Origin of the sequence: Candidatus Endomicrobiellum trichonymphae, assembly GCF_002355835.1 — a bacterium.
Taxonomy (GTDB): domain Bacteria; phylum Elusimicrobiota; class Endomicrobiia; order Endomicrobiales; family Endomicrobiaceae; genus Endomicrobiellum; species Endomicrobiellum trichonymphae.
Window position 1 is genome coordinate 346,029 of the sequence record NZ_AP017459.1, and the last position, 230,686, is coordinate 576,714.

233 protein-coding genes, 6 tRNA genes and 6 pseudogenes (2 of these 245 only partly in view) are annotated in these 230,686 nt (G+C 34.8%); 215 read left to right on the top strand and 30 right to left on the bottom strand.

Annotation, left to right across the window (positions count from 1 at the left end; all coding sequences use genetic code 11):
- The 10 genes from infB to RSTT_RS01740 all read left to right on the top strand — a co-directional run.
- On the top strand, positions 1 to 908 hold the 3' end of the coding sequence (gene infB, locus RSTT_RS01695; RefSeq protein ID WP_096525446.1) for a translation initiation factor IF-2. It extends 1,372 nt beyond the left edge of the window; 908 of the gene's 2,280 nt are visible here — the last part of the coding sequence; its start codon lies beyond the left edge, outside the window; its stop codon occupies positions 906 to 908.
- 57 nt (positions 909 to 965) lie between these two features.
- Entirely contained in the window at positions 966 to 1,331 is a 366-nt protein-coding gene (rbfA, locus tag RSTT_RS01700) for a 30S ribosome-binding factor RbfA (RefSeq protein ID WP_015423246.1), read from the top strand.
- Positions 1,332 to 1,466: 135 nt separating this feature from the next.
- A complete protein-coding gene (locus RSTT_RS01705) occupies positions 1,467 to 2,483 on the top strand; it encodes a DHH family phosphoesterase (protein WP_096525447.1) in 1,017 nt (338 codons plus the stop codon).
- Between the two features lie 91 nt (positions 2,484 to 2,574).
- On the top strand, positions 2,575 to 3,267 hold the full coding sequence (truB, locus tag RSTT_RS01710) for a tRNA pseudouridine(55) synthase TruB (protein ID WP_015423248.1): 693 nt from the start codon (positions 2,575 to 2,577) through the stop codon (positions 3,265 to 3,267).
- A gap of 46 nt (positions 3,268 to 3,313) precedes the next feature.
- Positions 3,314 to 4,231 carry a riboflavin biosynthesis protein RibF gene (gene ribF / locus RSTT_RS01715; RefSeq protein WP_015423249.1) on the top strand — a complete coding sequence of 306 codons (918 nt, stop codon included), beginning with the start codon at positions 3,314 to 3,316 and terminating at the stop codon, positions 4,229 to 4,231.
- 296 nt (positions 4,232 to 4,527) lie between these two features.
- Entirely contained in the window at positions 4,528 to 4,875 is a 348-nt protein-coding gene (locus RSTT_RS01720) for a histidine triad nucleotide-binding protein (RefSeq protein ID WP_015423250.1), read from the top strand.
- A 41-nt stretch (positions 4,876 to 4,916) separates the two neighbouring features.
- On the top strand, positions 4,917 to 5,123 hold the full coding sequence (gene rpsU, locus RSTT_RS01725; protein WP_015423251.1) for a 30S ribosomal protein S21: 207 nt from the start codon (positions 4,917 to 4,919) through the stop codon (positions 5,121 to 5,123).
- Between the two features lie 73 nt (positions 5,124 to 5,196).
- Positions 5,197 to 6,156, top strand: coding sequence for an NGG1p interacting factor NIF3 (locus tag RSTT_RS01730; RefSeq protein ID WP_096525448.1), 960 nt, complete (start codon positions 5,197 to 5,199; stop codon positions 6,154 to 6,156).
- Complete coding sequence (gene dnaG / locus RSTT_RS01735) at positions 6,126 to 7,925, top strand: DNA primase (RefSeq protein ID WP_096525449.1); 1,800 nt, start codon at positions 6,126 to 6,128, stop codon at positions 7,923 to 7,925. Before RSTT_RS01730 ends, dnaG begins: the two co-directional genes overlap by 31 nt.
- 1 nt (position 7,926) lies before the next feature.
- Positions 7,927 to 9,648 (top strand): sigma-70 family RNA polymerase sigma factor, encoded by a 1,722-nt coding sequence (locus tag RSTT_RS01740; protein ID WP_096525450.1) that lies wholly within the window; start codon positions 7,927 to 7,929, stop codon positions 9,646 to 9,648.
- Between the two features lie 81 nt (positions 9,649 to 9,729).
- Here RSTT_RS01740 and RSTT_RS01745 read toward each other — a convergent pair whose 3' ends face one another.
- The 3 genes from RSTT_RS01745 to RSTT_RS01755 all read right to left on the bottom strand — a co-directional run bounded on the left by RSTT_RS01745 (position 9,730) and on the right by RSTT_RS01755 (position 11,906).
- Positions 9,730 to 10,479 carry a thiamine pyrophosphate-dependent enzyme gene (locus RSTT_RS01745; protein WP_096525451.1) on the bottom strand — a complete coding sequence of 250 codons (750 nt, stop codon included), beginning with the start codon at positions 10,477 to 10,479 and terminating at the stop codon, positions 9,730 to 9,732.
- A gap of 156 nt (positions 10,480 to 10,635) precedes the next feature.
- Entirely contained in the window at positions 10,636 to 11,697 is a 1,062-nt protein-coding gene (gene vorB / locus RSTT_RS01750) for a 3-methyl-2-oxobutanoate dehydrogenase subunit VorB (RefSeq protein WP_096525452.1), read from the bottom strand.
- Entirely contained in the window at positions 11,694 to 11,906 is a 213-nt protein-coding gene (locus tag RSTT_RS01755) for a 4Fe-4S dicluster domain-containing protein (RefSeq protein ID WP_015423257.1), read from the bottom strand. Before RSTT_RS01755 ends, vorB begins: the two co-directional genes overlap by 4 nt.
- Before the next feature lie 165 nt (positions 11,907 to 12,071).
- Between RSTT_RS01755 and RSTT_RS01760 the strand changes: the two genes are divergently transcribed.
- The 3 genes from RSTT_RS01760 (at position 12,072) to RSTT_RS01775 (ending at position 13,915) form a co-directional block, all read left to right on the top strand.
- Positions 12,072 to 12,710, top strand: a complete 639-nt coding sequence (locus tag RSTT_RS01760) for a uracil-DNA glycosylase family protein (protein WP_096525453.1) — start codon at positions 12,072 to 12,074, stop codon at positions 12,708 to 12,710.
- Positions 12,711 to 12,982: 272 nt separating this feature from the next.
- Positions 12,983 to 13,055 (top strand) — tRNA-Gln (locus RSTT_RS01765).
- Between the two features lie 596 nt (positions 13,056 to 13,651).
- The gene (locus RSTT_RS01775; RefSeq protein WP_149030006.1) at positions 13,652 to 13,915 is read left to right on the top strand and encodes an HAD family hydrolase; all 264 of its coding nucleotides are present in this window, start codon (positions 13,652 to 13,654) and stop codon (positions 13,913 to 13,915) included.
- Positions 13,916 to 14,250: 335 nt separating this feature from the next.
- Here the strand turns inward: RSTT_RS01775 and RSTT_RS01780 are convergent, their stop codons facing one another.
- Positions 14,251 to 14,742, bottom strand: coding sequence for a deoxycytidylate deaminase (locus tag RSTT_RS01780; protein WP_096526005.1), 492 nt, complete (start codon positions 14,740 to 14,742; stop codon positions 14,251 to 14,253).
- Between the two features lie 106 nt (positions 14,743 to 14,848).
- On the opposite strand from RSTT_RS01780, the gene RSTT_RS01785 reads away from it, so the two are divergent.
- The 18 genes from RSTT_RS01785 to pyrG all read left to right on the top strand — a co-directional run bounded on the left by RSTT_RS01785 (position 14,849) and on the right by pyrG (position 33,633).
- Positions 14,849 to 15,694 carry a glycine--tRNA ligase subunit alpha gene (locus tag RSTT_RS01785; protein WP_096525456.1) on the top strand — a complete coding sequence of 282 codons (846 nt, stop codon included), beginning with the start codon at positions 14,849 to 14,851 and terminating at the stop codon, positions 15,692 to 15,694.
- A gap of 70 nt (positions 15,695 to 15,764) precedes the next feature.
- The gene (gene glyS, locus RSTT_RS01790) at positions 15,765 to 17,879 is read left to right on the top strand and encodes a glycine--tRNA ligase subunit beta (RefSeq protein ID WP_096525457.1); all 2,115 of its coding nucleotides are present in this window, start codon (positions 15,765 to 15,767) and stop codon (positions 17,877 to 17,879) included.
- Between the two features lie 74 nt (positions 17,880 to 17,953).
- Positions 17,954 to 19,750, top strand: coding sequence for a threonine--tRNA ligase (gene thrS / locus RSTT_RS01795; protein ID WP_096525458.1), 1,797 nt, complete (start codon positions 17,954 to 17,956; stop codon positions 19,748 to 19,750).
- Complete coding sequence (locus RSTT_RS06080) at positions 19,732 to 19,881, top strand: hypothetical protein (protein ID WP_158302774.1); 150 nt, start codon at positions 19,732 to 19,734, stop codon at positions 19,879 to 19,881. Before thrS ends, RSTT_RS06080 begins: the two co-directional genes overlap by 19 nt.
- A gap of 97 nt (positions 19,882 to 19,978) precedes the next feature.
- Positions 19,979 to 20,224, top strand: coding sequence for a hypothetical protein (locus RSTT_RS01800; protein WP_096525459.1), 246 nt, complete (start codon positions 19,979 to 19,981; stop codon positions 20,222 to 20,224).
- Positions 20,208 to 20,405: a hypothetical protein gene (locus tag RSTT_RS01805; protein WP_095558704.1), complete on the top strand. Its 198-nt coding sequence runs from the start codon at positions 20,208 to 20,210 to the stop codon at positions 20,403 to 20,405. The genes RSTT_RS01800 and RSTT_RS01805 overlap by 17 nt, the downstream gene beginning before the upstream one ends.
- 89 nt (positions 20,406 to 20,494) lie before the next feature.
- Positions 20,495 to 20,773, top strand: coding sequence for a hypothetical protein (locus RSTT_RS01810; protein ID WP_096525460.1), 279 nt, complete (start codon positions 20,495 to 20,497; stop codon positions 20,771 to 20,773).
- A 74-nt stretch (positions 20,774 to 20,847) separates the two neighbouring features.
- Positions 20,848 to 21,012, top strand: a complete 165-nt coding sequence (locus tag RSTT_RS06085; RefSeq protein ID WP_172412814.1) for a hypothetical protein — start codon at positions 20,848 to 20,850, stop codon at positions 21,010 to 21,012.
- Positions 21,013 to 21,886: 874 nt separating this feature from the next.
- On the top strand, positions 21,887 to 22,039 hold the full coding sequence (locus tag RSTT_RS06090) for a hypothetical protein (RefSeq protein WP_172412815.1): 153 nt from the start codon (positions 21,887 to 21,889) through the stop codon (positions 22,037 to 22,039).
- Between the two features lie 613 nt (positions 22,040 to 22,652).
- A tRNA-Lys gene (locus RSTT_RS01815) sits at positions 22,653 to 22,725 on the top strand.
- A 7-nt stretch (positions 22,726 to 22,732) separates the two neighbouring features.
- Positions 22,733 to 22,814: transfer RNA gene (locus tag RSTT_RS01820), tRNA-Leu, on the top strand.
- A gap of 333 nt (positions 22,815 to 23,147) precedes the next feature.
- Positions 23,148 to 24,488 carry a trigger factor gene (gene tig / locus RSTT_RS01825; RefSeq protein WP_096525461.1) on the top strand — a complete coding sequence of 447 codons (1,341 nt, stop codon included), beginning with the start codon at positions 23,148 to 23,150 and terminating at the stop codon, positions 24,486 to 24,488.
- Between the two features lie 85 nt (positions 24,489 to 24,573).
- A complete protein-coding gene (locus RSTT_RS01830) occupies positions 24,574 to 25,185 on the top strand; it encodes an ATP-dependent Clp protease proteolytic subunit (RefSeq protein WP_015423263.1) in 612 nt (203 codons plus the stop codon).
- A gap of 57 nt (positions 25,186 to 25,242) precedes the next feature.
- Positions 25,243 to 26,481, top strand: coding sequence for an ATP-dependent Clp protease ATP-binding subunit ClpX (gene clpX / locus RSTT_RS01835; RefSeq protein WP_015423264.1), 1,239 nt, complete (start codon positions 25,243 to 25,245; stop codon positions 26,479 to 26,481).
- Positions 26,478 to 28,886 (top strand): endopeptidase La, encoded by a 2,409-nt coding sequence (gene lon / locus RSTT_RS01840; protein WP_096525462.1) that lies wholly within the window; start codon positions 26,478 to 26,480, stop codon positions 28,884 to 28,886. The genes clpX and lon overlap by 4 nt, the downstream gene beginning before the upstream one ends.
- Positions 28,883 to 30,016: a pyridoxal-phosphate-dependent aminotransferase family protein gene (locus RSTT_RS01845; RefSeq protein WP_197702022.1), complete on the top strand. Its 1,134-nt coding sequence runs from the start codon at positions 28,883 to 28,885 to the stop codon at positions 30,014 to 30,016. Before lon ends, RSTT_RS01845 begins: the two co-directional genes overlap by 4 nt.
- A gap of 657 nt (positions 30,017 to 30,673) precedes the next feature.
- Positions 30,674 to 32,038: an amidophosphoribosyltransferase gene (gene purF, locus RSTT_RS01850; RefSeq protein WP_015423267.1), complete on the top strand. Its 1,365-nt coding sequence runs from the start codon at positions 30,674 to 30,676 to the stop codon at positions 32,036 to 32,038.
- Positions 32,039 to 32,052: 14 nt separating this feature from the next.
- The gene (gene pyrG / locus RSTT_RS01855) at positions 32,053 to 33,633 is read left to right on the top strand and encodes a CTP synthase (RefSeq protein ID WP_096525463.1); all 1,581 of its coding nucleotides are present in this window, start codon (positions 32,053 to 32,055) and stop codon (positions 33,631 to 33,633) included.
- 743 nt (positions 33,634 to 34,376) lie between these two features.
- Here the strand turns inward: pyrG and RSTT_RS06095 are convergent.
- Positions 34,377 to 34,538, bottom strand: coding sequence for a hypothetical protein (locus tag RSTT_RS06095; RefSeq protein WP_172412816.1), 162 nt, complete (start codon positions 34,536 to 34,538; stop codon positions 34,377 to 34,379).
- 106 nt (positions 34,539 to 34,644) lie between these two features.
- The gene (locus tag RSTT_RS01865; protein ID WP_197702023.1) at positions 34,645 to 36,051 is read right to left on the bottom strand and encodes an MFS transporter; all 1,407 of its coding nucleotides are present in this window, start codon (positions 36,049 to 36,051) and stop codon (positions 34,645 to 34,647) included.
- 505 nt (positions 36,052 to 36,556) lie between these two features.
- On the opposite strand from RSTT_RS01865, the gene RSTT_RS01870 reads away from it, so the two are divergent.
- From RSTT_RS01870 to rbr, 13 genes are all read left to right on the top strand, one after another.
- The gene (locus RSTT_RS01870; RefSeq protein WP_096525465.1) at positions 36,557 to 37,543 is read left to right on the top strand and encodes an AAA family ATPase; all 987 of its coding nucleotides are present in this window, start codon (positions 36,557 to 36,559) and stop codon (positions 37,541 to 37,543) included.
- A 368-nt stretch (positions 37,544 to 37,911) separates the two neighbouring features.
- Positions 37,912 to 38,865 (top strand): DUF58 domain-containing protein, encoded by a 954-nt coding sequence (locus tag RSTT_RS01875; protein ID WP_096525466.1) that lies wholly within the window; start codon positions 37,912 to 37,914, stop codon positions 38,863 to 38,865.
- A complete protein-coding gene (locus RSTT_RS01880) occupies positions 38,858 to 39,742 on the top strand; it encodes a hypothetical protein (RefSeq protein WP_096525467.1) in 885 nt (294 codons plus the stop codon). The genes RSTT_RS01875 and RSTT_RS01880 overlap by 8 nt, the downstream gene beginning before the upstream one ends.
- Entirely contained in the window at positions 39,739 to 40,740 is a 1,002-nt protein-coding gene (locus tag RSTT_RS01885) for a vWA domain-containing protein (RefSeq protein WP_096525468.1), read from the top strand. Before RSTT_RS01880 ends, RSTT_RS01885 begins: the two co-directional genes overlap by 4 nt.
- Before the next feature lie 243 nt (positions 40,741 to 40,983).
- On the top strand, positions 40,984 to 41,883 hold the full coding sequence (locus tag RSTT_RS01890; RefSeq protein ID WP_172412817.1) for a VWA domain-containing protein: 900 nt from the start codon (positions 40,984 to 40,986) through the stop codon (positions 41,881 to 41,883).
- The gene (locus tag RSTT_RS01895) at positions 41,880 to 42,878 is read left to right on the top strand and encodes a tetratricopeptide repeat protein (RefSeq protein ID WP_096525470.1); all 999 of its coding nucleotides are present in this window, start codon (positions 41,880 to 41,882) and stop codon (positions 42,876 to 42,878) included. The genes RSTT_RS01890 and RSTT_RS01895 overlap by 4 nt, the downstream gene beginning before the upstream one ends.
- A gap of 1 nt (position 42,879) precedes the next feature.
- Positions 42,880 to 44,655, top strand: coding sequence for a BatD family protein (locus tag RSTT_RS01900; RefSeq protein WP_096525471.1), 1,776 nt, complete (start codon positions 42,880 to 42,882; stop codon positions 44,653 to 44,655).
- 81 nt (positions 44,656 to 44,736) lie between these two features.
- Positions 44,737 to 44,889 carry a rubredoxin gene (locus tag RSTT_RS01905; RefSeq protein WP_015423277.1) on the top strand — a complete coding sequence of 51 codons (153 nt, stop codon included), beginning with the start codon at positions 44,737 to 44,739 and terminating at the stop codon, positions 44,887 to 44,889.
- Between the two features lie 12 nt (positions 44,890 to 44,901).
- A complete protein-coding gene (locus tag RSTT_RS01910; RefSeq protein WP_096525472.1) occupies positions 44,902 to 46,161 on the top strand; it encodes a cysteine desulfurase family protein in 1,260 nt (419 codons plus the stop codon).
- A 44-nt stretch (positions 46,162 to 46,205) separates the two neighbouring features.
- A complete protein-coding gene (nifU, locus tag RSTT_RS01915) occupies positions 46,206 to 46,583 on the top strand; it encodes a Fe-S cluster assembly scaffold protein NifU (protein WP_015423279.1) in 378 nt (125 codons plus the stop codon).
- A 176-nt stretch (positions 46,584 to 46,759) separates the two neighbouring features.
- The gene (locus tag RSTT_RS01920; protein WP_096525473.1) at positions 46,760 to 47,956 is read left to right on the top strand and encodes an FprA family A-type flavoprotein; all 1,197 of its coding nucleotides are present in this window, start codon (positions 46,760 to 46,762) and stop codon (positions 47,954 to 47,956) included.
- Positions 47,957 to 48,093: 137 nt separating this feature from the next.
- Positions 48,094 to 48,537, top strand: coding sequence for a desulfoferrodoxin family protein (locus RSTT_RS01925; protein ID WP_015423281.1), 444 nt, complete (start codon positions 48,094 to 48,096; stop codon positions 48,535 to 48,537).
- A 199-nt stretch (positions 48,538 to 48,736) separates the two neighbouring features.
- A complete protein-coding gene (gene rbr / locus RSTT_RS01930; RefSeq protein ID WP_096525474.1) occupies positions 48,737 to 49,315 on the top strand; it encodes a rubrerythrin in 579 nt (192 codons plus the stop codon).
- Between the two features lie 295 nt (positions 49,316 to 49,610).
- On the opposite strand, the gene RSTT_RS01935 is transcribed toward rbr, so the two are convergent.
- Positions 49,611 to 50,378: a TrmH family RNA methyltransferase gene (locus RSTT_RS01935; protein ID WP_096525475.1), complete on the bottom strand. Its 768-nt coding sequence runs from the start codon at positions 50,376 to 50,378 to the stop codon at positions 49,611 to 49,613.
- A 225-nt stretch (positions 50,379 to 50,603) separates the two neighbouring features.
- On the opposite strand from RSTT_RS01935, the gene RSTT_RS01940 reads away from it, so the two are divergent.
- From RSTT_RS01940 to mtnP, 81 genes and pseudogenes are all read left to right on the top strand, one after another.
- Entirely contained in the window at positions 50,604 to 50,816 is a 213-nt protein-coding gene (locus RSTT_RS01940) for a hypothetical protein (protein WP_149030007.1), read from the top strand.
- A gap of 637 nt (positions 50,817 to 51,453) precedes the next feature.
- Positions 51,454 to 51,558 (top strand): annotated as a pseudogene (locus RSTT_RS06920) (ATP-binding cassette domain-containing protein); the annotation flags it as partial.
- 103 nt (positions 51,559 to 51,661) lie between these two features.
- Positions 51,662 to 52,096 carry an ATP-binding cassette domain-containing protein gene (locus tag RSTT_RS01945; protein ID WP_149030008.1) on the top strand — a complete coding sequence of 145 codons (435 nt, stop codon included), beginning with the start codon at positions 51,662 to 51,664 and terminating at the stop codon, positions 52,094 to 52,096.
- Between the two features lie 684 nt (positions 52,097 to 52,780).
- Positions 52,781 to 52,854: transfer RNA gene (locus RSTT_RS01955), tRNA-Arg, on the top strand.
- A gap of 12 nt (positions 52,855 to 52,866) precedes the next feature.
- Positions 52,867 to 52,940 (top strand) — tRNA-His (locus tag RSTT_RS01960).
- A 312-nt stretch (positions 52,941 to 53,252) separates the two neighbouring features.
- Positions 53,253 to 53,993 (top strand): DUF7380 domain-containing protein, encoded by a 741-nt coding sequence (locus tag RSTT_RS01965; RefSeq protein WP_149030009.1) that lies wholly within the window; start codon positions 53,253 to 53,255, stop codon positions 53,991 to 53,993.
- Positions 53,994 to 54,765: 772 nt separating this feature from the next.
- Positions 54,766 to 54,897, top strand: coding sequence for a hypothetical protein (locus RSTT_RS06755; RefSeq protein ID WP_269457766.1), 132 nt, complete (start codon positions 54,766 to 54,768; stop codon positions 54,895 to 54,897).
- Between the two features lie 167 nt (positions 54,898 to 55,064).
- Entirely contained in the window at positions 55,065 to 55,268 is a 204-nt protein-coding gene (locus RSTT_RS01970) for a hypothetical protein (protein ID WP_095558714.1), read from the top strand.
- 277 nt (positions 55,269 to 55,545) lie between these two features.
- Complete coding sequence (locus RSTT_RS01975; protein ID WP_096525479.1) at positions 55,546 to 57,651, top strand: Dam family site-specific DNA-(adenine-N6)-methyltransferase; 2,106 nt, start codon at positions 55,546 to 55,548, stop codon at positions 57,649 to 57,651.
- Between the two features lie 11 nt (positions 57,652 to 57,662).
- A complete protein-coding gene (locus RSTT_RS01980) occupies positions 57,663 to 59,654 on the top strand; it encodes an AlwI family type II restriction endonuclease (RefSeq protein ID WP_096525480.1) in 1,992 nt (663 codons plus the stop codon).
- Positions 59,655 to 59,778: 124 nt separating this feature from the next.
- On the top strand, positions 59,779 to 61,887 hold the full coding sequence (locus tag RSTT_RS01985; RefSeq protein WP_096525481.1) for a DEAD/DEAH box helicase: 2,109 nt from the start codon (positions 59,779 to 59,781) through the stop codon (positions 61,885 to 61,887).
- Complete coding sequence (locus tag RSTT_RS01990; protein WP_096525482.1) at positions 61,865 to 62,572, top strand: DUF2290 domain-containing protein; 708 nt, start codon at positions 61,865 to 61,867, stop codon at positions 62,570 to 62,572. Before RSTT_RS01985 ends, RSTT_RS01990 begins: the two co-directional genes overlap by 23 nt.
- A gap of 875 nt (positions 62,573 to 63,447) precedes the next feature.
- Complete coding sequence (dnaX, locus tag RSTT_RS02000) at positions 63,448 to 65,043, top strand: DNA polymerase III subunit gamma/tau (protein WP_015423285.1); 1,596 nt, start codon at positions 63,448 to 63,450, stop codon at positions 65,041 to 65,043.
- 36 nt (positions 65,044 to 65,079) lie between these two features.
- Positions 65,080 to 65,367, top strand: a complete 288-nt coding sequence (locus RSTT_RS02005) for a hypothetical protein (protein ID WP_096525484.1) — start codon at positions 65,080 to 65,082, stop codon at positions 65,365 to 65,367.
- Positions 65,352 to 65,621, top strand: coding sequence for a hypothetical protein (locus tag RSTT_RS02010; RefSeq protein WP_149030011.1), 270 nt, complete (start codon positions 65,352 to 65,354; stop codon positions 65,619 to 65,621). The genes RSTT_RS02005 and RSTT_RS02010 overlap by 16 nt, the downstream gene beginning before the upstream one ends.
- 698 nt (positions 65,622 to 66,319) lie before the next feature.
- Complete coding sequence (recR, locus tag RSTT_RS02015) at positions 66,320 to 66,916, top strand: recombination mediator RecR (RefSeq protein WP_015423287.1); 597 nt, start codon at positions 66,320 to 66,322, stop codon at positions 66,914 to 66,916.
- Between the two features lie 98 nt (positions 66,917 to 67,014).
- Positions 67,015 to 67,593 carry a 2-oxoacid:acceptor oxidoreductase family protein gene (locus RSTT_RS02020; RefSeq protein ID WP_095558720.1) on the top strand — a complete coding sequence of 193 codons (579 nt, stop codon included), beginning with the start codon at positions 67,015 to 67,017 and terminating at the stop codon, positions 67,591 to 67,593.
- Between the two features lie 104 nt (positions 67,594 to 67,697).
- Positions 67,698 to 68,009 carry a 4Fe-4S binding protein gene (locus RSTT_RS02025; RefSeq protein ID WP_015423289.1) on the top strand — a complete coding sequence of 104 codons (312 nt, stop codon included), beginning with the start codon at positions 67,698 to 67,700 and terminating at the stop codon, positions 68,007 to 68,009.
- Between the two features lie 34 nt (positions 68,010 to 68,043).
- Positions 68,044 to 69,249, top strand: a complete 1,206-nt coding sequence (gene porA, locus RSTT_RS02030) for a 2-ketoisovalerate ferredoxin oxidoreductase subunit alpha (RefSeq protein ID WP_015423290.1) — start codon at positions 68,044 to 68,046, stop codon at positions 69,247 to 69,249.
- A 192-nt stretch (positions 69,250 to 69,441) separates the two neighbouring features.
- Positions 69,442 to 70,377, top strand: coding sequence for a thiamine pyrophosphate-dependent enzyme (locus tag RSTT_RS02035; protein ID WP_015423291.1), 936 nt, complete (start codon positions 69,442 to 69,444; stop codon positions 70,375 to 70,377).
- Between the two features lie 186 nt (positions 70,378 to 70,563).
- Positions 70,564 to 71,721 carry a chorismate synthase gene (gene aroC, locus RSTT_RS02040; RefSeq protein ID WP_096525486.1) on the top strand — a complete coding sequence of 386 codons (1,158 nt, stop codon included), beginning with the start codon at positions 70,564 to 70,566 and terminating at the stop codon, positions 71,719 to 71,721.
- Positions 71,722 to 72,237: a shikimate kinase gene (locus RSTT_RS02045; RefSeq protein WP_096525487.1), complete on the top strand. Its 516-nt coding sequence runs from the start codon at positions 71,722 to 71,724 to the stop codon at positions 72,235 to 72,237.
- Positions 72,238 to 72,302: 65 nt separating this feature from the next.
- Positions 72,303 to 72,629 (top strand): hypothetical protein, encoded by a 327-nt coding sequence (locus RSTT_RS02050; RefSeq protein ID WP_096525488.1) that lies wholly within the window; start codon positions 72,303 to 72,305, stop codon positions 72,627 to 72,629.
- Positions 72,616 to 72,807, top strand: a complete 192-nt coding sequence (locus RSTT_RS02055) for a hypothetical protein (protein WP_095558721.1) — start codon at positions 72,616 to 72,618, stop codon at positions 72,805 to 72,807. The genes RSTT_RS02050 and RSTT_RS02055 overlap by 14 nt, the downstream gene beginning before the upstream one ends.
- Positions 72,808 to 72,817: 10 nt before the next feature.
- Positions 72,818 to 73,801, top strand: coding sequence for an acetyl-CoA carboxylase carboxyltransferase subunit alpha (locus RSTT_RS02060; protein ID WP_096525489.1), 984 nt, complete (start codon positions 72,818 to 72,820; stop codon positions 73,799 to 73,801).
- Between the two features lie 985 nt (positions 73,802 to 74,786).
- Complete coding sequence (fba, locus tag RSTT_RS02065; RefSeq protein ID WP_015423296.1) at positions 74,787 to 75,782, top strand: class II fructose-1,6-bisphosphate aldolase; 996 nt, start codon at positions 74,787 to 74,789, stop codon at positions 75,780 to 75,782.
- A gap of 1,089 nt (positions 75,783 to 76,871) precedes the next feature.
- Positions 76,872 to 78,233: an NAD(P)-dependent malic enzyme gene (locus RSTT_RS02070; protein ID WP_096526008.1), complete on the top strand. Its 1,362-nt coding sequence runs from the start codon at positions 76,872 to 76,874 to the stop codon at positions 78,231 to 78,233.
- Positions 78,214 to 79,053, top strand: coding sequence for a fumarate hydratase (locus tag RSTT_RS02075; RefSeq protein ID WP_096525490.1), 840 nt, complete (start codon positions 78,214 to 78,216; stop codon positions 79,051 to 79,053). Before RSTT_RS02070 ends, RSTT_RS02075 begins: the two co-directional genes overlap by 20 nt.
- The gene (locus RSTT_RS02080; protein ID WP_015423299.1) at positions 79,050 to 79,571 is read left to right on the top strand and encodes a FumA C-terminus/TtdB family hydratase beta subunit; all 522 of its coding nucleotides are present in this window, start codon (positions 79,050 to 79,052) and stop codon (positions 79,569 to 79,571) included. The genes RSTT_RS02075 and RSTT_RS02080 overlap by 4 nt, the downstream gene beginning before the upstream one ends.
- Before the next feature lie 368 nt (positions 79,572 to 79,939).
- Positions 79,940 to 80,089 (top strand): hypothetical protein, encoded by a 150-nt coding sequence (locus tag RSTT_RS06100; protein ID WP_172412818.1) that lies wholly within the window; start codon positions 79,940 to 79,942, stop codon positions 80,087 to 80,089.
- Complete coding sequence (locus RSTT_RS02085; RefSeq protein ID WP_096525491.1) at positions 80,089 to 80,286, top strand: hypothetical protein; 198 nt, start codon at positions 80,089 to 80,091, stop codon at positions 80,284 to 80,286. Before RSTT_RS06100 ends, RSTT_RS02085 begins: the two co-directional genes overlap by 1 nt.
- A 335-nt stretch (positions 80,287 to 80,621) precedes the next feature.
- Positions 80,622 to 80,912 carry a hypothetical protein gene (locus tag RSTT_RS02090; RefSeq protein ID WP_096525492.1) on the top strand — a complete coding sequence of 97 codons (291 nt, stop codon included), beginning with the start codon at positions 80,622 to 80,624 and terminating at the stop codon, positions 80,910 to 80,912.
- Between the two features lie 186 nt (positions 80,913 to 81,098).
- Positions 81,099 to 81,350 (top strand): DNA adenine methylase, encoded by a 252-nt coding sequence (locus RSTT_RS02095; protein WP_096525493.1) that lies wholly within the window; start codon positions 81,099 to 81,101, stop codon positions 81,348 to 81,350.
- A gap of 210 nt (positions 81,351 to 81,560) precedes the next feature.
- Positions 81,561 to 81,731 (top strand): hypothetical protein, encoded by a 171-nt coding sequence (locus tag RSTT_RS06105; RefSeq protein WP_172412819.1) that lies wholly within the window; start codon positions 81,561 to 81,563, stop codon positions 81,729 to 81,731.
- 26 nt (positions 81,732 to 81,757) lie between these two features.
- On the top strand, positions 81,758 to 81,976 hold the full coding sequence (locus tag RSTT_RS02105) for a hypothetical protein (protein ID WP_149030014.1): 219 nt from the start codon (positions 81,758 to 81,760) through the stop codon (positions 81,974 to 81,976).
- A gap of 229 nt (positions 81,977 to 82,205) precedes the next feature.
- Positions 82,206 to 82,466: an AlwI family type II restriction endonuclease gene (locus RSTT_RS02110; protein ID WP_095558725.1), complete on the top strand. Its 261-nt coding sequence runs from the start codon at positions 82,206 to 82,208 to the stop codon at positions 82,464 to 82,466.
- Between the two features lie 697 nt (positions 82,467 to 83,163).
- On the top strand, positions 83,164 to 83,943 hold the full coding sequence (locus RSTT_RS02115) for a type III pantothenate kinase (RefSeq protein ID WP_172412820.1): 780 nt from the start codon (positions 83,164 to 83,166) through the stop codon (positions 83,941 to 83,943).
- Between the two features lie 724 nt (positions 83,944 to 84,667).
- Entirely contained in the window at positions 84,668 to 85,216 is a 549-nt protein-coding gene (infC, locus tag RSTT_RS02120) for a translation initiation factor IF-3 (protein WP_096525497.1), read from the top strand.
- A gap of 97 nt (positions 85,217 to 85,313) precedes the next feature.
- Positions 85,314 to 85,505 (top strand): 50S ribosomal protein L35, encoded by a 192-nt coding sequence (gene rpmI, locus RSTT_RS02125; RefSeq protein ID WP_015423302.1) that lies wholly within the window; start codon positions 85,314 to 85,316, stop codon positions 85,503 to 85,505.
- A 25-nt stretch (positions 85,506 to 85,530) separates the two neighbouring features.
- Positions 85,531 to 85,878, top strand: coding sequence for a 50S ribosomal protein L20 (gene rplT, locus RSTT_RS02130; RefSeq protein ID WP_096525498.1), 348 nt, complete (start codon positions 85,531 to 85,533; stop codon positions 85,876 to 85,878).
- A 36-nt stretch (positions 85,879 to 85,914) separates the two neighbouring features.
- Positions 85,915 to 86,199 (top strand): TrkH family potassium uptake protein, encoded by a 285-nt coding sequence (locus RSTT_RS02135; RefSeq protein WP_096525499.1) that lies wholly within the window; start codon positions 85,915 to 85,917, stop codon positions 86,197 to 86,199.
- A 495-nt stretch (positions 86,200 to 86,694) separates the two neighbouring features.
- Complete coding sequence (locus RSTT_RS02140) at positions 86,695 to 87,189, top strand: potassium transporter TrkG (protein ID WP_269457767.1); 495 nt, start codon at positions 86,695 to 86,697, stop codon at positions 87,187 to 87,189.
- 78 nt (positions 87,190 to 87,267) lie between these two features.
- Complete coding sequence (locus tag RSTT_RS06760) at positions 87,268 to 87,390, top strand: hypothetical protein (protein WP_269457768.1); 123 nt, start codon at positions 87,268 to 87,270, stop codon at positions 87,388 to 87,390.
- On the top strand, positions 87,380 to 87,676 hold the full coding sequence (locus RSTT_RS02145; RefSeq protein ID WP_172412821.1) for a potassium channel family protein: 297 nt from the start codon (positions 87,380 to 87,382) through the stop codon (positions 87,674 to 87,676). The genes RSTT_RS06760 and RSTT_RS02145 overlap by 11 nt, the downstream gene beginning before the upstream one ends.
- A gap of 11 nt (positions 87,677 to 87,687) precedes the next feature.
- A complete protein-coding gene (locus tag RSTT_RS02150) occupies positions 87,688 to 87,897 on the top strand; it encodes a potassium channel family protein (protein WP_095558731.1) in 210 nt (69 codons plus the stop codon).
- Entirely contained in the window at positions 87,890 to 88,174 is a 285-nt protein-coding gene (locus tag RSTT_RS02155; RefSeq protein WP_096525502.1) for a tetratricopeptide repeat protein, read from the top strand. The genes RSTT_RS02150 and RSTT_RS02155 overlap by 8 nt, the downstream gene beginning before the upstream one ends.
- An 85-nt stretch (positions 88,175 to 88,259) precedes the next feature.
- Complete coding sequence (gene pheS / locus RSTT_RS02160) at positions 88,260 to 89,279, top strand: phenylalanine--tRNA ligase subunit alpha (RefSeq protein ID WP_015423305.1); 1,020 nt, start codon at positions 88,260 to 88,262, stop codon at positions 89,277 to 89,279.
- Positions 89,280 to 89,588: 309 nt separating this feature from the next.
- Positions 89,589 to 91,964 (top strand): phenylalanine--tRNA ligase subunit beta, encoded by a 2,376-nt coding sequence (gene pheT / locus RSTT_RS02165; RefSeq protein ID WP_172412822.1) that lies wholly within the window; start codon positions 89,589 to 89,591, stop codon positions 91,962 to 91,964.
- 594 nt (positions 91,965 to 92,558) lie between these two features.
- On the top strand, positions 92,559 to 94,064 hold the full coding sequence (locus RSTT_RS02175) for an FAD-binding oxidoreductase (protein WP_096525505.1): 1,506 nt from the start codon (positions 92,559 to 92,561) through the stop codon (positions 94,062 to 94,064).
- 394 nt (positions 94,065 to 94,458) lie between these two features.
- Positions 94,459 to 94,881: a hypothetical protein gene (locus RSTT_RS02180; RefSeq protein ID WP_096525506.1), complete on the top strand. Its 423-nt coding sequence runs from the start codon at positions 94,459 to 94,461 to the stop codon at positions 94,879 to 94,881.
- Positions 94,882 to 96,160: 1,279 nt separating this feature from the next.
- Positions 96,161 to 97,132, top strand: a complete 972-nt coding sequence (trpS, locus tag RSTT_RS02185; protein WP_096526009.1) for a tryptophan--tRNA ligase — start codon at positions 96,161 to 96,163, stop codon at positions 97,130 to 97,132.
- 127 nt (positions 97,133 to 97,259) lie between these two features.
- Entirely contained in the window at positions 97,260 to 97,964 is a 705-nt protein-coding gene (locus RSTT_RS02190) for a segregation and condensation protein A (RefSeq protein WP_015423310.1), read from the top strand.
- Positions 97,965 to 98,950: 986 nt separating this feature from the next.
- Positions 98,951 to 99,622 carry an SMC-Scp complex subunit ScpB gene (gene scpB / locus RSTT_RS02200; protein WP_231941962.1) on the top strand — a complete coding sequence of 224 codons (672 nt, stop codon included), beginning with the start codon at positions 98,951 to 98,953 and terminating at the stop codon, positions 99,620 to 99,622.
- Between the two features lie 126 nt (positions 99,623 to 99,748).
- Entirely contained in the window at positions 99,749 to 100,486 is a 738-nt protein-coding gene (locus RSTT_RS02205; RefSeq protein WP_096525508.1) for a hypothetical protein, read from the top strand.
- Between the two features lies 1 nt (position 100,487).
- Entirely contained in the window at positions 100,488 to 101,612 is a 1,125-nt protein-coding gene (locus RSTT_RS02210; RefSeq protein WP_096525509.1) for a murein hydrolase activator EnvC family protein, read from the top strand.
- 154 nt (positions 101,613 to 101,766) lie between these two features.
- A complete protein-coding gene (locus RSTT_RS02215; RefSeq protein WP_096525510.1) occupies positions 101,767 to 101,949 on the top strand; it encodes a hypothetical protein in 183 nt (60 codons plus the stop codon).
- A 206-nt stretch (positions 101,950 to 102,155) separates the two neighbouring features.
- Positions 102,156 to 102,407, top strand: coding sequence for a S41 family peptidase (locus tag RSTT_RS02220; protein ID WP_096525511.1), 252 nt, complete (start codon positions 102,156 to 102,158; stop codon positions 102,405 to 102,407).
- 160 nt (positions 102,408 to 102,567) lie between these two features.
- Positions 102,568 to 102,714 carry a hypothetical protein gene (locus RSTT_RS06110; protein ID WP_172412823.1) on the top strand — a complete coding sequence of 49 codons (147 nt, stop codon included), beginning with the start codon at positions 102,568 to 102,570 and terminating at the stop codon, positions 102,712 to 102,714.
- A gap of 255 nt (positions 102,715 to 102,969) precedes the next feature.
- Positions 102,970 to 103,407, top strand: coding sequence for a hypothetical protein (locus RSTT_RS02225; protein WP_096525512.1), 438 nt, complete (start codon positions 102,970 to 102,972; stop codon positions 103,405 to 103,407).
- A gap of 9 nt (positions 103,408 to 103,416) precedes the next feature.
- Positions 103,417 to 104,445, top strand: a complete 1,029-nt coding sequence (gene tsaD, locus RSTT_RS02230; RefSeq protein ID WP_015423315.1) for a tRNA (adenosine(37)-N6)-threonylcarbamoyltransferase complex transferase subunit TsaD — start codon at positions 103,417 to 103,419, stop codon at positions 104,443 to 104,445.
- A gap of 146 nt (positions 104,446 to 104,591) precedes the next feature.
- Positions 104,592 to 105,554: a tRNA dihydrouridine synthase DusB gene (dusB, locus tag RSTT_RS02235; protein ID WP_149030016.1), complete on the top strand. Its 963-nt coding sequence runs from the start codon at positions 104,592 to 104,594 to the stop codon at positions 105,552 to 105,554.
- 326 nt (positions 105,555 to 105,880) lie between these two features.
- A complete protein-coding gene (locus tag RSTT_RS02240; protein ID WP_096525514.1) occupies positions 105,881 to 106,213 on the top strand; it encodes an OmpA family protein in 333 nt (110 codons plus the stop codon).
- Positions 106,189 to 106,386 carry an OmpA family protein gene (locus tag RSTT_RS02245; RefSeq protein ID WP_096525515.1) on the top strand — a complete coding sequence of 66 codons (198 nt, stop codon included), beginning with the start codon at positions 106,189 to 106,191 and terminating at the stop codon, positions 106,384 to 106,386. Before RSTT_RS02240 ends, RSTT_RS02245 begins: the two co-directional genes overlap by 25 nt.
- A gap of 98 nt (positions 106,387 to 106,484) precedes the next feature.
- Positions 106,485 to 106,757 (top strand): hypothetical protein, encoded by a 273-nt coding sequence (locus RSTT_RS02250; protein WP_149030017.1) that lies wholly within the window; start codon positions 106,485 to 106,487, stop codon positions 106,755 to 106,757.
- Positions 106,744 to 107,091, top strand: coding sequence for a tetratricopeptide repeat protein (locus tag RSTT_RS02255; protein WP_096525517.1), 348 nt, complete (start codon positions 106,744 to 106,746; stop codon positions 107,089 to 107,091). The genes RSTT_RS02250 and RSTT_RS02255 overlap by 14 nt, the downstream gene beginning before the upstream one ends.
- A gap of 782 nt (positions 107,092 to 107,873) precedes the next feature.
- Positions 107,874 to 108,098 (top strand): hypothetical protein, encoded by a 225-nt coding sequence (locus RSTT_RS02260; protein ID WP_096525518.1) that lies wholly within the window; start codon positions 107,874 to 107,876, stop codon positions 108,096 to 108,098.
- 3 nt (positions 108,099 to 108,101) lie between these two features.
- Positions 108,102 to 108,605: a beta-propeller domain-containing protein gene (locus tag RSTT_RS02265; RefSeq protein WP_096525519.1), complete on the top strand. Its 504-nt coding sequence runs from the start codon at positions 108,102 to 108,104 to the stop codon at positions 108,603 to 108,605.
- 164 nt (positions 108,606 to 108,769) lie between these two features.
- Complete coding sequence (locus tag RSTT_RS02270; RefSeq protein ID WP_096525520.1) at positions 108,770 to 109,135, top strand: TolB family protein; 366 nt, start codon at positions 108,770 to 108,772, stop codon at positions 109,133 to 109,135.
- Between the two features lie 451 nt (positions 109,136 to 109,586).
- Positions 109,587 to 110,549 (top strand): ATP-dependent 6-phosphofructokinase, encoded by a 963-nt coding sequence (locus tag RSTT_RS02280; protein WP_015423318.1) that lies wholly within the window; start codon positions 109,587 to 109,589, stop codon positions 110,547 to 110,549.
- A gap of 62 nt (positions 110,550 to 110,611) precedes the next feature.
- Positions 110,612 to 111,778, top strand: coding sequence for a tyrosine--tRNA ligase (tyrS, locus tag RSTT_RS02285; protein WP_096525522.1), 1,167 nt, complete (start codon positions 110,612 to 110,614; stop codon positions 111,776 to 111,778).
- A 163-nt stretch (positions 111,779 to 111,941) separates the two neighbouring features.
- Positions 111,942 to 112,787, top strand: coding sequence for a sulfide/dihydroorotate dehydrogenase-like FAD/NAD-binding protein (locus RSTT_RS02290; protein ID WP_096525523.1), 846 nt, complete (start codon positions 111,942 to 111,944; stop codon positions 112,785 to 112,787).
- Positions 112,772 to 114,142 (top strand): NADPH-dependent glutamate synthase, encoded by a 1,371-nt coding sequence (gene gltA, locus RSTT_RS02295; protein ID WP_096525524.1) that lies wholly within the window; start codon positions 112,772 to 112,774, stop codon positions 114,140 to 114,142. Before RSTT_RS02290 ends, gltA begins: the two co-directional genes overlap by 16 nt.
- Before the next feature lie 662 nt (positions 114,143 to 114,804).
- A pseudogene (locus tag RSTT_RS06635) lies at positions 114,805 to 115,140 on the top strand (hypothetical protein).
- A 1,405-nt stretch (positions 115,141 to 116,545) separates the two neighbouring features.
- Positions 116,546 to 117,298 carry a triose-phosphate isomerase gene (gene tpiA / locus RSTT_RS02305; protein ID WP_096525526.1) on the top strand — a complete coding sequence of 251 codons (753 nt, stop codon included), beginning with the start codon at positions 116,546 to 116,548 and terminating at the stop codon, positions 117,296 to 117,298.
- A 362-nt stretch (positions 117,299 to 117,660) separates the two neighbouring features.
- Positions 117,661 to 118,122: a ribose 5-phosphate isomerase B gene (rpiB, locus tag RSTT_RS02310; RefSeq protein WP_197702025.1), complete on the top strand. Its 462-nt coding sequence runs from the start codon at positions 117,661 to 117,663 to the stop codon at positions 118,120 to 118,122.
- Positions 118,123 to 118,449: 327 nt separating this feature from the next.
- Positions 118,450 to 118,596, top strand: a complete 147-nt coding sequence (locus RSTT_RS06120; protein ID WP_172412825.1) for a hypothetical protein — start codon at positions 118,450 to 118,452, stop codon at positions 118,594 to 118,596.
- 35 nt (positions 118,597 to 118,631) lie between these two features.
- A complete protein-coding gene (locus RSTT_RS02315) occupies positions 118,632 to 119,456 on the top strand; it encodes a transketolase (RefSeq protein WP_096525527.1) in 825 nt (274 codons plus the stop codon).
- Between the two features lie 119 nt (positions 119,457 to 119,575).
- Positions 119,576 to 120,523, top strand: a complete 948-nt coding sequence (locus tag RSTT_RS02320; protein WP_096525528.1) for a transketolase family protein — start codon at positions 119,576 to 119,578, stop codon at positions 120,521 to 120,523.
- A gap of 1 nt (position 120,524) precedes the next feature.
- A pseudogene (locus RSTT_RS06925) lies at positions 120,525 to 121,723 on the top strand (phosphopentomutase).
- A gap of 40 nt (positions 121,724 to 121,763) precedes the next feature.
- On the top strand, positions 121,764 to 122,609 hold the full coding sequence (locus tag RSTT_RS02330; RefSeq protein ID WP_172412826.1) for a purine-nucleoside phosphorylase: 846 nt from the start codon (positions 121,764 to 121,766) through the stop codon (positions 122,607 to 122,609).
- Positions 122,610 to 122,818: 209 nt separating this feature from the next.
- Positions 122,819 to 123,700: an S-methyl-5'-thioadenosine phosphorylase gene (gene mtnP, locus RSTT_RS02335; protein WP_015423327.1), complete on the top strand. Its 882-nt coding sequence runs from the start codon at positions 122,819 to 122,821 to the stop codon at positions 123,698 to 123,700.
- A 139-nt stretch (positions 123,701 to 123,839) separates the two neighbouring features.
- On the opposite strand, the gene RSTT_RS02340 is transcribed toward mtnP, so the two are convergent.
- Both RSTT_RS02340 and RSTT_RS02345 read right to left on the bottom strand, forming a co-directional pair.
- Positions 123,840 to 124,346 (bottom strand): DJ-1/PfpI family protein, encoded by a 507-nt coding sequence (locus tag RSTT_RS02340; RefSeq protein WP_015423328.1) that lies wholly within the window; start codon positions 124,344 to 124,346, stop codon positions 123,840 to 123,842.
- 483 nt (positions 124,347 to 124,829) lie between these two features.
- Positions 124,830 to 126,032 carry an acetate/propionate family kinase gene (locus RSTT_RS02345; RefSeq protein ID WP_096525530.1) on the bottom strand — a complete coding sequence of 401 codons (1,203 nt, stop codon included), beginning with the start codon at positions 126,030 to 126,032 and terminating at the stop codon, positions 124,830 to 124,832.
- Positions 126,033 to 127,311: 1,279 nt separating this feature from the next.
- Here RSTT_RS02345 and RSTT_RS02350 point away from each other — a divergent pair.
- The 27 genes from RSTT_RS02350 to RSTT_RS06930 all read left to right on the top strand — a co-directional run bounded on the left by RSTT_RS02350 (position 127,312) and on the right by RSTT_RS06930 (position 153,993).
- Complete coding sequence (locus tag RSTT_RS02350; RefSeq protein ID WP_095558746.1) at positions 127,312 to 127,542, top strand: hypothetical protein; 231 nt, start codon at positions 127,312 to 127,314, stop codon at positions 127,540 to 127,542.
- A 2-nt stretch (positions 127,543 to 127,544) separates the two neighbouring features.
- Positions 127,545 to 127,835 carry a cell division protein ZapA gene (locus RSTT_RS02355; protein WP_095558747.1) on the top strand — a complete coding sequence of 97 codons (291 nt, stop codon included), beginning with the start codon at positions 127,545 to 127,547 and terminating at the stop codon, positions 127,833 to 127,835.
- Positions 127,836 to 127,962: 127 nt separating this feature from the next.
- A complete protein-coding gene (locus tag RSTT_RS02360; protein ID WP_096525531.1) occupies positions 127,963 to 129,282 on the top strand; it encodes a replication-associated recombination protein A in 1,320 nt (439 codons plus the stop codon).
- Complete coding sequence (locus tag RSTT_RS02365) at positions 129,239 to 129,838, top strand: 5-formyltetrahydrofolate cyclo-ligase (protein WP_015423331.1); 600 nt, start codon at positions 129,239 to 129,241, stop codon at positions 129,836 to 129,838. Before RSTT_RS02360 ends, RSTT_RS02365 begins: the two co-directional genes overlap by 44 nt.
- A gap of 11 nt (positions 129,839 to 129,849) precedes the next feature.
- Complete coding sequence (gene rny, locus RSTT_RS02370) at positions 129,850 to 131,406, top strand: ribonuclease Y (RefSeq protein ID WP_096525533.1); 1,557 nt, start codon at positions 129,850 to 129,852, stop codon at positions 131,404 to 131,406.
- A gap of 502 nt (positions 131,407 to 131,908) precedes the next feature.
- Positions 131,909 to 133,147 carry an exodeoxyribonuclease VII large subunit gene (xseA, locus tag RSTT_RS02375; RefSeq protein ID WP_096525534.1) on the top strand — a complete coding sequence of 413 codons (1,239 nt, stop codon included), beginning with the start codon at positions 131,909 to 131,911 and terminating at the stop codon, positions 133,145 to 133,147.
- Entirely contained in the window at positions 133,140 to 133,355 is a 216-nt protein-coding gene (gene xseB, locus RSTT_RS02380) for an exodeoxyribonuclease VII small subunit (RefSeq protein ID WP_015423334.1), read from the top strand. The genes xseA and xseB overlap by 8 nt, the downstream gene beginning before the upstream one ends.
- Positions 133,356 to 133,366: 11 nt before the next feature.
- Positions 133,367 to 134,260 carry a polyprenyl synthetase family protein gene (locus RSTT_RS02385; RefSeq protein WP_096525535.1) on the top strand — a complete coding sequence of 298 codons (894 nt, stop codon included), beginning with the start codon at positions 133,367 to 133,369 and terminating at the stop codon, positions 134,258 to 134,260.
- Positions 134,261 to 134,704: 444 nt separating this feature from the next.
- Positions 134,705 to 136,549, top strand: a complete 1,845-nt coding sequence (dxs, locus tag RSTT_RS02390) for a 1-deoxy-D-xylulose-5-phosphate synthase (protein ID WP_096525536.1) — start codon at positions 134,705 to 134,707, stop codon at positions 136,547 to 136,549.
- Between the two features lie 518 nt (positions 136,550 to 137,067).
- The gene (locus tag RSTT_RS06125) at positions 137,068 to 137,211 is read left to right on the top strand and encodes a hypothetical protein (RefSeq protein ID WP_172412827.1); all 144 of its coding nucleotides are present in this window, start codon (positions 137,068 to 137,070) and stop codon (positions 137,209 to 137,211) included.
- A gap of 118 nt (positions 137,212 to 137,329) precedes the next feature.
- Entirely contained in the window at positions 137,330 to 138,082 is a 753-nt protein-coding gene (locus RSTT_RS02400) for a TlyA family RNA methyltransferase (RefSeq protein ID WP_096525538.1), read from the top strand.
- Positions 138,083 to 138,420: 338 nt separating this feature from the next.
- The gene (leuS, locus tag RSTT_RS02405) at positions 138,421 to 140,874 is read left to right on the top strand and encodes a leucine--tRNA ligase (protein ID WP_096525539.1); all 2,454 of its coding nucleotides are present in this window, start codon (positions 138,421 to 138,423) and stop codon (positions 140,872 to 140,874) included.
- 19 nt (positions 140,875 to 140,893) lie between these two features.
- Positions 140,894 to 141,427: an LPS assembly lipoprotein LptE gene (gene lptE, locus RSTT_RS02410; protein WP_096525540.1), complete on the top strand. Its 534-nt coding sequence runs from the start codon at positions 140,894 to 140,896 to the stop codon at positions 141,425 to 141,427.
- Between the two features lie 213 nt (positions 141,428 to 141,640).
- Entirely contained in the window at positions 141,641 to 142,675 is a 1,035-nt protein-coding gene (prfB, locus tag RSTT_RS02415; protein ID WP_197702039.1) for a peptide chain release factor 2, read from the top strand.
- 134 nt (positions 142,676 to 142,809) lie between these two features.
- Positions 142,810 to 143,430 (top strand): phosphatidylserine decarboxylase, encoded by a 621-nt coding sequence (locus tag RSTT_RS02420; RefSeq protein WP_015423341.1) that lies wholly within the window; start codon positions 142,810 to 142,812, stop codon positions 143,428 to 143,430.
- A gap of 9 nt (positions 143,431 to 143,439) precedes the next feature.
- The gene (gene pssA, locus RSTT_RS02425; protein WP_096525543.1) at positions 143,440 to 144,243 is read left to right on the top strand and encodes a CDP-diacylglycerol--serine O-phosphatidyltransferase; all 804 of its coding nucleotides are present in this window, start codon (positions 143,440 to 143,442) and stop codon (positions 144,241 to 144,243) included.
- Positions 144,233 to 144,745: a nucleoside-diphosphate kinase gene (locus RSTT_RS02430; protein WP_096525544.1), complete on the top strand. Its 513-nt coding sequence runs from the start codon at positions 144,233 to 144,235 to the stop codon at positions 144,743 to 144,745. Before pssA ends, RSTT_RS02430 begins: the two co-directional genes overlap by 11 nt.
- Before the next feature lie 124 nt (positions 144,746 to 144,869).
- Positions 144,870 to 146,639: a phosphoenolpyruvate carboxykinase (GTP) gene (locus RSTT_RS02435; protein ID WP_096525545.1), complete on the top strand. Its 1,770-nt coding sequence runs from the start codon at positions 144,870 to 144,872 to the stop codon at positions 146,637 to 146,639.
- A gap of 427 nt (positions 146,640 to 147,066) precedes the next feature.
- The gene (gene aspS, locus RSTT_RS02440) at positions 147,067 to 148,821 is read left to right on the top strand and encodes an aspartate--tRNA ligase (protein ID WP_096525546.1); all 1,755 of its coding nucleotides are present in this window, start codon (positions 147,067 to 147,069) and stop codon (positions 148,819 to 148,821) included.
- A gap of 36 nt (positions 148,822 to 148,857) precedes the next feature.
- Entirely contained in the window at positions 148,858 to 150,426 is a 1,569-nt protein-coding gene (locus RSTT_RS02445; protein ID WP_096525547.1) for an HD family phosphohydrolase, read from the top strand.
- A complete protein-coding gene (ybeY, locus tag RSTT_RS02450; RefSeq protein WP_096525548.1) occupies positions 150,423 to 150,848 on the top strand; it encodes an rRNA maturation RNase YbeY in 426 nt (141 codons plus the stop codon). The genes RSTT_RS02445 and ybeY overlap by 4 nt, the downstream gene beginning before the upstream one ends.
- Before the next feature lie 861 nt (positions 150,849 to 151,709).
- Positions 151,710 to 151,940 (top strand): hypothetical protein, encoded by a 231-nt coding sequence (locus RSTT_RS02455; protein ID WP_095558754.1) that lies wholly within the window; start codon positions 151,710 to 151,712, stop codon positions 151,938 to 151,940.
- A 101-nt stretch (positions 151,941 to 152,041) separates the two neighbouring features.
- A complete protein-coding gene (locus RSTT_RS02460; RefSeq protein ID WP_096525549.1) occupies positions 152,042 to 152,278 on the top strand; it encodes a hypothetical protein in 237 nt (78 codons plus the stop codon).
- A gap of 6 nt (positions 152,279 to 152,284) precedes the next feature.
- On the top strand, positions 152,285 to 152,935 hold the full coding sequence (gene recO / locus RSTT_RS02465) for a DNA repair protein RecO (protein WP_095558756.1): 651 nt from the start codon (positions 152,285 to 152,287) through the stop codon (positions 152,933 to 152,935).
- Between the two features lie 645 nt (positions 152,936 to 153,580).
- Entirely contained in the window at positions 153,581 to 153,727 is a 147-nt protein-coding gene (locus tag RSTT_RS06640; protein ID WP_231941966.1) for a hypothetical protein, read from the top strand.
- Complete coding sequence (locus RSTT_RS06645) at positions 153,699 to 153,869, top strand: hypothetical protein (RefSeq protein ID WP_231941967.1); 171 nt, start codon at positions 153,699 to 153,701, stop codon at positions 153,867 to 153,869. The genes RSTT_RS06640 and RSTT_RS06645 overlap by 29 nt, the downstream gene beginning before the upstream one ends.
- Positions 153,823 to 153,993 carry an ammonium transporter gene (locus RSTT_RS06930; RefSeq protein ID WP_197702030.1) on the top strand — a complete coding sequence of 57 codons (171 nt, stop codon included), beginning with the start codon at positions 153,823 to 153,825 and terminating at the stop codon, positions 153,991 to 153,993. The genes RSTT_RS06645 and RSTT_RS06930 overlap by 47 nt, the downstream gene beginning before the upstream one ends.
- Here the strand turns inward: RSTT_RS06930 and RSTT_RS06430 are convergent.
- Positions 153,942 to 154,091 (bottom strand): hypothetical protein, encoded by a 150-nt coding sequence (locus RSTT_RS06430; RefSeq protein ID WP_197702045.1) that lies wholly within the window; start codon positions 154,089 to 154,091, stop codon positions 153,942 to 153,944. The genes RSTT_RS06930 and RSTT_RS06430 overlap by 52 nt on opposite strands.
- Positions 154,092 to 154,417: 326 nt before the next feature.
- Between RSTT_RS06430 and RSTT_RS07165 the strand changes: the two genes are divergently transcribed.
- Positions 154,418 to 154,579, top strand: a complete 162-nt coding sequence (locus tag RSTT_RS07165) for a P-II family nitrogen regulator (protein ID WP_197702031.1) — start codon at positions 154,418 to 154,420, stop codon at positions 154,577 to 154,579.
- Between the two features lie 202 nt (positions 154,580 to 154,781).
- On the opposite strand, the gene mnmA is transcribed toward RSTT_RS07165, so the two are convergent.
- Complete coding sequence (mnmA, locus tag RSTT_RS02480; protein ID WP_096525551.1) at positions 154,782 to 155,852, bottom strand: tRNA 2-thiouridine(34) synthase MnmA; 1,071 nt, start codon at positions 155,850 to 155,852, stop codon at positions 154,782 to 154,784.
- Between the two features lie 420 nt (positions 155,853 to 156,272).
- On the bottom strand, positions 156,273 to 156,443 hold the full coding sequence (locus RSTT_RS06445) for a hypothetical protein (RefSeq protein WP_158302791.1): 171 nt from the start codon (positions 156,441 to 156,443) through the stop codon (positions 156,273 to 156,275).
- An 835-nt stretch (positions 156,444 to 157,278) separates the two neighbouring features.
- Between RSTT_RS06445 and RSTT_RS02485 the strand changes: the two genes are divergently transcribed.
- The 9 genes and pseudogenes from RSTT_RS02485 (at position 157,279) to RSTT_RS02535 (ending at position 167,427) form a co-directional block, all read left to right on the top strand.
- Positions 157,279 to 157,461, top strand: coding sequence for a glycosyltransferase (locus tag RSTT_RS02485; protein ID WP_096525552.1), 183 nt, complete (start codon positions 157,279 to 157,281; stop codon positions 157,459 to 157,461).
- Between the two features lie 281 nt (positions 157,462 to 157,742).
- Positions 157,743 to 157,931 (top strand): hypothetical protein, encoded by a 189-nt coding sequence (locus RSTT_RS02490; protein ID WP_096525553.1) that lies wholly within the window; start codon positions 157,743 to 157,745, stop codon positions 157,929 to 157,931.
- Positions 157,928 to 158,518, top strand: a complete 591-nt coding sequence (gene lpxK / locus RSTT_RS06765; RefSeq protein WP_096525554.1) for a tetraacyldisaccharide 4'-kinase — start codon at positions 157,928 to 157,930, stop codon at positions 158,516 to 158,518. Before RSTT_RS02490 ends, lpxK begins: the two co-directional genes overlap by 4 nt.
- The gene (locus RSTT_RS06770; RefSeq protein ID WP_096525555.1) at positions 158,488 to 158,883 is read left to right on the top strand and encodes a tetraacyldisaccharide 4'-kinase; all 396 of its coding nucleotides are present in this window, start codon (positions 158,488 to 158,490) and stop codon (positions 158,881 to 158,883) included. The genes lpxK and RSTT_RS06770 overlap by 31 nt, the downstream gene beginning before the upstream one ends.
- A 2,041-nt stretch (positions 158,884 to 160,924) precedes the next feature.
- Positions 160,925 to 161,674 (top strand): 2,3-diphosphoglycerate-dependent phosphoglycerate mutase, encoded by a 750-nt coding sequence (gene gpmA / locus RSTT_RS02515; protein WP_015423350.1) that lies wholly within the window; start codon positions 160,925 to 160,927, stop codon positions 161,672 to 161,674.
- A 28-nt stretch (positions 161,675 to 161,702) separates the two neighbouring features.
- Positions 161,703 to 163,346, top strand: coding sequence for an AAA family ATPase (locus tag RSTT_RS02520; RefSeq protein ID WP_231941971.1), 1,644 nt, complete (start codon positions 161,703 to 161,705; stop codon positions 163,344 to 163,346).
- A gap of 15 nt (positions 163,347 to 163,361) precedes the next feature.
- Positions 163,362 to 164,111, top strand: a complete 750-nt coding sequence (locus tag RSTT_RS02525; protein WP_149030020.1) for a hypothetical protein — start codon at positions 163,362 to 163,364, stop codon at positions 164,109 to 164,111.
- Between the two features lie 727 nt (positions 164,112 to 164,838).
- Positions 164,839 to 166,396 (top strand): annotated as a pseudogene (locus RSTT_RS06940) (AMP-binding protein).
- A 29-nt stretch (positions 166,397 to 166,425) separates the two neighbouring features.
- On the top strand, positions 166,426 to 167,427 hold the full coding sequence (locus RSTT_RS02535; RefSeq protein WP_015423353.1) for a phosphotransacetylase: 1,002 nt from the start codon (positions 166,426 to 166,428) through the stop codon (positions 167,425 to 167,427).
- A 322-nt stretch (positions 167,428 to 167,749) separates the two neighbouring features.
- Here the strand turns inward: RSTT_RS02535 and RSTT_RS02540 are convergent, their stop codons facing one another.
- The 3 genes from RSTT_RS02540 to RSTT_RS02550 all read right to left on the bottom strand — a co-directional run bounded on the left by RSTT_RS02540 (position 167,750) and on the right by RSTT_RS02550 (position 171,059).
- Positions 167,750 to 168,574 carry an MBL fold metallo-hydrolase gene (locus tag RSTT_RS02540; RefSeq protein ID WP_015423354.1) on the bottom strand — a complete coding sequence of 275 codons (825 nt, stop codon included), beginning with the start codon at positions 168,572 to 168,574 and terminating at the stop codon, positions 167,750 to 167,752.
- Positions 168,571 to 169,620, bottom strand: coding sequence for a M42 family metallopeptidase (locus RSTT_RS02545; protein WP_015423355.1), 1,050 nt, complete (start codon positions 169,618 to 169,620; stop codon positions 168,571 to 168,573). The genes RSTT_RS02540 and RSTT_RS02545 overlap by 4 nt, the downstream gene beginning before the upstream one ends.
- A 197-nt stretch (positions 169,621 to 169,817) precedes the next feature.
- A complete protein-coding gene (locus RSTT_RS02550; protein WP_096525560.1) occupies positions 169,818 to 171,059 on the bottom strand; it encodes a M48 family metallopeptidase in 1,242 nt (413 codons plus the stop codon).
- 178 nt (positions 171,060 to 171,237) lie between these two features.
- On the opposite strand from RSTT_RS02550, the gene tmk reads away from it, so the two are divergent.
- The 11 genes from tmk to RSTT_RS02600 all read left to right on the top strand — a co-directional run bounded on the left by tmk (position 171,238) and on the right by RSTT_RS02600 (position 180,156).
- Complete coding sequence (gene tmk / locus RSTT_RS02555; RefSeq protein ID WP_015423357.1) at positions 171,238 to 171,873, top strand: dTMP kinase; 636 nt, start codon at positions 171,238 to 171,240, stop codon at positions 171,871 to 171,873.
- Entirely contained in the window at positions 171,874 to 172,833 is a 960-nt protein-coding gene (gene holB / locus RSTT_RS02560; protein WP_096525561.1) for a DNA polymerase III subunit delta', read from the top strand.
- Between the two features lie 43 nt (positions 172,834 to 172,876).
- On the top strand, positions 172,877 to 173,683 hold the full coding sequence (locus RSTT_RS02565) for a PSP1 domain-containing protein (RefSeq protein ID WP_015423359.1): 807 nt from the start codon (positions 172,877 to 172,879) through the stop codon (positions 173,681 to 173,683).
- On the top strand, positions 173,684 to 175,222 hold the full coding sequence (locus RSTT_RS02570; protein ID WP_096525562.1) for a class I tRNA ligase family protein: 1,539 nt from the start codon (positions 173,684 to 173,686) through the stop codon (positions 175,220 to 175,222).
- 331 nt (positions 175,223 to 175,553) lie between these two features.
- Positions 175,554 to 176,384, top strand: coding sequence for a hypothetical protein (locus RSTT_RS02575; protein ID WP_096525563.1), 831 nt, complete (start codon positions 175,554 to 175,556; stop codon positions 176,382 to 176,384).
- A 245-nt stretch (positions 176,385 to 176,629) separates the two neighbouring features.
- Positions 176,630 to 176,983, top strand: a complete 354-nt coding sequence (locus RSTT_RS02580) for a hypothetical protein (protein WP_096525564.1) — start codon at positions 176,630 to 176,632, stop codon at positions 176,981 to 176,983.
- 145 nt (positions 176,984 to 177,128) lie between these two features.
- Positions 177,129 to 177,698: a type ISP restriction/modification enzyme gene (locus RSTT_RS02585; protein ID WP_172412898.1), complete on the top strand. Its 570-nt coding sequence runs from the start codon at positions 177,129 to 177,131 to the stop codon at positions 177,696 to 177,698.
- Positions 177,699 to 177,710: 12 nt separating this feature from the next.
- Positions 177,711 to 178,475, top strand: a complete 765-nt coding sequence (locus RSTT_RS02590; protein ID WP_096525566.1) for a TatD family hydrolase — start codon at positions 177,711 to 177,713, stop codon at positions 178,473 to 178,475.
- 36 nt (positions 178,476 to 178,511) lie between these two features.
- Positions 178,512 to 178,679: a hypothetical protein gene (locus RSTT_RS06135; RefSeq protein WP_172412830.1), complete on the top strand. Its 168-nt coding sequence runs from the start codon at positions 178,512 to 178,514 to the stop codon at positions 178,677 to 178,679.
- A gap of 42 nt (positions 178,680 to 178,721) precedes the next feature.
- Positions 178,722 to 179,333, top strand: a complete 612-nt coding sequence (locus RSTT_RS02595) for a TatD family nuclease-associated radical SAM protein (protein WP_015423362.1) — start codon at positions 178,722 to 178,724, stop codon at positions 179,331 to 179,333.
- Positions 179,323 to 180,156 carry a 3D domain-containing protein gene (locus RSTT_RS02600; protein ID WP_096525567.1) on the top strand — a complete coding sequence of 278 codons (834 nt, stop codon included), beginning with the start codon at positions 179,323 to 179,325 and terminating at the stop codon, positions 180,154 to 180,156. The genes RSTT_RS02595 and RSTT_RS02600 overlap by 11 nt, the downstream gene beginning before the upstream one ends.
- A 185-nt stretch (positions 180,157 to 180,341) precedes the next feature.
- On the opposite strand, the gene RSTT_RS02605 is transcribed toward RSTT_RS02600, so the two are convergent.
- The 3 genes from RSTT_RS02605 to RSTT_RS02615 form a co-directional block, all read right to left on the bottom strand.
- Positions 180,342 to 180,427, bottom strand: a tRNA-Leu gene (locus RSTT_RS02605).
- Positions 180,428 to 180,581: 154 nt separating this feature from the next.
- The gene (locus RSTT_RS02610; RefSeq protein WP_096525568.1) at positions 180,582 to 181,037 is read right to left on the bottom strand and encodes an N-acetyltransferase; all 456 of its coding nucleotides are present in this window, start codon (positions 181,035 to 181,037) and stop codon (positions 180,582 to 180,584) included.
- Between the two features lie 160 nt (positions 181,038 to 181,197).
- On the bottom strand, positions 181,198 to 181,758 hold the full coding sequence (locus RSTT_RS02615; RefSeq protein ID WP_096525569.1) for a 2-oxoacid:ferredoxin oxidoreductase subunit gamma family protein: 561 nt from the start codon (positions 181,756 to 181,758) through the stop codon (positions 181,198 to 181,200).
- A gap of 187 nt (positions 181,759 to 181,945) precedes the next feature.
- Between RSTT_RS02615 and hrcA the strand changes: the two genes are divergently transcribed.
- From hrcA to holA, 15 genes and pseudogenes are all read left to right on the top strand, one after another.
- Positions 181,946 to 182,983 carry a heat-inducible transcriptional repressor HrcA gene (gene hrcA, locus RSTT_RS02620; protein WP_096525570.1) on the top strand — a complete coding sequence of 346 codons (1,038 nt, stop codon included), beginning with the start codon at positions 181,946 to 181,948 and terminating at the stop codon, positions 182,981 to 182,983.
- A 75-nt stretch (positions 182,984 to 183,058) separates the two neighbouring features.
- Entirely contained in the window at positions 183,059 to 183,631 is a 573-nt protein-coding gene (locus tag RSTT_RS02625; RefSeq protein WP_015423367.1) for a nucleotide exchange factor GrpE, read from the top strand.
- 107 nt (positions 183,632 to 183,738) lie between these two features.
- Positions 183,739 to 185,604: a molecular chaperone DnaK gene (gene dnaK, locus RSTT_RS02630; protein WP_172412831.1), complete on the top strand. Its 1,866-nt coding sequence runs from the start codon at positions 183,739 to 183,741 to the stop codon at positions 185,602 to 185,604.
- A 760-nt stretch (positions 185,605 to 186,364) separates the two neighbouring features.
- Positions 186,365 to 187,516 (top strand): molecular chaperone DnaJ, encoded by a 1,152-nt coding sequence (gene dnaJ / locus RSTT_RS02635; RefSeq protein WP_096526010.1) that lies wholly within the window; start codon positions 186,365 to 186,367, stop codon positions 187,514 to 187,516.
- A 435-nt stretch (positions 187,517 to 187,951) separates the two neighbouring features.
- Positions 187,952 to 188,314: a 30S ribosomal protein S6 gene (gene rpsF / locus RSTT_RS02640; RefSeq protein ID WP_096525572.1), complete on the top strand. Its 363-nt coding sequence runs from the start codon at positions 187,952 to 187,954 to the stop codon at positions 188,312 to 188,314.
- Positions 188,311 to 188,778: a single-stranded DNA-binding protein gene (locus RSTT_RS02645; protein ID WP_096525573.1), complete on the top strand. Its 468-nt coding sequence runs from the start codon at positions 188,311 to 188,313 to the stop codon at positions 188,776 to 188,778. Before rpsF ends, RSTT_RS02645 begins: the two co-directional genes overlap by 4 nt.
- Positions 188,779 to 188,796: 18 nt before the next feature.
- Entirely contained in the window at positions 188,797 to 189,099 is a 303-nt protein-coding gene (gene rpsR, locus RSTT_RS02650; protein ID WP_015423372.1) for a 30S ribosomal protein S18, read from the top strand.
- 39 nt (positions 189,100 to 189,138) lie between these two features.
- Positions 189,139 to 189,588, top strand: a complete 450-nt coding sequence (gene rplI, locus RSTT_RS02655) for a 50S ribosomal protein L9 (protein WP_172412832.1) — start codon at positions 189,139 to 189,141, stop codon at positions 189,586 to 189,588.
- A gap of 29 nt (positions 189,589 to 189,617) precedes the next feature.
- Positions 189,618 to 190,988, top strand: coding sequence for a replicative DNA helicase (gene dnaB / locus RSTT_RS02660; protein WP_096525575.1), 1,371 nt, complete (start codon positions 189,618 to 189,620; stop codon positions 190,986 to 190,988).
- A complete protein-coding gene (gene alr / locus RSTT_RS02665; protein WP_095558771.1) occupies positions 190,985 to 192,154 on the top strand; it encodes an alanine racemase in 1,170 nt (389 codons plus the stop codon). The genes dnaB and alr overlap by 4 nt, the downstream gene beginning before the upstream one ends.
- Before the next feature lie 246 nt (positions 192,155 to 192,400).
- Positions 192,401 to 192,890, top strand: a pseudogene (locus RSTT_RS07055) (MlaE family ABC transporter permease).
- A 737-nt stretch (positions 192,891 to 193,627) separates the two neighbouring features.
- Positions 193,628 to 194,755, top strand: a complete 1,128-nt coding sequence (gene hemW / locus RSTT_RS02690) for a radical SAM family heme chaperone HemW (protein WP_096525580.1) — start codon at positions 193,628 to 193,630, stop codon at positions 194,753 to 194,755.
- A 203-nt stretch (positions 194,756 to 194,958) separates the two neighbouring features.
- The gene (secA, locus tag RSTT_RS02695; protein ID WP_096525581.1) at positions 194,959 to 197,541 is read left to right on the top strand and encodes a preprotein translocase subunit SecA; all 2,583 of its coding nucleotides are present in this window, start codon (positions 194,959 to 194,961) and stop codon (positions 197,539 to 197,541) included.
- A 156-nt stretch (positions 197,542 to 197,697) separates the two neighbouring features.
- Positions 197,698 to 199,245: an apolipoprotein N-acyltransferase gene (lnt, locus tag RSTT_RS02700; protein ID WP_096525582.1), complete on the top strand. Its 1,548-nt coding sequence runs from the start codon at positions 197,698 to 197,700 to the stop codon at positions 199,243 to 199,245.
- A gap of 112 nt (positions 199,246 to 199,357) precedes the next feature.
- Entirely contained in the window at positions 199,358 to 200,377 is a 1,020-nt protein-coding gene (holA, locus tag RSTT_RS02705; RefSeq protein ID WP_096525583.1) for a DNA polymerase III subunit delta, read from the top strand.
- A 150-nt stretch (positions 200,378 to 200,527) separates the two neighbouring features.
- On the opposite strand, the gene rpsT is transcribed toward holA, so the two are convergent.
- From rpsT to RSTT_RS02735, 6 genes are all read right to left on the bottom strand, one after another.
- Positions 200,528 to 200,812: a 30S ribosomal protein S20 gene (gene rpsT / locus RSTT_RS02710; RefSeq protein ID WP_015423380.1), complete on the bottom strand. Its 285-nt coding sequence runs from the start codon at positions 200,810 to 200,812 to the stop codon at positions 200,528 to 200,530.
- A 60-nt stretch (positions 200,813 to 200,872) separates the two neighbouring features.
- Entirely contained in the window at positions 200,873 to 201,616 is a 744-nt protein-coding gene (locus tag RSTT_RS02715; RefSeq protein ID WP_015423381.1) for a HesA/MoeB/ThiF family protein, read from the bottom strand.
- 1 nt (position 201,617) lies between these two features.
- Complete coding sequence (gene thiS, locus RSTT_RS02720; protein ID WP_096525584.1) at positions 201,618 to 201,821, bottom strand: sulfur carrier protein ThiS; 204 nt, start codon at positions 201,819 to 201,821, stop codon at positions 201,618 to 201,620.
- Entirely contained in the window at positions 201,808 to 202,443 is a 636-nt protein-coding gene (gene thiE, locus RSTT_RS02725) for a thiamine phosphate synthase (protein WP_015423383.1), read from the bottom strand. The genes thiS and thiE overlap by 14 nt, the downstream gene beginning before the upstream one ends.
- Entirely contained in the window at positions 202,440 to 203,546 is a 1,107-nt protein-coding gene (thiH, locus tag RSTT_RS02730) for a 2-iminoacetate synthase ThiH (RefSeq protein WP_015423384.1), read from the bottom strand. The genes thiE and thiH overlap by 4 nt, the downstream gene beginning before the upstream one ends.
- Positions 203,547 to 203,681: 135 nt before the next feature.
- Positions 203,682 to 204,452: a thiazole synthase gene (locus tag RSTT_RS02735; protein WP_015423385.1), complete on the bottom strand. Its 771-nt coding sequence runs from the start codon at positions 204,450 to 204,452 to the stop codon at positions 203,682 to 203,684.
- A gap of 760 nt (positions 204,453 to 205,212) precedes the next feature.
- On the opposite strand from RSTT_RS02735, the gene RSTT_RS02740 reads away from it, so the two are divergent.
- The 7 genes from RSTT_RS02740 to RSTT_RS02770 all read left to right on the top strand — a co-directional run bounded on the left by RSTT_RS02740 (position 205,213) and on the right by RSTT_RS02770 (position 210,994).
- Positions 205,213 to 205,953, top strand: a complete 741-nt coding sequence (locus RSTT_RS02740) for a tetratricopeptide repeat protein (RefSeq protein ID WP_172412835.1) — start codon at positions 205,213 to 205,215, stop codon at positions 205,951 to 205,953.
- A complete protein-coding gene (nadD, locus tag RSTT_RS02745; RefSeq protein WP_015423387.1) occupies positions 205,946 to 206,527 on the top strand; it encodes a nicotinate (nicotinamide) nucleotide adenylyltransferase in 582 nt (193 codons plus the stop codon). The genes RSTT_RS02740 and nadD overlap by 8 nt, the downstream gene beginning before the upstream one ends.
- Before the next feature lie 163 nt (positions 206,528 to 206,690).
- Positions 206,691 to 207,287, top strand: a complete 597-nt coding sequence (gene yqeK, locus RSTT_RS02750) for a bis(5'-nucleosyl)-tetraphosphatase (symmetrical) YqeK (protein WP_096525586.1) — start codon at positions 206,691 to 206,693, stop codon at positions 207,285 to 207,287.
- Positions 207,259 to 208,296, top strand: a complete 1,038-nt coding sequence (locus RSTT_RS02755; protein WP_096525587.1) for a LytR C-terminal domain-containing protein — start codon at positions 207,259 to 207,261, stop codon at positions 208,294 to 208,296. The genes yqeK and RSTT_RS02755 overlap by 29 nt, the downstream gene beginning before the upstream one ends.
- 26 nt (positions 208,297 to 208,322) lie before the next feature.
- On the top strand, positions 208,323 to 208,775 hold the full coding sequence (gene rsfS, locus RSTT_RS02760; protein ID WP_149030023.1) for a ribosome silencing factor: 453 nt from the start codon (positions 208,323 to 208,325) through the stop codon (positions 208,773 to 208,775).
- Positions 208,776 to 209,045: 270 nt separating this feature from the next.
- A complete protein-coding gene (locus RSTT_RS02765) occupies positions 209,046 to 209,771 on the top strand; it encodes an MvaI/BcnI family restriction endonuclease (RefSeq protein ID WP_197702035.1) in 726 nt (241 codons plus the stop codon).
- On the top strand, positions 209,768 to 210,994 hold the full coding sequence (locus RSTT_RS02770) for a modification methylase (protein WP_096525589.1): 1,227 nt from the start codon (positions 209,768 to 209,770) through the stop codon (positions 210,992 to 210,994). Before RSTT_RS02765 ends, RSTT_RS02770 begins: the two co-directional genes overlap by 4 nt.
- 14 nt (positions 210,995 to 211,008) lie before the next feature.
- Here the strand turns inward: RSTT_RS02770 and RSTT_RS02775 are convergent, their stop codons facing one another.
- The 3 genes from RSTT_RS02775 to RSTT_RS02785 form a co-directional block, all read right to left on the bottom strand.
- Positions 211,009 to 211,383, bottom strand: coding sequence for a hypothetical protein (locus RSTT_RS02775; RefSeq protein WP_096525590.1), 375 nt, complete (start codon positions 211,381 to 211,383; stop codon positions 211,009 to 211,011).
- Positions 211,326 to 211,805 carry a hypothetical protein gene (locus RSTT_RS02780; RefSeq protein WP_149030024.1) on the bottom strand — a complete coding sequence of 160 codons (480 nt, stop codon included), beginning with the start codon at positions 211,803 to 211,805 and terminating at the stop codon, positions 211,326 to 211,328. Before RSTT_RS02780 ends, RSTT_RS02775 begins: the two co-directional genes overlap by 58 nt.
- A gap of 65 nt (positions 211,806 to 211,870) precedes the next feature.
- Complete coding sequence (locus tag RSTT_RS02785) at positions 211,871 to 212,437, bottom strand: hypothetical protein (protein ID WP_096525592.1); 567 nt, start codon at positions 212,435 to 212,437, stop codon at positions 211,871 to 211,873.
- A gap of 4 nt (positions 212,438 to 212,441) precedes the next feature.
- On the opposite strand from RSTT_RS02785, the gene RSTT_RS02790 reads away from it, so the two are divergent.
- The 3 genes from RSTT_RS02790 to RSTT_RS02800 all read left to right on the top strand — a co-directional run bounded on the left by RSTT_RS02790 (position 212,442) and on the right by RSTT_RS02800 (position 214,751).
- Positions 212,442 to 212,726, top strand: a complete 285-nt coding sequence (locus RSTT_RS02790; RefSeq protein ID WP_149030025.1) for a hypothetical protein — start codon at positions 212,442 to 212,444, stop codon at positions 212,724 to 212,726.
- Between the two features lie 211 nt (positions 212,727 to 212,937).
- Positions 212,938 to 214,146 (top strand): hypothetical protein, encoded by a 1,209-nt coding sequence (locus tag RSTT_RS02795; RefSeq protein WP_149030026.1) that lies wholly within the window; start codon positions 212,938 to 212,940, stop codon positions 214,144 to 214,146.
- A gap of 44 nt (positions 214,147 to 214,190) precedes the next feature.
- Positions 214,191 to 214,751, top strand: coding sequence for a hypothetical protein (locus tag RSTT_RS02800; protein ID WP_096525595.1), 561 nt, complete (start codon positions 214,191 to 214,193; stop codon positions 214,749 to 214,751).
- A 38-nt stretch (positions 214,752 to 214,789) separates the two neighbouring features.
- On the opposite strand, the gene tsaB is transcribed toward RSTT_RS02800, so the two are convergent.
- The 3 genes from tsaB to thiL are packed head-to-tail and all read right to left on the bottom strand — an operon-like array spanning position 214,790 to position 216,859.
- Positions 214,790 to 215,446, bottom strand: a complete 657-nt coding sequence (gene tsaB / locus RSTT_RS02805; RefSeq protein ID WP_096525596.1) for a tRNA (adenosine(37)-N6)-threonylcarbamoyltransferase complex dimerization subunit type 1 TsaB — start codon at positions 215,444 to 215,446, stop codon at positions 214,790 to 214,792.
- Positions 215,443 to 215,913 (bottom strand): tRNA (adenosine(37)-N6)-threonylcarbamoyltransferase complex ATPase subunit type 1 TsaE, encoded by a 471-nt coding sequence (gene tsaE, locus RSTT_RS02810; RefSeq protein ID WP_096525597.1) that lies wholly within the window; start codon positions 215,911 to 215,913, stop codon positions 215,443 to 215,445. Before tsaE ends, tsaB begins: the two co-directional genes overlap by 4 nt.
- Entirely contained in the window at positions 215,864 to 216,859 is a 996-nt protein-coding gene (gene thiL / locus RSTT_RS02815) for a thiamine-phosphate kinase (protein WP_096525598.1), read from the bottom strand. The genes tsaE and thiL overlap by 50 nt, the downstream gene beginning before the upstream one ends.
- Positions 216,860 to 216,900: 41 nt before the next feature.
- Between thiL and RSTT_RS02820 the strand changes: the two genes are divergently transcribed.
- The 17 genes and pseudogenes from RSTT_RS02820 to RSTT_RS02890 form a co-directional block, all read left to right on the top strand.
- Positions 216,901 to 218,712 (top strand): ComEC/Rec2 family competence protein, encoded by a 1,812-nt coding sequence (locus tag RSTT_RS02820; protein WP_096525599.1) that lies wholly within the window; start codon positions 216,901 to 216,903, stop codon positions 218,710 to 218,712.
- Positions 218,713 to 218,857: 145 nt separating this feature from the next.
- Positions 218,858 to 220,075: a histidinol dehydrogenase gene (gene hisD, locus RSTT_RS02825; RefSeq protein ID WP_096525600.1), complete on the top strand. Its 1,218-nt coding sequence runs from the start codon at positions 218,858 to 218,860 to the stop codon at positions 220,073 to 220,075.
- 20 nt (positions 220,076 to 220,095) lie between these two features.
- The gene (hisB, locus tag RSTT_RS02830) at positions 220,096 to 220,683 is read left to right on the top strand and encodes an imidazoleglycerol-phosphate dehydratase HisB (protein WP_015423506.1); all 588 of its coding nucleotides are present in this window, start codon (positions 220,096 to 220,098) and stop codon (positions 220,681 to 220,683) included.
- Between the two features lie 134 nt (positions 220,684 to 220,817).
- A complete protein-coding gene (hisH, locus tag RSTT_RS02835) occupies positions 220,818 to 221,450 on the top strand; it encodes an imidazole glycerol phosphate synthase subunit HisH (RefSeq protein ID WP_096525601.1) in 633 nt (210 codons plus the stop codon).
- Positions 221,451 to 222,185, top strand: a complete 735-nt coding sequence (hisA, locus tag RSTT_RS02840) for a 1-(5-phosphoribosyl)-5-[(5-phosphoribosylamino)methylideneamino]imidazole-4-carboxamide isomerase (RefSeq protein WP_096525602.1) — start codon at positions 221,451 to 221,453, stop codon at positions 222,183 to 222,185. It abuts the gene before it with no gap.
- On the top strand, positions 222,179 to 222,961 hold the full coding sequence (hisF, locus tag RSTT_RS02845) for an imidazole glycerol phosphate synthase subunit HisF (RefSeq protein WP_096525603.1): 783 nt from the start codon (positions 222,179 to 222,181) through the stop codon (positions 222,959 to 222,961). Before hisA ends, hisF begins: the two co-directional genes overlap by 7 nt.
- 112 nt (positions 222,962 to 223,073) lie before the next feature.
- Positions 223,074 to 223,463, top strand: coding sequence for a phosphoribosyl-AMP cyclohydrolase (hisI, locus tag RSTT_RS02850; RefSeq protein ID WP_172412838.1), 390 nt, complete (start codon positions 223,074 to 223,076; stop codon positions 223,461 to 223,463).
- Positions 223,464 to 224,245: 782 nt separating this feature from the next.
- On the top strand, positions 224,246 to 225,082 hold the full coding sequence (locus tag RSTT_RS02855) for a DNA-methyltransferase (RefSeq protein ID WP_096525604.1): 837 nt from the start codon (positions 224,246 to 224,248) through the stop codon (positions 225,080 to 225,082).
- A gap of 174 nt (positions 225,083 to 225,256) precedes the next feature.
- Positions 225,257 to 225,481, top strand: coding sequence for a hypothetical protein (locus RSTT_RS06465; protein WP_198407677.1), 225 nt, complete (start codon positions 225,257 to 225,259; stop codon positions 225,479 to 225,481).
- A gap of 104 nt (positions 225,482 to 225,585) precedes the next feature.
- Complete coding sequence (locus tag RSTT_RS06470) at positions 225,586 to 225,867, top strand: hypothetical protein (RefSeq protein ID WP_197701959.1); 282 nt, start codon at positions 225,586 to 225,588, stop codon at positions 225,865 to 225,867.
- Positions 225,836 to 226,423 (top strand): DNA methyltransferase, encoded by a 588-nt coding sequence (locus tag RSTT_RS06780; RefSeq protein WP_197701960.1) that lies wholly within the window; start codon positions 225,836 to 225,838, stop codon positions 226,421 to 226,423. Before RSTT_RS06470 ends, RSTT_RS06780 begins: the two co-directional genes overlap by 32 nt.
- A pseudogene (locus RSTT_RS02865) lies at positions 226,420 to 227,772 on the top strand (DNA methyltransferase); the annotation flags it as partial. The gene RSTT_RS06780 and the pseudogene RSTT_RS02865, both read left to right, overlap by 4 nt.
- Positions 227,773 to 227,941: 169 nt before the next feature.
- Complete coding sequence (locus RSTT_RS07060; protein ID WP_369698028.1) at positions 227,942 to 228,232, top strand: hypothetical protein; 291 nt, start codon at positions 227,942 to 227,944, stop codon at positions 228,230 to 228,232.
- The gene (locus RSTT_RS02875; protein ID WP_096525606.1) at positions 228,198 to 228,443 is read left to right on the top strand and encodes a beta/alpha barrel domain-containing protein; all 246 of its coding nucleotides are present in this window, start codon (positions 228,198 to 228,200) and stop codon (positions 228,441 to 228,443) included. Before RSTT_RS07060 ends, RSTT_RS02875 begins: the two co-directional genes overlap by 35 nt.
- Positions 228,444 to 228,501: 58 nt before the next feature.
- Entirely contained in the window at positions 228,502 to 228,744 is a 243-nt protein-coding gene (locus RSTT_RS02880; protein ID WP_096525607.1) for a hypothetical protein, read from the top strand.
- A 306-nt stretch (positions 228,745 to 229,050) separates the two neighbouring features.
- A complete protein-coding gene (accD, locus tag RSTT_RS02885) occupies positions 229,051 to 229,857 on the top strand; it encodes an acetyl-CoA carboxylase, carboxyltransferase subunit beta (RefSeq protein WP_096525608.1) in 807 nt (268 codons plus the stop codon).
- A protein-coding gene (locus RSTT_RS02890) for a bifunctional folylpolyglutamate synthase/dihydrofolate synthase (RefSeq protein WP_096525609.1) crosses the window boundary here: on the top strand, positions 229,857 to 230,686 show its 5' portion. 436 nt of this gene lie beyond the right edge of the window; only the first 830 of its 1,266 coding nucleotides appear in the window; it begins with the start codon at positions 229,857 to 229,859; its stop codon lies beyond the right edge, outside the window. Before accD ends, RSTT_RS02890 begins: the two co-directional genes overlap by 1 nt.

Sequence of the window (230,686 nt, forward strand, 5' to 3'; positions counted from 1 at the left end):
TTCAAGGCGGAACTTTAAGAGTTGTCGATAATTTGGTTATAGGAACGACTTATGGTAAAGTGAGAGCGATGATTGACGATCGCGGAAAGAGGTTTAATGAAGCTCCTCCTAGCACTCCTGTAGAAATTTTAGGTATGAATGAACCTCCGCATGTGGGTGATAAATTTATTGTGGTTGATAATGAATCGCAGGCGAGAGAGATTACTCGTTCGAGAAAGGGAAAAATTAAAGAAGCTTCTTTAAAGCCCAGACATCATTTGTCGCTTGCCGATATAAATATGAGGCAAGTGAAAGATTTAAGAATAGTATTGAAAGCAGATGTTCAGGGTTCTTTGGGAGCTTTAAGTGATGCTTTGGAGAGACTTTCGACTTCTGAAATAAGTTTGAAAATAATACATATGGGTGCGGGCGCAATTACAGAATCGGATATTGCTTTAGCTGTTGCTTCAAACGCTTTGGTAGTCGGTTTTAACTTACGTCCCGATACCGTAGTTGAAAAACTTGCAGAAGCGGAGGGAGTAAGCATAAATGTTTACAGAATTATTTATGATTTGATCGCAGATGTTAAAGCCGCTATGGAAGGATTGCTTGACCCCGATGTGAAAGAAAAAGTGTTAGGCAGAGCTGTTGTGAAACAGGTGTTCAGATTGTCAAGCTACGGAATTATTTCGGGCTGTTCTGTTACTGATGGACAAATACAAAGAGGTATAAAGATAAGGCTTTTGAGGAATAATATCATTGTTTTTGAAGGGAATATTTCTTCGTTAAAGAGATTTAAAGATGATGTTAAAGAAGTTGAAAAAGGTTATGAGTGCGGAATTGGTCTTGAAAATTTTTCTGACGTAAAGCCAGGCGATATAATTGAGAACTTCTCTATAGAAAAAATTGTAAGGAAACTGGATAATTGATAAAAAGATGTAAATCCGCATAAAGTTCAAAATAATGAATCTAAAGGAGAAGTCAATATGCCGTTATCATATAAAAGATCTGTCAGAGTAAGTGAACTTATACAGCAGACCATATCGTCAATCGTAAGAGAAATGAAAGATTTAGACGCAGGACTTGTTACGGTTATGGGTGCCAATCTTACGGACGATTTGTTAAGTTGTAAAATTTATTATTCCGTCTTAGGTTCGGAAGAATATAAGAAAAAAGTTGCCGGGATTTTAAAGAGAAGTACAAAACAGGTAAGACATAAACTGGCTTTACGTTTAAATTTAAGGTGTACCCCGACAATATCTTTTGTTTATGACGATAGTAATGAAAGAGCTACGAAAGTATTTGATATGCTCCAAAGAATAGAAGAAGAAAAGGATAAATGTATTTTTTGAGTCTGTGCTTCCATGGTTATGAGCAGTATGAATATGAAATGGATGAGCGTTAAATAAGGAAGACGAATTGACAGATAGATAATATAAATCCGCAAATCTTGACTTATTTGACAGATTGAAGGATATCCGTTATACATGAATTTAGCTAAGAACGATTTGAAAAAAATTTCTGAAATCTCCAGAATAATTAAACAATCAAAAATATTCTTTATTGCCGGTCATATAAAACCAGATGGTGACAGTATCGGTTCAGCTTTGGCTCTTGCATCTGTTTTAAACAGACTTGGTAAAGAGGCTTGTGTTTACTGCATTGATGAAGTACCGGATTTTTTAAAGTTTCTTAAAGGTTCGGATGAAATAAAAAAGTCAGCAAAAAAAACTGATGTGTTTGACTGTGCAATAATCTTAGAAGCGATTAACTTTTCAAGAATGGGTGATATAATTACTCCGTGTCAGTCAAAAAAAGTGATCAATATAGACCATCATTTAACTTATACAAATTTCGGAACTATAAATTATATAGTCCCGTCTTCGTCGTCAACTGCAGAACTCGTATTAAATATTTTAGATTATATGAAAATTAAACTTACCAGAGGCGAAGCTGAGAATCTTTATGCGGGTATATTAACCGATACAGGATGTTTCCAACAGATAAATACTACTCCTAATTCACATATTGCTTGTGCAAAACTTATGAAGTATGGTATAGATATAAATGAAATTTATAAAAAAGTTTATGAGAACGGTTCTATCAATGCTTTGAAATTACGAGGAATTGCTCTATGCGGAATAAAAACAATTCTTGATGATAGTGTTTCTTATATTGTTTTAACAAAAGATATGTTTAAGAAAAGCGGTGCAAAAGACAATGACGACAGTGGTATAATAAATTATACTTTAAGAATAGAAGGCGTAAAAGTCGGTTGCCTTTTCAAAGAAATAGACGAAAAAACCATAAAAGTCAGTTGCCGTTCGGTAAGAAGCTTTAATGTATTGGAAGTTGTAGGCAGATTTGGCGGTGGTGGACATAAAAATGCCGCAGGTTGCACCATTAAGAAGGGAATAAACGCTTCAATCAAAATGATAAGCAGTGTTTTAAAAGAGAAACTGGCTTCTGACAAACTGTTGTTCTGTAGTGCAGTTTTTCTGTAAATTTTATATGTTTTATTTTAGCTTTGTACTCAAAATAGATAAAAGTTTCTAAAAGATCCGAGTAACGTTGCCTATGTGAGGTTAATCAGTCATGTCTCAAAGCTATAACAATATTGATGGGTTGTTACTTTTAGATAAACCGTTTGGCATTACTTCGTTTGACGCTGTTTATAAAATAAAAAAGGTTTTAAACGTTGAAAAGACTGGACACTGCGGTACTTTAGATCCTGCTTCTACAGGACTTTTACTTGTGTTGATGGGCAAAGCTACAAAACTCCAAGCTAAATTTATGAAAAAAGATAAAGTTTATTTGAGTTCTTTTCTTTTGGGTATGGTTACAGATAGTGGTGATTTAGATGGGAAGGTAATTTCCGAAAACAGTGTTTTAAATATAAACATTGAAAAGATAAAAAAAATGGTTGAAATGTTTGAAGGTGAAATTTTCCAGATTCCTCCGATGTATTCAGCTTTAAAATATAACGGTAAAAAACTCTGCGAACTTGCAAGACAAGGCATTGAAGTCGAAAGAAAACCGAGAAAAGTTACAATAAAGAAATTTGAAGTACTTTCTTATGATGGAGACATTGTGAAAGTAAGGATAGAATGTTCAAGTGGAACTTATATAAGGACTTTAGCACAAGATTTAGGAAATGTTTTAAAGTGTGGCGCAACAGTTAAAACTTTGAGAAGGGAGAAAATAGATATATTTGATATTAAAGATGCTTTGAGATTTAAAGATACAGACAGTGCCGATAAAATAATAAAAAAACTGATACCACTTTAAAATTATCTAGATTTGCAGTTTATGATTATAGCAAACAAAAAAACAGATGCTGAAAGGCAAAGATTTCGGTATAAAATTTAATAGGTGTGAAATGACTAAAAAATCAGTAGTAGCCATCGGAACTTTTGATGGAATGCACAAAGGGCACAGACTTCTTATAGATAAAATTTTATCTTCCGCAAGAAAAAATAATTTAAGAAGCGTAATAATTGTGCTTGAAAAACCTGTCAAAAAAGTAAGAGGTCTGCTTACGACATATGAGGAAAAGATAGAAAAGATTAAGTTTTCAGGGGCAGATGAAATTTTTGTAATAGGAGTTCCTTCTGAAATTCTTTCTTGCTGTCCCGAAGAATTTTTTGATGAATTTCTGCATAAAATGCTTAATGTCTCGGAAATAATGTGCGGCATTGATTTTGCTTTCGGGAAAGACGGAAAAGGCAACATTGAATGGCTTAAGAAAAAAGCAAAAGAAAAGAATATAAAAATAAATATCGTCAAACCTCTAAAAAATATCTCGTCTTCTTATATAAGAATATTAATTGAAAAAGATGATGTGAAAAACGCGGCAAGCCTGCTTGGCAGAAATTACTCTTTTACGGGGATTCCGTTTAAGGAAAAAGGAGAGGGGAAAAAACTTGGATTCCCTACTGTTAATCTTCATGTAAACAGTGATAAACTTCTCCCCAAGGGGGTCTATATAAGTCTTATATCGCAGGGAGAAAGAATATATCCTTCACTTACAAATATAGGGATACGTTCTACTTTTGACAGAGGGAACAAAATTGTTCCGGAAACGTATATTTTAGATTTTAAAGGGGAATGGAAAAAATTGCAGACTAAAGTTATGTTCTTAAAAAAAATAAGAAATGAGAAAAAATTTGCAAGCGTTGATGCGCTTAAAATTCAAATTTCAAAAGATTTATTGGCAGCATTGCGATTTTTTAACTATCATAAGACGAAGTGAAAGGCGCATTATTTATTTGGGCAGATTAACGGCAGTATATATTTTGTATCTGGCTGTTGTTGCAGTTTAAAAGCAATTAATTAAGGAATTTTGAGGCAATGAAGAAAAAAGGTTTATCTGCAGATTATTTATATTGTGGCAGCAAAAATTCTTATTTTCTTTTAAATCTGAAAGCTCTCTTAATTTGTGTATTCTGAAATTTTAAAATGTAGCCTATTTATCTAATAAATACGACGGTTTAATATTTTTTAATAGAATTTAAAAATATTTTTGTATTATATAACTAAGGGGTTTAAATGTCAGAAAACTGTCTTTTCTGTAAAATAACCAAAGGAGAAATTCCGTCTTATAAGGTTTATGAAGACGAGAAAGTTTTTGCTTTTAGAGATATAAATCCGCAGGCACCGGTTCACATACTCATTATTCCTAAGAAACATATAGGCGGATTAAACACTGCATCGGAAGAAGATGAGAGAATATTGGGTAATATTCAGATTATTGTGTCAAAAATAGCAAAACAGTTTAGTGAAATGGGAAACGGCTTCCGTTTGGTAAATAACTGTGGTGCTGACGGCGGACAGACGGTTTTTCATATACACTATCATCTTCTTGGAGGGCGAGTTTTCGGCTGGCCCCCTGGATGATGTGAAAAGTATTTTTTAAGAAAGGTGGTGTTTTAAAAAAAATGGTCAGTGTTAAAGTGCGCGAAGGCGAGTCTATTGAAGAAGCTATCAGACGTTTTAAGAGAGAATGCGAAAGAAACGGAGTAATGCAGGAAATAAAAAAACGCGAATTTTATAAAACTCCAAGTATTTTAAAAAAAGAAAAACTTGCAGAAACAAAAAGGAAAATCCGTCGTAAAATGTTTAAGGACAGTAAGTGGTCAAAGTGATTAAAAATAGGAAGGGAGTTATGTTTAGCTGTATTGATGGACATATAACTCCCTTTTACTTTGGGGTGGTAAAATGAAATTAAAAGATATACATGATTTGTTTATAAAAGAGGGAATTAAAGCAGATCCCAGAGGCTTAAACATTGTGGAACTGGATTTGTTAAAACGCAAAGAAGAGTATGATGATCTTTCAGACAAAAAGAAAGAGAATTACGATATAGAAAGTCTTACAAATCCTTATTATGATTCAAGGATTCTCTACGGCGACGAAAATACCGAAGTCAAAACCGTTATGGTCGGCATAGATATAGAAAGTCAGGAGATTTTACTTGCAAAACAGCTTATAAACTCAGGCACTAAAATTGATTTGATTATAGCTCATCATCCTGAAGGATATGCCTATTCGACGTTTTACGGTGTTTTGGAAATGCAGACTGATATTTTAAATAAACAGGGCGTTCCGATAAATATTACCGAAAAAATCGTTTCCCAAAGAATAGAAGAAGTGCAAAGGAGTGTGCTTCCTCAGAATAGCGAGAGAGTTTATGATGCCGCAAAACTTTTAAATATACCTCTTATGACTGCTCACAGCGTTGCGGACAACCATGTAGCTACATTTTTACAAAATGAAATCAATGTTTTAAGTCCGACGTATTTAAAAACGATTATTGAGCTGTTAAATAAATATCCGGAATATAAACATGCATCAAAAATTGGACACAAGCCGTTTATTCTAAACGGAAGTGATTATTCGCACTGCGGGAAAGTTTTTGTCGATATGACAGGCGGTACGGAAGGTCCTCTTGAATCTTTTGAGAAACTTGAAGCTGCAGGGGTCGGAACAATTATTTCAATGCATTTGAGCCGCAAAGCTGTCAAGGAAGCGGAAAAACATCATTTAAATATTATTTTGGCCGGACATATTTCATCTGATAATTTGGGTTTAAATCTGCTTTTTGACAAATTGAAAAAAAAAGCTCTTGAAAAATTTGAATTTATAGAATGTTCTGGTTTCAGAAGGTTTGGAAGATAGAAATGGTGATATCCGAAGATACAATTGAAAAGATAAGGCTTTCAAATAGCATAGACTCTGTGATTAGAGAATACCTGCCGGACTTAAAAAGAGCGGGACGCAACTGGAAAGTCTGCTGTCCGTTTCACAATGAGAAAACGCCGTCTTTTATAGTAAGCCCCGAGAAAGGAATTTTCAAATGTTTCAGTTGCAACGTTGCGGGTGACGTTTTTAAATTTGTGATGTTTTTAGACAATATATCGTGGATTGAAGCGGTAAAGAAACTTGCAAAGAAAACAAATATAGAAATTCAGGAGGCAAAACAAGGTATAATAAAATTGTCCGAGAATACAAAACTGTTTGATATTTTAGAAAGTTCGGCTAATTTTTATAATAAATGTTTGCTTGAAAGAGCGAGCGCCCAAAAAGCAAGAGAATATATCAAAAAACGCGGTATTAATCGCGAAGCAGTAAATAAATTTAAGATAGGGTTTGCTCCTAAAGGACAGTTTTTACAGTGGGCGTTAGAAAAAGATTATAAAGACGATGATCTTTTAAAGGCGGGATTAATAACAAGAACAGGAAGAGGAATTTTTTTTGAATGTATGTCGGAAAGAGTGGTTTTCCCGATTTTTGATGTTCAGGGAAGAATTGTGGCGTTTGGCGGAAGGACTATTGCAGGTCATAAAATTAAATATTTAAATACTCCCGAAACCGCTGTTTATTCTAAATCGTCGAATCTTTATGGATTATTTCAGACGTTGCCTGAACTTCGTAAGGAAAGAAAAATAATTGTTCTTGAAGGGTATATAGATGCTGTTATTCTGCAGCAGTTTGGAATAACAGGTGCGGTTGCGACACTAGGGACTGCATTTACTCAAAATCATGCGAAATTGGTTTCAAGATATTCCGACAGCGTCACATTACTTTTTGATTCTGATAATGCGGGAAGGGCAGCTGCGCAGAGATCTCTTGAAATTTTGGTTGGAGACAGTATAGAATGCAGAGTGTCTGCTTTACCTGAACATGTCGATGCTGATGAGTATCTCAACCAATACGGAAAAGAAAGCTTTTTAAAGTTTCTCGAAGACAGTTCTAAAAGTGCAATAGATTTTATGATTGAAAGAGTTCTTGGCGGGTTGTCTTCCGATGGAAGAAAGAGTTCACCTGAAATCAAAGCGAAAGCTGTATCTGCTCTTTTGGATTTTGTCGCAAGAAGTACCAATTCTATAATTCAGAGAGAATGGATAAGAGATATTGCGCAGCATGTGGATGTTAATGAAGAAGCGGTCTGGAGAGAGTTTGAAAAAAAGCAGCAACTGAGACTTAGAGGTTATTTGCAATATGATAAAAATTCAGTTGAACAAACTGTCAAAGTTAAAAAAGATAAAAAATTTTCAATGTCTTTAGAAGAAAATCTTTTAAATCTTATTTTAAACAATAGAGATTATATTAAAAAAACTGACAGCAATTGTTTTGAAGACGCTAGGTGCAGGAAAATTTTCGAGCTTACAGTTTCGGGTTTAAATACTGTCGGAATATTAAATACATTATCAGAAGAAGACAAAAACTGGTTTGCGGAACTGATATTAAACACAATAGAATACAGTGACATCGGGGAAGCTTTCGGCATTATTTTAAGGGATATTGATGCCGGCAGACTTGAAAGAGAAAGACGGCGGCTTGAAAAAGAAATTCTTTTAGTGAGCGAGGGCAAAAAAGAAAAAGACAAAAAAGTGTTTGATGAATATAAGAAGTTAACAGCTCTTTTGAAGGGATCGGGGAAATAAAATGGGGAAAAAAGATTTATTTAAGAGTTTGATCGACACTGGTAAAGAACAGGGTTATCTGACTTATGAAGCTATTAGTAAAAATCTTCCGCAAAGATCTATGATTGCCGAGGAAATTGATGGTTTTTTTGTTACTTTGGACAATTTGGGTATTAAAGTATTAGACAATAGAGAATATCGTTCCGATAAAGTGAAAAAGAGCAGAGGTGAAGTCGTAGAGCGGTCTATGAAAACTGTAAATGAAGAAGACATAAATCCCGTGAGAATGTATTTAAGCGAGATGGCAAAAGTTCCGTTGCTTGAAAGGAATATGGAACTCAAACTTGTAAAAAGTATAAGAGAAAACGAGGATAGATTAAAATCCATAGTTTTAGAATCACCGCTTATCATAAAAGAAATAAGAAACTGGGAGACGCTTATAAGCCAGCAGGAAATGACGACTAAAGAACTTATGCCGAGAGGAAGAAAATCAAAAGCGCAGTTAATAGGAATGGGACTAAAAATAAAGATAGTTGTAAAAAAAATAAACCGTATTGAAGAAAACATAAATACTTATGAAAAAAAGTTAAAGCTTAAATCAATATCTTGTAAAGACAAAGAACAGTATAAAGAAAAAGTGAAAGAATTTCGTTCTGAAATTGTAAGTCTTATCGTAGAACTTAATCTTAATCAAGATAAAATTAGAAGGCTTATCAATAAGATTAAAACGATAGCCCAAAAATTAAATGAAATAAAGGAAGGTTTGAGAAGATTTGAACGCAAATATAAGAATTCTTTTTCTAAAGTCCAAGTGTTGTTTAAAAGTTGCAATTTGGGAAAAATTTCCTCAGCTGAATTTAAAAAAAGTACCGGTCTTTCTGTGAAAGATGTGGCGGAAGATATAGCAAATGTCAAAACTCTTTTGGTTAAACAGACTAATCTAAAAGATGGTTTTGTTATAACTCCTGAAGAAATGATTGAGACTGACAGAAGAATCAGAGAGCTTGAATATGTTATACACAGAGATAAAATGAAGCTTATTGAAGCAAATTTCAGACTTGTTGTTTCAATCGCAAAGAAACATGTCGGAATAAGTAATCTGGAATTATCGGACTTGATACAAGAGGGGAATCTCGGTCTTTCAAAAGCCGTAGAAAAATTTGAGTGGAAAAGAGGATTTAAGTTCTCAACTTATGCCACGTGGTGGATAAGACAATCCATCAATCGTGCCATTGCGGATCAAGCAAGGACTATAAGAATTCCCGTTCACATGAAAGAACTCATATCAAAACTTACCAAAAGTAAAAAGGAATGTCAGCAGAATATGGGCAGAGAGCCTACTATACAAGAGTATTCAAAAATATTAAAACTTTCTTGTGATAGAATAAGAAGAATATTAAAAATGATGCAGGAGCCAGTTTCTCTTGCAATGCCTGTAGGCGAAGAAGAAGATTCTCGTCTTGAAGATTTCATAGAAGATCAAAACAGTCCGAATCCAGTAGTCAAAACACAACAGTACAGACTTCAGCTTGAACTTGAAAAAGTGCTAGCCACTTTAGCTCCGCGTGAAGCTGAAATTATACGTTTAAGATATGGCATAGGCATAGGATATCCGAGCACCCTTGAAGAAGTGGGTAAAAAGTTTGGAATAACAAGAGAAAGAGTAAGACAAATTGAAGCAAAAGCGATAAGAAAGCTGAAATACCCCCGAAGAAATAAGTCGCTGCGCGAATATTTAGATTAATTTTATAATGACGTCAGATAAAAGGACGGTTATTATACAGAATGCTGTGCTTTTTATTTGGTTATATGATCTAAAAACTTATTATATGTCGGAGTTTATCTTGTCCTTTACTGTTCTAAGCGGGAAAGATTTTATAAATGTTTCTTCAACCCATTTTATTGAATCAAGCGGAGTCATACCCCAATCAACCGGACAATTTGAAATAACTTCAACTAAGGAAAAACCTTTTCCGTCAATTTGGCACTGAAAAGCTTTTTTTATTGCTTTTTTTGCTTTTATTATATTTTGCGGATTATATATCGCAACTCTTTCCAAATATGTTGTTCCTTCCAGCGTTGAGAGAAGTTCGCAGAGTTTTATCGGGTATCCTTCTCTTTCTGGGTTTCTGCCAAAAGGCGTAGTTTCTGTGACCTGTCCTATCAGCGTTGTGGGCGCCATTTGTCCGCCTGTCATGCCGTAGTTAGCATTATTTACAAATAGGATTGTTATATTCTCGCCTCTGTTTGCTGCATGTATTGTTTCCGCCATTCCTATTGCAGCTATATCTCCGTCACCCTGATACGTAAATACAAATTTGTCGGGATTTGTTCTTTTTATTCCTGTGGCAACTGCCGGCGGTCTTCCATGAGGTGCTTCTGTAACGTCAAAATTAAAATAATCATAAGCAAAAACTGCACATCCTACTGGAGCTACGGCAATTGTTTTTTCTCTTACGACTAATTCGTCAATACATTCTGCGGCAAGCCTGTGAATTATGCCGTGTCCGCATCCTGAACAATATGATAAAACGGCATCTTTTAAACTTTCCGGTTTTGATAATATTTTCTTCATAGTTTTTATCCTATTATATTTACATCTATGCATTGTCATACAAAAAAACAATGTAAAACCTCGCTTTTTAGCGTAAAAAAGTGTGTTATGCACTAGGACACCTTTATTAGTAATTCCGCTTTTTGCTCTCAATTTAACTCAGTCAGTCCAGCTGCTTTACAGAAAAATGCTGTACACTTTACTTTGTATTTTTTTAATTATTTCCTGTTCCGTAACAAGTCCACCACCGGCTTTTCCCAGAAATTCGACGTTGGACTTGCCGTTTACAGCAAGTTTTACGTCTTCAACCATCTGCCCGTAGCTTAATTCAACAGATAAAAATTTTATATTCGGTTTTGCAAAGGAACTTATTATTTTAGACGGAAACGGCCATAAAGTTTTTGGTCTTAAAAGTCCTGCTTTAATACCATTTTTTCTTGCAAGTTTTACTGCAGATTTTACTATTCTTGACGAAATGCCGTAAGCTGTTATAATAATTTCAGCATCTTCTATCATGTATAATTCATATTTAACTTCGTTTTCAGATATCAGTTTATATTTTTCCTGGAGTTTGACATTATGTTTTTCCAAAACTCCGTCTTTCATAAGCAGAGATTTAATGGATCTAGGTTCTCTTCCTTTACATCCGTTTAGAATCCATTCTTTTTCCTTAAATTCTTTTTTTTCAGGTCTGTTAAATTCTATAGGTTCCATCATTTGTCCTATGATGCCGTCTGCTAGTATCATAACCGGGGTTCTGTATTTTTCAGCTAAATCAAAGGCGTCATAAGCTGTTTCATACATTTCTTGTGCTGAATTCGGAGCAATAACAATTATTTTATAATCTCCGTGACCTCCACCTTTTACGGCTTGAAAATAATCTGACTGTGAACTGGAAATATTACCAAGACCCGGTCCGCCCCGCTGTACGTTTACTATAAGAGCTGGAACCTGCATTCCGGCCATATAAGAAATTGTTTCCTGTTTTAAAGATATTCCTGGGGAAGATGATGATGTCATAGCTCTTGTGCCTGTCGCAGCTGCCCCTAAAACCATACTTGCCGCTGCGATTTCAGATTCAGCTTGAATGAAAACTCTTCCAAGTTCAACCATTTTTCTTGAAAAATAAGACGGTATCTCATTTTGAGGCGTTATAGGATAACCAAAATAAGATTTAAGACCTGCAGTAATTGCGCCCTCACAGAGAGCGATATTTCCTTTAACAAGTTTTTTCGTCATAGATCTTTATAAACCTCAATGCAAACGTCGGGGCATACCATATAACAAAATCCGCAGCCTATACAAGAGTTTTCTTTTTCCAAAACAGCCCAATGATACCCAGCTTTATTAAATTGTTTTGAAAGAGATATGCACTGTTTAGGACAGGCTTTTATACATAAACTGCAACCTTTACATTTTTCTGAATTAATTTTAATTGTTGATATCATATGAATATTCTAAGTTTTTTTTAAGATGAAATCAATTTTATGTATCTGTTTTAATCTATTGATAAACTGTGTTCTCAACTACTTGTTGTTCAGAGAGTTGATTTGATAAAATAATTAAAAGTTTTTTTATTATCAAATCTGACTTCATTATTAATAAGAGGTATTATGTTGGCAATACATCCGTTTAAACCTTTTGTTCCGCAAGGAGCAACAACACTTATTATAGGAACTTTTCCACCTTTAGCGCAATATCAGGATTTTAAATTTTATTACCCTAACAACACAGGAAGTAGATTTTGGATAATTATGGAATATGTTTTTAATCATAAGTTTCAATATTGGAAAGACGATCCAGCTGCAGAAGAAAGAAAGGCTTTGTTTGAGAGAGAACATATAGCCATAACTGATATGATTGAAAAATGTATAAGGACTAATGGCAATTCATCTGACAAAAACTTAAGCGAAATAGAATTCCGCAATGTTTATAAGTTGTTGAAAGACCGTCCTGCAATACAAAAAGTTATACTTACAAGCAGAACTGATGGAGACAGTGAGCGAATACATAAAAAACATTTAGGAAAATCAAGAAATAACAGTGCGTTAGAATTATTGAACGAACACTTGATGGAAAACGAAATTACTATTCGGAATTTGCATAAAGAAGATAATGGGCTTATCAAAGGCGAGTTTGAGTTGAACAACAAAATAATAAGAGTATTTGTTCCGTATACCCCGTCGGCGAGATGGTATAACAGTCATAAGGGAAAAGTGAACGATATGTATAAAGACAGCTTTGATGCGTAAAATAAGTATAGGTTTTCAAAAATATTCAATTTACTCAATAGACAGTTTGTTGAAACAGAACTCATTGTTTTATCGAAGAATATGAGATGAAATCTATTTTATAGACATTATCTACAAAGAGCTGTTAATGTCCATAAATTAAAAGCGCTTGGCAAAGAGAAAGATAAAAGAAATTACTAGAAAATATGATATGAATAATTAATCTTTCAACCGGAAAATTTACTAAATACAAGACTTTTTAGTATAATTCTATCCTATTTAATTACAAAAATTGCCCGATAGTGTAATTGGTAACACGTCTGCCTCTGGAGCAGAAGTCTCCTGGTTCGAGTCCAGGTCGGGCAGCTAACTTCACTACTTATGGGGGTTTGTCTTTATATAATGACAGACAATCAATCTCAACACTTCTGCTAGTAAAACATATTGACGGGAAACTTTTAGGATTGTTGTCTATGAAAAACAGGATGTCTTTTTTTATTGGCAAAATATATGTTATATCACTTCATTAAGAACATACAGAAAAAGCGAAACATAATTAGCAGATTTTTTAGAAAGGAAGTAATTTATGCAAAGAAAGAATATAAAAGAAATTTTATAGGAGGAGTATATTTGCAGTTAAGGAATGTTAAAAAGATTGAGTATTTTTATTGTTATCAGTTTGGCGAAATTAATTTTGCCGCGCTTCTTAATCTAATTTCTTTTGACAAAGATGAGAAAGTTTAATAATATGGTACTATTATTAAATTTTAGTAAATTAAGTAAATAATCTTAATTTGCTATGAAGTTAGGTTAGTTATATGCCTAAAATAATAAAATGGTTATGGAATATATGTTTTAATTTTTGATTTAGACGGAAACTTATTTATTCTCAAAGAGATATAATATCGGCGGTTAACTCGGTAAGAAAAGAATATGGTTTTTAGTATCTTTATGCCAAACAAGTGTGTTCTTATCTGGGAACCGGCGTTAATGGGCTTATGAGTAGAGCTGTTCCAATTGTTCAGGCGGAAGTTCTTGAAAAGTTTAATTTTTATTATAGATGGTGTTTAACTGATACTACGGTTATTTATAACGGTATAAGAGAAATGCTCGAAGTTTTAAAAAATAAAAAGAAAGCAATTTTATCCAACAAAAATGAACATTTTTCTTACGAGATTGTAAAAAGACTGGGATGGGAATTTCTGATTATTTTGTCAAAGTATTAGGTGAGGACGGCGCGGGTGTAAAAGAGTCTGCCCCGAAATCGATTGTGGGTTTAATAAATCTTACGAACTCTGATATTTCAAAAACCGTCATGATAAGGTGAAAGCGCAAATGATTTTTTAGCCGCTTTTTTATTAATATTTGCTTTTTCATGAATAAAAACTGTTCCGTCCGCTTTGGACAGATGAATATACAGCAGATGTAAGCTTGTGTTGTTTACATCGCTACTGACTGAATATAAAAATTTTATAAATTTTTACAAAGGATTGGATTTCAAGTGTTTTACAGATATACCGTAGGATTTTCATATAATGGCGGTAATTCCTCTGAAAGCCATTTATAAAAGACGGTTTATAGAGAAATTGTCGAGTTGTAATGTAGAAAATTCTATTCCTGTTACTGAAAAAAGCTCTTTAAAAGTATTGTCGGGATATTCGATATTAGCGATAACTCTTTTTATGCCTGCATTCACTGTTATTTTGGCACACAGTACGCACGGAGAATGTGTGCAGTAAAGCGTTGAATCTTTAATATTTATACCGTGATATCCGCCCTGTATAATTGCATTTTGTTCGGCATGAATTGCCCTGCATATTTCGTGTCTTTGTCCAGAAAGGATATTAAGAGTGTTTCTTAGGCAGCCCAAAGATATACAATCTTGCATGTCTGTGGCGGCTCCGTTGTATCCTGTTGTTAAAATTCTTTTATCTCTTACTATAACTGCTCCGACATGATGTCGTACGCACGTTGACCTTTCAGATACAAGCCAAGCAAGCTTCATAAAGTATTCGTCCCATGAAGGACGACTACGTACTGTGATTTTTTCCATTTTTATGTCAAATATTAAACTAAAAAAACGATATTGGGTCAAAATATATTGGGGGGGAGGGGAGGGATACTCCCTAATTGTGATTGTGTGAAAATTGGGGGATTATATGAATTTTCAGGGAATTATTATGGCTTTGCAGAAATTTTGGGCAAAAAAAGGATGTCTTATATGCCAGTCTTATGATTTAGAAAAAGGAGCTGGAACATTTAACCCTGCCACATTTCTTCGTTCTCTGGGACCGCGTCCGTGGAATGCAGCTTATGTCGAGCCTTCCAGAAGGCCAGCCGACGGAAGATACGGCGAGAATCCTAACAGATTGCAGCATTATTACCAGTTTCAAGTTATTATGAAACCTGCTCCCCAAAATATACAGCGGATTTATTTGGAAAGTTTAAAAACCGTAGGGCTTGATCCGAAAAAACACGATATAAGATTTATTGAAGACGACTGGGAATCTCCGACGCTTGGTGCATGGGGTCTCGGTTGGGAAGTATGGATTGACGGTATGGAAGCAACGCAGTTTACATATTTCCAGCAGGTCGGCGGCATCAATTTGAATCCAGTTTCCGTTGAAATTACATACGGCACTGAAAGGCTTGCGATGTATGTCCAAAAGAAAAACAGCGTTTACGATTTACAGTGGAACGATGAGGTAACTTACGGCGACGTTCATCTTGAAGATGAAAGGCAGTGGTCTTTTTATAATTTTGAAAAAGTTGACGTCGATATGTTAAAGAAACATTTTGACGAGTGGGAAAGAGAGGCTGAAAGACTTGCCGGAACACATCTTCCGGTTCCGGCTTATGATGCGGTTATGAAATGCTCGCATCTGTTTAACTTACTTGACGCAAGAGGTGCTATTTCGGTTTCCGAAAGAATGGATTATGTTTTGAGAGTTCGCACAATAGCCGGAATTGTTGCTGAAGAATATTTAAATTCCCACTCAGTCTAAAAAAATAAACTGCGTAATGCGGTAAACCGGGGAAAGTTTTTTTGTTATAAAATTAATTACGGAGCAGGAAATGGTTGACGGGAATATAAAGAACGCTTTACTGGAAATAGGTGCGGAGGAAATTCCATCTTCCTATATTGAACCGGCCTTAAAACAGATTGAAGATTATGCATTAAAAGCTTTTAATACTTCAGGGCTGAAACACGGAGTGCTTAAAACTTACGCTACGCCAAGAAGACTTGTGCTGATAGTTGAAAATCTTGAAGAGAAAAGCGATGATAAAACCGAAGAGGTTTTAGGACCATCTTTAAACGCGGCAAAAGACGCGCATGGGAAATATACGCGGGCGGCTGTAGGGTTTGCTTTAAAAAACGGTGTAATTCCTGAAAAGCTTGCCGTGAAAACAACCGAAAAAGGTGACTATCTTTTTTTTGTTAAAAAAATTAAAGGCGAAAAAACAGAGAAACTTTTAGTCGCAATTTTTCCAGAGATAATAAAAAATATATCCTTCCCCAAGATAATGATATGGGAAGAAAGCGGTTTTAAATTTGCAAGACCCGTAAGAAATATAGTTGCGCTTTACGGGGAAAAAGTAATTAAATTTAAAATTGCGGATGTTAATTCTTCAAATTGGACTGTGGGACTTCATACGTATGATAACAGCAGAATAAAAATAGACTTGCCTGAAAAATATCTTTTGGCGATGAAGAATAAATCAGTGATTGTCGATCAGAACGAAAGACGTGAGGAAATAAAAAGGTCAATAAAGTATGCTGCTGAAAATATAGGCAGTGTAATACCTGACGAAGAACTTGTTGACAAAGTAAATTATCTTGTCGAATATCCGTCGGCTGTGCTTTGTGCTTTTAACAGAAAATATCTTGATTTGCCGCAAGAAATACTTACCGTATGTATGAGAAAAAGTCAAAAATCTTTTGCGATAAATGATGAAAATGGTAAATTTTCAAATTATTTTATAAGTGTTAAAAACGGTGTTTCAAAATATCAGGAAACTGCAAAAGAAGGGTATGAAAAAGTTGTTGCAGCAAGGCTTGCTGACGCTGAGTTTTTTTATAGCAACGATTTGAAAAAGGGACTTGGTATTAATATAGAGAAATTAAAAGGTATTGTTTTCCACAAAGAAATCGGCACAGTTTATGAAAAAATAGAACGTATTAAACAGATAGCGACTCTCTTTAACGAAGAATTTGATATGAGAATTGACGGCAGTGCGCTTGAAAGAGCAGTGATGCTTTCAAAAGTCGATTTGACGAGCGAAATGGTTTTTGAATATCCCGAGCTTCAGGGTGTAATGGGGAGAATTTATGCGCTTAAGTCGGGAGAAAATGCAGATGTTGCTTCGTCGGTGGAACAGCATTACTGGCCGTTAGTCACTTCGGGAAAACTTCCGTTACATCCAATGGCGTCTTTATTATCTTTGGCTGATAAAATAGATACTTTGACGGCATTTTTTTCAATAGGGCTTGAACCTTCCGGTTCCGCGGATCCTTACGGTGTCAAGAGAGCTGGAACAGGTTTTGTGAAAGTGGCAATGAATGAACTGTCGAAATGCGATTTGACGGGCGTTGTCGGAAGAGTTTTTGAATTTTTGCCTGAAAATGTAAAAAATAATCCGAAATCAAAAGATGCTTGCGAAAGACTTATCAAGTTTTTTTGGCAGAGGATAGAAAATATTTTTGAGTCTGAAGGGTATAATTCTGATGAAGTAAAAGCTGTTATAAATGCGGTGGGAATTAATAAACTGAAATATATAGGCTCTTTACGGACGAAACTTGAGGCTCTGCGAAATGCCGGTCGAGAGGGGGATTTTTCATCTGTTGCGGCTATATTTAAGAGAATAAATAATATTATAAGTCAGGCAAAAAAACAGAATATCGGTATTTCCGGAGTAGTAAATGAAGATCTGCTTGCTGAAAATGCTGAGAAGGCGCTTTATACCGCTGCTAAAAAGGCAAAAGCAGAAATTGAAAATTGTGTGTCGGCAAATGAATATGGCAGGGTTTTTGGCAAAGTGTCTGAGATAAAGCCGGCGATTGACAGTTTCTTTGAAAAAGTTATGGTGATGGCAGAAGATGAAACCATAAAGTTAAATAGAGTTTCTCTTCTAAGCTATATAAAAAATATGTTTGCTGGATTTGTAGATTTTTCGGTTCTGCGACGTTAAATTTTCAGTTTCTATTAGTGCTTTTCTCAAAATAGAGAAAAGAATGTCGTAAATAGAAATAATATTGAAAAAAGATGCTGACGCAGAGAAAAAAGAAAGATTTTGAATATAAAAAATATTGTATAATAGAACAAATGGAAAAACAGAAATCGCTGGATATTTTAAGACATTCTACAGCGCATATAATGGCGGCAGCTGTTATGGAGCTTTTTCCTGGGACAAAAGTCGCAATCGGTCCGTCGATAGAAGACGGATTTTATTATGATTTTGACAGAGAGCAAGCTTTTACTCCGGGAGATCTGATAAGAATTGAAGAAAAAATGGCAGAAATAATAAAGGCAGACTACCCTTTTATATGTTCGTATGTGCCTAAAGGCGAAGCTGTTAAAGAATTTCGGGAAAAAGGTGAGAAATATAAAGCTGAAATAGCTTCTCAGATAGAAGACGATAAAGTAAGCATGTACAGGTCTGGAAATTTTACAGATTTATGCAGGGGACCTCATATAAATTCAACAGGAGAACTTAAATATTTTAAACTTCTTTCCATTGCAGGTGCTTATTGGAGAGGCGATTCTTCAAGGGAACAGCTGCAGAGAATTTACGGAACAGCATTCCTTACAAAAAAGGATATTGACGATTATTTGACTGGAATTGAAGAAGCCCACAAAAGAGATCATAGGAAACTCGGAGAAGATTTGGATTTGTTCAGTATTGACGAGACTGTCGGAGGCGGTTTGGTTCTGTGGCATCCTAAAGGTGCTCTTTTGAAGGATATTATTGAGAATTATTGGAAGAAGTTTCATCTTGAAAATGGTTATGATCTTCTGTTTACACCTCATATTGCGAGCGAAGAACTTTTTAAAGTAAGCGGTCATTTACAAACTTATTCTGAAAATATGTATGCGTCTATGGAAATAGAAGGAAAACCTTACCGGATAAAACCTATGAATTGCCCTATGCATTTGATGATATACAAAACAAAACTTCATTCTTATAGGGAACTTCCGGTAAGATATGCAGAACTTGGCACGGTTTATAGATTTGAAAAATCAGGTGTTTTGCACGGGCTTTTGAGAGTCAGGGGATTTACTCAAGATGACGGACATATTATTGTTGCTCCGGAACAGCTTGAAGAAGAAATGCTCGGAGTTTTTAATATGGCGGTAAACTGTCTTAAAACTTTTGGATTTAACGAATATAAAATTTATTTTGCCACAAGACCCGAAAAAAAATATGTAGGTGAAATAGAATATTGGGAAAAAGCACAAAATTCCATTGAAAATGCTTTGAAAAAAACAGGCTGCGTCTATGAAATTGACGAGGGTGGAGGGGCTTTTTACGGACCTAAAATCGATATAAAGATAAAAGACGTTATAGGACGGCTCTGGCAGTGTTCGACGCTACAATTCGATTTCAATCTTCCTGAAAGGTTTGATATTTTTTATGTTAACTCGTCGGGTAAAAAAGCAAGACCTTATATAATTCACAGAGCATTGTTGGGATCTTTGGAAAGATTTATAGGCGTTCTTTTGGAACATTATGCCGGTGCTCTTCCGCTTTGGCTTTCTCCTATTCAAGTTGCGGTGGCAAATATTAATGAGGAACAGCGTGGGTTCTGCGAAGGATTGTCGCAGGAATTAAAAAAGAACAATATAAGAGTTATTTTCGATGGTAGGAATGAAAAGATAGGGCGTAAAATAAGAGAAAACGCAATGCAGAAAATTCCTTATATAGCAGTTATCGGAAATAAGGAAAAAGATGCGTGTGCAGTTGCCGTAAGAGCAAGAGGCAATAGAGATTTGGGTGTTATGAGTGTTGACAATTTTATTTCTTTTGTAAAAGAGGAAAGCGTTTGCACAAGTGGATTGTAAATCTTTCTTTGTGTATATATAAAAATGACATATTGAAACATATAGACAAAATAAAAATAAATTCTTTTCTTGAGATGAAATCATCTAAAAAGGAAATTGACGGCATTTTGGAAAAAAACAAAACAGCTTAAGAGACTCAACGCGGAAGAATTTGCAAAACTTTTATCTGTGACCAATTCTTCTTAAAAAAATTTACAATGCTGCTTCCTATGTAAAAAAATACTGTGTGTGACAGGCGTATCGTTTGGTGTTTATGCCTCCTCTTTACATAAGCAATTTCTGCTCAAACAGCTGTCTTTACTGCGGGTTTTGCATCCAGACAGTAAGCTTATTGTCATAAAGAAACTTATGCTTCATGGAATAAAAGAGCAGACAGAAATACTTCTAAGAAGAGGACATAAACCTATTTTGATGGTTGCTGGAGAAATGTCCTCTACGGAAGAAAATACGGATTATTATGTCAGTGCGGTATAGTGCGGATTACAAAGGAAATAAGATAAAAAGAGTAAATGAATCGTTAGCGGATTTTAAAAATTTTAAAAAATTGAAAGAGGCGAGTATCAGTACGTACTACAGATATTCCAGAAAACTTCATATTGTGGACGCAAAAAGATCTGATACTGACAATCGTTTAGATGCAATACAATGCGTTTAAAGCTGGAATTGACGACGTTGGAATAGGGATATTATTGCTGGTCTTTCCGATTATCGTTTTGAAATTCTTATAATGCTTATAAGAGTATAATGGAAAAAGTTTGTGTAGTATGTCCTCACACTATTTTGGATCCATGCATTGAACCGGCGCGTGGATCCGTACATGCTTCAAATACTGAATATTTATTTGTAGATGAAGAATTTAAAAAACTGGTAGCTGTTTCTTATATCGGAATGATAATGTCGACGAGGGAAACAGCGGATATGAAGGACGTTCTTGTAAGTCTGGGCGTTACGCAGATAAACGCAGAATCAAGAGTTATTCCCGGCGGATACGAAGCTGAGGGAACTCCTCCGCATAGTGGATAAACTTGAAAGACAGTTCAGCGTAAATGACAGCGTACTCTTGATGAAATAGTAAAATCACTGCAAAGCAGGAATTTATGCCGAGTTTTTGTGCAGCTTGTTATCGTAAAAACAGGTTGGATGAATATTTTGTGGATTTTGCAAAACCTGAACTTAAAGAATTGGGATATAGCCTTATTGAGGGATATAAAACAAAACTTGATAAAGCGGGGATTTATGATACTGGAGAAGTTTTTCAGTAATATAAATCTCAGAGTACGGGACTAGTATGTTTAATTTCTATTCTGTATATTCCTTAAAAATCCTGTGCATAACGGCACTAAAGATTTTTGCCGTCTCATTATGTTGCATATAAAATCTTTGGTTTTGCTGAATATTTTTCAAAATAATATCAACAGTATCTTAATTATATATTGGGGGGGGGGTATAACTTTTTGCATCCATAAGTTTGCTATTGCGCTCGATGATAATTTAGGGTAATAGTGGTTTTATATTCAGATGGTTTTACTCTTTTAAAGAGAGCAACGTCCTTGTAGATATGAACTATGATGCGGCAGAGATAGTAATAAAGAAGAAATTCTTTCCGTCAGAACAAAAAAAGCGGGTGATACGATTGAAGAAAAGTACAAATCAGACTTGCAGCACAGCTTCAATCTTGCGGAAGTAAATTATATTCAGCAGGAAGCATTGAACGATATCTGGCGAATTACCGACGGATTGAGAGAAAAACTAGAAAGCGTAAATGAATAATAGAATAGTTAAATTTTATGTCGTAATTGTTATTAATAGTCTGTTCTAAAGAAGCTATCAAAAAGACACAGTAACACAAAAAATGAACAAGCAAGAGAAAAGATCGTTACAACAAATCCGACAGGTTAATGAAGCAAACAGGAAGGAATATTAAGAAAGACTTAAATCATATAAAAATCTAGAAACACTAAAATAAGAATTAAAAATACCTGAAAATAAAATAAGTACTTTAAAAACTTTATTAAACAAAACAGCGAAAGAGAACAAAAATGAAAAGGATATAATATTAACATCATTAGCATTCTTAATGATAATCTGAGAGATCTAAAATGGGAAAGCCATTTAGCATAACGCACGGGTTTTGGAATGGATGAGCTGTTTAACACTATTGTTGGTAAGGTTAATAACAATACAACCCAAGAACAAATCATCAACATGCTCAAAGAAGCAATGACCAAAAACATCGACGACAACAGGCAGTTTTACGCTGAAGAAGCTATGAAAAAATATAGACGATAATTACGTTAACAGAGTCTATAAGAAATATTTAGAGGAAAAGAAACTTAATAAATAAAACGCATTTGTATTTGTTAGAGCACGAAATGAAAAAGCAATAGAGAAAGGCATGGATATTTGCGGATTTTAAAATTATTCTCGATGTTAAAGTGTTTTTTAAGAGTTTGTTGCAAGAAACATGTGCTAGGTGGATTGGTTGAATTGCTATTTCCTCTTTGAAAGAAGCAAGAAAGGTTGGCTCGTAAGGCAAGTTTTATAAAACTTGCCGATGAGATATTTTTTAGAGTTTTTAACCTAACCTGCAAACTAAATAGCATTAGGAAAATAAAACGGCGAAGAAATCCCGATAAACTGGAAAAGGAAAACGGCAGACTAACTTTTCATCTGTGACAATCGTGACAATATCTATCCATTTGCGAATGAAAAGCATTTTCCGCGTAAACTGTGATACGGAATAAAAAAATAGAAAATAAAAGGATTAAGAAAGAATAGATTAAATTAAATTAAATACTATATTGTTTTTAATGTCTTTTTATTGTGAATGCAGATTGTTATTGTAATTGATTTTTCAATTATAGTTTGTTAAAATTATTATTTAAAGTGTGTCGATTTTATTGCGTTGCTAGCTCAATTGGTAGAGCAAACGACTCTTAATCGTTAGATTATAGGTTCGATTCCTATGCAGCGCATGTTTATGCGGACGTGGCGGAATTGGCAGACGCGTATGGCTTAGGACCATATACCACATAGTATGGGGGTTCAAGTCCCTCCGTCCGCATATATCAAAAATCTTTTGCTGTTATCCAAATATACACCTTTTTCTTTCTTCTTTTTTAATGAGTAATAAGATAAGGTGGAAAAGTGGTATTTAATGAATTCCTCTAACTGTTTCTTATCATTTGCTTAATAATGCTTGGAGCAGGTACAGGTAGTGCCGGAACTTATTTGGAGTTCTCATCGGAAAAACAGGGGCGGCGACAGATAGGTTATACCTGTGTTGACGGGTGGCAATAGAAGTTTGTCCGAAGTGACGAAAAAACGCATCGACTGCAGTTTTAGGCATAACAATACACAAAATACATTGTTTATGTGAAATAAAGAGGAAAAGTAAATGTCCCTGGAAAATAAGACGATTGATTTTAAATCCGCAGTTGTTGGCGAAAAATTGTGCTCTGTAACTATGGATGTTGAAGTTTCAGAAAATATTGCTGCCGATGAAATTGAATCTGCTTTTAGCCGGATCCGGAGGCAGGCAAAAATTGACGGATTCAGACACGGGAAAGTCCCGATGAATATTATTAGACAGAAGTTTGCCGGCGAAGCTAAGGATCGAGCCATAGAAAGCATCATAAAAAAAACCGTTTTAGATGCTCTTAAAAAAGAAGAATTTGTTTCGATTGGTTTTCCGATAATTGAAGAATTTGACTATGAGGTCGGACAGACTCTAAAATATCGTTTTACCGCAGAACGTCATCCAAAAATCGAAGTAAAAGATTATAAAGGCATTCCGTTAAAAAAAGAAATTTTCAAAATTACTGATAAAAGTTTAGAACAAAATCTTGAAGTTTTAAGAAAAAGGAACGCAAAACTTGTTCCATCTAAATCCGATAAAGTTACAGAAAAGAGTTTTGTTTCCATTGATTATGATGCTTTTGACGCTTATGGCAAGGAGCTTCCTGAAATTAGGGCAAAAAACTATGTTATTGATTTAAATTCCGAAAATACCGTTAAAGAATTTAAAAAAGCTTTAAGTGGCTTAAAAATCGGTGCTGAGAGGGATATAAAAATTGAATATCCTTCGGATTATTCAAGTGAAATTTTAGCGGGAAAAACCGTAACATTTAAAATAAAAGTGATTGAAATAAAAGAAAAAGAGATTCCAGATCTAAACGATGATTTTGCAAAAGATATGGGAATTGAAAATCTTGGAAATTTAAAAACAAAAGTAAAAGAAATCGTAGAAACTGAAGAAAAACGCCGTCAGGACATGGACATTGAAAGGCAAATTATTGAATATTTGCTTGAGAAAAATAAATTTGAAGTTCCCCAGTCTTTAGTTACAGAGAATAAAAAATCATTAGTTGAAAAAATGAAAAACTATATGAAAAGGCAGGGTGCTTCTGAAGAATATGTTAAAAAACAGGTTGAACTCGAGCAGAAAAAACTTAAAGAAGAAGCGGAGAATAAAATAAGACTTTCTTATATTTTGAATGCAATATTTAAAGATGAAAATCTTGCTATGACCGATGCTGATATTGAGGAAGAAAAAAGTAAAATGAAAACTTCAAATCCGGGCATGGAAAATGCGGTTGATAAATATTTTGCAGAAAAAAAAGAGAATATAATGCTTTCGCTTAAAGGACAAAAACTCTTTGGGTTTTTGCTTGCCAGTGCAAATGTTGAAACGGAAGAAAAGGATATGCTGTTAAAAAAAGACGAGAATGAAAAATGAAGTGTTTTGAGGAGCGGACTTAACAAAATAGTAAATAAAATTCTTTATAATTTGTCCTAAATGTTTGTATTATTAGGAGGTAGTGATGCCATTACTGATACCTACAGTAATAGAAAGGTGGAATCAGGGAGCCGCCGTAACGTATGATTTGTATTCGAGGCTTCTCAAAGACAGAATTATTTTTGTCGGCGGGCAAGACGGAGCCGTTACCACTGATTCTGCAAACGTTTTAATAGCACAGCTTTTGTATTTAGACTCAGAAGATCAGGGAAAAGATATAAGTTTATACATCAATTCGCCAGGCGGTATGGTTAGTGCCGGACTTGCCGTTTATGATACTATGCAGTTTATAAAAAGTCCGATAACCACAATTTGTATGGGTATGGCAATGTCTTTTGGCGCTGTTCTGCTTGCCGCGGGAACAAAAGGCAAAAGATATGCTTTGACGCATTCCCGCATAATGATACATCAGCCTTTGATTTACGGAGGCGGTTTGTCGGGTACGGTTTCCGATATTGATATAGAAGCAAAAGAACTTGTCTCGACAAAACAGAAGCTTTCCGGAATAATTGCAGAGCATACTGGAAAGACGTCAGAACGAGTGTTGAAAGACACCGATAGAAATTGTTATATGTCGGCACAGGAAGCAAAAGAATATGGTCTTATTGATGAAGTGATAGTTAATTTGAAGCAGTAGCAGCCGTGACTGCGGACATCCTGAAATAAATTCATGGCGGCAGAGAGTGTAAATATAATGGGAATTGATTTTAGCGAAAAGTGTTGTATATTTTGTAACAAAGGCTATCCCTATAAATTAGTCGGGACAAGTGGTGTTTATATTTGTGAGGAATGCGCAAAACATTCGTTGGAACTTTTTGAAAATTTGAATAAAAAAGAATCAAAAGAAACTATGTTAAGACTGCCAAAACCAGGCGAATTAAAAAGGTTTCTTGATGCTTATGTTATAGGACAGGAACATGCAAAGAAGATTTTATCTGTCGCAGTATATAACCATTATAAGAGGCTTGAGGCTATTGTATCGAAAGATGATGTTGAACTTCAAAAATCCAATGTTTTGCTTATAGGTCCTACGGGAGCAGGCAAAACTCTTTTGGCTCAGACGTTGGCAAAAATACTTGATGTTCCGTTTGCCATTTCCGATGCCACTGTGCTAACGGAAGCGGGATATGTAGGAGAAGATGTTGAAAACATACTTTTAAGGCTTATACAAAATGCAAGTTTTGATATTAGAAAAGCGGAAAAAGGCATAATTTATATTGATGAAATAGATAAGATTTCAAGAAAGTCCGATACTCCGTCTATAACAAGAGACGTTTCTGGCGAAGGTGTTCAGCAGGCTCTTTTGAAAATTCTTGAAGGAACGATCGCAAATATTTCTCCGCAGGGCGGGAGAAAACATCCGCAGCAGGAATATCTGAAAATAGATACCACAAACATTCTTTTTATTTGCGGCGGTGCTTTTGACGGACTTGAAAAGATAATAGAAAAACGGTTGTCAAAAAAAACTTTGGGTTTTATAACGGATGGCTCGAATAATAGGAATGATTTTAAAAATATGGATTATACCCTTTCTAGAGTTGAAAGCGAAGATTTAATAAAATTCGGTCTTATACCGGAGTTTATAGGAAGAGTTCCCGTGATTTCGGCATTAAACCATTTGTCAACGTCGGATCTGGTTCATATTTTGACGGAACCTAAAAACGCTTTAATAAAACAGTATCAGAAAATGTTTCAGTTTGAAAATGTCGAACTTAAGTTTGAGAGAGAAGCTTTGGAAAAAATAGCGGAAGAGGCTTTAAAAAGAGGTTCTGGAGCGAGAGGTTTAAGATCAATTATAGAAAATATACTGCTTGATGCAATGTTTGACATTCCGGATAATACTTCAGTTGTAAAAAGCATCGTTATGGCTGAAACTGTGACAAGAAGAGAAAAGCCAAAATTTGTGTATAAAGGTACGAAGGAGACTGCATGAGCGAATTGGATAGATTCAGTAATGATAAGAACGAAATGCCAAAAATTCCTGATGTACTTCCGCTTCTTCCTGTAAGAGATATAATTTTGTATCCGGCAATGGTGTTGCCGCTTGCCGTAGGCAGGGAAAAGTCAATCAAGGCTTTGGAAGAATCCATGTCGACAAACAGGCTTGTTTTTATAGTTACGCAGAAAAATATTCAGATTGAAGATCCAACGCCTAAGGATATTTATAATATAGGAACCATATGCGAAGTGCTTCAGATGTTGAAAATGCCTGACGGTACGTTAAAAGCTCTTGTAGAGGGTATAAGCAGAGCGCAGTGGACGGATTTTAAATTAAGCGATAAAGGCTATATTGAAGTAGGATTGAAAGTTTTTGACGAGAATACCTTAAAAATGCCTGAAGTTGAGGCAATTATGAGACAAACTATCGCTCTTTTTGAGCAGTATGTGAAATTAAATCCCAGAATACCTATTGATATCTCTGTTTCTGTAAGCAACATTGCGGATCCCGCAAGACTTGCAGATACCATAGCGTCGCACCTTGTAATAAAAAATAACGATAAGCAGACGATTCTCGAACTTGTAGATCCCGTTAAGCGTTTAGAGAAAATAATCCAGATACTTAATGCGGAGATAGAAATATTAAACATTGAAAGACGTATTCAGAACAGAGTGAGAAACCAGATAGAAAAGACACAAAAAGAATACTATTTAACCGAACAGATGAAAGCCATTCAGAAAGAGCTTAAGCAGAAAGACGAGGCACAAAAAGACCTTGATGATTTGAAAGGCAAGCTTAAAAAAACGAAAATGCCGCAGGCTGCAAAAAGTGCCGCAGACAAAGAGATGTCAAGGCTTGAAAAGATGATGCCGATGTCTCCGGAGGCTACGGTTATAAGAACATATCTTGAATGGATTTTAGATTTGCCGTGGGATGAATCTACTATTGATAATTTGGATTTAAATAGAGCTAAAGAAGTTTTAGATCAGGATCACTACGGACTTGAGAAAGTTAAAGACAGAGTTTTAGAATATCTTGCTGTTTTATCAAGAGTGCAAAAAATAAAAGGTCCTATTCTCTGTTTTATCGGACCTCCCGGAGTGGGCAAGACTTCCATTGCAAAATCCGTTGCAAGAAGTCTCGGAAGAAATTTTGTAAGAATTTCAATGGGCGGTGTAAAAGATGAAGCTGAGATAAGAGGACACAGACGTACTTATATAGGCTCAATGCCCGGAAAAATCATACAGTCGATAAAAAAAGCGGGCTCTAACAATCCTGTGTTTATTCTTGACGAAATAGATAAAATCGGTTCCGACTGGAGAGGCGATCCGTCTTCGGCGCTGCTTGAAGTTTTGGATCCGGAACAGAATTATACTTTTAACGATCATTATCTTGATGTGGATTTTGATTTGTCAAACGTTATGTTTATAACTACGGCAAATACTTTGAACAATATTCCGGTCACGCTGTTTGATAGGTTGGAGCTTATAAGATTTTCCAGCTATACAGATGTCGAAAAACGACACATAGCCGAAGATTTTATAGTTCCCAAACAGTTAAAAGAACACGGATTAAAACCGGAAGAATTTATTTTTGACGACGGTGCTCTTGATATTGTGATTAAAAATTATACGCATGAAGCTGGCGTCCGTAATTTAACGAGGGAAATTGCAAACCTTTGCAGAAAAGTTGTAAAGGGACTTGAATTTAACAAGGAATTGAAATCAATAACTATTAAGCCTGAAAATCTTAATAAATATCTAGGTATAGCTTATTATGAGAGAGAAAGAATAGCGGAAAACGATGTCGGAGTGGCAACGGGGCTTGCATGGACAGAAGTCGGTGGCGAGACGCTGACGATAGAAGTAAATAAAATGGGAGGCAAAAATTCTTTAGTTCTTACTGGAAAACTCGGTGACGTTATGAAAGAATCTGCGCAGGCTGCTTTGACTTATGTTCGTTCGTCATCGCAAAAACTGAAAATAGATGAAAATATGTTTTCAAATACCGACTTTCACGTACATGTGCCGGAAGGAGCAGTGCCAAAAGATGGACCTAGCGCTGGAATTGCTTTGGCGACCGCTCTTGCTTCAGTCTGTATGAATAAGCCGATAAAAAAGAAAATTGCAATGACCGGCGAGGTTACATTGAGAGGGAGAGTACTCAGTATAGGTGGACTTAAAGAAAAAGTTCTTGCCGCTTACAGGGAAGGAATAACGATGATACTGTTTCCTGAAAGTAATAAAAAAGATTTGGTTGACATACCCGAAGATGTGATAAAGAAATTGCAGATGATACCTGTTTCCCATATGGATGAAGTAATTTCCTTGACAATAGAACGTCTACCCGAAAATAAAAATATAAAAATGGATAAGAGGAATGGAGAAAATGGGATATGATGAATCGCTATCTCCTGACACCGGGACCTGTACCTATTCCTCCCGAAATTGCTCTTAAAGGAGCACTGCCTATATTTCATCACAGAACAGATGAGTTTGCAGCGGTTTATAAAAATATTGCGGAAGGTTTAAAATATATTTTTCAGACTGAAAATGAAGTATATGTACTGGCTGCTTCCGGAACGGGCGCAATGGAAATGGCTGTTGCAAATCTTTTGAGTCCGGGGGACAAAATTATAGTTGCAAGTTGCGGAGATTTTGGCGATAGATGGGCGGAAATAGCGCAGGGATACGGAATAAGAGTTATTGCTGCTTCTGTCAGATGGGGAAAAACAGTAAAGCCCGCTGAAATAGAAAGAGTGCTCAAAGAAAACCCTGATGCTAAAGCTGTTTATACGACGTTTACTGAGACATCTACGGGTGTTGCAAACGACATTAAATCTGTCGGTGGAATAGTTTCAAAAACAGACGCTGTTTTAGTTGTTGATGCAATTTCTGGACTTGCAGGTCAAGAGTTTAGAACAGATGAATGGAAAGTCGACGTGGCAATTTCCGCTTCGCAGAAAGGTTTTATGCTTGCTCCCGGTCTTGCTTTTATAACGTTAAGCGGTAAGGCATGGAAACTAGTTGAAACTTCAAAAATTCCAAAATTCTATTTTGACATTAAAAAATATAAAAAGTTTTATTCTGCAGGTGAAACTCCTTTTACTCCTCCACTGACTCTTATTGCTGCTCTTCAGGAGTCGGTAAGACTTATTAAAGAAAGGGGCTTGGAAAATATATGGAACGATTGCAAACTTCTTGCAAGAGCCGCAAGAGCCGCAATGAAAGCTCTCGGTTTGGAGCTTTTCGGCGAAGTTCCATGCGAAATTGTTACAAGTGCTTCAGTTCCTGTTGACATTGGGATTAAAATAGTTAAAACATTGAGAGAAAAATACGGAGTGTCTATTGCCAGCGGGCAGGGCGATTTGAAAGGCAGAATTATAAGATTTGCGCATTTGGGCTGTATCGGCAAAGCCGACTTGCTTGCGGGTTTTACATGTCTTGAAATGGTGTTGATTGAACTTGGCGTAAAAATTGAGAAAGGAAAAGCAGCAGCAGCCGTTGAGGAAATATTGCTTAAGACATAGTGTGAAGCGTTAAGAGCGGAAAGTGAAAATGAGACTAACATACTCTCGCTTTTGTTGTATATTATCTGCTAAGTGGAGTGCGAATTTATTTATATTGATATCAATATGTCAAAGTCTGTTAAAGAATAAATCTTATTCTCTTTTTAACATATTTCGGTTTTTAGTGTTGTTGTTGCTTTCTGTTAAATGTATTTTGTATCAAATTTTCCTGCGAGTACATAATGTTAATCTGTGAACTATTCGCATCGCTATACTATTTATATTCAAGCCCTGAAATGCGGACTAAACTGTATTGTTTTAAGAGATTTAGTCCGTCGGACTTTAACTGTTTTTTGTTTATTTGCGAAGTATTGTTATAACTGCATTTCAACAGTGCAGATTGTTTTGTCAGGATTTAGTTTTTTATAGGTTTTTTCTAGCAATGGCGTTAAAAGAAGCAAAAGGATAAAATATAAGCTTCTAAAAAGTCCGGGAAAGTAAACAAATGTTTTGTTTGAATTAATGTTGTTTTAAATGTATTATAATTATTTATGTTACTATCGATTTAGTTATCTCTAGTTTCCAAAGTTAAAAATATTATAAGTTAAACCTGATGTATGTTTGCAGACGGCGGACATATAATTGTATTTTTTTGTTTTGTGAAAGGGGCAACTACTAATGTGTGGAATAATTGGCGTTGAAAACAATGAAAATGCTGCTGTTTTAGCTTCGGCGGGACTTCTTACTTTGCAGCATAGAGGAGAAGAATCTGCCGGTATTACGATAAGCGGTAGTGAAAAGATGAGAACTTTTAAAGCTATGGGGCTTGTCTCAAGAATTTTCAATGAAGAAATCTTATTGAACAAACTTCCTGGGACTGTTGCCATAGGACATGTTCGCTATACAACTTCTTCAAAAAGCTCTTTAATAAATGCCCAACCTTTTCAGATAAGCTGTATTCATGGAAATATTTCCGTAGCGCATAACGGGAACATTACAAATTTTTCTAAAATAAAAGAACTGCTTTTAAAAAAAGGTGCGATTTTCAATCATACTTCGGATACCGAAATATTGCTTCATCTTATAGCGATGTCTAAAGGAAGTTTTGCCGACATAATTGCAAATTCGCTGCGTAAACTCGAAGGTGCTTTTTCGTTGGTAATACTTAAAGACAGAACTCTTATAGGCGCAAGAGATAGTAATGGTTTTAGACCTTTAGTTTTAGGGAAAATAGATAATTCCTATATAATATCTTCGGAAAGTGCCGCTGTTGAGGTTATCGGAGGCAAATATATAAGAGACATAAAACCAGGCGAGATTATTGTTATAGAAGACGGACAGATTAAGAAATCTCTTATATATAAAAAAGGCAGAAGACAAACCAGCTGTATTTTTGAACAGGTTTATTTTTCAAGACCTGATAGTGTAATGTTTGAACAGACTATAAAAGAAGCTAGAGTAAAAATGGGAGAATATCTTGCACAGCAAATGAAAAATATAAAAGCCGATATTGTTATGCCTGTTCCTGACACAGGTTATTTCGCAGCGCTCGGATTTTCAAGGACGTCGGGAATACTTTTTGAAAATGGCTTTATAAGAAATCATTACGTCGGAAGATCTTTTATAAAACCGTCGCAGAACTTAAGAAATTTGACCTCAACGCTTAAGCTTCGTCCGATAGGAGAAGTTGTAAACGGGAAAGAAATAATACTTATTGACGATTCGATAGTGAGAGGAACCACTTCAAAAAGATTAATGAATATTTTAAAGAAAACCGGGGCAAAGAAAATACATTTTGCCTTGTCTTGTCCGCCTATAATTGATTCGTGCTATTACGGGATTGATACTCCAAGTAGAGAATATTTGATAGCTGCCAATAATTCGGTGGAAGAGATAAAAGAATATTTGAATGTCGACAGCCTAAACTTTTTAAGTTTAGACAATCTTATTAAGGCTTGTTCTGCAGATAATAAAAAAAGCGATGTTTTCTGCGCAGCGTGTTTTACCGGGAAATATCCTACAAAAATTTCAAAGAGTACCTAGGAGGAAAACTGTTAATGGCGAAGTATATTTTTATTACCGGCGGAGTTGTGAGTTCTTTGGGCAAAGGTATTTCTGGTGCAAGCATAGGCAGACTCCTGCAGCTTCACGGCTTTAAAGTTAATATGATAAAGTTTGATCCTTATATAAATGTAGATCCGGGAACAATGAATCCTTATCAGCATGGTGAAGTTTTTGTGACAATAGACGGTACGGAATCAGACTTGGATTTAGGAACTTATGAAAGATTTTTGGACGTTTATACAAGCAGGGCAAATACTAATACTGCGGGTGATATTTACCAAACTGTAATCAACAGGGAAAGAAGAGGAGATTACGACGGGGCTACGGTTCAGGTAATACCTCATGTTACTGATGAAATAAAGAAGCGTTTTGCGGCATTAAAAGATAGTTGTGATATTTCAATAATTGAAATCGGAGGAACGGTCGGGGATATTGAAGGTCTGCCTTTTATGGAAGCTGCAAGACAGTTTCAGCTTGAAAATAAAAATGAAGATGTTTTCAGCATACATGTTACTCTGGTTCCGTATATTGCGGGTGCGCACGAGTTAAAAACGAAACCTACTCAGCATTCAGTCAACAAATTAAGAGAAATAGGAATTTCTCCCGATATGATAATATGCAGAACGGAGCATAGCCTTGACGAACCGTTAAAGAAAAAAATATCGCTTTTTTGTAACGTGAGAGAAGATTGTGTGATCGAGGCATTGGACAGTCCGTCGATTTATTATATTCCCGAAGCTTTCTATAAACAAAATACCGATTCTTTGATAGTAGGAAAACTTAACATAATATCTAAAAAAAAATTTGATAAAACATGGTTTACAAAAATAAAATCTACCGGTGAATTTAATGAAAGAGTTAAAATTGCCGTTGTAGGAAAATACGCAGATTTAAAAGATGCTTACAAATCTATTGACGAATCTTTAAATATTGCCTCGTCAGAGTTAAATACAAAAGCTGAAGTGCGCTATCTTGGAGCCGAAGATAAGAATTTGGTTAGAAAATTGGAGAATTATGATGCTGTTTTGGTCCCCGGAGGATTTGGCAGTAGGGGCATAGATGGTAAGATAAGGGCAATAACTTATGCAAGAGAAAATAAAACTCCATTTCTTGGGATATGTTTGGGAATGCAGTGTAGCGTTATAGAGATATCAAGAAATTTAGCAAAACTTGAAAATGCAAATTCTACGGAATTTGATGAAAATACAAAATACCCGGTAATAAAAATTCTTGATGAGCAGAGAAATATCAAATATAGAGGTAATACTATGAGGCTTGGAAATTACAAGTCTGAAATCAAGAAAAGTACGTTGGCATATAATTTATATAAAACTACTAAAATTGAGGAAAGACACAGACACAGATATGAAATGAATCCAGAGTTTATAGAAACATTGGAAAAAGTCGGACTTTTGGTAAGTGCATATCATAAGAAAAAGCTTCCCGAAATTGTCGAGATGAAAAATCATCCGTTTTTTATAGGAGTGCAGTTTCATCCCGAGTTCGGTTCAAGACCTATGAAAGCTCATCCGCTTTTTAAAGGTCTTATCAGTGCGGCGCTTAAAAATAAGTAAATTTCAATCTATATTTTAAATATACAATTTGTTTTATAGTAAAGAGTTTTATTATTAAGCCCCCCCTTCAAAAAAACTGAAAAACTTAGAGAGTTATTGTGTTTCTTATACCATTAAGTGTTGTGTTTCGGCTGAGGATGCTGTTGTCTTTCCAATTGCAAGTATCTGTTCTTGCTCATTTTAAACTTTTCATCCGGGTGCCGATATATTTGAGAAATGACGATGGAGAGGAGAAGAATACACGAGTCTGGCAAATCCGTCCGCCGACTTCTTTATTTATTTCTTGATATGTGCTTAGACCGATACTCTATGCAAGCCTTTTTATAATCTGTAATTTCCTCCATAGTTGGAAGGGTTTGTTGTTGCCTGCAGGACATCAGCTTTTTTATATCAAGTTCGTTTCCTGCCGCAAAGCGTGCGTGTCACGAAATAGTCGTAAGCAAATATCAATTGAAATTATATAAATCATTGTGTAATCCAGTCTTAATGCAATAATTGGTGGATTAATATGAGTTGTTTTGTCGGCAGAAGAAAAAATTCCATTATGAACTGCGCAGTATATTCATTACCGTCAAAATATGTCCCGAAATTTAACTTGCCGAAAATCAGCGGTAAGTTTATTATTTAAGAAAGGCTGTTGATAAAACAATTCAGTAATTTTTATATTATTTTCAGTCCCGCTGTTGCCTTTAAGACGCATTTCAGTTCAAACTCTTTTATGAGTTTGAAAGAAAGTTTATATGTCACATAGGGTGTGGGGTATCTATGGTTTGTGTACTTTGGGCGTTGTTCATCGTATATAGTTTTTTGATTCCCGGTTGTTTTGTTGCGCTGCTGTTTGCTGCAAATGCCACGATGTTTATTATTGCCATAAACATTGTTGTTTCTGCTAAAATTGCCTTCACTTTTCCTGTTATATTCCTTGTTTTTGCTACCCAAAACCCAAAAAACAATAATCTCTGTAGACAGGAAGTCTGTTTGAATCAGTGCATATATTTATCTTAGATTTTTTTATTGTGATAATTTTATATCCGTAGCTTCTTTCTTCCATGTTAGGGCGATAAAGAACATTGCTATTATACATGATATAATGCAGGACACAAAGAATCCGTGCCAGCCGTACTTTCCAACAAGTAGTGCTACGCCGAAGCCTGATAATGCGGCTCCAACATAACCGAACATTCCGGTGAAGCCGCAAGCAGCAGATACAGATTCCTGTACAGTAAGACGGGATGTCTGCACTCCCCCTACAAGATTTTGCGGTCCATCTATAAAAAATCCGACTAAAGACAGGAATGTTATCATAATCCATATCGGCGTTGTGGCGTTAATAAAGTAGTACATACCTACCAAACTGAAAATCAGACAAAAAAGATATATGAGATTAACAGGTGTGCAACGTCCTTTGAAAAACCTATCAGCAATCCAGCCTGATGATATACCACCTAAGGTGCCGACGAGCGGCATGGATGACAGCAAAAAAGCAGCACGTGCATTTCCTATGCCTCTGTCTGCCATAAATTTAGTTGTCCAATCCAATGTGGCGAAACGAATGTAATATATAAATATGTAAGACATTGCAAGAGACCATAAAAACGGATTGCCGAAAACATATTTAGTTAAAATCTGCCAATGGAAGAGATTACTTTGTTTTTTTATCGGTATTATGTCTTTTTTGTAAACCTCAATAGGCGGCAAGCCTATGCATGCAGGCTTATCTGTCAAAGTAAAAAGCAGTCCGATACCTGTTATTATTCCGATTATACCCGGTATATAAAAGACTGCATGCCAGTCTCCTATTGCTATACAAAGACCGGTTACTATGCCTCCTATAGCGGTGCCGACCGTATGGGAAGATGACCATAATGTCCATTTAGTCGCTCTTTCTTTAGGCGAGAACCAATATACCAGTCCTTTTGCCACTGGTGGAAATCCCATAGACTGCAGTCCACCGTTTATACCCCAGAATAAAGTTAAAAGAGGCAAAGAGGGAAGAAAACCGAAAAAAAGATTGACTAAAGAAGAGCCAATCAGTCCGAGTGCCATAAAAGTTCTTATATTACATTTGTCAGCAACTATGCCGCTTAAGAATTTGCCGATAGCGTAAGTTATATATGATACTGAACTTATCGTGCCCAGCTCCCCCATTGTAATATCGAATTTTTTCATTACAGAAGGTGCTGCGTAAGTCAAATTCTTGCGCGTAAAATAATACATCACATAACCTACATACATCCCCGAAAACATCCTGATACGCCAGCGTTTGTATTGCTTTGCGATTTGTTTCTCGTCTGTAAGAGGATTTTTCGCATCTGGCAGAGGTTTCATCCCAGCTAGAGCCACAGCCAGAGTAGACAAGGCTAGTTTCATCCATTTCATCCAATTAATGAATTTTGATAACATATTAGCATCTCCCATTTTATACGTCTGTATTGCTTTTGTGCGTAAAACTGCGTATATATAAGTGAAGTACATATAAATATATATATGATAATTGCCTTTATTATATTACTTGATTTATTTTATCTTTTTCTATACCTTTTTTCAAATATATTTATCTAGTATTAGCGGTATGTAAAGTTCGAAATGTTTTAAAGTCATAAAAAATTAAAATGAGAAAAAGGAGGAGACTACTAACAACTACGTGTTTCTCATAGGCAACACAGGTGTTGGTAAGCCAACTTTCCTGAGATATTTGAAAGAACATATAATGTATATGATATTTGAGGAGAAGCGTTAACATATTTGAAGTATTGCTGGATGCTGCGGTGGCAGGTACAGGTATAGTTGCGAGGCAGAGTCAGAAGTAGTGAATGCGTTCGCCCGGCGGCAAATAAAACTGGTGTAAAGCCTGTTCATAAACAGGATTAGTTTCTTATTTTCAGAATTTGTAGCGGATATTATAACCGATCGGAGGTTTGAAATGGCGGTTTATATAGATGAGCTTAACAAAAAAATAATGCAGGACAGTATTTTCGTTTCGAAACTTTTAAATGAAGTTTCAAAAGTTCTTGTTGGGCAGAAATACGTTTTAGAAAGAATGCTCATAGGACTTCTTTCTGACGGGCATATTTTGCTTGAGGGTTTCCCCGGTCTTGCAAAAACACTTGCCGTAAAAAGTCTGTCGGCTGTAATACAAGCCGACTATAAAAGAATACAGTTCACTCCAGATCTGTTGCCCGCGGATGTTGTCGGAACTTTAATTTATAATCCTCAAAGCAGTGATTTTGTCGTAAAAAAAGGTCCCGTTTTTGCCAATATAGTTCTCGCGGATGAAATCAATCGCGCTCCTGCAAAGGTACAGAGTGCATTGCTTGAAGCTATGCAGGAAAGACATGTTACTATTGGTGATACTACATACGGTCTTCCTGACCCATTTTTAGTTATGGCGACACAAAATCCTATAGAACAAGAAGGGACATATCCCCTTCCTGAAGCGCAGGTTGACAGGTTTATGCTTAAACTTAAAGTTTCTTATCCGAATAAATCCGACGAGAAAATTATTTTGGAAAGAATGACGCGCTTCCTACCGAAAATAAATCCTATAATTAGCTTAAAAGATGTTCAAAAAGCGAAAGATTCAATAGAACAGATTTATGTTGACGATAAAGTAAAAAATTATATAGTTGACATTGTTTTTGCTTCCAGGAACCCAGGAGAATACGGGCTTAAAGATTTAAGAAGTCTTATTGCTTACGGTGCTTCTCCAAGAGCTACGATTAGCTTAACTCTCGCCTCAAAAGCCTACGCTTTTCTTCAGGGTAGAGGATATGTTATACCGGAAGATATAAAAATAATCGGACATGACGTTTTAAGGCATAGGATTTTGATTACTTATGAAGCAGAAGCCGATTCTATTGATTCGGATGATATAATTGAAAAAATATTTGGCGGTGTTGACGTACCTTAACTTGTGGTTTGGAATTTGAAATTGTGAGCGTGAGCTTGACAACAACAGGAAAATAAGAGCTAGGAAGGAATACAAGGGGTGTTGGGGGCAAGAGTATGTTGTATGTGATCCGCTTAGCTTGGTAATTGGATAGAATGGAGTAAAAAAATTAGGTCATTGCAAAGAATAATTAATTAAATTTTAAAAAAATAAAAAAGGAAAAGTAAAGTGGAATTTTTAGGATATATTGTCATTTTTTTGTTTGTAGCGTCGCTGATTGTTTTGCAATTATAAACGTGATTTGAAATTGTAATCAGTTGTTGTTTTTAATTGCGCTCTCGACTCTTTTCAGTTGTGAATTGCTGAGAGCGGATACTTTGGATTATTATATGATGGATAAGGATATATTAAAAAAACAAATACGGCAGCTTGCAATAAGGTCGCATAAACTTGTAAATGAAATCTTCGCCGGTCAGTACCAGAGTGTTTTCAAAGGGCAGGGGATAGAATTTGCCGAAGTCAGAGAATATCAGATAGGCGATGATTTTAGAAGTATCGACCACAATGTTACAGCTCGTTTCGGCAAACCTTATATAAAACTTTTCTCGGAAGAAAGAGAACTTACCGTAATTTTTCTTATAGATGTTTCATCATCGCAGCGCTTTGGCAGTACGGACAGGTTAAAATCTGAAATTACCGCTGAAGTAGCGGCTCTTTTGGCATTTGCTTCTTTAAAAAATAATGACAGTGTCGGTATGCTTTCTTTTACGGATAAAGTTGAAAAAGTTATCGCGCCTCGCAAGGGCAGAAACAATATTTTAAAAATGATATATGAAATACTTGATTCAAACTTCTCTGGCACAGAAACTTCGATTTCGGTGGCATTGAAAGCGATAAACGGAATATGGCGCAGAAAAGCGATTGTTTTTCTTATTTCGGATTTTCAAGATGAAAATTATGAGAAGGATTTGGCAATGGTTGCAAAAAGACACGATTTAATATGTATAAAAATAGAAGATAACAGAGAAAGCGATTTGCCTGCAGTAGGTTTAGTTGAAATGGAAGATCTTGAAACAAAAGAAACGATGACGATTGATACTTCCGCCGTATATGAATCGTTTAAACAAAAAAATGAAGATTTTAAAAAAGAAACCCTCAGAATATTTAAAAAAGCAGCAGTCAGTGTCATAAATTTGAATACGGGCGGTTCTTATGTAAACCCGCTTATAAGATTTTTTAAAGAAAGAGAAAGACGGATACGGCGCGAATGTAGTCATTTCAGAATACCTTTAATTTTCATGGCAATATTCAGCTTTTTTGACATGGTAAGTAAGAATGCGTAAACATTTTAAATATATTATCATTGCTATTTTATTTGTTTTCTGCATTTGCGCGTCTTTGTATTCGCGGGAGAAAGTAAGCGCTTCATTAAATAAAAACAGAGTTTTTGTCGGTGATATAATAAAATTTATCGTAAAGGTACGGCTTCCGCATGGTGCTCAGATAAGTGCGGATCAGGACTTTAGTTTTGACGATTTCGATATTATAAGTTCGGATATCAGACGTATATCCGACGCGGAAAATACTTACGAGTTAAATTTTAATATTGCGGCGTACAAAACCGGAATTTTTACAGTAAATCAGTTGACGGTTTTTTATATAAGTTCTGACGGGACTAATAATCTGTTTTTTACTCCTGAAGTGCGGGTTGAAGTTTTAAGCATTATCGGAAGCGGGACAGCAGAAGATATAAAAGATATCAAAGCTTTAAAAAAGTTGAGGGTTGGTCCCGTATATGTGCTTTTAATAGTTATTATGTCATTCTTGTTTATCGTTTGTGTCGTATCTGTTGTAAAAGCTGTTGCAGAGCGGATAAAGAAGTCAAAACAATTTGAAGCTGACCCTAAAATTAAAGCGTTAAATGCTTTAAATGATTTATATAAAGGCATAGATGGAGTAAGCGTAAGAATTTTCTATTATAAGATGTCTGAAATTTTAAGAACTTATGCGTCTAAGCAGTACAATTTCAATGCTATGGAAATGACGACTTCGGAATTTTTTGACAAAATTAAGCCTTTTATTCCGCGGGAAATAAATATAAATGAGTTTAAAAATTATTTAAAAATATTTAACTTGGCAAGATATGCCGATTTTACGCCGGACAAAATTGAAACGGAAGACAATTATATTTTTACAAAAAAACTTTTGGAGTTGTTATGAGGTTTGCAAACCCTTTATACCTTTTGATATTTCTCCCGCTGCTTGCACTTGCATACGTGTATATTAGTATTATAAAAAAGAATTCTTTTAAACCTTGTATCAGTTTTTCGCGTGTAAATCTGCTTAAAAGTAATAATCCAGAATTTAAAAAAATACTTTTAAATATTTTAAAAGTTTTGAAATGTGTTTCGCTTATTTTGATTATCATCGCTCTTGCAAAACCCCAGAAAGGGAAAACTTTTGAACATTTAAGCGATCAGGGTATTGATATTATAGTGGCGCTTGATACTTCAACAAGTATGCGTTCGCTGGATTTTAGATCGCTTAACAGAATGGAAGCCGCAAAAAAAGTTATACGGGATTTTATGAAAGAAAGAAAATATGACAGAATAGGACTTGTGATTTTTTCAGGACTTGCTTTTACGCAGTGTCCGCTTACGACTGATAAAGATTCTCTTGCTGAATTTATAAACAATATAAATATCGGAGATACGGGGCTTGACGGTACGGCAATAGGTTCTGCAATAATGACTTCCGTCAATAGATTAAAAGACAGTCGGGCTAAAAGTAGAATTATAATTCTTGTTACTGATGGAAATAACAATATGGGAGAAATCGATCCTTTAACCGCTTCAAAAATAGCCCGAAGCTATGATATAAAAATTTATGCCGTAGGAGTAGGAAGTCTTGATGGTGCAATTTATGAGGTGGGCGATCCGTTTTTAGGTAAAAGAGAAATTAAATATAGAAAGGATGCAATAAATGAAAGCGTTTTAAAAGAAGTAGCGTATAATACCAGCGGCGGATATTTCAGGGCGCAAGACGTAAAATCTTTTGAAAATATAATGAAACAAATAGATAAGCTGGAAAAAGATGATATTGAAGTTATGCGGTTTACCAATTACAGAGAGCTGTATAAATATTTTTTGATTCCGTCTTTTATTTTGCTGTTACTCATAATCGTTTTAGAAAACACTTATTTGAGGAAACTTCCTTAACAGCAATGGCTGAGTAAAAAATTGAGGCTGGAATGAAAACGACAAAACCGGAGATTGTAATGCTTAAGAGATAAAATACTTAAAATGTCCGGTCTTTTTAAACTTTTTTATCTGATCAGATAACAGTTGGAGAGAAGGCAGAAAGGAAATATGTTTGCGGATAAAATCTATTTATTGCTTCTATTGCTGATTCCGGTGTTGGCAGTCTTTTTTTATATTGCATTAAAAAAAAGGAAAGCAGCATTGGATCGCTTAATATCAAGGGTAAATATATCAACGCTTGTGTCTGTTAATTTAAAAGCTTATAAAATAAAATATATTTTGCTTCTCGCAGGGCTTTTTTTTGTTATTATTGCAATGGCTTGTCCACAATACGGCGACGAAATGAGAACAGTAATTAAGGAGTCTTCAGAAATAATTATAGCTTTGGACATTTCAAAAAGCATGCTTGCTGAAGATTCAAAACCAAGCAGGCTTGAAAAAGCAAAAATGATAGTTTCAAAGATTGTTGAAGAAAATCCCGGTGAGAAAATGGGCATTGTCGTTTTTTCTGGGACTGCTATGTGGCAGTGTCCTTTGACTTTTGACTTGCATGCGCTAAAAATGTTTTTGCAGAGTGTTGAAACAACTAACCTTCCTTTGGGCGGTACGCGCATAAGCAGCGCGATTATGCTTGCTTCTAAGGCGGCAAGTTGCGAGTCTGCAGGCAGCAGGGTAATGATTCTTATAAGTGACGGCGAAAATCACGACTCAAAAATAAAAGAAGCTGTAAATGCGGCAAAAAAAGCAGGTTTAAGAATCATTTCTATCGGAATAGGGAAAAAAGAAGGAGCGCCTATTCCTGTTAAAGATGAAACAGGCACGGTAATAGATTATGTAAAAGATGTAAACGGTAAAGTGGTTATAAGCAGGGTAAATCCTGTTTTATTAAAAAATGTTGCCGAAGAAATGGGCGGAAAATATTTTGACGCTTTAGATGACGACGTTTATCCGTCACTTGTGAAAGCCGTCCGCAATTTAGGTAAAAATAATAGTGAAGTCGGTATGAAAAGCAGTAAAACCGATAGATTCCAGATATTTTTGCTTCTTGGTTTGATTGCGTTGTTTGCGGAACTTTTGTTTCCTCTGAGGCGTAAGAGATGAAATTAAAAATGTTTATGCTGGCTTTATCAGCGTCTCTGTTAATTTTTCTTTTGATTTTTTCATATAAGGATATAAGAGGAAACAATAGAGCCGTAAGATATTTTAATGACGGTAATTTTGAAGCCGCTTCTGAAAGTTTTAACAAAGAACTTGAAAAACTTCCCGGCAGTTACAGCATATTTAATAATGCCGCGGGGGCGGAATATAAACTGAATAAATTTGATGAAGCGCAGACAAAATATAATGCAGTGTTAGATTTTTCGGATGCAGACCAAGAGGAAAAATTTATAGCTTTATATGGCTTGGGGAATACTGAGTACGGTAAGAATGATTTTCGAAAAGCCGCCAGTTTATATAAAAAGGCGTTGAGATTAAAACCGGGCGATAAAGACGCAAAATATAATCTTGAAGTAGCGTTATTGAAGTTGAATGAGAAAGATAGTTGTCAGAATAATAATGATAATAGTAGTAAGCAGAACAGTCGGCAAAAAGGGCGGAACAACAAACAGAATGAACAAAACATCGGGAACCGGCAGCAAAGTAAGGAAGAACGTGATTTGAAAAGACATATGGAACAAAACGATAAAGCTCAAAAAGAAAACGAAAAAAAGAGGCAAAGTCTCGGCAGACAGGTTTCCGTTGTAAGAGATGAAATTCAAAAAAGGCAGAATGTACAAAAAGGTTTAGAGGAAGAAAAACTGAGGCTTGATAAACAAAAACTGGAAATAAGCAATAAGATAGAAGCGTTAAAAAAGACCGGAGTAACTAAGAATAAGTTCTCTAAACGGAAAAACGAGTCTCAAGGGGACAACCCGCTGGGTGACAAGTCTGAGAAAGAAAAACTAGAAATGCAGCCGGTAGGAGAAAAAGAAGATAAGAAAGATATGCCTGCGGCGATATTTTTAAATTATTATGATGAAGCTGAAAGGAAAGCCTATAAGTTGAGGAATAAAAATAAAAAATCGGCATTAAATCAACCTCAAGAGGATTGGTAAAATGCTTAAAAAGATATTGCTGCCCGTCATATTGTTGCTTTTGCTTTTTACATCTGTTTTGGCATCTGCTGAAACTATTTATTTTAAGGCATCTGCGAATAAGAAAACTGTGACGTTAAGCGAGTCTTTTATATATTCAGTCACGGTGAGTGGGGACAGTACAAATCTTCCGGAATATAAGATGGACGCTATGCCGGAATTTAACAGGTTCGGAACGACTGTTTCGCGGAGCATATCTGTAGTCACCGGCAAAACTAGCATGAGCGTAACACGTGACTATACTTTGGGACCGAAAAAAATAGGAAAATTTACGATACCGCCTGCCAAAATAACGTTTAAGGGTAAAACGTATTTAACAGAAAGCGTAGAAATTGAAGTTACACCAGCTCAAAGCGTTAAGAGTATTCCTGTCGTCGCTAATCGGCGGCAGTTATCGTCGCAGAATGCGGCGGCAGGAAAAGCTTTTGTAAAAGCTTCCATAAATAAGAAGACTGCTTATGAAAATGAGAAGCTGGTTTATAAGTTCAGCTTTTATACGAATGTTGATTTGGTATCAAATCCCGAATACTACCCGCCGGATTTTTCAGGTTTTTGGAATGATGGCTCGAAACCTAAAAATCATTTTGAGGTTATAGACGGTTCAAATTACCGCGTTGACGAAATAGAGACGACTTTATATCCCGTTGGAACTGGATTAAAAAGAATTTTACCTGCGAAATTAAAAATAGATCTTATGAATTTTTCGCTGCCTTCCGGAATGAATGATTTTTTCAGTTTTTTTGCGGATAATGGATGCGCTGGAGACGGAGAGACTAAAATTTTAGAAACTGAATCATTAGAAATAAAGATTATTCCCTTGCCTAAGGATGGGAAACCTGCTGATTTTTATGGAGCCACAGGCGATTTTGAAATAAAGGCTGTCGTTGATAAAAAAGATGTCAGGATAAACGAACCTGTAACTTTGACTGTGACTGTAAGCGGAAGCGGGAATATGAAAAGCATAAGCGACATAAACTTTGGTGTTTATAACGATTTTAAAAAATATGATACTATAGTCGAAAGTACTTCCGGTAATTCAAAAAAATTTAAAACTATATTTATTCCGCTTGTGTCGGGCGAAAAGGAAATACCTGCGGCAAGCCTGTCTTTTTTTAGTCCCTTAAAGAAACAATATGAGACCATAAAGACATCGTCGCAAAAAATCATCGTAAGTGGGATGTCCTTACATACCGAAGAAAATGTTGAAGATAAGTTAAAAATAGACATTATGCATAAAAACATAAATTACAATAAGCGGATAAAAACGCTTAAGTTGTATAGAGGATATCTCATAGAAAAGCCGGTGTTCTATTTGATATTCGTTCCTTTTATTATGTTGTTCATTTTGAGTGTATGCTATGCTGTGTATATGAGAAGAGTATCCAGAAATCCGTTTAAAAAATTAAAAACTCTTAGTTTTGCCGAAGTACAGAAGCTTGTGAAAGAAGCTGAAAACAGGATTTCAGAAAATAATTTTGAAGCTTCGCTGGATTTGCTTTATCAGGCTTTGATTGAAATCATAAATATTGAAACTGGTATTAAATCGGATAATTTGCAGAAGAATCAAATAACCGGTAATTTGCGAAAAAAGAATGCAGATGATGAAAAAATTATAGAAATAATAAAAATGTTGGAAAGGTTTGATTTTTATAAATTTGCTTCTGTGAATTTAGATAAAGATTCCATAAACGCATTATTAATTAATGTTGAAACTCTGATTCTGAGTTTTAAGAAATGATAAAAACAGAAACATTTGCAAAAGAAGTTATAAAAATGAATAATTTAGAATATAAGCCATACATCAAACAAGGAGAATATTATGAAAAAGTGGAAATGTTCAGCATGCGGTTATGTTTATGATCCTGCTGTAGGTCTTCCAGAGGCTGGGATTGCTCTGGGAACTCTTTTTGAACAGCTTCCTGAAGACTGGGTGTGTCCGTTATGTGGCGCGCCTAAAAGCACGTTTGAATAAGAGTAACAATTTATGAAACGAATATATATGGATAATCAGTCAAATACTAAAGCTGACGAAAGAGTATTTGAGAGTATGAAGCCGTTTTTTATTGAGTATTATGGAAATCCTCAAAGCATTTATTCTTTTGGTTCTTTTTCTAAAAACGCTCTTGAAACGGCAAGGCGGCAGGTTGCAGATTTAATTAATGCAGATGCCGAGGAAATTATTTTTACATCCTGCGGTACCGAATCGAATAATTTGGCAGTAAAAGGTATTGCCGGAGCTTTAAAAGCTGGCGGAAGACATATTATTATCTCTTCAATAGAGCATTTTTCAGTTTTAAATTCTGTGAAAAGACTTGAAAAAGAAGGTTTTGAAGTAAGTTTTATTCCGGTTGACGGCAATGGCAATGTAGATGGATCTGAATTGAAAAAAGCGCTGAGAAAAGATACGATTTTAGTGTCTGTGCAATATGCCAATCCCGAAATCGGCACAATCCAGGACATAAAAAAATTAGTTTCCGTAGTTAAAGAAAACAGTAATGCCGATAAATTTGTTGCTTTTCATACGGATGCGGTCAGTGCCTGCGGAACGATTCCCGTAGATGTTAAAGATTTGGGAGTTGACGCTTTAACTTTTTCGGCTTCAGTAATGTACGGACCCAAAGGAGCTGCGGCGCTCTATCTTAAAAAAGGTGTAAGAATTAGTCCCCAGATGGATGGCGGAATTCAGGAAAATTATATACGTTCCGGAACTGAAAATATTCCGGCTATTGTAGGTTTTGGAAAAGCCTGCGAGATAGCTAAAGATGAAATTGTAAAAAATGGTAAAGCTGTTCAGAAGTTAAGAGATAGACTTATTGCCGAACTTCCAAGAAGAATAGAACATATTTATTTAAACGGCGTGCGGGAAAATCGCCTGCCGGGAAATGTAAATTTTTCAATAGAATTTGTTGAGGGAGAAGCGCTGTTTCTGCTTTTAGATGCCAAAGGTATCATGGCATCTAGCGGCTCTGCCTGTGCCAGTAAAAATCTTAAACTTTCGCATATTTTAGATGCTATTGGTATTGACGTTGCAGTTGGGCAGGGTTCAATTTTATTTGCCCTGTCAAAATTTAATACGGAAGAAGAAATAAATTATGTTCTGGAAGAGTTTCCAAATATCGTTAAAAGATTGAGGGATATATCGCCGCTGTATTCATATTTTCTAAAGACCGGTAGCAGAAAAGCGGCGGGACCAGGGACTGATTTTGATGATCACTGCACTACCACTATAAGAAGAATAGACTAAGGAGAAAGTTTGAAATAAGCGGTAAAAAATATTGGAGGATATTAATGGCATTTTATTCGGAGAGAGTCATGGATCATTTCGCAAATCCGCGCAATGTCGGAGAAATAAAAGATGCCGACGGTATTGGTGAAGTGGGAAATCCCGTATGTGGCGATATGATGACTTTTTATATAAAAGTTAAAGACAATAAAATTGAAGACGTGAAATTTAAAACTTTCGGCTGTGGCGCTGCAATAGCCGTTTCTTCAATGGTTTCGGAAATGGTGTTGGGAAAGACGCTTGAAGAAGTTATGAATCTTACAAATGCAGACGTTGCAAAAGCTTTAGGCGGATTGCCGTCAAATAAAATGCATTGTTCTAATTTAGGAGCGGATGCATTGCATAAAGCTGTTGAAAACTACAATTCTAAACAGGTAAAGTAAATATATTTAAAGTTTATATATCGGGATTCTTCTTTTTTTCATTGTATAAGATAGATAGGATTAAAAAGAGTATGTTTGAAGTGTGGATTGCAGATATTACTGTGCTGAAATATAATGATGATGCAGTCGTTTGACAGATATGTAATTCCTTACGCTGTAAAAAAGGAGTGCTTTATATGACAGTCAGGTTAATAAAAGACGGCGTTTATGCAGTAGGCGCGATAGATTGGAATGAAAGACATTTTCACGGACATACTTACGTAACAAGAAGAGGCGTTACCTATAATTCTTATCTAATTGTCGATGAAAAAATTACTTTAATTGACACAGTGCGCAGAGGTTATGAGAAAGAGCTGATAGAAAATATAAGAACACTAGTTGATCTTTCCAAGATCAAGATAGATATAATAATTATTAATCACATTGAGCCGGATCATTCCGGAGCCTTTCCGGAAATATTAAAATTATGTCCCGGTGCAAAAGTTTACGGAACCGAAAAAGCAAGACAGGGACTTTTAAAATATTACGGGGTAAGCGGTGACTGGACTGTCGTGAAGTCCGGGCAAAGTTTAAATATTGGTAAAAGAACTTTAAATTTTATAGATGTACCTATGATACATTGGCCTGATAGTATGTTTACATATTCCGCTTACGATAAAATTTTATTTTCAAATGACGGTTTCGGTCAACATTATGCGACAAACAAAGTTTTCGACGATGAAGTTGATTTTGTCGCTTTGATGGATGAGGCACAGAAGTATTACGCGAATATACTTTGGCCGTTCAATGCACTTGTTGCCGCCAAACTTTCTACAATAGATAAATTAAATCTTAATATTGAACTTATTGCTCCTAGTCACGGGCTTGTATGGCGCAGATATGTACCTGAAATTATACAGAAATATCTCTACTGGTCGTCTCATTCCTGTCAAAACAGGATCGCTGTTGTTTATGAAACAATGTGGAACTCTACTGAAAAAATGGCGGGAAAAATTATTGAAGGCATAACTTCGGAAGGCGTTGAAGCTGTTTTATTTGATGTAACAAAAAATGACAGAACGGACATTGCCTCATATATGCTTGATGCGAAAGGTTGGGTTTTCGGTTCATCGACGCATGACGGGGAAATGCTCCCTGTTATCACGGGTTTTCTGCATTTTCTTAAAGGATCAAAGGCTAAAGGGCGCAGATCTTTTGCATTCGGATCTTATGGATGGAGCGGCGAAGCTGTAAAAGATATAGAAGATACGGGTTCCTGCGTGAGCACTTTTGAATCATCTTTAATGGTTGTTTTTAATCCGACCGATGAGGAACTTAATAAATGTTTTGAAGCTGGTAAAACGTTTGCTTTAAAAATAAAAACCGAAAAATAAAAATGTTGGCAGATCGTTTTCTTTATTTTTTGATATATTGTGAGAGTGATAGGCAGTATCTGTGTTGTCTGCTTATGAGTATTTAATTGTGTAATCTTTGAGGTGGGGTATTTTCTGTTAATATGGGAGGGATAATTATGAAAGGATTAGTCTGTAAGGTGTGTGGTTATGTTGCTTTAGACGGGAATAAAGAACGATGTCCTGTTTGCCGGTCAAAAAACGTATTTGAAGAAAAAGAAGATGCTTATAAAATGCCGGATTTTAAAGCAGCTTCCGATGAAACAGAAAAAAAACATATACCTTCATTTATGCTGATGAGTGAGTGCAGCTTGATTCCTGATACAGGCTGTGTGGACGTTCATGTAAAAATCGGAGAAATTCTTCATCCCACTTTGCCGGAACACCATATAACGGGAATAGCTTTTTATATTGATAATAAATTTGTTGAAAATATCATGCTTGAATCTGACATTAATCCTGCTGCAGTTATTCATTTAAATGGTAGTACGAAAGGCAGAGTTCAGGTTATAGAAAATTGTAATATACATGGCAAATGGTTTAATGAAGTAGAAGTAAAATAATATAAAATTTGAAGTGTGTGCAGACAGCAGGGTATTTTTGTCTGTTAAGTGGACATTCGAGGGTTATGTAAAAATAAAAAAAACATATATTTGTTTTTACTTAACAGTCTCTGTTTAAAATATTTTAAGAGCTATTTGATGTATTTAATTTGTTTTTATTGCGTAATTAATTATTCTGTAATGGAGGTGCGAAACAGCTATGGTAAAATCAATTAAAGGAACAAAAACGGAAAAACATTTATTGGAGTCGTTTGCAGGCGAGTCTCAGGCGAGAATGAGATACACTTATTTTGCTTCAAAAGCAAAGAAAGAAGGTTTCGAACAGATTTTTGCAGTTTTTATGGAAATTGCAGATAACGAAAAAGAACATGCAAAGAGATTTTTTAAATTCTTAGAAGGTGGGTTTGTTGAAATTACCGGGACTTTTCCTGCTGGGATTATAAGTAGTACAATTGAAAATTTGAGGTTTTCCGCTACAGGTGAAAATGAAGAGCATTCAAAAATTTATCCGGAAGCGGCAAGAATTGCCGACGAGGAGGGTTTTCCTGAAGTAGCCGAATGTTTTAGAAGAGTTGCTATTGCTGAGAAACATCATGAAGCAAGATATTTAACGCTCCTCAATAATCTTGAAAACGGCAGAGTTTTTAAAAAAGGTATAGTTGTAAGATGGAGATGCCGCAACTGCGGCTATGTATATGAAAGCAAGGAAGCTTTCGAGAAATGTCCTGCATGTCTGCATCCTAAAGCATATATGGAAGAGTTATCTGGCAGTTTTTAAAGATACTTTTTTTCTTTTGTAGGAACTAGTTGTTATAGTCGACAGTTTTTTTGAATCTAAACTCAAAATAATCAGCATTTTATTTTGTGTTTATGTCTTTTTGTTTCGGTTCAAATCTTTAAGTATGTTTTACTGTCTGCATCGTTGAATATATCATTCGGTGTTTAGGCTATATTTTTTTGTAAGCTTGCGCTTATTTCGCGTCCTCTTATTTTTTATCAGCAGGAAACTGTGCAAGAAATAAAAAAACAACAGACTCTATGTACACTAACGCAGGAAGCACCTTATTTAAGAATTAAAAAATAAAGGTTCTGCTTTTTGCTGCTTCATACATAATTATAGACGCTGCAGTGGCAGCATTTAAAGATTCGGTGTTACCTGGCATATATATTTTAACAAGGGTGTCTGCCGAGTTTTCTGTCTCGCTTCTGAGACCGTTAGCTTCGTTGCCTATTACAAAAGCGCTTTTATTTGGGAATTTAATATCGTTTAAATATTTTTCCCCTTTTAAAGATGCGGCAAATACGGAAATTTTTTTGTTTTTCATTAAGTTCAGTGTATTTTTAATATTAATGCTATCGATTATAGGCAAATGAAATATTGAACCCATTGTCGCTCTTATGGTTTTGTCAGAATATATATCAGCGCTTCCCTTTGACACAAATACAGCTTTTGCGCCAAATGCGTCTGCAGAGCGTATAATTGTTCCTAGATTGCCAGGATCCTGAATGTTTTCCAAAAGTATAAACAGCCCGGAATTTTTGATGATATCTTCAACAGCGTAGTATTTTTTCTCAACAATTGCCATTATTCCCTGCGGAGATTTGGTTGCTGACAGTTTGCTGAATAGATGGTTTGAAAGCATTATAACATTTTTAAAATTTGTAACGTCGTTTTTATATTTTTCAGATATGAAAATTTGTTTTATAGTCCTGTTTTTTGGGATTTCATAAATCTGTTTTTTACCCTCAACAAAGAAAAGACCGTTTTTATCGCGCAGTTTCTTATTTTGCAGGCTTAGGGCATCTTTAAAGATTTGATTTTGAACACTTTTAATTATCATATTTTATTTAAAATTATGACATATTCAGCGATTGACTACGAATTCTTTGAAAGCAGAGAGATAAATTAAATATGTATTCAAAAATATTATATCTTTTTTTATATGCAATAAAAAGTGTTGAAAAATTTAAAAGACAGAATTAATATAAAAATAAACGGAATGAATATTTTTTAAAAAATAAAAAAAAGAATTGCGGATAATATAAGCATTGACTCTTTTATGAAGATGAAACGACTGTGGATTAACTATGTTTTACCGCAGCGAAAACTTTTAGCGGTTTCGGTGCTTTTTATGGTTATATTTGGAGTTTTGGAAGCTGTGTCCGTTAAGTTGTTTGAACCTGTTTTTGACAAAGTGTTTATAGATAAAAATAAGGAAGTCCTTACTTGGGTTGCTATTCAGATTGTAATTCTTTTTGCTGCAAAAGACGTTGCCTAGTCGGCATGTCAACGCTTGGTGTGAATTTTGTAAAGAAGATGCAAGTCGATTTGTATGATAGTACAGGATTTAGAATTTTTCTATAAGAACAATTCGGTTTGTAAGTGATTTAGATTTAGAGAGTCTATTTAAAAGGCGTTACAACTCTTTGCAAGGACACCTGTTCAGCACTCTTTTTAGTTATCCTTATGTTTTGATATGGCAGTAGTTATGTTTTTACTTTTCCCCGCAGCTTTTTATCCGATAGTATATTTCGGGGGGGGGGGGGGGGAATAAAAAGAATTTTTTTCAGACAGCAGATGCATTCCGGGAATTTATACGCAATTCTCACACAGTCGTTTCAGGGGATTAAAATTGTTAAATCTTAAAATACGGAAGAAGTTGAATATCAAAAAGCAAAAGACAGCACTGATGTATTGTCAGCCACTCAGATAAAAATGGCAAAAAATAATAGCGTATTAGGCCTTTGCAGGAACTCTTGTGTATGGTGGACACAGAATTATGCGCGGTTCCCTTACTACCGGCTCTTTTATGGTGTTTTTGTTTGCCATAGTTGCGGCGTATAAACCAAAGTTAATAATGTTAGATTCGATTATGTTCCTGGTTTTGAAATTCTGCATGGCGTAATTTTGAAGTAAGAGAAGAGGAAAAAGTTGCAATAGTTGGAGCCGCCGGTTCTGGAAAATCTACTTTAATAAATTTGATACTTAGATTTTATGATGTTCAAAATGGGGAAGTATAGAAATTGATGGTGAGGATGTAAGAGATGTCAAGATAAAGTCTTTGAGAGATAATATAGCTTTTGTTTCGCAGGATGTAGTACTTTTTGATGATACTATTAAGTAATGGGCAGACCGGCCGCAACGGATGAAGAAGTCATAGAAGCATCGAAGAATGCTGCAGCACATAACTTTATAGTAAATCAGGAACGCAAATATGATACTATTGTCGGTGAAAGAGGCGGTAATTTGTCCGGCGGACAAAAACAAATGATATCTATTGCGAGAGCCATGTTAAAAAATGCTCCAATACTTTTGCTTGACGAAGCTACAAGCTCGCTGGATTCCCAATCTGAAAAAATAGTTCAGGAAGGACTTGATAAACTTATAAAAGGCAGAACTTCAATAGTTATAGCGCACCGCTTATCTACAATAATCAATTCTGACAGAATATACGTGTTTGAATCCGGCAATATAGTAGAATCGGGAACACACAAAGAACTTCTGAAATTAAAAGGTTATTATACAAATCTTTACAAACTCCAATTTGTTCATGAATGATTAACTGTAAAGCTTGCGTTATGCAAGAATAGTATCGTCGCTTTAAGAGAGGTATTGTTTGCTCAAAAGTTGTTATACGACAAAAACATTTTTTATTTGTTTTGTTGTAAGCGGCTAAGAAAGTGAAAATAGCAGAATTGCGACATATATCTATCAAATGTTAATATCCGAACTGCTGTAAATTGCCCTACTTCTTTCATTTTCTATTATATTTTTTAAAATAAGTATTTTGCTTTACTGCATTATTGTATTTAGGCAGTCTATATTTGAAAATCCGCCAATTATTAACAAAAGATGCAGTCTTTGAACAAAAAAAGACTGAATGTTTCGGAAACTTCGTCTCCTCGACATAAAAGACAATGAATTTTTTAGCCTCATTGAATATCTTTTTTTTCTGATTTTCACAGATAAAGGACAACTTCCTATCCCTACCTATTTAAAAGGACAGCATCCTGATAGAATCTATCTTAGCCGTCAAAATATAATTGTAATAATAGTGTATAAAAATTAAACTAAACCCTTATTAATTTTTGGGAAAAAGTGGAAGATAGAAGATAATGGATGTAATTGCAAACCTTAAAATGAAAATCTTGGACTGTTTTTTTGAAGCGTACTCAAAGAAAGGCATTTTTTCGGATTGACTGGATAAGTTTATTTTTGTTATAATCCAATTTTCTTATCATTGTCTCCGTAGCTCAACTGGATAGAGCAACTGCCTTCTAAGCAGTAGGTTGCGTGTTCAACTCACGCCGGAGACGCTTCTTTCTTTGGTGGTTGTAGCTCAACTGGTTAGAGCGTCGGTTTGTGGAGCCGAAGGCTGCGGGTTCAAGTCCCGTCAGCCACCCTTTTCAAGAGAAATACATTTATTTTTTAATCGTTTTAATTATATCATTAGGATATAAAAGAGATTTCAATGATAATTGTGAAAATTATGAGTGATTCCTGTCTGTTGACGCGGGCATTTTTTTCTCATTTGCATAATAGTGTAGGCTAAACGTAAATGAAAGAGTTTGTTAAAGATTTCAAAATAGAATATAAAGATTTTGATGCTATTCAGAAACGAGGATATTTGAATTCAAGAAATTTTAACCTGATACTTTAGTATAGAATCACTATAAAGTATTAAAGGATAGTCTTTTAGTACTTAGATATTCATTTGAAGTATTACGATGAAAAAAAACCTCATTGTCCTCACTATGGTGGTGAAGGATATATATCTATGATTCCTGAGGATATTTCTAAAGAACAAGCAGAGGAACTGTTTAGAAATTTGAATAAAATAGAATCACCTTATGTAAAGTCTCGAATTGCTGACATTTTATGGCATATAAAAAAATTGGATAAAAACAACATAGAGGCAGCAAAAATAGCAATAGAGTCCTACTATAAAAGTGTTAAGTATTTTGTCAATAACTGTAAAATCTCAGAATTTTTTTTGAAGTTTGCAATAGGACAATTGGAACGTCTCGCTATAATAATTTTATCCCTGAAAGATATTCCAAAAAGAGATCATATTTATAATAAACTTCTAGAATATTTAGATAATATTGCTAGTATAGAATTTATATCTGCGGCATTTGGAATCTTCCTTAGATTAAAACTTAGTAAAGAAGAAACAAAAGTTGTTATAGAAAAATTAGAAAATTTAATTAAACTATTAGGAGATAAGATAGATGGTTTTTCATTAAGAAAATTGTATTCAACTGGTGCAGAAATTGCTAAAAAATCTGGCGAGTTATATAAAATGCGTAGTTTTAAAATAATTGAAGCGGATAGTTTTATAGAAGAAGCAGATAAGATAAATATAAGAGGCTGGATAATAAAATCTGGTTTTTTGAAAAAAGCAATTTTGTTATATCAAAGTATTCCAAGTAAAAAAATAGAATTGAAGAATTAAATAAAAAACTTGCTGAGGCATGAATAAATATAAAAGATGAAATGGGGACTTTATATTTGACGATGTTAATCTTAATCAGTGTATTGAAATTAAACAGTTGGTATCAGGTGTGGAGTTTGAATAAGCTATTATCAGATTTATTGATTGTTTCCCTAAATATGAAACATTAACAGCGCAAGCAGAGAACTATAGTAATCCTAGCTTCATAGATTCAATTACTAATGATGTATGCGGTTCAGAAAGGGGAACAGTGTATATCTCGCATGATCCCGTTGATAATAAAATGATTGGATAAAGTGTTTTGTTATATATTTACTAAAGCAATAATAGTGCCTGCAATATAGACTATACAAAATGAGCATATATTTTCATGTAAAACAATTTATGAAATTGTAAAAAATAGTTTATTTATTCTTAAGAGACATGGATTTATATTTGCAAAAGGATTGTATCACTTCCTTAGATTTGAAATTATGGAAGCAGTTTCTCTATTAGTTTCGCAAATTGAAAATTTGTTGAGACAGATACTAAAAAACGCAGGTGTAAATACAAATGTAATAAGATCTGACAAAATTGAACAATCAAAAATAGATGTAGAATAGATCATAAATTTATGTTCATCTAATAATTTGATTTCAAAAACGCATTTATTTTATCTAGAAAAAAATACTTATCCAGCCTTTTTTTAGATTAAGACATGATATTGCTTATGGGAAAGCTGAAGATTCTATTGAATAGTACCATATTGTGTTTTTTGGTTTTTCATTTGGTAATGGTTCATAAAATTGAGCATTATAATAAAATCAATCCAAAATTTGAAAAATTAAAAAGTGTAGTGGCAAATTTAAATAAATATAAAGAAATTATAGATATTTTTATGAAAGAAAATATATCATTTTTTTAAAGAGAATGTGTGTGAAATATCATTTATGTCGAGCTTGGGAAATATCCTATCAAAGGAGTTTCCGTGTTTTGATGTGGATATTACTGAAGATAACCAGAATATAATGAAAGTCAAAAAATTTGATATTAGATTTAATAATACATAAAAGAATTAATCAGGATAATAATATGTTTGTATGTAAGGCAAAGAAAAGTAATAATAATGAAAATGATATAAGTATCGATAAAAACAGAATAAAGCAAATGACATTAAAAGAAGGTAAGTGTCATTATAAAATGGGTTGTTTTATTCATATTGAAAATGAGACTCTAACAAGTTTTTGGTATGAAAGTGGGCAAGAGGTTTCTATTTTAGAACATAAAAATATTTAAGTTAATAATTATAATATCTAAAATATATGTTTTTTTGTCTAAAGCATCCTTGCTTTTATCTTGGTAAAAATATCTGTAATTCTTTAATTTTTGGATTTTTCTGCTATGAAAAAATGAAATCATAGTTAGTCGTTTCGAATATGTGTTTATATAAAGCCTGGTATATAAATAGGTAAAAGTATATTAATCTATTCGCCTTTTATTGTGCTTGAAACCCTTATAACATACTGATAGAATATATGAAAATAACAAAAATTTATTGCATAAAAATTATACTATGGAAACGTTAACTACTGTTGAAGTTACTAAAAAATTGATTAATACGAGCAAAATATCTTCTCATGATAAAAGATCTAATCGTGCTGTTTGGACTTCACGATTGATTGATCAATTAAGAAATATTGTAAACCAAAGGCATATACCAAAGAATCGAGAATTTATCTTGTCTTATAAAACTACCGGTATTAATAATCGCAGATATTTAGGAAATAAATATAAACTTTTACCTTTTATAAAAAAAATCGTCAATAATAACTGCAGCAATATTAATACGGTTGCAGACATATTTGCTGGAACCGGAGCCGTAACGTATTTGTTTAAAGACAAAAAAATAATTACAAATGATATTATGTACAGCAATTATGTTTGTAACTTAGCATGGTTCGGTTCAGAGAATATTTCCCTAAAAAAGATTATTGAGATTATAGTGAGGTATAATAACGATAAAATAAATGCAGATAATTATGTGTCTAAAAACTTTAAAAATACATATTTTAATTTTGAATCTTGCAGAAAGATAGGTTATATACGCGAAGATATTGAAAAGTTGTATAAAAAAAGAAAAATTAATAACCGTGAAAGAGCAGTTTTGATTACATCACTGTTATATGCTATGGATAAGATAGCAAATACTTGCGGGCATTATGATGCATATAGGAAAAATGGCGATTTAAACAAAGGATTAGAGTTATCTGTTCCGGCAGTATTAAATAATTTATGTGATAATAATAAGTGTTTTAATAAGGATGCCAATATTTTAGTAAAAGATATAAAAGCAGATTTAGTTTATATAGATCCTCCTTATAATTCGAGGCAGTATTGTGATCTATATCATTTTATTGAAAATATAGCCAGATGGGAAAAGCCAAAAGTTAAAGGCGTTGCTAAAAAAATGGAAAGGAGTGATTTAAAAAGCGACTATTGCACGCAAAAAGCGTCGAAAGTTTTTGGGGATTTAATATCAAATATAAATGCGAAATATATATTGTTGTCTTATAATAATATGGCATATAAAGGCAATGCCCGTTCAAACGCTAAAATAAGTGATGCTGACATAATGAGAATACTGTCTAAAAAAGGAAAAATAAAAATATTTTCGCAAAAGTATAAATCTTTTTCTGCAGGAAAATCGTATATTACAGGAAATAAGGAGCGTTTATTTTTGTGTGTTTGTAAAACTTTTAAATACGTAAAGCCTTTAATATCATCTCCAATGAATTATACGGGAGGAAAATTCAAACTACTTCCTCAAATTCTTCCAAATTTTCCTAGGAATGTTAATACTTTCGTTGATTTATTCTGTGGCGGTGCAAATGTAGGCATAAACGTAAACTATGACAAGATAATATTAAATGACAGAGGGCAGTATATACCGTATCTTTTTAATACATTTAAGAATTTAGATAAAGAAGTTTTATTTAATATGATTTATGAAGTTATTGATAAATATGAATTATCTTTATCAAATAAATACGGATATAAAAAATATGATTGTAATAGTGTTGAAGGACTGGGAGCATATAATAAGGAAAAATTCCTTAAGATGAGGAAAGATTTTAATACTTATAAAAGCAGAGATTACTACTATTATGTACTGTTATATGTTTTGATAGTATACTCTTTTAATAATCAAGTAAGATTTAATTCTAGAGGGGAATTTAATTTACCCGTCGGGAAAAGAGATTTTAATACTCAATTGATTAAAAAGCTGAATTTTTTTATTGACAGATTAAAAAGTAATAATTTTATATTTACAAATACAGATTTTAGAAAATTTGACACTACAGCTTTGACAAAAAATGATTTTGTTTATTGTGATCCTCCTTATCTTATTACCTGTGCTTCATATAATGAACAAAACGGCTGGACAGATAAAGATGAAAAAGACTTGCTTAAGTTTTTAAGTTTTCTTAACGCAAAAGAAATAAAATTTGCACTTTCGAATGTTTTTAGAAATAAGGGCAAAGAGAATTCTATACTGTTAGACTGGCTTAAAGATAAATCATATAAGGTAATCCAACTTAATAAATCTTATGCAAACTCAAATTATCATACAAAAGATAAAACCGGTAATGCTGAGGAAGTATTAATTGTAAATTATTAGGATCAGAATTTATGTCTGTTAAAAATATAAGCTTTAAAAGCTATTGTTGGAATATTGGAACAACAAGTTATAGAACTAAAGAATTCAATACTAATATTGAGAAACAACTTGATATTGTTGAAAAATTTTGGAATTTGCAGAAAAATAAAAATGAATTGTGGAATGAAAAGATACAAACTGCATATTATAAATATATGCAGAATAATAAATTTGTTAGAGGAAGTGCTAACAGACCCGCTAAAGATGCGAGAGAAAAAACGTCCGGCTTAGTAGATATAGGATTATTGACTTCAGATAGAAGATTAACTCCGGCAGGACTTAAATTATTACAAATCAGCAGGGATAAAAATTTTGCCAAAGATAATGAATTAAAAATAGCAAATGACAGTTATATTTATTTAAAGCAATTATTGAAAATGTCTGTTAAGACTGATATTTACATAGTCAGACCGTTTGTACTTCTTATATATTTTATCGCTAAATTAGGTTGTCTTTCAAAAAATGAATACACTTATATTTTGCCTTTATGTATAAATAAAGAAATAACTGACAGGGCATTAGTTAAAATCAAAGATATTAGAGATAATAAATGTAGTGTTGATGATTTTATTTTAGATACTCTTTTATCGATGGATAATTATAAAGAAGCTTTAAAACTTTTAATATCGAATAGAGTAACTGAAAAACTAGTTAAAGTAATCGGCATGAACAGGAAAAGTCATAATTATGACAAGCCATATTACATGTTATATAAATCACTATTTACTTTATGTTTTGACAATGGAAAGAATCAACTTCTGAATGTATATAAGAGTATTGATGGATTGCGAGGAAAAACGAAATCATTTTGGAATGATTATATGTTTTATTCAAATTCAATTTCAATAAAAACACTAAAAAACAATCCTGAAAAGGCTCTTAAAAGAACAAGGTTATTAACTTTGAAAACTGAAAAAGATTTTAAAAAAGAATTTTTTAATCTATTACATTTATTTAAAGCAAAAGCAACATTATCCGATTATCTTGATCTGAATAGAAGATATTTTAGATTAACTGATACAATACTGTTTCAAGATAATACGGTAAGGATGGATATTATACCTGAGTATTTTTTCAAAGAAAATATAGATAACATATATAAGTTGGCTTTTACAAAAGATAAAAATATCCAAGAAGATTGTTCTCTTTCAGAAATATCTCCATATCTTATATTTGACGATAAAAAAATATTAAGAAATATTAATAAATCATTAAAAACAAGGTATTCAAACATTAATGACTTTATGGAGAGGGTTGATGATGAAAGATTGAATCGTTTTAAATCACTTATAGAAAAGAAGTTTACAAATGATATGTTAATTAAATTGTTAGAAATGTTTGAAAGTAGAAAACAAGATGTAGAAATAAATAATTATGTTACAGACAATGCTGATATACCGACGATATTTGAATATGTTGTAGGTATAATTTGGTATAAGATTAGTGAGCAAAAAGGCAATATATTAGAATATATGAATTTATCTCTTGATGCAGATTTATTGCCAAAGAGCCACGCGAGCGGAGGAATGGCTGATATTGAATATCATTATAATGAGACTGCTATGTATCCTAAGCATGTTGTTTTACTTGAAACTACATTGACAAGCGACTCTAATCAAAGGCGCGCTGAAATGGAGCCTGTGTCAAGACATCTTGGCAAATATTTACTAAAACATAAAAATGAAAATTCTTACTGTGTATTCTTAACTAATTATTTAAATCTCAATGTAATATCTGATTTCCGTAGCAGAAAGACTCACATATATTACTCTTCGAATGGGAAAGATTCTGTAAACAGCATGAAAATCATTCCATTACAGACATTAGAGTTAAAAACGATCATATCTAAAGGCATTCTGTATAAACAATTATATTCTGTTTTTGATAAAGCACATAATTCAGACGGAGAACCAAAGATTTGGTATAGTGAAAATATAAAGAATGTAATTTCTAATTTGAGATGAGTTTTTTCTATCAAAAAGATAATAAAAACTGCAAAAAATGAAATTGCCTATACTATACTCGGTTTGATTCTAATAGTATAAAAATTAATCTATTTTTTTTGTTGTGAAAAGGAGTATATATAATATGAACATAGTTAGAGGCACTAATATTAATGAAATGTTATCAAAGGAATTGATAGATGCTCTGACAAGAATGTCACTTGAAGGTATTTTATATTTAGGGTATCCAATAATTTCTATTGATGATGAAGCCAATAGTTGTGATGCGATGTTATTATCTGAAAAATATGGAATTATTATTTTTGATTATAATAATAGAAATTTTTCTAAAGGTATTGATATTGAAAATGCTCATGATAAATTATACCTTGCGTTGAAGAGTAAGTTAACCAAACATGTAGAACTAACTAAGAAAGAAGGAAGAGAGAGATTGTTAGATGTACCAATAATTATTATTCTTTTTAGTCCTTCAAAACCGAAGGATTTAGATGATTTTCCTGTTGACTTTGCAACTAAAGAAAATTTAGAAGAAAAGATACTCTCGTTAGAAAAAAATTTAGATAAAAAATATCTTATACCTTTAAAGGCTGCAATAGATAGCGTAAAAACTTTTAAACCGAGAAAAAAAAGAAGTAGTGTTACAAAGGAATGTTCAAAAGGAGGAATACTGAAAATTATTGAAAAAGAGATTGCAAATTTGGATAGATGGCAACAAAAAGCTGCGCTTGAGACGCCAGATGCTCCGCAACGCATTAGGGGATTAGCTGGTTCTGGAAAGACTGTAGTTCTTGCTAGAAAAGCGGCGCATTTGCATGGGCAACACCCGGATTGGAACATAGCAGTTACATATAATACTCGTTCATTGTGTCAGCAAATAAAAGAACTTGTAAGAAGGTTTTATTACGATCAGTGTGAGGATGAACCTAATTGGGAAAAGATAAAAATTATTCCTGCGTGGGGAGGACGTTCTGAGGGGATATATTCACAAGTTGCGAATTATTATAATATTCAGCCTGTAACATTTTCAGAAGCGAAATCTTTATATGGACATAATAATGCTTTGAAGGGCATTTGTGATGAATTATTAAAAAAGATTACGTCAATAGGGGAAAAAGAACCTATTTATGATGTATTATTGATTGATGAAGCACAAGATTTACCAGTATCTTTTTTTAAAATTGTTTATGAAATTGTTAATGACCCGAAAAGAATTATATGGGCTTATGATGAGCTGCAAAATTTAGGAGAATATCAAATGGCTCCTCCTGATCAATTATTTGGAGTAAATGAATCTGGACTTCCAAAAGTTGTACTATCTGATTTACCTGATACTCCAAGACAGGATGTAATCTTGCCAATTTGTTATCGCGGGACAAAATATGCCTTAACAGTTGCTCATGCACTTGGATTTGGTATTTATAGAAATAAGGGGTTAGTACAATTATTTGATGATAAAGGTTTGTGGGAAGATATAGGCTATGCAACGATATCTGGCAATTTTGATAGCGCTGGAAAAGAAATAAGATTGAAAAGAAAGGATGACTGCAGTCCGAATTTTTTTGATAAATGTAAAGTATCTGAAAGTGCTATGCGATGCATAACTTTTAAAGATAAAGAAGAGCAATATGATTGGTTGCTGAAAGATATAAAATATAATTTGGAAAATGAAGAAATTGAAGAAGATGATATTTTAATAATATTAACCGATCCTTTAACAGTATATGATGAATCTAGAACTGTTGTGAAGAAATTACTAGAGCATAATTTGAAGTCACATATAGTTGGAATAACAAATGATAGGGATATAATTTTTATTGAAAAATCAATAGCGATTTCTAGTATATATAGGGCTAAAGGGAATGAAGCTCCGCTTGTGTATGTTTTAAATTCTCAAAGTTGTTTTGATGGAGTAGAACTCATTAAAAAAAGGAATATTTTATTTACAGCTATAACACGCTCAAGAGCTTGGGTAAATATATTAGGATATAACGAATTTGATAATGATATGGATGAACTTTATAAAGAAGTACAAAAAGTTATTGATAAAAAATTCATATTTGAATTTATAGTTCCAACAAAGGAAGAAGCTGCAAAACTACGTATTATACATAAAGATAGACCACATGATTCAAAAGAGCGTATCAGAAAGGGAATAGACTATAAAAAGTTTTTAGATGGATTAGATGAAGATGAAAAAGACTTAGTTGGATATGGCAGGAATTATAATGAATAGAGGAGCATTGAATGTAATAATTAATAATTTAGTTTGTGATATGATAAAATCTAAAATTTCTCAAGTTTATAACGAATCTATATTTTTTAAAGAAAAAAATACAATATCTGTATCTGTAAAAACTAGAGATTCAATTTCAGATATGACAAATCTTGTTAATATTATCGATAGGTATAAAAAGTTTATTGAAAATAAATTTTATAATTTTATTTTATTCGATGGAGCATTAATTCAGATATTTTATAGATTTAAAGAGGATGAAATTGTTGAACACAGATTAGCATATGTTCCAAGTCCTATAACTCTTACATCTGAAGAATGCTATAATGAGTCAATTATTGGAATGATAGATATGATTAAAGACGATAAGATAGAGTTAAATAAAAGGTTGAATGATAGAGCAACTATAAGGTTTGATTTTGATAGAAATAACAGTTCCGAAGATCATCCTGCTTCACATTTAACGTTTATTTCTAATAGTTGTAGGATTCCAGTTTGCTCTCCAATTACTCCTAATGGATTTATAAGATTCATATTGGAAAATTTTTATAACTTTGAAGTGTTGTTATGCCAAAAGATTGATATAGATATAATAAAAAAAATTTGCAATATGAAATATAAACTTTTTGATAAGGTTATAAGTGATGATCATAAAAAGAAATTGCATATAAATTATGATCTTTAAAATTTTAATTTTGCAGATTTATCTTTGTTATTTTTATTTAATTTTTCTTTGATGTATACCTTGCAGAAAATAAAGCAGGATATTCAGTTAGCAAGATATCCGAAGATAAGTCTGCGCATAGAAAGATATAGATATAAAAGAGTATTGAATATGAATACTTTTCTTGAATATAAAGATAAAAACGTTGTAAAAATATTGACAAATATTAAGTCCGCTATACTTTTAACTTTTACGGACAAACTTTTTAAAAATATATATAAGTTTTGAGTCTGTGAAGTTTAATGATGTTGTGTAGATTTATAGGTATGTATAAAAAGACATTTTTATATATTTATACTGGCGACTGAGAAAGTAAAAGTCAGAGAATTAATATCAATAGGATATAGAAATTTAGCCCGCGGGATTTGTTTTTCATAGTATTAATATTATATTTTGATGCTGTACAGATGATGTTATATTTCCTCGCAATATATTCTCACCTTAATCCATTCCTCTCTTTTCAGGCAAAAAGCGATGTAGTAATGCCAATAGAAACACAATATGTCTGTTTTTTCTATAGTTCTTAGTAGGGATCCGGACATTGTTTGTTATATTGAGGGAAACATATCTAGGAAGTCTGGAATAATCCCGCATCCATTTAAGGAGACTACTTTGTCTCTGAATATCCAGCCCTTTTTTAAGCATATTAAAAGCTTTACCTTTTTAGAATTACAGTAGCTTAAAGTCGGATCCTCAATAGAAGATTATTGCATATGCAATATTTCAGGATTGATTGAGTTGATATGAACTTTTTTTGTTGTGTTACTTAGACAAGCAATTAAGTATTTGCTAAAATTACGGATACAAATGAATAATAATTTAAGGATGTTCGTCTTATGGCATATCTTGTTTTAGCAAGAAAATTCAGACCGCAGAATTTTGATGAAGTTGTCGGACAGGAACATATTTCGCAAACTCTTAAAAACTCAATTTCTGAAAAACGCATTGCCCATGCCTATTTATTTAGCGGACCTAGAGGCTGCGGCAAAACCACTATGGCTAGAATTCTTGCTAAAGCTTTAAACTGTAAAAATGGTCCGACAATTAAACCATGCGGAGTATGTGAAAACTGTGTAGAAATTTCAAAAAGCTCAAGCGTCGACGTTTTAGAAATTGACGGAGCATCGAATAACGGCATAGATGATATAAGGGTTTTAAGGGAGAATGTGAAATTCTCAACTGCCAGTTCAAAATATAAAATTTATATTATAGACGAAGCTCATCAGATAACAGCTCAGGCGTTTAATGCATTGCTTAAAACGCTTGAAGAACCACCCGCTCACGTTATTTTTATTATGGCTACAACCGAACAGCATAAAATTCCCATTACCATTCTTTCAAGATGTCAGAGATACAGGTTTAAGCTTATATCTGGTGCTGAAATGGTTTGCGCAATAAAGAGTATAGGACAGGAAGAAGGTTTTGAAATAGATGACGAAGCTTTAAATATAGTAACTTCAGCCTCCGGCGGCTCTATGAGAGATGCCTTAAGTCTTTTAGATCAAGCGGTGTCTTCAAATACAGGCAGAATAACCGGTGACTATATGAGAGGACTGCTTGGACTTCTTCCAAAAGATATTATAGTTTCGGTTACAGACAATATTGCGAAAGGCGATATACATGCAATTCTAAAAATCGTCAAAGAAATTTACGAGCAGGGGTATAATATTTTGCAGTTTGCAAGAGATTTAAGGGAGCATCTCAGAAATGTTATGATTTATTCTATAAACCCCGCCATCGCAGAAATTTCTTCTGAAGACAAAAAGATTTTTGATGTTCAAAAATCTTTGTTTACCGTCTCCCGCTATGTGCGTATGAATAATCTTTTATCAAAAGCTCTTGAAGAAATGCGCTGGCATGACCAGCCCAGAATTCTTCTTGAGATGTATCTTCTTAAGATGTCGGAGCCGTATTATGATGTCGGCGAACTTATAAATAAGATAACTGACTTAGAGAGAAATTTCAGGACTTGCGGTAATTCGCAGCTGCCTTTTGAAAAGCAGCCTGCAGTGCGAAGCGAATCTTGTGCTGCCGGTAAAGTTTTCGATCCTGCAGATTTGACAGTCGTGTGGAATGATATTGTTTCTGAAATAATAAAAAAACATTCGCTTACGGGGCAGCCGTTAAAAAATGCGTTAATTAAGATAGAAAGCGACTCATCGATACAGTTAGTATTTTCAAAACAATTTGATTACGATTCTGGTTTGGAATTTCAAGAACAGATTGCAAAACTTTTCCAAAGAATGACCGGTTTAAATGTAGCAATAAAAATCGTTATTGAAAAGAATATATCTAAAAATAAAGCGGTATATGAGGATGCGGTTGTTAAAGAAGAGTGTCCCCATCCGAATAAAGAAAACGCAAAAACTACAATACCTGCGCGCATAGAAGAAATAGCAAAAAGGTTTGGTTCTGTCGCCAAAAAAATTTAATACTCTATAAAGAGTTTCTAGTAGGAAGTTTTTAAAATGAAAAAACTCGTTTTGTCTATAATATTTTGTTTTGTAGCGTCAAATCTTTTGGCGATAATAGCAAAGGATGAAGACATTGAGATGAAAAAATATAAAATAGAGTTAGTCAACGGAACTTTTAAAGAAGTAAATCTTCCTGACGGCGTAAAACCAACTAGAGAACTTGTTGACAAACTAATTGACGAAGGCAAAGCTAAAGATTACCAATATGATACCAGCAAATTTGGAGGCAAGTTTGAGAAGTTTGCTGACAAATATTTAAACCTACTGTGGGCAGTTCTTTAGGCGACGAAACAATGGATTTGCTGATGGAAGATACAGCAGGCGCGGTTCCTATTGTTGGAAACGTTGCCAGAGGATTAAGAAACATTTTAAAGACTAAAGAGGAAAAATCTGAAGACGAGGAAATCAGAAAAGAAAATAAAGGACTTTTCACTCTTGCAAAAATAGCGGGTTTTTTAACTGTTGCACCGTTCCTGTGGCTGATTCTGTTGCAAAAATTGAAAAAAATATCACAACAAATAAAAAATCGGAGATGAAAATCCTACTGCTACAAAAATAGCGGGTTCTTTAACTGGCGCACTGCTTGTGACGGGCAGATGTATATAATGTTTCGTTAATTAGGACTGATAAAGCATCGCATGTAAGTTCAAAAGGGCAGCTTTGTAGAAATGGAAAAATCATTTTTGCGAACTGTCAGATATTTAACAATACTGCTAATATTTTAAATATCCAAACGATTTTTTAACGATATTAAGATTGAGGAAAACTATAACAATTGTGAATTTAAATTCAATAATGTTTCAAATGAAGTGAATTCAAGAGAATATGCTGTCAGCATGAAAGTGAAAAGCGAAGAATAAGTTATAAAAAGTTATTATGAGAAAGAAAAAATCAGAAAAGTCTGGCTGAAAAAGATTAGTCTCTTAATATTGCAACAATATTTAATATAGAATATTTTATTGATAAAAATAATTTTCATATTAATGGTTATAATATGTTGTTAAATGTGGCGAGTTAAGAATGTGAATCTGAGTTTATACCAGCGAATGTAAAGGAAGGCGAAGGCAAGTTGCCTGCCGTATTATCAAAAAACAACAAGTCTTTTCAATATTATCTATATTAATTATTTTGAAAAGAGGAGAAAGGATGTATTTGGAGATTTTAGCAATGCTGTTAAAGAAAAAAAGATGGTATTTTTTAAACTATTAAAAGAATATTGGGGATTTAAAATAGCATGAACAGACCGCGGCCCGTAGAGAAAATGGTTGGAATAATAAAAAAACTACCAGGTGTAGGACATAAAATGGCAGAACGTCTGAGCTATCATATATTGAAAATGCCTCAAGTGGAAGTTGACAGACTTATAGATTCTATACAAAATGCGAGACGAACGATGAAGTGTTGCAGCATCTGCTGCAATTTAAGCGAACACGATCCATGTCCTATATGTTCTGATGTTACAAGAGAAAAGAATATTGTATGCGTTGTGGAAACTCCTCAGGATTTAATAGCCGTCAGCAAAGTTGAAGATTATAAAGGGCTTTATTTTGTGCTTGGAGGTGCTTTATCGCCTCTTGATGCGGTAGGTCCTGATGACATAAGAATTGATAAGTTGATAAAGAGATTGAAAAGAGATAGCATTAACGAAGTAATAATTGCTACTGATGCAGACTCTAAGGGCGAAATAACTGCTGTTTACCTTGCAGATATTATTAAAATATTAGGCATTAAGGTCACAAGATTAGGTTATGGTTTACCTGTCGGCGGTGATATTGAGTATGCCGATGAGATAACTATCTCGCGTGCTATTGCAGGACGGAAAGAAATGTAAAAAAGCAGAGTAAAGATAGATTGACGAAAAAGACAAAAATTTTTTTGTAATTTTACTTTTTACTCTTTAATTCTACATATGCAAAAAGGAGCAGAATGATGTCAGCAAAAATGATTGAAGTTCGTTGGCACGGTCGCGGCGGGCAGGGCGCAAAGACAGCTGCGCTTTTATTTGCCGAAGCTGTTTTGGCAACAGGTAAATATATACAGGCATTCCCTGAATACGGACCTGAAAGAATGGGCGCTCCCGTTCAGTCTTTTAACAGAATCAGCGAAGCTCCCATTACAATCCATTCGGGTATAACAAATCCTGATTATGCTGTTATTTTAGATCCGTCTCTGATAGAATCTGTTCCAGTGACAGATGGTATAGGGGAAAAAGGAAAAGTTATAGTAAATACTTCTTTCAGTTCCTCAGAAATTGCGCAGAAACTCGGTATTGACGCAAGTCAAGTATTCGTTGTTAACGCAAGTCGGATCGCTTTGGAAACGATAGGAAGAAATATACCAAACACTCCTATGCTTGGTGCTTTGGTAAAAGTTATAGGAACTTTGGATATCAACGGCGTTTTAGAGGATACAAAAGTCAAACTTACAGCAAAATTCAGACATAAACCGGAAGTTATTGAAGGGAATCTTGCATCAATAAAATGTGCTTTTGGTGAAGTAAAAAATTAAAAAGCTGTTTCTCTCGCAAGACATTTTAAGAGATGTGACATTTCGTTTCGTTCAGTTTCGCTCTGATATTTAATAAAAGGGCTTTGTCCTTTGGAGGAAATAAAGTGAAAAAAGAAGAAAGAAAATTAACTGCTGTTGAAATACCTATAGGCGATATAGTTGAAGCTGAAACGGCAGTCGAATTTAATACGGGAAGCTGGCGTTCTGAAAGACCCGTATGGAATAAAGAAAAATGCATTCATTGTTTAACATGTTGGATTTCATGCCCTGATTCTTCTGTAAAGATTGCTTCAGATGAAAAGAGAATAACGATTGTTACAGGTATAGATTATGACCATTGCAAAGGTTGCGGAATTTGTGCAAGAGAATGTCCGCCTAAAATTAAAGCAATTACAATGGAACATGAAAAGAAATAATATAGAGAGGTTCTTGCCTCAAAGGGTTAATGAAATGATAAAGACAGTATACTCAAAAGGTAAACTTGTTGCAAAGACCGGCAACGAAGTTGTAGCTGAAGCAATGCGCCAGATAGAGCCGGATGTAGTAGCGGCATATCCTATAACTCCGGCAACTGAAATCGTACAGATTTTCTCACAGTTTGTTGCAGACGGTATTGTAAAAAGCGAGTATGTCGCGGTAGAAAGCGAGCATTCGGCGATGTCGGCTACGATAGGGGCATCGGCAGCCGGCGCAAGAGCAATGACAGGCACTTCTTCACAGGGATTATCTCTTATGTGGGAAATGCTTTATATAGCTTCAGGACTTAGGCTTCCTATAGTTATGGCGGAAGTCAACAGGGCAATTTCTGCTCCGATTAACATTCACGGAGATCAGTCGGATACAATGGGCGCAAGAGATGCGGGATGGATTCAGATATATTCGGAAAACTCGCAGGAAGCTTACGATAATATGATTCAGGCTACAAGAATAGCCGAAAAAGCAAAACTTCCTACGCTTGTGACGACAGATGGGTTTATTATTTCTCATTGTATGGAAGTTGTCGAGACTTATCCTGATGCAGATGTAAAAGCTTTTATAGGTAAATACGAACCTGAAAGATATCTTTTAGATATTAAGAAGCCTTATACGCTAGGTTCAATTGATTTACAAGATTACTATTTTGAACACAGATACCAGCTTGCGCAGGCTATGAGAAATGCGAAAAATATAGTTTTAGATGTTGCGAAAGATTTTGAAAAAACTTTTGGACGCAAATACGATTTATGTGAGAAATATATGCTTGACGATGCAGAAATTGCAATAGCGGTTATAGGTTCAACAGCCGGAACTGCAAAAGTCGTAGTAAATGAATTGAGAGAAAAGGGTATTAAGGCGGGTCTTTTAAAGATAAGAGTTTACAGACCGTTCCCAGCGGAAGAAATTGCAAAAGATTTAGCGCATGTTAAAGCAGTTGCGGTTATGGACAGAGCGGATTCATGTTCCGGTGCATTTGCTCCTGTTTATTCGGATATTGTCGCATCTTTGTATGCCTCGGGAGTTACAAACCCTAAAGTTGTGAATTATGTTTACGGTCTTGGCGGAAGAGAAATCAATACCGGACATATTATCGGTATTTACGAGATGCTTTGTAAAATTGCTTCAGGTACAGAAAAATCGTCAAATAAAGTTGAATATATAAATGTAAGAATAAAATAATCACCAGGCTGTTTTTATTTCTTTCCATCTTAAGACGGGGAGAGAGTATGAGTTAGAAAGGATGCGTACAAATTTGATGTCTGGAGCAAGAGGGTGAATAACTCTCTCCTAAATGGACACCTTCTTTTTTTCTTACCTCTCGCAGGGTATAGGTATAGTCAGTGAAAAAGTTTTGTTATTAGGAGAGATAAAATGGCAAATTTGAAAGAATTAAGCAAAAACCCAGAGCGGTTGACAGGCGGACACCGTCTTTGCGCTGGCTGCGGTGCAGGTATAGTTGCGAGGCAGACTTTAATAGCCGCCGGTAGCACGCCGGTTGTTATTACAAACGCTACAGGGTGTTTGGAAGTTTCGACGACGGTTTTCCCTTATACGGCATGGAAAGATTCTTTTTTTCACAGTGCTTTTGAAAATTCGGCGGCAACATGCAGCGGCATTGAAACTGCATATAGAAGTTTAAAAGCACAGGGGAAAATTAAAGACGATATAAGGTTTATAACTTTTGGTGGTGATGGTGGAACTTATGACATAGGTTTACAGTCTTTGTCGGGTGCAATGGAGAGAGGGCACAGAATGCTTTATATATGTTATAACAATGAAGCATATATGAACACCGGAATCCAAAGATCTGGGGCAACTCCTAAAGGAGCTCATACGACAACAGCTCCTGCGGGAAAAGTGCGGCAGGGTAAAGAACAAAATAAAAAAGATTTAACGCAGATAATGATTGCTCACGATATTCCTTATGTTGCGCAGGCTTATGTTGGAAACTGGAATGATTTTATAACAAAAGTTCAGAAAGCTTTGGCAGTTGACGGACCGTCATTTATAAATATTTTAACGCCTTGCAGACTGGGCTGGGCATATAAACCGGAAGATACGATGTTGATTTCAAGACTTGCGGTTGAAACCTGTGTTTGGCCTTCTTTTGAGGTTGAAAATGGCGTTTATAAAATAAATGTTATACCTAAGGAAAAGAAGCCTGTAATAGAATTCTTAAAACTTCAGGGAAGGTTTAAACATCTTTTCAGATCCGATAACGCTCATATTCTTGAGACAATTCAGAAAGGCGTTGACGAAAAATGGGATCTTTTACAACGTAGGTCAGCCGTCGGCTGTCGAGCATAAATTTGCAATAATCATCAGTGGGCAGGTTTCTAAAAGACAATTATCTTATTTATTAAGTGCAAACATACACTTACAATGGACGAGAGATAAGAGAATAGATATTTTTATCTGTTCTCTTATTCTCATTTTACATACTTCTTTTAAATTAGATATAATTACTAGTAGTATATGGTATTGGGAGTGGATATGATAAGATTTACTACGGCAGGCGAATCGCACGGAGAAGGACTTTTTGTTATTATTGAGGGGATTCCCGCAGGGCTTACCATAAATTCGGAAGATATAGACTTAGAGCTTGCAAGAAGGCAGAAAGGTTATGGCAGAGGACAGAGAATGTGCATAGAAACGGATACTGTTAAAGTTTTTTCGGGCATGCGACATACAGTATCGCTCGGTTCGCCTATAGCAATGTATATTGCAAATAAAGATTTCAAAAACTGGACGAAAATAATGTCACCTACGTCTGTCGATTCAGAAGTAACGCCCCTTTTAAGACCGCGTCCGGGACACGCCGATTTGCCAGGTTTTATGAAATACGGCGTAAACGATTTTAGAGATATTCTTGAAAGAGCTTCTGCAAGAGAAACTGCGGCAAGAGTAGCAGCCGGCGCTGTATGTAAAGCTCTTTTAAAAGAATTTGAAATAAGTATTGTGTCTTATACGTCGCAGATAGGAGATGTTACTGCGGATATATCTTCTGTTGAAGAATGTAAAATATGGCATGATGCAGAAATATCTTGTGTAAGATGTCCTGATGCAAAAGCAAGTGAAAAAATGATTCAATTGATAAAAAAAGCTGGCGAAAAAGGAGACACTTTAGGCGGTAAAGTCGTTGTTGTGACAAAAAATGTACCGGCGGGACTTGGAAGTCATACCCAATGGGATTTAAAGCTTGACGGGCGTCTTGCGCAGAGTTTAATTTCAATTCAGGCTGTAAAAGCTGTTGAGTTTGGTGCGGGAACAAAACTTGCCTCGCTTTTGGGTGCGTTATCTCATGATGAGATTTTTTATGATGTAACAAGAGGATTTTATAGGGATACAAACAGAGCGGGCGGTATAGAGGGCGGTATGAGTAACGGAGAACCTATTGTTGTGACATGTACGATGAAAGCGATCCCATCTCTTGCTAATCCCCTGCATTCCGTCAATCTTGCCACAAAAGAAACCGCTGAAGCTGAGGCGATAAGAAGTGATGTTTGTGCAGTTCCTGCGGTTGGTATTGTTGCCGAAGCCGCGATTGCTGTAGAACTTGCAAAAGCGTTAAAAGAAAAGTTCGGCGGCGATTCGCTCAAAGATATGAAGAAGAATGTAAATATATATAAAGAGAGAATAAAGGTATTATAAATGAATTTGGTATTTACCGGTTTTATGGGTACCGGCAAATCGAATACCGGAAAAATCATCTCGGAAAAACTTAAGATGAGTTTTTTTGATACTGATGACTTAGTAGAAAAAAAATCCGGTTTTTCAATAAACGACATTTTTAAGAAATTCGGGGAGGCTAATTTCAGGAAGATGGAAGCCGAAACCATAAAAGAGGTGTCTGAAAAAGACTCTGTCGTAATTTCATGCGGCGGCGGCGCGGTTTTAAATCCTGCAAATATTGCAAATTTAAGAAAAAAAGGAATAATAATAAATCTCTATGCTTTAGCGGAGGTTATATATGATAGGTTGAAAGACGAAAATAATAGACCTCTTTTAAGATGTGAAAAGCCTTTGGTGGAGATAAAGAAACTTTTAGACTTTAGGAAAAGCATTTATGCGGATTGCGATTTTTCTTTTGATACTGACGGTTTGACGGCAGTCGAAGTTGCGGATAAAGTTTTAAATAACGATGTCATAAAAAGATTGTTGCTTTAGTATAACCGCTGTAAATAACCTTAGTTTGTTCTATATACTACAAAAGGAAAATGATATTTAGAAAAATGTTGGGTTCGTTGCTATTGGTTTTTATTTCTATTTCTTTATCATTTGCGAGTAAAACTTATTTAATAGATACGACTACCACAGATATATTGAGTTACGGTTCTTATGATGTGGGATTTAGGTTTTTTTCAAACGGGAACGTTCTTTCCAGAATTGATTTTGCTGTTTTTAAACTTTTAAATGTGGGTTTATCGCTTGAGTTGGATCGGATTATAGAATGTAGTCATATAAAAATTGCAATTCCGGCTCTACATGTTAAATTCAGGGTTTATGATGGAATTATGCCTCTGCCCGTAGTAGCGGCAGGTTATGATGGAATACGATAATATAAGTTATTTTCCGAAATTGAGTATTGAAGCGGCAAGACTCAATTTCGGTTTGAGATTTTCTTTAACAAAATATATAAGTGTGGATTTCATCGCGAGAGACTGCTTTGTCGCAAAAGATCTTAACAGATTTCCCGGCGAAAGAGTTTTTAAAGTAATTTGTTCCAGTAAATTTTAAGCGAGGATACATGGAAACGTCTTTTGATTTTGAAAAACCTATTGCTGAAATTAACAATAGAATTGATGATTTAAAAGAATCTTCTCGGGTTGGCAATATAGATTTGTTGGCGCAAATTGAAGATCTTGAAAAAACAAGAGATGAATTGAGGCAAAAGATTTACGGTTCTTTGACAGCTTGGCAGAGGATACAAATCGCAAGACATCCAAAAAGGCCTTACTCTGCAGATTACGTTAAACTTATCTTTAAAGATTTTATAGAACTTCACGGTGACAGAATTTTTGGAGATGATCAGGCGATTTTATGCGGCATTGCTGTGTTCAATGACAATCCCGTTGTTGTTATAGGACATCAAAAAGGCAGAACTCTCCAGGAAAATATGGATAGGAATTTTGGTATGGCACATCCTGAAGGATATAGAAAGGCAATGAGGATTATGAAACTCGCCGGGAAATTTAACAGACCTATAATAACCTTTATAGATACGTCAGGCGCATATCCCGGAATTGCGGCAGAAGAAAGAGGACAGGCGGAAGCTATCGCAAGAAATTTGAGGGATATGTCAAATTTAAAAGTTCCCATTATAAGCATTGTTATCGGTGAGGGCGGTTCCGGCGGAGCTTTGGGTATAGGTGTTTCAAATAAGGTTTTGTGTCTTGAAAATGCTTACTATTCCGTTATTTCTCCGGAAGGCTGTGCCGCCATACTTTTCAGAGATGGCTCAAAAGCATCGGAAGCCGCTCAGGCAATGAAAATAACGGCTAAAGATTTGTTAAATTTAAAAGTTATAGATGGAATTATAAAAGAACCTCTTGGTGGCGCTCATTATGATCCGGTGGCAACGGCGGCAAATATAAAAGCTGTTTTAAACGAGTATCTCTGTAAATATGAGACTATGAACTGTAAAGAAATTGCAGACGAAAGATATTTAAAGTTTAGAAAAATGGGTATCTACGAAGATGTTGCGGAAGAGAAAATGAACGTAAAAAAATGAGGAAAAAATCTGCAAAAAAATTAGAATAAAAGTAGTGTCTTGAGAAAGATGATAAGATAAATGTCTGTAGCGATATCAAAAACGCGATATTTCGTGAGGCAGGGCTGAGTTCTTTAAATATTTCTTAAGAGGACAATGTGTGTACTAGGTTGCTACCACGAAAACAAAAACAGTAGCATAGAAATTTAGAATTTTAAAGGAGCAATGAAAAAAGCATTTGTAGTTTTACTTATGGCAAGTTTTTTAGTATCAGGTTGTGGTAAGCCGGGAAATAAAGTCGTTAAGCCTATCATTTAGGAGAGAACACCTGCAGGATGAGAGATGGCGAAAATGTATGAGGCAAGGTGGAGTATATAAAGAATATTCCGTAGAGACAATATTGAGAGTTTATAGTTCTTGGACACTGGTTGGGGGGGGGGTACCATCGTTTCATTGCAAGAAAACCCGCTCTTTCCAGTGATTTGGTAACAGACTTAAAAAATAAAATAGATGAAATAGAACAGAAAGTATCAAATATAGGACAATTGCAGACTGCCCAAGCGAAAACTATTTATTAAGGATAACACCAATAATTAATGTGGCAGAAAATACAAAATATGTATCGACTGTGACTGGAAACCAAGCCGCCGAGCGCCTAAGTATAGCAGGAAAACATTGTATGGTGTTGAGCTTCCTAAACAGCTTAGGCTTTTCCTTGTCTGCAAACGCTGAAAACAACTATTTTCTTTTTAAAATATCTCAAGAAAATTAACTTGCCTGTTTCTATATTCTTCCTGTTTTGGAAGTAACTCTGTAGTAATTTAGGAGACTATTTTATCGTGTTTGTCTTCGCTTTTATATCGGTCAGTATAGCGTTCGCCTATTTTCTGGTTATTATGTATTATTGTTAAGATCCACAGATAGCGCTCAAATTAGTTTTTTATGGCGGATAGGGGAACAATTTTAATATTAGCTTAACAATATTTGAGTTTAAGGAGGGAAGGAAATGGCATTGGTGTCAGGAAAACAAATTTTAGAGGAAGCAAAGAAAAAGGGCTACGGAGTGGGAGCGTACAATGTTAACAATATGGAGCAGATACAGGCAATTATGGCTGCCGCAAAAGAGACACAGTCGCCCGTAATAATTCAGGCGAGTAGAGGTGCTTTAAAGTATTCTAATTTTACATATTTGGGATATTTGATGAAAGCTGCTATTATAGAAAACCCTGATATTCCGATTGTAATGCATTTAGATCACGGCAACTCTTTGGAATCGGCTATAAAAGCTATAGATCTCGGATTTTCATCAGTTATGATAGATGGTTCTCTGTTGGAAGATGGAAAAACGGCTTCAACTTATGATTACAACATAAAAGTTACTCGTTCTGTTGTCGAATACGCGCATGCTAGGGGTGTTTCGGTGGAAGCCGAAATCGGAACTCTCGGCGGTATAGAAGACGGTGTAGGATCAGGTAAAATACATTTGACAGACCCTAAAGAGGCTGAGAGGTTTGTAAATGAAACTGATGTTGATTCTCTGGCTATTGCGATAGGAACTTCGCACGGTGCGTATAAATTTAAGGGCGCCGCAAATCTTGCTTTTGATGTTTTGAAAGAGATCAGAGCTTTGATAGATATTCCTATTGTGTTGCATGGCGCATCATCGGTTCCTAAAGAATTAACTGGCGAAGTAAATAAATACGGCGGAAAAATGCCTGGAGCAACAGGCGTGCCTATGTCAAATCTTCAGGAAGCAATTAAACTTGGTGTATCAAAAATTAACGTTGATACTGACGGAAGACTTGCGCTTACTGCCGCAATAAGAAAAGTTTTTACGGAGTCGCCGGAAAAATTTGATCCCAGGGATTATTTAGGACCTGCAAGAACTGCTCTTACAAATCTTATTATTACAAAGATGAAAGATTTTGGAACTGCGGGACATGCAAGGGATTATGCTCCAAAATCTCTTGAAGATATAAAAAAGCTGTATTTGTCAAAGTGACGACAAGTATTATCATACTAAATCGTCACAGCGGGCTTAACCTCAATCTGGCGTTTACGGTTATTCTCTAAAATACTTTCCGCTTTTCTTTTTCTTCCTTGCGCGGAAGAAAGGGGAAAGCGGAATAGGGATCCGGGTAAAAACAATATAAATCTATATCATTAAAATGCGAGATAAATGTTAATTGACAGATTAGGGATTAAAACGAAAGCTTCATTCTTCTAGCGATGTACAGAAAGTCCATACCGGGTATATGGGAAAAAGTAAAAGTGTGCAGATATAACAAAAAGTTTATTGTCAGTTATAAAGAGTATTTTGTTGAATTCATTTAAACGGTGGCGTTATGATTTCTATTGAGTCTAAAACAGATTAACCTTTTTAGTGACTGCCACTTTCATATATTCGTGTTTTTTTCTTGGAGAATACTTCATTTAAAACGGCTAATCATCTTTTGATAAAAACCTCTTTGTTATTTGATATTCTACTTTTTACGTTTACGATTTTTCCATTGTTTCTTATCTATCCCCCTGTACAATTCCTTTTTCTAACTTCTATTCATATTAATTGGCATATAATAGAAATATAGTGCGATTATATTGATTTCTCATACGCGATATTTATTATGTTATTTCTCTGCCTGTCTCTTTCTTTATATTTTTATATGACTGTTTCACCTTTCTTGTTTTAATATGTTTTTGTTTTTTCTGTTTACTTTTAGAAAGTTTATGATATAAAAAAATTGATTGACTGCCTGCACTTTAAAGATATATAATAATTAATAAAAGTCAATAAAGTTATGAAAGAATGATGTCAAAAATGTTTTAAAGAATCAGTGTAATTTCAGATTATTCCCCTAAGAGAAGTTAAAAAGCAGATTGTTTTTATAGAAAGCGGCTTTTAGATTATTTAAGGATTTTTATAGTATATTTCCGGGAAAGTAAATGTTAAAAAACAGAAAAAATTTTTACATTTATTTTATATATAAGGTTTTTTTAACAGGGAAATAATATGCAGATTTTTAGGCAGATGCATTGTGGGTTTAGAAGCTTGCTCCAAAAAGTTAGGTTGGGGAAGACCGACGAAATAGCTATGCAAACAATTAAGAAACAGAAAAAAGTTGATGTAAATAAACTTTTGAAAGCGGCAGAGGAACCGTCAAAAATTGCGAGAAAACTCCATCCTTTTTATCGTGGTAAGATTGAGGTTGTTCCTAAATGCAGAGTTAAGGATTTTAATGATTTTTCAATATGGTACAGCCCGGGAGTTGCTGCAGTTTGTACTGATATTTATAAAAACCCGGAACTTGTGTACGAATATACAAATAAATGGAACAGCGTGGCGGTAGTGAGCGATGGAACAAGAGTTCTGGGGCTTGGTGATATAGGACCGGAAGCCGGAATGCCCGTTATGGAGGGTAAAGCTCTTTTATATAAATATCTTGGCGGAGTTGATGCGTATCCGATATGTCTTGATACAAAAGATGAGAAAGAGATAATACAAACCGTGAAAATATTGCAGCCGTCTTTTGGCGGCGTGAATTTGGAAGATATAGAACAGCCGAAGTGTTTTCCTGTATTAAATACTTTGAGGAAAGAATGTCGTATTCCAGTATGGCATGATGATCAGCAGGGAACAGCTCTTGTAACGCTTGCAGGTTTTATAAATGCTTTGAAAGTTGTTGGCAAAAAAATAGAAAAAGTTAAAATTGCGATGCTAGGGGCAGGTGCTGCGAATATATGTATATCGAGACTTTTAATTCTTTACGGTGCGAATCCTGCAAATATAATTATGGTTGACTTGTGCGGAACTTTGCATAAAAAAAGAGTTGATTTAAAAATGTGCCCTGAAAAATGGACATTAGCCGTTGACACTAATGTAAACGCCGTGCACGGCGGAATTAAAGAAGCTATGGAAAATGCCGATGCTGTTATCGCTTTATCATCTCCAGGTCCGGGAGTAATAGATAAAAAATGGATAGAAAGGATGGCTAAAAATCCTATAGTTTTTACATGTGCAAATCCCGTCCCTGAAATTTGGCCTTGGGAAGCTAAAGAAGCGGGAGCAGCCGTAGTTGCAACGGGAAGAAGTGATTTTGCAAATCAGGTAAATAATTCTTTGGGATTTCCTGGAGTTTTCCGAGGAGCTCTTGACGTAAGAGCTTCAACAATTACAGATACTATGTGTATAACGGCCGCAACAGAACTTGCTTCATGTATAGCAGACAATGAAATAAAACCGGATAAAATTCTTCCTACTATGGACGACTGGGAAATTTTTCCTAAAGTTGCCGCCGCGTTAGGCATAAAAGCAATAAAAGAAAAAGTTGCTGGTAAAAAATTAAGTTATGACAAAATTTTTAATGATGCAAAATCTATTATAAAAAGAAGCAGAGCTATAACTGAAGGAATGATGAAAAGTGGTTATATAAAAAGTGCGAAAGATAAAATCTGAAATTATCATTAATGCCATAGAAAATTTGTGTGCTGAGACAAATTTTAAACTTCCTGCAGATGTTTTGAAATCTCTGGAACAAAATATTGTTTTGGAAAAAGATACGGCAAAGGATATTTTAAAAGAAATTATTGAAAATGCAGATATAGCAAGAAAAGAACAAATTCCGCTCTGTCAGGATACAGGTACGGCAAATTTCTTTATAAAGCTCGGCAGAGACACAGAGATTGAGAACGGAGATATTTATGCCGCAGTGAATAAAGGAGTTTCTTTAGGATATACAAACAGTTATTTGCGCAAGTCTGTTGCCTCTAATCCTCTTGAAAGAAAAAATACTAAAGACAATACGCCAGCAAATATTTATATTGATTTGGTATCCGGCGATAAAATAGAAATTACTTTTTTGCCTAAAGGAGGCGGGAGCGAGAACGCAAGTGCCTTAAAAATGTTGGTTCCGTCCGTCGGCTGGGACGGGATAAGAGAATTTGTTTTGAGCGCTGTAGATGATAAAGGCAGAAATGCTTGTCCTCCTTTGGTTGTAGGTATCGGTATAGGCGGAGATTTTGCATCTGTAGGTCTTATGTCAAAGAAGGCTCTGCTACGTGAAATAGGCAGTGAGAATAAAAATGTTTTTTACGTCGGAAAAGAAATAGAATTGTTAAATGATATAAATAAGCTAAATATCGGTCCTATGGGTATGGGCGGGAAAACGACTGCTTTGGCGGTATTTATTGAAGCGAAACCGGTACATATCGCCTCGCTTCCTGTCGCTGTAAATATTCAGTGCCATTCCTGCAGAAGAAAAACTGTTATGATATGAAAATAGATTTATTAGATTTGGTTTTAAATCCTAAAATGCTGAAAGCAGGGCAAAGAATTTTGCTTAGCGGTACTGTTTATACGGCAAGAGATGCTGCTCATAAAAGAATTATAGATATGTTAGACAGCGGTAGTGCGGTTCCTTTTAATTTAAAGGATGCTGCAATTTATTATTGTGGTCCATCGCCTGCAAAACCGGGTGCGGTTATAGGAGCATGCGGTCCTACAACATCTTCAAGAATGGATATTTTTACGCCTAGAATCCTAAAAGAGGGTGTTAAGTTTTTGATTGGAAAAGGAACGCGGTCAGAATCTGTTGTCAATTCAATAGAAGAAAATAGTGTGGTTTATCTCGTTGCGACCGGCGGTGTTGCGGCGCTTCTTTCTAAAACGGTAAAAAAAGCCGCTTTGATTGCTTTTGAAGATTTGGGACCCGAAGCAATTTATAAGCTCGAAGTTGAAGATATGCCGTTGATTGTCGCAATAGACAGTGACGGCGGCAGTGTTTTTAAATTATAACAATTCTCCCTGCCTGATGCAGCTTTGAAAATCCCGTACGCATATGCACATCAACGGTTACGCTTTAGTCCGCTTGAGACTTATCTCTCAGCATTAAGCGTACGCAAATCGCTTCATTGGGGTTAATGAATATGAGAAGATTACGAATAAAATCATTAAGCGAAAAACTGGCACATAAAGAAATCAATACTCTTTAAAGAATAAAAGAAAAGTTGTCAACTTTCATACTGGAAAAATTCCGGGAAATTACTGTTGCGCGGCAGGAGAAAAAAGAAATTATTTTCAACTATATAACCGCAGATAAAGATAAATAGGAAGTAAACATAAGTTTTCTGAACTTGTTAAAGATATAAAAGCTGGGTATTTAGTTGTTTCATACAACAATACTTACTCTTCAGAAACTGCTTAAATGCGACAGGGTTTACAACTACGTGATGTCCGACGGATGGGTAAAAAGTATGTCTGAAAAAGAAAAAGAGGATTTTAGAAACGAAGCCATCCATACCTGCCGAAACTGATGGCGCTGAGAGACTTCTATGGCACAGCCTTAGAAACTATCAAAATGTATGGAGAACTGTTTGACGTGCGGATGGGGGGGGGAGGGGAGTGCGGGTTTACTAAAGACTTCGATATTACAAACGTACTGCCGGCAGAAACGAATTATCCTTTGCTGTATAGTGGACTGACAGGCTTACAAGATAACATCTCTGACTAAAAAGAATATCGAAAGGGCGATAAAAATTTCCAGTGACGAAGCTTACGAAGGCGATGACAACGGGGAGGAGTTCTCTTTTAATTTAGTTGAACACGCTCTGACCTAGCTGGAAACGTCCGAACATATTCTGGTTGTGCTGAAAGATTTGATAAGCGCGAGCAGCACGAAGGACATATCAGAGGTGTAGAATGGCTGATATTGAGAAAGCTGTTCACTTATGCGAAGGACTCTAATGGACAAAATCATCCGCATGGTAAGAGAAGTCAAAGATACTACGATTGCTGTCGGTGCTGTAAATTCTGACAAGTTTCTAACGAGAACGATACATAAGAAAAATGAAAAAATTAATTGCAGGTGCGTTGGCATTAATTATGTTTGCAGGGGCAGCTTTCAGTGAAGGTGAAACGTGGAGCCAAATTGAGCTTGAAAACGCTAAAAAAAATCCGAAGTCGTGGACGTTTATTGAGTATTTTAAAGTAGTAAGATCTGCTTACGTCAGTGAAGCACAGGAAGAAGAATACCCAGCCACTACGAAAAAGTATATTTTTGTGTCCACCCAAATCCAAGACCTGATTGACCACTTAAGGGCTGCATACGCAAACAGTTCAACTGTTTGGAAAAAGTAATGAAACAAAAAGCCTTAAAAAAAGGAGTTGGAGTATGGGAATGCTGAAAAGAAGAATTATCTATATGCAGAGAAATTCAGGTTGAGATGAAAAGAGAATTTAAAAAAAACTTATTATATTAATAATTCCAGAAATAATAATCCCTTAATTTTATATATTTTACTTATTTATGGATTTAACAGGCTGTTGCGGTTTAACAGCGGAGGAAAGTTTAATAGGAAATATTTTAAAAATGATTTTGTTTATTTGGATTCTCCATATTTAATAGCTGCGAGTGAATACAATAAATTGTGGAATGAAAAATCAGAAGAATATTTGTTGAGGATTTTGGATGGGTTAAATGAACAAGGTGTGAGATTTGCATTGTCAAACATTATGTATTACAAAGGAAGTAAGAACAATATGTTGCTAAGTTGGATGGAAAAATATAATACTTAAATAGTCGGAAAATAGTAAAAGAAGTTTTAGTAACTAACTACTGAATTATGAAAAAACATCAAACTGAAAGGATTTTTTGAATATAATGGCAAAATACTTACGGTGATAGATATACTTAATAAAGTTGTACAGTTATTGATTCAAAATGGGTTGTATAGTCCGGCAAAAGTGTTTCAAAGTGTCAGAAATAAGTGGAATAATGGAATCAAATTGAGTAAAGCTGAAGTTGAAAAGATATTTATGGATAACACTCAAAATCATAAAGAAGCTGGCGTTGAAAAAGGTTGGGCATCAAGATTTGATGCATGGTTTAAAATTGCAAAAGAACTTAGTTTTGTGTGGTATTTTTTGCAAGAAAAAATAGTTTTTTCATGTTATTAGACAAAGAAAAGCCCGAGAATGAACTAATGGTTTTTACCAATACTTTTGCAAAATATCAAAGAGGTAATCCTTTTCGTAGAGTGTTAAATAAAAATATTCCTTTGGTTTTATTATTGAAAATAATTAGACTTTTGAATAACAACAACGCAGGTATTGCAAAAAAAGAGATTCTGTTACTTCTTTGTTGGCGGGATAATAATGCAGAGAGTTTATACGTTGAAGTCAAAAAATTCGTAAAAGTATGATTTTTTTCAAGTAATGAGATAATTTTAGAAACATGTTATAAAATGCTTAATGAAACAGAAAGAGATGATAATTCGATTTTAATAGATTATCCCGATGATTTTATTCTAAAAATGAGACTTACAGGTTTGATTTTCATACGAAGTGCGGTCATTTTATAGATTTGAATACAAAAGAGAACAATGTTATTGATTATTATGACTGGGTATTAATTAAAGAAGAACTACCTAATTGTTTAATAAGAAAGCTTCAAAAGATGAAATTTTAAAGATTGTTGAACAACTGTTGAGATTAGAATTTTTAATTTCTCTTGCTATTCTTAAAAAGCTTAAAAATGTTACGGTAAAACCGAATTTTGTTTCAGATGATGAAGGACTTCCTACAAGTTTTGCTTCTGGAGGTAAGCCTGATATTGAATATTTTGAGAATGATGATACGGTTTTGGTGGAAGTGACTATAACAACATATAAAAGAATCTTTTTCTGTTCATAGACATTTAGAAACATTTGTAAAAAAGGGAATTAAATCTTATTCGATATTCATTTCTCCAAGAACTTTTATTGATAATTTAGTTTTGTAAAAAAAGATGGGTTTAAAGTAAGAACATCTGGAATTGATAGTTTTATAAATGCATTGGGAAAATACAAAATTTTAAAAAGGCTACTCTTAAATAATATGGGGATAATATATGGAAAAAAGAATAGGATAGTTTGAAAGTATTGATTCGTGGTATAGGTAATAACAAAAAAAGAATACAGGAGCTTTGAATAGATGTTAGTAGAAAAGGAAGATAAAAAAAGAGGTAGGAATAAATCTTATAATTATGTTCGTAATTATTGTAGAATAATGAGTAATATTTGAAAAATGTATATTGCAAGAGAATCTTGACGATAATAAAAGCATAGATACACTTATAGTATAGAGATAATTTGGTAGGATTTAACAAACGATTAAACCCTTTCTCTATCATATATCATTTAAGTATTGTCACTTGATAGTACTAGCTTAACTTCACCTAGCAACACTAATTCCTGATAATCAAATTGATGGGGAAATGTGCGCGCAACTACCCTGCGGATAAGCCGGAAAAGTTGTTGAATAGTGCAAAAGAACGAATGTCCTGTCCTATTTTTACATGAGTTTTTTACAAAGTTGCAATCTGAATATTAAAACTGTTATAGGAGAAATTATGTTCTTAGCGTTAGACATTGGCAACACAAATATAACTGTTGGTTTGTTTGCCATGAAAGACAAGAAAGTTTTACCTGAACCGTTGAAAGTTTGGATAATGTCAACTGTAAAAGAGCGGACTTTCGACGAATATGCAACATTGCTTATGAATATGCTTTTTTATGACGGTTTTGACGCAAAACAACTAAGCAATTTTGCGGTTGCAAGCGTTGTTCCGTCGTTAAATCCTGTTTTTGAAGAACTTATAAAAAAATATTTTGGAAAAAAAACGTTTTTTGTGAACTCAAAAAACTGCGGCGGACTTGTTTTTGCGGCGGGAAATTCTAAAGAAACCGGCGCTGACAGAATTGCCAATGTTGTTGCTGCATATTCTGTTTATGTCGATAGCTGTATTGTTATTGATTTCGGTACGGCAACAACTTTTGATTGCATAAATTCTGAAGGAATATATATCGGTGGGGCGATAGCTCCAGGGCCGTCAATTTCAGCGCGGTTGCTTAACTTAAAAACAGAGCAGCTTCCGCGTGTGGAAGTGAAAAAACCTTTAAAATCAATAGGACTTACAACCGTTGAATGCATGCAGTCAGGACTTTATTTTGGTTATACGGGGCTGGTAAAAGAACTTATTGCAAGAATAAAAAATGAAATGAAAATAAAGCATATAATTGCCACCGGCGGTTTAGCTGGACTTATGTTTGACGAAATAGAAGAAATAGAAATTATTTTGCCGTATTTGACTTTATCTGGAGTACGAATTGTATGGGAAAAAGTAATTTAAATGTCGAAAATTGAGAAAAAATTTTTAAATTTATGCGATATGTTTGTTGTTTTATCTGTGGTATTTTAAAATCCTTAGATTCTTAATAATATGAGTTAGACCATTTTTTTAGAGACAAGATATAAAAATATCTTGATGTTTTTACAAGAGATTTTAAGCGAGCAATTTCTGGAAATTCTTTTAGACTTGAGCGTTAGATCGGAGCAAAAATATTTTATTAGCAGGTTTTTGCGAGTTATGTAATCGTGAGAATTATAGATTGGAACAACATTTGCTTTCGGTTTTTCAACTTGTAATCGGACTTCTCTATATAACACCCATGCACTTAATGCAAATCAGTGGACAATGACAATAATGAAGAAAAATTATTTTATAATATCCTGATTTCTATGCTTTCTTAAGATGAACACTAATATTCACAACATAGGAGATGGACTGTTTAAGCCGAAGAGTTTTAACGGGTTTTATTCTTTCCGGATAATGCTTTTTTGTTATTTTTTCTCTGCTTGCATTCAAACTATGAAAAAGATACTGATACTACATTGACAAAGAGAGATAGTTATTGTACAATTCACTACATGCTAAGTAATAGAGTAGTTAATCCCAGCTCACTTTCACCCAGATTTTATTTAAGGGAAAAGAGGTTAGAGAGTATAAAACAATGTTTTTATATGGTGTATTTACGGGGCGGGTGTGGAGTCCGCCCCGATTTTTTATTTAAAAATTGACAAGTTTTGTCAGGGGAGGATTCGTAGAAAACAGAAAATTTCGTATAAACCAGTTTATCAAAGTGCCGGAGGTAAGACTTGTTGATTTTGATGGGACAATGATAGGAGTAATAAAAACAGCCGATGCTTTAGCAAAAGCGCAGGCAAAAGATTTGGATTTAGTGGAAATTTCTCCGCAGGCAAACCCGCCTGTATGTAGAATAATTAACTTCTCTAAATTCAAGTATGAGATGGAGAAAAAAGAGAAAGAAGCCAGAAAAAAACAAAAAATCTTTCATATTAAAGAAGTCAGAATAAGACCCCGTATCAGCGACCATGATTTGGAAGTTAAAATTAAACATGCCAGGGAATTTATTGATGGAGGAGATAAAGTGCAACTTACGGCTTTATTTTCCGGAAGAGAAATGCAACACAAAGATTTGGGAATTAAAATTATGGAAAGAATAAAAGAATCTTTGGCTGATATTGCGTGTCCCGAAAGAAAAGTTTATTCAATGGGTATGAGGATATTTTTGACTTTGGTCCCCAAAAATAAAATAAAATAAATTTAATTTGTGACAGACTGTTTTAAGTTCGGTTCGGCAGATGCAGATGTAGATTGGTTTGTCATAGTTTGGGGGAGGGGGGGATAAAGTGCCTAAAATGAAACAGCACAGCGGTGCAAAAAAACGCTTTAAAGTTACAGGAAAAGGAAAGGTTAAATATAAGAAGCCAGGGCAGAGACATCTTTTGACTGGGGATTCCGGGAACCAAAACAGAAAAGCAAGAAAACCTGCCATAGTTACAAAATCGGATATGAAAACGATGAAAAAGATTATGTCGTACAGTTTTTAGTAATATTATATAGGGGAGATTTTAGATGCGTGCGAAAAGTGTTGTGTATACAAGACAAAGAAAGAAAAAAATATTCAGACTTGCAAAAGGATCTTATGCAACAAAAAAAAACCGTTGGAGAATGGTAATCCAGCAGGTAGAAAGATCTCTTAATTATGCTTATACCGGAAGAAAGGACAATAAGGCAAATTTCAGAACTCTTTGGATAGTACGTCTTAATGCTGCAGTAAGAGAAGAAGGAATTTCTTATAATAGATTTATTTTCGGGCTTAAGAAAGCCAATGTTGCAATAGACAGAAAGATGCTTGCAGAAATAGCGGTAAACGATAATACTGCATTTAAACAGCTGGTTGAAGTTGTGAAAGCTGCATAGAAATAAATAAATTATTCTCCGGCAAAAACACTGATATTGTTTTTTCTTGAACTTATAATAACAGGCGTATTACTTTTGTCGCTTCCTGCCGCGCGCAGTTTCAGCGGTTTTTCTTTTATTACAAATTTATTTACATCTGTTTCAGCTGTATGCGTTATGGGTCTTTCAGTCGTAAGTATTGGTGAATATTATTCAAAGTTCGGACAGATAGTTATTTTAATTCTCGTGCAGCTTGGCGGTATAGGGTATATGCTTGTTTCCACCTCTATTACGCTGCTGTTTGGTAAAATAGCTTTGAAAGACAGACGCATAATGATTTGATATATCGTCTTTCAGCGGTTTAAAGAAACTTCTTTTAAAAGCTGTTTTTTTGTTTTAGCAATAGAATTCATTGGAGCGGTTATATTAACTTTTGTTTTTTTACGCAGTTTTTCATTTTTAAAATCAGTATATTTAGGAATATTTTATTCAATAGCGGCTTTTTGTAATGCTGGTTTTGGTTTTTTTTTTGCGACAGTTTAGTAGGATTTGCAAATGATCCGGTTTTGTTGTATGTGATTTCTGTCTTAGTGCTTATCGGTGGGCTTGGTTTTTTTGTAATAGTTGACATTTACGATACATATAAAGAAAAGCGTTTGCATTTGTGGACGCATACAAAAGTTGTTCTTTCTCTATCGGCAGCGATTACATTTTTTGCATTTATATTTTTTTATTTTCAGATACCCTGAAAGGAAATGGAGTATTTTATTCGATAAATAACGCTTTTTTTCAGACTGTAAGCGCAAGAACGGCAGGTTTTTATTCTGTCCCCGTAATTTGTTCAGTGAATTTATTGATGTAATACTATTATTTTTAATGTCAGTCGGTGCTTCTCCGGGAGGCACGGTGCGTGGTATAAAAGTTACTTCGCTTGCGTTGGTTTTTATATTTGTAAGAAGTTTGTTGAAAGGTGATGAGGATTTTGTTTTATTTAAAAGGCGGGTCCCGGTCGATATAGTAAAAAAGGCTCTGGCGGTTTTTATTATATTTTTTGTTTCAATTACATTTTTTTCGGCGATTCTCGTTTTGCTTGAAAGTTGTTTAAAACCGCTTGATGTTGTCTTTGAAGTTGTTTCGGTATTTGCCACAGTCGGATTATCGCTGGGTATTACCGCTGATTTGTCAGTTGAAGGTAAAGTACTTATCATTATTGCAATGATAGTGGGAAGAATAGGGATACTTACACTATTTATACTTGTGTTAGATTCGGTTGGTAAAAGGAAGAGTGTAAGATATCCCGAAGCCCGAGTATTAGTCGGGAAGGTCAACTAGCATTATCTTCTTTATATGTTGTAATGAATATGAAATTTTACGAACAGCCCGGATGCTTTAAAAAATTGCCTTTTCATTATGACAAAAGGATCATCGATGAAAAAGAAACAATTTGCTATTATAGGGCTTGGGACATTTGGTTATAATGTTGCGCTGGAACTTGTAAAAAAAGATATTCAGGTTTTGGCTATTGGACAATGACAGTGAAGCAGTCAACCGTATAAGCAGATTTGTCACGCAGGCTTTAGTGGCTGATGCAACCGATGAAAAGGTTATGGAAGATGCCGGTGTTGCATATTGTGACAGTGTTGTAATTTCAATAGGCGGAAATATAGAGACAAGCATTTTGTCTACGTTAATAGTTAAGGAGCTCGGTGTTAAAAACGTCATTGTCAAATCTTCAAGCCGTTGGCATTCTAAAGTTGTGGCAAAACTCGGCGTGGATACTGTAGTTTATCCGGAATTTGAAATGGCAAAAAACTTGTAGATAATATAGTAATGCCGAATATTTTGGAACAGATAGAACTTTCAAAAGATTATAATTTGGTTGAAGTTGTAGCCCCGAAAGAGATTTGGGGAAAGACAATAAAAAATTCAAGTGTCATAAGCAATTATGGAGTCAATATTATTGCTATGCGCAAACGTATTCCGATTATTGACGATGACGGACAGAGTGATATAAAGGAAGAGAGGATGATTAATGAGTAATGATATAAAGAATATGCTTTCAAACGAGCTAGATCATATAGAATTGGGGAAATTTTATTTTCTTAACAATAAGTATGATGAAGCCGTGTCTGAGTTTAAAAAAGTTTTGGAAATAAATCCGGCTAACGCTGAGACTTATTATAATATAGGTCTTATCAGAGAAAGTTCAAATCAAATGGGCGAAGCAAGAGAAATGTATTCAAAAGCGTTGGCTGTTAAACCCGACTATAAGATAGTCAGAGTCAGGCTTAATAAACTTATAGGTATTAAGAGTTAAAATATTTGCTATGTCAGTTTTCGGTGCGGCAAAAAACAGATTTTAAATACTTATATATAACATAAAATAGTATAGAGATTTTGTAATGGATGATATTAAACAGATTATTGATAGAGCGTTGGCAGAAATAAAAAATGCTGATCTCGCAGTGCTTGAAGACATAAAGACCAGATATTTGGGGAAAAATGGTGTGTTGACACAGATTTTAAAATCTCTGTTGCAGTATTCTATTGAGGATAAAAGAATAATCGGCTTGGAAACGAACGGAGCGAAAGATATTATTGTAAGTGAAATTGAGAAGAGAAAGAAAAGTCTTAAAAAAGTTTTACTTGACGAGAAAATGCATAAAGAGAAACTGGATTATTCTCCAAGTTTTTATTTCCCATTTTCAAAAGGGAGTTTTCATCCTGTTGTGCAGACTATAAAGAATATAAGTTCTGTTTTTAAGTTGCTTGGCTTTAGTATTGTGGAAGGGCCTGAAATAGAAACCGATTGGTACAACTTTGAAGCTTTAAATATACCTGAAAGTCATCCGTCAAGAGATGCGCAGGATACTTTTTATATTGAGGGTATGAAAAATCTGCTCAGAACCCACACTTCTCCGGTACAGATTCATGTTATGGAAAAACAAAATCCTCCAGTAAAGGTTATTGTCCCCGGAAGAGTTTACAGAAATGAAGCTTCTGACGCTTCACATTCGTCAACTTTCCATCAGATTGAAGGATTTGAAGTAGATGAAAATATATCGTTTGTGGATTTAAAAGCTGTACTTATCAATTTTATACACCAATTTTTCGGTTCTGAATTGGGTGTACGGTTCAGACCATCGCATTTTCAATTTACAGAGCCGTCTGCTGAGGTTGATATTCAGTGTTTTTTCTGTAACTGCGGGGGCTGCAGAATATGCAAAAATTCGGGATGGATTGAAGTATTGGGTTGCGGAATGGTTCATCCTGATGTTTTAAAAACCGTTAATTACGATTCTGAAAAATATACAGGCTATGCTTTCGGTATGGGAGTTGAAAGGATTACGATGCTTAAATACGGAATAGATGATATACGGCTTCTGTACGAAAACGATTTAAGATTTTTGAAGCAGTTTTAAAGGTATAATATTATTTTTATCGGTTTCTGTAATTGTGAAAAATTTGCAGAAAAAACAGACACTTCAAAAACTTGTCTTGTTATCTCGGGCACAATACCCTTAAAAGATTTGGATTTATTCCGTTTGTAGTGTCTCAAAATTAGAAATTCTTGAAGTAAGTGGGACAACGAAAGACTGGATGCTAAAAGCAATAGATGACCTCGGCGTGGCAGATTCTGGATCAAGTTCGTAATGGCGGAACTTGCGCATGTGGACTTGGACTTTTTGTGCCGTTGTCCCGAACTGACGGGAAAAATAAGGAATTGGGGAATGAAGTTATCGTATAAATGGCTTAAAAAGTTTATAGATTTTGAGTTAAGCCCGCAAGAACTTGCCTCAATGCTTATTTCCGTAGGCATTGAAACTTCTGTTGTTTCAACGGGGTGCGACTGGCACAGTGTCGTTACGGTAAAAGTTTTGGAGGTGCTAAAACATCCCGGAGCAGACAGGCTTTCTTTGTGTAAGGTCAATGACGGTTCAAAAGATTATTCAATAGTATGCGGTGCAAAAAACATTGCCGCGGGGCAAATTGTTCCTCTTGCAAAGATAGGTGCCGTATTGCCTGGAAATTTTAAAATAAATAAGTCCAAAATAAGAGGAATAGTGTCTGAAGGTATGATATGTTCTGAAGCTGATCTCGGTCTTAAAAAAGAATCCGATGGCATTTTGATGCTTGACAAAAATACAAAGATGGGTGTTGCTCTTGAAAACGTTTTAAGTGGGCTTGATTCTATACTCGAAATAGAAATAACTACAAATAGAGGCGATTGTTTAAGTCATTTGGGAGTTGCAAGAGAGATAGGTGCGAAATTGCGTAAAATACTGTCTTTCCCGACGATGATAAAGACTTTTAATATCCCGTACTTAAATTGCGTTGAAGTAAAATCTGATTTGTGCCATCGATATATAGGAAGCGTTATATCCGGTGTTAAAATATGTCCGTCGCCCGGCTGGATTACAGATGCTTTGGAAAAAAGCGGAATAAGACCCGTCAACAATGTTGTTGACGTAACCAACTACGTTATGATTGAACTAGGGCAGCCTCTGCATACTTTTGATATAACGAAACTTTCGTCTAGAAAGGTTGTCGTAAGAAAAGCTGTCGATTACGAGAAGATAATTGCTCTCGACGGCAAAGAATATAAACTTGATTCTGAAATGCTTGTTATAGCGGATAGTGAAAAACCTGTCGCGATTGCCGGAGTGATGGGCGGAGAGTATTCTGCTATTGATGAAAAAACTGAAACCGTATTTTTAGAAAGCGCAATTTTTGATGCGGTTTCAATAAGAAAAACTTCGAAAAAATTAAATCTTTCGAGTGGTTCTTCTTACAGATTTGAAAGAGGATTGGGATGGGATATAACCGAGCTTGCATCGTGGAGAGCCGCTAATCTCATAATTGAAATTGCAGGTGGCAGAATGGATGCAAGGGAAGATTTGCAGATTGTAAAATATGAAAGGGCAGATATAGCTTTAAGAGTTGAAAAAGTATCTAAAATTTTGGGCTGTGCTGTCAAAGAAGCCGAAATAACTGAAATTTTAAGATTTTTAGGAATAGATTTACGGTCCAGAGGCACAATAATTCTCTGCACTGTTCCGTCATGGCGCAATGATATAAAAAAGGAAGTGGATTTAATTGAAGAAATTGCAAGAATTAAAGGATATGATGCCATAACGTCTCCAGGAAAAAGGTGTACTGCTACTGCTGAAGTCTGTGTGCCAGATAATTCACTTCTTCATGCTGTTGTCGAAGAGTTTAGAGTTAAATTGAACGGATTTAGTTTCAGCGAAGTCCTGAATTACAGTTTTTCGGAGATCACTGAACTAGAAAAATTTGATTTGAAATATTATTACAAAATAGCAAACCCTATATCAAAAGAAAACGAAGTTTTAAGACCGTCTTTACTGCCGGCACTATATAAAAATCTGTTGCTTAATATCGAGTGGGGTTCTGAGACGGTGACTTTATTTGAGTATGGTAAAATTTTTACTGGACTGGGCGAAAGAAAAGCTTTTGCTGTTATAATGTATGGTAAAGTTTGGCAGGAATGGTGGAAATGGGCGGAACAAAAAAATAGTCCGAAATATGACTTTTATTTCGGCGGCGGAATAGTAAGAAATATTTTGCCGTCAGATGAATTTATAATTGCGGAAAATTTAAATGCTGAAAGCTATTATCACTCTGGAAAAACAGCGTCTGTTGTTTATAAAGGGAAACCTGTAGGGCAGTTTGGTGTTTTGAAACCGTCAATAACTAGCGACATTGCAGGTGACGTATTCTATTTTGAAGTTAATTTAGAGTCGTTTGAGAATGTTTGTGCAGGAAAGAAATCTCTGTATAAAGCATATTCAAAATTTCCTGAGGTAAAAAGAGACATCTCAATTACTGCGGATAAAACTTTGCAGTTTTCAGAGATAGAAAAAGTCATTAAAAATGTTATTAAATCCGGCGGTATTTTAAAAGAGTATTCGTTGTTTTCAGTGTATTCTGATGAGTCTAAAATAGGTGATGGTAAAATCAGCTACTCGTTCAGATTGTCTTATAAAAACAGCGAAAAAACGTTGACCAACGAAGAAGTCAATAAAGATATGAATGTTCTGTTACAGAAACTCGATGCTGATTTCGGTGTCAAATTAAGACGTTAAAAGTAAAAGTTTCTTTAACAGCTTTATAGAGGAATGAGAAAAAAATAATTTGTATTTTAATAGCTACGCTAATGTTTAGTCCCTCTGCCGGGAAGAATACGGCACAAAACCCAACAGATGGGCACTACGGCGGTTTTAGCCATAGATCTCAAAAACGGAAATGGGGGACAGTGATTGTGTTGTGAGGGCGTGTTTGTAGTCAGTGATTACAACATTATGAGTGAGATAGCTAGGCAGAGGAGTCTGAGAAATTTGAAAAAGTGGTGCTAAATTCATCCTAGAAGTTACAATGCCGACCCTAAAATGATTATTTTGACAGATACAATGGCGGGTGGGGGGCAACCACGACGGTACTATCTAAATAAGTCAATTAAAAGCACTTTGCTATACGCTCTCAATCACGGAATGATGATTTTTGGACAGGAGTGGGCGTGCTTACGATTGTTGCTTGTGTTGCCATTGCAAAAAGTTAAAGAGGATGGCGGGTGGGGAAAATAAATAAACAAAACCAGCGCCAAATACAGTGGATCGGCAGGCGTAAGTATGGTTGGATAGATAACCGATGACGTTGAAACTATATTGCGGTAAAATAAAATGATAATAAAGAGAGATAAAGATATAATTCAAAATTATTTTGAAGATAATTCGGGTGTCATAGGGTCCAGTGCCGATTTTGTTGCGCTAACGGAAACTGAAGACGATATATCCGGCTTTCTTGTTGAAATGTCTAAGTCTAAAACACCGGTAACGGTTGTAGGATCGCTTACGGGAAATACTGCCTCTGGACTTGCGTTCGGCGGGAGTGTGTTATCTTTGGAAAACTTAAATAATATCAGCGAAATAAAAGAGATTGATGATAAAAACGCTCTTATTACTGTTCAGGCTGGAGCAAAAATTCATGATATAAAATTGAAAGCTTTCAACGGAGGCTGGATGTATCCGCCGGATCCTACTGAAAAAAATGCGTCTATTGGTGGAAATATTTCAACTAATGCTTCTGGAGGCAGAGGCTTTAAGTTTGGCGTAACGAGGGATTATATCAAAGCTTTAAAAGTTATTTTTTCAGATGGCTCTCAAAGTTATATCGAAAGGGGTAAATATTTCGCGGATAAAAACGGCGGAATAACTTTTGATACGAATAAGGGTAAAAAACATATACTGCTTCCTAAATATCATTTGCCTGCAATAAAAAATGTCACAGGATATTACAATTATCCCGCCGCCGATTTAATGGATGTTTTTATAGGTTCAGATGGCACTCTTTGTGTTATCGTCAAGGCCGTGCTTAAACTTATTCCTAGTTTTAAAGAAGTATTCGGCGGGATAATATTTTTTGAGAGTCGCAATAGCGCGTATGAATTTGTAAATAAAATAAAAATTATTTCTAAAAATACGGAAAAAGAAAATTTAAAAGATTCAATCAGCGCTATGTCTTTAGAATATTTTGATAAGAATGCATTGCTTATGATAAAAAATTATTATCCTGTCATACCTGAAAATATTGAAGCTGGTATTATGTTTGAACAGGATATATACGAAGATAATTTTGATATTCTAATGGAAAAATGGGTTGAAGCTATCAGTGACAGCGGCATTGATTTGGAAAAAGTTTGGTTTGCCTCGAATTTTGCACAGCAGGAAGAATTCAGAGTTTTCAGACACAGAATTCCAGAGTGTGTAAATGCAATTGTAAGAAAAAATAAAATTCCAAAATCCGGCACGGATTTTGCTGTTCCTGAAGGGAAACTGCCTGAAATTGTTGACTTTTGTGACAGGGAGTTTAAAAAATCTGGCATTTTTAATTTAACTTTCGGACATATAGGTGAAAATCATCTGCATGCAAATATTATAGCTTCAAATAAAGAAGAATATGAACGATGCAGACGAATATGTGTAGATATTGCTCAGAAAGCTGTTGAGCTTGGCGGAACGGTTTCTGCGGAACACGGAATAGGAAAACTTAAACATATTTTATTGGAGAAGATGCTTGGTGAGAAAGGCTTTAAAGAAATGGCGAAATTTAAAAAAAGCATTGATGAATCCGGGATTTTGGGGCAAGATAATATATTCCCGAAAAATTATATTCAACGGATTCAATGATTAAGTAAGAAGTCAAAAAGTAGGTTATACACTGCTTGTCCAGTGTTTTTCAAGCAAGTACGATGTCCCCCCCCCCCCCTGAAGTTCAATGAGTGTGTTGAGATTAGGAAAGGAAAGCCGGCGCAATCTATCAGAAAGATTTAAATCAATCATGAATTATGCGAAATTTTCAGAATTGGCATCCTCATTAATTGATGTCGTAATCTTTGGATATAGTATTTCTTCCTGCTGTGATTGATTTAAATCAATCATGAATTTAGGGTACAAATATACATTTGCGGGCATAAAAACTAAAGGATTAAAAAGACTGGAAGATAAAAAAACTAATTAATGTTTTACATTTTGATGTGTTTAGGCTTGTTGAGCTTTAGCGGTTGTTGTAACAAGGAAGTAGATGCTAAATCCAGTGAATAAAGTGTCTGCAGTTGAAGTTAGTCAAGGGAAAACGTTGAGTGAAACGGTATGGAGTGTCGCTAACAATCCGTATGTTCTAGCTATTCTGATGGACGGTGTTATCTCTGCTGTTTGGTATTTGGGCTTTTATAAGCCGGTAATGAAAAAGATGTCGGACTTGGCTAGTGTTTCTCCGACAGAGGAAGAGGATGAGCGGTCTGATAAAAGTGTTCAGAACTTAGAGAAACAACTTGAGGCTTTGAGGTTTAGTAAAAATGGATCTGAGTGGCTTGCAACTGAAAAGACGAAGGAGCTGAAAAGTCTTGAAAAACCAGTTAGAGGCATTTCGTATCGCTTCACATGGTTTAGTAGGCAAACCGGAAACGGCAGAGGAGTTGCGAGTAGCAATTATCAAAGTAATTAAATATAGTATGGATTTGCGGAAAGAGAAAAGGGATTTTGATAACGTTAAACTGTGATCACTCAGAGTGGTGTCAGAAACTTCAACAGGAGATTGCATAATAGATAAACCAGATTAAGGAATTAAATCAGCAAAAAGCCAGTTTATCAAAAATATCAAACAGTTTTTTAGACTGCTTCCAACTTTTCTTATTTGCATAAACATATTTCACAATGAACCGACTGCCCATCAACTGGCTATAATGTGGGACGGAATTGACAAAGGCGGAGTCGAGAATGCATAATAAAACAAAAGAGAAAAGATGAAGCATACAGTGTTCAACTATATGCTTCTGTTGTATTTGATAATATCTTAATTTAAAAGTTTTTGAATATCAAAAGTTTATCAATTCAATCCAGTATGTCAAATCACGTTTGTAAAATTTAAATCAATCACAGCAGGAAGAAATACTATATCCAAAGATTACGACATCAATTAATGAGGATGCCAATTCTGAAAATTTCGCATAATACACAAGTTTGACAAAGAAATTCAAAAAAATATAAAATTACTTATCAATTTTTGTATGATATTTTAATAAATAATATAAAAGGACAGCAATGAAGGTTTTGTATATGTTGTGATTTTGCTTTTTCGGCAATAATTCATGAAGTAGCGCACGGATATGTCGCTTATTTAAGAGGATGATACAGCCAAAATGGGGCAGGATGTACTACTTTAAGTCCTAACCACACATAGAATTATTTGGGACTATTTTACTTTCAGCAATATTATTGGTTTTGAAAACACCTGTTCTTTTAGGATAGGCAAATCCCGTTCCTTTAAATCATAGAAATTTAAAAAATCTGAGAGAGGATGTTCCGCTTGTTTGTCTTGCCGGACCTGCCTCCAATATATTGCTTGCTTTTCTGTTAGGACTGGGGGAGGGGGGATGCATATTGCGAAATATTTTCCGAATTTTGAGCTTATACGTAACTGATTGATAGAACATTTTTTATATATGGCGATTTATTTTTGCAGTTGTTATAAATCTTATACCTGTTTCGCCTTTTGACGGTTCAAAAATTATAACATATTTTTTTGCCTGAAAAAATTGCGGCAAGATATTTAAATTTAAAGCCATACATTTGTTTAATACTGTTGTGATATTGTCGTCTAAAATAATGTGGAAGTTTATATATTACATAGCAAATTTTTTTGTAGTGATTTCCAGAATAATTGCTTTTTGATGTTTTTCCGAGTTAAACAAAAAGAAAATTTTAAAATAAACAGAGAAAATTATATGAGTAAAGTGTTGTCAGGTATGCGTCCAACAGGCAGGCTCCATTTGGGTCATTATTTCGGCGTTCTGGTGAACTGGGTTAAATTTCAAAATGAATGTGAATGTTATTATATGTCAGCAGACTGGCATGTTTTAACTACCAGTTATGTTGATACTTCTGCAGTTAATGAAAATACTTTAGAAATGGTTGCCGATTGGATTACCGCGGGTATAGATCCCGAAAAAAGTGTATTTTTTAAACAATCAGGAGTACTTTATCACAGTGAATTGTTTTTAATACTTTCTATGATAACTCCTCTGAGCTGGCTTCAAAGATGTCCTACGTACAAAGAACAAATAAGTCAAATCAAAAATAAAGATCTCAGCAATTACGGTTTTTTAGGCTATCCTATTTTAATGTCTGCAGATATTCTTCTGTATAAAGCCGATATTGTTCCTATCGGAGAAGATCAGCTTTCGCATCTGGAGCTTACTCGCAAAATAGCAAGAAGATTTAACAACTTTTACGGTGATACTTTCATTGAACCTAAAGAAGAACTTACAAAAACTGCAAGCGTTCCGGGCTTAGACGGAAGGAAAATGTCAAAATCTTACGGCAACTCAATTCTGCTTGGCGAAAGCGATGATATTTTAAGGGATAAAGTTAAAAGTATGTTTACGGATCCTCTAAAAATAAAAACAGCCGATCCCGGACATCCATGCGGTTGTGTAGTTTTTGCGTTTCACGAAATATTTGGCATAGAATATAAAAATAGGGAAGAAGAATGCAAAGCAGGTGCAATAGGGTGTATGTCGTGTAAAAAACAGTTAATGGAAATGCTTTCTGAATTTATGAAACCTTTGACTGAGAAAAGAAAAGACTTAATTGCCGATAAAGCGTATTTGGAAAAGATAGTTGAAGCGGGATGCCGAAAAGCCGCGGAAATTGCGCAGCAAACCATGGAAGAGATCCGCAAAGCAATGAAGTTTTAATAGATGTTTGCCGGCTGTTTGATTTCTTTTGAAAAAATTAGGATTTTAAATATCCTGAAAAGAATGTAAAAATACAGATACTCTAGAGGATAGGCTCTGCTCGTTGTGATAGAAGAATGGGATTGTTATGGTTTATGACATACATCTTGATACATTTGAGGGACCTTTAGATATTCTTCTGCATCTTATAAAAAAGAACGATTTGGAAATTAACGAGATAAAAATAGCCGAAATAACAGCCGAGTACCTTACGTATCTTGATTTGATGCAGGAACTTAATATTGATATAGCAGGTGAATTTCTTGTTATGTCGTCGACTCTTATACAAATAAAGGCGAGAACTCTTATTCCGTCAAATAATGAAAAAGATATCTTAGAGGACGATTCTTTAAGTTTTCTTAAAAACAGACTTTTTGAATATCAAAAATATAAGGAACTTGGAAGACTTTTATCGTATAAAATTATAGAAAATTCGCAGATTTACTATAGACCGGCTCTCCCGATAAATAAACAGGATTTTGTTTTAGATGCTACGATTTTTGATTTAGTGGGCAGTTTTCGCACAGCTTTAACGAGGCTTCCGGAAAATATAAAAGAAATTATGTACCAGGAAATTCCTATTGAGACAAAAATCAGGGAAATTCTTGATGTTTTAGAGGGAAGACAGTATATTTCTTTTAATGATATATTAAGAATGCAAGAGACTAAAACAGCGCTGATAGTGTGTTTTATGGCTGTTTTGGAACTTGTAAAAAATAAGCAGATTGTCGCTAAACAGTCCGAATTATTTTCGGAAATAAGAATTTATAGGATTTACAATAAAGAAGAATAAGGGAGACTGCTGAAAACTAAATTATTGGTTTTGTTGTTAACAACCACTATTTATGTTATATTGTCTGTCTATCAGAACGTTATCCCGAAACCAACAGATATACCGTTAAAAAAGACCATAGTTGAAGTCATCTCGGATTCGGATATCGTTTCGAATAAGTAAAGCTCGTTAAATGGATATATTGATGATCGTATGTTCTATGCCGGAAAAATAAATGTGTTAGAGCAGATGATAATAGGTTAAGTAATATTGGAATAGTACTGTGTGATCTAGAAAGAAAAAGGGACAGAAGAGAAGTCAAAGCTGATAAGGATGTTCAATGAGTTAAGGGGTTCTCTTAACGGGCGCAGAGAGATATAGTTATGTGGCTTATAGATATAAACAAACTCGCTAAGATGATAGATGTGTGGAGCATCAAAATCTTTTTGCTTTGATCGATAAGTCGGAACAGACTACTAAGGCTTCCTTAGTGAACCGTATAACGAGAATGCAGAGTAGAACTCTAGCAGTGTTGTGACGGAAATAGGTGTAGTAGTGAGGAGAGTAGTTAACCATTTTGATGGTGACAGCATTCCTTTCTCTACTTCAGCTGCACTACCAACGATGGGCTGTGAACGATGCCCAATTGAATCCGATGAATCAGTCGCCGGAATAGAGCGATTAAAGTTAAAAAAGGAGAAAACAAAATGGACATTTAAAGGAAGTAAAAGATATTTATTTCGCAGCAATTTTGAAGCTCTTTACATGGAATATAACGCACCCAAAACACGTAGAATTGGCTATATATCAAGTACAAGCTAAATATCTTACGAGGGACTTTGAAAGAGCAAGTGTCTGAAATTATATTGAGTCTGAATCGAGAGAATATAATAAATATATTTTTAAATTTATGAAAAAAGAAGATAAACAAAAATAGCTTTTGCAGGAATCTGTTAACTCCGGTTTGAAATTGGTTTCTGAAACCGACACAATACGAGAGGAAGATGATGGAAATATCTGAAGTCAGACAAATTTTGGAGGCACTGCTTTTTGTTTCTGAAAAACCTTTAAGTTTAAGAGAATTAAAAGAATTGATAAAAACGGATTACGCCGATATTGATAATATTGAAAATATTTTAAACGAACTCAAAGAAAAATATGCAAATTTAAATAAACCTTATGAAATTAAATTTGTCGCAGATGGCTGGACTTTTGCTACAAAACCGCAGTATTCTCTGTGGATAAAAAAACTTTTCAAAGAAAAGTCTGTTTTGAAATTGTCTCCGGCAGCTCTTGAAACTCTGGCAATTATTGCCTATAAACAGCCCATAACGCGAGCTGAAATTGATGAAATCAGAGGCATTGAATCTTCAGGGGTTATTGACACTCTTCTTGATAGGAAATTGGTAAAAGTGGCAGGCAGAAAAGAAGCTTTGGGAAAACCTTTGCTTTACGATACAACGCAGGATTTTTTAAAACATTTAGGGCTTGCGCATCTAAGCGAGCTTCCCCTTATTGAAGATATGCCTAAAGATGTGCAGCAGTCCGATAATGAGCCTGAACCAGAACTGCCTTTTGACGGTGGAAATTTCGGCGGCGATGTTTCGATTGATGTTATCAAAAAAGAGTTGGCTGGTGCTGCTGAAAATCCGGCTGGAAGTGAAAGAGAAAATACTTAAAACTGAAAATTTAATCAGGCACAGGTATTTGATAATAGCGGACGCGTGCCGAAATTTGTATCATAGAATTAGTTTTTGATGTGTTGCGTATGGCGGAAATGTATAATATTTTTTTATGGAGTCGATATGAAAATCTGTAAGTTTACAATAAAAACAGCCTCTGAGTCGCTGAAACTTATTACTGTTGCGTCTTTGTGCGCATTTTGTATTTTGGTTTCAGGACATTATTATCGGATTAAAAACTATGCTAAAACATTGTCGGAAACCCTCAATATAGTCGTCTTTTTTGACAAAAATTCCGTAGATGACACAGTTATAAGTAGAGAGATCGAAGCTACGGGTTTGGTGTCGGTAAAAGAGTATGTAAACGCAGTCGAAGCTTACTCAAAAGCCGTTGAAAGAAACCCATTTTTAAAAGATATTTCCGTGCCGGATGCCGCAAAATCAGTTCAGGCGTATGTGCTAGTTACTCCAAAATCCATACCATATGAAAATTTTCTTTCGAAGATGAAAAATGTTTTAGAGAGAATTTCCGGCATTGATGAAATAGTGTTTGATATGACGGTTTTTAAGCATTATATAGAAATTGAAAATTTATTGTCGTTTTGCCGGAAAATATTTTTTGTTTTTGCGGTTATTATTTTTATTTTATTTGTTTTCAAATGCATATTTTTCGTTTTGGAACAGGAGTTGGATACAAGAAAGATTGTTGCAAACATTTTCTCGTATTTACTGTCTTCGATGTCCGGTTTTCTTATTTTGTGGACTATCTGCATTTGTGCGCGGTATCCTTTGTTAATCGATAAGATAGCGATATTTTCAATAGTACCTTTTATTGCTGTTTTAGGAGCCGTATTGGACTAATATGAAAAAAATATTTATTTTAATTGTTTTGTTGTTATTTTGTTCTTTTGTATCGTTATCAGGACAGAGCGAAGATATAAAAGTGCAGTCAAAAAAGCTTTCCGAAATTAAAAAATCAATAAAAGAAAAGGAACGGGAAAAAAATAAACTTATCCGCCAGGAAAGAATTTTTAAAGAAGAGCTGACGTCTATTAACGATAGTATAGGAAAAACCGAAAAAAAACTTGCAAAGATCTTGGTAAATATAAAAACCACTCAATATAATCTTGATAACTTTTCAAAAGTATACAATGCTTCTTCTTCAAGAAGCGCCGTTTGGAATCATGTTTTGCTTGACGATATCAAACTTTTCAATAAAATGACTTTTTCTTATGAGCAAAATCCTGTGGAGTATAAGATAAGGCGAAAATCTTTGGAATATAAGAAGGAGAATTTTGAAAAAGAAAAAAAATTGGCGATGATTTCTGCAGCAAGCATGAAAAGATGTGAAAGATCAAAAAAAGATCTTTTAAATCTGCAGCTTAAAGAAAGCAAACTTGTGGAACGTTATAAAAATATGCTCAAAGAAAAAAAAGAACTTTCGGATATTATATTAAATAGAAGATTTACCGCTGAACGGGAAATAAGAACTTTAAGTGAAAGCGCAAAAGCGTTGCAGAGGCTGATAGATAAAATAAATGAGGTAAACAAAAGGAAACGGACAGCCGCAGTGCGTCCTCCTGCTGTACGGTCGGGAAGAAAAAAATCTCTTCCGTGGCCTGTAGGCGGGAAAGTTGTCTTAGGTTTCGGCAGGAATAAACATCCTGACCTTGATACTTATGTAATAAGCAACGGAATAAAAATAGAGGCCGCTGATTTCAGTCAGGTAAAAAGCGTTGAATCTGGGATTGTAGTTTTTGCCGGGCAGTTCCGTTCTTACGGGAAAGTTATTATAATAGATCACAGTGATTTAAATTTTAGCATTTACGGTCTTTTAGGCAAAATGTTTGTTAAACTAGAACAAAAAGTTTCAAAAGGTGCTGTTATTGCAGAGCTTGGCAGCGGAGAAGAGAACAACGTTTTGTATTTTGAAATAAGACATAATAATACTCCTGTTGATCCGATACTGTGGCTTCAGGCTAAATGAAGACCGTCTTCCTTCTGTCAGTCTCGCTAAAAGTCCAACAACATTTATAAGCTGTTATGGGGGCATGTGTAATCCGAAACCTGTCTTTTTGCCGTCAGTTTTTAATAACGGACTTCCATACCAGTGGAGATAAGAATGAAATTGAGAAAAAATTGTGTTTACCAATGTATTTTTATTTTTTTACAGGGTGAATACTTTTGATGTAGTCGATAACGATAAAACCTATGGTAAGCTTAAACTGATGATAAACGTTATGGAATTAATAAATGCAAAATACATTTTCGAGACAGATTCTGAAGATTTGGTCGCCGGCACTATTAAAGGCATTCTCGCTTGATTCGTTTTCGTAGTATATGGGGAAAAAGCATATAAAAAAATGAAAAATAAAATCGAAGGGATTTAGCGCGGGCAGCACGGGGCTTCGCATTATGGCTAAAAACAATTCATATCAACCGTACATTGATGATAAATCTACGGCAGATATGTTGGGCGATGAAGCCTTAAGCTTAATGTCGGGGCAAAGCTGGGAAAAAGGTTAAAATTATGGTTTCAAGAAACGATGTTTTAAGTGAAATTGAGTTTAATCTTGCAAGAAAAGAGATAAAAATTAAAATAATAGAAACAACTCTGTTTGATGACAGCATGACTTACCGATTTAGTAGTCAAAGTGCAGGCAATATCAAAAACGTGCTTGCCGGTTACAAAAAACAGGATATTCATGTTTTAATTTTAGATTTGAGTAACAATTCTGACGGACTTCTTTCTGGATTCTGCCGTAATGTTTATGAAGGATAAAATGTTTATTCTTACCGTAAAAAGCAGAGTTGAGGAAATGAAAAAAGAATATTTTACCCCCCCCCCCCTGTGACGGAGAGTTTTTTGATATTCCTCTTGCTATACTTGTAAACATAGGTTCGGCTTCGGCGGAGCAATGTAGGATTAATAGTAGGGAACAATGGGTTTGGAAAGAGAAACCTTCAGTTTGTTGTGCCTTTGGTCTAATGGTGTGGCTTTAAGACTTACGGTTGCAGAGCATTATCTTCCGCCAGGTCGTTTTATAAACTGTTCTGATAATAAAAATGTAAAGAAAGTTATAATATAGAAATTAAAGTTAGCGAAGAGGAAATCAGAATTTATATGCGAAGGGACAGAATTGAAGACAGTGCCTTAAATTAAGTTTTGGAAATCATAAAAGAAAATAAAATTGCCGAAATGATAAAATACAACGGTTCTAAGTGAGGCAAAAATGGCAAAGAAAATAAAACGGATAAAAAGAAAAAAATGATTGACTTGTACATCTTATTGTCATCCTAAAAAACTAAACTTTTTCAGGATGAGATTTGGTCAGGAGAATACTGTGCCGCACAAAGTTAGAAAAGAAAGTATATGGGTTAAAATGTATGTAATAGTATTATTTTTTTGCGGGGTAGGAATATGGTTTTCCATACAGCTTGCGCATAATCGGAAAATATATACGAATGCGACGCTTAACAGAAAGATAGAGAGCGTTTTGGTTAAAAATGGTATTGTTGAAAATGACATCTTAAGTCAGTATATAAGAGAGCGGAATAAAAAAACAGCTGCATGGAATGAATTTTATAAAATAATAAAACTTAAATCTGGTAAAACCGCTCGAACTTTTGAAAAGAGTTTTAGAAGTGTTGCCAGCTCCATGAAAGTAGGTTTGAGCAGAGCGGATAATGCCGACGGTTCGGTAACGTATAAGTTTTATTCGTCTGAGAAAAATTATTTCAATATAACTTTTATGAGTCTCAAAAAATCTTCAAAAGGCTAATTGTGGAATATGAATATATTTGCAATAGAAACTTCATGTGACGAAACTTCGGCATCGGTAGTTTTGAATGGTTTGAAAGTAAAGTCGGTCGTAATTTATTCCCAGATAAAAATACACGCCGGATTTTTTGGCGTTGTTCCGGAGCTTGCGAGTCGCTCTCATATAGAAAATATCAATCTCGTAATATGGCGGGCTTTAAGTGATGCTGGTATAAATTTTACTGATTTTTCTCAAAAAATAGACGCTCTTGCTTTTACCTCTGGTCCCGGTCTTGCAGGTGCCTTACTTGTCGGAGCAATTGCCGCAAAATCGCTTGCCTGCGTTTATAAAAAACCTTTAATACCGGTAAATCATTTAGATGGACATCTCTATTCTTCACTTATTGAAAATAGGTCCGTAAAACTGCCGTTTTTAAGCTTAATAATATCAGGTGGACATACGGAATTAGTCGTGGTGGAAGATTTTGGAAAATATAAAGTACTCGGAAGCACAAGAGACGATGCCGCGGGTGAGGCGTTTGACAAAGCCGCTAAAATGCTCGGGCTGTCTTATCCGGGTGGTCCTATCATAGATAAAATAGCGGAAAGCGGAAATCCTGAAGCGGTCAGGTTTACAAGACCTTACTTGAAAGGGAGCTGGGATTTTTCTTTTTCTGGAATTAAAACGGCTCTTTTAAATTATCTTAAAACAAATCCGGTTAGAAATGAGAAACAGTTAAATGACATCTGTGCTTCTTTTAGACAGGCTGTTGCGGAGACACTTTGCTTTAAATCTTTTGAGGCTGCGAAAAAATTTAATTTAAAACGGATTGTGCTTGGCGGCGGAGTGAGCGCAAATTCTCTTATAAGAAAAATCTTTTTGGAAACCGGTCAAAAAAATAATACAAAGGTTTTTATTCCGTCTCTTATTTATTCTACAGATAATGCCGCGATGATAGGCTGTGCTGCGTATTTTAAACAAAAAAAATGTGGTTTGAAATACGACAACATTCAACTCAAACCCAATCCGTCTCTTCCATTGGAAAACTGGCGGTTATAAGAGGATAATATTTCGTATATAGCTTTGAAAAGCATAAGCTTATGTGCCATTTGCTTTGTGCTTTTGTTTTTTCATTTTGCATTTCTAAACTGCTGTAAAATAGTTGGTAAATACGGCGTAAAAACGATGTCTTTTGCGAGGTGAAAGTGAAGAAGTTAAGTTTAGGAAATATTGAATTTGACAATAATATCATTCTTGCCCCTATGGCTGGGATAACGGATTTACCTTTGCGTCGTCTTGCAAAAAGCGGTGGAGCCGGACTTGTATATACGGGGATGCTGTCTGCTAGAGCGCTTGTCCGTAGTGATGAAAAAACAGAAAAACTTTTAAAAACAACAGAGGATGAAAGACCTGTTGCGGCGCAGATTTTCGGCAGTGTTGCTCATATTATGGCGGAAGCGGCAAAAATTGTCAGAAACAGTGGCGTTGACATCATAGATGTCAATCTTGGATGTCCTGTGAAGAAAGTAGCGAAAGCCGGCGCTGGAGCTAAACTTCTCGCCGATGAAAAGCTTGTTTCGGAAATTTTAGAATCTGTTGTAAAAAGTGTTGATGTCCCCGTTACGGTTAAAATTCGCACTGGTCTTTTGCCGGAACATAATGCGGCAACAGAAATTATCAAAGTAGCGTATAATTGCGGGATAAAAATGGTTGCGGTGCATGCAAGACCTGCTTCGCAGGGACACTCCGGATTCCCTGATTTAAAATTATTCGCTGCTTCCTGTGCCGGCGCAAAAATTCCCGTTATTGCAAACGGCGGTGTTGTAGATGAAAAAACTGCGGCTGATTTTTTACGAGTGCCAAACTGCGCTGGAATTATGATAGGACGCGGTGCCTTAGGCAATTATTCGATATTTAAAAGACTTGAAGCATTTTTTAGTAGCGGTAAAAAACTGCCATTGCCGTCAAAAAAAGAAAAAGTGGAATGGTTAAAGAAACACGTCCAATATTCAGTGGAATATTATGGTGAAAAAAAAGGATTTGTCGTTATGAAGAAAGTTTTCCATTACTATGTTAAGGATCTGCCAAATGCCGCAAAAATACGGGATATATTTAATAAAAAAATAGTTACATTGTCGGACTTTAATGAGTTAATAAAGCTTTTTTAAGGTTTGTTGCCGCAGGTTTTTCTCATCGCTGTTATGGCAGAAGTGTAAGTGTAAAAAAAATAAATATTTCCTCAGGCTCAATATCAGGATGGGAAAAATTAAAAAAACAAAAAGGCTTTCACGTCTACGTCATAGAAAAAGAAAAACTGTTAAAACCCGTTATTACTGTATCGAAAACCTTATGAGCGCAATATTCTTTTATGTTTATTGCAGCCGACAGAAGTGTCTTTCGCACATTTGGAGTTGAGCTACTTTCTGTTGACAGAAAAGTATAATAATGTATAGAATAGTTGAGAAGCGGAAAATAAAAGCAGATGAATTTTTAAATGAAAAAGTTTTTATTGCTGGTGCTGGCTACCACGTTTATTTTTACAGCAGGCTGTAAGAAACAAGACATAAAGCATGACAATATAGACAGTACAGACAGCGTAGAAACAATTGTTTTTACTGACGAACCGTCGATAAGAGGTAATCATTTCGATAGAGATATAAATCTTAAGAGCATATATTTTGATTTTGATAAAAATGATTTCAGAAAAGATTCTATGGAAATATTAAAAGAAAATGTGGATTATTTAAAAAGCAATCCTGATATAAAGGTTGTTCTTGAAGGTCATACCGCAATGAGAGAGGTATGGCCGAATACAATTTGTCTTTAGGACAGTGCAGAGCTTTAAAAGTTAAGGAGTATTATACGCTGCTTGGAGTTGCTGCCAACAGGATTGCAACAACTTCGTACGGACATGAAAAGCCTGTTGATTTTAGAAAGAATGAATTAGGGTGGGCAAAGAACAGGAGAGTGGAAACGAAACTGCTGGTGAGACAAAGATAGATTAAACATTACAGATTTATATCGGTATATTTTATATTTATTATGGTTTTTACCACTCTGGATGATGCATCACGTTAAATTCAAGTGCAATTACAGATTTGAAAGGCGAGCTATCGCGGTTGCAGATACAGAATAAAGAACTCCGGGAAAATCAGTTCGATTTATATACAAAAGCTGATTCGACTTATGTGATGCTTGACGTTCTTAGTGCTTCGCTGCAGGATTTGCAGAATAAGATTTCTGTATTAAGCCAGGCGATACATGATTTGAAAGTTGTTACAGATAAAAGATCAAAAAGCAACGACCAATCTGTTCTGCCTTCATTTATTTTACCAGAACGCTTACGGCGATTACTTAATGGCAAAATTTGACCTTGCGTATTCGGGATTTCAGTCGTTTGCAGATAAATATCCTAATGCTGAACTTGTGCCACAAGCTCAGTTTTATATGGGTGAATGTTTTTATTCTATGAGTATGTGGGACAAAGCTCTTGAAGAATACAAAAAAGTAGAGCAGCGTTATAAAAAAAGATCAGATTTGGTGTCGTCTGCAAGGCTTAAAATAGCTTTATGCTGCCAAAAGCTTGATAAAAATGAGGAAGCGATAAGAATGTTTTCGTCAATAATAAAAGATTTTCCGCAAAGTCCGGAATCTTTAACGGCAAAAGAGAGTATCGAAATATATAATAATGCTCAAAAGAGGTAATTTATTTCCTTATTTAATAGTTTCAGTATTTTTTGCATGTGGCGATTTATTTTCTGTTTCACCGTGAGGAAAATCCTGTTTTTTTGTCTTCGACTATAGAAGTTTCTTTTTATTCTCCATCCAGTCAGAGAGCAGAACAATCACCGGCTGCAGTTTCTTCAAAAAAACCGGAGCGGTAGCGGCATGGGAACAGATAAAAAGCAAAGAAGATATAATCGTAAAGAAAAAAAAGCTCCGGAAAAAAACGGACGGACTAAAATTCGAAGAGAAGCCGAAATTTCAAATTGAAACTGACACAAAAAAATCAGATAAGCAGTCCGCAAAATCTGTTGGAGAAAAAAACTGAAAATAGTTGAGTTTTCAGGCAATAGCAGCAATGTTGAAACTTTTCAAGCACCGGATTCCGATAAACTGCTTGCCGGAACAGACTCGCAGTATGAGGGACTTTCTTTTGATGCTAAGAGTTTCAAGTATTCTTACTATAGTGAGCAGATAATAAGGAAAATATGGAAACAGTGGATGTGGGGTGAGAATTACGGAAAGCTTAAAGTGCTTGTATATTTTAAAATCCGCAGAGACGGAACAGCATATGATTAGAATCTTCGGGAAACGGCGAATACGATAAATATGCTTTAGATGCAATCCGCAGAGTGGTGCCTTTTAATTATTTGCCTGACGGTTATGAATACGATTCGCTGGGAGTTTTCTTTGAATTCAAATAAAGGAATTAAAATATCAAAATAATAATAAAAATCTTATTTATTTTTACGGTTTTGTTTTTTGTGGTGACTATCTATGCGCAGAGCAATGTTTGTCTTTCTCTTTCCGCGACTGGAAAAAGATCTGATATTGCTGTAGAATATTTTATTGCTGCGGATAAAAAAGATGATTCCGTAAAATATGCAAAACTTTTAAAAGAGATAATAGAAAATGATCTCATTCTTTCCAGACATTTCAATGTAATACAAAACGCATTTGAAGACGGTGAGAAGACCGTTTTTAAGTAAAAGTTGCCTTTATGGGAAAAAAGAGGAGGAGCATCAGTTCTTCTTACAGGTTCTGTGTCTATTAACGGTGATAAACTCGTTCTTGAGATAAAAATGGTTGACGTTATCAGCGGAGAAACAATATGGAAGTGTAATTATAAAAACGAATCTTTAAACTACAGATATATGGCTCACGAAGCAAGCGACGAAATTGTGAGAAAGTTTACGGGTGAAATGGGCATAGCGCGTTCAAAAATAGTTTTTGTAAATGACAGTACGAGATTTAAAGAGTTATACATTATTGATTATGACGGGTATAATCTTCACAGACTTACAAAAGACAATAAAATAAATATTATTCCTAAGTGGTCACCGGATGGGGAACAGATAATTTATACAAGTTATCTCTACAATAATCCCGATTTATTTGTATTAGATCTTGTTAAAAACAGACGCAGCATTATTTCAAAATATCAGGGATTGAATACCGCCGGTTCGTTTTCTCTGGATGGAAAAAAATACTTCTGACTTTATCGCGTGGCAGATATCCGAATTTGTATTTGATCAATACATCCGGTGAAATACTGCAGCGGCTGACTAACAGTTCGTACATTGATACAAGTCCTTTGCTCCTAATGAACGGGAGATAGTATTTATTTCAGACAGACCCGGCTATCCCGCAGCTTTATATAATGAATGTCAACGGCGGAAATATAAGAAGGCTTACGACAAGCGGTTTCTGCGGTTCTCCGTCATGGCCTCCGCGCGGCGATAAAATTGTTTTTACAATGAGGCAGCCAAAAGGGAATTATGACTTATATGTCTATGATTTGCCTACTGCAAAGATAACAAAACTTACAAATAATCAGCGAAATAATGAAAATCCGACATGGTCGCCAGACGGAAGATTTGTAACATTTTATTCAAACAGATCCGGTAAAGGCGAAATTTATGTAATGGCTATCGACGGTTCGGGAACAAGAAAATTTGCGGAAATCTTGGGTCCCATCATGGTCCCCTGTTTTAACAAGATAAAAAGTTTTTGTGTAAGAGGATAAAATGTTTGAGGGGAAAAGTTTTATAGATATACTCAATATGGGCGGTTGGACGCTTTTCGTTCTTTTCTTTTGGGAGCTTCAGTCCTTTCAGTAGCAATAATTTGTCTTAAGCTGGTTGAATTTTGGATAAAATCAAAAACAACAAGGTCTCAGTTTGTGTGTAAACTGATGAAAAAAATTAAAAAAGACAAGCTTGACGAAAAGGATAATGTCTATCCTTGTTAAAAAAGAAGCGCATTCAAAAATCGTAATATATGTGTTCAAAAATTTACTTAATATAATGTCGAAATTGTGTTGTCGGGAATGGATAAATAAAGTGAAGAACCGCAAGAAGAACTGAGAAAATTGCGGAGAGAACGCTGATATTGTGTCTGAACCATGCAGTAAATAGATGGTATGTTGCGTGTGTTTTTCCGGGCAATTCTATTCCGGTGTTATACAGGAGAATTTAATGGCAAAAAGAGTAGGTATTATAACTTCAGGTGGGGATGCCCCGGGAATGAATGCGGCTATCAGAGCCGTCGCAAGACGCGGGATTTTTTGGGGATACCAGATGATAGGTATAAAAAGAGGATTTAAAGGACTTCTTGACTATGAATTTATGACGCTTACTTTGCGATCGGTAAGCGGTATAATAAATACTGGCGGAACAGTGTTACACACGGGAAGATGTCCTGAAATGAAAACAAAAATCGGAATGGGCAGAGCTGTTAAGGCTATAAAAGACCTTGGATTGAGTGCTGTGATAATTATAGGAGGAGACGGTTCTCTGGCTGCTGGTAATTCCTTGTCAAAACACGGAATAAAGGTTATAAATATTGCAGCATCTATTGATAACGACATATACGGCACAGATGAAACTATAGGTTATGACACGGCTTTAAATACTGCTGTAGAAGCTATAGACAAAATAAGGGATACTGCAAAAAGCCACGACAGGGTTTTTGTAGTTGAAATTATGGGCAGGGAACACGGATTTTTAACTGTTGACGTCGGACTTGCAGCGGGTTGCGAATATATAGTGGTACCGGAAATGAAAGTTGATATGCAAAAACTTACTGCAGAGCTCAAGAAAGGAAAAGAAAGAGGAAAAACTTCTGAAATTATAGCTTTTGCCGAAGGATGTGGTTGTTCAGCTGAGTTTGCAAAAAAAGTGGAAAAACTTACTGGTCTTGACGTAAGAGTAAGCAATCTCGGATATATACAGCGTGGCGGAAGACCAACTGCCAGGACAAGAATACTTGCTTCAAAATTCGGACATGCCGCGATGGATCTTTTCCATAAAGGAAAAGCGAATCTTTTTGTAGGAATAACTAACGGCAATGTATCTGCAGTATCGATTTGTGAGGCTATAAAATGTGAAAAGAAATTTGATGTAAAGACCGCTAAAATAGTGAAAAATTTGTCAGTTTAACCCCCCCCCCATCCCCCGTGTCTGCCAAGATATAGCAAAGCTGTAAAAAAGAAGGGAAAGAGATGAACGAAGCGTTGGAAAAAATTAAGCGCGGAGCAAATGAAATTATTTCTTTTGAAGAACTTAAAAAGAAACTCGCTTCTGGTAAAAAATTAAGGATAAAACTGGGAATTGATCCCACCACTTCGGATTTGCATTTGGGGCATACTGTTATTATAAATAAATTAAAAACTTTTCAAGATTTAGGTCATCAGATAGTATTTTTAATCGGTGATTTTACGGCAAGAATAGGTGATCCGTCTGGCAGATCAGAAATGCGTCCCGTTATGACGGATGAACAGATAAAGAATAATGCGCGAACTTACGCCGATCAGATATTTAAAATTCTCAATAGAGATAAAACAGAGATTGTATATAACAGTAAGTGGCTGAGTGAACTTGGCGTAAAGGGACTTTTAAATCTTGCTGCAAAAAGTACGGTAGCTCAGATGCTTGTGAGAGATGATTTTAAAAAGAGATATAAAGAAGACAGTCCGTTAAGTATAGTTGAATTTCTCTATCCTTTGCTTCAGGCTTATGATTCTGTGGTTTTAAATGCTGACGTTGAACTTGGCGGTAGTGATCAGAAATTTAATCTGCTTCTCGGAAGAGAAATACAAAGAGATTACGGAATTAAAGACGTACAGGTTGTGATTACTATGCCTCTTTTAGAGGGGACTGACGGCACTAAAAAAATGTCGAAATCGTATAAAAACTGCATAGCTTTAAATGATTCGCCTGAAGATATGTTTGGAAAGATAATGTCAATTTCCGACGAACTTATGTGCAGATATCACGAGCTTCTTACCCAGATAGACTTAAATGTCGTTAAGAATATGCATCCTAAAGAGGCAAAATCTGCGCTAGCCAAGGAGCTTGTGGAAAGATATTACGGAAAAGAAGAAGCTTTAAAGGCGGAAGAAGAATTTGATAGAATTTTTTCAAAGAAAAACATTCCAAATGACATCGGAGAATATAGGATAAAGGACGAAGAAATAAAACTGTCCGATTTGCTTGTTAAAAGCGGTATGGTTTCAAGCCGGAACGAAGCAAGACGTATTATAGAGCAGGGCGGCGTAAGAATAGATTCGCGGAAAACAGTCAGGGATTTCGTGGTTAAATCTGGAAACACGTTTGTTCTTCAGGTGGGTAAAAGAAAATTTAACAGGATAATAAGAGAGGAAAATTGAAATCGCTAAAAACCGTGGCGCATTTTTTTACTACTGGTTTATCTGTAGCGAAATTTTTGTTCCTTTCCGCAGGTTAGGGCAATAATAGAAGGAATTTTGTTATGGTCTGAGTTATAGTTAAAATATGAAAAAACTTTTTATTTATATTTTTTGAGGATAAAAAATGTATAAAATTATAAGCAAAAAAGAAATTGGGCCGAAAGTGCGAACTTATGAAATTTGTGCTCCTGAAATTGCAAGAAACGCAAAAGCCGGACAGTTTGTCATATTCAGAATTGATGATAAAGGAGAGCGCGTTCCTTTAACCGTAGCTGGAACAGACCCTCAAAAAGGCTTAGTGAGGATAATTTTTCAGGAGGTGGGGAAAAGCACAATGCAGCTTGCCTCTCTTTGCGAAGGTGATTGTATAAAAGATTTTGCAGGTCCTTTAGGACGTCCTACGGAAATTAAAAAATACGGCACTGTTGTTGCCGTTGCCGGCGGCGTAGGCACTGCTGAGGTTTTGCCGGTTATAAAGGAACTTAAACAAGCTGGCAATAGAATTATTACTGTGGTTGGAGCGAGATGTAAAGATTTAATAATACTTGAGGATGAATTAAAACGTGAAAGCGATTTGCTTCTTTTTGCCACAAATGACGGAACATTAGGTATAAAAGGATTTGTCACAGCTGTTTTGAAAGATGTGATAAGCAGAGAAAAAATAGATATAGTGTATGCCATAGGTCCGGTACCTATGATGAAAGCCGTTGCGGAACTTACCATGTTGAAACGTATAAAAACTTTAGTTTCTTTAAGTCCTATAATGCTTGACGGTACCGGAATGTGCGGAGCGTGCAGGGTCAGCATCGGAGGGAAAATGAAGTTTGTCTGTGTTGACGGTCCGGAATTTGATGCCCATTACGTAAATTGGGAAGAACTTGCTTCAAGACTTGAACTTTTTAAAAATCTTGAAAAAATATCGGTTGATAAATTTAAATATAGTCAGGAGTGCAAATGTCACAAAAAGTAAAAATGCCTGAAAGGGATCCGAAAATAAGAAAAAAAGATTTTAAGCAGGTAAATACAGGCTATACACGCGATGAAATGCTTAAAGAGGCAAAAAGGTGTCTGCAGTGTAAGAACCCGTCTTGTAGTCGCGGTTGTCCCGTTGAAGTTAATATTCCTGGATTTATAAAATATCTTGCTGGCGATAATCCCTCTCAAGCCGTAAAAGTTTTAAAACAAAAAAATAATCTTCCCGCCGTGTGCGGCAGGGTTTGCCCTCAGGAAAACCAGTGTGAAAGATTGTGTATTTTGGGGAAAAAAGGCGAAAGCATTTGTATCGGAAATTTGGAAAGATACGCAACTGACATCGCGTTTGAAAATAACGATAGCATTGCGGTGGCTGAAAAGAGTGGTGTAAAAGTTGCTGTTGTCGGTTCGGGGCCGGCAGGACTTACTTGCGGCGGCGATCTGTTAAAAATGGGATATGATGTTACCGTTTACGAATCTCTTCACAGTGCCGGGGGTGTTTTGCGTTACGGTATACCTGAATTCAGACTTCCGAAGGAGGTTTTAGATAAAGAAATAAACAATTTGAAAAAACTTGGGATGAAAATAATTCTAAATACTCTTATAGGAAGAACGAGAACGGTGAAAGAATTATTTAATGAAAGCTACAAAGCTATATTTATTTCAGTGGGTGCAGGACTTCCCGTATTTCCGGGAATAGAAGGCGAGAATTTGAACCACGTTTATTGTTCAAATGAATTTTTGGTGCGCGTAAATCTGATGCGTTCTTTTGATTTCCCTAATTATGATACGCCCGTATATAGAGGTAAAAATGTTGTAGTGATCGGTGGCGGAAATACTGCTATGGATTCAGCAAGGACGGCTCTGCGGCTCGGAGCAGAAAGTGTCAAGCTCATTTATAGAAGAACCGAAAAAGAAATGCCGGCAAGAGAAGAAGAGCGTTTGCATGCCAGAAAAGAAGGTATAGAATTTATAGTTCTAACAAATCCGATAAAGTTTATAGGAGACGAAAAGAAATTCGTTAAAGCTGTTGAGTGTATAAAGATGGAACTTGGTGGCTATGACGATTCCGGAAGAAGACACCCTCAAGAAATCAAGGAATCGAATTACGCGATAGAAACAGATATGGTTATTTTGGCTTTGGGGCTGCATCCCAATCCGGTTTTAACGCTGCTTACCGAAGGTTTAAATACTGATAGGCATGGTTATATTATAATTGATGATAACTATATGACTTCAGTACCAGGCGTTTTTGCGGGTGGTGATATTGTCGGTGGAGATACTGTTATAGAAGCAATGGGAATGGGTAAAAAAGCAGCAAGCTCTATAGCGTGTTATCTCAATCAAAAATAACCGGGGTGGCAGGGCTGTTTTAGATTTTCATTTGATAATAGCAACAGTCCGGCTTTATAATATCATTTGCTTATTCTGAAAAATAATGGGCTTATTATTTGAAAAGGCTTTTAAACAGTACGGTATTTTGCAAAAATTTTATTGTAGAAATTATATTCTTAGCAACGTTATTTTTATATATGAGCCGGATTATGCTTGTGACGACAAATAAAAATTCATGAAATGCTCTATAAAATACTTCTGAGGATGAGATTTATAAACAAATAGAACTCAATCCTTTGGTGCCCTGTAACGCGCTGGGATTGATGATACGTCTGTCCTGTGGGAAGTTCGGTAGCTTTGAATAAAATATTATTAGGAAAGCAGAAAAAGGAAAAATGCTGTATTTGATTGTTGTAAGCAAAACCGATTGATTAGATGTTTTTAAAATTTTTTTTGGAATTGCTTCCTAATAATTACATTGAGAATTATTCGGTTTTAAGGAACATAGTAAAAAAGGTGATACGGGCGTTTGGGTTATACCAATAGATTAGGTGCTCCACGCGGAAAGATAATAAACTGTAAGGCATATTTTGGATTTAAATGCCGCTTCATGTACGGTGCAGGATAGTGAATATGAAATTACCTTGCAAAATTTAAAAAAGCTTTCCGTTATAGTTAAAATGGCTAAGGGCGTTGCTGTTCTTAACAATCTTCAGGATGGCGATAAGATGTTGATTTCCAAAGCGTGTACGCACCATGGATGTCGGAAGAATAAAACTTCCGAGGTGGATTAGAGAATATATTCAAATAAGAGTTTAGAAATTAAATGTGTGTATTAGGAGAGGATTATCCTAAAGATGTTGCAAATTGTAAAATTATAATGCAATAGCGGTGGTTGTACTTTAAACAGAAAAGATATGTTTTCAAGACTTAATAAAGCTGTTAAAATCGGAGCGCCGATAATGAATTACGGTATTGCAATATCGGTTACACGACATTATAGAAAAAGTGCTTGAAGTTTTTCCGGAAGTATTATCAGCTTAAGCTTATAAAAAAAGCATGAATTTTCATAATTTTTGAAATTGATTGCTGGTTTTGAGTGTGTTTTTATATTATTTTTTTGTTAAGGGTGGGGCAAATGAAAATAAAAATATTGATATTTGTCTTGATTGTTTTGTCCGGATGCAACAAAAAGATTGCGTGACTGCCTACGAGCTAGTCCGCGGAAAACGGACAAACTAGTTCGCAATCGTGCAGTGTAGTCGCGGTACAAAAAGAGGAAGAGTGTGAAAAAAAGAAGAGAAAAAAAGACGATGAAGTAAAGTCGCCTCCGCCAACACCAACGCCTCTGTTCCGCAAACGGTAACAAAATATAAAAAGGCAAACGGGATACGAAGCGAGAGTTAGGCATTTTACAGGTCGGAGGCTGGATTGAGCATTGGACGGAGAAGGACGGCGTAAAGATTGCTGCTGTATATTCTGATACCGGCTATTATTTTGAACAAGTGTCCATTGCTGGCGGGAAAACCAATTTATTGCTAATCTTAGAACTTATTATGATCCGTACGGCAAAGAAATACCCGAAGAGAATTTATTCGCCGTATTGTCCGAAGATGAGATTATATACATCTTTGCATTAGGATAGAGTATTCTGCGTTTGGCAGAAGCTGGGATATAACATGTGGTTTTGGCAAGACTCACTCTCTGTGTGGGAAAAAGCAGAGTACGAGAAAATAAAAGCGACTCAGGATCAGAAATGATAAAGATAAAAAATGAAAAAATGACTTATAATGATTGGATAGTAAAGCGATAGTTGTATAATGATATCATTTTAAAAAATTTTAATTTTTACTGGAGATTCTTTAATCTTTAAATAAATGATAATTCAGGTTTTAGGAATTTGTGCGCTCTTTTCAAATAGTCAAGAAAATCAGTTACATTAATTTTACTGGACGCAAGAATTGTTGGTACAATAAGTTATGTTATATAATAATTTCGATAAAATATGGCTTGTTGTTCTCAAACTATAAAATGTCTTTCTATTCACTAAATTGTATTTTAATAATAGTATTTGCTGATAATCAACTAAAGGTATAATGGTTGCCAGTTTAACTTTTTTTATTATACAGATATTATGCTAATTTTTTCAGTTGACGTCACAAGAAAAATTGCTATAACTTCCGTCAGAATTGTAAGAACTCATCTGTACCTCTATAGTATAGTTCTCATAACATTTAATATGTTGCTAACTCTATTTACGCTGTTTTTTAATTATTTAGATTAAAGAATATATTGACATCTCGTATGCGGACAAAAGCGTTCCTTGTGTTAAATTATTAAAATCAAAAAAGTGTTGAAAAGACAATGTTAAATCTGATACAATTATTCGACAAATTTGTTTAAGAGAAAAGGAGCTGTTCTATGAGGAAACCCTTGATGGCAGGAAATTGGAAGATGAATAAAACTGTTTCAGAGGCTGTGAGTTTTGTAAAAGCACTTAAAGGCGCGGTTACCGGCGTATCAAATGTTGAGATTTTGGTTTGCCCTGCCTTTACGGTGCTTTATGAGGTGAATAATGAAATTAAAGGTTCAAATATTAATTTAGGAGCGCAGAATCTTTTTTGGGAGGCAAAAGGAGCATTTACCGGTGAGATTTCTACAGCGATGATAAGAGATACCGGATGCTCTTACGTTATAGTAGGTCATTCTGAGCGCAGACAATATTTCGGCGAGACTGATGAAGCTGTAAACAAAAAAACAAAAGCAGCACTTGCAGCGGATATTACTCCCATAGTTTGTGTAGGCGAAACTCTTAAAGAAAGAGAAAATAATGTAACTTTTAGTGTTATAGAAAAACAGGTGCGGAACGGCTTGGCGGATCTTACTTTGCAGCAGGCGTCTTTAACGGTTATAGCTTATGAACCCGTATGGGCTATAGGAACGGGAAAGACTGCAACTCCCGATCAGGCTCAGGAAGTCCACTCTTTTATAAGAAAAATATATGCGCAGATGTACGAGGAATCTGCCGAGAAAGTAAGAATTCTTTACGGCGGTTCCGTAAATCCGGGCAATGTGTCGGATCTTATGAAAAAATCTGATATTGATGGCGGTTTAGTAGGCGGAGCAAGTTTAGAAGCCGAATCTTTTACAAAACTTGTCAAATATTCTAAGTAAGTAAAAGCAAAGCATATTCTTCCCCTGCGAAAGAAAGCAGCGTACGGCGCGGATTGAGTAAAGCGTGGATTAAAAAAATGAAAGAGATAATTCTAAGTTGTTTGATGTTTATTTTTCTTTTGTTGTGTGTGTGAATCGGATGTAGATGTCGAAAAATACTGTTCTTAAAAGAAGAATATTATAAAGTATGCTATTTCAGCGAACTCAACGACACGGATACTGGCAAGTTATTTTAAACCCGAAAATAAAAATAGACCCAAAAACTGAACTGTTCCTTTTTGAAATAGCAAGTAAGTTCAGTCCGCAGTCTCAGAATGGATTAGCCCAGCTTTGGGCAGAGTAAGTATAGGGTGGAAAGATGTATGGATAAAATTATGAAGTTGGCTTTTGGTACGGATCATGCTGCCGCTGAAGTGAGAAATAAAGTAAAAGAGTATTTTCAAAGTGCTGGTTATGAAATCGAAGATTTCGGTTTCTGCGGAGATGGAAGTTGTGATTATCCGGATTATGCTGTTAAAGTTGCGGAAGCTGTTATAAGCAAAAAAGCGGATAGAGGCATTCTTATATGCGGAACTGGAATAGGTATGTCTATTGCGGCAAATAAGATGAAAGGTATTATCGCGGCAGTTTGCTGGAATGAAGACACTGCAAAACTTGCGGTGCGACATAACGGCGCAAATGTTTTATGTCTGGGTTCAAGAACTGCTACCTTAAGCGAATTGTGCCAAAGAATAAAAATATTTCTTGGAACTCCGTTTGAAGAAAGGCATTTGCAGAGAATAAGAAAAATTGAAGAAATTGAAAAACAACAGTGTCAGAAATAATAAGTAAAAGATTAATTTTCACTGCTGTTTTTTCTATTTTTTATAGTGTCTGCGTTGCGTCTTAAATAGAGTCGTTATAAAGACGAGTTATGATTTTTCTGCAGTTAAGACCGGTACGGAATGATAGAGAAGTTTTCTTCCGGCAAAATATACGAAAAAGTTGACAAGATAGCGCAAGATACTTTTATTCGATGCTTTTTAGCTGAATATTATGTGTATAGCTGCTTTTCGATCGAAAAGGAATATACTTTTGCTCGTAAGTACTTGTGGATACCGCTCAATATTTTTTGACGATTATTACGGTTGGATAAATGATGATTTACTGGAATGCCGGTTAAGTTCTGTATTTGGAATTTATGCGTGCCTGCCGTTGGTTTATGGGCAGGAGATTCGTCTCCTATGATATGTTTTGTGCTTAACAGAGCAGTGAGGATCGTTTTGAAAACTCTCCCGCACGGATATAGAGTAAAATAGTTTTTTTACAAAGTTTAAAAAGGAGCTGTTATATTATGGAGACTTCAGACTTAAAAATAATATCTGCTGATGTCAGAAAAGATATTATTAAAATGCTTAGTCTTGCGGGTACGGGACACCCAGGTGGCAGTCTATCTTCGGTTGAGCTTTTGGTATCGTTGTATTTTAAACATATGAAATTTAATCCCAAAGACGCAAATGACCAGAGTAGAGATTATTTTATATTGTCAAAAGGACACGTTTGTCCCATACTTTATGCGGTTTTAGCGCGGCTTGGATATTTTAATCCTGATGAATTGTGTACCTTAAGAAAAACCGGAAGCAGACTTCAGGGACATCCGGCAAAAGACAAAGAACTTCCGGGAATAGAGATATCCACCGGTTCTTTAGGATACGGTTTATCTATAGGAGCGGGAATTGCTGCAGGAATGAAACAATCAAAGAAAAATAATAGAATTTATGTTCTTATGGGCGACGGCGAGCAGCAGGAGGGAAGTATATGGGAAGCTGCAATGTCTGCGGCTCACTTTAAATTTGATAATCTCTGCGCTATTGTTGACGATAACGGTTTGCAGATAGACGGTGCTACAAAAGATGTAATGAATGTCAATCCTTTAGCTGATAAATACAGAGCTTTTGGGTGGAATGTTATAGAGATAGACGGGCACAATCTTGAAGCGGTTGACAAAGCGTATTTGCAGTTTAAAACAGAAAAAGGAAGACCTACGGCGATAATAGCGAAAACTGTTAAAGGCAAAGGAGTTTCTTATATGGAAAATCTTGTCGAATGGCACGGAAAGATTCCGTCAAAAGAATTGGTTGAAAAAGCGTTGGCAGAAATTGACAGATCATTGCGATAGAGATGGCGGACTATATAGTTGTCTTTTGAGAAAACGTCGCGGAAAAAGTTGGAGAAATGAGGATAATAGTGGCGATGCGGCATAACGATTAAAAGTATATATTCGATCAGGAGAAAAATATGGTAGAAGTTTTTGGAAAAAGGGCTACAAGGTTTGGTTTTGGCGAAGGTATTATTGAGCTTGGAAAAGAAAACCCTAAAATTTTTGTTTTAGGCGCAGACACCATTTCTTCAGTTCTAATAGATGGTTTTAAAAAGATATTTCCCGACAGATTTATCAATGTCGGTATCGCGGAAACTAATTTAATAGGTATGGCTGCGGGGCTTGCCGTAGCGGGATTTATTCCGTTTGTGTCAACTTATGGAGTTTTTGCGTCCGGAAGACCGTGGGAACATATAAGGACAACGGTGTGTTATTCAAATTTAAACGTGAAAATAGGCGGTTCACATTCGGGAATTATGGTAGGACCTGACGGTGCAACCCATCAGGCTTTAGAAGATATTGCTATAATGAGATGTCTTCCCAGAATGAAAGTTATAGTGCCATGTGATTTAGTTGAGACGAAAAAGGCGGTAGTAGCAAGCGCATATTCGGACGGACCCGTATACATAAGATACGGAAGAGAAAATATACCGGTGTTTACAAAAGACGACGCTCCTTTTGAGATAGGTAAAGCAAATATTTTAAGAGACGGAAATGATGTTGCGATTGTATCCTGCGGAACGATGGTTTACGAATCTTTAATGAGTGCTGAGATTTTAGAAAAAAAAGGTATTAAAGCAAGAGTTATAAATATCCACACGATTAAACCTATAGATGAAAAAGCGATCATTAACGCCGCGAGAAAATGCGGAGCGATAGTAACCGCGGAAGAACATCAGGTTTACGGCGGGTTTGGCTCTGCAGTCGCTGAAGTGCTTGTCAAAAATTATCCGGTTCCTGTTGAAATGGTAGGAGTTGCCGACAGATTCGGCGAGTCCGGTGAGCCTATGAATTTAATGAGCAGGTTCGGGTTAAGAGACGTAAATATTGCGGACGCAGTTTTAAAAGTTTTAAAAAGAAAATGATATGACGGAAAGAATCGTATTAATCGTTTTGGATAGTGTTGGTGTCGGAGAACTCTCTGATGCTGTTTCTTATAATGATGCGGGCACGGACACAATCGGACATATTTTTGATAGGTCTGAAAAATCTTTTTCTCTGCCAAATATGGCAAAACTCGGATTGTATAAACTTTTAAATAGAAGAAATTCTCTGCCATGTGCAGACGTTACGGGTTGTTACGGCAAAATGATGACAAAATCGCCGGCAAAAGATACTATGTGGCAGGACACTGGGAAATGTCAGGTATAATTTTGCCCCCCCTTTCCTGTGTATCCGAGAGGGTTTCCTAAAAAAGTAATAGAAGAATTTGAGAAGCAAATAGGTGCGAAAATAATAGGCAACTGCAGTGCTTCCGGAACTGAAATAATAAAACGGTTCGGATCAGAGCATTTGAAAACAGACTGTCCCATTATTTATACTTCAGCCGATTCGGTTTTTCAGATAGCGGTTCACGAAGAAACTTTCGGATTGGACAGACTGTATAAAATATGCGAAATTGCACGAAATATTTTGTGCGGGGTGGGGGGGGGATGCTGTAGGAAGAGTCACTGCGAGACCTTTTATAGGCACAGACGGTAGTTACAGAAGGACGGTAACCATGAGAGATTATTCTTTAACTCCGGTTGAAAGTACGGTTTTAGATAAAATAAAAAATTCCGGTGGCAGCGTTATTGCAATAGGAAAGATAGAAGATATTTTTAACGCTAAAGGAATAACCGAAGCCGTTCATACCGAAGGGAATTTAAACGGTATGAAAATAACTTTAGATAAAGTAAAACATCCTTTTGAAAAACAAACATTGATTTTTAACAATCTTGTTGATTTTGACATGCTTTGGGGACACAGGCGAGATAGTTTCAACTTATGCGGAAGGACTTAAAGATTTTGATGATTTTTTGCCTGTGTTGATCGAAGAATTAAAAGACGATGATATACTTATTATTACGGCGGATCACGGCTGTGATCCGATATATGAGTTGCATACGGATCATACGAGAGAATATGTTCCGCTTCTGCTGTGCGGAAAAAAATTAAAGAAAAATATTGACTTGGAAATAAGAGAAACGCTGTCAGATATCGCGCAAACCATCGCTGATATTTTCGGACTTCCGGCTATGAAAAACGGAAAAAGCTTTAAAAATATCCTGTGTTGCATAAGCTGAAAAAATTGTCTATTTATCTTGCTTATTTATAGGTGGGAACGTGAAATTAAACATATTTAAAAAAATTCAGGAAACAAAAAAGACAATCTTGTCTTTACACGACTTTAATCCCACAACGGCAGTTATTGCCGGATCAGGACTCGGCGAAATAAGCAAACAATTTACAATACGCAAAACAATAAAATATTCAGACATTCCTTACTTTCTTAAGACTGCGGTTCAGGGACATGCCGGAGATTTGCTTCTTTGCTCTTACGGCAGCGCCGATCTGCTGATTTTTAATGGACGGTTTCACTATTATGAAGGGCATCATCCTCAGGAAGTTGTCTATCCTGTGAGAGTTATGAAATTTTTAGGGATTAAAACTCTTATAATTACCGCTGCAACCGGTGGATTGAATAAAAAATATTCTGTCGGTGATATTATCGTTTTAAAGGATCATATAGATTGCACTGGAAATAATCCTTTAATAGGTGTTCATTATGACGAGTTCGGCGAACGTTTCCCAAATATGGAAAATGTGTATGATGCCGTTTTAAGAAAAAAAGCATTGAGTTTAGCAAAAAAATTTAAAATTAAAGCCTGCGAAGGAATTTATTTCGGAGTTTCCGGTCCATCTTATGAAACTCCCGCATCCGTAAAAGCATATCAAATTCTTGGAGGTGATGTAGTGGGAATGTCGGTGGTTTATGAAGCGACTGTTGCGGCTCAAATGAAAATGAGAGTTTTAGGTTTGGCATATGTTTCAAATATGGCTGCAGGTATTCATAATAGACCGTTAAGTCATGCCGAAGTTATTGAGAATGGGGAAAAAGTAAGTCTCAGTATGTCAAAAATAGCAAAAAATATTATTAGTTTTACTGATAATCAGGTGAAGTTGTTATAATAATAACGAAATTTATTGTGTAATTTATTATAATGAGAAAAAATAAACATGATCTCTAAATAAAAATAAGATTCCTCAAAATCGGTTATATTTTATTTCATGTATGAAACAAGACATATTGCTGTTGGAGCAGATTATTATTTCGCCGAGGTTTTATTTAATGATTATATTGAAAGATTGTTACTACAAACAAATAAGATTACGTCGAAATGGAAATGAGTGATAATCCGATAAAAATTGCATTTATAGGTGGTAGCGGGCTATATCAAATTGACGGTATTGAAAATATTGTTGAGAAAGATATTGATACGCCCTTTGGTAGACCTTCCGATAAAATAATTACGGGGGTGATAAACAGAATAAACTGTGCTTTTTTGCCTAGGCACGGCAGAGGGCATATTTTAAATCCGTCAGAAATTAACCAGAGAGCAAATATATATGCGTTGAAATCTCTAGGTACGGAGCAAATAGTTTCATTTACAGCATGCGGTTCTTTAAAAGAGGAAATAAAACCCAAAGATTTTGTTATTCCGGATCAGGTTTTTGATAGAACAAAAAACAGATCGCTGACTTTTTTTGAAAAAGGTATAGTCGCTCATGTCTCAATGGCATATCCTTTCTGTAATGAGATAAGAAGTTTAATTCGTCAGACTGTTTATGAGATAGGAATAAAATATCATTTCTGCGGAACTTATGTATGTATTGAGGGGCCGCAATTTTCTACAAAAGCTGAATCGCAAATTAACAGACAGTCTGGATTTTCAGTAGTCGGAATGACGCTTTTTCCAGAAGCAAAACTTGCCAGAGAAGCTGAAATCTGTTATGCGAATATCTCTCTTGTAACTGATTTTGACGTATGGAAAGAAAGGGAAGAAGTGACAAACGATGCCGTTGTAGCAAACGTTGCGGCAAACGTTGCAAACAGCAGGAGAGTTATTAAAAGCCTGATATTAAAACTTTCAAGGAGAGAAATAAAATGTTCCTGCGGCAGTTCACTAAAGAAATCGCTTATGACCTCTTCTGATAGAGTGACAGTAAGTCCACATTATAAAAATGTGTCTTTGTTAATTGATAAGTATTTTAAAAAATGAAAGCTGTCCCTACAATTTTTTTCTATTAATGTTGGAGTACTAACGAGCTGAACGTCAGTAAGAAAACATTTTTTTGTTTATGTTATCATAGAAAAATAATCTTAGTTTGAGATTTTCAAAGTGAAAATGTAAGATATCTTTATTCAAGAGATTTTAAGATGGCTTTACCGAAATCTTCTGCAACGTCAGGACCCTTTGCAGTAATAATATTTCCGTCAATTTCCAAAGGATTGCCGGTATATATAGCGCCGCCTTTTATCAATGCTTCTTTTCCGTCAATGAAAACCGTTGCTTTTTTTCCTTTTAAAATACCTGCATTTGCAAGAATCACGCCCGCTATGCATATTGAAGACACAGGTTTACGCTGTTTAAAAAAATCATTTGCAAGCTTTAATGCATAGTGGTTATCAAAAAATATGACCGATCCGTTGCCACCTATATATACTATTGCATCAAAATCATTTGGATTGATCTCTTGAATTAAAAGCATGCTTGTTGTTTTAAACCCGAATCTGCCTCTAAGTTCTCCGGTTTTTACGCTTGCAGTTATGACTTCAATGCCTGTATCCTCAAGAACTTTTTTAGGTTTATAATATTCTTCATCTCTGAATATTTCGGGGGCGGTTATAAATACGACCCTATTCATAATTATCTCTATTGACTAATCTCGATCTTTTTTAGCTGTTCTGCTGGCTCTGCTTTCCCAGATTGCTTGTACTATGTGGATTGTTGTTGCGTCGAAGTCTTTCATAATATTAATATCAAGTCTCCGTAAGTCACACTATATTGACGTATGTGTCTATAGCTTTCAACGCCTTCCTTTCAGGTGTCAATGGGCGCCATCTCCTTTTTATGCTTTCCAGTGTATATATTGTCTAAGAAGTCTACTGTGTCCTTGAAACCAACTTGTCCTTGCCGCCCCTTTAAAGAATTTTTGCATTTCTTTGTCGAACAAGTTTATATGTGTCATTGTATTGTCGACCTCTTGAGCTTTACACGCCGCCCACCCTTCTTTATTCCCTGCGCTCTTATAGAACTAATATATTCCAGTTTTTTCATTTGCTTCCTTCCTGTGCAGGCTCTGCCTGTATATAGATATCGCGATAGTTTCAGATTGGACTTACAGAATTTATGTCCGCAGGCAGTCTCTTGACTCCCTTGCAATCATCAGCTCCTCGTTAGTAGGAATTATCATAATTTTTACTCTAGAATACGCAGTTGAGACAAACCTTTCTTTGCTTGAGGGTTCGTTATTCTTTTCCGTATCTATCTCAATTCCTATGGCATGCAGATTTACACATATTTTTTCTCTTACCACCGGAGAATTTTCCCCTATGCCTGCCGTAAAAACCAAACCGTCAATGCCATTTAATATTCCATAATAAGAGCTTATATACTTTTTTATGCTGTAACAAAGCGTTTCAAAAGCGAGTTTTGCTTTTTTGTTGCTTTCCGCAGCTGCTTTAACAATGCTCCTCATATCGCCTGAAATTCCCGATATGCCGAGCAGTCCGCTTTCTTTATTCATTAGAGCATTTAACGCCTCGCTGTTTCTATATTTAGGATGTATTTTTATAATATAAGCTATAATTGCAGGGTCTATATCTCCGCATCTAGTTCCCATTACAACTCCTTGAAGCGGAGTAAAACCCATAGAAGTATCTATAACTTTCCCTTTTTCAATTGCTGTTATGCTACTGCCGTTGCCTAAATGAGCCGTAATTAATTTTAGTTCGTTTAAAGATTTTCCAAGCATTATAGCCGCTCTCTGTGAAACATAATTATGCGAAGTTCCGTGAAACCCATATTTTCTTATATGATACTTCTCATAATATTCAAAAGGAAGAGCGTACATATATGCGTAATCGGGCATTGTCTGATGGAAAGCGGTATCAAAAACTAAAACTGACGGAACTCCGGGAAGCATTTTTTCTACGGCAAGAATACCGGCATAGTGTGCCGGGGTATGTAAAGGTGCTATTGAAAAACATTCTTTTAATCCTTTTTTTACTTCTTTTGTTACTAAAACCGACCTTGAAAATCTATCGCCGCCATGCACTATTCTATGTCCTATTACGTCAATTTCATCTATATTTACAATGCTTCCGATTTCTTTATCTAAAAGATCGTTTATTATAAGTTCAACGGCTTCCGTGTGGCTGGTGACTTTTACGGAATTTTTTTTCTCTTCACTGACGGCTGTTTGTCTTTTATAATATGATTTGGAAGGACCACACTCAACTATTCCCCAGGCAATCTTTTTTTCGTTTTCCATTTCAAAAAGAGTGTACTTAACAGACGATGACCCGCAATTAACCACTAATACTTTCATTTGATGTAAAGCCTCCTCTTTTATAAAGTTTGTTTATTTGTTAAAGTCTGCGGGGAGAGGGAATCTGTAAAAAAATAAATTGATTTTATTGTCTTGTTCAAATTTTTTAGTGATTTTAGTATTAGTATTACAATGCGTTTCGTCAAGTTTTATGCCGATATATTTTCTCTTTAATTTTGCGGCGGCGGCGTACCTCTACTGCAAAAAAGATCTAAAACAATCATTTTCTTTTGTTAATTTCAACGACTTTTGAGTCTGATGCGAATCTGTATCAAAACATAATATTGTCAGGTTTATAAGTATCACTGCACCTGTTTATGAGGTTTTGCTGATATATGTAAATTGTTTTCCAGCCGCTTCATGTATTTGCTGGTAAAATATATCTCATCATCTTTAATAAACAACGCTGAGTTTTTATGCCATACGACTTGGCCCTGTGGATATATTCACAAAGCGACGTCTAGCGATATGCAAGTTTTCTACTGGTAATGCAAGCTAATACGTTTGATTTTAAAATTCTAAACTAATCTTTTGCCAGTGTTAAAGAGCACTAATACTGCCGGAAAAATATTTTATTATGCTGTGATTTAGGGTGTATTTGGAAACACAATGTACAATTCTTTCCTTACCGAAAATAGGTTTTATTGGCGTTTAAAAAGTGTTCTTTTATCTTTATTACTGGTAAGTTAAATTAGTTTCCTGTGACTCTCTTAAATTTTTAGGAGTTAGGAGTATTTAATAACAACTACCTCTGATATTTTACATTTAATTTTATACTATTTTCAACTTGTTGTCAATTAATACGACCGCCGTATGGATGGATTAAAACAAATGTGTATGCGGAAAAGCTGAAAGTAAAATACTAAGGAAAAAAGACAGCAGAAAAAGATGCAAGCAAGGATCCTTCTAATAAATGATGCGACTGTCTTAAGATTGAACGCTTCATATTAAATAGCTGTCGCATATTTCTTCTTTTCATTTTTATTGTCGGATGACGGGTGTTTAACAGACATTTTAATTTGCTCTTTGGTAAGGAATATCTCTACTTGCTAAGTGATAGCAAAGTTGGAGGTTTTCAATAACATACATAAATATTGACAGGGATTATCATATTATTTATAAAATCCTGTTTTTTCTATAAAATAATAGAAAAGCTTTTTCGTAATTATTATAGATGTTTATTGAAAACTAATAAAGTTGTTATTTTTTTATATTAATGTACTGAACAATACTCTATATTGACATTGACAATTCTAAGAGCAAATTATAAAATGTTGACATGAAAAATATTGAAATTTTAGCTGTAAAAGTTAAAAAAGCGACGGAGAGATTAAAAAGACTTACTGATGAGAACCTCAAACTTAAACTGGAAGTGGAATATTTAAGAAAAGAGAGCGCATGTGGTAGGAAACAGACGAGCGAATATGTGGTGTTGAGAAAAAATACTGAAGAAGCCGCTGCTAAAATTGAAAGAATTATAAAAAAAATTGATACGGCAAAGGTTTCGTAATTATGGCAGTTACCCGCGAGAGAATTATGGGAAGAGAGATAGATCTAAATATAGACAATATAGATGAATTGAGTTTTAACAAAGCAGTGAATTTTGTAAATGAGCAGTGGTTGGAAATAAAAAGAGAAAATGCTAATGTTGCCGATACTCAGAAAATAGCGGCTTTGACGGCTGTAAAAATTGCAGCAGAATTGCTTAAATTAAAATATTTGCATGAAAGCATTTCAAATAGTTATGAGAATAAAATCAAAGAATTTATAAGGCAGTTAGACGAAGCTAATCATATAAATTGAAATATTTTTAAACTTAATCTGTAGTGTTGATAGTATTTAAATTAATTAAAATTTACGGCATTACAGTTTTTTTATTTAGAGTTGAAGAGGGTATTAAAATTAACGACAAAAAGTAACGACGGTAGCAATGAAACAGACAAATTTCCTTGAAAATGCTGCAAATCGAAAGAATAAACCGCTGGCGGCAAGGATGGCGCCTAGTAGTTTTGAAGAATTTACGGGACAAGACAATATTGTGGGAGACGGCAAGCTTTTGCGTCGTTCAATAGAAGCTGATAATCTCGGTTCTGTAATTTTTTTCGGTCCGCCTGGAACGGGCAAAAGCGCATTGGCAAGAATTATTGCCTTAAAAACGAAAGCATACTTTGAAGAAGTAAATGCAGTAACGACCAGCACAGCCGATATAAGAAAAATAATAGCGGCTGCAGAAGCGAGAACGGAGATGTCAGGTAGGAAAACTATTCTTATGCTTGATGAAATTCATCATTTCAACCGTTCGCAACAGGATGCATTGCTTCTAGATGTTGAGAAAGGAATAATAACGTTAATCGGTATAACGACGGAAAATCCTTTTTTTTATATCAATGCCGCTATTATTTCAAGAAGCACGGTTTTTGAATTTCAACCTTTGTCGAAAAAAGCGCTTTTATATGTTATGGAATCGGCTTTAAAAGATAAAGAAAACGGACTTGGAAGCTACAAAGTTAAAATGTCGGAAGAAGCAAGAGAACATTTGCTTGTTAATGCGTGCGGTGATGCCAGAAAACTTCTTAATGCTCTTGAAATAGGCGTTCTTTCTGCAGAAGTTGACGGAGAAGGCATAAGAATTTTTGATATCAGAGCGGCTCAGGAATCAATGCAGAAAAGAGCAGTTTTATACGATCGATCAGGAGACGCTCATTATGATCATATTTCCGCATTCATTAAATCAATGCGGGGAACAGATCCCGATGCGGCTGTTTACTGGATGGCAAAAATGCTTGCAGCTGGAGAAGATCCTCGCTTTATTGCAAGAAGGATAATAATTTGTGCTTCTGAAGATGTTGGTATGGCAGATCCCGGAGCTTTAACGCTTGCGGTTTCTGCGCTTAATGCGGTTCAATTTGTCGGCATGCCTGAAGCGAGGATAATTTTAGCTCAGGTGGCTATTTACGTAGCTTGTGCCCCGAAATCCAACGCTTCTTATATGGCTGTCGAACAAGCTTTGTCGGAAGTTAAAGACGGTAAAGCTAGAAATGTTCCAAGTCATTTAAAAGATGCAAATCTTGATAGCGAAAAACTGGGGCACGGACGTGGATACAAATATCCGCATGATTTTGAAGGACATTATACGCAGCAGGAATATTGGACTGATCCTGTGGAATTTTATGTACCTACAAAAGAAGGCTGTGAGGAGAAAATTCGTGAGCGGTTACTTGGAATCAGAAAAAAGAAAAATAAGGCATGAGTTTTTGGCTTTAAGAAACAGAATGGATGCGGATTCGGCAGCAGTCTGCAGCGCTGGTATTTTTGCCGGAATTAAAAAACTTTCTGCATACGAAAAAGCGAAAACTGTGATGTTTTATTTATCTTACGATTCTGAAGTTGTTACTGATTTTATGATAAATTCAGCTTTTGGCAGTGGAAAGATCGTTGTTATTCCGCTAATAAAAAATTTCATAGATGAAGAGATGTACGCCGTGAAAATTTCAAGGCTTGAAGATGCCTGTCTGTCTGTTTACGGCATAAGGCAGCCTGACATAAATTCCGTCAATATAAATATAGTAGAAAAAGACAATATCGATTTGGTTTTTGTTCCGGGACTTGCTTTTGATATCAAAGGACACAGGACAGGTTACGGTAAAGGCTGCTATGACAGATGGCTTAAAAGTGTGCCGTTTGAAAAAATCGTGGGGCTTGCTTATGATTTTCAAGTTACGAAACAACTTCCGATAGGGGAATATGATATACCAGTTAGTATTATTGTTACTGAAAAAAGAGTTATACAAATTAAAGAAAATTAAGGGGCGGATAAATGGGAAACATTACAGTGATTGTTATAACCGCTTTTGTAGCTTCTATTGTAGGATATATTTTACGTCTTATTTATGCAAAATTAAATATTAGATCGGCAGAACAGACTTCGAAAAGAGTTATAGAAGAAATGAAACTTATAGCGGAAACAAAGGCAAAAGAAATTATTTTAGATGCGAGATTGATTGTTGACAGAGAGAGAAAAGAGTTTGAACATAAGATAAAAGAGAGAAGGCAGTTTATCCAGAATATGGAAAACAAGCTTAATCAGCGTGAGGAAAGTTTAGATCGCAAGATGGACGCGGTCGACAAAAAGGAAAAGAATTTAAGCGAGAGAGAAAAAGATTTTTCCTCAAAAGAACATCTACTTTCTGTAAAATTTTCAGAAGTCGATAAGGTAAAAGAAGAACAGAAAAAATTTCTTGAAAGAATTTCAGGGATGACAAGAGAAGAGGCAAAGAAAATTCTTATAAGTGGAATGGAAGAGGATGCAAAACAATGCGCCGCAGTTTTATTGCAGAAACTTGAACAGGAAATGCGCGAAAACGCTGATAAAAAATCAAAAGAGATTCTTTCTATTGCAATACAGCGCGTAGCCGCAGACCATACGGCGGATATAACTACTTCTACGATTCAAATTTCAAATGACGAAATAAAGGGTAGAATTATAGGAAGAGAGGGTAGAAATATCAAAGCATTTGAACATGCGACAGGCGTTGATTTGATAGTTGATGATACACCAGAGTCGATAACTATTTCGGCTTTTGATGGCATAAGAAGACAAATAGCAAAGATTGCTTTGGAAAGACTGATTGCCGACGGCAGAATTCATCCTGCAAGAATTGAGGAAGTTGTCAAAAAAGTAAAGAAAGATATGGAACAGCACCTTAAAGAAACCGGAGAACAAGCTGTAATCGAGGCGGGAGTTCCTTGTTCCAATCTTGAAATTATTAAATTGCTCGGAAAATTAAAATACAGGACTTCTTATGGACAAAGTCAGCTTCAGCATACATTGGAAGTTACATGGCTTGCAGGCGCCATAGCGGGTGAGCTGGGGCTTGACGTGATGTTTTGTAAAAAAGCAGCGTTGCTGCATGATATAGGCAAAGCCGTTGATCATGAAGTTGAGGGAACTCATCATCAAATTTCCGCCAATATAGCTAAAAAATACGGCGAATCTCATAAAATGATAAATGCAATTTTATCGCACCATGAAGGTTTTGAAGTTCCGTCAAGTCCCGAAGCTTTTGTTATAGCAACGGCAGACGCGATTTCAGCAGCGAGACCCGGCGCAAGAAAAGAGTCAGTGGAGCGATATCTTAAACGTCTTGAGAAACTTGAAAAAGTCGTAAAAGAATTTCGCGGTGTTTCAATAGCTTATGCAATGCAGGCCGGAAGAGAAGTAAGAATACTTGTAGAACCCGAAAAAATTAACGATAATCAAACACAAATTTTAGCGCACGATATAGCTAAGAAAATTGAACAAGAACTGGAATATCCTGGACAGATTAAGATTACTGTTGTTCGAGAAACAAGGGTGCAGGAAATAGCAAAATGAATTTTTTGTTTTGTGCCTTTTGAGTTATAACGGCAGAGTTTATATGCCTGCGCGGCAGATGTCGGTTTTAGCGTAGAAGGATCTTGAATTTTTCAAGATGTGCGGAGAAGAAAAGTGATATCTTAGACGGTTGAAGTATTCCAAGCGGAATGTAGGGAAAGTCGGAGAGTAAAAACAGAGATAGCAATTGCTCGCTTAGATTTTTGTGATGAAAAAATGGGGTTTGCAGTATTTGATAATAACAATCTTTATAAGTTTGTACCGAGAGTTCAGATACTTGGCAGACTCAGACTGTGTTCCCGTAAAAGTTTAAGCTGAAACAAATCTCTAAATTAGGGAAATGAAAACAAACGATGAGTGACTATTGCACAAAATGCTCTTGCAGTGTCTTATCTGTTTGGAAAGTTTGACACTGCAAACAATTTGGTGTTTGAAAAAAGTTATAAGAAAACTGCAGGTCTTCTTAATTTTTATTCTATTTTTCATTTTTAAGGATACATAAATGTCTGAGGATTTAGAGTTTAATTGCGGCGGCAACAGCGGCGATGGCCGGCTTATATATACTGTTACGCAGATAAGTGACGAGATAAAACTTATTCTTGAAGATTCTTATCCCACAGTATGGATACGGGGAGAAATTTCAAATTTTAAACTCTATAATTTCGGGCACATATATTTCAATATCAGAGATAAAAATGCGCAGATAAGAGCGGTGGTATTTCGAAACACAGGTATAAGTTTAAGTTTTTCACCTGAAGACGGGATGAAAGTTTTGGTTTACGGCAGAGTGAGTTCTTATCCTAAACGTGGCGATTATCAGGTAATTGTAAGCCGTATAGAACGGTATGGTAGAGGTGAGCTGTACGAAGCGTATGAGAAATTAAAGGAAAAATTGAAAGCGGAAGGATTTTTTGATGAAAGCGCAAAAAAACCGATACCGGATATTGTAAGTAGAATAGGAATTGTTACTTCGCAAGATGGTGCCGCGCTGTGCGATATTTTAAAAGTAATAGATAGCTTAAATGCAAACATTGAAATTTTAATATATCCTGTGAGAGTTCAGGGAAAGGAAGCAGAAAAAGAAATTCCGCAGGCGATAGAATATTTAAATTCCCGTCATAAAGATTTGGATGTTTTACTTGTAGGCAGAGGCGGTGGTGCGGTGGAAGATTTGTGGGCTTTCAATACGGAGTCTGTGGCAAGAGCAATTTTTGCTTCAGAAATACCGATAGTGTCGTGTGTAGGACATGAAGTTGATTTTACTATAGCAGACTTCGTTGCAGATATGAGGGCTCCGACACCGTCTGCAGCGGCCGAAATGGTTTTAAGAAGTAGAAATTATATTAAAACCCGCATAGAACTTTTAGGAGAATCTCTTAGCAGGGCAATAAATTTTATATTGGGCGATCGTAGCGCAGAACTTGACAGACTGATATCGTCAAGAGCATTGACAAAACCGCGTCTGATATATGAATATAAGATATCTTATTTGGACGAACTGGGTAGCCGTCTTTTAAAAAGTATCGGCAGATTGTTTGAATCAAAATCTGAAAATTTAGAAAACGTTTCGCGCAGATTGGATATTGTGTCTCCGCTGTCTGTTTTGAAAAGAGGTTTTTCCATTTGCTTTGACAGCAATAATGAAATTATTAAAGATTCAAAAAACGTTAATGTCGGCGATGATATTAGTATAAAGTTTGCGTCATGTAGTTTGAATGCACAGGTGAAAAGCTATGAATAAAAAACAGTTAAATTTTGAGAAATCGCTTAAAAAACTTGAAGAAATAGTTTCTGAAATAGAAAATGCCGATCCTGATTTGGATAAAGCGCTGGCTTTGTTTGCAGAGGGCGCTGAACTTATAAAATCTTGTTTGGCAAAATTGAATGAGACAAAGAAGAAAATTGAAGTTATAATTTCTTCGGGGAAAACAGAGTTTTTTAAAGAGTAAAAATTTTAATAATGAAAAACATTGATTTTAAAAAATATATTTTACAGAAAGTGGAATATATAAATTTAGTGTTAAAAAAGTTTCTGCCTAAGGATAATTCCGTTGTTTCTCAAGGTATGCGTTATAGCGTTTTGGCCGGCGGCAAAAGACTTCGTCCCGTATTGGTTATTTTGGCGGCTGAACTTTTTGGCGTAAAAGCGGAGAACGTAATTCCAGCTGCCTGTGCCATTGAATATCTGCATACTTATTCTTTGATACATGACGATTTGCCTGCGATGGATAATGATGATTTGCGCAGAGGAATATCCGCAAATCATAAGAAATTTGGCGAAGCTGCAGCTATTTTGTGCGGTGATGCGCTTCTTACGGAATCTTTTAGTCTTATAACAAAATCAAAAAGCAGCGAAAAAAATATAAATGAGGCTGTAAGAATTCTTGCGTATTACGGCGGTTATAAAGGGATGATTGCAGGACAGACTGAAGATATTCTTGAAACCGGAAAGTGGAGCAAAAAAAATAAAATTCTGCTGGGGAAAAAAATAAAATTTATACAAATCCAAAAAACTGCGGCTTTAATGATCGCAAGTTTGAAAATAGGTGCGGTTTTAGCCGGTGCAGATAAAGAAGGTTTAAAAGCCCTTGAAGTTTATGGTAAAAATGCGGGTATAGCTTTTCAGATAGTTGATGATATTTTAGATGTATATGCTGATAAAAAACTGCTGGGTAAAGAAGGCAGTGATGCAGAAAACGGTAAACTTACGGTCCTTTCCTTATGTGGAAAGCGGGAAGCAGAAAAGAAAGCATACGAACATATCAAGAAAGCAAAAAAGGCAGTGTCGGTATTTGGGAATAAATCAGAAATATTTGTTTACCTTGTGGATTATATAGCGGACAGAACATATTAGATTATCGTTGTTGCGGACGAACTTATAAAAAGGTTTTTGTCAGTAAGGTTGTTTAACTGTTTAAAAAACTCAGATAAAAAAGGTTTTTATTTTAGTGTCATTTAGCCCGTTAGGGCTTAAATATTAATAGAGAAGAAAGAATAAAAATAAAATTTTCCGGCAGGGGATTAATAAGTTGTAGTGTTGAGGATGCAGTCGATTTTTGTCATTTTTGGATGTTTTTTTAATCATTTTGTGAACGCCATTGTCGGGGGTTTTATCGGAGCAGGAGTTATATTAACTTTTAACATACTTTTGTAGATATTTTGGTATGATGGGCGAACTTAATCAAATAATTTCAGACACAAAAGATTTCAATAAGTATAAGCAATAAGAACGCTGTTGCTGACAAAGTTCCAAGATTCTAAACAAAGTTTGTTTTAGGATAACAAATTGGAGTAATAGTTGAAAGTATTAGACAGTATAAGCAATCCTCAGGATTTAAAAAAATTAAAAAAAGAAAATCTCATTGATCTTGCAAAAGAAATAAGAGAAGAAATAATAAATACAGTCTCAAAAAATGGTGGACATTTAGCCTCAAGCCTCGGTGTTGTTGATCTGTCCATTGCGATACATTACGTATTTGATTCTCCTCATGATAAAATAATCTGGGATGTTGGACATCAGTCTTATGCACATAAAATTCTTACCGGAAGAAAAAGTAAATTCAAAACTATAAGAACGCATAGCGGCTTAAGCGGCTTTCCGAAAAGATCCGAATCGGAATACGATGCTTTCAGCGTAGGACATTCTTCAACTTCAATTTCAGCGGCATTAGGGTTTGCCGCAGCGAGAGATTTAAAAAATGAAGATTATAAAATAGTTGCTGTTATAGGCGATGGTTCTATGACGTGCGGACTTGCTTTTGAAGGTTTACAAAACGCGGGACATTTAAAAAAGAATATGCTTGTTATATTAAATGATAATGAAATGTTTATTTCGCAGAAAGTCGGTGCTGTTGCCGGATATCTTGCAAAACTTTTAACTGCGGGCATGGCGCGGAAATTTGAAGAAAAAGTTATGAAGACCGTAAGCAGGTTTCACGGTTTTGGGTCGCCGGTTGGAAAATTTATAAAAAGAGTAAAAGTTATGCTTTTCCCCGGCATGTTTTTTGAAGAAATGGGTTTTACATATATAGGTCCCGTGCAGGGGCATAACATAAATAATTTGATCGTGATTCTTGAAAACCTGAAAGATGTAAAAACCCCGGTGCTGTTGCACGTTATTACAAAAAAAGGAAAAGGGTATGCCCCGGCTGAAGAAGATCCCGTAAAATTTCACAGCGTTGGAAAATTTGATATTAAAAGTGGCAGAATTGCAAAAGGAGAAGCTATTACTTATACAAAGGTTTTTTCTGATACTCTTATAGAATTAGCTCAATCTGATGATAAAATAGTCGCAGTAACAGCAGCCATGCCTGAAGGGACCGGTCTTGATAAATTTTCTGAAAAATTTCCTGACAGATATTTTGATGTCGGTATTGCCGAAGGACATGCTGTAACTTTTGCAGCTGCAATGGCGGCAGGCGGTATGCATCCGGTGTGCGCAATATACTCGACTTTTATGCAGAGAGCGATTGACAATATTATACATGACGTAGCTTTACAGAATCTTCCGGTTGTTTTTGCTGTAGACAGAGCGGGGCTTGTTGGAGAAGACGGCGGAACTCATCACGGCGCTTTTGATTTATCCTATTTAAATTATATTCCAAACCTCGTTATCATGTCCCCGTCTGATGAAAACGAATTGCGGAATATGCTTAAAACGGCTTTAAATTCAAATACGCCCTGCGTAATAAGATACCCCAAAGGCACCGGTATAGGTGCAGCATTGTATAAATTGCCGTGCTGCATACTGCAGATAGGAAAAGCTACGGTTTTAAGACAAGGAAGAGATATTTGTTTTCTTGCAATCGGGAATCATGTAGAGACATGCTTAAAGGCCTCAGATTTGCTTTTAGAAAGAAATGTAAATGCTTCCGTTGTAAACATGAGATTTTTGAAACCGCTTGATATTAATACCTTAAAAGAAATGCTTTTAAAAACAAGGAAGTTTATTACGGTTGAAGAAAACGCTTTGACAGGTGGGTTTGGCGAAACTGTAAAAGCTTTTTTATGCAGCAGTGGAGCTGTCGTTGAGTGCATAGGTTTGCCCGATAAGTTTATAGAGCACGGAAGTTTGAGATTTTTAAGGGGAAAATACGGTTTTACGCCGGAAAGCATAGTGGAGAAGGCATTACAAATGCTGTGACTATATCCATGCCTTTCCCGGCCAATCTATTTAGAAATCAATTTTTGGAGTATGATATTGCGTATTATATGTTGTATTTTAATTTTTAGTTTGATATTTTCTGGTTGCGGAAAACATCCGCCGTACCAGATTATTCGGGGCAATCATAAGGTTGTGGTTGCGCGTGAAAACAAAAAAGAAGAACCTGAAATTAAAAATAAAATTATATATGTTGGCAAAGAACGATGTTATCCTCGAGGACATTTTTGCGCAAGTTTTTATAGCGCCTGGGGCTTAACCGCGTGGCGGGAATTAATAACCATAATTTACCGCAAGCAAACGTAAAAAAACAAAAATAACAATGAGGACGATTGATTGGACGTACGAGCTGCCAAAAGACGAAAACAATGTGAACAACAAAAACAACGAGGAATAGAGTTCGTCGAGCAGCTCAACAAGTTTTGAGTACAATTTCCCGACGGGCGACGAGGACTTAACGTCCTCAACGGACGTAGCAAATTTGCACGGACAACAAGAAAATGCAGAAAACAATACCTAACGCAAACAGACAGATGCCGATTGGACAGCCCTCGATGGGAGGACAAATGAGACCTCCGATGAGACAGTCGCTGATACAGCCTAACGTCGTTCCTCCGCAGGGGAAAATCCTGCAGGCGACGTAACCGACACAGGAACAATGTCCGATAGGGGCCTGGCGGGCAGCCTTCCGATGGGCGGAGGACAGTCAGCATTTGGTATGGCTAACGCACTAAGGGCAAGACGGAACAGTTTAGGATATTAATGAAAAAAAAGAAAAATAAAAAACGTCTTGATGTTTTGCTTTTTGAAAAAGGGTTTGCTGAAACTCGTACAAAAGCGCAGGCTTTTATAATGAGCGGAAACATTTTTGTAAATAATCAGATTCAGTATAGACCTGGAACTTTAGTGGGAAAAGAAGATTCGATTGAAGTGAGAAATGCAAATCCGTACGTTTCGCGCGGTGGATTAAAACTGGAATCTGTTTTGGAAACTCTTGCTATTGATTTAGAAGGATATATTTGTTTAGATATAGGGGCGTCGACAGGCGGTTTTACGGATTGTATGCTTCAAAAAGGCGCAATTAAAGTTTATGCGGTAGATGTCGGAGCAGGTCAGCTACATTATAAGTTGAGACAAGACAAACGTGTTGTCAATATTGAAAATGTTAATTTCAGGTATTTTGACAACTCTTTTTTAAAAGACAATATAGATTTTACGACGATAGATGTTTCTTTTATATCTCTTGATAAAATTTTGCCTGTAGCATACAGAAGTATTTCGAAAAATGGTTTCGTTTTAGCTATGATAAAGCCGCAGTTTGAGCTTGAAGCGTCGGAAATAAAAAAAGGCGTTGTAAGAGATAAAAAATTAAGACAAAAAGCCATAAATAAAATTAAAAAAGTCGCATTGGATCTGGGATTTAAAATAATTTCCGAAGCCGATTCCTGTCTAAAGGGACTCAGAGGAAATCTAGAACATTTTATTTTTTTGAGTAAAAAGCATATTTTCTTTTGAATTTGTATTTTATTGCCGCAGGGCGCTTTTCTCAAAGTTTTATTGCGGGTTTTAGAGAACCTACGTCTCTAAAAATACTGTCTGAATCTGATAGACGACTGATCTGTAACGTCAAGAAATGTTTTAAAAAGAGAATTGCTGAAAAATATAACCGGAGTTTAGCTTGAGGCAGTAGTGATTGCAATTGAAATTGTAGGAGAAGCTTCAATACAATTTTTTAAGCATTTGTTTTAAATATTTGTTTGAGTCGATATTAAAGTCTCATTAAAGACAGCTGAGTATGATATTGTGGTTGCGTTATAGGAAAGTTTAGAGAAACAGCATTTAATTGAGGAAAAATGACAGACTACAATCATTCTGAAATTGAGAAAAAATGGCAGAAAAAATGGAAAGGAGATAGAGTTTTTGAAACTAAAGAGCAGCAAGGAAAAGAAAAATATTATTGTCTTGTTATGCTTCCTTACCCTTCGGGTAATTTACACATGGGACATGTGAGGAATTACAGTATCGGAGATGTTTTTGCGCGTTTTCACAAAATGACAGGAAAAAATGTTTTACATCCCATGGGCTGGGATGCCTTTGGACTTCCCGCGGAGAATGCGGCCATAAAAAATAAAATTCATCCCGCAAAATGGACAAAACAAAATATTGCCCATATGAGAGAGCAGTTAAAAGTTCTTGGTATCTCTTACGACTGGAACAGAGAATTTGCAACATGTACTCCCGAATACTATAGATGGAATCAATGGTTTTTTATAAAAATGTGGGAAAGAGGTTTGATTTTTAGAAAAAGTGCGAATGTCAATTGGTGTCCGTCATGCAATACTGTTCTTGCAAATGAACAAGTTTCAAAGGGATTGTGCTGGAGATGCGATAGCCATACGCAGCAAAGGGATTTAGAGCAGTGGTTTATAAAAATTACAGATTATGCTGATGAGCTTTTAGAAGGACATAAACAGCTGTGCGGCTGGCCTGAGCAGGTTTTGTCGATGCAGAAAGACTGGATAGGCAAATCCTTTGGAATGGAAATTGAGTTCGCAGTGACGGGAACCGGCAAAAAATTAAAGATATTTACAACAAGACCCGACACGCTTTTCGGAGCAACTTTTATAGTTGTAGCGCCGGAGCATAAAATTATAGACGAGATGAAATCTCAAATTACAAATTATAATGAAATTGCAAAATATGTGATTGAAAGCGGCGGAAAATCAAATATAGAAAGATCTTCATGTAAAGAAAAAACCGGAATAAGACTTGAAGGTATTAATGCATTAAACCCTGCTATCGGAGAAGAAATTCCGATTTTTACGGCGGATTATGTTTTAGCGGGTTACGGTACCGGCGCAATTATGGCAGTGCCGGCTCATGATCAAAGAGATTGGGAATTTGCAAAGAAATATAATATCCCTGTTATAGAAGTTATAAAAAGCAGTAATTCTTGTGACGGGAATCAATCTGTTGATAAAGATATTTACGAAGACAAAGGCGTGCTTGTAAATTCTAGACAGTTTAACGGAATAAAATCTTCTGAAGCTTTTGACATAATTTCAGAGTGGGTTGAAAAACAGGATTTCGGGAAAAAAATAATAAATTTCAAACTTAAAGACTGGCTTATATCAAGGCGGAGATATTGGGGAACTCCGATACCTATGATTCATTGCAAAATATGCGGTACTGTTCCCGTGCCTGAAAAAGATTTGCCGGTAATGCTTCCTGAAGACGCTGAATTTACCGGAGAGGGAGAGTCGCCATTAAAATCAAGCAAGACTTTTGTGAATGTAAAATGTCCTAAATGCGGTATGGACGCTAAAAGAGAGACTGATACAATGGACACTTTTGTGGATTCTTCATGGTATTATGCAAGATACTGCGATAATCGCAATGACAATGCGGCTTTTGACAGCGCGAAAGTGAATTATTGGATGCCAGTAAATCAATACGTAGGCGGGATAGAGCATGCGTGCATGCATTTGATATATTCAAGGTTCTGGTATAAAGTTATGAGAGATTTGGGGATTGTAAAGCATGGCGAACCCTTTGAGAATCTTTTAACTCAAGGGATGGTGACTCTAGCCGGTAGCGTTATGTCTAAATCAAAAGGGAATATTGTAAGCCCCGATGAAATAATTGAAAAGTACGGCGCGGATACGGCTAGGCTTTTTACTCTTTTTGCCGCGCCGCCGCAGAAACAACTCGATTGGTCAATGGAAGGCGTTGAAGGATGCTGGAGATTTATAAATAGAATATGGCGTCTTTTTGATATAGTTCATACTAAGACCGAGTTTTCGGCGACTGAAAAAGACAAAAATGATATTTTAAGAATAATGCATAGGACAATTAAAAAAGTTACTGTTGACATTGAAAAAGAGTTTCAATTTAATACGGCGATTTCTTCTGTTATGGAACTTGTAAATGCTTTATATACTTATAAATATCATTCAAATGATGACGGAATATCTGCAGAAGTATATAAAACTGTTATACTTTTAATGACTCCGTTTACGCCTCATCTCTGTGAGGAAATATGGGATAGGTTAGGATATAAAGAGTATGTGTCGGTTTATCCGTGGCCTTCTTTTGACGAAAGTACGATAAAACAGTCTTCTGTTGAACTTCCCGTGCAGATAAACGGAAAGTTGAGAGGCAAAATAATAGTTTCTGCAGAAGACAGCGAAGATGAAGTTAAAAAGATTATAGAAAAAGACAAAAAAATTGCGGTGCAGTTAAAAGGTAGACAGATAGCAAAATTTATATATGTTAAAGGCAGGATCGTCACAATATTTGTTAGATAGCTGATGCTTTGGAGAATTAATGAAAAAATTTATGCTGATTTTGGCTTTATTTATTTTGCTTTCAGCATATTTAATATCATGTTCTTATTTACGCAGTCCTGCTGCCGTTAAGATATTGCCGGAGTATATTAAGAAAGTTTATGTAAAGTCTTTTAATAGTACCAAACAGTTTGATATTGAAATAGAATTTACAGATGTTATTAAAAAAGAAATAATAATGGACGGGCGCCTTTCTTTGGCAGATACCGAAGAAGAGGCTGACGTCGTTTTTATCGCTATAATTGAAAAATATAGTTTGCAGCCGCTCACTTATGATGAAAATAGGATGAGTCTTAGATATAAACTTTCTATTAAAGCGAATATTTTGCTTAGTGACAAAAATAAAAGCGTAATTTGGAAGAATACGAACATAGAAAGAGTGCATATTTACAGGGATTGTATACGTGATCTATACAATGGAATAATATTTTATGACGGAATGAGTGAAAGAAAGGCCAGAAGCGTTGTCTTTAATAAGTTTTCAAAGTATATTGTAAGACAAATGGCAAGATGAAAAGTTTTGCTCGTTTGCAGGCAGAAAGAAAAAATATAAAATACTAAGAAGTAAAAAGAAGAGAATACAGCTCTGGGCAAGTAAAGGAGCAGGACGGAAATGCTACATAAACAGACAGAGTTGTGTGTTATGTGCCAGCACGGACGTAAAAGGAGTTAAAATTGCTTAAACAGCAGAAAGATAGAATAGATGTTTTAAGGGGGGCTCTTTGATATTGATTCAAAACTGAATCGAATCAAAAACCTTGAGCTTGAAATATTGGAACCGGATTTTTGGAATGATCAAAATAAAGCCAAAAAAACTATGGCAGAACTCGATGATTTAAAAAATGTATGCCGGTTATGGTATGATATGAGCAGAGAGGTTAAAGATTTAATCGATTTGAGCATGCTTGCGGCGGACGAAAACGATGAAAAACTTTTAAAAGATGTTGAAGATGGTAGTAAAAAACTTGAAAAAGAACTTTCGGTTTTTGAAGTCAGAACAAAACTCGGTGGAGAACACGACAAAAACAATGCAATTATCTCTATACACGCCGGTGCTGGGGGAACGGAATCATGCGATTGGGCTCAGATTTTATTAAGGATGTATTCAAGATGGGCTGAAGATAAGGGTTTTAAAACAGAAGTTGTTGACAGTCTGGACGGTGACGAAGCCGGAATAAAAAATATAACTATGATAATAAGGGGTGAATATGCTTACGGATTTTTACAGTCAGAAATAGGCGTCCATAGACTGGTTAGAATTTCTCCGTTTGATTCAAACAAAAGAAGACATACATCTTTCAGCTCGGTTGATGTTATACCAGAAGTGGAAGATAGTATTGATATAATTATTGAAGATAAAGACATAAGAATTGACACTTATAGAGCTTCTGGAGCCGGAGGGCAGCATATAAATAAAACCGATTCCGCAGTGAGAGTAACTCATTTGGCAACTGAAATAACAGTCCAATCTCAAAATGACCGTTCACAGATAAAAAACAGAACGACTGCAATGAAACTTTTAAAAGCCAGACTATATGAGCTTGAGCAGGAAAAGCAAAGGGCTTCTTATGAGAAGCACTATAATGAAAAAGGTGCTATAGAATGGAGTAGCCAGATACGTTCTTATGTTTTTATGCCGTATCAGCTTGTGAAAGATCACAGAACAGGATATAAAACGTTGCGGATGGATTTAGTTATGGATGGAGATATTGACGATTTTATAAGTGCGTATTTATCATGGAAACTTGAGAAAAAGAAATAATAGGGCAGACTGTCGCGGTTTTAGCATTTAAAAAGTGCCTTATTTTTAATAATTTTTTTTGCATGAAATTGTGCTTTTTTATAAAGTTTATGTTAGAGGTGTATAAAAATCGGCTGTATAGAGGGGATGCTGGTATGCGAATTGTAAAAGAAGGGTATCAGTTCATTATAGTTCCGCTTATTTTAGGTTTGGTATTTCTGATTGCGGGTCGGGGCATAATTTTAATTGCGATGGTAACTTTGTGCGTTTTGGTTTCGTTGTTCTGCCTATATTTTTTTAGAGATCCCGAAATAGAGATAACAAGAGGAGATAATTTAATTCTTTCTCCGTGCAACGGAATGGTTTTGGAAGTGAGCGAAAATGAAACAGAAAAAGTTATAAGAGTATTTTTATCGGTTTTGGATGTGCATTTGCAACGTTCGCCAGTTCCGGGAAAAGTTAAAAGTGTTGAATATAAGTCCGGGAAGTTTTTAAAAGCTATTGAACCTCAGGCTCACATAGTTAACGAACAAAACATTATAACTATAGAAAATGAAAGCGGTAAATATCTTGTCAAACAGATTGCTGGTATACTTGCAAGAAGATGCGTTTCATGGGTAAAGCCCGGCGATGTTTTAAAGCCTGGCGATAAAATAGGCATGATAAAGTTCAGTTCTCAAGTGGATTTGCATATTCCCAGGAACACTGATATTAAAGTAAGTCGGGGCGATAAGGTTGTGTCGGGCGTGACAATTTTTGCAACTTTAAATAAATAGGGAACCGTTATGAGCGAAAACTTGAAAAAGGGCATTTATATAATACCGAGTCTTTTTACATGCGGAAATATAAGCTGCGGCTGTTTATCTATAATATCGTCTATAAACGGAAATTTTACAAAATCGTCGTGGCTTCTTATATTTGCCATAGCTTTTGATATGATGGACGGAAGAATTGCAAGGCTGACAAAAACGACAAGCGAGTTTGGCGTTCAGCTGGATTCTTTAAGCGATTTAACGTCGTTCGGAATTGCACCGGCGGTAATGATGTATCAACTTGTTTTAACTTCTATGGGAAAGATTGGCAAGTCAATTTTTGTATTGTTTATTTTATGCAGCGCTTTAAGACTTGCAAAGTTTAATGTTAAAGCAAATGCCAAAAAGGTGCATAGTTCTTTTATGGGACTGCCGACGCCAGCGTCGGCGGGACTGTTAATATCTTTTGTATTAAGTTACGAATTATTTATTGTAGATCCGGGTCAGTCTTTGACATTTAATACAATACCGATTTTGATGAAAAACATGCCGGCATTTTTTAAAACAATGCCTGTCATAATGGTGCTTTTGTCTTTACTTATGGTTTCAAATATTCCTTATGTTTCGTTTAAAAAAATGGAATTTTCAAGTCCTAAAGTGTTCAGACTTTTGATTTTGACGGTGTTTTTTGTATGGCTTATAGCTACCTTCCCGCAAAATATTATTTTTATATTGTTTACTTTATATGCTTTTTCTGGTATATTTGCCTATGCGGCTAAGTATTGGAAAATTTTAAAAAGAATTTATTCGTCAAAGGTAGAAAATAATGGAAATTGAACAGCTCTTAATTTTAGTTAAACCAGATGGAATTAAGAAGTCTTTGACAGGAAATATTTTAACTAAACTTTCAGAGTCCAGAATGATTATTATAGGAGCAAAAACAGTTAAGGTAAGCAGAGATTTGGCAGAAGCGCATTATTGTCATCTTAAAGATAAGCTTTTTTTCAACGAACTTCTAGATTATATTCGGGGTAAAATATACGGAGAACCTTGGGACAGAGTACTGGCATTTGTCTATCAAGGCGAGGATGCTGTTTCAAGGATGAGAAAAATTGCTGGAGCGACAAATCCCGAGGAAGCAGATCACGTTTCAATCAGAGGATCGTATGGAAGAATAACAACTAAAGGTGTGTATGAAAATGTCATACACTGTTCTTCAGATCCTTCGGAAGCCGCGAGAGAAATTAAACTGTGGTTTAAGCCTGAAGAAATAGTGAAAGAAATATATCCGGTGAAAAAAATTGTGGTCGAGAAAGAAGAGAAAATAGTTTGGGCATAGTTTTGACGTAGAATAAAAAGTTGAAAAAACTATATTTTCCCTGTAGTGACAAAATCAAGAGTTTTATGTTATTTATAAACAAACGCTAAAATGAAGTTAACAGTAAAAGGAGTGTTAAAAAGAAATGGCAACGCCAATAGAATTATTTATTGAAGAAATGCAGAAGCTTTTTCAGCCCGATGAAGTTTATATAATGGACGGATCCCAGGAAGAAGCGGAGAAACTGGCAAACATTGCTCAGAAGTCAAAAGTGGATGGAAAAATTGTTTTAGAAAAATTAAATGAAAAAGAATATCCGAATTCATACTATCACCGTTCAAATACTAATGACGTTGCACGTACCGAACATTTAACTTTTGTCTGCACTCCTTCAAAAACAGAGGCGGGACCGAACAATAACTGGATGGATCCCGTAGAAGCAAAAGAAAAAATGATGGGATTTTTTAAAGGTGCGATGAAAGGAAGAACTATGTATGTTATTCCTTTTGTTATGGGTCCCCCAAAATCAAAATATGCGAAAAACTGTATTCAGGTGACAGATTCTGTTTATGTTGCTTTAAGTATGAGAATTATGGCCAGAGTCGGAAAACAGGCTGTTGAAAGAATAGGCAGTTCTTCTGATTTTTTCAGGGGGGTTCATTCAATCGGCGATGTAAATCCCGACAGAAGATTTATTATGCATTTTCCACAGGAAAATCTTGTTATGAGTTTTGGTTCGGGATATGGCGGAAATGCTTTACTCGGTAAGAAATGTTATTCTCTGAGGATTGGCTCTTATTTGGGTTATCAGGAGGGTTGGCTTGCTGAACACATGATTATCATAGGCGTAGAAGTTCCTGACGGAAAAGTAATATATTTTCTCGGGGCTTTCCCGTCTGCATGCGGAAAAACAAATCTCGCTCTTTTAGAACCTGTGCTTAAAGGATATAAAGTCTGGACTTTGGGAGACGATATTGCATGGATTAACGTCGGAGAAGACGGACGGCTTTATGCGATTAATCCTGAAGCCGGATTTTTCGGAGTTGCCCCGGGAACAGGGTTAAAGACAAATCCCATTATGATAAAAACTCTCAAAAACGATAAATTTTTTCCTACGTTGTTTACAAATACCGCTGTTGACAACAGCGACAATACTCCATGGTGGGAGGGAGCTTCTGATGAAATTCCATCGGACTTGACCAATTGGCAGGGACAAAAATATGACAAAAATTTAGACAAAGCTGCAGCTCATCCGAATTCAAGATTTACTGTCTCGATTTATAACTGTCCTACGCTTTCGCCTGAATATAATAATCCTAAAGGTGTTCCTATTTCTGGAATAATTTTTGGCGGACGTAGGAAAGATACGATTCCGCTTGTATATGAGGCAAAAGACTGGAACAGTGGTGTATTTACGGCTTCAATAATAGGGTCTGAAACAACCGCGGCTTCAAGTGGACAGGTGGGAAATGTCAGACGTGACCCGATGGCTATGCTTCCTTTCTGCGGATATAATATGGGAGAATATTTTCAGCACTGGATTAATATCGGTAAAAAAGTAAAAAAGTTGCCTAAAATTTTTATGGTGAATTGGTTTAGAAAAGACGAAAATGGCAAATTTATGTGGCCGGGATTTAGGGATAATTCAAGAATTATAAAATGGATGATATATAGAATTGAAGGAAAAACTGGAGCTAAAGAATCTGAAATAGGTTTATTTCCTGAAGAAAACGCCATAGATTTGAGCGGTTTGGATATTAAAAAAGAAACTATGGAAAAACTATTAAAAGTTGATAAGCAAGATTGGAAAAGAGAAGTGGCAATGATAGAGGAATTCTATGCTAAATTTGGCGACAAAATACCTCAGGATTTGAGAAAACATCTGACAGAACTTAAGAAAAAGCTTGGGCTGTAGATATTAGGTATAAATAAAATAAAGAGAGGCTGAAAAAAATTCTTTTCAGCCTCTCTTTATTTTATTTGCGTTTAAAAAATGGTAAAATAATAAAGTTAATATGATTGAAAAACTGACAAAAAAGAATAAATATATAGCAAAAATACTATATATTTTATATTGTTTTGGTAAAACAATACAGTTACTTTTTCAAACGAGATTATCTATATTTTTGTAGCTTTCGAGATTAAAGGCGGAAAACAAAATCCGGATGAAGCTGAGTTTATTTCAAAAGAGATCGTAAGTTTTAAGGAAGCTGTTAGAATGCTGAGAACGGGCAAAATAAGAGATTCACTTTGAAGACATTTTAAGATAGTGTCTGAATATACTTATGTTAGAATAAGAATAGAGTATTTTTGTTGGTTCCCCGCAGAAAAAAGAGGATTTTATGAAGAGAAGCGGTTATTGCGGTGATATAAGAGAAAGCAGTATAGGAAAAGAAATTGCTGTATGCGGATGGGTTCATTCGCGAAGAGATCACGGCGGTGTAATTTTCATTGATTTGAGAGATAGAGAAGGCATTTTGCAGATTGTCTTTCAACCTGAAAATAAAGAGATATTTGAAGCGGCGGAAAAACTTCGCAGCGAATACGTAATTGCTGTTAAGGGTTGGGTGAGAAACAGACCTTTCGGGACGCTGAATACGAATATGTCTACGGGAAATGTCGAGCTTGTAGCCGTAGAACTCAAAATTCTCAATACTTCTCCGGGACTTCCTTTTGAAATTTCAGATTATATCGATACTTCAGAAGAATTGAGATTGAAATATAGATATTTAGATTTGCGTCGTCCTAATTTACAGAAAAATTTTGTAATGCGCCATAAAATTTCAAAAGAAATAAGGAATTTTTTAAACGAAGAAGGGTTTTTAGAAATTGAAACGCCTTTTTTAACGAAATCCACTCCCGAAGGAGCAAGAGACTTTTTAGTACCGTCAAGACTTCATCACGGAAATTTTTTTGCCTTGCCGCAGTCTCCGCAGCTTTTTAAGCAGATTTTAATGTCCGCAGGTTTTGATAAGTATTATCAGATTGTAAGATGTTTCAGAGATGAAGATTTGCGTGCGGACAGACAGCCTGAATTTACACAGGTTGATGTTGAGATGTCATTTGTAGATGAAGAAGACGTAATGGTCGTTATAGAGAGAATGCTTGCAAGAGTTTTCAAAATGGCGTTAAATCTCGATATAAAAATGCCGTTTGAAAGAATGCCTTACTCGGAAGCGATGTTGAGATTTGGTTCTGACAAACCCGATACAAGATTTGAAGTGGAAATAAAAGATTTTTCGCGTGAGCTTAAAAACAGCGGGTTTAGCGTATTTTCATCTGTGATTTCAAAAGGTGGAATTGTACGGGGACTGTGTATTCCCAAAGGTGCAAGTTTTTCCCGCTCTGAAATCGCCGGACTTACAAAATTTGTAGGCGAATACGGAGCTAAAGGTTTGGCATGGATGAAAATTACAGATACTGGCGCGGACTCAAATATAGTGAAGTATTTCAAAGAATATGAAATAAGAGTTTTTATATCTAAACTTAATGCCAAGTCCGGTGATTTAATTGTTTTTCTTGCAGATGAAGAAAAAACAGTTGCTCAGGGATTGGGGGCGCTGAGGCTTAAAGTAGGCAGAGAATCCGGACTTATTGATAAAAATAAATTTAACTTTTTATGGGTTGTTGATTTTCCTCTTATGGAGTGGGATAAAGAAGAACAGAGATGGCAGGCGCTTCACCATCCTTTTACGTTGCCCAAAGACGCAGATTCTCTTACAAAAGAAAATGCAGGCAGAGCAAAGGCAAAAGCCTATGATGTTGTTTTAAACGGCATAGAGCTTGGTGGCGGTTCCATAAGAATACATAAAAGCGGCATTCAGAAAAAGATTTTTAATATTTTAGATATTTCAGATGAATCCGCAGAAAAAAAGTTTGGATTCTTGCTTAAAGCTTTAACTTACGGCGCTCCGCCGCACGGTGGTGCGGCATTGGGTTTTGACAGGCTTTGTGCTTTGATATCAGGGGAAGATTCAATAAGAGAGGTTATAGCTTTTCCTAAAACTCAAAAAGCGGTTGATCCTCTTTCAAATGCCCCAGCTGCAGTAAGCGATAACCACTTAAAAGAGCTTGGACTGCAACAGATTGAAAACTGAATAAAGAAAAGAACATTATACTCTCAGACAGTTTTGTTGCCGGAGTATCCGGTTTTTACGGATTCTTTAAAGCTTAATAACTTTGCTGTTCCTCTTTTCGGAGTAACGGCAAAAAAAAGAAAACTGCAAAAAAATAAAAAAACTATGAATAATCCACTTGAAAAAATAAGGTTTTGGATAATAGACATTCTTATTAAGTCTGCAAGAAAACTTGAAGCAAAGCGACCTAAAAATCCAGTTGTAAGGAATCCCAAAAGTTTATTTTCAAAAGAAATTAAAATACCTGTCTTCATCTCGTCGGGTTTTACCATTATTGCAATTTATTGTATGTTTGTTATGGGTTTTGCAGTAAACTGTAAAACAATGCTTGCAACTTCCATTTTTATAACAGGAAGTGCAGTTTTCTTTATTATCTATGTTAAAAATAGGGAAAAAATAATATTAAAAGATAGGGATACTGTTGTTTTAATATGTCTGCTTTTTATCATTGCAGTGTTAATATTTCAAATTTTGATAGAATACATCTCGCCTTTTGTATCTCCAGTATCTGCATTTGCTCTTATGTCAGCAATGCTTTTATCTCCTAGATTCGGAACTATGCATGCGGTGTTTTTAAGTTTGTTCATGGGCTTTTTAAACTTTATGAGGTTTGATATTTTCTTTTTAATGCTTTGTGGCAGCATTATTGCTTTGGCGGATTTGCATAATATACGCAGAAGGTCGGATTTTATAAGCACGGGTATTAAAATTGCGGTTGTAAATACGGCAATAATATCAATGTTTTATTTTTTTGGAAGTTACAACATTTTAGAGTTTGAGCGTAATATTTTTTACGGATTATTAAACAGCGCATTTGCAGTTATTATTCTTCTCGTTTTTATGCCTCTGTTTGAAAAACTGTTTTCCAGAACTACAAGCATGAAATTAATTGAGCTTTCAGACTTTGACAACCCTTTGCTTAAAAGACTTATGCTTGAAGCTCCAGGCACATATCACCATTCAGTTATGACGGCAGATATTGCAGAACAGGCTGCTAATGTTATAAACGACAATTCTCTGCTTGCAAGGGTAGGCGCTTATTACCACGACATAGGAAAACTTAAAAACCCACAATATTTTATAGAAAATCAGACTTCTGGTTATAATCCGCACGATGAGTTGACTCCGGCGATGTCAAATTTGATTTTAGTTTCGCATGTCAAAGATGGCGTTACTTTGGCAAAAAAATATAACGTTGATAACGAAATTATTAACATTATCGGGCAGCATCACGGAACGACGTTGATACATACTTTTTATCACAGAGCGTTGGAAGAAAGCCCTGATATTGATATAGAGAATTTCAAATATCCGGGGCCGAAACCAGCTACAAAAATCGCCGCGATAGTGATGATATCCGATTCTTCAGAAGCTGCCTGCCGCAGCATCGAAGAACCGACTGCCGCAAGAATAAAAGATACCGTCGAAAAAATAATAAACAACAAATTTATTGACGGACAATTTTCAAACTGTCCCATAACTTTAAAAGATTTAGAAACTATAAGAGACAGTATAATTTCTACAATTATAGGCATTTACCATATAAGAATTGAATACAAAGAATGAAGAAAGATAATAATATTATAAATTTTGTCAATTTCCCTAAACAGCATGTGCCGCTGCTTAAAATAGCCGCTGCAACTGTTTTAAAATCGGAGAAAATAAAAAGATATCAGGTAAATTTTATAATGGTAGATGACAAAGAGATAAGGAAACTGAATACAAAGTATAGGAAAATAAAACGCATAACTGATGTCATATCTTTTTTGGTAGTTCCGGAGTTTTTTATGGGTGACATTTATATTTCAAAAACTCGTTCGCAAGAACAAGCGAAAGAATACTCTAATACCTGGCAGCAGGAGCTTGCGTATCTGGTAATACACGGGCTGCTACATCTTTGCGGATATACGGATTATGATGCCGTAAATAAGATAAAAATGTTTGCCAAACAGGATAAAATATTTAAATGTTTGTTTTATCGACTTTAATTGCTTTTTACTTTTATAAGCTTGGATTTCTGCGGCTGAAATAGGAATTACAAGCTTGTCAAACTACAGTGTAAAAAGCTTATATTTCAAACTCCAAAAATTTGAATATCCTTATTATATCACGATTATTTTAACTGTCAACGTTATCGCCGATGTTTTGCATCTCTTATGACGTCTGTTTTCTATATCGTAACAAATATGTTGTGGAAAGCGGTCGCATGGATTATAACATCTTTTACTCTTAAATTATATCTAAATTTTATGCAAAGGCAAACTCGGATATCGGTGCCTATTCCTGTAAAATGGAATTTTTTTTAAACCCTTTTATATCCTTATTATAAAACTCACTGAGTTTTTATCGTTTAAAATAAAACTTCAAGTGTCAATTCTTATGAGCTGAGCAAAGAAGAAATTGAAAGTCTGCTTCCTGAATGTAATTGCCAACGACGAAATAGATAAAGAGACAAGTATTATACTTAAACGTATACTTAATTTCTGAGATTTGTCTGTAAAGAGAATAATGATGCCGTTTAAATATATCGAATCCGCGGATTTGTCTTTTGAGGAAGAATGCTTTTTAGACATAGTCGTTGAAATTTCAAGAAATGATTACGCTTGAATATATACTGAAAGAAGTTGTCGGCGAAATTCTTGACGAGTACGAGTTTAAAAAATGATGATTTTAATTGCGTGTAAAGTTATCATCAGATTCCTGTCGGACATTTAAACAGAATTATTAAATTGTTTAATGTGTAGCATATAGAGAGCCAGTATATCAAAGCCGATGAAATAGACTTTTTACTTTTAAACGAAAACACCTCACCTATTCCAGATGGTTCGAGAAAACTTGTAAGCAATATAATGGATTTTGCTGAAAGAAAAATATTGCAGATAATGATGCCGCTTTCTGATATCTTTGCAGTAGATCTTGATTTGCCGAAAGAAAAACCAAAATATTCAAGAGTTTCGGTTTACAGAGGAAATATAAATAATATTGTCGGAATAATATATACTAAAAATCTTGCTGTTGCATGTCGCAATTTCGGAATTATAGTGCTTGAAGATTTAATATCCGGTCTATTGTGTGTCTAAGAACGCAAAAATAAGTAAAATACTTAAAGAGTTTACATCCTCTTCTTGAAGAAATAATTGGAGAAGTCTGGGAGGAATATGATTTAAAAGAGAAAACTGTAATGCCTTTAGGAGATAATTCATATATTATACAGGCTTATGAGACAATATCCAATATAAATGTGGAATTGGATATTGATATACGGGTAACAGCTGAATTTTGGAATTATTCAGCAGAATTCCTGAATCCGGAGAGAAAAAAAAATTGTCAGAATTATTCCGTAGAAATACAAGATGCATACTCGAAGAAAGTAAATCGGATTGCCTTAAGAATGCATTCGTACGCACTGAAAGGATAAAATAGGATGTACTATGCGATAAAGGGACTAGTTCTCAACGCAAAAATACAAGGCGAGAATGATAAACTCATAACTGTTTATTCTTATGAATGGGGAAAGATTCAGGCGGTTGTTCCAAGCGCCAAAAAAATTGCGGCAAAACTTTCCTCAGCGACCGAACCTTTAACAGAAAGCGAGTTTATGGTTTTTGGCAGTTATCCTGTCCTGAGACCTAAAGTTACTGGAGCAAACATAATTGAAAATAATACGAAAATAAAAGTGGATTTCAAAAGAAACTTATATGCTTTATATGCTGCAGAAGTAAGTGATAAATTTGCTCCTTTTAATTTTGAAAATATCGTGAAATATAATTTAATAGTAAGAATTTGGCAAATACTCAGTATCTGTAAATATCCGAAACGAGCGCTTACTGCATTTATTTTGCGTTTTTTAAAACTTTCTGGATACGCTTTTTCTGATTATTTAAGGAATAATAAGGCTTTTGCTGGCATAGGAATTGAAAAGAGTATAGAAAGACTTTCAAATTGTTCAGGAGATAATATTGATGTACTTGAAGAAATTGAAGAAGAAAAAATTTGGAACTGTGTTGAGAATTATCTTACAAATTACATACGACGACCCGCGTTGAGCGTTTTTTTGGAGAAAATCGGCGAATAACATTTTTTACGGGTCTTGACGAAGTAAAAAAGGTGTTATACTTCTAAAAATGAGTAAAGTCATTTTGATATAGGTTTGATTTTTGAATAGAAATGGCAAAAAGCGAGAAAAAGAATAAATTTGACGTATATGGTGCTTTTTTAATGAGCAGGCAGTAGGAATAGCGTGAATAAATTTAACGTATTACAGATATTTTTGTAAGGAGAAAAGAAGATGCTTAATGACAGGGACACAGCTTTTATGATCATATGCACTGCGTTTGTGTTTATTATGACACCGGGACAGCCCTTTTTTACGGAAGCTTGGGACGCAGGAAGAATATGGTAAACAACATGATGAATTCTGTATTTATCATGGGTCTTGGTATTGTTTTATATATGTTGTGATAGGTTATTCTCTGTTGTTTGTGGATGGGGGCGGCTGAAGTTTTATAGGATCTCTTAAGAATTTCTGATTTTTAGACATTACAAAAGATTCTCTTATGGGCTCACTGCCTACATTTGTTTTTATTGCTTTCCAAATGATGTTTGCTTTTATAACGCCGGCAATTATAACAGGCTCTGTGGCTGGCAGAATGAAATTTCAAACATTGTTTTTCTTTATAGCTTTGGTCAATCCTTGTATATATCCATTGGCGCACATGGCATGGTGGTTATCGTCGGTGAAATCGGAGTTCTTGATTTTGCAGTTGGAAATGTGCTACATATCAGTTCAGGCACAACCGGTCTTATTCTTGCAGTTTTGCTTGGCAAAAGAGTCGATTATGCGACAGACTTCATACCACATACATAATACCCCTCATGTTCTTATATGTATGGGACTTTTATGGTTTGGCTGGTTCGGTTTTCATGCAGGAAGCGCTCTAGCGGCAAACGGACTTGTGGCTCATGTATTTATGGCAACAGTTGCAATCTGCCGCTTTAGATTTAATTAACGTTATAGGCATAACCGTAAGTCCTGTCTGTTATTTTGGAATAGTACTTATCAAACGGATATTTAAGATTGACTATGCTTTAGATGCTTTTGGGCGACATGGCATCGGCGGTATATGGGGCTGAATATTGAACGGCGTTTTTGTAAATCCTGCAATCAGCAGCGGAAAACCAGGACTTATTTTCGGAGAGACAGTGCAGTTTATTTCACAAATTGAAGGCATAGTTATAGAGTACTTTATTATGCTCCGGAATTGCCAGTATATTTATGCCTCTTCTAGCGTCGTGTAGTAGATAAGAGAAGTGAACTTATGTCAAAACACGGTGAAAATGCGTACCCGTCATTCACCGGTTTGGATTAGTAAAAGCTTTTTTTTCTTGCTGGCTTTCCTCTCTGCTTTTTATATCTTGTGTATGGAGGAATTACGAGGCAGACGGAGGCGAATAAATATAAAGGTGAAGCTTCATGATAGAAATTGAAGCTATTGTTCTCGAAGAAAAACTTGAAGATATATAAAAGAAGCTCTTAACCAGAGTTGAAATAAAAGGAGTGACTATTTCGCAGGTCATAGGATGCGGAAAACAAAAGGACTATAAAGAATTTGTGTGCGGAACTGAAATTGCCATAACTATGCTTCCAAAAATTAAGATTGAGATTATAGTCTCTTCCGAAGAATGGAACGATAAAAGCAATTCAGGAAGCGGCTTATAGCGGACAACTTGGAGATGGAAAAATATTCAGTTATAACTTGCGCAATGTTATGAGAGTACGCACTAAAAAAAACGGGAACATCGGCAATAAACTGACAGGTAAAATAAAAGAACATATGTTTTAAGATGCAATTTTGAAATGTGCCATGCGTTTTGTTGTTGTTTATCTCTTTTTTTGTAATTTTAGAAGCGGGAAGATTGCTTTATATTATCACTCCGCCACCTAAAACTGTATCATCTTTATAAAATACTATGCTTTGCCCTGCAGTGACAGACATTTGTGGTTGGGCAAATTCAACTTTTACCGAGCTGTCTTCTTGCGGAATAATAAATGCTTTTTCAGGTTTGTGCTGTCGGCGGATTTTTGCAGTTGCTTCAATAGTTTTTTTTGGCGGCAAAATGGAACACCATGATACTTTTTTAGCCGTAAGCGATGAAGAATATAAATCTTCTTTTGTGCCTATCGTTACCATATTTTGTTTAGCTGAAATATTTATAACATACAATGGATCTTTTGTTCCTCCCAAAAGTCCTAGTCCTTTACGTTTTCCTATAGTATAGTTCCAGATTCCATTATGTTTTCCGAGAACTCTGCCATTTTTATCCACAATGTTTCCCGGATTTGCTGGAAACTGTAAAATATCATTATAATCTCCACAATAAAAATCCTGACTATCGGGTTTTTCAGCTGACGGAAGTCCTATTTTCTTTGCAATGTTTCTCACCTGCTCTTTTGTGTAAATGCCAAGCGGAAAAATAGTTTCTGAAAGAGTTTTTTGCGTAAGTCTGTATAAAAAATAAGTCTGATCTTTATTTAGATCGGCGGCTTTATACAATTTATACATGTTAGTAGAACTATCAAATCTTATATTCGCATAGTGTCCTGTAGCGAATTTGTCAAAAGAAAGTCCTGTTTTTTTTACGGCAGCGGGAAGAATGCCGAATTTAATATAAGCGTTGCACCTTATGCAGGGATTTGGCGTACGTCCCTCTTTATATTCATTTCTGAAATTTTCTAGAACAACTTTTTTATATTCTCCGCTACAGTCTGTTACATATAAAGGAATTGTAAGAAAATCAGCTATTTTATGCGCCGTTTCAATATTTTCGTTTTCAGGGCCAAGGCAAGAGTCGTTAACTTTAGTTTTCGGTGCTGGCAGAAAATTGTCCCATATAGACATAGTTGTGCCGGTCACTTCATATCCCTGCTTTTTTAATAAATAAGCGGCAACTGCAGAATCAACGCCTCCGCTTAACCCTATTAATATTTTCATTTCTGTCTCCACTTTCTATTTTTTATGCTTTTATTGTTTGTTTCATGATGCGTATGACTGCTCTTTATATGTATTTGAAAGACAGCTATGACTTATATGAAACCCTTTCCCTGTTGATATTTTTCTGTTTATGGATTTAATCTTTTTTTCTATACAAATCCTACAGTGCGACGGCGAATCGCCGAGACAAATTTTGCCGGAATATATTTCGTAATATTATATCTGTAGCCCCGTTTCAGTGACATTTAGCATAACGACGTTTACTCCGCTTTGCAGAGCTTTCTTCGCCTGATTGCAGAATAACCGTTTTGTACCGTAATTTTTTGCTTTTCTATTATGTCATGCTTCTATGCGGTAACGCGTTATGTGGGAGTTATATCTCTTCTCAAGACGCAGCACAAGCAGTTTTGCTTACAGTAATTAAATCATCCGAAGGTGAACTTTATCTCCGGTATATTTTTTACGTATTTCATCTGCGGCAGAAAGAAGTTTCTTTGTATCTTTTGTTTCAAGAATATATAAAACTTCTTTTTCATGTAACGCATTGGATTGAAAGGCTTTGTCTAATATGGATTCAATATTAGTGCGCATATAACTATTTTATCAAAAAACAGCGGACTTTCATATTCTAAAATCCCTGCGATAATTGTTAAAAACAAAATAGTTTATTAATACTGACACGGATTTTTCTATAAAGAATTTTTAAAATTATGATAAACTATTACAAAATCGACAGGAGTTTAATTGCTGTAATGAACACATGGATAGTGAAATGAATCGGTTGAGAAATATACATCTGTTTAGAATGTATAAGTTATCCTTTTATAAATTACTCAATTCCATGCGAAGAATGCCTTTACGGCAATAAAGTTTTGGTTATTACGCCGCATCAAGATGATGAAGCCGTAGTCTGTGCCGTAACCGCAATAAAGCACGTTAAAACCGGCAGTTATGTAGAAATAGCTTTTTGTTTTGTACGCATGATACTTAAGAAAGAATAAAAGAAGCCAGCCGAGCTGTTTCCTATAATGGTTTCCAAGAAAAATCATTATATGCAGTTTCCTGTGCAGACTTTATCTGGCAATAAAAATTTTGAGAACGATTTAGCGCTAATTATAAATAAAGCAGATTCCGATGCCCATATTTCTTCCTTCTTAGTTTGATAAATACAGCGACCATATAGCGGTTTCAAAAGCTATTATAATAAGTTTATTGTTCTGTATCTCAAAAGACGATATGCAAGAAACCTCGCAGGTTGTTGTTTTGATGTTGTTGAGTTTTAGTGGTTGTGATAAGTTACTAATGACATTTAAATCGGTGGTGACAAAGAGAAAAGTTTCAGCTTATATTTTGACAAAAAATGAAGAAAGACATATTAAAGAGTGTGTAGAGAGTATTAAATAGACTGACGAAATTGTCATCGTTGATGATTTCAGCGGAGCCGCCATTGGTAGATATTGCTAAAGGAATGGACTGTAAAGTTGTAAAAAATAGATTTGAATACTTCGACAGACAGAGAAATTTTGCTTTGTCACAATGTTCTTATGAATGGATTGTATGTCTTGACTCTGATGAAAGAATAACGCCTGCGTTAAAAAAAGAAATATAATATCAACTGCAGGATTTTCCGAAATATGACGCTTTTGTTGCTTCAAGAAAAAGCAGATTTATAAACAAGTGGATTTTGCATTCGGTCTGGTATCCGGATTATAGACGTCCTGTATTTTTTAATAAAAATAAAATGCACTATAAAGATCAAATGGGCATGAAGATATTAATTATAAAGGTAAAAAGTTTTATTTTAAAGGCGATATTCTCCACTATCCTTACAACAGCATAAAACAGTTTATAAAGAAATCTGATTTCTACACCGATTTACGTTCTAAAGAAATGTTAAAAAAAGGCATTAGGTTCAGAGTTTTAAATCTTTTTGTAAATCCTTTGGTGATGTTTGTAAAAATGTATTTTATTAAAAAAGGATTTCTTGACGGTTTGAGCGGATTTATACTTGCGCTGTCTTATTCCTCGCTTTATACTTTGATGAAATATATAAAACTTTGGGAACTTGAAAATAAATGAGCAGGTTTTTGTATCCACTTTCTTTAATTTACTCTGTCTTGTATAAAGCAGATAGGAAATTTAGCATCTTGAAAAAACTTTCAAAACCCGCAATAAGCGTGGGCAATCTCGCATGGGGCGGTACAGGCAAGACGACGTTTGCGATTGAACTTTTAAATCTGCTTGTAAAAAATAATTTAAAGCCTGCTGTTTTAACGCGTGGATACCGCCGAAGAGGTAGATCTTCCGTTATATTAAAAAACGGTGCGGTCGGTATCAGCGCATCGGACAGTGGTGACGAGCCGCTTTTAATTGCGGGGAATGTTCCTAAAGCCTGTGTAATTGTTGGAGCTGACAGATATAACAATGCTTTAAAACACGAAAGAGAAATAAATCCTGATATATATGTTTTAGATGATGGGTTTCAACATTGGAATATTCAAAGGGATTTAGATATAGTCTGTATAAATGCGGTAAATCCTTTTGGCAATGGAATGCTTATGCCTGCAGGTATTTTAAGAGAAAGACCTGCAGCTTTAAAAAGAGCAGGATTTGTGATTATTACGAATTCCGCGATATGGTTTCAGATGCAGCGCTTGAAAAATTAGAAAAAACGGGGTTTGTTTTATCAGGTCAGAGATCTATTATAACTTATTACGGCGGATTTAAGTATAAAACTCCTGATTTAAATACGGAGTTTAATATTGAACTTTTGAAAAAATCCAATGTATACTCTTTAAGTGCTATAGGTTTTGCAGAAGGTTTTAGAAATTCTGTTAAGAAGTCTGGGATAGAGGTAAAAGACAGCATAGCTTTAAGAGATCATAGCGAATACGATAATAATCTGCTTGAGAAGATAATAAACCAAAACCTCCAAAATTCGTATTTTATTGTCACGGCAAAGGATGCGGTTAAATTTCAAAATATTGATGCGTATATATATTGCGGTTCTTGTTGTAAAGCTGCAGTTTAAGGTGGGGAAAGAACAATGGGAGCGGGAAGTATTAAAACGCCTGCCATCTTTTTAGACAGAGATGGGACGGTTATTTTTGACAGAAATTACTTGAGTTCACCCGAATAGGTAAAACTTTATTCGTTTGTCGCAGAAAGCATAAATAAATTGCGATCTGCGGGTTTTAAAATAATAGTTGTAACAAATCAGTCCGGTATGGGCAGAGGAATATTTGCGGAAATTAAATGAAAAATTTTTGTTTCTGCTTAAAACTGCAGGAGCAAGGATAGATGCTCTTTATTATTGTCCGCACGTTGATTCCGATGAGTGCTGTTGCAGAAAACCCAAGACGGGTATGTATTGCGGGGTGCGACAGATTTTAATGTAGATCTTAAAAAATCTTACACCGTCGGAGACAGTATAAGAGATTATTTGCTTGGTTTTAATATGAGCGGCAAAAGGGTGTTTTTGTTCTTACGGGACGCGGCAGAAAACAGCAGAAGGACTTAGTAAAAGAAAAAGTGAAACCGCTTGTAGTATGCAGAACCTTAAAACAAGTCGCAAGTTTTATAATTAAAGATGTAAAATATTACTGATGTTATTTTGCTTATACAGTTTTATATTTGTGCGGAACTCGCACTGCTTTTGTGATGGTTATTTTTGAACGGCAGAAGAAAGGCAGAGTTCTTTTGTTGCTGAAGATACCAGCTTTTGGAATATGAAAAACTTATACTATATTTGTGGAATTTTTTCCGGCAGGAAATGTAGATGAATATATGCAGGACGTTTTAACGGCGCTATATTATCTTTGAAAGTAGGAGTTGAATATATTTTGTACGACCGTTACGGAGCTTCGCTTTGTCCTTTAACGGTTAAAGTTTTAAGAAAAGAAGCAGAAATCTAGTCTATGGTACGAAAAGATGTCTATAACAGCATATTTAAGCGGTAGGATTGTGATGATAAAAGCAGAATTCCCATATCTATAAGAGAGGAAGTTGTTAAAGAAATAGAGGATGAAAAATGAAAAGATTAATTGCAGGAGCAATGTTAGCACTGATGGTTGGCAGGGACGTCCCTCGCTCATGGACGTAAGACACCACTCACTGGATAAACAAAAAAGATGGGTTCTGCAGGACTCACAGGGCGAAATAAACGACGATGAATTGGTGCAACACTCACTCTCAATAATTGGGACGATTAAAAACAGCAGACTTGCCTTGCCTCTAATTATTTGGCACACTAATTTTAGAAATGGGTAGCTACTATACATCTGACTGCGTAAGGACATAGGCAAAGAGAAAGCTAAATCGAGGCGTGCTGGATTTAAAATAGAATCAGAAAATCTGCTGGTACTAGTAAACGCTGTATTGAAATCTGCAAATACAAATAAAAAAGATAAGTGCTGTTTTTAATATTTATTTATTGTTTTATATTATGTACTGTTGTGCTTTTCCGTTGGGAACAGGACATAATAATTTAATTGATGAAATCTATAATTGACTCTCATCTGTTTTTCCTATCGTCTTTGGCAATCCAAGTCTCGCTTAATAACAATTATCCGAGCTGCTGTAAATAATCTGTATAATTGCTTTTTGAAAATGCTGTTGGAGTTGGGTGTACAAAACACCCACAGACTGGTAAAGCATTTGGCAAAATACTACAAAGACACACAACCATAAATAAATGGAGTAAGTACAATGAAAAATCACATTGTCGCTAAGGTAATGAGTGGATGTAAAAGCTCCTATGATAGAGCGATTTTGAAAGGAGCAGCACACTCCCCTGACATTGCGGAAACGTACTCGAATATTAGTAAAGATCAAACCATTAGAGCTTATAGTATCAATGTTCAGAAACGACACAGGACTGCGCAAGGAATTGATGGCAGAATATAACTACTACAAACTCCTGCTAGAAAAAGTAGACAAGGACTCAAACGAAAATAAATAAATTACGATAGTTATTTTTATTAATATTCTGTTTAACAGTTGTCAGCGGTATTGTCGTGCCTCTTGAAAAAATATAATATAATAAAGAAAGTGAATTTTTAGGAGGAAGCTCAATGTATAAAGTTGTTTTAATCAGGCACGGCGAAAGCGTCTGGAACAAGGAAAATAAATTTACGGGCTGGTCAGATGTTGATTTATCCGAAAAAGGCAATGAAGAAGCTTTAAAAGCCGGAAAACAGTTGAAAAAAGACGGTTTTACTTTTGATTTGGCATATACTTCAGTTCTTAAAAGGGCGATTAAAACTCTTTGGAATGTGCTTAATACAATGGATTTGCTATGGACCCCTGTGGTTAAGGATTGGAGATTAAATGAAAGGCATTATGGTGCTTTACAGGGGTTAAACAAAGCCGAGACAGCCGCAAAATACGGTGAAGAACAGGTAAAAATCTGGAGAAGAAGTTACGATATTGCGCCGATGGCTTTAGATGAAAATGACGAAAGATATCCGGGGAAAGAGGCAAGATATTCAGGGCTTTTAAAAGGCGAGATTCCCTTAGCGGAATGTTTAAAAGATACTGTGGCAAGAGTTGTTCCCTATTGGGGAAAAGAGGTTGTTCCGCAGATAAAAGCAGGCAAAAAAATCATTATAGCGGCGCACGGCAACAGTTTAAGAGCTTTGGTGAAGTATCTTGATAATATAAGTGACAGCAATATAGTGAATTTGAATATACCTACCGCAATGCCGCTTGTTTATGAACTTGATGAAAATTTAAAAGCTGTTAAGAATTACTATTTAGGCGATCCCGAAGCTGTTAAAAAAGCGATGGAAACGGTAGCAAGTCAGGGTAAAGTTAAAAAGTAACGACGGATTTGAATATATTTTGGATAAGGTGATGATACGTAAGTTTAAACTGTTGTTAAGAAACAATAAAATATTGCTGATAATAGTTTCAATTGTGCTTATTCTTATAGTTCTTTCGATATGGGGACTGAGTAAACTTGAATCTTTTTATAGAATTATGACTATTGCAATGTTGCCGGTTAATCTTTTAGTGTCGTTTACGAACGCTGCTGCTTTTGTTTTTATGTATGTGCTATTTTCTAGAAGTGGTTTTGAGAAATTAAAGAAAAACAAAATTAAGGCCGGAGATATAGCAGTTTCTTTTAAAGAAGTTATCGGTCTTGAAAGCGCAAAGAGAGAAGCGTTTGAAGTTGTTCAGCTTATCAAAGATAGAAAACAGCTTCAGAAAATAGGCGGAAAAATTATTAAAGGCATTCTTTTGATAGGACCTCCGGGATGCGGAAAAACTTTGCTTGCAAAAGCTATTGCAACAGAATGCAAAGTGCCTTTTCTTTCAATGGCAGGCAGCGAATTTGTCGAAGTGTTTGTTGGCGTAGGTGCAAGCAGGGTAAGAAATCTTTTTAAAAAAGCCAGAGAATACGCTTATGCTGAAGGTGCCTGTATAATTTTTATCGATGAGATAGAAGTTATAGGAAGAGGAAGGAGTTTTTCTTATATGGGCGGAGGAGAAGAGACAAACAGTACCCAAAATCAGCTTCTTGTGGAAATGGATGGGCTTGACAACAAGAAAAGCAATGTTATTGTTATAGCGGCGACAAACGCGGATGATAGTGTTTTAGATAAAGCACTGTTGAGGCCAGGACGTTTTGATAGAAAAATTGCCATTACTCTTCCGAATTTAAAAGAAAGAGAGCGGCTGTTTGGTTTTTATTTAAAAAAAGTAAAAGTTGTACCTGAAGTAAAAGTATGCAGGCTTGCAAAAAAAGCTGTATATAAGTCACCTGCCGATATTGAAAATATAATAAAAGAAGCGGCGTTGATCGCTGTGAGAAAGAAGAAAGAAGTTATCGATATAAAAGATTTATCCGAAGCTATGGATAGAATAGATTTGGGTATGGAAACATATATTGATATGACGCCTAAAGAACTTGGGATGACGGCATATCATGAAGCAGGACATGCTGTGGCTATATATTTGATGCATCCTACTGACGATGTATTTAAAGTTACGGTAAAATCCCACCATGGATCGCTTGGTCTTGTCGCTCCGTTTCCTAAAGAGGAACTTCAAATCGAACAGAGGGAAGAATTACTTTCAGATATTATGGTTTCTCTTGCGGGATATGTCGCTGAAAAAATAAAATACAATACAACTACAACCGGAGTTTCTATGGATTTTAGTCACGCTATGACTACGGCAAATAACATGGTATGGAAAGTTGGAATGGGCAATGGCGGCTTTGTCGGCGATTTTTCTGTTATACCGCGGAAAGAGATGTCACAGAGTCTTAAAGAAAAGCTCAATAATGAGACAATATCAATAATAAATTCATGTTATGCTAAAATTGAAGAGTTTTTAAAAACAAATTGGGATGCTGTTGATGCTGTCGCTAAAAAACTTATATCCGAAAAAGAACTGGATTTTGACGAGTTGGAAGAGGTAATGGAGACCGTCGGGAAAAGGAAACCTAAACCGTCCGAGTATAACGCTCTGGTAGGATGTGCAGAATAAAGGATTACAGTTATTGTGAAAATGTTAAAATATATAATATTTTTACTTGTAATTGTTTTTTTCTTTAACGACTGTAGCGTAAGTTATCCAAAAAATTATATTGTGCGGAGTTTAGAAAAACTTGTAAAAAAAGAATGTAACCAAGATTCAAAAGCATATCTTGTCGGTAGGACTTTGTATCTTGATATGGAGTTTGACGAAATTACGTCTGCAGATGATAAAACGGCTTTACAGGCAATACGTAAAATGAACCTTGCGATATTTACCGCGGGAAGGATTGTTTTAAGTAGTGATTCGGACATAAAATATATAGTTGTAACGACTTATGATTCCTATAAAAATCTTGCTTTCAGAATAGCCCATAATATCGATGATATAAAAAATTATTTTTATATGCGTATATCGCATTCTAATTTTAACTCTAGAAAGCTTTTAGAAATAGAAGGACCGCTGACTGCCGCAAATATGATAGAGGATAGACACTGTATAGCAGATCAGGAATATATAGGAAGGCTTATTGTCTCGCAGATAAATATGCTCTCTGCAGCGGATGTAGTTTTAGTGCAAATGCCGCGTCTTCAATATGTTGCTGTAGAAAATGAAACTCTGATTTTTTCGGTTTCTGATATTGTTGACAGCAAAAATATTTATTTAGTTAAAAATATTCTGCTTGAAAAAACTAAAGATTATTCAAAAAAATACAATATATATTTTAAAGGTATAAAAGTTGTTGCATTTGGTGGCGAAGCTCTATTGATAGAGTGATTGTCTTCAAAGTTTATGCCATATTTTATACCGTATGAGGGAAAATGTCAGAAATATTGAAACAGATAGGAATACGAATAAAAGTAATCAGAGGAATATAAAATTTATCGGCGGAAGAATTTGCAAAAAGCATTAATTTAGAGACTGCGGGATATTTAAAATATGAGACAGGCAAGGCTGATATTCCTATAAGCGTGCTTTCTCTGCTATTTCAGTCAAGTACAATATTGGAATAACGGCGCTTCTTACGGGTGACGGAATGCTGTGATAAAGAAAGACAAAGGATTGGTAGAAGAAAAGAATACAAATACGCAGGATTTATGCATAAGAAAACTGAAGTTTTCTTAGTTACGGTGGTAGATCCTTAAAAAAATAAGTCATAACACGCACACTCACATTTGGGGCAAGAATTTAATTATATTTTGGAAGGAACTCTTAAACTTTATTTTTGACTGGAAAGAATATATTTTAGAATCTGGCGATTCAGTCTATTTTGATTCAAAATACAATCATGAAATTTTTGCAGTTAATGGCAAACCTGTAAAGTTTGTAGCCGTAGTTCTTTAGTAGTGTCGTAGTAGGTTGACGGCAGAAACTTGCAGAGTGTGTCGTTGACGAAAGAGACCATGATGGCAACAAATTTAGTCTCTGCTCAACTACGAGTTTGTGAATTTTGTCGTTCCGTATAAAGCAGTTGTTAAAAAATTATTAAAAAGGGGAAATAATGCTGGCGGATAGATATGTAAAAATCGATTATAAGTCGTATGAAGATTTTATAGAAAACTGTAAAATAAACGTTCCCGAAAATTTTAATTTTGCTTTTGATGTGGTTGATGAAACTGCATATATTTCGCCTGATAAAAAAGCAATGGTGTGGTGTAATCCTGAAGGAGAAGAAAAAGTATTTACTTCCAATGATATCAGAAGAGAAAGCAACCGTGTTGCAAACTTTTTAAATCTCTTGGGTTAAAGAAAGGTGATGCTTATGTTAAAAAGGCGTTATGAATATTGGCATTGTGCGGTTATAAGTTGGGTGCTTTGAGATGAGCTCTGCAACACATCTTTTAACTGTAAAAGACGTAAAATATAGGGTAAAAACTGCTAGTATAAATGATTATTGCAGTGGCAGACGAAAGAATTGCTGATGTCATTGACGAGGCAAAAAAATTGAAAACTGTGATTTCTGTAAGCGGATATACGAAAGACTGGGTTGAATATTATAAAGAAATTAAAAAATTTTCTGCCATCTTTGAAAGACCGTCCGGTAACGAAGCAACTAAAGTAAACGATAGTTCTTTATTATATTTTACTTCAGGCACTACTCCTTTGGGTCATATTATTACCGCTAGGTTCTGGCAGAATTTAAATGATGAAAGCTTGCATCTTACGGTAGCCGCCGATAAGCTGCATGGGGAAAGATATACGGATAGTGGTTGTGCGAAGCCTGCATTTTTACTTATGCTTATGAAAGGTTTAGCCCTAACGATTTAATAGAAAAAATATCAAAATACGGAGTTACTTTGTTTTGTGCTCCACCTACGGTTTACAGACGTATAATAAAAAGAGATTTTTTCAAGTTGAAATATGTCGAAACTGCAGGCGAACCGTTAAATCCCGAAGTTTTTTATCAATTTTAAAAAATGACGGGACTTGAGTAAAAGAGGGCTTTGGTCAGATCGAAACAGTTGTTTTTGCAGTAACTTTCCCATGGAGGCAGGTAAAACATGGTTCTCCGAGAAAACCGTCCGCCGGATGCTGTGTTGTGATATTGTCGACGGCGAAGATAATTCCTGCGATCCACAGGACAAGAGGGGTGGCTTATAATAAGAACAGACAAACATAGACCGGCGGGTTTGTTTTCAGGATATTACAGAGATGAAGCGCTGACAAGAAGTTTTTGGAACAACGTCGTATATGATACCGTGGGGAGATGTGGTGTACATGGATGAAGACGGTTATCTTTGGCTTGTCGGACGTTCTGACGACGTTGTAAAAAGCTCAGAATACAGAATCGGACCTTTTGAAGTTGAAAGTGCTTAATGGATCACCCATGTGTGCTTGAATGCGTGGAGTGCCGGGGGTATAAGGAAAGAGGTGCCGTGATAAAAATACTTGCGAAAGGATATAAAGCGTCTCCTGAACTTATAACAGAACTTCAAAATCACGTTAAAAAAGTAACGGCTCCTTATAAATATCCCATAATTATTGAATTTGTAAAAGAAATTTCTAAAACAATAAGTGGGAATATAAAGAGAATAGAAATAAGGGAAAGCGATAAAAAATAGTTAGTTTGTTATCTTGAGGAGAATGAGCAATGAACATAAGAGAGCGCATTTTGGAATTGGCCAAAAAAACAAAAAGTAAAATAATTCTACCTGAGAGTTTTGATATAAGAATTTTAAAAGCCGCGCAAATTCTTACAAAAGATGGCATAGCTTCGGTTATTCTGCTTGCTGAAGATATAAAAGAAGTTGAAAAGATTGCTTCAGCGGTAGGGGTAGATTTAAACGCTGTTGAAATAATTAAAATAGATATAAATCTTCTTAATAAAAAGAAAGTTGAAGAATTTGTTGATGCGAGAATGAAAAAGGGTATGACTTTGCAGGATGCCTCAGATCTTTTAAAAAAACCTTTATACTTTTCAATGATGTATTTAAAAAGCGGAAAATGCGATGCGTGCGTCGCCGGTGCTGTTTATGATACATCAGATGTTTTAAGAGCTAGTATTCAAGTAGCAGGCTTTACCGAATGCACAAAACTGGTTTCTTCGTATTTTCTTATGATACCGCCGGATGGGCATAATATTGCAAAAGAACCCGTATTATTTGCAGATTGTGGCGTAAATCCAGATCCACAGGTTTTGGGTTTAAAAGATATTGCGGTTGCAACGGTAGAGAATTTTAAAAAGCTTTTCCCGGGAAGACAGGTAAATGTCGCAATGCTTTCGTTTTCAACGAAAGGAAGCGCAAATAGCAAAGTCTTATCAAAAGTAATAGAAGCGACAGAACTTGTCAAAAGTCATTTTGCAGGATACAGCGACATAAATGTTGACGGTGAATTTCAATTTGATGCCGCTGTTGTGCAAAGTGTCGGAAAGAAAAAAGCTTCTGGCTCTTCTGTTGCCGGCAATGCAAATATTTTAATTTTCCCAGACTTAAATGCCGGAAATATCGGTTATAAAATTGCGGAAAGATACGGTGGATTTCAAGCTCTCGGTCCTATAATTCAGGGACTTGCGCTGCCAATAAGCGATTTAAGCAGAGGTTCCAGCGTTGATGATATCTGTCTCATCTGCGCAATTATGCTTTTGAAGTAAGTCATGCGGAATTATTGATAATAATCTCTCTTTAGTCGTTCGGTCGTTCGTATGCCTGCGCAGTTAATTTTCGATAAACAGACGGTTTTTCTCTTAGTTATTATCTAAAAAGTTTAAAATTCTTGTACTATTTTATTGTGTGTTAGATTTGACTTCTCCGATCAAAATCTGTTCTTGTCTTTAAAAAATTAAATTCTTTGAGAACTGCGGGTTCAATGAAAAATAATTTACGGCCTAAAAATTCGAAAGAAAGAATTGTTCCATATATCTAAAGATAATAAACGAGAAATTCTTTTTCTCAATATAAAAAATTTGTTCGGCATCATCTGATTCTTATTACCGGACATCTATGTTTTCTTCTGGCGGTAAAAAGCTTTATATCTGAAATTCCTTTACTTATAAGTATCTCTTTTGTTGTTTTCAGAGCAATCTCAGGCGTGTTATGATGACTGCTTATATGTGCAAGAAAAACATATTTTAAACTATCTCTGCCCGCGGAAAGCATTTTGATTTCAGCAATGGCACTGGCAGCGTCTTCGTTTGCCAGATGTCCCCAGTCGCTCAACACCCATTTCTTATTGTCGTAAGATCTGAAACTTGAATCCAACATCATTCTATTGTAATTTGATTCCAATACCAAAATGTTGCTGTCAATTAAATTTCTTATAATCTTTCTGCAGATTCTGCCGGTATCTGTTACATAACCTATTTTATACTTTCTTGCATTTATTTCAGATGAAAAAGTAAATCCAAACGTACGAGAAACATTTTCATCCTTGTGGTAAACCTCAAAAGATTCGACGAAAATATCTTTAATTTTAAAATTTTCGTACAAAGGTATGCTAGCGCACTCTTCAATTTTCTGACCGTATTTTCTGAATGCATCTTCAAAAGCATCTTCATGGAGATAAACAGGGATGTTGTTTTTATGCAGAAAACCAAGCCCCGATGTGCTTATATGATCTCTATGCGCATGCGTTATGAGTGCTGCCGTTAAATTTTGGGGAACAATGCCTAAAGCGCCGAGGTTTTCGATTATATATTTAGCGCTGCATCCGCAGTCAATTAGGGCGGTCGCTTTTTCAGTCCAAATTACTGAACAATTGCCGCTTGATCCGCTTGCAAGAATACAAAAATTCAAACTCAAAGTTTTCCCGCTGCTTTTTCTATTGTTTTAACTGCCAAATCAACCGCAGAATTTACATCTTTAATATTGAAAACAGATGTCGGAGCGTGAATGTATCTTGTGGGAATGCTTAAGATTCCAGTAAGGATTCCTTCTCTGTTTGTGTATATTACAGCGCCGTCTGTCATACCGACGTCAATTATGTCTATTTGATGTGGAATGTTGTTTTCATGCGCGGCTTCAAGCATAAGTTTGCGCACTTTTTGAGGAACAATAGTTCCTCTACCGGAAGCTTCTATCATTGTTATGGCAACGCCTTTCCCTAGTTTTAATGCAGAAACTTTTTCCTCAATTCCCGGCATATCGCCCGCTACTGTAGTGTCTATAATAAGTGCAAAATCGGGATTTACTTTAAAAGATGAGGTTTTACCGCCTTTTAGACCGACTTCTTCTTGCACTGTGGCGCATGCATAAATTTCGGCATTCAAATCTCTTAATTTTGCCAGCATTTCCATAACTTTTACCATAGTGTAACAGCTTATTCTGTTATCTGCAGCTTTCCCGTAATAAAAATTGCCGTTTAAAATACCTGCGACGGGTTCAAAAATTATCTGATCGCCGATATCTGCGACTTTCAATACTTCGTTCCTTGAAGATAATCCGATATCTATAAACATACTGTCATGCTTAAGTGGCTGCTTTACATCTTCGGAAGTCATTAAATGCGGCGGCTTTGTGCCTATTATTCCGGTTATATGCTCACCTTTTTTATTTATAATTTCCACTGTTTTACCGGGGAGAATAGAATCGTTTATTCCGCCGATTTTGATAAAGTATATAAATCCTTTTTCATTAATGTGTTTTACGGTCATTCCTATTTCATCCATATGCGCAGCAATCATTATTTTCTTTTTTCCTCTGCCTGATTTTCCGATGACATTTCCGAAATTGTCGATTTCAACACTCTCGCACGACTTAGAAAGAGCGGCAGTCATAATTTTTGCGACATTTTCTTCATAACCCGAAATTCCGTCAGATATTAATAGATCTTTAAGTAGTTTTTCCATTTTATTTCTCCGTCGTGTAGTCTTTTAACTTAGCATATCGACAAAGTTAAAAGTCAGTACGATATTAAAGTTTACTTCTATCCCATCAGTCTGCGTATTATATTTTGCTGAAATTCTGTAATTGAATTTTGAATAATCTATGTTCTCGGAAACTCTGTATCTGCATAGTGTTTATCCGCAGTCGTTCATAGATATCGTTATCCCAATTTGATTCTGTTTATTGCTTTAATTCTTTCCAGAACAGGCGGATGCGAATATTCCAAAAATACTTTAAATTTGTGCGGATATAAATTTGACATATTATCAACTGAGAGTTTTTTTAAGGCATTTATCATGGCTTGCGGTTTTCTGTAGGTTGTTATCGAGTAAAGATCGGCTTCATACTCATGCTTACGCGAAAAATAATTTAATATCGGCGAAATTATTAGAGAAACAGGTGCATAGAGAAATGAAAAAAATATTATTCCGGCATATATATCCTGCGTCCGCATAAAGAAAGCGTCGTAAAGCCATGCCTTATCTATAAGAAGCGAAAAAATAAACAGCATTATTCCGCTTAAAGCGGATGAAAAAATTATATGTTTTACTATATGTCCGAGTTTAAAGTGCCCCATTTCGTGAGCTAAAATGCTTGTCAGTCCATCAACGGTATGCTTCTGTATAAGAGTGTCAAACAAAACTATCCTGCGGAATTTCCCAAATCCCGTGAAAAATGCATTTGATTTTGTCGAACGTTTTGAACCGTCCATTTTGAACAGACCTTTCATCTTGAAATTTTCTTTTTTTGCATATTCTTCAATGGAATTTTTGAGTTCGCCGTCCTCCAAAGAAGTGTATTTGTTAAACAGCGGCATTATGGTTACGGGTGCAATAAAAGTTATAAAAAGTTCAAATATGACAATAGCAGCAAAAGCGTACAGCCACGCGTATCTATAGACGTTTGCAAAGAGCCATAGTATTGCAGCAAAAATAACGGCTCCGATTATGGCGGTTATAATCCACGATTTTAGTAAATCTGAAATAAAAGTTTTCACATTCATTTTGTTAAACCCAAAATTTTCTTCTATTATAAATACGGAATAAACCGAGAAAGGTATTTTTAGAATTTCAAAGGCAGAAAAAACTATGCCGGCAAAAACAAGACCTGTTAAAATAGTTCCGAAACTGAAAGATACGGCTATCGTATTCACATAATTAAATCCCTTTAAGACTATAAAAATAATCTGCGCAGCTAAGAAGAAAGTAGATGAAATTACGGATAGTTTTGTATTTGCTTTAAGATATTCCTGCGCTTTTGAATATTTTTCTCTGTCAAAATATCCGTCGAATTCGGGAGGAATATTATTTGAAATGTTTTTAACGTTGAGCAAGTTTGCTACTGTTTCAACAAGATATACGGCAATAATAAAAAAAAGTATTATAAGAGTGTAAATATTCATTTTCGTTCCTTTATTTGATTTAAGTGCATTATATATTATTTTTATACTGTCAAGATTATATTATGATATAATAAACTTGTTTATTATTGTATAAATTGTGCGGTGTGTGCGCTCTGCCAAAAAATATTTGCAGATAGAGAGAATGAATATGAATATTTTATTGAGTAAACGTTAAAAAATGAAAAAAAATCTTTTTATTACTTTTGAAGGCGGAGAAGGTTCCGGCAAAACAACACACTCTTTGCTTTTGAAAAAATATCTTGAAAAAAGAGGTTATGAAGTGTTGCTTACAAGAGAACCGGGCGGTACTATTTTGGCGGAAGCCGTAAGACGCATTCTTTTAAATCCAGATTCAAATATTGTTCCGTTGAGCGAACTTTTTCTCTATGAAGCCGCGCGGGCTCAACATGTTGAAGAATTTGTTTTTCCTGCTTTAAATGCCGGAAAAGCTGTAATTTGCGACAGATTTACCGATGCTACTGTTGCATATCAGGGATATGGCAGGAAATTGAACTTGCAGCTTATAGACAGTCTCAACTCGACTACATCTTTTGGATTAACGCCGGTTTTGACGATATATCTTGATATATTGCCGTCTGAAGGTTTAAGTAGGGCAAAAAGGGCAAAAAAATTAAACAGAAAAATTTACAGCGACAAAATTGAAAGAGAATCCTTGCAGTTCCATGAGAGTGTAAGAGAAGGATATCTCAGTCAGGCAGAAAAATATCCCGAAAGAATAAAAGTCGTTAAGACACAGGAGACAGTTGAAAAAACAGAAGTTTGTATAAGAGAAATTATAGATTTGGTATTGTAAATGTTTGAAAGTATATTAGGTCAGAAAAAAATAAAGAAAATAATTTCAAATCAGGTAAAAAGCGGTAAAATTGCGCATGCTTATATCTTTGTGGGGCAGGATGGGGTGGGAAAACGTCTTACAGCCGTTGAATTTGCTAAAATTTTAAACTGCAATGTGGACGATTTTATTAAAACAGATGCCGGCACTTGCGGAAAATGTATATCTTGCAAAAAGATAGAAAAAAATATTCATCCCGATTTACATTTTATAGATTTTGCCAGACAAGCTGAACTTGAAGAAGAATGTTTAGAAAAACAAAGGACGTTAAAAATTGAAACAATAAGATATATGCAGAAAGAAGTTGCTACGAAAATACACGAGGGGAAATGGAAAATTTTCATTATAGAGCCTGCTGAAAGGATGAATGCTGCCGCGGCAAATTCTCTGCTTAAAACGCTTGAAGAACCGCCTGAAAATACAATTATAATTTTAATTGCAAAACATAAAGAAACAATACCTCAGACAATACTTTCACGGGTGCAGACGCTGTTTTTTCAGCCTTTAGGGCAGAATGAGATTTCAAGCTGGCTTATGTTGAACTGTTCAGTGGATGCCGCAAAAGCCCGAGATATAGCGGAATTGAGCGAAGGATCTTTAGAAAATGCCAACAAACTCGTTGGCAAAAATGAAAAAGAGGAATTTTCTTTATGGCTCAAATTTAAAACTCGAAATTTTTATATTTCAGATATTTTGGAATTGTCAAAAAATATTGCCGCTGCCGGCGCTTTAGAATGCGTTGACGCAATGATAGCGGAAGCAAAAAAAGATTTCAGAATGTATCCCCAAAGGACCGCGCCGGCGCTTGACCTGTTAAGCGCTTCAAGAGTTTTACTTCTTAAAAACGTAAATGCCATGACGGTTTTGGATAACTTATTTTTTGATTTGTCAGATTTAAAAAAAATGTCGGGACTTTTATAGAACAGAGCATTCATTTATGATTTATTATTAAGGATATATAATTATGCCAATGGTTATAGGAGTAGCGCTTAGAAAAACTAAAGATAAAATTTATGCTGACGTGGGATATTTTGATTTAAAACTGAATGACAAAATTATACTTGAAACCGAGCACGGAGTTGAAGTTGGAACAGTATGCGAAAAAGAAAAAGTTATGCAGGAAAGCAAGGATCCGATAGGGAAAGTTTTAAGGGAAATTACTGAAGAAGATAAAAAAAGGCTTACTGAAAATGAAAGAAAAAATTTAAGAGCGTGGAACATAGTATTGCAAAAAGTAGTCAAATACAAGCTTGATATGAAATTAATATGCGTTCAGTATATTTTTGACCGGTCAAAGCTGTTTGTGTATTATATTTCGGGAACAAGAGTTGATTTCAGAGAGCTTGTCAAAGAGTTGGGGCGTATTTTAAGAACAAGAATACAGATGGTTCAAATAGGCGTAAGAGACGAATCAAAAATGGTCGGCGGAATAGGAATATGCGGACACGTTTTATGCTGCCAGACTTTTTTAAAAGATTTTAGTTCTGTAACCATAGATATGGCTAAAGAACAAGATTTGTTGCTAAATACTGCAAAACTTTCAGGGCTTTGCGGCAGACTTATGTGCTGTATTTCTTATGAAAACGACATATATAGAGCTGTAAAGAAAGAATTGCCTGAAATAGGAAAAACAGTTTTAACTCCTGAAGGCAGAGCAAAAATTACGGCGATTGATTGCATAAGAGAAAACGTGACCGTTGATTTCGGCGATAAGTCGTTTAAAGTTTTTAGTATAAAACAAATCAATGAAAGTAGTAGAAAAGGAAAGTAAATGAAATTTTATATTACGACGCCGATATATTATGCAAACGATATTCCTCATATAGGACATTCTTATACGACTATAGCTTCTGATATTATGGCCAGATGGAAAAGATTAAAGGGTTTTGACGTTTTTTTTCTCACCGGAACAGACGAACACGGCGCAAAAATTGTTGCAGCTGCAAAGAAAAAAGGGGAAATACCGCAAAAACTTTGCGATAAGATGAGTGCAAAATTCAAAGAAGCATGGGAACTTTTGAACATTTCATATACGGACTTTATACGCACTACGGAACGGAAACACTTTGTTTCTGTTGAAAAGATATTGAGTATTCTGTTTGATAAAGGTTTTATATTTAAAAAGAAATATGAAGAGCTTTACTGTATAGGCTGCGAAAGATTTTACGCTCAAAAAGATTTGGACGAAAACGGATGTTGTCCTTTCCATAAAACAAAGCCTGTACTGCAATCTGAAGAAAATTATTTTTTCAGACTGTCGTCTTTTCAAAATGCCCTTATTGATAGAATAGTGGACGCAAATCATAGAGAACATATAGAAATACAGCCTGAAGAAAGAAGAAACGAAATTATAGGGAAACTAAAACTCGGACTTGAAGATGTAAGTTTTTCAAGAAGCGCCGTTGAATGGGGCATACCGCTTCCTTTTGACGGAGGGCAAACCGCATACGTTTGGGTTGACGCTCTGATAAATTACATAACCGGAGTGGGTTATCAAGAAAATGAAACAAAATTTCAAAAATACTGGCCTGCGGACATACATCTAATGGCTAAAGACATTTTGTGGTTTCATTCTGTAATCTGGCCTGCAATTTTAATGGGTGCTGGACTTCCGCTTCCTAAAAAATTGTATTCTCACGGATTCTTTACCTTGAACGGAAATAAAATGTCAAAGTCTTTAGGCAATGTTGTATCTCCGCGTGAACTTGTTGACAAATACGGCGTTGACGCCGCGCGATACCTTGCGGCAACCATTATTCCTTTTGGTCCTGACGGCGATATTTCGTGGCAGAGACTGACATTAAAATATAACACTGATTTGGCAAATAATTTGGGTAACTTAATTTCAAGAACACTGAAAATGGCTGAAAAGTATTTTAATCTTTATGTGCCGCAAACCATTCCTGATTTAGAGCTTGTAAGAAAAGTAGTTACGGTTCTTAAAAAAAAATTTGCTTTGAATATGGACAATATGCAGTTTCATAAAGCCGCTGAAACACTGCAAAGCGCTATAACGCTTGTAAACAGACAGATTGAAATAGATGCTCCGTGGAAACTTGCAAAAACAGATACTGATAAACTTGCATCCTGTATTTATGCTTATTTACAGTCGGCAGATATCATAATAATGCATTTGCTGCCGTTTATGCCGACAATGGCTGAAAAAATATGGCAGATAACAGGGGCGGGGTGTGATATAAACTTGACCGCAAAAAAATATTTTAAAGATGCTGTAATTCCCGAAAATGGTTTTTCGATTCCAAATGCAAAGCTACAGTCTCCGGGTATTCTGTTCCCACGCATTGCCTAAAATTAAAATAAGATACTCATTAATTAATTAATGCTTCAGCACAAAATAGTCCGACTTGGATGTTAAAAGTTTTTTTATTATATAGAGCGGAGTCACTAAAAGCGGATAATAGTCAAATCATAAAAAGAGAATGATGAAAACTGAAAAAATTGAAATACAAGAATATCTAATGATTTTTTCATATATCGAAAAGTTTCCAAATCGCTTGTAGGTTTTGTGGGATGCAAAAAAATTACAGCTGATTTAAAAGAAATACAACAAAGCGAGCAGATAAAAAAAATATTCTGAGACAATAAAAAACATTATTATTACAAATTATAGGCAGTTTATTTTGTTACAGGAAGGAAAGATAAAAGCGCAGGCGTCATTATTAAAAAATAATTTGGAAATAAGTGAAGCTCCAAACAGCAAGCAAAATTTAATAAATCTTTTTATGGATTTTTTAAGTTGCGATTACCCGCATATAAAGACAAAAAAAGAATTAGTAAATGCTTTAGCTAAACAAAGTTTTTATTATTCTGGTGAGTTGAAAAGATATATGTCCAATGCTGGTAACGAAAGTGAAAATTTCTATCGTAAATTCAATGAGCTGTTTAAAGATTTCCAAGTCTCAATGCAGTATCGCTATGATATTGCAGATTTTTGCGGTGTCTATGCTCAAAGTTTAGTGTATGGTTTACTGCTTACAAGGTTAACGAAATCCACTGAATTTGATGAAACAAAATTGGACTATTTGTCTGAGATGCCTTACGAATACAGATTGTTATATGAATTTTTAAATACGGGCTGTGGTGAATCGAAGTATTTACCTGGTATTGTAGTAGTAGCATTAAAAAATATAGCAAAAAACATAAATTTGATTAATATAGCAGAAATAAACCATGAGTTTGAGAAAGAAGGCAAGGGAGAAAGCGGAATAGCCGTTTATCTGTATGAGGATTTTTTAAAAGAATACGATAAATTAAAAAGAACGGGAGAGCGCAAAGAGAGCGGAGTGTATTTAATAAAAACAAAATTCAATAAATCCTACGGTTGCTTAGATAAAGATGTAAAAGTACTGGATTTTGCCTGCGGCACGGGAACGTTTATAAACAGTGTATATGAGTTAATGTTATGTAAAAGTCAAAGTCCGCTCGAAAGACAATCAGTTAAAAAAAGATAATAAAGAATATATACGGATTTGAACTGCTTTTCACACCTTATATACTGTCTCATATAATTTTGACTAAATACTTAAAAGACAACGGCATAGAAATAACGCAAGAGGAAAGATTGCCCATATATCTAACTAACGTATTTTAGTGGAAAAAGTAGAGCAGAAAAAGGTAAATTGATACGCTTTTAGATGATTATAAAAAAGGACTTAACGATAAGAGAATAAGTTTAAGCGATTTATATATAAAGTTTATGAGATTTGCCCAGTGGAAAATAGTAGAGCACGGTTGGGGAGTGGTGGGAATAATAACTAATAACAGTTGGTTAAATGGAATAACGCACAGACAAATGCGCAAGTCTTTGATGGAAACGTTTGACGAGATTTATATATTGAATTTGCACGGAAACACAAGAAAAGGTGAAAATGACAAAAATATTTCGGTACTCGCAGACAATATTGTTACGGGAAACGAAAAATTAAATCTCTTGGAAACAAAAACTCTATCTTCTTTAAAATGGAAAAAACTTAATCCTCAAGAAACAGGAAATTATTTTTTTATCCCTCATGATTTGAAAGAAGAAAATATATATAATAGTTTTTTTTAAATAATAAATATTTTGTATAATTATAACAGCGGGGTTGGAATGGGAAATTATAAAATTGTAATACATTATCGTGAAAAAGATTTGCTTGATTTAAAGAAAAATTTTTCTATTTTAAACGACGAAAACTTAAGAAAAAAAATATAAAATTACAGATAAAACAAATTGGAAATTAAAAGAAGCGCGTGAAGATTTAATTAAAAATTATAATCAAAGGCTTATTCAGCATAGAATTTTTGATTTTAGATTTTCATCGTTAAGTAAAAAATCAAATGCTTTCATGGGCAGGCCTCGCTATAGAACAATGGAACACTTCGATGGTAAAAATAATATCGGATTATGTTTTACGAGAGTTTTCAACGCAAATACAGATATTTATAACAGAATCTTTATAGGCAGGAATATAATAGACCGTCATTTACATAGCGATGCAGTTTATATCGTTCCGCTTTTTATTTATAAATACAATATGTTACAAGAAGCAGAAACACCGACACCGAATTTTACAAAAAAGTTTTATAAAGAATATTTAGATACACTTTCATTTAAGCCCGCCCCTGAATATATATTAAATTATATTTATGCCGTGCTGCATTGTCCCAAATATCGCAAGACTTATATAGAATTTTTAAAAACAGGTTTTCCATCTGTTCCAATGACGAAAAATAAGTGGTACGATAAAGAAGAAACAAATGTTTTTGAGGAAGAGGTAAGTTGAACAAAAGAAAAAATGATTATTGACACCCACGCTCATATGTCAGATTCAAGATTTGACAACGACAGAGAGATCGTTATACAAAAAGCTTTTGATTGCGGTATAGAGAAAATTTTTGAAATAGCTTGTGAAATGCGTTATTGGGATAGAGCTTTAGAACTTTCAAAGCGAGATAATATTTTTTTATCGGTCGGCGTTCATCCTATTGAAACGACTAAAGCAACGCGAGAGGATTATTATAAACTTCAAGTTTTAATTCAAGATAAAAAATGTATAGCTATTGGCGAAATAGGTTTAGATTATCATTATGACTCTTCGTTGCAAAATACTAATACTCAAAAAGAATCTTTTTTTAAACAAATTGATATTGCAGTTAAATATAACAAGGCGGTTATCATTCACTGTCGAGATGCTTATGATGAAATGATTGATTTTTTTAAAAAATATAAAAATGTTCCCAAAGGAGTTATCCACTGTTTTTCAGGTACTCCTAAACAGGCAAAAATGTTTATTGAAATGGGATTTTTACTCGGCATTAACGGCCCTGTAACATACAAGAAATCAGATAATTTAAAACAGGTTGTTTTTGAGACTGATTTAAACAAATTATTAGTTGAAACTGATTGTCCGTATCTTGCTCCTCAAAAATACAGAGGACAAAGAAATGAGCCGTCTTATATAGCTGAGACTTTAAAAGAAATTGCGGCAATAAAAAATATATTAATTAATGAAGTGGTGCAGATAACAACGCAGAATGCACTGAAACTTTTTGGCATTTAACTTATAGCTCTGTCATTCTGAATAAATAAATTTAGTTTGGAATTTGATTCAGAAGTGTCGTTTGAAAGGGCATACGGCAAAAGACAGATTTCTAAAACCAAATCCGGAAAACGACATTCTATTAATTTTTCCTGTGGGATTATATGTCTGCCGGCAGGCATAAGAGTTATGCAGTTTTTTATCCTCACAAAAATAAAGCATTGATTTTTCAATAAAATGTTTATAAGTAGCCGCAGGACTTTAATCATGGAATTTATTATGAATACTGTTTCTTATGTCTTTGGAGATAATCTTTATTTAAATATAACCAACAGGTGTATGATGGCATGCCCGTACTGCATAAAACACAAGTGGGCTAACAAATTCAAAGGTAACGATTTAAAACTTGAAAAAGAGCCGTCATGTGAAGAAGTTATAGAAGCTATAGGAGATCCTAAAAAATATAACGAAGTAATTTTTTGCGGATACGGCGATTCTTTGATTAATCTTGAATCGGTAAAAGAAATTTCAAAATGGATAAAAGAAAACAGCGGGAAAGTGAGAATTAATACTGCCGGTCTTGCAAACCGTTATTACGGTAAAAATATTCTGCCTGAATTAAAAGGGCTTGTCGAGGTTATTTCGATAAGTTTAAACGGCTCAAATCCCAAAGAACATAACGAACTCAATCATCCTATGTTTAAGGAAGAGTCGTTTAATGAAATAATAAAGTTTGCCGAAGAAGCAAAAAACCATATCCCCGAAGTTGTCATAACTGCTGTAGAGTTTCCGGGATTTGATATTTCAAAAGTTGAGAAAATCGCAAAAGAAGTCTGCGTACGGTTCAAAATGCGACCCTATTTGAATAATGAATATTAGATTTTTTGTAAATATCTTAAAATTATCGTTTATCGCGCTTGGGATTTTAGTACTGGCAAGTATTTTTTCGGCAATAACACTTATGTTCACGCGGGCTTATATCAATACCGGCGAAAAAACTTACACCGTAAAGCCTTATAAAAACATATCTTTAAAAACTGTTTTAGATAAAAATGGTATTTTTCTTAATGATGACGATATAGTCTCGCATGATATCAGTAAACCCATAAAGCCTTTGCAAACAGTAAAAATTATTCATGTTACAAAAGAACAAAAAAAAATCATTGAAAATACGCCTTTTAAAGTGACGTGGAGCAGAAAGTATAATTCTAATCTAAGAAAAGTTGAACTTCAAAAAGGTAAAGAAAAGAACATAATAAAAACCATTAATAAAATTTCTTATAACGGCATTTTATATAATACAAATGTTGTAAATGAACAGACTATGGCAAGAGAATATTCCCGTCTTGTATTGTTTAAAGCAAATAACGCAATAGAAAAGATTTATGATTTGTCAAAAGCAAAAAAAATCAAAATGGTTGCCACAGCATATTATCCGGGCGATCCTCTTGCATGGAAAGACGGAACAATAACTTTTCTCGGACAAAAAATGCAAAGAGGAATAGTAGCTGTTGATCCTAATGTCATACCTTTAAAAACACGCTTATTTATTCCAGGATATGGTTACGGATATGCCGGTGACAAGGGATCTCTTATAAGAGGAAAACGTATAGATTTAGGCGTAAATAATGCAAAGGAAGAGAAGTCTTGGAGGTTTAAAGATGTGAATGTTTATATTTTAGAAAAGTCAGATAAATATTAATTGCAGATTTATAAAAAAAAAACTTAAAATAGCGAGAATAAGGTTTTTTTGTTTTATATCTGGTTTCAGGAGATTTTTTCTCATCATCATCAGAATTTTAGCATATAGACAAATATTTTCACTTCATTCTCGCAGGAATTGTCTTTAAATACTTATAAAAGGTATAAAAATAAAATTTATATTAATGCCGAGGGCGGGACTTGAACCCGCACGCCGCCTAAGCAACTTGAGATTTTGAGTCTCACGTGTCTGCCAATTCCACCACCCCGGCTTAAAGATCTCTAAGCTTTACATATATTTTGTAAAAAAACAGTTCTTAATGTTTTGATATTTTTTCAGTTCACCATGTTTACACTTTTTTGTCAAACTCAAGTGTTGTATTATCGCCAGTTTGAGAAATCATTATACTATAATAGGAATAATTTTTATTTAAGCGTTATTAATAACGGAACTTCGCCGCACTCTGAAAATAAGTGACAGTTAATGCATTCGCTCCATATTTTGTGCGGAAGAGTTTCTTTAGGAATTATTTCGTATCCTAACTTTATAAAAAATTTAGGTTTAAAACTCAAGGCAAAAACCCTGCTTACTCCCAGATTTTTGGCATTATCTTGAAGTATTTTGACTATTTTTCTGCCAAATCCCTGTCCTTTATATTTGTCAGATACTGCTAAAGCTTTTATTTCTGCAAGATTTTCCCACGAAACATGCAACGCTCCGCAACCGACTATGTTATCTTCGCTTTCAAGAACGACAAACTCTTGAATATTTTCATATATTGCGCTTAGAGATCTGTGTAGCATTTCTTTATTGTTTGCGTGATATTCAACAAGTTTGTGTATTTCTTTTACATCCATAACTCTTGCTGATCTTATATTCATTTTATCCTCTTAACTCATCATGGCTAAATGAAGTACTTGAGATTTTGTTTCTTGCTTTTCAGTGTCTGGCAGATAAATAAAAAATATAAAAACTACTTAATTAAGTTATAAATTAAGTTTGTTTGTTAATAACCAAAAAATTATAGATTATTTTATAAAATCATATCCTGCTTGAATTGCTTTTTTTGTTTGTTTCAATAAGCTGCGGTTTTGAAGCAAAAATCTTTTCGCACGCAGACAGCACGCTTTTTAGAGTAATACCTTTTTCATCAGTATTTTGTTGAATATTAAAGCGGTGTAGTTCAAGAATTCTTATCAACGTTCCCACTGCAACTGTGTTTGCAGTTCTCAAGTTTTTGATTTCTTTATCTGCAATATCGGTTACAGGTATGAAGTAAGGTTTTACTTTATATTCCATATTCTGTGGTATAATTGAAGAATTGGCAATTACTATGGCATTGTCAATAACTCTGGATATAAATTTGTTTAATGACGGCTCGTTCAATGCTATCAGAGTGTCTGGATTGAAAGCAAGAGGGGAACCTATTTCATCGCTTGATACGACGACTGTAGAATTTGCTGTACCTCCGCGCATTTCGGCCCCGTAAGACGGGAACCACGTTGTATGTAATCCCTGTTCTATTGCTGCCTGTGCAATTAAAGTTCCGGCCAAGAGAACACCTTGCCCGCCGAAACCAGCTATTACTATTTCATTTTGCATCTCGATACCCTGATATAGAAAAATACTTCATATATAATACGATATTATTATCTATTTCGTCAATATTCCCACAATTGGCTAAAATGCGCTCTTGACATAATTCAATGTTAGTGCTAAAATTATTAGCACTTTACCATTGTGAGTGCTAAGATGTGATGATTGCTAAAATAAATTTTAAAGGGACAAAATGCGGCATACAGCGTTGGAAGTTTTGAAAGAGAGAAAAACTAAGATACTGAATGCCGTTATACATCATTATATTAGGATAGGAAAACCTGTAGGATCAGATGTTTTAATAAAAGAGTATAACATTTCTCTTTCCCCGGCGACAGTCAGAAATTTGATGGCAGAACTTGAAGAAGACGGATACTTGACACATCCTCACACATCTTCAGGTAGAATTCCTACTGACAAAGGGTACAGATCTTATGTCGATAGTCTTGTCAAGCTCCAAAGTTATGCCATTGAAGAAGAAGAAAGGATAAAAAGAGAGTATGAGGGAAAACACAATGAAATAGAAGATATCCTTTCGGAAACTTCCCGTATTTTGTCAGGACTTTCTCAATATACAGGTTTTGTTATGACTCCTAAAGCGCAGTATGACAAAATAAAAAATATCGAGCTTGTTCAGATTTCAGAAGAAGATCTTTTAGTTATACTACTTACTCAAAGCGGTATGGTAAAACATAAAAAAGTAAAAGCTTATCTTGCCTATGTGCAGCTGGGTAAGTTAAGAAATTTTTTAAATGAAAAATTAAGAGGCATATCGATTGCGCAGGCAAATAGAAAAATTATTTCAGAAATAAAAGATTTCAGACAGAATGAATCCGAAATTTTAAAAATTGCTGAAAAAATAAGCTACGTTTTTTACAATGTACAGGACGATATTTATATAGATGGTACGTCAAATGTAGTTGCTGCTCCGGATTTCAGCGATTTTGAACCGGTAAAGCTTCTTATAAAATTTAATGAAGATAAAGAAAAATTTATAGAGATAATAAATAAGGATTTTAACAGCGGCGGAATAAATGTAAAGATAGGTTCGGAAAATACGCTTGACGGACTTAAAGATTTAAGCATGATAACAACAACATACAAAAACCGAGAGCGGGCAGTTGGCGTTTTGGGAATTATCGGGCCTAAACGTATGGAGTATGAAAAAATGATGTTGCTTGTGAATCGTATTTCTGAAATGTTAAACAGGTTTTTTAAAGAAATGAGTTAAATAACGTACTGGTAATATGCGTCTGCATAAGATTATTCAGACACAGACAGTTACTAAGAAGGGGGGAGGGGCAATTTGGAAAACAAGAAACAAAGAATTCTAATCGAACAGGAAATACATGACTGTAACTACAATAAAGCAAGAGACGAAAAGATTTGTGAGCTTGAAATTTTAAAACAGTCTATTGAAGAGAAAAAAAAGCAAGCGCAAGATTATTACGATCAGCTTTTAAGGCTCAAAGCTGATTTTGAAAATTACATAAGGCGCTCCGAAAAAGAAAAAAAAGATTATTTAGAATGGGGAAAAGAGAAAATTCTTCTTAAACAAATCAGCATTGACGACGTTTTAAGACAGGCTTTAAAAAGTGCGAAATTAGGAAACAATATAGAAAGCATAGTGCTCGGTCTTGAAATGATAAGCAAGGAATTTTCAAAAATGCTGAAGGAAGAAGGTGTTAAAGAAATAGAATGCGATAAGTTTGACCCGAATATATGCGAAGCTTTAGAATATATTGGAAGCGAAGAAGAAGACGGAAAAATTTTAGAGGTTTACCAAAAAGGATATAAAATGAACGAAAAGTTAATTAGAGCGGCAAAAGTTAAAGTAGCAAAAAACAATAAGGAGAACATAGTGGGGAATGAAAAATAAGAAACGGAAAGAAAAAGAAAATAAGTGTCTACTATTAAAAAGCTGCTGCTTTAGAGGCAAAGTATTCTTACTTTACGACAAAAAGGGATTGATATAGGAGGAGTATTATGGCAAAGATTATTGGCATAGATTTAGGGACATCAAATTCGGCAGCGGCTGTTATGGAAGGCGGAAAAACCACTCTTATTCCTTCGGCTGAAGGAACAACACTGGGTGGCAAGGCATTTCCATCTTATGTTGCTTTTACAAAGGATGGGCAACTTTTAGTCGGTGAACCTGCAAGAAGACAAGCAGTTACAAATCCAGAAGGAACGATAAATGCTTTTAAGAGAAAGATGGGAACGAATTATAAATACAAAGTAAACGGCAAAGAATTTACTCCACAGCAGCTTTCGGCTTTTATTCTTCAAAAGATTAAAAAGGATTCAGAGGCTTATCTGGGCGAAACAATAACAAAAGCCGTTATCACAGTTCCCGCTTATTTTAACGACGATCAGAGGCAGGCTACAAAAGACGCGGGTGCAATTGCCGGTCTTGAAGTTGTAAGACTTGTAAACGAACCTACGGCGGCATCGCTCGCTTATGGCATAGACAAGGTTGGCAAAGAACAGAAGATATTGGTTTTTGATCTCGGCGGCGGAACTCTTGACGTAACAATTATGGAAATGGGAGCGGAGGGTACGTTTGAAGTTCTCTCAACTTCAGGCGATACGCAGCTGGGCGGAACCGATATGGACAATGCTTTAATTGACTATATTGCTGAAGATTTTAAGAAAACAAACGGGATAGATTTGCGCAATGACAAAATGGCGGTTCAGCGTTTAAAAGAAGCTGCCGAAAAAGCAAAAATCGAACTTTCAAATGTTTTGGAAACTGATATCAATCTTCCGTTTATTACGGCTGATGCCTCAGGTCCTAAGCATTTGGCGATGAAATTTACGAGAGCAACGCTTGAAAATCTTGTAAGACATATAGTTGAAAGATGTAAAGCTTCAATCGATCAGGCTGTAAAAGATGCGAAGCTTACGGCTGAAACGGTCACAAAAATAATTTTGGTGGGAGGACCTACCAGAATGCCAATCGTTCAGAAATTTGCGGAAGATCATGTCGGCAAAAAGGCAGAACGTGGAATAGATCCTATGGAATGCGTATGCTTTGGGGCAGCCGTTCAGGCAGCAGTATTGACAGGCGATGTCAAAGACATTCTTCTTTTAGATGTTACTCCGCTTACGCTCGGACTCGAAACTATGGGAGGCGTGAGAACTTCTTTGATAGACAGAAATACAACTGTTCCTGCAAAACGTTCCCAGGTATTTTCAACAGCTGCTGACAATCAGCCGAGCGTTGAAATTAATGTTCTGCAGGGCGAGAGAGCTATGGCAAAAGACAATTTATCGCTCGGCAGATTTATGCTTGACGGAATACCGCCGGCGCCTAGAGGAGTTCCTCAGATTGAAGTTACTTTTGATATAGATGCAAACGGCATTTTGCACGTTTCGGCAAAAGATAAAGGAACAGGCAAAGAACAGTCTATTAAAATATCATCGTCAACAAAACTTTCAAAAGACGATATAGACAAATACGTAAAAGAAGCGGAACAATATGCTTCCGAAGACGTAAAACGCAAAGAAGAGATTGAAGTTAGAAACGAAGCCGACAATCTTATTTATTCAGTTGAGAAAAGTTTGAAAGATCACGGCGATAAAGTTTCTGCCGATGAGCGGCTTATAATCGAACAGTCACTGACTGCAGCAAAAGACGCTTTAAAAGGCAGCGATGTTGCGACAATTAAATCGGCAAAAGAGGCATTGACAACAGCTTCTCACAAACTCGCCGAAGTAGTGTATAAAGCTTCGCAAGTGCAAGACACTCAAGGTGCAGCGCAGGGACAGTCTCAAGGCAATTCGCAGCAGACTGCCGATAACAGAGGGAAAGTGGTTGATGCAGAAATTGTGGATGAGAATAAAGAATAACAAGTAAGCTTTCTGTTTCATAATATCCATCCCCGCTTGACGGGGATGGATATTATGAATGAAAGAAATACTTTAATTTTTCAAAATGTTCCAACTGTTACAATTATGACAAATAAACTTAGTAATGTTCCTGTAATTTTAAAATATGAAAAATATCAATTTAATAGAAATTGTTAGAACTGAAAGTTTATCCATACGCAACAAAGATTCCGATTTATTATTCTGATGGAACATTAGCAGTTGCAAACGGAAATAGGAGAACAAGGTAAGAAAATTGAGTTAAAAATGAACGAATATGCTAATTTATGGGTTTGTAAATTAGACAATAATACATTATTTGAAATAAGACAACAATCGGGATAATCTTTTAAAACGATAGCGGATATATACACTCCTGCCGGAGAGTTTATTAAATGTGTAGATGAAGGTACTAGTTTTTATAAAACATATGGTAATGAATTTAAAATTGGCAGAATTAGGTTAACAAATTGTACTTTTGAAAATTACTCGGTTGAAATTTTATTGAAAAAGAGTGGTTCTATTTCTATTGATAATAATGGGAAGCAAATACTTTGAGTGGGTTGGGAAAGTAAATGGCGAAAAGTAGTAAGAGCTTTTAAATGAAACATTTCTACAGAATTATTGAAGTAATAAAATAACTAAAATGGATTGCCGATAACTCTAAACTGGGACATATTATTTTTGGATTATAGTTCGGTTTGCTGATTTCAGAATGGATAAACTGAGGAAAAAAAACAAAATGAAACGTGATTATTATGAAGTGCTTGAAGTTAGTAAAACCGCTTCGGTGGATGAAATAAAGTCAGCTTACAGAAAGCTGGCTTTAAAATATCATCCCGACAAAAATCAAGGAGATAAAGAAGCCGAAGAAAAGTTTAAAGAGATAAACGAAGCTTACGAAATGCTTTCAGATGTTCAAAAAAGACAACAATACGATACCTTTGGACATGATGCAGCGGGAGGAATGCCCGACGGCAGGAATCCTTTTGGCGGAAAGGGTAGCTATACGCAGTATAGTGGAGACTTTTCAAGTGTGGGCGATATATTCGGCGATATTTTTGGTGATATTTTCAGCGGCGGTTCCAGTCGCGCTAAAAATAGAGCTTCGCAAAGACGCGGTGAAGATTTGCGTTATGATGTCGAAGTTTCTTACCTTGACGCGATGAAAGGGACGAAAATCTCCATTGACATACCTAAGAGAGAAATCTGTTTTGTTTGTCGCGGAACTGGCAGTAAAGACGGTTCCGTACCAAAACAGTGTCCTCAATGTAAAGGTAAAGGTCAAGTAAAGTATTCGCAAGGTTTTTTCTCATTCAGTCAGGAATGTTCTCAATGTAAAGGCAATGGAATTATTATAAATAACCCCTGTCCCGAATGCAGAGGTGAAGGCACTGCAAATAAGAGAAAACCTATTAAGGTGAGAGTTCCCGCTGGTGTTGACGAAGGCACTTCTTTAAAAATTGCGGGGTCCGGCAATGCAGGTTCTAACGGATCTCTATCAGGCGACTTATATGTTATAGTGCATATGAAACAAACTGCTGGTTTTGAAAGAAAAGGCGATGATTTATATACGGAAATTTCTGTCTCTTTTTCACAGGCGGCAATGGGGATTGAATATGAAGTGCCTGTTATAGAAGGTCATATAAAGGTGAAAATCCCGCCATCAACGCAGCCAGGAACTATTTTAAGAGTGCGGAAACAGGGATTCCCTAAACTCGGGAGAAAAAACAAAGGTGATCTTTACGTTAAAATAAATATTTCTGTTCCTAAATCTATGAACGATGAGCAGAAACTAGCGCTTTTTGAATACGCAAAATCTATGGGCGAAGTTCCAAAAGACTCTAAATACCAAAGCGATAATTTTTTTAGTAAAATTTTTGGAAATAAATGAAGATATATAAAAAAGATATTGATACAAAATAGTTTAACAGCAATAACCTGCACTTTTGTTTTTATCATGTAGCTATTTTTTTTAAAACAGAGAAGCAGACTATAGAACCCATCTAATTTTTTAGTTATAGAAAAAATCTTATTTTTGGGAAAAGAAAGCTTTGAACTTTTGCAAATTTTTAAAAACACCTTTGGAAACAATATTTATGAAAAGTTCTGTCATTTTCTATTCTTTTGTTATTTAATTTCAAAATGACGAAAATATTGAAAATTTTGCCAGATTCTGATTTAACATGTTATTGAAAAAACTATTTATTTTGTATATAATAGTGGGTAAACTTTGCTTTGCGTATATTGCGTAAGGCTAAATCCCAAAGAACAGAGGTTTTATTTGAGGATAAATTCTTAAGGGAATTCCAAAAAGGAGCTGTAAAGTATGAATTACGAGAGCATATTTATTATTTCTCCCGAAGTGCCAGCAGAAAAAATTGAAGAACTCACCACAAAAGCAGTAAAAATCATTGAAGACTCGAAAGGAACCTTTAAAATGTCGCAGCAGTTTGGAAAGAAAAGATTTGCTTATCCGATTAACAAACTCCGTGAAGGAAGTTATGTTTATACGGAATTTAGCGGTAACGGCGAGGCGGTAAACGCGCTTGAAAGCTTTTTCAAATTTAACGATTTAATCGTAAGATTCCTGACGGTTAAAATTGAAAAAAAGAAAGTTGTTGCAAAAAAGACTGCCAAGTCAGAACCGCAGGCGGCAAAAACTACAAATGACAAAGGTGAAATAAAATGAGCCAGGAGCAAAACAGTTTCCGCTTGCCTGAACAAAACAGCGTTATTATTGTGGGTAGACTTACAAGAGATCCGGAATTGAGACGCACAGTCACGGGAAAAGCTGTCTGCTCTTTTGATATAGCTATCAGCGGAAGAATGAAAGATCCAGTTACCGGCGATTGGAAAGATGCCGAGCCGACGTTTGTTCCAATTATTGTTTGGAACAATCAGGCGGAAAGATGCGGCGAGCGTTTGAAAAAGGGACTTCCTGTGTATGTGGAAGGAAGACTTAAGACAAATAAATGGGAAGGAAAAGACGGTATAAAAAGAAGTCGTCTGGAAGTTGTGGCTTCAAGAGTTCAGTTTCTTTTCACAATAAAACAGGAATCCTCAGCTATAGACGCAAAACCTATTGATAGTATAAATGAATTACAGGAACAGTCTGATAACACCGTCGATGATGATGAAAATATACCGTTTTAAAATATTGGAGGGGGAAATATGACATTTATAAGAAAACCTGCAGGGCAGGCAAAACCTCAAAAGTATTCGACTGACGCTTATGGTCGTCCTGCCGGAAAGTTTAGAAGAAACGGACCGATAAGGAAAAAAGTTTGCCGTTTCTGTGCTGATAAAGTTGAGATAGATTACAAGAATTTAAGCCTGCTTCACACGTTTGTAACTGAAAAGGGCAAAATACTTTCGGGACGTATGACCGGCACATGTGCAAAACATCAAAGAGAACTTGATACAGCAATTAAAAGAGCAAGAATGATTGCGCTTTTGCCTTTTACAGTAAATTGACGCTTTGTGCCCGCGATGAATTTAGGTGCCGGAGGAAAAATGAAAGTTATATTGAAGTCCGACATTGCCAATGTCGGACGGCAGGGCGAAATAAAAGAAGTCTCGGCGGGATTTGCTAGAAATTATCTTATTCCGCAAAGTCTTGTTATGGAAGCCAACGACCTCAACCTTAAAATTTGGAAAAGGGAAAGAGGAATACTGGAAAAACATAGAGAAGAAATAATCAATTCTGCAAGAGAAATTGCTTCTAAAATGGAAGCTTCGAAATTTACTGCAAAAGTTAAAATAGGTGAAAACGGCAAGATTTTCGGTTCAATAACAACTGCAACTCTCGTAAAAATTTTTGAAGATAACGGTTTTAAAGTAAATAAACGCGATATTATTCTTTCGGATAATATAAAAGAAATCGGCGATCACGAAATAAGCGTAAGGTTTCATCCAGAAGTTGTTGCAAAGATAAAGCTTTCTGTTATAAATGAAAAAGAATAATATTATTTTCATTATTATTGGAATAAAAAATGGCAAATATAATTGAAAAAGTTTCACCTCAGGCTGTAGATGTAGAAATGTCGGTATTAGGTGCAATGCTTATAGAAAAAGAAGCCATTTTGAAAGTTATGGATATAATAAACGAAAATGATTTTTACAAAGAGATACACAGACAAATCTTTTTAGTCATCAACGATCTTTATATTGGGAACCATCCGGTTGATTTGCTTATAGTATCTGAAGCTCTGAAAAAGAACGCTATGTTTTCTAAAGTAGGAGGCACACATTATCTTACAGAATTGATTGATTCCGTACATACTGCCGCAAACGCAGAACATTATGCTTCGATTATACGCGACAAATCAATTTCAAGACAGCTTATCAACATAGGTTCTGCAATGGTAAGTAATGCATTCAACGAACAAAACACTCCAGATGAAATATTAGATAAATTTCAGGCTGCTTTGTTTAATGTTTCTCAGCAGAAAGGAAGAAAAGGGTTTTCAAGCGTTTCTAAGCTTGTAAGACCTATGCTTCAAAAACTTGAAAAACTGCATTCAAATCCAAAGGAAATTTCAGGACTCTCGACAGGTTTTGCCGATTTTGATTCCAAAACGACTGGATTTCATCCGTCGGAACTTGTAATCATAGCAGCACGTCCGTCTATGGGTAAAACTGCTTTTGCCTTAAATATTGCAGAACACGTAGCTGTTGTAAAAAAGAATCCTGTTGCTATTTTTTCGCTCGAAATGAAACAGGAAGCATTGATGATCAGATTCCTTGCTTCTTTGGCAAGAGTTAATATCGGAAGATTAAGAAACGGGCAATATAACAGTACAGATTGGCCAAGACTAACCGGCGCAGCAGAAAAAATTGCGGGAGCTCCCATTTTTATTGACGACGATTCTAATATAAGCGTTATAGAACTCAGAATAAGGGCGAGAAAGCTTGCAACAGAACTTAAAACTAAAGGGGAGCGGCTCGCTTTGATAATAATAGATTATATTCAATTTATACACGGTTCAGGCAGAAAATTTGAGTCACGCCAGCAGGAAGTTTCCGATATTTCCAGATCCCTTAAAGCTTTGGCAAAAGATTTGGATGTACCGGTCGTCGTTTTATCACAGCTTTCGAGGAGAACGGAAGACAGAGGAAGAAAAGACAATAAACCACAGCTTTCTGATTTAAGAGATTCCGGCGCTATAGAACAGGATGCCGACGTGGTTGCAATGCTTTACAGAGAAGGATATTACAACAGAGAAGATCCTGATTTACAAAGAAAAGCTATTCTTATAATAGGTAAACAGAGAAACGGTCCGACGGGCGACATAAATTTGATTTTTGAAGGCGAATATACTAAATTCTCTGACGAATCCAAAGTGCAAGATGATTATCAATGAAGAAAAAAATGCCCTCTGTAGTAGCCGTAACGAATAAAACAAGACAAACGGTTTTTTTTAGACAAAACTGGGTTGAAATTGATAGAAGTGATTTTCATTTTAATTTAAAAAAAATAAAAGAATATATTGCGAAAGATACTAAAATTATGGTTGTTATAAAAGCTAATGCTTACGGACACGGCGGAGTTGCGCTTGCAAAAGAAACTCAGAGAGCCGGAGTAGCTTGGATTGGTATTTCTTCGCTTGAAGAGGGAATACAGTTTAGGGAAGCCGGAATAAAGAGCAATATTTTGATTTTAGGGAATATTTTTCCTTTTGAAAATTTTCAGGTTGCGGTAGCCCATTCCCTAACTCCTACAATTTCCACGATGTCAGGACTTGCGGCTTTAGAATATTGGGCAGTAAGGTTAAATAAAAAAATTAATTTTCATTTAAAGATAGACAGTGGTATGGGAAGAATTGGAGTGGTACCCGAAGCCTCGTATCCCATACTACAAAAAATTGTGCAGATGCCCAAAACGAACATGACCGGCATGTACACTCATTTTGCTGTCGCGGATACTGACCCTGTTTTTACACAACAGCAGCTTGATATTTTTACAAATATTGTTAAATTTGCGCGCATAAATCTCGGATTAAAATTTATTGCACATGCCGCAAATTCGGCGGCATTATTTAGAAATAAGCGCACACATCTCGATATGGTGCGTCCGGGAATAAGCATTTATGGACTTACGCCTTTTAAACATGCAGAGAGATTTTTAAAACTTAAGTCCGTTCTCTCATGGAAAACAAAAATAATATTTTTAAAGAAAGTTCCAGCTGGATTTTGCGTAAGTTACGGAAGGACTTTTGTTACAAACAGAGCTTCGGTTATTGCTACGATTCCCGTAGGATATGCTGACGGCTATAACAGATTGCTGTCTAATAAGTGTGATGTCTTGGTGCGCGGAAAACGCTGTCCGATTGCTGGAAGAATTACAATGGATATGACAATGATAGATGTAACCGATGTAAAAGGAGTCACGCTTGGAGACGAAGTGGTTTTGATAGGAGTGCAAGGCAAGGAACATATAAAAGTGGATGAACTTGCAAAAATACAAAACACGATAAATTATGAAGTTACGTCCTCCATATCCGTTCGCGTGCCGAGAATTGTTGTTTAATAAAAAAGATAGAGCAGGTGCGGACAAAGTCAGCAGTGTATTATTGGGGAATTGATATGAACAACGGCGCAATATATAAATTTTATATGTTTTTTAACAGATTCTCTGCGCAAAACAGATATAGTTCTACGCTGTTCTGGCAGTACAGTACATTAATAATACTTACGTCTTTTTTCATCGGAATGGTTTTTTCTCTTCAGACTGGTTCTGCAACTACAAATATTTTTAACCAATTTTTTCTTGACTATGGAATTATGTCCCGTTCTTACGGCGATAGTTATAACCGGAAGAATCGGAGCCGCAATTACGGCAGAACTCGGCACAATGAAAATTACAGAACAACTTGACGCTTTATATATGCTTGGGATAAGTCCTGTGAGATTTCTTGCCGTCCCAAGACTCTTAGCCTGTTTTTTATGGCGCTTACGGCGGTTGCCAATATAATCGGAATATGCGGCGGTATGATTCTTACAACAAGTTTATGGGAAGTTTCTTCAAGTTCATACTGGTCTGAAGTTTTGGATTTTATGAGGGTGTCAACTTTTTTTCATGGTTTTATAAAATCGGTTTTTTCGCTTTGATTATCGCAATAATTTTGGCATGCATGCTACACACAAAAGGAGGGTCAGAAGGCGTCAGAAGAGCAGCCACAAGTTCTGTTATGTATTCAATGCTATTTATTTTGATTTCAGATTATTTTTTAACATTGCTGTTAATAACATTAATTATAAAATAAATTGAAAAAGAGCGGAGATGGGAATTAGAAAGGGAGTAAGTGGAAAAAGGCAGAGCGGCGAAAGAAAAAAAGTGTAATTGATATTTAACAGTTTATACCGGATAGACAAAGATGACAAAGTGGTGAAAAATTTATAATATAACTGAAGTAAATTGATGTTAAAATAAATTTAATATCCTAAAAATAGTATTTAGTACATAGAAACTAAAGTTGGATAATCTTCCGAAAAAAAGTTGTGTGCGAAACCAGTTTTTGTTGGATATTCAACACCTGACTTGTCTCTCAAAGTTAGCGAACTAAAAAATTTTTCTGTCTAATTTGAGGACAAAGAGTCTTGGTATTTATTTTAAGCGACCTAACTCGTTTCAATTACGATTAACATAGTCCGATCCGGTTGAAAAGTCTAAAAAGGATACGTCCATTCCTAGTTTATTACCAGTATCCTACCATGAATAAACACTTAATTTGACTATTAATAGCACAATCACTCACTAATGGATTGACAAAACCATACACGGGTTTAAAGTGTTAGCTACAACAAGTGATATACAAATGCTTAAAAACCAGATACTATATCAAATTTTTAATTCTTTTTGACAATCACAGGAAGCGGAATGTAATTTACGGAAAAACTAAGCAAGAAAAAAGTAATAAAAAAGCGAAGAAACAATATGCCGCTGTGCGCACATTATATCTTGCCGGATATAAGCAAGTAGTAAATATAGAATTTAATTAATATGACATGCTTATACATACACATTCCATTCTGTAAACAAAAATGCCTTTACTGCAGTTTCTTTTCTGTAAAATATGATAATGTTTTGGCAAACAGATATGTTGATGCTTTAATAGAGCATGTAGGACAATTTAAAAATGAAAATATACTTTCAATATATGTCGGCGGAGGAACGCCGTCAGTGTTATCTTCAGAGCAAATACAAAAGCTTCTGCAAGCGCTAAGTGATATTTTAAACTTGTCGACAATAAAAGAATTCACATTCGAGTTAAACCCCGAATCGGTTTCAAAAGAAAAATTGCATATTCTTAAACAGCTCGGAGTAAACAGATTAAGCATAGGACTCCAATCAGTAGAAGATAAATCTCTTAAATTTTTGGGCAGACTACACAGTTTTAAAACTTTTTGTTATGTTTATGACACGGCAAGGAAAGAAGGATTTACTAATATCAATATTGATTTAATATACGGTCTGCCAAAGCAAACGTTGGAAGATTGGGAACAAGTTCTAAAAAAAACTTTGCTATTTAACAGCGAACATTTATCTCTCTATCCCTTCTCGGTGGAAGAGAATACTCCTTTTTACAAAAACGGCATAATTACAAACGACGATATTCAAAGAGATATATATGACGAAAGTATGAAAATTTTGACAAATAATGGATACAATCATTACGAGATTTCAAACTGGTCTAAAAAAGAAAGAGAATCTTTTCACAATACAAATTACTGGCGTAATCTTGAATACATAGGTCTAGGGGCGGGAGCCTCAGGATATTTAAAAAGAAGAAGATATAAAAATATTGAAAATATTGAAAAATATATTGAGTTATGTTCATCATTGCAAGTGGTGAAAGGAGATTGTTTCAGACAGTACAGCAATCTGTCATTTTTAGAAACAGAGAATGAATATATAGACAGTAAACTTTATAAAACAGAAACCATTATGCTCGGATTAAGACTTTTAGACGAAGGGATAAATATTAGTTGTTTTAATAATCCTAAACATTACTACATACTCTTAGAATGTTTAAAAAACAAAATGCTGAATAGAAAAGGTGGCAGAATAAAGCTTGCCAAAGAATATATTTTTGTTTTCAATCAAATCGTTTTAAAATTTATGGAGTAAAACGCATAAAGTTAAAAGACAAAAGATTTCGATTTCTACAAGTATTCATCCACAAATGATTTTGTAATGACAATGTCTGCATTTTTCATATAAAAAAGCCTAAATTTATATCATTATATTGATAAATTGTGAAAGCAGTCAACTAAATTATATAATTAATAAAACAAACAACATATAAAAAAATATAAAGGACAGGTTAAGATATGTTAAAAACTATCTTAGTTGCAATCTTTGGCTCTCAAAACGATAGAGATATAAAAGCTATACAACCGGTAATTGAAAAAATCAATGCTTTAGAGCCTTACATAAAAAAACTTACGGATGTCGAGTTAAAAGAAAAAACCGTGGAATTCAGAGAGCGCCTTTCAAAAGGAGAAACACTAGATGATGTTCTACCTGAAGCTTTTGCATGTGTAAGAGAAGCTTCGGTAAGGACGATAGGGTTAAGGCATTTTGACGTACAGCTCATAGGAGGGTACATACTCCATAAAGGCAAAATTGCAGAGATGAAAACTGGAGAAGGTAAAACTTTGGTTGCTACACTTGCTGCCTATCTCAATGCTCTGCCTCAAACCGGTGTCCATATAGTAACCGTTAATGACTATCTTGCGAAAAGAGATAAAGAATGGATGGGCGTAGTTTATGAAAAACTCGGACTTACAGTCGGCAATGTGGGAAACGAAACAAAAAATGAAGAGAGAAGAATGGCTTATAACTGCGATATAACTTACATCACAAACAATGAGATCGGCTTTGATTACTTAAGAGATAACATGGTTATTGCAAAGGAGGACAGAGTCCTCCGTCCTCTAAACTATGCAATTATAGATGAAGTCGATTCAATTTTAATCGACGAAGCAAGAACGCCGCTTATTATTTCAGGCGCATGCGCAGAGTCAACCGATAAATATTATATTTCAGACAGAATTGTCCCCAGGCTTAAAGGAAGAATAATTACCGAGAATGAAGAAATAAAAGCGAAGTATGCTGATGTTGATTTGGCAAAAGGCTACGATTATCTTATTGATGAAAAAAATCATTCGGCAGTTTTAACGGAACAGGGTGTTCAAAAAGCCGAAAAAATGTTGGGGGTAAAAAATATTTATGATGATTTACAGTCCGAGTGGGTGCATCATTTAACACAGGCTATAAAAGCCCACAATCTTTATCGCAGAGATATCGAATATGTAGTGAAAGACGGCAAAGTTATTATTGTTGACGAATTTACTGGGAGACTTATGCCGGGAAGAAGATGGTCTGACGGGCTTCATCAGTCGATTGAAGTAAAAGAAAACTTAAAAATTGCCGATGAAAACCAGACACTTGCAACAATAACGTTTCAGAATTTTTTCAGAATGTATAAAAAAATTGCAGGTATGACCGGAACCGCAACGACAGAATCTGAGGAGTTCTGGGAAATTTACAAACTCGGTGTCATTGAAGTGCCGACAAATAATCCGATGATAAGGAAGGATTACCATGATGTTATATACAGAACTGAAAGAGAAAAAGACAATGCCGTAGTAAATGAAATTGAATCTTTGTGGAAAAAAGGACAGCCTGTTCTTGTTGGAACAAGGTCAATCGAAAAGTCCGAAAAAATTTCGACAATGCTTCGAATAAAAGGCATCCCGCATAAGGTTTTAAACGCTAAGTATCATGAACTTGAAGCTCAGATTATTGCAGGTGCCGGCACAAAAAGCGCGGTCACAATAGCTACAAATATGGCCGGTAGAGGAACTGATATTCTTCTTGGAGCAGGCGATGCTGTTCAAAACGAAGAGGTTAAAAAATCCGGTGGGCTTCACATAATAGGCACGGAAAGACATGAATCGCGAAGAATAGACAATCAGTTGAGAGGACGCTCAGGCAGACAGGGAGATCCTGGATCTTCAAAATTCTTTCTTTCTATGGAAGACGAGCTTATGCGTCTTTTTGGTTCCGATAAAATGTCTGTGATAATGCAAAAACTAGGTTTAAAAGAAAATGAAGATATACAACATCTGTGGATATCAAAAGCCGTGGAAAATGCTCAGAAAAAAGTCGAAGGAATGAATTTTGACATAAGAAAACGGCTTATAGATTTTGACAATGTTATGAACAAGCAGAGAGAAGCTGTTTACAAATTAAGAAACGAGATTCTTGAAGGGCAAGATATAACAGACACTATTAAAGATATGATAAGCGAGTCGATAGAAGAAAAAATCACTGCATGGGCAGTCGGGAAATATACGGAAGAATGGGATTGGGCAAGTATAGATGTGTGGCTTCTTAGAACTTTTGGAATTAAATATGAAACCGGGAATAAAGACGAAATAAGCAATCTGTCGAGAGAATCCGCTCAGTCCGCTATTTCCGGGAAAGTTTTTGAAGCGTATGAACATAGAAAGGAGCAACTTACGCCGGAGTTAATGTTAAATATGCAGAGAATAGTACTTTTGCAAATGATAGATTCTTCATGGCGGGATCACCTGTATGAACTTGATCAGTTAAGACACGATATCGGTTTTAGAGCCTATGCACAGAAAGATCCTAAAGTTGAATATCAGAAAGAATCTTTTGCTTTGTTTGAATCTATGATGAATAGAGTAAGGGACAATACGATAGAATATATATTTAAAGTTCAAATTGATGCAAAATTACAGAAAATGGCTATTCAGACAACAAATTCTGATTTCAGAAAGAATGATGGCAAGAAAATAAATAAAGGATCAAATAAGATAGGAAGAAATGATCAATGTCCGTGCGGAAGTGGAAAGAAGTTTAAGAAATGCTGCGGCGCTTAAAGGGTATAAAATGATTTTTGCCACTCCTACAGCAGAACTGCTAAAAGCAAACACAAAATAAGTGGAGCAAGTCTCTCAACTTTCGGTTGTTTGATTACAAATCAACTAATTTATTCAGGATGATGGCACGGATATTGAAGATGTAACTTGAAAACGATGTCAAGACTTGCAAAATTTAAAATTTCCATGAATCTAAAAAAAATTATATTATGCATAATAACCGCTCTATTGGCAGTTTGTTCATTTCCTAAAATAAATCTGTTTTTCTTAGCGTGGGTGGCATTTATCCCGCTTATTTTCGTAATAACCAGATCCGGATTAAAAGATTCTTTCTTTTATGGACTTATTTCTGGATTTGTTTTTAATGCGGCGGGACTTTACTGGCTTATTCCAATGCTTAAGTTTAACACCGGTTCTTATGTACAGGCAGTAACAGCGGCTTGCACTTTGTGGATATATCTTGCGCTTTACTGGGGAATATGGTGTTTATATTTAAATTTCTCACAAAATATCCTGAGTAATACTTTAAAAAATTATTTGTATTCGAACACTCTTATAATTCTTTTTGGCTCGTGTATATGGGTTTTACTTGAATATATTAGGACGTATTTTCTTACCGGTTTCCCATGGATGCTTATCGGGTACTCTCAGTTTAAATTTACTGAAATTATACAAATAGCCGAATTTACTGGCGTATACGGCGTATCTTTTCTTATAATATTTTGTAATTTGTGTTTCTATTTTTGGATTTCAACCCAAAAAGGAAATAAATATTTATATACGGCTCTGGTTCTTACCGTCGCGATCTCAATATTTGGAGCAGTTAGAGCATATAAATTCAGATTTTTCGGAGATCAGGAATTTACCGTTTCTATTGTACAACCCAATGTCGATCAGGATAAAAAATGGGATCAGTTTTATAAAAGCGACATATTATCTAATCTCAAAGAATATGCTTTTAAAATTGCCGAAAATAAAACCGATTTGATTATATGGCCAGAAACCGTGCTTCCGGGTTCGATCCCCGAAGATAAGCAGTCGTATGAAAGTATAAAATATATGGTAAAAACAGCAGGCGGGTTTAATATTATCGGCTCTGCGTATAATAATGATTTTAACGCTGCTTTGGCTTTTACTGAAAGTGACGGTGAATATAAAGCGGTACATAAAAAAAATCATCTAGTGCCTTTTGGGGAGTATATTCCGTTTAGAAATTTATTTTCAAGGTTTTTTGGCATTTTAAATCAGATGGGCGATTCTAAGAAAGGGCAAGACACGAATGTTTTTGACAACGGTAAAATATATGCTGGAGCAGTTATTTGTTCTGAGAATTTCTTTCCGGATATTTCAAGAAACTTCATTCTTTCCGGAGCGAAAGTTCTTACAAACCATACAAACGATGCGTGGTTTTTTAATACTGCTGCACCGCATCAACATTTTATTATGAATATATTCCGAGCAGTTGAGAATCGCAAAGCTGTTATAGTGTCTGCAAATTCTGGGATTTCTGGAATCATTGAAGCATCAGGGGTAATCGCTGAAAAAACTGCATCATCAGAAAGTATAATACTTACAGGCAAATTTCTTCAAAATAATTTTAAAACTTTCTATACTAAATACGGCGATTTATTTGTAAATATGTGCGCTGGATTACTTTTGGCGTTAGTATTGCTGGAGCTGTGCGTCAGAATCCGTAAAATCTAAAATAATTTCTATTCATTTGACGGTCGTAGAGCTCGGCGGTGGCATTCAGAAACGACGTCTGCCAGCAGACGGCAGCAATGACTGCAATAACTCTTAAAGAGTGATATATTTTATGAATATCTTAAAAATGCATGATTTTAACAAATTGATATCTCTCCAGAAAATATCATCCGTTTATTTACTTGCAGGCGAAGAATCTTATTTTATAAATATGTGTCTTAATAAAATAGAAAAATTCACCGCCACAGACGATTTAAACAGAGATGTTTTTTACGCCTCAGAATCTTCGGCAGATGATATTCTAAATGCTCTTCAGACACTTCCTTTTTTAAGCGAGATAAGAGTGGTTATCGTTAAAGGTGTCAATAAGATGAAAGCGATTGATGCCGAGAGGCTTACTGATTATTTGTCAAACACTATTGAAACGTCATGTCTTATACTTTTGTACTTTGATAATTATAAGAAAGAAACAGTCGCAAAAAGGAGAGAATTTATCAATAAATGCATTGCTTCAAAAAACTGTGTTTCTGTAAACTGTAGGAAACAATATGAAAACGAAGTAAAAGAATTTATAAAAAATGAATTTGCACAGAAAGGCAAAGAGGTTTCGTATGACGTAATTTCAAGAATTATTGAAGAAAACGGCAACGATTTGTTAAACATTTCAAACGAGATAGAAAAGTTGTCATTATTTGCAGGAAAAAATAAAAAAGATATAACGCAAGAGGATTTAGAAAAAATCAGCGGATATACAAAAGAAACAAGTATATACGCTTTGTCCTCTGAAATAGAAGCAAGAGATTTAAAAAAGACTATGTTTGTTTTAGAAAAACTTTTAAATGAAAGGGAAGAACCCGTGATAATTCTTTCCGCAATTTCTTCAGTCGTAAGAAAAATGCTTAATGCAAAAAGCATGATTGAAGAACAAGGACTATCTACCGCTGAAATTGCTTCCGCACTCAGAATACATGATTTTTATGCAGAAACTTTTTTTACAAATTTAAAAAAGTATAGTACAGATACATTGAAAGAAAGTCTAAAAACTATATTAAAAACCGATACCGCAATCAAAACCGGAAGTAATGACGCAGCGTCGGCATTGGAGAAAACCATATTATCTATCTGTAAATAAGCGCCTCGGTCTTGATTATCTTGAGATCGATTTATACGTCTGCAAATTTCTCGGTGATGTCTATGGTTCTTTTTCGTTCATTATTAGGGAATAAATAAAAAAACCCTGCTTTATTTTAAATAAAAGGTGTTTTTTTGATTTTATTGAAAACTACTTCGTTATTATTCCTGCTACAAGTTTAGACAGTCTTGCTTTCTTATTTGAAGCTGCTTTATAATGCACTATGTTTTTCTTTGCCGCTTTATCCCATTCTGAAAAAACCACGCTTAAATGTTCCTGAGCGACTTTTACATTATTATTTTTGACAGCTTCTTCAACTTTTTTTATTGAAGTTCTTATTTTGCTCTTTATTGCCTTATTTCTTTCAGTTCTTTTTTTTGTTTTCCTTGCTTCTTTAAGAGTAGATGTATGTCTGCCAGTTTTAAGCTTTGCCATTACAAATTCCTCCGACACTTTTTGTAAATTATACACTAAAACTCTTAGTATAGTCAAATTTTACTCAACGCTTATATGGCAAGCTTTACAGTTTTTTCTTTTTATAACTTCTTTAACCCTGTATATATTTTCAATACCGTTAAAGATTAAAATCTTATTTTTAAGACAATGAAGCCCCAAAATAAGTTTTACTGTTTCTAAAGCCTGCATAGTCCCTATTATTCCTGCTATTGCACCAAGTATTCCGAATGTTTTTGATGTCAGATCAGTCGACGGCTTAAAAGGATATATACATTGGAAACAGCTTGTATTTTCTTTCGGCACTATTGTAGTTAAAATTCCTTCAAATTCGCATACTGCGCCGCATATCAGTGGCACGGAATTTTTATAAGCTGCCGTATTTATCAAATACCTACTTGGAAAGTTGTCGGTGGCATCTATTAAAACATCGTAATTTTTAAAAATGTCGCCAGTAGTATCTTCCGTAAGTCTTTCTGAATATGCCCTGACTTTAACATCTGGATTAAATTTTTCAAGTTTTTCTTTTGCAATTTGTGCTTTTTGTTTTCCCATTTCTGCCTGAGTATAAAGAATTTGTCTGTTTAAGTTGCTTATCGATACAATGTTAAAATCACACAGACCGATATATCCTATACCTGCCGCCGCAAGATATGTAAGAGCGGGACTTCCAAGTCCTCCCGCTCCGCACACAAGAACTCTTGCATTGAAAAGTTTTTTCTGTCCCGCTTCTCCTACATCTTTAAGCAGAAGCTGCCTTTGGTATCTTTCAATATCATTTTGCATTTTATCCGCCTCCTACAAATCTCAATACTTCAAGCGTATCCCCATCTTTAAGCATAATTTCTGCAATGCTTCCTGGATTTATAACCTCTAAGTTGTGTTCTACTGTTACACCTATCGGATCAATGTTATTGCTTTTAAGAAAATCAGCTATGCTCGCATTTTCTTTCACTTCTTTGTTTTTGCCGTTGACTTTAACAGTAATCATTCATTGCCTCCTTTACTTTTTTGACGGTAAATTCTATATTTTCTGATGCTGTTATCTCAGTTACCATACATATGTTTTCGGGATTATATCTGTAAATTTCTAAAAGGTTTGAGAATTTAATACCGCCTATTGCAACTTTTGGAATGTTAATATTTTTTACGCAAAAATCCAAATACCCAAGCCCTACGGGATCTACAACGTTATCTTTTGTAAAAGTTTTGTATATAGGACCTACACCTATATAATCGGCTCCATGTTCTGCGGCAAGCAGCGCTTGTTTCGGCAAATGAGTCGATATTCCTATAGTTATGTCAGGTCCGGCAATTCCCCTAGCCTTTGCAAGCGGCAAATCGTCTTGTCCCAAATGAATACCTTCGCTTTGAATAGATAAAGCTATGTCAATATCATCGTTTATTATAAAAAACACATTATAATCTAGAGTCAGTCTGCGTATAATTTCGCACTGTTTGAATTTTTCAAGTTTTGTTTTATATTTATCGCGATACTGAAGAATTTTTATTCCTGCGTCAAGCATTTCTTTTACTACGGAAATATTATCTTTTCCGTTCGAAAAGTTTTCCGCTGTTATTGCATATAATCCTTTTGGTATTTGTTTTTTCATAGTATAGTCCAGTCTTTCATTAACGGTTGATAATCTTTTTTGTATATCATTTTTTTTACTTCATCAACCGTAGCGGTATCGTTTATTTTAAATTGTCCGTCAGAGCATTTCCTTTTCTCAGCGTAACCGCCGACTTCAGTGCTTGATCCTGCTGACATTTTTGTAATGCCCAAAGGTATCAGATTACTTCTCAACTCTTTACTCTCGCGGGTAGATACCGCTATGCTTATACGGTTTATAAAAAGTCTTACCGCACAAATTGCCTGAATAAGATTCTTATCGGATATCACAGTCTTAGGCTTATACGTTCCCACAGCAGGACGAAGTCTTGGGAAAGACATACCGATTTCTGCCGATGAGAAACTTTTTTGAAGATATTTCGCGTGAATACCCGCAAAAAATATTTCGCTTACAAAATCATTTAATCCAAGCAACACTCCAACATTTAAATTCCTGTAGTTTGCTTTGCCCGCTCTTTTGCATGTATCCAAACGATATTTGTAATCCGACTTCGCACCTTGCGTATGAAGCAGTTTGTAAAGTTCTTCATTATAAGTTTCCTGATAAATCGTAAGTCCGTCAGCTCCGGCGTCGGCAAGTTCTTTATATCCTGATTCCTCTAAAGGATAGATTTCTATATCAACAACATCAAAATAATTTTTTAATATTTCAACACATTTTTTTAAATAACTCAGCGGAGTTTTTACGCTGCTTTCTCCAGTAACAAGAAGTATGTGCCGTATGCCGTATTCTGAAACTATTTTACAGTTTTCTTCAATTTCTTCAAAAGAAAGAACTTTTCGTTTTATTTTATTTTTTGTTGAAAAACCGCAGTAAATGCAGTTATTTATACAAAAATTTGAAACGTATAAAGGAGCGTACAAGAGTATGCCTTTGCCGAAATGTTTTATCGATGTTTCATGCGCTTTTTGCGCCATTTCTTCAATATGGTTTAGAGCCTTTGGGGAAAGAAGATTTAAAAAATCCATATCATTCAAAATTTCTTTTTGCATAGAACTTTCAACCATTTTATCGGAAACGCCGGTGGTATAATTTTCAAAATCAAATGTATTGTATTGTCGTTTGATGTCGTAAAAAGTCATAATTATCCTCTATTCTTCAAATCAAGTATTATACAGAACCGCACAAAAAAACTGAATGCTTTGAAACACACCCGACTTAAGTAAGCATACCAAACAAAAACTGATTCTAGCCGAAAGCGGCGACAACACAACAGGTCAATTCAAAAAATCTGTTAGCGGCGATGAGGCTTTCGCTCTATCTGATACTGCTCCGAGTTTTGCCAAAAACGCTTTTCTTCCGGCATTAACTGCGTCTTTAAAAGCTTCAGCCATTAAAACCGGATTTTGACTTGAAGAAATTGAAGTATTTATCATAACTGCGGCACATCCCATTTCCATACATTCGCAGGCATCAGACGGTTTGCCTATCCCTGCGTCAACTATTATCGGAGCGATAATTTCTTCAGTTAAAATTCTTATCATTTCCTTTGTTTTTAATCCTTTATTTGTTCCAATAGGTGATCCTAAAGGCATAACTGCCGCCACTCCGGCATTTTGCATATCTCTTGCAGCATATAAATCCGCATTCATATACGCAAAAACTTTAAAGCCTTCTTTTGCAAGTATTTCGCACGCTTTTGCGGTTTGGTAATTATCAGGCAGAAGATACTTATTGTCATTTATTATTTCTATTTTAATTAAATCTGTTTTAGCGGCATTTTTTGCAATATGCGCAATACGCACTGCTTCGTCAGCATTTCTTGCTCCTGAAGTGTTCGGCATTACATGTATGTTTTCAGGTATGTAACTTAAAATATTTTCTTTCGGGTTTTGAAAATCAAATCTTCTCACGGCAACAGTCATAACTTGTGCCTGCGAAGACTTTATTATTTCAGGTATCAGTTTATTATTTGAAAACTTGCCGCTCCCTATGAAAATTCTACTTTTAAGTTCTATGCCTGCAATATTAAAAAAGTCTTTGTTCATATAGCCTCCCAATAAAATCGGCAATAAAAAACCCTTTAGGAAATTTTACCTAAAGGGATTATAAAGTACAATTTTTATATTCCCTGACGGTATTATCCATATCAGGTTCAAATGGTTAAAGAATTCAATCCTTCTCTCAGCCTTATGCGGATTAAAAAATCCGGCGAAGCACCCACAAAGTATCAAAAATCTCAAATCTGCCTTTACCATAATATCATAAAAGTTTCATATATACAATTCTATTTATAATTGTAGATTTCAGCAAAAGCAATATTGATTTTTCAAGCTACAGTAGGCTGAATAACCGTTAAGAATAATTAAAAAATACCAGTTTCTAACAACTTTTATTATAAAAGACCGGATTTTACGAAAATGAAAGCGAAAGGTTTTTTATCAATTTTGAATTTACTTAAATTAAGAATATTCTTATTGCTATTTTTAGATCAAAATGATAAAATAAAAGTGTATAATAGTAAAATAGTTTAAAACAGTCGTTTATATTTCAAAGTTTCTTTCATACCTCTCTGATTTTTTTGAAAGAAACAAAAACTCATATATGCGATTTTCAAATAAAATATATCAGTGGATAATGTTTTTTGAATGAACTTATTTCCCCGTACGGGTAGGACATATCATAATGACGTTGTCTGCTATAAGAATTTTTTCTGTTATCACTTTTCTGCCTAAACAATAATTAAGAATATTCTTATTGCTGTTTTTAGCGTAAAATATTAGCGAATATTCCATGATTAAAATAGATATGAAAAAAAATTTAGGGCTTATCGTTGTTTGTTTGTGTTTTAGCGCTTGTTTTGCCGAAAACAGGTATAAAACTCAGATAGCCAATGCTGAAGAGAGCTTTAAAAAAAGCAATTTTTCTAAAACTATTGAAATATATGAAAGTCTTGTACAAATAGAAAAAGTAAACAATCCATATATTTATTACAATCTTTCAAATGCATACTACAGAAACGGAAATCTCGGCAAATCAATTTTAAATATGGAAAAAGCATTGAGACTTGCCCCGCGCGATAGAGAAATAAAGAACAATGCGGAATACCTTAATACTGTTGCTGGACAAGTCCGGCGAAAAAATTTTCCAGATACTTTTTTACGATATTTTTCTCTAAATGAAATAACAACAGCATTCGCCGTTATCACAATTTTGTTTCTTACGGCACTGTCTTTATTTATTATAAAAAGAAAATTAATATTAAAAAAAGCTGTGGCAGTTTCAGTTGTTTTCTTAATTATATGTATACCGCTTTTTGCTTTAAAAGTTTACAGTGAAGTCGCGACAAAAGAAGCGGTTGTTCTTTCTGCTTCAAATATCAAAAGCGGTCCCGGTGAAAACAATCCTGACATTTTTATAATTCCGGAAGGTAAAATTGTATCGGTAATATTCGAGAACGGAAACTGGAACAATATAAAAACCGAATCCAAAAATAAAAGTCTTACAGGATGGATTGAAAAGAGTGCTTTAGGAAATATCAATGCATAAAGTAGCAATTTTCGGCGGATCTTTCGATCCCGTTCATAAATCGCACATTCAAATTGCGAAACTTGCATTTAAATCCCTTGATTTAAAAAAGATGATTTTTGTTATAGCCTATACTCCGCCGCACAAGACAAAACAATACGCATATATTGAAGACAGGATTTCCATGTTAAAACTTGCGACGGGAAATATGCAAAAAACTGAAATCAGTCTTTATGAAGCCCAGAAACTTGAAACGGTATATTCATATCAGACATTGGACTATTTTAATAGCTTATACCCTGAAGATGAAATATACATGGTCATAGGTTCGGATTCTCTTTTGGATTTACCGATTTGGAATAATATAGATTATATGGCAGGTCGTTATAAATTTATAGTGGCAAAGAGACATGGATTTGATGAAGTAAATAAAAACGTAAAATATTTAGACAGATGCGTTTTCATAGATAAGGAAACGGAAGATATTTCTTCCACGGAAATAAGAAGACTTGTAAAAGAAGATTATAAAAAAGCAGTTTCGATGCTTAATAAAAAGGTTTATAACTACATAATTCAAAACGGACTATACAAATAAAAATTTTTATCAGCTATATATAGTTTGTTCAGGAAAAGCCTAATTGCAGACCAAAACAGTAACACCGTACATCCGCGTGCTCGGTTCCAAACTGGTTTATCCACGCTGATGCCATGCGTCGATCTTAGTATGATGAAATATGATTTAAAACAAGAAAATAAATATGTGCAAAAACGCTGAAAAACAAATATTTGATTATTTATCTGAAAATTTAAGTCCTAAAAAACTCGAACATTCTTATAACGTCGCAATACTTGCCGCAGAACTTGCATCAAAACACAATCTGGATATAGTAAGGGTACGGACAGCAGGACTTCTGCATGATTGCGCAAAATTTATGACTGACGAAGAATTTATTGATTTTTTTAAAAAGCGTGACAAAACCTTAAAATATTTTAAAAAAGATGTAATTAAATTTTCGCCTCACCTTTTACACTCTTTTGCGGGAGAAATTATTGCGAAAGAAAAATTTAAAATAAAAAACAGAGATACTTTAAATGCGATAAAGAATCACACTCTCGGAAGAAAAAATATGCGCGCCATTGAGAAAATAATCTTTGTTGCGGATTGTGTTTCATACGACAGAAAATTGGAAGATGCGAAAAGAATACGAAATCTGGCAAAAAATGATCTAAATAAAGCTTTTTTTGAAGTGCTTACAAAAAAAATAGAACATATTATTGACAAGGGCATGTGGTTATGCCCGAAGATTATAGATACATGGAATTGGTATGTTTCAAACAATAAAAAAGATAATTAAAATATTAGCTCTTATTCTTCTTGTATTGATAACTGTAGCTGTATCTGCATATATCTATATCGATAAAAACGACGTAGTTACAAAAAAACTTAAAGGAAAAGATTATACCAGTTTTTCGATTTTACTGTACGGCACGGAAAAAATATTTCCCGGCCGCCTAGATGTATATACCGCTTTATATGACAAAAGAACTAATATTTTAAAAGTTTTGTCCGTAAACACTGATGCTGTCGTTCTTAAGAAAAGAGAAAAGGCAAGAAGCTTAAAAACGATGTTTAACGAAAATTCAAAAAAAGACATAAATGCCGCAATAAAAAAACTCTATCTGGATTTGTATGAAATCATAGGTAACGCCGCTGCAGCCGATTTTTATATTAACACAACTTTTGAAATGTTCGATATTGCTGCCGGGCGAAATAAAAAATTTTTAAAAGATAATTTTGAAAACAGAGATTTAGAGTCTTTAAACCGACTTGAAACAGTGGAATATTTTATGCATTTGCCATCTCCTGCAATAATGAAAATATACAAAAATTACGGCTTTTTTGATACAAACATTCCCAAATTGTCTTTTATGTCGTCAGCTTTAAGAACAAAATCTTTAAAACCGATACTTATGTTTTGCGAAATGCCCGTAAAATACACAAAAGCAAGAGTTGAATTTGACAAACAAAACATTGAAGAATTCTTAAATAAAATATATTATGCTGTCTCAGTTCCATATACAAATACAAAAGATGTGCTTATTGACATTAAAAACGCTTCAAAAAAACCGCGTATGGCAGAAAAAGCGGCATGGCTTCTAAGAAAAAATAAGCTTGATGTTTTGGAATGGAGCAATCTATATGCAACTTATGATAAGACTTTGATAAAAGATTATAAAGGAAATTTTATGCAAGCCTTAATAATTGCAGAAATCCTAAAGACAGGGAAAGTGATAGTTTCATATAATAATCGTATTTTTTCCGATATAGACATATTCATAGGCAAAGATTGTATAATAACATAACAACATTGATAAAAAAGAAGAATAAAATGGCAAAAATTAATTTTCTTGCATTGGCAGTTAAAGCGGCAGAAATAGCAGACGATAAGAAAGCAATTGATACGATTATTTTGGATATACGCGGCGTGACTGCTATTGCGAATTATTTTGTTATAACTACAGCACTCTCAACGCCGCAGATAAATGCAATATCGATTGGGATTGAAAAAATCTTTAAAGAACAGGATATAAAATCGCTTAGAAAAGACGGCGTATCCTCATCATCATGGAGAGTTATAGATTACGGCGGTATTGTCATACACGTTATGTCGACTGAAATAAGAGAATCGTATAAACTTGAAAAACTTTGGAAGAATTCAAAAGTCATTGAATCGAAAATATTAAAAGTTAAGTCTGAAAAACAGCTTGCGGACATTGAAAGTAAATCTGCAAAAACAAAAAAAGAATTAAAAAAACTGAAAAATCAATTAAGGATGAAATAGAGAAAAAAATAAGAATTTGTTTAGCAGTGAAATGGGCATCACTGTCAATACAAACGGGTTGGATTGACAATAAATTTGAACAAATAATAATATCGCTTATTCTGTTCGGTATATTTGGAAATCCAAATGGCATTTGCAATATTTATATTATTCCTTGAACACGAACAAGCGTCATGATTGACAAAAGTATCCGGCAAACATATATTATACAATATTATACAAATCTTTGCTTCTAGAGTTCTATTTACCAATTGAACTCGTTGTATTATTTTGTTTCAAGAAGTACATCAGCGTGTTATAAAAGCAAAAGATATGAAATTAGAAGAATTTAAAACTAAATTTATAAAGTTAAAAGAAGAAGGATATATACTTTCTAAAAGAAGTGGTCCCACTGGTATAGGATATACTTTAGAATCCTCTTTGGGAATTTTGGAAAATAATAATGCTAAACCGGATATAGAAGGTGCTGAACTAAAAGCTCATCGTACGAAAGAAAAATCTCTTATCACGCTGTTTACTTTCAATAATAAAGTTTGGGAAATGCCGCCTTTGGAAGCAATTAAGAAATATGGCAGTCTTGATACAAATGGAAGAAAAGGATTATATTATACAATGTCTTTAAAACCTAATAGTACAGGATTGTTTCTTGAAGTTACAAAAGCAGCAATTTCAGTAAGGCATATATCTGGAGAGATAGTTGCTTCATGGAGTTTACAAAACTTAGCTGATAGATTTATTCAAAAAATACCGTCATTAATTTTTGTTTCAGCACATACGGAAGAAAGGGCAGGAAAAGAATATTTCCATTTTTATCGTGCGCAATTAATGAAAGGGACTTCGTCGGAGTTATTAGAAAATCAATTTAAAGAAGAAAATATTTTAGTAGACTTAAGACTGCATGACAAAGGAACAAGCGCGCGAAATCATGGTACAGGCTTTAGGATTTATGAGCATAAAATGCCGGAGTTATTTAAGAGTATAGAGGACATAGTATGAAATATCTGATAACGAGAAATGAAAAATATGATTTTTTAGGACAGTCCTATGCTACGCAGTACCCGAATATTCATAAATATCCTGCTACTATGATTCCTCAAATAGGAATAGAATTATTGAAAGAAATGAATATAGATAACGACAAACTTCTTGATCCGTATTGTGGTTCAGGTTCTTCTTTTACTGCAGGATTAGAAAATGGCTTTTCAGAAATGGATGGGTTTGATATTAATCCCTTAGCTGTTCTTATTTCAAGAACAAAATTCTCGAAAATAGATATAGATAAAGTTGAGATTATAAAACAGAATTTACGAGGTGATATATATGATTTTATAAGACGGGAATATAATATAAGTAATATTCAAATTACGCAGTATGCCAATATTGATTATTGGTTTTCAAAGCCGGTTCTGCAAAACTTATCAGTATTGAAATGTTTTATAAATAAAATTGATAAAGATATTCAACAAATATTTTTGGTTCCATTTTCTGAAACAATAAGGGAATGTTCTTATACAAAAAACAATGAGTTCAAATTATATAGAATTAAACCGGAAGAGGTTTTACGATTTAATCCCGACGTATTTAGCGTTTTCTTTAATAAATTAAATAAAATTATTGAAATATATAAGAAGTATTATCTGCCTAAAGTAAATAACTTAAAAGTTAATATACATTGCTCAGAGTTTGTAAATGCAAATAGGAAATATGGTGTTGTATTGACAAGTCCGCCGTATGGCGATAGTTTTACAACTGTTGCTTATGGTCAGTTTTCTATGTTCAGCAATCAATGGCTTGGTTTTAAAAATGCAAGACAAATAGACAATATGCTTATGGGCGGACGCAATGTCAAACAAATATATAATAATAGTATTATAACTGACTATGTAAAAGAAATTTCAATAAAATCCTCTAAACGGGCATTAGAGGTTTCATCATTTTATTTTGACTTAGGCAGGTCAATAACAAATGTTGCCAAAAGCGTTAAAAAGAAAGGAGTTGTTTTTTACATAACTGGAAATAGAAGAGTGCAAGATGTTCAATTGCCGACGGATCAATTTATAGCTGAACAATTTGAACAAAATGGTTTTAATCATCTCTTTACCTATGAAAGGCTTTTATCAAATAAGTCAATGCCGTTAAAAAACTCGCCGTCTAATAAAGCAGGTTATACAAGAGACACTATGATGAAAGAATACATTGTCGCAATGTCAAAACAATAAATATATCTGGTTTATTATAATACTAGATTATCTTTTAGTTCATTAACGTAGTTATTAATATTACCTTCAGGAATATCGTACATATCTTTTATCCTTGTACAAACAAATCTAAACTCATCGCTAAATCTCCTTTGAAAACCAATCCGTTCAAACAAACTAAAGTATTCCAAAATTTTAATTTTTTCTTTTGTTTCTTTGGAATCAATCAGTTTTTCATCACTTACGTATTTAAGCCAGATATCGTCAAGATTTTCTAAATATTGTTCCGGATTTTTTAAAATATTCTCTGCAACAATTATTGCTGCCCTGGCAAATCCTTCGCAAAGTCTTACTATTTTATTACAAGTGTTATTCGGCAGGGTTGGAGAATCCTCTTTAATAAGTCCCAAAAGAGCAGATTCTGTATAAATACTTTATCTTCATCAACTCTTCTTGTATCAACAAAATTAGAATTATATATAGTAATAAGTTTTAAATTACTCACATTGTACTCAACATCATTAAATATTTGTTTTGCATTTTTACTATCACATTCGTCAATAACCAAAATCAAAGACACATTTTTATTTATATTAATATAGTTTTTCAATCTTGAATTATTATATTCTTCAGGGGATTTAAAAAAGATACAATTACGCTTTAAATCATTGTCGCTTAATATTTGAATAACTGTCTTTGTTTTACCTATTCCCGATGCTCCTAATATTCTTATATGCATAGCTATATTGCTTTTGTTTTGAGCTTTCAATAATTTTAGAGCGCTGGAAATAATATTTGTTCTATGCTCATCTTCAAAATATTTGTTTTTCAAATCGCTCTGTTGAGATATAGTTTTATATAAAGTATAAGCTGAACTTATTAGTTCTGTCTTTATATTTAACAATAAGCATGGATAATTTTTTTCATAACGCTATTTATATGTTCATATCCCCACACATGTACCTTACAATTAGAATAACCGCATTGATTAAAGTATTCTTTAAGAAAATTAATCGCGGCAATTCGATCTTTTTCTACGAATGTATGTTTAAATGTCACATAAACATAAGCAGCCTCATTATCTAAACAGTCTCTAATAGCAGGTTTTAGTTTATTTTTTATCTCATGTGTCCGTTTGGGGGGATCTCTCGTTAATTTATCAATTTCTTCAATATTGCAGCCAAATAATTCGTTTACAATAGTACTTTTATTCCAAGGCTTGCTACCAGATTCTGTCTTTATTTGAAAACGAACATCATCAGCAATAATAATATCGCTTCTTATACCATTCATGCTTTTTATAACAGCATCAATGCCGCCATCAGGACATGTTATATCTTGGGAGCAATTAATGTAAGTCAGCGGAATGCCATTTTTGACTGCTTCCAAACGAAGAAGTTCTTTAAATAAATTAACAGCTTCTTCAGGTTTATAATTTGACAACTCTTTGCTTAACTTGAACATACAAATGCTCCTTGTTCCATACTATCTGTTTATGCATATACTGCAAGGAGAAACCACTTTATATATTTCTTCAAGAATTTTCCAAAACTGGCTCAAAAAAAATTGGTGGAAGAAAAATGTTCATGCATTTAAATATGAAGGATTTGCAGAAAATATGCCAGAAACTTTAGTAGAATTTTTTAATAAAGAATTGCCAGAATGCCCGACGGATGTTAAAGATAACATACTTCAAAACCAATTTGATAATTACAATGACATAAATAACAAAAAAAATTATTTCAAAGTATAGCTTGTCAACGAAATAACAATGTTTTTGAGAAACTAAAAAAAAAAAAAACGAGAATTTAAATGAAGAAACTCTTTCTAGTGTAGATGGAGACATACAAGCTTTACTTACATATTATGCTAAGAGTACTGTTTATTTTACAAAAAGTTGCGATTTACTATTTAAAATTGCAGTCTTTGAAAATGGAAATACAGCAGAATCATTTTTTGCAGATTTGTTCACTATTTTTTATAACTCAGTGGATATGGCAAATACATACGCTTCATTGCCGGACAAGATTGATTATTTGAATAGTTTAATTAAATTAAAAAAAACGAAAAGAGAAATACTAATAATATTAAAAGCTATTGAGCAAGGCATACAAAATCCTTTGCATAATAGCAAACACGAATATGACTCTAATAAATTTATTGTTAAAATTTTAAGACAATTCAGTTTTAAAGATGCAGAATTGAGATATATAGATGATTTATTTAAATTAACATTAACAATTTTAGGACAAAGCCCTGATGCTGAGATTATAAAAAAATGTAATTATATATTTAATAGAATTGCTTTTTATTTATTACAAAATAACGAAACATTCAAAGTTGCTTTAAATCGGTATAAAGAACTAATAAATACTAAAAAGTATGATGTTTTTGAATTTATAAGAAGTCTTGACGATGCGTGCAGATATAATTGGATTAAAGAGTTGAATGAAGAAAATATTAGTAAACTGCGTATATTTTATGAAGATTTAAAAAACACAAATAAACTTACAGATTTGAAGATTTTTTGTATGCAATATCCGCCTCTTCGTCAAGACGAAGAGAATGAGATATTTAATAATTTAGTGAATATTACAGATTTAGAAGAAAATAAAATGCTTGAGTTTTTGTTTTCCGACAAATCTAATTTATCATTTGATGTCGGTATGAAAAAAGCAGCAGGCGACAACGATTTGAGTATATTCAAAAAAATTGTAGATAAATATATAGAGTTAAAAGCTCCTAAAAACATAGATTTAATAATCGGGTACTTTCGCGGTTTATATGAAAAAAATCAAGATACTTTTGATGATACAGTACTCAGAATTGATTGTAAGTCGCCACTATATACAATTTTGCCGGATATTATTAATACAATACCTACAGATAAAACTGTAAAACATTTATTTAATTTGATTAAAAGCAATAAATTTTCTATTACTGATTTAAAATCAAGAATAAGTCGATGTTCAAAACAATTATTGACTGAAGTTATTGAATACGTAATAGCAAAAGAAAAATCAGCTGTTTATCTTTGTTTAGATTTTATCTCATATAATAAAGGCAGAATTAAGTTTGATGAAAATTTAGTTCTTAAGTGCTTAGATGTTTCATTAAAACAGGTTTTTAAAAAAATAATTCTAATTATATCTATTTATGGAACAAAATATTAAATGAGTATGTTAATGCGAAATCGCCATTAAAGTATTTATTAGAGATGTTTGAAAAAATCATAATAACCAGCGATGCTTTCAGCAATAAATCAGTAAAAAACAGCCTTTTATTTTTAGCAAAATTACATACACAAGAAATGTGGCAAAAACTTTCCAACATATTAGACAATATCGAACAAAATATTTCACATTTATTCAACATTAAAAATTTCTGGCTCAACAACGGTTTTTTATCAATATTTGATGAATCTTTAATTATAAAATGGATTGGCGAAAAAGAAAATAAAAGATTAAATGTAATTTTATATTTAGCCCCGGATCATTTTCTGCCGATAAAAGAAGAATTTGATATGGCTTTTTATAGGAAACTGCTTATTAAGTATCCTGATAATAAAAGATTAAAACAAGGCTTGCATTTACAAGCTAGCAGTGGTTTTTCTTGGGGAAAAATGAGTGATAATTTAAATGAGAAAATTACAAATCTTAAAAAATTAATAAAAGATGAAAAAGAAAAAATTATAAAAGATTGGTTAGAAGAAGAACTAAATATTTGTAATGGAACATTAAAATATATAAAAGAAGAAGAAGAACGAGTAATTTTTTGATGGTACTTACATATTTAAAAATTGGCAATATATTAATTCTATTTCCTGCTGCTTTCTTCAGCCCATGAGCGGCGGATATAAAGCGGCTTTATTTTTGTATAGTCCGTGCTTTTTGCAGAGTGATAAGCCATTGTCGCCAACACCTGCGCTTTAGGCATATGCATAATATAAGGCAGAGAAATACTGTATTTGCCTAGTCCTTTGGAAAGTTTTTCTTTATAAGATATTGCGGCATCTCCTATCACCAACACCTTATTTTTATATTTCTTTAAGTCTTTAATAAACAGGTCTATACTTTTAATAACGATTTTTTTTCCGTCTTTAACATAAACTTCACACCTTAAAGCATCTATTGCGGGAACTGTTTTTATTCCTTTTATTTCAACAAAAGATTTCTCTAAAATTGACAAAGTATCAACGGCTGCAATAGGCTTGTTTAATATTTGGGCAAACGTTTTTATCGCAATCATGCCGACTCTTATCCCCGTAAAACTTCCGGGACCCGTCGACACTGCAAATTTATCTATATCCTGAAAAACATTTCCCGTATCTCTCAACAATCTTTCCACTGACGGAATGATCATTTCAGAGTGTATGCGCCCGCAGTCATAATAGAACGATGCGGCGTGCCTGCCGTCTTCATTTAAAGCGGTGCTGAATGTTCTTCCCGAACTTTCTACAGCCAAAATTTTCATTTTTTCTTCTCGATTTTTATTTTTCTTTCAGAACCTGCACTACTTTTAATTTCAACATTCCAGCGATTGTCGTCTTCAGCTCCTACAAGCCTATCCGCCCATTCAATAAGGGAAATATTTCCGCTGTATAGATATTCTTCTATTCCCATATCCCAGACGCTTGATGGCTTGAGTCTGTATAGATCTATGTGAAAAAGTTTTATGCCGTCTGCATTATATTCATTTACAAGCATAAAACTTGGACTTCTTGCAAAACCCTTATTGCCGAATACTTTTACAACACCCTGCGTAAAAGTCGTCTTTCCGCTTCCTAAATCACCTTTCAGAAAAACAATGTCTCCGCTCTTTAATGCAGCTGCAAATTTTTTACCCAAATCACTTGTTTCTTTGGGAGTTTTAGTAAAAAAAATCTTTTCTTTAAAAGTGTTTGTACCCCAAATATTTAATTTTCTGTTCTTTGCCGTCATAAAAATATTTCACCTTTTTTGACGAATCTATTTTGCCTATATAAGAAATATGCGGAACTAATTTTTTTAAGAGCTTTGCTTTTAAGGAAGGTACGGTAAAAATAAGTTCATAATCTTCCGCGCCAAACAATGCCAGATCCAACTGTTTTTTATCTTCTCTGAAAACTTTTTTCAGGCTTGATGATACCGGGATTTTATCCATATAAATCTCAGCGCCTTTCCCGGAATCTTTTGCAAGCAAATCAACGGAAATATATAGTCCGTCGGAAGCATCTGTTAAAGAAGTTAAGTGTTTTGATATTTTCTGCGCTTCTTTAAGTCTTGCTTTAGGATTGTTTTGTTTTGAAATCAAAAAATGTTCATATTTATTATATTTATGTTTTGTTCCGTATTTATACAAAAGCGCAACTCCAGCTCCAGCATCGCCAAAAGTGTTTGTCACACCAATTAAATCGCCGATACCTGCGCCGTTTCTTTTAATTACTCTTTCTCTTCCTATGCCGATGCCGACAATTGTGACAGAGATTATAGTTTTATCAGCTCTTACGGTATTGCCGCCCGCTATTGCCATTTTATATTTATCGCAGGCTTTCTTAAACCCCTTATACAAATTTTTAATGAATATTTCCGATGTTTTAGGCGGAAGTCCCAAGCCTATAAACGCATATTCGGGTTTTATGTTTCCCATTGCAGCTATATCGCTTACGTTTACTTCAATAGATTTCCTGCCAATTTCCTGCGGATTTGTCCAATCTTTTTTAAAGTGGACATCTTCAACCAGCATATCCTTTGTTATACAGATATTGTTTTTGCCTGACTTAAAGCAAAAACTGTCATCGCCGATGCCTGCGACGATATTTTTATTATCTTTTGAGTCTGCAAACTGATTCTTTATCATATCTATCAGTCCAAACTCGCCGATTGATGAAATATCTATATTTTTCATTAGTAATAATTATATCAATTTTGATATAATAAAAACTACTTATGCGTTCTATAATAAGAACATTGTGCAAAAGACCGATCATAACGGTTTTTATTACTTATGTTTTTGCACTAATTTTGTTAGATACTTTCGGATATTTTTCCTATGAAAAGCAAAGTTATCTCTACAAACTAATTGACAACAACGCTACTGTTTCAGTCGAAGGCAGAATTCTTTCTGTGCCCCAGCTTTTAAAAGACGGCAAAAGGTTTGTGATAAAAACCAATATCATAAACGGCAGAGCAGTAAGTGAAAAAATTATAGTAAATTCTCCCTCCGGATATTCCGTAACTTACGGTGACATAATAAATGTTGAGGGAAAACTGAAAAAACCTTTTTCATCTGCTTTCCCTCTCTTATTTGATTATCAGAAATATCTTGCAAGAAGCGGAATATACGTTGTTTTAGACATATCTTCTCTTGAATATATAGACTCAAAACCCAACATCATTAAAAAATTTGCTTTTGCATTCCGGCAGGATATAATAAAAAAATTTGACGACTATTTTAAAAGACCTTACTCCGATGTTTTAAAATCACTAATTATCGGTGATAAAAGCACGCTTTCGCGGGACATCAAAAATAGTTTTTCAGATTCAGGGATAATGCACATCTTGGTTGTAAGCGGACTTCATGTAGGCTTTATAAGCATAATTGTTCTTTTCATTTTAAAACTGACAGGACTGTCTTTAAAAAAAGTTTCGCTGTTAAGCATTCCTTTTATATTTTTTTATTGCTTTGCAACCGGCGCAAATCCTCCGGCATTGAGATCAGCAATAATGTTTTCCTGCGTAATATTTTCTTTATCATTGGGCAGAGAACCTTTAATATACAATTCTCTTGCTTTATCCGCGTTAATCATACTCATATTCCAGCCGCAACAATTGTTTACGGCATCTTTCCAGATGTCTTACAGCGCGACAATAGGAGTTGTATGTTTCTATAAAAATGTTTTAGGATTGTTCCGAAATGTAAAAGGCAAAATACTGCGTTTTTTCTGCGGAGTACTGTCAGTTACAATTTCAGCCCAGCTGATTTTGATACCGGTTTGTATTCACTATTTCGGAAAAATTTCAATAATATCTTTTGTAACAAACATAATAGTTACGCCGCTTACGGGAATTATTCTCTATCTTGGCATTATTTTCTATATATTAACTTTTATATTTCACAATGCTGCAGCATTGTGCTCATTTATTCTTTCGCTGCTTCTTAAATTTGTCTTGTCAGTAACAATATTTTTAGGAAATATTAAATTTGCTGTGGTATTGATTCCAAAACCGTCAGTTATACAACTTCTGCTGTTTTTTCTTTTCATGTTTTGCATAGGATATTTTGAAAATAAGAAAAAATTTATTTTTTCTGGAATTATCTTAATATCAAGTTTTTTATATTTTATTTTTCCGGCAGTGCATGAAAAAAATAAAGTATTTTTCAATGTATATAAAGGAAACAGCATAACCGCTTTACAGATAAAAAATAATTCTGCAAACGCATTTATTCTTTATAACAAAAGCAAATATTATGACAGGTACTATATTGATTCATTTAAACAGTTTATGGCTTTTTCGGGAATAAAAAAAGCCGACATAACGGCTGTCGGATTTGATGAAGAAAAAATATATTCCGACTTAATAAATTTTAATATCAGCACGATTGAACCCGCAGGCGCAAAAACTCTTGATTTTCATCTTAACGATTATCTTATCCGCGTTGACACTTCTGCAAAAAAACTTTATATTGATGATATCGAATTCAGTTTTAAAGATAAAACCTCTTTTTACTACAACAAAAAAAAGAAAGTATTTAAATAAATGGTAAAATAATAAATTAATAAAAGAGCGAGTGCTCGCTTTATGCGCGGTTATTTTTGAACTTAACGTCAGCTTTTGAAGTATCACTGAGATCATTCATTTATTGTCAAAATTCTTTGGTTTTTATATAATAAAAACAAATCAAATGGACGCTAAGCAAATTAGTATTTATGTTTCAGATATAATTGAAGATATTAAAAATAACGGCGATGAAGCTGTTTTTAAATATCTTAAAAAATTTGATAATGTAGATTTGTCTAAAAAGGGATATAGAGTTTCCCAAAAGGTAATAGATGATGCCGCTAAACGTATCCCAAAACAGTTAAAAAATGTAATAAAATCTTCTTATTCAAATATTTTGGCATATCATAAGTATGAACGTTCTCAAATTAAAAAGAGATGGAATTATGTTAAAAATGGTTTAAAAATAGGACAATTTTATAGACCTGTAGAGTCTGTCGGTCTTTATGTTCCCGGAGGACGTTTTCCTTATCCTTCAACTGTTATTATGACTGCAGTTCCTGCTATGGCAGCAGGAGTAAAAAGAATAGTTATGGTCACTCCGCCCAAAAATATGAACGATGCTGTTTTATTTAGCGCAAAATTGTGTGGCATAAAAGAAATATATTGTATCGGTGGCGTAGTGGCTGTAGGAGCTTTAGCTTACGGAACAAAAACATTAAAGAAAGTTGATATGATTGTAGGTCCGGGAAACGCTTATGTAAATGAAGCAAAAAAACAGGTTTTCGGGCGCGTCGGCATAGATTCGCTTGCTGGACCGACTGAAGTGGCAATAATTGCGGATAAAGACGTTCCCACGGATTATGTTGTTGCCGACGTAATGGCACAGGTAGAACATGATCCTTTAGCAAAAACGTATCTTTTATGCGAATCGGCAAAAAAAATGTCTGAAATAGAAAAACTGCTTCCTAAAGAAGCCTTGAAACAATTAAGAACAGAACTTTGCTCGTTAAATAAAGCTGTTGACATAGTAAACAATATAGCGCCTGAGCATTTAGAATTATTGGTAAAAAACTATCAGATTTTGTTAAAAAACGTCAGAAATGCCGGAGCTGTCTTTGTAGGTTATCAGACACCTACGGCTTCGGGCGACTATTGGGCGGGACCTTCGCATGTTCTGCCTACAAATGGTTCTGCAAAATTCTCAAGCGGTCTTTCGGTAATGACATTTTTAAAAAGATCCGCATATATAGAAATGAATAAAAACAATAAAAAGGCATACAAAACTATTGCCGATTTTGCACAGGCGGAAAACATGCAATATCATAAAAAATCTGCAGAGGTAAGATACCTCATCCCATCTTTTTTCTCCAAATGTAAAGAGAGAACAGTGGATATATAAAATTTTTGCAGGATATTTTAATGAAGCAAAGAAAAGCAAAAATTACAAGAAAAACTAAAGAGACTAATATTGTCGTTGAAATTAATCTTGACAATATTTTGTTGCCTTCAGTGTCGACTACCATAGGTTTTCTAGATCATATGCTCGAACTTTTTGCGGTGCATTCTGGAATAGGCTTTAAAATTAAAGCTTCCGGCGATACGCATATAGATGATCATCATCTGGTTGAAGATGCGGGAATAACCATAGGACAGGCTTTAAAAGAAGCTGTTGGCGATAAAAAAGGCATTGTGCGCTACGGACATTTTCTTTTACCTATGGACGAGACTTTAAGCTATGTAGCTTTAGATTTGGCGGGCAGATTTTACTTAAGCTATGAGGCTGATATAAAATTTCAGAAAAACGGATTTAATTATGATTTGATACAGGAGTTTTTCTATGCTCTTGCAAGTAATGCCGGAATTACACTGCATATTAAAATGATAAAAGGAAGAAATAACCATCATATAGCAGAATCTATTTTCAAGGCTTTTGGTCGTGCTTTGAGGCAGGCAGTGTCATACTCCAAAAGTAAAAAAACCGTTCCTTCAACAAAAGGAATTCTCTAATCCGCATAAAATGCTCGCGGATTGTATATCGATACAAAAATTACTCGGCAGCGACAAAAATCAGTGATGAAAAGAAATATAAAATTAAAGAGGTTATAGCGCAGATAACAAAAGGGATCTATAGGTTAAAAAAAATGGCAAAAAAAATTGCGGTTATAGATTACGGATTCGGCAATATTAAAAGTGTGCTAAATGCCCTGCATCACTGCAATGCAGAGGCGCATGTTATTGATTCTCCGTCAAAGATTTCAGATTTTGGTGGTGCAATACTTCCGGGCGTTGGAGCATTTGGTCCCGCGGCAGATTTTTTAAAGTCAAAAAGTTTTGATAAAGCGATATGCAGTTATGTAAATTCCGGAAAAATGCTCTATGGAATATGTCTGGGATTCCAGCTTTTCTTTAGTAAAAGTTATGAAAACGGAGAATATGAGGGATTAAATCTTATATCCGGCGAAGTAAAAAAATTTGAGTTTGAAGATAAAACTTTAAAACTTCCGCATATGGGATGGAACAATATAGAAACTACAAACAGCGCATATTCAAAAAAGATGTTTGATACAATAGTCGGCAAAGAAACTTTTTATTTTGTTCATTCGTATTACGGAATACCTAAGAATTTGTCACAAGCTTCAAGTTTCTGCAATTACGGTATAAACTTTTGTTCTTCTGTGGCACACAGAAATGTCTGGGGCAGCCAGTTTCACCCTGAAAAAAGTGGAGAAAACGGATTAAAAATTTTAAGCAACTTTATAAATGAGGTTAAATAAATGATTATAATACCGGCGGTTGATATAAGGCAGGGAAATTCGGTAAGATTAAAACAAGGTAACATTGATGCAGAAACAATTTATTCGAAAGATCCGGTTTTCATTGCAAAACTCTGGAAGTCAAAAGGTGCAAAACGTCTGCATGTTGTTGATTTAGACGGCGCTTTCAGCGGAACAAATATAAATAAAGCTATTATTAAAAATATATGTGCGGCGGTTGATATTCCCGTTGAAGTCGGCGGCGGGATAAGAAATATGGATAAAATAAAAGAAGTTTTTGATATAGGCGCAGCATACGCAATTCTAGGGACTGTAGCGTTTAATAATCCTGAAATTGTAAAAAAAGCGATAACCAGGTACGGTTCTGAAAAAATTATCGTTGCCGTTGATGCAAAAGATGGAAAAGTTGCGATAAGCGGCTGGAAAGATATAACTCCCATTGAAGCTTCAGAACTTGTAAACAAACTTAAAGAAATAGGTGTTCAGGAAATTTTATATACCGATATATCAAGAGACGGGATGTTTACCGGTCCTGATTTTGCAGGACTTAAAAAATTATCTGAAAGCGGTATGAGAATAATTGCTTCTGGCGGCGTAAAAACGATTGACAATTTGGTCAAACTTAAAGAATATGAAAAAGACGGTGTTTTTGCCGCTATAGTCGGCAGTGCATTATATACTGATGATTTTAAACTTGAAGATGCTATAGAAGAGATAGAAGGAATAAAATGTTAGGAATAAGAGTAATACCATGTTTAGATGTTACAGATGGACGCGTTGTTAAGGGCACAAATTTTGTTAATTTAAAAGATGCAGGCGATCCTGTTGAAGTTGCAAAACAATACAATTCAGACGGTGCGGATGAACTTGTATTCTTAGATATTACCGCGACTCATGAAAGGCGCGACACTACGGTTGATTTAGTTAGAAGAACTGCCGAAAAAGTTTTTATTCCACTCACTGTAGGAGGAGGAATAAGAACTACTGAAGATATAAGAAATCTTTTAAATGCTGGGGCTGATAAAGTCTCACTGAACTCTTCTGCCGTTAAAGATCCATCAATCATAAAAAAAGCAAGTGATAAATTCGGAATACAATGTATAGTCGTTGCAATAGATGCAAAAAAAACAGGAGAACACAAGTGGAACGTATTTGTGCATGGCGGCAGAATTGACACCGGAATTGATGCTGTTCTCTGGGCTAAAAAAGCTGCGGAATTTGGCGCTGGTGAAATTTTACTGACAAGTATGGATAAAGATGGTACAAAAGACGGTTATGACTCAGAACTTTTAAAAGCAATTTCAAGTTCTGTAGTAATACCAGTAATTGCGTCCGGCGGTGCTGGAAAAGTTGAGCATTTTTCTAAAGCCTGCGAATACGGTGCTTCGGCAGTGCTTGCCGCTTCTTTATTTCATTATAAAGAGCTGACTATAAAAGAAGTTAAAGAGCATTTAAAATCTAAAAATATACCAGTTAGACAAATCAGAGCAGAGTTTGCAATTAACAATTGATTGCTTTTATTATTCCGCTTTTATACGAAATTACGGTTTAATCACTGTAATCTAAAAAGGTAAATTTTTTAACGCAACTAATAATGTATTAGAGAAAAACAAGGAGCAATAGGTGGACAAAATTATTGAAAGCTTAAAATTTGACGATAAAGGTCTTATTCCTGCCGTAGTTCAGGACTGGAAAGATAATGTGGTTTTAATGGTGGCGTACATGAATAAAGAAGCCGTCAAGAGAACTCTTGAAACAAAAAAAGCTACTTTTTGGAGTCGTTCAAGGCAGTCGTTTTGGGTTAAAGGCGAAAGTTCTGGAAACATTCAGGAACTAAAAGAATTTTATTATGATTGCGATGCTGATTGTATTCTTTTAAAAGTGAATCAAATCGGCGATGCAGCATGTCATACTGGATATAGAAGTTGCTTTTTTACAAAAGTTAAATCAGCTTTAGATACAGAAATTGTAGGCGAGAGACTTTTTGATCCTGATAAAGTTTATAGAAAATAGATTAAAGCTTGAAGCATTATGTAATTGTCTTTCATTATTTTATTGCAAAGAATTCTATCAAATACAGTCTGAGAAACAAATGTCGATTCGAGATAAAAAAGAATTCCATAATATATTAAATAAACTGTAAGAAGCTATGTAAGCAACCCTTGTTAATGGGGATAAAAAATCTTCCAATCTTGATATAACCACAGTCGCTGACACTCTTGTCATATGGCAAATTATAGCGAAAGCCTTGATAAAAGAGTGTTGTTAAAGCGCGGGCAGTAGTCGGGGATACAAAATAACGAAATAGGAATAAAGTTTTCAGTATTTAGACTGATAAAGCCTTTTCCGCGTTTGGTTGAAGTAATGTTTAAGGAAAATAAATAAGATACCGATTATTATATTGGGGAATACTCCAATAGCCAACAATTATCAGCATAAAGTATATTTTCTTAAAACTGCTGGCGTTATACAGGGTTTTTGGTCATTAAATCCAGCGCCTACAAATAGTGATTGTATTGAAAAAACAGAAAATAATCCAAATAATTAAAAATTTCATTATGTTACAAAGCTATATCGACAAACTACTAAATAATGAATTAAATTACTTTTCATCAATGATTTCAAAATCAAAACTCGGGGAATACATTCGCATATCTAGCCAAGAAAATTCTGATGAGGTAAAAGCAGAAAGATTTTTAAAATTGATATAGAAAGGATATAACCCGGCTCGCATATGCAAAAATTTTGAAAAATTTATGTGAAATAAAACGAGTTCTTTTGGAACAAACGGAAGAGTGAATCATGATTCTTCCAAGTTTTATAATTCAAAACTGTACAAAACTTTAAACAATAATAAAAATATTTCACAGGAAGTAAATAATTCCCCATCTGAATATTTAAATAAAATAATTTTAGGTTCAGGTACAAATATGAAAGAAATTCCTGATAACTCCTTGCACTTAATGATAACATCTCCGTCATATAATGTATCCAAAGAATACGATGAAGATTTATCATTAGATGAATATTTAGAATTATTAAAACAGGCTTTTGCTGAAACATATAGAGTGTTAGTTAATGGAGGCAGAGCCTGCATTAATGTTGCCAATTTGGGGAGGAAACCATATATACCACTTTCAGATTACATATCAAAAATGATGATAGACATTGGATTTAATATGAGAGGAGAAGTTATATGGAATAAAGCTTCTAGCGCAAGTCCTTCAACTGCTTGGGGAAGTTGGCTAAGCGCGGCTAATCCTATTTTAAGAGATATTCATGAATATATTTTAATCTTTTCAAAAGGTGAATACAGAAGAATAAGAACAAAAAAAGACTTAAAAATCAAAGACAATACAATAACAAAAGAACAATTTATGGAATGGACAAAATCAATTTGGACTATAAACGCTGAAAGTGCTAAGCGAATTGGACATCCTGCCCCATTTCAGGTAGAACTTCCAAATAGACTGATTCAGCTCTATTCTTTTACAGAGGATATAATTCTTGATCCTTTTATAGGCAGCGGGACGACAGCTGTCGCTGCAGTGAAGACGAGAAGAAATTTTATAGGGTATGAAGTCAATGATAAATATGTCAGATTAGCAAATAAAAGAGTTGAGAGTTTTTGAAATATTTCAGTAAATAAAAAAGTTTTACTATGTATATCATTTTAAAGTTAAAAGCGAGTTAAACCGGCAGTACGGCGCAAAACACCGCTTATATTGACTGGATATGCGGGAACCGTAAGCTTTAAAGATACTTAATAAGTTTATGAAAAATAGAGCGAAAAATAATTGAAGATTATGACAATATTTGAAAAAGGGAATTATAAGCCCGTCTCAGCTGAATTTAGATTGCTTGGAATGAATGCATTATATGAGTTATCAAAGTTTCAAAGTAAATTTGAAATTTACGATACGGATACGACTATAAATACAATTAGAGACGCTATAATTGCAAACTATCTTGGTTATGATTTATTGAATAGAGATAAGATGCAAAGAAAAGAAATGAAAATACATTCTTAGAAGTTAAGCAGTGTTCAATATCAAGCCGTTCTTGGGGCGGGACATGGAACGATACGAATGAAGAAAAAGCGCTGGCTTTTTCTGATAAAAGACTCTTTGCCGTTGTGGGCGTCTGGAAAGAAGCAAGCGATTTACAGTTTATGGTTTACGGACAACATTCTAAATTAGGTAGTGATTTGCATAAACTGGTAGTTAACAGGAAGAAAGGGAGTCGTTCAACGCAGTCCGTTTCTATACAAAAACTGATTAAAGATTATAAGTTCAACGTTATTTGCCCGCCTGACAAAAATAAAAACTTTGTTTATAAATTACTGGTTAATTATCAAAGAATTTTAGCTGATATTTTACGAAAAAATGAAATTAGAACAATACAAAGTATACAATAAATCCTGCTATGGATTGCAAGAAATAGAAAATAATTCTATTGACGCCCTGATAACAGATCCTCCTTATGGAATATCTTATCAAAATAATTATTGGGATAAAGATTTGCCTGATAAAGAAATATGGAAAAATTCTTTTAATGTATTAAAAGACGGAAGTTTTGGTTTAATATTTTCTTCAATAAGATTGATGCATCGTCTTATGGCTAATTTAGAGGATAGCGGTTTTCTAATCAAGGATGTTCTTTTTTGGTCATATTTAAACGGAATGCCCAAAAGTCGAGATATTGCGTTGGATATTGATAAAGAGTTAAACGTAGAAAGCAAGATTGTAGGTATATATAACTATGTACAGGGCTATAAAAAAAACGGCGCAAATAATTATTATGCTACCAATTTAAAATATAAAAAAGAACCAAAATTTGAATTAGGGGACAAATATAAAGGATGTGGACTGGCTTTAAAACCGTCTTATGAACCAATAATCTTAATTCAAAAACCGATAAGCAAAAATTTAACAGTAGCACAAAACGTTATGCAGACGGCGAAAAAAAAGTAGGGCATAATCCGCATCCAAAGGACAGAGTGCCTTCAAATATAATTAGAACTCAAGAGTACCGCGACAAGTATGATAAATTTTTTTTAGTTCCAAAAGTCAGGCAAAAAGCGGAAGAGTTCAATAATCATCCCACGCTGAAACCTGTGGAGCTGATGGAACATTTGGTAAAATTGGTATCTTTTGAAAATCAGATAATCTTAAACCCTTTTTCAGGTAGCTGCAGTACGGGAGTTGCAAGTTTGAAAAATAAAAGAAAATTTGTAGGATACGAGTTAGACGGTAAATATTATAAAATATGTAAGAAAAAAATGGAAAATATTGAACGCGAGATGTCAAGTTGTCAAATTAATTTAAGAGGAATAAATATGCCTGCACTATTCTCAAGCAATAGCAAAAAGTTTTTATCACAAATAGATAAGCCGGAGAGAGAATTAAATAAATTTATTTCTGAGAATTGGAAAGACTTGTTTCCAAAAAACTATAAGTTTATTACTAATGAGTTCTACTTAAAGGGTAATGTTCGCAGTTTGGGAGATAAGAGCGGTAAAATTGATATTTTCGGGTTCAATTCTAAAACAAAAAAATTCATAATCGTTGAATTAAAAAAAGATTGTGCTATAAATATTACAGACCAAGTGGCTGATTATAGGGATTTTGTACAAAAAAATTTTTCTGCAGTTTACCTGCTTGTACTGCAAAATTATAAAATTAAATTTAACTTACCAAAATCCCAACATATGTCTAAAGACCCAGAGATTATCATGATAGCGAAAAAATTCAGCATGGGTCAAATTGATAGAGCAATTGAAAAAAATATTACATTGATAAAATATTATTGGTTTAAGGATTTCATTTTTATTGATTATTTAAATAATGCCCTTGATAGTAAAATAGAGATTGCAGATACTAAAAATAAGGAAATCAACAAAATTAAAAATATCATTAGTTCTGAAAAAGAAGCTCAGGATGAAATAGATGAATTTTTTGGAGAAAAAAATCAAAGTAAAGCGGCGTTTAGAATTTTCCTTGAATTTTTAGAATCAAACGGACAAGTCAATTTAAAGTTCAGTAGAATATGTATTGGAATAGAATTCAATAACACAACATTTACTGCCATCAGTCGTAGAGGAAAAGGACCGCGTAAAACCATTTTGCTAGTTGTGACGAATATAGATGTAACTGCGCTGAGCAAACAAATAATAGTGGATGATAGATATCGTGGAAAAAACATTAAGATGAAAGGTAGTTGGGGAAAGGAACGATTCGAAGTTTATTTTCGTAATGCAGACGAGGTAAAAGAATTTTGCAACTACATAAAGGATAAAGAGTTTCAACCTTTGCAAAAATAAAAAAGCATACTTAAGGAATAATGACAAACTTAGAAAATACTAACGATGAAAGTTAAAATATGCGGACTTGCAAATTATAATGACGCTTTGAATGCGACAAATTTGGGAGCTGATTTTTTGGGGATTTCATTTTATCAAAGACTCTTCTAGAAAAGTATCGGAAAAATTAGTGTCGGACATAGTTTCCAAACTTCATCCTTTTGTCGCTCCCATAGCCGTTTTTTCTGGTCAAGATGAGAAAGCTGTATCCAAGATAATAAAAAAATGCAGCATAAAAAATATTCAGTTTAACGGAAATGAAGCGCCTGAATTTTGTAAGTTTGTCCGTGACAGACAATGCGTGAAAATATTTAAGTTTTTTAAACTTGACAATGAAACCGATATTTTAAAATTATACAGAAAGCGTAGATTATTTTGTTTTAGACGTGTCTTATTCAGACGTCGAAATTGCGAAATTTAATCACACTCTTATTTCAAAAGCAGGGGAATTAAAGATTCCGTTTTTTGTCTCCCTCAGCGCCAGCGCTGACGCAAAAAATATTGAAAGCTTTTTGAAAGAAGTTACCCCGTACGGATTTAATGCAGATTCGTCTATAGAAAGATCGCCAAAAAGAAAAGATTATGATATAATGAGCGCATTTATCAAAGGTATTCGCAGATTAAAAATTTAAAATTCCAAGAGAAATTCTTAAACTTGAAGCTCAGACTGTAAGAGAACAAATAAAACATTTGGATTTAAACTTTGACAAAGCCGTTTTAAAAGATTTTAAGAAAGAAAATCTGGCAATTTTACATCCTTTGGGAACGATAGGTAAAAAACTTATTATGCGGGTAAGCGATCTTATGAGAAAAGGAAAGCAAAATCCAGTTGTAAAACAAACGGCAACCGTTAAGGATGCTCTTCTTGTATGTATGACAGGCACAAGAGAGTCGAGGCAACAAGTATTGTTGACAACAAGGGCAAAATTATAGGTTTTTTCACGGATGGAGATTTGCGCAGATATATTCAAAATGACGAAAAAATACTAGAAAAAAAATGTAGCGTCTGTTATGACAAAGCACCCTAAAATTGTGACGCCTGAAATGATGAGCTGTAGAGTCGGCAACAATTTTAAAAAAGTACGATATAGACAATATTCCTATTATAGGTAAAGATAAAAAATCTCTAGGTATTTTAGATCAAGGGGATTTGTTAGCAGAAGGAGTCTCTTAACGGTAGCAGAGAACGAAGCCTTTTGACAGAATTAAAGGCAAAGGCAGGCTGGAGGAAAAACAGAAATGAAAATGACAATTGATAATATATCTGAAAAAAAAGGGGTTCCTGAAGGCATTTGGACGAAATGCAAAAAATGCGATTATATTCTTCTGCAAAAAGACTTTGAAGAAAATCTTATGGTATGCCCTAAATGTGGATATTGTACAAGACTCAACGCGCGAAAAAGAATTGAGTTTACTGTGGACAAAGGAAGTTTTAAAGAAATGGATGAAGCTATTCAGCCCGTAAATTTTTTGTGTTTTCCGGGCTATTCTGATAAAATAAAAAAATCTGAGATGAGCGACGCCGTTGTTACGGGTGAGGCAAAAATCAACGGATACAGCGTTGTAATTGCAGTTATGGATTTTGAATTTATGGGTGGCAGTATGGGTTCTGTCGTAGGCGAAAAAATAGTAAGAGCAATAGAAAAAGCCTTGAAAAAAAAACGACATATAATCATCATTTCCGCTTCAGGCGGAGCAAGAATGCAGGAAGGGACAATATCTCTTATGCAGATGGGCAAAACAAGTGCCGCTCTTGCAAAGCTCGCCGATAACAGACTTGCATTCATTTCAATTCTAACAGACCCTACAACCGGCGGTGTTGCCGCAAGTTATGCAATGCTTGGAGATATAAATATTGCAGAGCCTAAAGCTTTAATAGGTTTTGCGGGACCCAGAGTTATTGAACAGACCATAAGACAGCAACTTTCGGAAGAATTTCAACGCTCCGAATTTCTAGAGAAACACGGAATGGTTGACATTGTTGTAGAAAGGAAAAATATAAGAGACGTTTTGACTAAAGCGTTGACGTTTTTTTACAATAGGTAATGTTTTTTAAAATTTTAAAAGAATATGAGGGAATGACACCGGGTCTTTCAAGGATAAAAAAATTTTTCAAAAGCATAGATAATCCTCAGAATAAATTAAAAGCAGTCCATATAGCAGGCACTAACGGAAAAGGGTCAACAGCAGCTTTCATATCTGAAATTTTAAAAGCAGGCGGATATAAAACGGCTTTGTACTCTTCTCCTCATTTAATTGATATTACCGAAAGAATTAAAATTGACGGGGAAAATATACCGTCAAAAATCTTTAATGGTTTATCAAAAAAATACTTAGAAAGGGCGGTAAAATATAAACTTTCATATTTTGAATATTTGACTGCATTAGCTTTTATATATTTTGCAGAGCAGAAAACCGATATTGCCGTAATCGAAACAGGACTTGGCGGACGGTTTGATGCAACAAATGTTATAAAAAAACCTTTAATTTGTGCCATAACGTCGATTGCAAAAGAACATCAGGAAATACTTGGAGCAGAGACTGAAAAGATAGCTTTTGAAAAAGCCGGGATAATAAAGGGCGCCGCTTATGTTGTCTGCGGAAAACTGCCTAAAAGAGCAATAACCGTAATAAAAAACAAATCAAATCCATACTACCTATACGGAAAAGATCTTAAAGTTGCAAACAATAAAAGCAGTAGAAGCAGGCAAAAATTTGATTATACAAGCAAAAATGCAGAACTGAAAAATATTGAAATAGGGCTTTTAGGCAGACATCAGGCTGTAAATGCTTCAATTGCTATTTTTGCTGCAGGGCTTTTAAATAAAAAAGGATATTATTTAAGCGAAGCACATATAAGAACAGGTTTAAAAAA

Coding starts and splice junctions, on each gene's coding strand:
- rbfA (WP_015423246.1), top strand. CDS start 966: ATGCCGTTATCATATAAAAGATCTGTCAGAGTAAGTGAACTTATACAG.
- RSTT_RS01705 (WP_096525447.1), top strand. CDS start 1,467: ATGAATTTAGCTAAGAACGATTTGAAAAAAATTTCTGAAATCTCCAGA.
- truB (WP_015423248.1), top strand. CDS start 2,575: ATGTCTCAAAGCTATAACAATATTGATGGGTTGTTACTTTTAGATAAA.
- ribF (WP_015423249.1), top strand. CDS start 3,314: ATGCTGAAAGGCAAAGATTTCGGTATAAAATTTAATAGGTGTGAAATG.
- RSTT_RS01720 (WP_015423250.1), top strand. CDS start 4,528: ATGTCAGAAAACTGTCTTTTCTGTAAAATAACCAAAGGAGAAATTCCG.
- rpsU (WP_015423251.1), top strand. CDS start 4,917: ATGGTCAGTGTTAAAGTGCGCGAAGGCGAGTCTATTGAAGAAGCTATC.
- RSTT_RS01730 (WP_096525448.1), top strand. CDS start 5,197: ATGAAATTAAAAGATATACATGATTTGTTTATAAAAGAGGGAATTAAA.
- dnaG (WP_096525449.1), top strand. CDS start 6,126: ATGTTCTGGTTTCAGAAGGTTTGGAAGATAGAAATGGTGATATCCGAA.
- RSTT_RS01740 (WP_096525450.1), top strand. CDS start 7,927: ATGGGGAAAAAAGATTTATTTAAGAGTTTGATCGACACTGGTAAAGAA.
- RSTT_RS01745 (WP_096525451.1), bottom strand. CDS start 10,479: ATGAAGAAAATATTATCAAAACCGGAAAGTTTAAAAGATGCCGTTTTA.
- vorB (WP_096525452.1), bottom strand. CDS start 11,697: ATGACGAAAAAACTTGTTAAAGGAAATATCGCTCTCTGTGAGGGCGCA.
- RSTT_RS01755 (WP_015423257.1), bottom strand. CDS start 11,906: ATGATATCAACAATTAAAATTAATTCAGAAAAATGTAAAGGTTGCAGT.
- RSTT_RS01760 (WP_096525453.1), top strand. CDS start 12,072: ATGTTGGCAATACATCCGTTTAAACCTTTTGTTCCGCAAGGAGCAACA.
- RSTT_RS01780 (WP_096526005.1), bottom strand. CDS start 14,742: ATGGAAAAAATCACAGTACGTAGTCGTCCTTCATGGGACGAATACTTT.
- RSTT_RS01785 (WP_096525456.1), top strand. CDS start 14,849: ATGAATTTTCAGGGAATTATTATGGCTTTGCAGAAATTTTGGGCAAAA.
- glyS (WP_096525457.1), top strand. CDS start 15,765: ATGGTTGACGGGAATATAAAGAACGCTTTACTGGAAATAGGTGCGGAG.
- thrS (WP_096525458.1), top strand. CDS start 17,954: ATGCTGACGCAGAGAAAAAAGAAAGATTTTGAATATAAAAAATATTGT.
- RSTT_RS01805 (WP_095558704.1), top strand. CDS start 20,208: ATGTCAGTGCGGTATAGTGCGGATTACAAAGGAAATAAGATAAAAAGA.
- RSTT_RS01810 (WP_096525460.1), top strand. CDS start 20,495: ATGGAAAAAGTTTGTGTAGTATGTCCTCACACTATTTTGGATCCATGC.
- RSTT_RS06085 (WP_172412814.1), top strand. CDS start 20,848: ATGCCGAGTTTTTGTGCAGCTTGTTATCGTAAAAACAGGTTGGATGAA.
- RSTT_RS06090 (WP_172412815.1), top strand. CDS start 21,887: ATGGATGAGCTGTTTAACACTATTGTTGGTAAGGTTAATAACAATACA.
- tig (WP_096525461.1), top strand. CDS start 23,148: ATGTCCCTGGAAAATAAGACGATTGATTTTAAATCCGCAGTTGTTGGC.
- RSTT_RS01830 (WP_015423263.1), top strand. CDS start 24,574: ATGCCATTACTGATACCTACAGTAATAGAAAGGTGGAATCAGGGAGCC.
- clpX (WP_015423264.1), top strand. CDS start 25,243: ATGGGAATTGATTTTAGCGAAAAGTGTTGTATATTTTGTAACAAAGGC.
- lon (WP_096525462.1), top strand. CDS start 26,478: ATGAGCGAATTGGATAGATTCAGTAATGATAAGAACGAAATGCCAAAA.
- RSTT_RS01845 (WP_197702022.1), top strand. CDS start 28,883: ATGATGAATCGCTATCTCCTGACACCGGGACCTGTACCTATTCCTCCC.
- purF (WP_015423267.1), top strand. CDS start 30,674: ATGTGTGGAATAATTGGCGTTGAAAACAATGAAAATGCTGCTGTTTTA.
- pyrG (WP_096525463.1), top strand. CDS start 32,053: ATGGCGAAGTATATTTTTATTACCGGCGGAGTTGTGAGTTCTTTGGGC.
- RSTT_RS01865 (WP_197702023.1), bottom strand. CDS start 36,051: ATGGGAGATGCTAATATGTTATCAAAATTCATTAATTGGATGAAATGG.
- RSTT_RS01870 (WP_096525465.1), top strand. CDS start 36,557: ATGGCGGTTTATATAGATGAGCTTAACAAAAAAATAATGCAGGACAGT.
- RSTT_RS01875 (WP_096525466.1), top strand. CDS start 37,912: ATGATGGATAAGGATATATTAAAAAAACAAATACGGCAGCTTGCAATA.
- RSTT_RS01880 (WP_096525467.1), top strand. CDS start 38,858: ATGCGTAAACATTTTAAATATATTATCATTGCTATTTTATTTGTTTTC.
- RSTT_RS01885 (WP_096525468.1), top strand. CDS start 39,739: ATGAGGTTTGCAAACCCTTTATACCTTTTGATATTTCTCCCGCTGCTT.
- RSTT_RS01895 (WP_096525470.1), top strand. CDS start 41,880: ATGAAATTAAAAATGTTTATGCTGGCTTTATCAGCGTCTCTGTTAATT.
- RSTT_RS01900 (WP_096525471.1), top strand. CDS start 42,880: ATGCTTAAAAAGATATTGCTGCCCGTCATATTGTTGCTTTTGCTTTTT.
- RSTT_RS01905 (WP_015423277.1), top strand. CDS start 44,737: ATGAAAAAGTGGAAATGTTCAGCATGCGGTTATGTTTATGATCCTGCT.
- RSTT_RS01910 (WP_096525472.1), top strand. CDS start 44,902: ATGAAACGAATATATATGGATAATCAGTCAAATACTAAAGCTGACGAA.
- nifU (WP_015423279.1), top strand. CDS start 46,206: ATGGCATTTTATTCGGAGAGAGTCATGGATCATTTCGCAAATCCGCGC.
- RSTT_RS01920 (WP_096525473.1), top strand. CDS start 46,760: ATGACAGTCAGGTTAATAAAAGACGGCGTTTATGCAGTAGGCGCGATA.
- RSTT_RS01925 (WP_015423281.1), top strand. CDS start 48,094: ATGAAAGGATTAGTCTGTAAGGTGTGTGGTTATGTTGCTTTAGACGGG.
- rbr (WP_096525474.1), top strand. CDS start 48,737: ATGGTAAAATCAATTAAAGGAACAAAAACGGAAAAACATTTATTGGAG.
- RSTT_RS01935 (WP_096525475.1), bottom strand. CDS start 50,378: ATGATAATTAAAAGTGTTCAAAATCAAATCTTTAAAGATGCCCTAAGC.
- RSTT_RS01940 (WP_149030007.1), top strand. CDS start 50,604: ATGAAACGACTGTGGATTAACTATGTTTTACCGCAGCGAAAACTTTTA.
- RSTT_RS01945 (WP_149030008.1), top strand. CDS start 51,662: ATGGGCAGACCGGCCGCAACGGATGAAGAAGTCATAGAAGCATCGAAG.
- RSTT_RS06755 (WP_269457766.1), top strand. CDS start 54,766: ATGGTTCATAAAATTGAGCATTATAATAAAATCAATCCAAAATTTGAA.
- RSTT_RS01970 (WP_095558714.1), top strand. CDS start 55,065: ATGTTTGTATGTAAGGCAAAGAAAAGTAATAATAATGAAAATGATATA.
- RSTT_RS01975 (WP_096525479.1), top strand. CDS start 55,546: ATGGAAACGTTAACTACTGTTGAAGTTACTAAAAAATTGATTAATACG.
- RSTT_RS01980 (WP_096525480.1), top strand. CDS start 57,663: ATGTCTGTTAAAAATATAAGCTTTAAAAGCTATTGTTGGAATATTGGA.
- RSTT_RS01985 (WP_096525481.1), top strand. CDS start 59,779: ATGAACATAGTTAGAGGCACTAATATTAATGAAATGTTATCAAAGGAA.
- RSTT_RS01990 (WP_096525482.1), top strand. CDS start 61,865: ATGGCAGGAATTATAATGAATAGAGGAGCATTGAATGTAATAATTAAT.
- dnaX (WP_015423285.1), top strand. CDS start 63,448: ATGGCATATCTTGTTTTAGCAAGAAAATTCAGACCGCAGAATTTTGAT.
- RSTT_RS02005 (WP_096525484.1), top strand. CDS start 65,080: ATGAAAAAACTCGTTTTGTCTATAATATTTTGTTTTGTAGCGTCAAAT.
- recR (WP_015423287.1), top strand. CDS start 66,320: ATGAACAGACCGCGGCCCGTAGAGAAAATGGTTGGAATAATAAAAAAA.
- RSTT_RS02020 (WP_095558720.1), top strand. CDS start 67,015: ATGTCAGCAAAAATGATTGAAGTTCGTTGGCACGGTCGCGGCGGGCAG.
- porA (WP_015423290.1), top strand. CDS start 68,044: ATGATAAAGACAGTATACTCAAAAGGTAAACTTGTTGCAAAGACCGGC.
- RSTT_RS02035 (WP_015423291.1), top strand. CDS start 69,442: ATGGCAAATTTGAAAGAATTAAGCAAAAACCCAGAGCGGTTGACAGGC.
- aroC (WP_096525486.1), top strand. CDS start 70,564: ATGATAAGATTTACTACGGCAGGCGAATCGCACGGAGAAGGACTTTTT.
- RSTT_RS02045 (WP_096525487.1), top strand. CDS start 71,722: ATGAATTTGGTATTTACCGGTTTTATGGGTACCGGCAAATCGAATACC.
- RSTT_RS02050 (WP_096525488.1), top strand. CDS start 72,303: ATGTTGGGTTCGTTGCTATTGGTTTTTATTTCTATTTCTTTATCATTT.
- RSTT_RS02055 (WP_095558721.1), top strand. CDS start 72,616: ATGGAATACGATAATATAAGTTATTTTCCGAAATTGAGTATTGAAGCG.
- RSTT_RS02060 (WP_096525489.1), top strand. CDS start 72,818: ATGGAAACGTCTTTTGATTTTGAAAAACCTATTGCTGAAATTAACAAT.
- fba (WP_015423296.1), top strand. CDS start 74,787: ATGGCATTGGTGTCAGGAAAACAAATTTTAGAGGAAGCAAAGAAAAAG.
- RSTT_RS02070 (WP_096526008.1), top strand. CDS start 76,872: ATGCAAACAATTAAGAAACAGAAAAAAGTTGATGTAAATAAACTTTTG.
- RSTT_RS02080 (WP_015423299.1), top strand. CDS start 79,050: ATGAAAATAGATTTATTAGATTTGGTTTTAAATCCTAAAATGCTGAAA.
- RSTT_RS02085 (WP_096525491.1), top strand. CDS start 80,089: ATGGCGCTGAGAGACTTCTATGGCACAGCCTTAGAAACTATCAAAATG.
- RSTT_RS02090 (WP_096525492.1), top strand. CDS start 80,622: ATGAAAAAATTAATTGCAGGTGCGTTGGCATTAATTATGTTTGCAGGG.
- RSTT_RS02105 (WP_149030014.1), top strand. CDS start 81,758: ATGGTTTTTACCAATACTTTTGCAAAATATCAAAGAGGTAATCCTTTT.
- RSTT_RS02115 (WP_172412820.1), top strand. CDS start 83,164: ATGTTCTTAGCGTTAGACATTGGCAACACAAATATAACTGTTGGTTTG.
- rpmI (WP_015423302.1), top strand. CDS start 85,314: ATGAAACAGCACAGCGGTGCAAAAAAACGCTTTAAAGTTACAGGAAAA.
- rplT (WP_096525498.1), top strand. CDS start 85,531: ATGCGTGCGAAAAGTGTTGTGTATACAAGACAAAGAAAGAAAAAAATA.
- RSTT_RS06760 (WP_269457768.1), top strand. CDS start 87,268: ATGACAAAAGGATCATCGATGAAAAAGAAACAATTTGCTATTATAGGG.
- RSTT_RS02150 (WP_095558731.1), top strand. CDS start 87,688: ATGCCGAATATTTTGGAACAGATAGAACTTTCAAAAGATTATAATTTG.
- RSTT_RS02155 (WP_096525502.1), top strand. CDS start 87,890: ATGAGTAATGATATAAAGAATATGCTTTCAAACGAGCTAGATCATATA.
- pheS (WP_015423305.1), top strand. CDS start 88,260: ATGGATGATATTAAACAGATTATTGATAGAGCGTTGGCAGAAATAAAA.
- pheT (WP_172412822.1), top strand. CDS start 89,589: ATGAAGTTATCGTATAAATGGCTTAAAAAGTTTATAGATTTTGAGTTA.
- RSTT_RS02175 (WP_096525505.1), top strand. CDS start 92,559: ATGATAATAAAGAGAGATAAAGATATAATTCAAAATTATTTTGAAGAT.
- RSTT_RS02180 (WP_096525506.1), top strand. CDS start 94,459: ATGCTAAATCCAGTGAATAAAGTGTCTGCAGTTGAAGTTAGTCAAGGG.
- trpS (WP_096526009.1), top strand. CDS start 96,161: ATGAGTAAAGTGTTGTCAGGTATGCGTCCAACAGGCAGGCTCCATTTG.
- RSTT_RS02190 (WP_015423310.1), top strand. CDS start 97,260: ATGGTTTATGACATACATCTTGATACATTTGAGGGACCTTTAGATATT.
- scpB (WP_231941962.1), top strand. CDS start 98,951: ATGGAAATATCTGAAGTCAGACAAATTTTGGAGGCACTGCTTTTTGTT.
- RSTT_RS02205 (WP_096525508.1), top strand. CDS start 99,749: ATGAAAATCTGTAAGTTTACAATAAAAACAGCCTCTGAGTCGCTGAAA.
- RSTT_RS02210 (WP_096525509.1), top strand. CDS start 100,488: ATGAAAAAAATATTTATTTTAATTGTTTTGTTGTTATTTTGTTCTTTT.
- RSTT_RS02220 (WP_096525511.1), top strand. CDS start 102,156: ATGGTTTCAAGAAACGATGTTTTAAGTGAAATTGAGTTTAATCTTGCA.
- RSTT_RS06110 (WP_172412823.1), top strand. CDS start 102,568: ATGGGTTTGGAAAGAGAAACCTTCAGTTTGTTGTGCCTTTGGTCTAAT.
- tsaD (WP_015423315.1), top strand. CDS start 103,417: ATGAATATATTTGCAATAGAAACTTCATGTGACGAAACTTCGGCATCG.
- RSTT_RS02240 (WP_096525514.1), top strand. CDS start 105,881: ATGAAAAAGTTTTTATTGCTGGTGCTGGCTACCACGTTTATTTTTACA.
- RSTT_RS02245 (WP_096525515.1), top strand. CDS start 106,189: ATGGCCGAATACAATTTGTCTTTAGGACAGTGCAGAGCTTTAAAAGTT.
- RSTT_RS02255 (WP_096525517.1), top strand. CDS start 106,744: ATGGCAAAATTTGACCTTGCGTATTCGGGATTTCAGTCGTTTGCAGAT.
- RSTT_RS02270 (WP_096525520.1), top strand. CDS start 108,770: ATGAATGTCAACGGCGGAAATATAAGAAGGCTTACGACAAGCGGTTTC.
- RSTT_RS02280 (WP_015423318.1), top strand. CDS start 109,587: ATGGCAAAAAGAGTAGGTATTATAACTTCAGGTGGGGATGCCCCGGGA.
- tyrS (WP_096525522.1), top strand. CDS start 110,612: ATGAACGAAGCGTTGGAAAAAATTAAGCGCGGAGCAAATGAAATTATT.
- RSTT_RS02290 (WP_096525523.1), top strand. CDS start 111,942: ATGTATAAAATTATAAGCAAAAAAGAAATTGGGCCGAAAGTGCGAACT.
- gltA (WP_096525524.1), top strand. CDS start 112,772: ATGTCACAAAAAGTAAAAATGCCTGAAAGGGATCCGAAAATAAGAAAA.
- tpiA (WP_096525526.1), top strand. CDS start 116,546: ATGAGGAAACCCTTGATGGCAGGAAATTGGAAGATGAATAAAACTGTT.
- rpiB (WP_197702025.1), top strand. CDS start 117,661: ATGGATAAAATTATGAAGTTGGCTTTTGGTACGGATCATGCTGCCGCT.
- RSTT_RS06120 (WP_172412825.1), top strand. CDS start 118,450: ATGCCGGTTAAGTTCTGTATTTGGAATTTATGCGTGCCTGCCGTTGGT.
- RSTT_RS02315 (WP_096525527.1), top strand. CDS start 118,632: ATGGAGACTTCAGACTTAAAAATAATATCTGCTGATGTCAGAAAAGAT.
- RSTT_RS02320 (WP_096525528.1), top strand. CDS start 119,576: ATGGTAGAAGTTTTTGGAAAAAGGGCTACAAGGTTTGGTTTTGGCGAA.
- mtnP (WP_015423327.1), top strand. CDS start 122,819: ATGGAAATGAGTGATAATCCGATAAAAATTGCATTTATAGGTGGTAGC.
- RSTT_RS02340 (WP_015423328.1), bottom strand. CDS start 124,346: ATGAATAGGGTCGTATTTATAACCGCCCCCGAAATATTCAGAGATGAA.
- RSTT_RS02345 (WP_096525530.1), bottom strand. CDS start 126,032: ATGAAAGTATTAGTGGTTAATTGCGGGTCATCGTCTGTTAAGTACACT.
- RSTT_RS02350 (WP_095558746.1), top strand. CDS start 127,312: ATGAAAAATATTGAAATTTTAGCTGTAAAAGTTAAAAAAGCGACGGAG.
- RSTT_RS02355 (WP_095558747.1), top strand. CDS start 127,545: ATGGCAGTTACCCGCGAGAGAATTATGGGAAGAGAGATAGATCTAAAT.
- RSTT_RS02360 (WP_096525531.1), top strand. CDS start 127,963: ATGAAACAGACAAATTTCCTTGAAAATGCTGCAAATCGAAAGAATAAA.
- rny (WP_096525533.1), top strand. CDS start 129,850: ATGGGAAACATTACAGTGATTGTTATAACCGCTTTTGTAGCTTCTATT.
- xseA (WP_096525534.1), top strand. CDS start 131,909: ATGTCTGAGGATTTAGAGTTTAATTGCGGCGGCAACAGCGGCGATGGC.
- xseB (WP_015423334.1), top strand. CDS start 133,140: ATGAATAAAAAACAGTTAAATTTTGAGAAATCGCTTAAAAAACTTGAA.
- RSTT_RS02385 (WP_096525535.1), top strand. CDS start 133,367: ATGAAAAACATTGATTTTAAAAAATATATTTTACAGAAAGTGGAATAT.
- RSTT_RS06125 (WP_172412827.1), top strand. CDS start 137,068: ATGCAGAAAACAATACCTAACGCAAACAGACAGATGCCGATTGGACAG.
- RSTT_RS02400 (WP_096525538.1), top strand. CDS start 137,330: ATGAAAAAAAAGAAAAATAAAAAACGTCTTGATGTTTTGCTTTTTGAA.
- leuS (WP_096525539.1), top strand. CDS start 138,421: ATGACAGACTACAATCATTCTGAAATTGAGAAAAAATGGCAGAAAAAA.
- lptE (WP_096525540.1), top strand. CDS start 140,894: ATGAAAAAATTTATGCTGATTTTGGCTTTATTTATTTTGCTTTCAGCA.
- RSTT_RS02420 (WP_015423341.1), top strand. CDS start 142,810: ATGCGAATTGTAAAAGAAGGGTATCAGTTCATTATAGTTCCGCTTATT.
- pssA (WP_096525543.1), top strand. CDS start 143,440: ATGAGCGAAAACTTGAAAAAGGGCATTTATATAATACCGAGTCTTTTT.
- RSTT_RS02430 (WP_096525544.1), top strand. CDS start 144,233: ATGGAAATTGAACAGCTCTTAATTTTAGTTAAACCAGATGGAATTAAG.
- RSTT_RS02435 (WP_096525545.1), top strand. CDS start 144,870: ATGGCAACGCCAATAGAATTATTTATTGAAGAAATGCAGAAGCTTTTT.
- aspS (WP_096525546.1), top strand. CDS start 147,067: ATGAAGAGAAGCGGTTATTGCGGTGATATAAGAGAAAGCAGTATAGGA.
- ybeY (WP_096525548.1), top strand. CDS start 150,423: ATGAAGAAAGATAATAATATTATAAATTTTGTCAATTTCCCTAAACAG.
- RSTT_RS02455 (WP_095558754.1), top strand. CDS start 151,710: ATGGATTTTGCTGAAAGAAAAATATTGCAGATAATGATGCCGCTTTCT.
- RSTT_RS02460 (WP_096525549.1), top strand. CDS start 152,042: ATGCCTTTAGGAGATAATTCATATATTATACAGGCTTATGAGACAATA.
- recO (WP_095558756.1), top strand. CDS start 152,285: ATGTACTATGCGATAAAGGGACTAGTTCTCAACGCAAAAATACAAGGC.
- RSTT_RS06640 (WP_231941966.1), top strand. CDS start 153,581: ATGGTGGTTATCGTCGGTGAAATCGGAGTTCTTGATTTTGCAGTTGGA.
- RSTT_RS06645 (WP_231941967.1), top strand. CDS start 153,699: ATGCGACAGACTTCATACCACATACATAATACCCCTCATGTTCTTATA.
- RSTT_RS06930 (WP_197702030.1), top strand. CDS start 153,823: ATGTATTTATGGCAACAGTTGCAATCTGCCGCTTTAGATTTAATTAAC.
- RSTT_RS06430 (WP_197702045.1), bottom strand. CDS start 154,091: ATGCCTTCAATTTGTGAAATAAACTGCACTGTCTCTCCGAAAATAAGT.
- mnmA (WP_096525551.1), bottom strand. CDS start 155,852: ATGAAAATATTAATAGGGTTAAGCGGAGGCGTTGATTCTGCAGTTGCC.
- RSTT_RS06445 (WP_158302791.1), bottom strand. CDS start 156,443: ATGCGCACTAATATTGAATCCATATTAGACAAAGCCTTTCAATCCAAT.
- RSTT_RS02485 (WP_096525552.1), top strand. CDS start 157,279: ATGATTTCAGCGGAGCCGCCATTGGTAGATATTGCTAAAGGAATGGAC.
- RSTT_RS02490 (WP_096525553.1), top strand. CDS start 157,743: ATGTTAAAAAAAGGCATTAGGTTCAGAGTTTTAAATCTTTTTGTAAAT.
- lpxK (WP_096525554.1), top strand. CDS start 157,928: ATGAGCAGGTTTTTGTATCCACTTTCTTTAATTTACTCTGTCTTGTAT.
- RSTT_RS06770 (WP_096525555.1), top strand. CDS start 158,488: ATGGTTTCAGATGCAGCGCTTGAAAAATTAGAAAAAACGGGGTTTGTT.
- gpmA (WP_015423350.1), top strand. CDS start 160,925: ATGTATAAAGTTGTTTTAATCAGGCACGGCGAAAGCGTCTGGAACAAG.
- RSTT_RS02535 (WP_015423353.1), top strand. CDS start 166,426: ATGAACATAAGAGAGCGCATTTTGGAATTGGCCAAAAAAACAAAAAGT.
- RSTT_RS02545 (WP_015423355.1), bottom strand. CDS start 169,620: ATGGAAAAACTACTTAAAGATCTATTAATATCTGACGGAATTTCGGGT.
- RSTT_RS02550 (WP_096525560.1), bottom strand. CDS start 171,059: ATGAATATTTACACTCTTATAATACTTTTTTTTATTATTGCCGTATAT.
- tmk (WP_015423357.1), top strand. CDS start 171,238: ATGAAAAAAAATCTTTTTATTACTTTTGAAGGCGGAGAAGGTTCCGGC.
- holB (WP_096525561.1), top strand. CDS start 171,874: ATGTTTGAAAGTATATTAGGTCAGAAAAAAATAAAGAAAATAATTTCA.
- RSTT_RS02565 (WP_015423359.1), top strand. CDS start 172,877: ATGCCAATGGTTATAGGAGTAGCGCTTAGAAAAACTAAAGATAAAATT.
- RSTT_RS02570 (WP_096525562.1), top strand. CDS start 173,684: ATGAAATTTTATATTACGACGCCGATATATTATGCAAACGATATTCCT.
- RSTT_RS02580 (WP_096525564.1), top strand. CDS start 176,630: ATGAGATTTGCCCAGTGGAAAATAGTAGAGCACGGTTGGGGAGTGGTG.
- RSTT_RS02590 (WP_096525566.1), top strand. CDS start 177,711: ATGATTATTGACACCCACGCTCATATGTCAGATTCAAGATTTGACAAC.
- RSTT_RS02595 (WP_015423362.1), top strand. CDS start 178,722: ATGGAATTTATTATGAATACTGTTTCTTATGTCTTTGGAGATAATCTT.
- RSTT_RS02600 (WP_096525567.1), top strand. CDS start 179,323: ATGAATATTAGATTTTTTGTAAATATCTTAAAATTATCGTTTATCGCG.
- RSTT_RS02610 (WP_096525568.1), bottom strand. CDS start 181,037: ATGAATATAAGATCAGCAAGAGTTATGGATGTAAAAGAAATACACAAA.
- RSTT_RS02615 (WP_096525569.1), bottom strand. CDS start 181,758: ATGCAAAATGAAATAGTAATAGCTGGTTTCGGCGGGCAAGGTGTTCTC.
- hrcA (WP_096525570.1), top strand. CDS start 181,946: ATGCGGCATACAGCGTTGGAAGTTTTGAAAGAGAGAAAAACTAAGATA.
- dnaK (WP_172412831.1), top strand. CDS start 183,739: ATGGCAAAGATTATTGGCATAGATTTAGGGACATCAAATTCGGCAGCG.
- dnaJ (WP_096526010.1), top strand. CDS start 186,365: ATGAAACGTGATTATTATGAAGTGCTTGAAGTTAGTAAAACCGCTTCG.
- rpsF (WP_096525572.1), top strand. CDS start 187,952: ATGAATTACGAGAGCATATTTATTATTTCTCCCGAAGTGCCAGCAGAA.
- RSTT_RS02645 (WP_096525573.1), top strand. CDS start 188,311: ATGAGCCAGGAGCAAAACAGTTTCCGCTTGCCTGAACAAAACAGCGTT.
- rpsR (WP_015423372.1), top strand. CDS start 188,797: ATGACATTTATAAGAAAACCTGCAGGGCAGGCAAAACCTCAAAAGTAT.
- rplI (WP_172412832.1), top strand. CDS start 189,139: ATGAAAGTTATATTGAAGTCCGACATTGCCAATGTCGGACGGCAGGGC.
- dnaB (WP_096525575.1), top strand. CDS start 189,618: ATGGCAAATATAATTGAAAAAGTTTCACCTCAGGCTGTAGATGTAGAA.
- alr (WP_095558771.1), top strand. CDS start 190,985: ATGAAGAAAAAAATGCCCTCTGTAGTAGCCGTAACGAATAAAACAAGA.
- hemW (WP_096525580.1), top strand. CDS start 193,628: ATGACATGCTTATACATACACATTCCATTCTGTAAACAAAAATGCCTT.
- secA (WP_096525581.1), top strand. CDS start 194,959: ATGTTAAAAACTATCTTAGTTGCAATCTTTGGCTCTCAAAACGATAGA.
- lnt (WP_096525582.1), top strand. CDS start 197,698: ATGTCAAGACTTGCAAAATTTAAAATTTCCATGAATCTAAAAAAAATT.
- holA (WP_096525583.1), top strand. CDS start 199,358: ATGAATATCTTAAAAATGCATGATTTTAACAAATTGATATCTCTCCAG.
- rpsT (WP_015423380.1), bottom strand. CDS start 200,812: ATGGCAAAGCTTAAAACTGGCAGACATACATCTACTCTTAAAGAAGCA.
- RSTT_RS02715 (WP_015423381.1), bottom strand. CDS start 201,616: ATGCAAAATGATATTGAAAGATACCAAAGGCAGCTTCTGCTTAAAGAT.
- thiS (WP_096525584.1), bottom strand. CDS start 201,821: ATGATTACTGTTAAAGTCAACGGCAAAAACAAAGAAGTGAAAGAAAAT.
- thiE (WP_015423383.1), bottom strand. CDS start 202,443: ATGAAAAAACAAATACCAAAAGGATTATATGCAATAACAGCGGAAAAC.
- thiH (WP_015423384.1), bottom strand. CDS start 203,546: ATGACTTTTTACGACATCAAACGACAATACAATACATTTGATTTTGAA.
- RSTT_RS02735 (WP_015423385.1), bottom strand. CDS start 204,452: ATGAACAAAGACTTTTTTAATATTGCAGGCATAGAACTTAAAAGTAGA.
- RSTT_RS02740 (WP_172412835.1), top strand. CDS start 205,213: ATGAAAAAAAATTTAGGGCTTATCGTTGTTTGTTTGTGTTTTAGCGCT.
- nadD (WP_015423387.1), top strand. CDS start 205,946: ATGCATAAAGTAGCAATTTTCGGCGGATCTTTCGATCCCGTTCATAAA.
- yqeK (WP_096525586.1), top strand. CDS start 206,691: ATGTGCAAAAACGCTGAAAAACAAATATTTGATTATTTATCTGAAAAT.
- RSTT_RS02755 (WP_096525587.1), top strand. CDS start 207,259: ATGTTTCAAACAATAAAAAAGATAATTAAAATATTAGCTCTTATTCTT.
- rsfS (WP_149030023.1), top strand. CDS start 208,323: ATGGCAAAAATTAATTTTCTTGCATTGGCAGTTAAAGCGGCAGAAATA.
- RSTT_RS02770 (WP_096525589.1), top strand. CDS start 209,768: ATGAAATATCTGATAACGAGAAATGAAAAATATGATTTTTTAGGACAG.
- RSTT_RS02785 (WP_096525592.1), bottom strand. CDS start 212,437: ATGTTCAAGTTAAGCAAAGAGTTGTCAAATTATAAACCTGAAGAAGCT.
- RSTT_RS02790 (WP_149030025.1), top strand. CDS start 212,442: ATGCTCCTTGTTCCATACTATCTGTTTATGCATATACTGCAAGGAGAA.
- RSTT_RS02800 (WP_096525595.1), top strand. CDS start 214,191: ATGTTTGAAAAAATCATAATAACCAGCGATGCTTTCAGCAATAAATCA.
- tsaB (WP_096525596.1), bottom strand. CDS start 215,446: ATGAAAATTTTGGCTGTAGAAAGTTCGGGAAGAACATTCAGCACCGCT.
- tsaE (WP_096525597.1), bottom strand. CDS start 215,913: ATGACGGCAAAGAACAGAAAATTAAATATTTGGGGTACAAACACTTTT.
- thiL (WP_096525598.1), bottom strand. CDS start 216,859: ATGAAAAATATAGATATTTCATCAATCGGCGAGTTTGGACTGATAGAT.
- RSTT_RS02820 (WP_096525599.1), top strand. CDS start 216,901: ATGCGTTCTATAATAAGAACATTGTGCAAAAGACCGATCATAACGGTT.
- hisD (WP_096525600.1), top strand. CDS start 218,858: ATGGACGCTAAGCAAATTAGTATTTATGTTTCAGATATAATTGAAGAT.
- hisB (WP_015423506.1), top strand. CDS start 220,096: ATGAAGCAAAGAAAAGCAAAAATTACAAGAAAAACTAAAGAGACTAAT.
- hisH (WP_096525601.1), top strand. CDS start 220,818: ATGGCAAAAAAAATTGCGGTTATAGATTACGGATTCGGCAATATTAAA.
- hisA (WP_096525602.1), top strand. CDS start 221,451: ATGATTATAATACCGGCGGTTGATATAAGGCAGGGAAATTCGGTAAGA.
- hisF (WP_096525603.1), top strand. CDS start 222,179: ATGTTAGGAATAAGAGTAATACCATGTTTAGATGTTACAGATGGACGC.
- RSTT_RS06465 (WP_198407677.1), top strand. CDS start 225,257: ATGACAATATTTGAAAAAGGGAATTATAAGCCCGTCTCAGCTGAATTT.
- RSTT_RS06780 (WP_197701960.1), top strand. CDS start 225,836: ATGAAATTAGAACAATACAAAGTATACAATAAATCCTGCTATGGATTG.
- accD (WP_096525608.1), top strand. CDS start 229,051: ATGAAAATGACAATTGATAATATATCTGAAAAAAAAGGGGTTCCTGAA.